The 229,334-nt window shown below is 71.0% G+C and carries 198 protein-coding genes, 6 pseudogenes and 1 riboswitch (2 of these 205 only partly in view); of the genes and pseudogenes, 127 read left to right on the top strand and 77 right to left on the bottom strand.

The window, feature by feature from the left end; genetic code table 11:
- The 21 genes from rplX to truA form a co-directional block, all read left to right on the top strand.
- Positions 1-308 carry the 3' portion of a 50S ribosomal protein L24 gene (gene rplX / locus VAB18032_RS26170; RefSeq protein ID WP_013735944.1) on the top strand. Its footprint begins 13 nt before the window's first position, so only the last 308 of its 321 coding nucleotides appear in the window; its start codon lies beyond the left edge, outside the window; the stop codon is at positions 306-308.
- Positions 308-877, top strand: coding sequence for a 50S ribosomal protein L5 (gene rplE / locus VAB18032_RS26165; protein ID WP_013735943.1), 570 nt, complete (start codon positions 308-310; stop codon positions 875-877). The genes rplX and rplE overlap by 1 nt, the downstream gene beginning before the upstream one ends.
- 1 nt (position 878) lies before the next feature.
- Entirely contained in the window at positions 879-1,064 is a 186-nt protein-coding gene (locus VAB18032_RS26160; RefSeq protein WP_007073023.1) for a type Z 30S ribosomal protein S14, read from the top strand.
- Positions 1,065-1,163: 99 nt separating this feature from the next.
- On the top strand, positions 1,164-1,571 hold the full coding sequence (gene rpsH / locus VAB18032_RS26155) for a 30S ribosomal protein S8 (protein ID WP_007073022.1): 408 nt from the start codon (positions 1,164-1,166) through the stop codon (positions 1,569-1,571).
- A gap of 16 nt (positions 1,572-1,587) precedes the next feature.
- Complete coding sequence (gene rplF / locus VAB18032_RS26150; RefSeq protein WP_013735942.1) at positions 1,588-2,130, top strand: 50S ribosomal protein L6; 543 nt, start codon at positions 1,588-1,590, stop codon at positions 2,128-2,130.
- Positions 2,127-2,516 carry a 50S ribosomal protein L18 gene (gene rplR / locus VAB18032_RS26145; RefSeq protein WP_013735941.1) on the top strand — a complete coding sequence of 130 codons (390 nt, stop codon included), beginning with the start codon at positions 2,127-2,129 and terminating at the stop codon, positions 2,514-2,516. The genes rplF and rplR overlap by 4 nt, the downstream gene beginning before the upstream one ends.
- A gap of 34 nt (positions 2,517-2,550) precedes the next feature.
- Positions 2,551-3,165 carry a 30S ribosomal protein S5 gene (gene rpsE / locus VAB18032_RS26140; protein ID WP_013735940.1) on the top strand — a complete coding sequence of 205 codons (615 nt, stop codon included), beginning with the start codon at positions 2,551-2,553 and terminating at the stop codon, positions 3,163-3,165.
- Positions 3,165-3,347, top strand: coding sequence for a 50S ribosomal protein L30 (rpmD, locus tag VAB18032_RS26135; protein WP_013735939.1), 183 nt, complete (start codon positions 3,165-3,167; stop codon positions 3,345-3,347). The genes rpsE and rpmD overlap by 1 nt, the downstream gene beginning before the upstream one ends.
- A complete protein-coding gene (gene rplO, locus VAB18032_RS26130; protein WP_013735938.1) occupies positions 3,347-3,790 on the top strand; it encodes a 50S ribosomal protein L15 in 444 nt (147 codons plus the stop codon). The genes rpmD and rplO overlap by 1 nt, the downstream gene beginning before the upstream one ends.
- A 240-nt stretch (positions 3,791-4,030) precedes the next feature.
- Complete coding sequence (secY, locus tag VAB18032_RS26125) at positions 4,031-5,356, top strand: preprotein translocase subunit SecY (RefSeq protein ID WP_013735937.1); 1,326 nt, start codon at positions 4,031-4,033, stop codon at positions 5,354-5,356.
- Positions 5,357-6,010, top strand: a complete 654-nt coding sequence (locus tag VAB18032_RS26120) for an adenylate kinase (RefSeq protein ID WP_013735936.1) — start codon at positions 5,357-5,359, stop codon at positions 6,008-6,010.
- A 93-nt stretch (positions 6,011-6,103) separates the two neighbouring features.
- Positions 6,104-6,955: a type I methionyl aminopeptidase gene (map, locus tag VAB18032_RS26115; RefSeq protein ID WP_013735935.1), complete on the top strand. Its 852-nt coding sequence runs from the start codon at positions 6,104-6,106 to the stop codon at positions 6,953-6,955.
- A gap of 93 nt (positions 6,956-7,048) precedes the next feature.
- Complete coding sequence (locus VAB18032_RS26110) at positions 7,049-7,729, top strand: DUF1707 SHOCT-like domain-containing protein (protein WP_193386275.1); 681 nt, start codon at positions 7,049-7,051, stop codon at positions 7,727-7,729.
- A 229-nt stretch (positions 7,730-7,958) separates the two neighbouring features.
- Positions 7,959-8,180, top strand: coding sequence for a translation initiation factor IF-1 (gene infA / locus VAB18032_RS26105; RefSeq protein WP_007073013.1), 222 nt, complete (start codon positions 7,959-7,961; stop codon positions 8,178-8,180).
- Between the two features lie 90 nt (positions 8,181-8,270).
- Positions 8,271-8,384: a 50S ribosomal protein L36 gene (gene rpmJ / locus VAB18032_RS26100; RefSeq protein ID WP_012184307.1), complete on the top strand. Its 114-nt coding sequence runs from the start codon at positions 8,271-8,273 to the stop codon at positions 8,382-8,384.
- A 272-nt stretch (positions 8,385-8,656) separates the two neighbouring features.
- Positions 8,657-9,037, top strand: a complete 381-nt coding sequence (gene rpsM, locus VAB18032_RS26095) for a 30S ribosomal protein S13 (RefSeq protein WP_013735933.1) — start codon at positions 8,657-8,659, stop codon at positions 9,035-9,037.
- Positions 9,038-9,126: 89 nt separating this feature from the next.
- Positions 9,127-9,534 (top strand): 30S ribosomal protein S11, encoded by a 408-nt coding sequence (rpsK, locus tag VAB18032_RS26090; protein WP_007073011.1) that lies wholly within the window; start codon positions 9,127-9,129, stop codon positions 9,532-9,534.
- Between the two features lie 14 nt (positions 9,535-9,548).
- The gene (rpsD, locus tag VAB18032_RS26085) at positions 9,549-10,175 is read left to right on the top strand and encodes a 30S ribosomal protein S4 (RefSeq protein ID WP_013735932.1); all 627 of its coding nucleotides are present in this window, start codon (positions 9,549-9,551) and stop codon (positions 10,173-10,175) included.
- Positions 10,176-10,273: 98 nt separating this feature from the next.
- Positions 10,274-11,296 carry a DNA-directed RNA polymerase subunit alpha gene (locus VAB18032_RS26080; RefSeq protein WP_013735931.1) on the top strand — a complete coding sequence of 341 codons (1,023 nt, stop codon included), beginning with the start codon at positions 10,274-10,276 and terminating at the stop codon, positions 11,294-11,296.
- 34 nt (positions 11,297-11,330) lie between these two features.
- Positions 11,331-11,891, top strand: a complete 561-nt coding sequence (gene rplQ, locus VAB18032_RS26075; RefSeq protein ID WP_013735930.1) for a 50S ribosomal protein L17 — start codon at positions 11,331-11,333, stop codon at positions 11,889-11,891.
- Positions 11,892-11,960: 69 nt separating this feature from the next.
- On the top strand, positions 11,961-12,791 hold the full coding sequence (truA, locus tag VAB18032_RS26070) for a tRNA pseudouridine(38-40) synthase TruA (RefSeq protein ID WP_013735929.1): 831 nt from the start codon (positions 11,961-11,963) through the stop codon (positions 12,789-12,791).
- Positions 12,792-12,794: 3 nt separating this feature from the next.
- On the opposite strand, the gene VAB18032_RS26065 is transcribed toward truA, so the two are convergent.
- Positions 12,795-13,877 carry a hypothetical protein gene (locus VAB18032_RS26065; RefSeq protein WP_013735928.1) on the bottom strand — a complete coding sequence of 361 codons (1,083 nt, stop codon included), beginning with the start codon at positions 13,875-13,877 and terminating at the stop codon, positions 12,795-12,797.
- Between the two features lie 126 nt (positions 13,878-14,003).
- On the opposite strand from VAB18032_RS26065, the gene VAB18032_RS26060 reads away from it, so the two are divergent.
- From VAB18032_RS26060 to VAB18032_RS26050, 3 genes are all read left to right on the top strand, one after another.
- Positions 14,004-14,609 carry a class I SAM-dependent methyltransferase gene (locus tag VAB18032_RS26060; protein ID WP_043725828.1) on the top strand — a complete coding sequence of 202 codons (606 nt, stop codon included), beginning with the start codon at positions 14,004-14,006 and terminating at the stop codon, positions 14,607-14,609.
- 56 nt (positions 14,610-14,665) lie between these two features.
- Positions 14,666-16,345, top strand: a complete 1,680-nt coding sequence (locus VAB18032_RS26055) for an ABC-F family ATP-binding cassette domain-containing protein (RefSeq protein ID WP_013735926.1) — start codon at positions 14,666-14,668, stop codon at positions 16,343-16,345.
- 77 nt (positions 16,346-16,422) lie between these two features.
- Entirely contained in the window at positions 16,423-17,376 is a 954-nt protein-coding gene (locus VAB18032_RS26050) for an aldo/keto reductase (protein ID WP_013735925.1), read from the top strand.
- A 76-nt stretch (positions 17,377-17,452) separates the two neighbouring features.
- Here the strand turns inward: VAB18032_RS26050 and VAB18032_RS26045 are convergent, their stop codons facing one another.
- From VAB18032_RS26045 to VAB18032_RS26035, 3 genes are all read right to left on the bottom strand, one after another.
- Positions 17,453-17,998, bottom strand: a complete 546-nt coding sequence (locus VAB18032_RS26045) for a hypothetical protein (protein WP_013735924.1) — start codon at positions 17,996-17,998, stop codon at positions 17,453-17,455.
- A 61-nt stretch (positions 17,999-18,059) separates the two neighbouring features.
- A complete protein-coding gene (locus VAB18032_RS26040) occupies positions 18,060-23,900 on the bottom strand; it encodes a ThuA domain-containing protein (protein WP_013735923.1) in 5,841 nt (1,946 codons plus the stop codon).
- A gap of 289 nt (positions 23,901-24,189) precedes the next feature.
- Positions 24,190-28,869 carry a ThuA domain-containing protein gene (locus VAB18032_RS26035; protein WP_013735922.1) on the bottom strand — a complete coding sequence of 1,560 codons (4,680 nt, stop codon included), beginning with the start codon at positions 28,867-28,869 and terminating at the stop codon, positions 24,190-24,192.
- A gap of 330 nt (positions 28,870-29,199) precedes the next feature.
- Positions 29,200-29,309: riboswitch (TPP riboswitch) on the top strand.
- Between VAB18032_RS26035 and thiE the strand changes: the two genes are divergently transcribed.
- The 7 genes from thiE (at position 29,304) to thiC (ending at position 35,138) form a co-directional block, all read left to right on the top strand.
- Entirely contained in the window at positions 29,304-29,930 is a 627-nt protein-coding gene (thiE, locus tag VAB18032_RS26030; RefSeq protein WP_013735921.1) for a thiamine phosphate synthase, read from the top strand. Its footprint overlaps the riboswitch before it by 6 nt.
- Entirely contained in the window at positions 29,924-31,072 is a 1,149-nt protein-coding gene (gene thiO / locus VAB18032_RS26025) for a glycine oxidase ThiO (protein ID WP_050814656.1), read from the top strand. The genes thiE and thiO overlap by 7 nt, the downstream gene beginning before the upstream one ends.
- A complete protein-coding gene (gene thiS, locus VAB18032_RS26020; protein WP_013735919.1) occupies positions 31,063-31,263 on the top strand; it encodes a sulfur carrier protein ThiS in 201 nt (66 codons plus the stop codon). Before thiO ends, thiS begins: the two co-directional genes overlap by 10 nt.
- 2 nt (positions 31,264-31,265) lie before the next feature.
- A complete protein-coding gene (locus VAB18032_RS26015) occupies positions 31,266-32,045 on the top strand; it encodes a thiazole synthase (RefSeq protein ID WP_043721948.1) in 780 nt (259 codons plus the stop codon).
- Between the two features lie 74 nt (positions 32,046-32,119).
- Entirely contained in the window at positions 32,120-32,746 is a 627-nt protein-coding gene (locus VAB18032_RS26010) for a thiamine phosphate synthase (protein ID WP_013735917.1), read from the top strand.
- Positions 32,743-33,531 carry a bifunctional hydroxymethylpyrimidine kinase/phosphomethylpyrimidine kinase gene (gene thiD, locus VAB18032_RS26005; RefSeq protein WP_013735916.1) on the top strand — a complete coding sequence of 263 codons (789 nt, stop codon included), beginning with the start codon at positions 32,743-32,745 and terminating at the stop codon, positions 33,529-33,531. The genes VAB18032_RS26010 and thiD overlap by 4 nt, the downstream gene beginning before the upstream one ends.
- A 14-nt stretch (positions 33,532-33,545) precedes the next feature.
- Positions 33,546-35,138 (top strand): phosphomethylpyrimidine synthase ThiC, encoded by a 1,593-nt coding sequence (thiC, locus tag VAB18032_RS26000; protein WP_013735915.1) that lies wholly within the window; start codon positions 33,546-33,548, stop codon positions 35,136-35,138.
- 76 nt (positions 35,139-35,214) lie between these two features.
- On the opposite strand, the gene VAB18032_RS25995 is transcribed toward thiC, so the two are convergent.
- The 4 genes from VAB18032_RS25995 to VAB18032_RS25980 all read right to left on the bottom strand — a co-directional run bounded on the left by VAB18032_RS25995 (position 35,215) and on the right by VAB18032_RS25980 (position 39,948).
- Positions 35,215-37,806, bottom strand: a complete 2,592-nt coding sequence (locus VAB18032_RS25995; protein ID WP_013735914.1) for a hypothetical protein — start codon at positions 37,804-37,806, stop codon at positions 35,215-35,217.
- A gap of 77 nt (positions 37,807-37,883) precedes the next feature.
- Positions 37,884-38,213 carry a cupin domain-containing protein gene (locus tag VAB18032_RS25990; RefSeq protein ID WP_013735913.1) on the bottom strand — a complete coding sequence of 110 codons (330 nt, stop codon included), beginning with the start codon at positions 38,211-38,213 and terminating at the stop codon, positions 37,884-37,886.
- Positions 38,210-39,160 (bottom strand): LLM class F420-dependent oxidoreductase, encoded by a 951-nt coding sequence (locus VAB18032_RS25985; protein WP_013735912.1) that lies wholly within the window; start codon positions 39,158-39,160, stop codon positions 38,210-38,212. Before VAB18032_RS25985 ends, VAB18032_RS25990 begins: the two co-directional genes overlap by 4 nt.
- Positions 39,161-39,162: 2 nt before the next feature.
- The gene (locus VAB18032_RS25980) at positions 39,163-39,948 is read right to left on the bottom strand and encodes an ABC transporter ATP-binding protein (protein WP_013735911.1); all 786 of its coding nucleotides are present in this window, start codon (positions 39,946-39,948) and stop codon (positions 39,163-39,165) included.
- Positions 39,949-40,216: 268 nt separating this feature from the next.
- On the opposite strand from VAB18032_RS25980, the gene VAB18032_RS25975 reads away from it, so the two are divergent.
- Together VAB18032_RS25975 and VAB18032_RS25970 are read left to right on the top strand one after the other, a co-directional pair.
- Positions 40,217-41,248 (top strand): ABC transporter substrate-binding protein, encoded by a 1,032-nt coding sequence (locus VAB18032_RS25975; protein WP_013735910.1) that lies wholly within the window; start codon positions 40,217-40,219, stop codon positions 41,246-41,248.
- 91 nt (positions 41,249-41,339) lie between these two features.
- Positions 41,340-42,197: an ABC transporter permease gene (locus VAB18032_RS25970; protein ID WP_013735909.1), complete on the top strand. Its 858-nt coding sequence runs from the start codon at positions 41,340-41,342 to the stop codon at positions 42,195-42,197.
- A 109-nt stretch (positions 42,198-42,306) separates the two neighbouring features.
- Here the strand turns inward: VAB18032_RS25970 and VAB18032_RS25965 are convergent, their stop codons facing one another.
- Positions 42,307-43,488, bottom strand: coding sequence for an ABC transporter substrate-binding protein (locus tag VAB18032_RS25965; RefSeq protein WP_043721942.1), 1,182 nt, complete (start codon positions 43,486-43,488; stop codon positions 42,307-42,309).
- 448 nt (positions 43,489-43,936) lie between these two features.
- Here VAB18032_RS25965 and VAB18032_RS25960 point away from each other — a divergent pair, with 448 nt between their 5' ends.
- The 4 genes from VAB18032_RS25960 to VAB18032_RS25945 are packed head-to-tail and all read left to right on the top strand — an operon-like array spanning position 43,937 to position 48,538.
- A complete protein-coding gene (locus VAB18032_RS25960; RefSeq protein WP_013735907.1) occupies positions 43,937-47,125 on the top strand; it encodes a sensor histidine kinase in 3,189 nt (1,062 codons plus the stop codon).
- Positions 47,122-47,529: a roadblock/LC7 domain-containing protein gene (locus VAB18032_RS25955; protein ID WP_007465177.1), complete on the top strand. Its 408-nt coding sequence runs from the start codon at positions 47,122-47,124 to the stop codon at positions 47,527-47,529. The genes VAB18032_RS25960 and VAB18032_RS25955 overlap by 4 nt, the downstream gene beginning before the upstream one ends.
- A 42-nt stretch (positions 47,530-47,571) precedes the next feature.
- Entirely contained in the window at positions 47,572-47,934 is a 363-nt protein-coding gene (locus tag VAB18032_RS25950) for a DUF742 domain-containing protein (protein WP_013735906.1), read from the top strand.
- The gene (locus VAB18032_RS25945) at positions 47,915-48,538 is read left to right on the top strand and encodes a GTP-binding protein (RefSeq protein ID WP_013735905.1); all 624 of its coding nucleotides are present in this window, start codon (positions 47,915-47,917) and stop codon (positions 48,536-48,538) included. Before VAB18032_RS25950 ends, VAB18032_RS25945 begins: the two co-directional genes overlap by 20 nt.
- Positions 48,539-48,636: 98 nt before the next feature.
- Here the strand turns inward: VAB18032_RS25945 and VAB18032_RS25940 are convergent, their stop codons facing one another.
- Genes VAB18032_RS25940 through VAB18032_RS25920 form a run of 5 tightly spaced genes read right to left on the bottom strand, consistent with a single transcriptional unit; the run spans position 48,637 to position 56,271 of the window.
- Positions 48,637-49,725, bottom strand: coding sequence for a uroporphyrinogen-III synthase (locus tag VAB18032_RS25940; RefSeq protein WP_013735904.1), 1,089 nt, complete (start codon positions 49,723-49,725; stop codon positions 48,637-48,639).
- Positions 49,726-50,073 (bottom strand): nitrite reductase small subunit NirD, encoded by a 348-nt coding sequence (gene nirD, locus VAB18032_RS25935; protein ID WP_013735903.1) that lies wholly within the window; start codon positions 50,071-50,073, stop codon positions 49,726-49,728.
- Positions 50,070-52,592 (bottom strand): nitrite reductase large subunit NirB, encoded by a 2,523-nt coding sequence (nirB, locus tag VAB18032_RS25930; RefSeq protein ID WP_013735902.1) that lies wholly within the window; start codon positions 52,590-52,592, stop codon positions 50,070-50,072. Before nirB ends, nirD begins: the two co-directional genes overlap by 4 nt.
- Positions 52,589-54,064 (bottom strand): FAD-dependent oxidoreductase, encoded by a 1,476-nt coding sequence (locus VAB18032_RS25925; protein WP_013735901.1) that lies wholly within the window; start codon positions 54,062-54,064, stop codon positions 52,589-52,591. The genes nirB and VAB18032_RS25925 overlap by 4 nt, the downstream gene beginning before the upstream one ends.
- Positions 54,061-56,271 (bottom strand): molybdopterin oxidoreductase family protein, encoded by a 2,211-nt coding sequence (locus tag VAB18032_RS25920; protein WP_050814655.1) that lies wholly within the window; start codon positions 56,269-56,271, stop codon positions 54,061-54,063. The genes VAB18032_RS25925 and VAB18032_RS25920 overlap by 4 nt, the downstream gene beginning before the upstream one ends.
- 248 nt (positions 56,272-56,519) lie before the next feature.
- Between VAB18032_RS25920 and VAB18032_RS25915 the strand changes: the two genes are divergently transcribed.
- The 6 genes from VAB18032_RS25915 (at position 56,520) to glmM (ending at position 61,212) form a co-directional block, all read left to right on the top strand.
- On the top strand, positions 56,520-56,777 hold the full coding sequence (locus VAB18032_RS25915; protein WP_043721938.1) for a hypothetical protein: 258 nt from the start codon (positions 56,520-56,522) through the stop codon (positions 56,775-56,777).
- A complete protein-coding gene (locus VAB18032_RS25910; protein WP_013735898.1) occupies positions 56,755-57,060 on the top strand; it encodes a type II toxin-antitoxin system PemK/MazF family toxin in 306 nt (101 codons plus the stop codon). The genes VAB18032_RS25915 and VAB18032_RS25910 overlap by 23 nt, the downstream gene beginning before the upstream one ends.
- Positions 57,061-57,165: 105 nt before the next feature.
- Positions 57,166-58,533, top strand: a complete 1,368-nt coding sequence (locus VAB18032_RS25905; protein ID WP_013735897.1) for an MFS transporter — start codon at positions 57,166-57,168, stop codon at positions 58,531-58,533.
- 208 nt (positions 58,534-58,741) lie between these two features.
- Positions 58,742-59,185, top strand: a complete 444-nt coding sequence (gene rplM / locus VAB18032_RS25900; RefSeq protein ID WP_013735896.1) for a 50S ribosomal protein L13 — start codon at positions 58,742-58,744, stop codon at positions 59,183-59,185.
- A 20-nt stretch (positions 59,186-59,205) separates the two neighbouring features.
- Positions 59,206-59,670 (top strand): 30S ribosomal protein S9, encoded by a 465-nt coding sequence (gene rpsI, locus VAB18032_RS25895; RefSeq protein WP_013735895.1) that lies wholly within the window; start codon positions 59,206-59,208, stop codon positions 59,668-59,670.
- A 186-nt stretch (positions 59,671-59,856) separates the two neighbouring features.
- Positions 59,857-61,212, top strand: a complete 1,356-nt coding sequence (glmM, locus tag VAB18032_RS25890; RefSeq protein ID WP_013735894.1) for a phosphoglucosamine mutase — start codon at positions 59,857-59,859, stop codon at positions 61,210-61,212.
- Between the two features lie 94 nt (positions 61,213-61,306).
- Here glmM and VAB18032_RS25885 read toward each other — a convergent pair whose 3' ends face one another.
- Positions 61,307-62,500, bottom strand: coding sequence for a pyridoxal phosphate-dependent aminotransferase (locus VAB18032_RS25885; RefSeq protein ID WP_043725809.1), 1,194 nt, complete (start codon positions 62,498-62,500; stop codon positions 61,307-61,309).
- 157 nt (positions 62,501-62,657) lie between these two features.
- On the opposite strand from VAB18032_RS25885, the gene glmS reads away from it, so the two are divergent.
- Positions 62,658-64,571, top strand: coding sequence for a glutamine--fructose-6-phosphate transaminase (isomerizing) (gene glmS, locus VAB18032_RS25880; RefSeq protein ID WP_013735892.1), 1,914 nt, complete (start codon positions 62,658-62,660; stop codon positions 64,569-64,571).
- Between the two features lie 97 nt (positions 64,572-64,668).
- On the opposite strand, the gene VAB18032_RS25875 is transcribed toward glmS, so the two are convergent.
- Together VAB18032_RS25875 and VAB18032_RS25870 are read right to left on the bottom strand one after the other, a co-directional pair.
- Positions 64,669-66,282, bottom strand: coding sequence for an alpha/beta hydrolase (locus VAB18032_RS25875; RefSeq protein ID WP_013735891.1), 1,614 nt, complete (start codon positions 66,280-66,282; stop codon positions 64,669-64,671).
- Complete coding sequence (locus VAB18032_RS25870; RefSeq protein ID WP_013735890.1) at positions 66,279-66,575, bottom strand: hypothetical protein; 297 nt, start codon at positions 66,573-66,575, stop codon at positions 66,279-66,281. The genes VAB18032_RS25875 and VAB18032_RS25870 overlap by 4 nt, the downstream gene beginning before the upstream one ends.
- 172 nt (positions 66,576-66,747) lie before the next feature.
- Between VAB18032_RS25870 and VAB18032_RS25865 the strand changes: the two genes are divergently transcribed.
- From VAB18032_RS25865 to VAB18032_RS25830, 10 genes and pseudogenes are all read left to right on the top strand, one after another.
- Positions 66,748-68,217 (top strand): NAD(P)H-hydrate dehydratase, encoded by a 1,470-nt coding sequence (locus VAB18032_RS25865; RefSeq protein WP_043725806.1) that lies wholly within the window; start codon positions 66,748-66,750, stop codon positions 68,215-68,217.
- 91 nt (positions 68,218-68,308) lie between these two features.
- Positions 68,309-69,427 carry an alanine racemase gene (gene alr / locus VAB18032_RS25860; protein WP_013735888.1) on the top strand — a complete coding sequence of 373 codons (1,119 nt, stop codon included), beginning with the start codon at positions 68,309-68,311 and terminating at the stop codon, positions 69,425-69,427.
- Positions 69,424-70,518 (top strand): alpha/beta fold hydrolase, encoded by a 1,095-nt coding sequence (locus VAB18032_RS25855; RefSeq protein ID WP_013735887.1) that lies wholly within the window; start codon positions 69,424-69,426, stop codon positions 70,516-70,518. The genes alr and VAB18032_RS25855 overlap by 4 nt, the downstream gene beginning before the upstream one ends.
- Before the next feature lie 106 nt (positions 70,519-70,624).
- Entirely contained in the window at positions 70,625-71,326 is a 702-nt protein-coding gene (gene ung / locus VAB18032_RS25850) for a uracil-DNA glycosylase (protein ID WP_013735886.1), read from the top strand.
- Positions 71,327-71,484: 158 nt separating this feature from the next.
- Positions 71,485-71,835, top strand: coding sequence for a hypothetical protein (locus tag VAB18032_RS25845; protein WP_013735885.1), 351 nt, complete (start codon positions 71,485-71,487; stop codon positions 71,833-71,835).
- A 45-nt stretch (positions 71,836-71,880) separates the two neighbouring features.
- Positions 71,881-71,973 (top strand): annotated as a pseudogene (locus VAB18032_RS31915) (uracil-DNA glycosylase); the annotation flags it as partial.
- A gap of 316 nt (positions 71,974-72,289) precedes the next feature.
- Positions 72,290-73,450: a glycoside hydrolase family 11 protein gene (locus VAB18032_RS25840; RefSeq protein WP_043721934.1), complete on the top strand. Its 1,161-nt coding sequence runs from the start codon at positions 72,290-72,292 to the stop codon at positions 73,448-73,450.
- Positions 73,451-73,693: 243 nt separating this feature from the next.
- Positions 73,694-73,804 (top strand): annotated as a pseudogene (locus VAB18032_RS33590) (tRNA (adenosine(37)-N6)-threonylcarbamoyltransferase complex dimerization subunit type 1 TsaB); the annotation flags it as partial.
- Positions 73,805-73,806: 2 nt separating this feature from the next.
- Positions 73,807-74,259, top strand: coding sequence for a ribosomal protein S18-alanine N-acetyltransferase (gene rimI / locus VAB18032_RS25835; RefSeq protein ID WP_193386274.1), 453 nt, complete (start codon positions 73,807-73,809; stop codon positions 74,257-74,259).
- A 61-nt stretch (positions 74,260-74,320) separates the two neighbouring features.
- Positions 74,321-74,575 carry a hypothetical protein gene (locus tag VAB18032_RS25830; protein WP_043725801.1) on the top strand — a complete coding sequence of 85 codons (255 nt, stop codon included), beginning with the start codon at positions 74,321-74,323 and terminating at the stop codon, positions 74,573-74,575.
- Positions 74,576-74,630: 55 nt separating this feature from the next.
- On the opposite strand, the gene VAB18032_RS25825 is transcribed toward VAB18032_RS25830, so the two are convergent.
- The 8 genes from VAB18032_RS25825 to VAB18032_RS25790 form a co-directional block, all read right to left on the bottom strand.
- Positions 74,631-76,286 carry a copper resistance CopC/CopD family protein gene (locus VAB18032_RS25825; RefSeq protein WP_013735881.1) on the bottom strand — a complete coding sequence of 552 codons (1,656 nt, stop codon included), beginning with the start codon at positions 76,284-76,286 and terminating at the stop codon, positions 74,631-74,633.
- Between the two features lie 9 nt (positions 76,287-76,295).
- Positions 76,296-77,033 carry a DUF4142 domain-containing protein gene (locus VAB18032_RS25820; RefSeq protein ID WP_043721931.1) on the bottom strand — a complete coding sequence of 246 codons (738 nt, stop codon included), beginning with the start codon at positions 77,031-77,033 and terminating at the stop codon, positions 76,296-76,298.
- A 148-nt stretch (positions 77,034-77,181) separates the two neighbouring features.
- A complete protein-coding gene (locus tag VAB18032_RS25815) occupies positions 77,182-78,363 on the bottom strand; it encodes an ROK family transcriptional regulator (RefSeq protein WP_013735879.1) in 1,182 nt (393 codons plus the stop codon).
- 28 nt (positions 78,364-78,391) lie between these two features.
- Positions 78,392-79,651 carry a sugar ABC transporter permease gene (locus tag VAB18032_RS25810; RefSeq protein ID WP_013735878.1) on the bottom strand — a complete coding sequence of 420 codons (1,260 nt, stop codon included), beginning with the start codon at positions 79,649-79,651 and terminating at the stop codon, positions 78,392-78,394.
- The gene (locus tag VAB18032_RS25805) at positions 79,648-80,466 is read right to left on the bottom strand and encodes an ATP-binding cassette domain-containing protein (RefSeq protein WP_013735877.1); all 819 of its coding nucleotides are present in this window, start codon (positions 80,464-80,466) and stop codon (positions 79,648-79,650) included. Before VAB18032_RS25805 ends, VAB18032_RS25810 begins: the two co-directional genes overlap by 4 nt.
- Before the next feature lie 101 nt (positions 80,467-80,567).
- Positions 80,568-81,665 carry a sugar ABC transporter substrate-binding protein gene (locus VAB18032_RS25800; RefSeq protein WP_013735876.1) on the bottom strand — a complete coding sequence of 366 codons (1,098 nt, stop codon included), beginning with the start codon at positions 81,663-81,665 and terminating at the stop codon, positions 80,568-80,570.
- Positions 81,666-82,027: 362 nt separating this feature from the next.
- Positions 82,028-82,504 carry a Cys-tRNA(Pro) deacylase gene (gene ybaK / locus VAB18032_RS25795; protein WP_043721925.1) on the bottom strand — a complete coding sequence of 159 codons (477 nt, stop codon included), beginning with the start codon at positions 82,502-82,504 and terminating at the stop codon, positions 82,028-82,030.
- A 10-nt stretch (positions 82,505-82,514) separates the two neighbouring features.
- The gene (locus tag VAB18032_RS25790) at positions 82,515-83,819 is read right to left on the bottom strand and encodes a THUMP-like domain-containing protein (protein WP_013735874.1); all 1,305 of its coding nucleotides are present in this window, start codon (positions 83,817-83,819) and stop codon (positions 82,515-82,517) included.
- Between the two features lie 398 nt (positions 83,820-84,217).
- Between VAB18032_RS25790 and groES the strand changes: the two genes are divergently transcribed.
- Positions 84,218-84,532, top strand: coding sequence for a co-chaperone GroES (groES, locus tag VAB18032_RS25785; RefSeq protein ID WP_193386273.1), 315 nt, complete (start codon positions 84,218-84,220; stop codon positions 84,530-84,532).
- Between the two features lie 70 nt (positions 84,533-84,602).
- A complete protein-coding gene (gene groL / locus VAB18032_RS25780; RefSeq protein WP_013735872.1) occupies positions 84,603-86,246 on the top strand; it encodes a chaperonin GroEL in 1,644 nt (547 codons plus the stop codon).
- Positions 86,247-86,427: 181 nt separating this feature from the next.
- On the opposite strand, the gene VAB18032_RS25775 is transcribed toward groL, so the two are convergent.
- On the bottom strand, positions 86,428-86,811 hold the full coding sequence (locus VAB18032_RS25775) for a WhiB family transcriptional regulator (RefSeq protein WP_043725796.1): 384 nt from the start codon (positions 86,809-86,811) through the stop codon (positions 86,428-86,430).
- A gap of 254 nt (positions 86,812-87,065) precedes the next feature.
- Here VAB18032_RS25775 and VAB18032_RS25770 point away from each other — a divergent pair, with 254 nt between their 5' ends.
- Positions 87,066-87,860: a helix-turn-helix transcriptional regulator gene (locus tag VAB18032_RS25770; protein WP_043721920.1), complete on the top strand. Its 795-nt coding sequence runs from the start codon at positions 87,066-87,068 to the stop codon at positions 87,858-87,860.
- Between the two features lie 86 nt (positions 87,861-87,946).
- On the opposite strand, the gene VAB18032_RS25765 is transcribed toward VAB18032_RS25770, so the two are convergent.
- Entirely contained in the window at positions 87,947-88,366 is a 420-nt protein-coding gene (locus VAB18032_RS25765; protein WP_013735869.1) for a DUF5319 domain-containing protein, read from the bottom strand.
- A 206-nt stretch (positions 88,367-88,572) separates the two neighbouring features.
- On the opposite strand from VAB18032_RS25765, the gene guaB reads away from it, so the two are divergent.
- The 3 genes from guaB to VAB18032_RS25750 all read left to right on the top strand — a co-directional run bounded on the left by guaB (position 88,573) and on the right by VAB18032_RS25750 (position 92,822).
- Positions 88,573-90,135, top strand: a complete 1,563-nt coding sequence (guaB, locus tag VAB18032_RS25760) for an IMP dehydrogenase (protein ID WP_013735868.1) — start codon at positions 88,573-88,575, stop codon at positions 90,133-90,135.
- A 28-nt stretch (positions 90,136-90,163) separates the two neighbouring features.
- Positions 90,164-91,282, top strand: a complete 1,119-nt coding sequence (locus tag VAB18032_RS25755; protein WP_013735867.1) for a GuaB3 family IMP dehydrogenase-related protein — start codon at positions 90,164-90,166, stop codon at positions 91,280-91,282.
- Between the two features lie 142 nt (positions 91,283-91,424).
- Positions 91,425-92,822, top strand: coding sequence for a M1 family metallopeptidase (locus tag VAB18032_RS25750; RefSeq protein ID WP_050814797.1), 1,398 nt, complete (start codon positions 91,425-91,427; stop codon positions 92,820-92,822).
- Positions 92,823-92,942: 120 nt separating this feature from the next.
- On the opposite strand, the gene VAB18032_RS25745 is transcribed toward VAB18032_RS25750, so the two are convergent.
- Positions 92,943-94,058, bottom strand: coding sequence for an LCP family protein (locus VAB18032_RS25745; protein ID WP_013735865.1), 1,116 nt, complete (start codon positions 94,056-94,058; stop codon positions 92,943-92,945).
- A gap of 176 nt (positions 94,059-94,234) precedes the next feature.
- On the opposite strand from VAB18032_RS25745, the gene VAB18032_RS25740 reads away from it, so the two are divergent.
- Both VAB18032_RS25740 and guaA read left to right on the top strand, forming a co-directional pair.
- Positions 94,235-95,902: an FAD-dependent oxidoreductase gene (locus tag VAB18032_RS25740; RefSeq protein ID WP_013735864.1), complete on the top strand. Its 1,668-nt coding sequence runs from the start codon at positions 94,235-94,237 to the stop codon at positions 95,900-95,902.
- A 170-nt stretch (positions 95,903-96,072) separates the two neighbouring features.
- Positions 96,073-97,629 (top strand): glutamine-hydrolyzing GMP synthase, encoded by a 1,557-nt coding sequence (gene guaA, locus VAB18032_RS25735; protein ID WP_043721915.1) that lies wholly within the window; start codon positions 96,073-96,075, stop codon positions 97,627-97,629.
- 337 nt (positions 97,630-97,966) lie between these two features.
- Here the strand turns inward: guaA and VAB18032_RS25730 are convergent.
- A pseudogene (locus tag VAB18032_RS25730) lies at positions 97,967-98,248 on the bottom strand (PspC domain-containing protein); the annotation flags it as partial.
- 144 nt (positions 98,249-98,392) lie between these two features.
- Here VAB18032_RS25730 and VAB18032_RS25725 point away from each other — a divergent pair.
- From VAB18032_RS25725 to VAB18032_RS25715, 3 genes are all read left to right on the top strand, one after another.
- Positions 98,393-99,340 carry an NUDIX hydrolase gene (locus tag VAB18032_RS25725; RefSeq protein WP_043721911.1) on the top strand — a complete coding sequence of 316 codons (948 nt, stop codon included), beginning with the start codon at positions 98,393-98,395 and terminating at the stop codon, positions 99,338-99,340.
- 131 nt (positions 99,341-99,471) lie between these two features.
- Positions 99,472-100,377 carry an NUDIX hydrolase gene (locus tag VAB18032_RS25720; protein ID WP_043725788.1) on the top strand — a complete coding sequence of 302 codons (906 nt, stop codon included), beginning with the start codon at positions 99,472-99,474 and terminating at the stop codon, positions 100,375-100,377.
- A gap of 371 nt (positions 100,378-100,748) precedes the next feature.
- On the top strand, positions 100,749-101,675 hold the full coding sequence (locus tag VAB18032_RS25715; RefSeq protein ID WP_043725785.1) for a CDP-alcohol phosphatidyltransferase family protein: 927 nt from the start codon (positions 100,749-100,751) through the stop codon (positions 101,673-101,675).
- Positions 101,676-101,736: 61 nt separating this feature from the next.
- Here the strand turns inward: VAB18032_RS25715 and VAB18032_RS25710 are convergent, their stop codons facing one another.
- From VAB18032_RS25710 to VAB18032_RS25700, 3 genes and pseudogenes are all read right to left on the bottom strand, one after another.
- Positions 101,737-102,984: a phosphatidylserine decarboxylase gene (locus VAB18032_RS25710; protein WP_013735858.1), complete on the bottom strand. Its 1,248-nt coding sequence runs from the start codon at positions 102,982-102,984 to the stop codon at positions 101,737-101,739.
- Positions 102,985-103,325: 341 nt separating this feature from the next.
- Positions 103,326-103,562: pseudogene (locus VAB18032_RS31330) on the bottom strand (hypothetical protein); the annotation flags it as partial.
- Entirely contained in the window at positions 103,559-105,268 is a 1,710-nt protein-coding gene (locus VAB18032_RS25700) for a PspC domain-containing protein (RefSeq protein WP_013735856.1), read from the bottom strand. The pseudogene VAB18032_RS31330 and the gene VAB18032_RS25700, both read right to left, overlap by 4 nt.
- Before the next feature lie 192 nt (positions 105,269-105,460).
- On the opposite strand from VAB18032_RS25700, the gene VAB18032_RS25695 reads away from it, so the two are divergent.
- From VAB18032_RS25695 to VAB18032_RS25665, 7 genes are all read left to right on the top strand, one after another.
- Positions 105,461-106,699: a PspC domain-containing protein gene (locus VAB18032_RS25695; protein WP_415878021.1), complete on the top strand. Its 1,239-nt coding sequence runs from the start codon at positions 105,461-105,463 to the stop codon at positions 106,697-106,699.
- Complete coding sequence (locus VAB18032_RS25690) at positions 106,699-107,385, top strand: response regulator (protein ID WP_013735854.1); 687 nt, start codon at positions 106,699-106,701, stop codon at positions 107,383-107,385. Before VAB18032_RS25695 ends, VAB18032_RS25690 begins: the two co-directional genes overlap by 1 nt.
- A 362-nt stretch (positions 107,386-107,747) precedes the next feature.
- Positions 107,748-109,379 carry a peptide ABC transporter substrate-binding protein gene (locus VAB18032_RS25685; protein WP_013735853.1) on the top strand — a complete coding sequence of 544 codons (1,632 nt, stop codon included), beginning with the start codon at positions 107,748-107,750 and terminating at the stop codon, positions 109,377-109,379.
- Positions 109,380-109,485: 106 nt separating this feature from the next.
- Positions 109,486-110,496, top strand: coding sequence for an ABC transporter permease (locus VAB18032_RS25680; protein ID WP_013735852.1), 1,011 nt, complete (start codon positions 109,486-109,488; stop codon positions 110,494-110,496).
- Between the two features lie 71 nt (positions 110,497-110,567).
- Entirely contained in the window at positions 110,568-111,512 is a 945-nt protein-coding gene (locus VAB18032_RS25675) for an ABC transporter permease (RefSeq protein WP_013735851.1), read from the top strand.
- Between the two features lie 3 nt (positions 111,513-111,515).
- The gene (locus VAB18032_RS25670) at positions 111,516-112,553 is read left to right on the top strand and encodes an ABC transporter ATP-binding protein (protein ID WP_043721905.1); all 1,038 of its coding nucleotides are present in this window, start codon (positions 111,516-111,518) and stop codon (positions 112,551-112,553) included.
- Positions 112,546-113,556 carry an ABC transporter ATP-binding protein gene (locus VAB18032_RS25665; protein ID WP_013735849.1) on the top strand — a complete coding sequence of 337 codons (1,011 nt, stop codon included), beginning with the start codon at positions 112,546-112,548 and terminating at the stop codon, positions 113,554-113,556. The genes VAB18032_RS25670 and VAB18032_RS25665 overlap by 8 nt, the downstream gene beginning before the upstream one ends.
- Positions 113,557-113,702: 146 nt before the next feature.
- Here the strand turns inward: VAB18032_RS25665 and VAB18032_RS25660 are convergent, their stop codons facing one another.
- Positions 113,703-114,020 (bottom strand): chorismate mutase, encoded by a 318-nt coding sequence (locus tag VAB18032_RS25660; RefSeq protein ID WP_043725772.1) that lies wholly within the window; start codon positions 114,018-114,020, stop codon positions 113,703-113,705.
- A 366-nt stretch (positions 114,021-114,386) separates the two neighbouring features.
- Here VAB18032_RS25660 and pcrA point away from each other — a divergent pair, with 366 nt between their 5' ends.
- Both pcrA and VAB18032_RS25650 read left to right on the top strand, forming a co-directional pair.
- Complete coding sequence (gene pcrA / locus VAB18032_RS25655; RefSeq protein ID WP_013735847.1) at positions 114,387-116,780, top strand: DNA helicase PcrA; 2,394 nt, start codon at positions 114,387-114,389, stop codon at positions 116,778-116,780.
- Positions 116,781-117,005: 225 nt separating this feature from the next.
- Positions 117,006-118,667 carry an ATP-binding cassette domain-containing protein gene (locus tag VAB18032_RS25650; RefSeq protein WP_193386272.1) on the top strand — a complete coding sequence of 554 codons (1,662 nt, stop codon included), beginning with the start codon at positions 117,006-117,008 and terminating at the stop codon, positions 118,665-118,667.
- Between the two features lie 12 nt (positions 118,668-118,679).
- On the opposite strand, the gene VAB18032_RS25645 is transcribed toward VAB18032_RS25650, so the two are convergent.
- Together VAB18032_RS25645 and VAB18032_RS25640 are read right to left on the bottom strand one after the other, a co-directional pair.
- Positions 118,680-119,426: a M23 family metallopeptidase gene (locus VAB18032_RS25645; RefSeq protein WP_013735845.1), complete on the bottom strand. Its 747-nt coding sequence runs from the start codon at positions 119,424-119,426 to the stop codon at positions 118,680-118,682.
- 276 nt (positions 119,427-119,702) lie between these two features.
- The gene (locus VAB18032_RS25640) at positions 119,703-120,416 is read right to left on the bottom strand and encodes a M23 family metallopeptidase (protein WP_013735844.1); all 714 of its coding nucleotides are present in this window, start codon (positions 120,414-120,416) and stop codon (positions 119,703-119,705) included.
- A gap of 435 nt (positions 120,417-120,851) precedes the next feature.
- Here VAB18032_RS25640 and icmB point away from each other — a divergent pair, with 435 nt between their 5' ends.
- The 3 genes from icmB (at position 120,852) to sucD (ending at position 123,816) form a co-directional block, all read left to right on the top strand.
- Positions 120,852-121,256, top strand: coding sequence for a coenzyme B12-dependent isobutyryl CoA mutase small subunit (gene icmB, locus VAB18032_RS25635; protein ID WP_013735843.1), 405 nt, complete (start codon positions 120,852-120,854; stop codon positions 121,254-121,256).
- Between the two features lie 491 nt (positions 121,257-121,747).
- Positions 121,748-122,926, top strand: coding sequence for an ADP-forming succinate--CoA ligase subunit beta (gene sucC, locus VAB18032_RS25630; RefSeq protein WP_013735842.1), 1,179 nt, complete (start codon positions 121,748-121,750; stop codon positions 122,924-122,926).
- A 2-nt stretch (positions 122,927-122,928) separates the two neighbouring features.
- Positions 122,929-123,816 carry a succinate--CoA ligase subunit alpha gene (gene sucD, locus VAB18032_RS25625; RefSeq protein ID WP_013735841.1) on the top strand — a complete coding sequence of 296 codons (888 nt, stop codon included), beginning with the start codon at positions 122,929-122,931 and terminating at the stop codon, positions 123,814-123,816.
- Between the two features lie 46 nt (positions 123,817-123,862).
- Here the strand turns inward: sucD and VAB18032_RS25620 are convergent, their stop codons facing one another.
- Positions 123,863-124,132: a hypothetical protein gene (locus tag VAB18032_RS25620; RefSeq protein WP_013735840.1), complete on the bottom strand. Its 270-nt coding sequence runs from the start codon at positions 124,130-124,132 to the stop codon at positions 123,863-123,865.
- Between the two features lie 160 nt (positions 124,133-124,292).
- On the opposite strand from VAB18032_RS25620, the gene VAB18032_RS25615 reads away from it, so the two are divergent.
- Entirely contained in the window at positions 124,293-125,585 is a 1,293-nt protein-coding gene (locus tag VAB18032_RS25615; RefSeq protein WP_013735839.1) for a cell division protein PerM, read from the top strand.
- Positions 125,586-125,699: 114 nt separating this feature from the next.
- Here VAB18032_RS25615 and VAB18032_RS25610 read toward each other — a convergent pair whose 3' ends face one another.
- Positions 125,700-126,299 carry a hypothetical protein gene (locus tag VAB18032_RS25610; protein ID WP_013735838.1) on the bottom strand — a complete coding sequence of 200 codons (600 nt, stop codon included), beginning with the start codon at positions 126,297-126,299 and terminating at the stop codon, positions 125,700-125,702.
- 66 nt (positions 126,300-126,365) lie between these two features.
- The gene (locus VAB18032_RS25605; protein WP_013735837.1) at positions 126,366-127,325 is read right to left on the bottom strand and encodes an NAD-dependent epimerase/dehydratase family protein; all 960 of its coding nucleotides are present in this window, start codon (positions 127,323-127,325) and stop codon (positions 126,366-126,368) included.
- A gap of 112 nt (positions 127,326-127,437) precedes the next feature.
- On the opposite strand from VAB18032_RS25605, the gene VAB18032_RS25600 reads away from it, so the two are divergent.
- Positions 127,438-128,127, top strand: coding sequence for a TetR/AcrR family transcriptional regulator (locus tag VAB18032_RS25600; protein WP_013735836.1), 690 nt, complete (start codon positions 127,438-127,440; stop codon positions 128,125-128,127).
- A 104-nt stretch (positions 128,128-128,231) separates the two neighbouring features.
- Here the strand turns inward: VAB18032_RS25600 and VAB18032_RS25595 are convergent, their stop codons facing one another.
- Both VAB18032_RS25595 and VAB18032_RS25590 read right to left on the bottom strand, forming a co-directional pair.
- Entirely contained in the window at positions 128,232-128,948 is a 717-nt protein-coding gene (locus VAB18032_RS25595) for a DUF4190 domain-containing protein (RefSeq protein ID WP_013735835.1), read from the bottom strand.
- A 6-nt stretch (positions 128,949-128,954) separates the two neighbouring features.
- Positions 128,955-129,254 carry a CD225/dispanin family protein gene (locus tag VAB18032_RS25590; protein WP_013735834.1) on the bottom strand — a complete coding sequence of 100 codons (300 nt, stop codon included), beginning with the start codon at positions 129,252-129,254 and terminating at the stop codon, positions 128,955-128,957.
- A gap of 154 nt (positions 129,255-129,408) precedes the next feature.
- Between VAB18032_RS25590 and purN the strand changes: the two genes are divergently transcribed.
- Complete coding sequence (purN, locus tag VAB18032_RS25585; protein WP_013735833.1) at positions 129,409-130,026, top strand: phosphoribosylglycinamide formyltransferase; 618 nt, start codon at positions 129,409-129,411, stop codon at positions 130,024-130,026.
- Positions 130,023-131,594, top strand: coding sequence for a bifunctional phosphoribosylaminoimidazolecarboxamide formyltransferase/IMP cyclohydrolase (gene purH, locus VAB18032_RS25580; RefSeq protein ID WP_013735832.1), 1,572 nt, complete (start codon positions 130,023-130,025; stop codon positions 131,592-131,594). Before purN ends, purH begins: the two co-directional genes overlap by 4 nt.
- A 58-nt stretch (positions 131,595-131,652) precedes the next feature.
- On the opposite strand, the gene VAB18032_RS25575 is transcribed toward purH, so the two are convergent.
- The 5 genes from VAB18032_RS25575 to VAB18032_RS25555 form a co-directional block, all read right to left on the bottom strand.
- On the bottom strand, positions 131,653-132,675 hold the full coding sequence (locus tag VAB18032_RS25575) for an ABC transporter ATP-binding protein (RefSeq protein WP_013735831.1): 1,023 nt from the start codon (positions 132,673-132,675) through the stop codon (positions 131,653-131,655).
- Complete coding sequence (locus VAB18032_RS25570) at positions 132,659-133,696, bottom strand: ABC transporter ATP-binding protein (protein ID WP_013735830.1); 1,038 nt, start codon at positions 133,694-133,696, stop codon at positions 132,659-132,661. Before VAB18032_RS25570 ends, VAB18032_RS25575 begins: the two co-directional genes overlap by 17 nt.
- Before the next feature lie 6 nt (positions 133,697-133,702).
- Positions 133,703-134,659: an ABC transporter permease gene (locus tag VAB18032_RS25565; protein WP_013735829.1), complete on the bottom strand. Its 957-nt coding sequence runs from the start codon at positions 134,657-134,659 to the stop codon at positions 133,703-133,705.
- Positions 134,652-135,590, bottom strand: coding sequence for an ABC transporter permease (locus VAB18032_RS25560; protein WP_013735828.1), 939 nt, complete (start codon positions 135,588-135,590; stop codon positions 134,652-134,654). Before VAB18032_RS25560 ends, VAB18032_RS25565 begins: the two co-directional genes overlap by 8 nt.
- Positions 135,591-135,675: 85 nt before the next feature.
- The gene (locus VAB18032_RS25555; protein WP_013735827.1) at positions 135,676-137,280 is read right to left on the bottom strand and encodes a peptide ABC transporter substrate-binding protein; all 1,605 of its coding nucleotides are present in this window, start codon (positions 137,278-137,280) and stop codon (positions 135,676-135,678) included.
- 425 nt (positions 137,281-137,705) lie between these two features.
- Between VAB18032_RS25555 and VAB18032_RS25550 the strand changes: the two genes are divergently transcribed.
- Together VAB18032_RS25550 and VAB18032_RS25545 are read left to right on the top strand one after the other, a co-directional pair.
- Positions 137,706-138,566 carry a bifunctional methylenetetrahydrofolate dehydrogenase/methenyltetrahydrofolate cyclohydrolase gene (locus tag VAB18032_RS25550; protein ID WP_013735826.1) on the top strand — a complete coding sequence of 287 codons (861 nt, stop codon included), beginning with the start codon at positions 137,706-137,708 and terminating at the stop codon, positions 138,564-138,566.
- Positions 138,567-138,742: 176 nt separating this feature from the next.
- Complete coding sequence (locus VAB18032_RS25545; protein WP_013735825.1) at positions 138,743-139,693, top strand: malate dehydrogenase; 951 nt, start codon at positions 138,743-138,745, stop codon at positions 139,691-139,693.
- A gap of 80 nt (positions 139,694-139,773) precedes the next feature.
- Here the strand turns inward: VAB18032_RS25545 and VAB18032_RS25540 are convergent, their stop codons facing one another.
- Complete coding sequence (locus VAB18032_RS25540) at positions 139,774-140,565, bottom strand: TetR/AcrR family transcriptional regulator (protein WP_198408981.1); 792 nt, start codon at positions 140,563-140,565, stop codon at positions 139,774-139,776.
- A gap of 78 nt (positions 140,566-140,643) precedes the next feature.
- Between VAB18032_RS25540 and VAB18032_RS25535 the strand changes: the two genes are divergently transcribed.
- Positions 140,644-141,042 (top strand): VOC family protein, encoded by a 399-nt coding sequence (locus VAB18032_RS25535; protein ID WP_013735823.1) that lies wholly within the window; start codon positions 140,644-140,646, stop codon positions 141,040-141,042.
- Between the two features lie 226 nt (positions 141,043-141,268).
- Positions 141,269-142,486: an NADP-dependent isocitrate dehydrogenase gene (locus VAB18032_RS25530; RefSeq protein WP_013735822.1), complete on the top strand. Its 1,218-nt coding sequence runs from the start codon at positions 141,269-141,271 to the stop codon at positions 142,484-142,486.
- 709 nt (positions 142,487-143,195) lie between these two features.
- On the opposite strand, the gene galT is transcribed toward VAB18032_RS25530, so the two are convergent.
- The 3 genes from galT to VAB18032_RS25515 all read right to left on the bottom strand — a co-directional run bounded on the left by galT (position 143,196) and on the right by VAB18032_RS25515 (position 147,519).
- Entirely contained in the window at positions 143,196-144,272 is a 1,077-nt protein-coding gene (galT, locus tag VAB18032_RS25525; RefSeq protein ID WP_043721901.1) for a galactose-1-phosphate uridylyltransferase, read from the bottom strand.
- 45 nt (positions 144,273-144,317) lie between these two features.
- Positions 144,318-145,847 carry an adenylyl-sulfate kinase gene (gene cysC / locus VAB18032_RS25520; protein ID WP_013735820.1) on the bottom strand — a complete coding sequence of 510 codons (1,530 nt, stop codon included), beginning with the start codon at positions 145,845-145,847 and terminating at the stop codon, positions 144,318-144,320.
- Positions 145,848-145,947: 100 nt separating this feature from the next.
- On the bottom strand, positions 145,948-147,519 hold the full coding sequence (locus VAB18032_RS25515; protein WP_013735819.1) for a glycosyltransferase family 2 protein: 1,572 nt from the start codon (positions 147,517-147,519) through the stop codon (positions 145,948-145,950).
- 225 nt (positions 147,520-147,744) lie between these two features.
- Here VAB18032_RS25515 and VAB18032_RS25510 point away from each other — a divergent pair, with 225 nt between their 5' ends.
- The 4 genes from VAB18032_RS25510 to VAB18032_RS25495 are packed head-to-tail and all read left to right on the top strand — an operon-like array spanning position 147,745 to position 151,184.
- Positions 147,745-148,659, top strand: a complete 915-nt coding sequence (locus VAB18032_RS25510; protein WP_013735818.1) for an ABC transporter ATP-binding protein — start codon at positions 147,745-147,747, stop codon at positions 148,657-148,659.
- Positions 148,652-149,533: an ABC transporter permease gene (locus tag VAB18032_RS25505; protein WP_013735817.1), complete on the top strand. Its 882-nt coding sequence runs from the start codon at positions 148,652-148,654 to the stop codon at positions 149,531-149,533. The genes VAB18032_RS25510 and VAB18032_RS25505 overlap by 8 nt, the downstream gene beginning before the upstream one ends.
- Positions 149,530-150,474 (top strand): ABC transporter ATP-binding protein, encoded by a 945-nt coding sequence (locus tag VAB18032_RS25500; protein WP_013735816.1) that lies wholly within the window; start codon positions 149,530-149,532, stop codon positions 150,472-150,474. The genes VAB18032_RS25505 and VAB18032_RS25500 overlap by 4 nt, the downstream gene beginning before the upstream one ends.
- Positions 150,474-151,184 carry an ABC transporter permease subunit gene (locus VAB18032_RS25495; protein WP_013735815.1) on the top strand — a complete coding sequence of 237 codons (711 nt, stop codon included), beginning with the start codon at positions 150,474-150,476 and terminating at the stop codon, positions 151,182-151,184. Before VAB18032_RS25500 ends, VAB18032_RS25495 begins: the two co-directional genes overlap by 1 nt.
- Positions 151,185-151,333: 149 nt before the next feature.
- On the opposite strand, the gene valS is transcribed toward VAB18032_RS25495, so the two are convergent.
- The 5 genes from valS to VAB18032_RS25470 all read right to left on the bottom strand — a co-directional run bounded on the left by valS (position 151,334) and on the right by VAB18032_RS25470 (position 160,143).
- Positions 151,334-153,949 carry a valine--tRNA ligase gene (gene valS / locus VAB18032_RS25490; protein WP_043721896.1) on the bottom strand — a complete coding sequence of 872 codons (2,616 nt, stop codon included), beginning with the start codon at positions 153,947-153,949 and terminating at the stop codon, positions 151,334-151,336.
- A gap of 43 nt (positions 153,950-153,992) precedes the next feature.
- Complete coding sequence (locus VAB18032_RS25485; protein ID WP_050814796.1) at positions 153,993-155,861, bottom strand: ABC transporter ATP-binding protein; 1,869 nt, start codon at positions 155,859-155,861, stop codon at positions 153,993-153,995.
- Between the two features lie 32 nt (positions 155,862-155,893).
- Complete coding sequence (locus tag VAB18032_RS25480; protein WP_050814654.1) at positions 155,894-157,753, bottom strand: ABC transporter ATP-binding protein; 1,860 nt, start codon at positions 157,751-157,753, stop codon at positions 155,894-155,896.
- A 190-nt stretch (positions 157,754-157,943) separates the two neighbouring features.
- Positions 157,944-158,441 carry a methylated-DNA--[protein]-cysteine S-methyltransferase gene (locus tag VAB18032_RS25475; RefSeq protein WP_043725752.1) on the bottom strand — a complete coding sequence of 166 codons (498 nt, stop codon included), beginning with the start codon at positions 158,439-158,441 and terminating at the stop codon, positions 157,944-157,946.
- Positions 158,442-158,619: 178 nt separating this feature from the next.
- Positions 158,620-160,143, bottom strand: coding sequence for a DNA-3-methyladenine glycosylase 2 family protein (locus tag VAB18032_RS25470; protein ID WP_043725747.1), 1,524 nt, complete (start codon positions 160,141-160,143; stop codon positions 158,620-158,622).
- A gap of 300 nt (positions 160,144-160,443) precedes the next feature.
- Here VAB18032_RS25470 and VAB18032_RS25465 point away from each other — a divergent pair, with 300 nt between their 5' ends.
- Positions 160,444-160,929, top strand: coding sequence for a hypothetical protein (locus VAB18032_RS25465; RefSeq protein WP_013735809.1), 486 nt, complete (start codon positions 160,444-160,446; stop codon positions 160,927-160,929).
- A gap of 90 nt (positions 160,930-161,019) precedes the next feature.
- Positions 161,020-162,105 carry a redox-regulated ATPase YchF gene (ychF, locus tag VAB18032_RS25460; RefSeq protein ID WP_013735808.1) on the top strand — a complete coding sequence of 362 codons (1,086 nt, stop codon included), beginning with the start codon at positions 161,020-161,022 and terminating at the stop codon, positions 162,103-162,105.
- A 16-nt stretch (positions 162,106-162,121) separates the two neighbouring features.
- On the opposite strand, the gene VAB18032_RS25455 is transcribed toward ychF, so the two are convergent.
- Positions 162,122-162,850 carry a SanA/YdcF family protein gene (locus VAB18032_RS25455; RefSeq protein ID WP_013735807.1) on the bottom strand — a complete coding sequence of 243 codons (729 nt, stop codon included), beginning with the start codon at positions 162,848-162,850 and terminating at the stop codon, positions 162,122-162,124.
- Positions 162,851-163,003: 153 nt separating this feature from the next.
- On the opposite strand from VAB18032_RS25455, the gene VAB18032_RS25450 reads away from it, so the two are divergent.
- A complete protein-coding gene (locus VAB18032_RS25450) occupies positions 163,004-163,474 on the top strand; it encodes a hemerythrin domain-containing protein (protein ID WP_013735806.1) in 471 nt (156 codons plus the stop codon).
- 122 nt (positions 163,475-163,596) lie between these two features.
- Here the strand turns inward: VAB18032_RS25450 and VAB18032_RS25445 are convergent, their stop codons facing one another.
- The 3 genes from VAB18032_RS25445 to VAB18032_RS25435 form a co-directional block, all read right to left on the bottom strand.
- On the bottom strand, positions 163,597-164,331 hold the full coding sequence (locus VAB18032_RS25445; RefSeq protein WP_013735805.1) for a class I SAM-dependent methyltransferase: 735 nt from the start codon (positions 164,329-164,331) through the stop codon (positions 163,597-163,599).
- Positions 164,332-164,843: 512 nt separating this feature from the next.
- The gene (locus VAB18032_RS25440) at positions 164,844-165,206 is read right to left on the bottom strand and encodes a PH domain-containing protein (protein WP_013735804.1); all 363 of its coding nucleotides are present in this window, start codon (positions 165,204-165,206) and stop codon (positions 164,844-164,846) included.
- 67 nt (positions 165,207-165,273) lie between these two features.
- Positions 165,274-165,597: a 4a-hydroxytetrahydrobiopterin dehydratase gene (locus VAB18032_RS25435; protein WP_013735803.1), complete on the bottom strand. Its 324-nt coding sequence runs from the start codon at positions 165,595-165,597 to the stop codon at positions 165,274-165,276.
- A 237-nt stretch (positions 165,598-165,834) separates the two neighbouring features.
- Here VAB18032_RS25435 and VAB18032_RS25430 point away from each other — a divergent pair, with 237 nt between their 5' ends.
- Positions 165,835-166,224, top strand: a complete 390-nt coding sequence (locus VAB18032_RS25430) for a (deoxy)nucleoside triphosphate pyrophosphohydrolase (RefSeq protein ID WP_013735802.1) — start codon at positions 165,835-165,837, stop codon at positions 166,222-166,224.
- Positions 166,225-166,555: 331 nt separating this feature from the next.
- Here the strand turns inward: VAB18032_RS25430 and VAB18032_RS25425 are convergent, their stop codons facing one another.
- The 5 genes from VAB18032_RS25425 to VAB18032_RS25405 all read right to left on the bottom strand — a co-directional run bounded on the left by VAB18032_RS25425 (position 166,556) and on the right by VAB18032_RS25405 (position 173,604).
- Complete coding sequence (locus VAB18032_RS25425; RefSeq protein WP_013735801.1) at positions 166,556-167,623, bottom strand: succinate dehydrogenase/fumarate reductase iron-sulfur subunit; 1,068 nt, start codon at positions 167,621-167,623, stop codon at positions 166,556-166,558.
- 2 nt (positions 167,624-167,625) lie between these two features.
- The gene (locus VAB18032_RS25420) at positions 167,626-169,572 is read right to left on the bottom strand and encodes a fumarate reductase/succinate dehydrogenase flavoprotein subunit (RefSeq protein ID WP_013735800.1); all 1,947 of its coding nucleotides are present in this window, start codon (positions 169,570-169,572) and stop codon (positions 167,626-167,628) included.
- 13 nt (positions 169,573-169,585) lie between these two features.
- Positions 169,586-170,392 carry a hypothetical protein gene (locus VAB18032_RS25415; protein WP_043721891.1) on the bottom strand — a complete coding sequence of 269 codons (807 nt, stop codon included), beginning with the start codon at positions 170,390-170,392 and terminating at the stop codon, positions 169,586-169,588.
- Positions 170,393-170,659: 267 nt separating this feature from the next.
- The gene (locus VAB18032_RS25410; protein ID WP_013735798.1) at positions 170,660-172,093 is read right to left on the bottom strand and encodes a TldD/PmbA family protein; all 1,434 of its coding nucleotides are present in this window, start codon (positions 172,091-172,093) and stop codon (positions 170,660-170,662) included.
- Positions 172,094-172,167: 74 nt separating this feature from the next.
- Positions 172,168-173,604, bottom strand: coding sequence for a TldD/PmbA family protein (locus VAB18032_RS25405; protein WP_013735797.1), 1,437 nt, complete (start codon positions 173,602-173,604; stop codon positions 172,168-172,170).
- 176 nt (positions 173,605-173,780) lie between these two features.
- On the opposite strand from VAB18032_RS25405, the gene VAB18032_RS25400 reads away from it, so the two are divergent.
- From VAB18032_RS25400 to VAB18032_RS25380, 5 genes are read left to right on the top strand one after another with little or no spacing between them, the layout of a single operon-like run.
- On the top strand, positions 173,781-174,809 hold the full coding sequence (locus tag VAB18032_RS25400; RefSeq protein WP_013735796.1) for an ABC transporter ATP-binding protein: 1,029 nt from the start codon (positions 173,781-173,783) through the stop codon (positions 174,807-174,809).
- A gap of 4 nt (positions 174,810-174,813) precedes the next feature.
- Complete coding sequence (locus tag VAB18032_RS25395; protein WP_050814794.1) at positions 174,814-175,782, top strand: ABC transporter ATP-binding protein; 969 nt, start codon at positions 174,814-174,816, stop codon at positions 175,780-175,782.
- On the top strand, positions 175,779-176,771 hold the full coding sequence (locus VAB18032_RS25390) for an ABC transporter permease (protein WP_013735794.1): 993 nt from the start codon (positions 175,779-175,781) through the stop codon (positions 176,769-176,771). The genes VAB18032_RS25395 and VAB18032_RS25390 overlap by 4 nt, the downstream gene beginning before the upstream one ends.
- 5 nt (positions 176,772-176,776) lie before the next feature.
- On the top strand, positions 176,777-177,763 hold the full coding sequence (locus VAB18032_RS25385; protein WP_013735793.1) for an ABC transporter permease: 987 nt from the start codon (positions 176,777-176,779) through the stop codon (positions 177,761-177,763).
- Between the two features lie 15 nt (positions 177,764-177,778).
- Entirely contained in the window at positions 177,779-179,521 is a 1,743-nt protein-coding gene (locus VAB18032_RS25380; RefSeq protein ID WP_013735792.1) for an ABC transporter substrate-binding protein, read from the top strand.
- A 1-nt stretch (position 179,522) separates the two neighbouring features.
- On the opposite strand, the gene VAB18032_RS25375 is transcribed toward VAB18032_RS25380, so the two are convergent.
- The gene (locus VAB18032_RS25375) at positions 179,523-181,667 is read right to left on the bottom strand and encodes a S9 family peptidase (protein ID WP_013735791.1); all 2,145 of its coding nucleotides are present in this window, start codon (positions 181,665-181,667) and stop codon (positions 179,523-179,525) included.
- 86 nt (positions 181,668-181,753) lie between these two features.
- On the opposite strand from VAB18032_RS25375, the gene mshB reads away from it, so the two are divergent.
- The 3 genes from mshB (at position 181,754) to VAB18032_RS25360 (ending at position 183,675) form a co-directional block, all read left to right on the top strand.
- A complete protein-coding gene (mshB, locus tag VAB18032_RS25370) occupies positions 181,754-182,680 on the top strand; it encodes an N-acetyl-1-D-myo-inositol-2-amino-2-deoxy-alpha-D-glucopyranoside deacetylase (RefSeq protein ID WP_013735790.1) in 927 nt (308 codons plus the stop codon).
- 14 nt (positions 182,681-182,694) lie between these two features.
- Positions 182,695-183,132, top strand: coding sequence for a hypothetical protein (locus VAB18032_RS25365; RefSeq protein ID WP_043725732.1), 438 nt, complete (start codon positions 182,695-182,697; stop codon positions 183,130-183,132).
- 78 nt (positions 183,133-183,210) lie between these two features.
- Positions 183,211-183,675 carry a hypothetical protein gene (locus VAB18032_RS25360; RefSeq protein WP_013735788.1) on the top strand — a complete coding sequence of 155 codons (465 nt, stop codon included), beginning with the start codon at positions 183,211-183,213 and terminating at the stop codon, positions 183,673-183,675.
- 29 nt (positions 183,676-183,704) lie between these two features.
- Here the strand turns inward: VAB18032_RS25360 and VAB18032_RS25355 are convergent, their stop codons facing one another.
- Positions 183,705-184,664 (bottom strand): GNAT family N-acetyltransferase, encoded by a 960-nt coding sequence (locus VAB18032_RS25355; RefSeq protein ID WP_043721885.1) that lies wholly within the window; start codon positions 184,662-184,664, stop codon positions 183,705-183,707.
- Between the two features lie 79 nt (positions 184,665-184,743).
- Here VAB18032_RS25355 and fdxA point away from each other — a divergent pair, with 79 nt between their 5' ends.
- The 5 genes from fdxA (at position 184,744) to VAB18032_RS25330 (ending at position 188,795) form a co-directional block, all read left to right on the top strand.
- A complete protein-coding gene (fdxA, locus tag VAB18032_RS32620) occupies positions 184,744-185,070 on the top strand; it encodes a ferredoxin (protein WP_007464872.1) in 327 nt (108 codons plus the stop codon).
- Positions 185,067-186,176 (top strand): succinyldiaminopimelate transaminase, encoded by a 1,110-nt coding sequence (gene dapC, locus VAB18032_RS25345; RefSeq protein ID WP_043725730.1) that lies wholly within the window; start codon positions 185,067-185,069, stop codon positions 186,174-186,176. Before fdxA ends, dapC begins: the two co-directional genes overlap by 4 nt.
- Before the next feature lie 258 nt (positions 186,177-186,434).
- Complete coding sequence (locus tag VAB18032_RS25340) at positions 186,435-187,451, top strand: prephenate dehydrogenase (RefSeq protein ID WP_013735785.1); 1,017 nt, start codon at positions 186,435-186,437, stop codon at positions 187,449-187,451.
- Positions 187,452-187,503: 52 nt separating this feature from the next.
- Positions 187,504-188,148: an SIMPL domain-containing protein gene (locus tag VAB18032_RS25335; RefSeq protein WP_013735784.1), complete on the top strand. Its 645-nt coding sequence runs from the start codon at positions 187,504-187,506 to the stop codon at positions 188,146-188,148.
- A complete protein-coding gene (locus tag VAB18032_RS25330) occupies positions 188,148-188,795 on the top strand; it encodes a nucleoside/nucleotide kinase family protein (protein ID WP_013735783.1) in 648 nt (215 codons plus the stop codon). Before VAB18032_RS25335 ends, VAB18032_RS25330 begins: the two co-directional genes overlap by 1 nt.
- Here VAB18032_RS25330 and VAB18032_RS25325 read toward each other — a convergent pair.
- Entirely contained in the window at positions 188,772-191,354 is a 2,583-nt protein-coding gene (locus VAB18032_RS25325; protein WP_232510860.1) for a tetratricopeptide repeat protein, read from the bottom strand. The two genes, VAB18032_RS25330 and VAB18032_RS25325, sit on opposite strands and share 24 nt — an antisense overlap.
- Positions 191,355-191,494: 140 nt before the next feature.
- Positions 191,495-192,052 (bottom strand): sugar O-acetyltransferase, encoded by a 558-nt coding sequence (locus tag VAB18032_RS25320; RefSeq protein WP_043721878.1) that lies wholly within the window; start codon positions 192,050-192,052, stop codon positions 191,495-191,497.
- Positions 192,053-192,188: 136 nt separating this feature from the next.
- Here VAB18032_RS25320 and VAB18032_RS25315 point away from each other — a divergent pair, with 136 nt between their 5' ends.
- Positions 192,189-195,527: a S8 family serine peptidase gene (locus tag VAB18032_RS25315; protein WP_013735780.1), complete on the top strand. Its 3,339-nt coding sequence runs from the start codon at positions 192,189-192,191 to the stop codon at positions 195,525-195,527.
- Between the two features lie 75 nt (positions 195,528-195,602).
- Here the strand turns inward: VAB18032_RS25315 and dapD are convergent, their stop codons facing one another.
- Positions 195,603-196,562 (bottom strand): 2,3,4,5-tetrahydropyridine-2,6-dicarboxylate N-succinyltransferase, encoded by a 960-nt coding sequence (gene dapD, locus VAB18032_RS25310; protein ID WP_013735779.1) that lies wholly within the window; start codon positions 196,560-196,562, stop codon positions 195,603-195,605.
- Between the two features lie 81 nt (positions 196,563-196,643).
- Here dapD and dapE point away from each other — a divergent pair, with 81 nt between their 5' ends.
- Positions 196,644-197,717, top strand: coding sequence for a succinyl-diaminopimelate desuccinylase (dapE, locus tag VAB18032_RS25305; RefSeq protein WP_013735778.1), 1,074 nt, complete (start codon positions 196,644-196,646; stop codon positions 197,715-197,717).
- 45 nt (positions 197,718-197,762) lie between these two features.
- Here dapE and VAB18032_RS32175 read toward each other — a convergent pair whose 3' ends face one another.
- A complete protein-coding gene (locus VAB18032_RS32175) occupies positions 197,763-197,918 on the bottom strand; it encodes a hypothetical protein (protein WP_013735777.1) in 156 nt (51 codons plus the stop codon).
- 140 nt (positions 197,919-198,058) lie between these two features.
- Here VAB18032_RS32175 and VAB18032_RS25300 point away from each other — a divergent pair, with 140 nt between their 5' ends.
- From VAB18032_RS25300 to nudC, 9 genes are all read left to right on the top strand, one after another.
- Positions 198,059-198,895: an LOG family protein gene (locus VAB18032_RS25300; protein WP_013735776.1), complete on the top strand. Its 837-nt coding sequence runs from the start codon at positions 198,059-198,061 to the stop codon at positions 198,893-198,895.
- Positions 198,896-198,899: 4 nt separating this feature from the next.
- A complete protein-coding gene (locus VAB18032_RS25295; RefSeq protein ID WP_013735775.1) occupies positions 198,900-199,445 on the top strand; it encodes an LOG family protein in 546 nt (181 codons plus the stop codon).
- 251 nt (positions 199,446-199,696) lie between these two features.
- Positions 199,697-203,269, top strand: coding sequence for an ATP-dependent helicase (locus VAB18032_RS25290; RefSeq protein ID WP_013735774.1), 3,573 nt, complete (start codon positions 199,697-199,699; stop codon positions 203,267-203,269).
- Between the two features lie 26 nt (positions 203,270-203,295).
- A complete protein-coding gene (locus VAB18032_RS25285; protein WP_013735773.1) occupies positions 203,296-206,640 on the top strand; it encodes an ATP-dependent helicase in 3,345 nt (1,114 codons plus the stop codon).
- A gap of 233 nt (positions 206,641-206,873) precedes the next feature.
- Positions 206,874-207,077 carry a cold-shock protein gene (locus VAB18032_RS25280; protein WP_013735772.1) on the top strand — a complete coding sequence of 68 codons (204 nt, stop codon included), beginning with the start codon at positions 206,874-206,876 and terminating at the stop codon, positions 207,075-207,077.
- Between the two features lie 228 nt (positions 207,078-207,305).
- Positions 207,306-207,494 (top strand): hypothetical protein, encoded by a 189-nt coding sequence (locus VAB18032_RS25275; protein WP_013735771.1) that lies wholly within the window; start codon positions 207,306-207,308, stop codon positions 207,492-207,494.
- Positions 207,495-207,580: 86 nt separating this feature from the next.
- Positions 207,581-208,894, top strand: a complete 1,314-nt coding sequence (locus VAB18032_RS25270; RefSeq protein ID WP_043721874.1) for a M16 family metallopeptidase — start codon at positions 207,581-207,583, stop codon at positions 208,892-208,894.
- Between the two features lie 17 nt (positions 208,895-208,911).
- A complete protein-coding gene (locus VAB18032_RS25265) occupies positions 208,912-210,237 on the top strand; it encodes a M16 family metallopeptidase (protein WP_013735769.1) in 1,326 nt (441 codons plus the stop codon).
- Positions 210,234-211,247: an NAD(+) diphosphatase gene (nudC, locus tag VAB18032_RS25260; protein WP_013735768.1), complete on the top strand. Its 1,014-nt coding sequence runs from the start codon at positions 210,234-210,236 to the stop codon at positions 211,245-211,247. The genes VAB18032_RS25265 and nudC overlap by 4 nt, the downstream gene beginning before the upstream one ends.
- 151 nt (positions 211,248-211,398) lie before the next feature.
- On the opposite strand, the gene VAB18032_RS25255 is transcribed toward nudC, so the two are convergent.
- The 3 genes from VAB18032_RS25255 to VAB18032_RS25245 form a co-directional block, all read right to left on the bottom strand.
- Positions 211,399-211,668 carry a hypothetical protein gene (locus VAB18032_RS25255; protein ID WP_013735767.1) on the bottom strand — a complete coding sequence of 90 codons (270 nt, stop codon included), beginning with the start codon at positions 211,666-211,668 and terminating at the stop codon, positions 211,399-211,401.
- Positions 211,669-211,884: 216 nt separating this feature from the next.
- Positions 211,885-212,118 carry a DUF397 domain-containing protein gene (locus tag VAB18032_RS25250; protein WP_013735766.1) on the bottom strand — a complete coding sequence of 78 codons (234 nt, stop codon included), beginning with the start codon at positions 212,116-212,118 and terminating at the stop codon, positions 211,885-211,887.
- 60 nt (positions 212,119-212,178) lie between these two features.
- On the bottom strand, positions 212,179-213,159 hold the full coding sequence (locus VAB18032_RS25245) for a helix-turn-helix domain-containing protein (protein ID WP_013735765.1): 981 nt from the start codon (positions 213,157-213,159) through the stop codon (positions 212,179-212,181).
- A gap of 218 nt (positions 213,160-213,377) precedes the next feature.
- Between VAB18032_RS25245 and VAB18032_RS25240 the strand changes: the two genes are divergently transcribed.
- Both VAB18032_RS25240 and VAB18032_RS25235 read left to right on the top strand, forming a co-directional pair.
- Complete coding sequence (locus VAB18032_RS25240) at positions 213,378-214,691, top strand: MFS transporter (RefSeq protein WP_013735764.1); 1,314 nt, start codon at positions 213,378-213,380, stop codon at positions 214,689-214,691.
- 336 nt (positions 214,692-215,027) lie between these two features.
- The gene (locus tag VAB18032_RS25235) at positions 215,028-216,152 is read left to right on the top strand and encodes a M14 family zinc carboxypeptidase (RefSeq protein WP_158309512.1); all 1,125 of its coding nucleotides are present in this window, start codon (positions 215,028-215,030) and stop codon (positions 216,150-216,152) included.
- 82 nt (positions 216,153-216,234) lie between these two features.
- On the opposite strand, the gene VAB18032_RS25230 is transcribed toward VAB18032_RS25235, so the two are convergent.
- A complete protein-coding gene (locus tag VAB18032_RS25230) occupies positions 216,235-216,477 on the bottom strand; it encodes a mycoredoxin (RefSeq protein ID WP_013735762.1) in 243 nt (80 codons plus the stop codon).
- A gap of 92 nt (positions 216,478-216,569) precedes the next feature.
- Here VAB18032_RS25230 and VAB18032_RS25225 point away from each other — a divergent pair, with 92 nt between their 5' ends.
- From VAB18032_RS25225 to VAB18032_RS25215, 3 genes are all read left to right on the top strand, one after another.
- On the top strand, positions 216,570-218,708 hold the full coding sequence (locus tag VAB18032_RS25225) for an ATP-dependent DNA helicase UvrD2 (protein ID WP_013735761.1): 2,139 nt from the start codon (positions 216,570-216,572) through the stop codon (positions 218,706-218,708).
- 151 nt (positions 218,709-218,859) lie between these two features.
- Complete coding sequence (locus VAB18032_RS25220) at positions 218,860-219,147, top strand: hypothetical protein (protein ID WP_013735760.1); 288 nt, start codon at positions 218,860-218,862, stop codon at positions 219,145-219,147.
- 132 nt (positions 219,148-219,279) lie between these two features.
- Positions 219,280-219,645, top strand: a complete 366-nt coding sequence (locus tag VAB18032_RS25215; RefSeq protein ID WP_013735759.1) for a WhiB family transcriptional regulator — start codon at positions 219,280-219,282, stop codon at positions 219,643-219,645.
- Between the two features lie 311 nt (positions 219,646-219,956).
- Here the strand turns inward: VAB18032_RS25215 and VAB18032_RS25205 are convergent, their stop codons facing one another.
- The 3 genes from VAB18032_RS25205 to VAB18032_RS32420 form a co-directional block, all read right to left on the bottom strand.
- Positions 219,957-221,285 (bottom strand): ABC1 kinase family protein, encoded by a 1,329-nt coding sequence (locus tag VAB18032_RS25205; RefSeq protein ID WP_013735757.1) that lies wholly within the window; start codon positions 221,283-221,285, stop codon positions 219,957-219,959.
- Between the two features lie 10 nt (positions 221,286-221,295).
- Positions 221,296-222,390 (bottom strand): thiamine biosynthesis protein ThiF, encoded by a 1,095-nt coding sequence (locus tag VAB18032_RS25200; RefSeq protein WP_050814652.1) that lies wholly within the window; start codon positions 222,388-222,390, stop codon positions 221,296-221,298.
- A gap of 193 nt (positions 222,391-222,583) precedes the next feature.
- Positions 222,584-222,751 (bottom strand): DUF5679 domain-containing protein, encoded by a 168-nt coding sequence (locus tag VAB18032_RS32420; protein ID WP_012014940.1) that lies wholly within the window; start codon positions 222,749-222,751, stop codon positions 222,584-222,586.
- A 519-nt stretch (positions 222,752-223,270) separates the two neighbouring features.
- Here VAB18032_RS32420 and VAB18032_RS25195 point away from each other — a divergent pair.
- From VAB18032_RS25195 to VAB18032_RS33580, 3 genes and pseudogenes are all read left to right on the top strand, one after another.
- Entirely contained in the window at positions 223,271-223,792 is a 522-nt protein-coding gene (locus VAB18032_RS25195) for a M48 metallopeptidase family protein (RefSeq protein WP_013735755.1), read from the top strand.
- Positions 223,793-223,834: 42 nt separating this feature from the next.
- Positions 223,835-224,069: pseudogene (locus VAB18032_RS33585) on the top strand (hypothetical protein); the annotation flags it as partial.
- A gap of 95 nt (positions 224,070-224,164) precedes the next feature.
- Positions 224,165-224,509: pseudogene (locus VAB18032_RS33580) on the top strand (hypothetical protein); the annotation flags it as partial.
- A gap of 181 nt (positions 224,510-224,690) precedes the next feature.
- Here VAB18032_RS33580 and VAB18032_RS25185 read toward each other — a convergent pair.
- A complete protein-coding gene (locus VAB18032_RS25185; RefSeq protein ID WP_043721854.1) occupies positions 224,691-225,992 on the bottom strand; it encodes a zinc-dependent metalloprotease in 1,302 nt (433 codons plus the stop codon).
- Positions 225,993-226,106: 114 nt separating this feature from the next.
- Between VAB18032_RS25185 and VAB18032_RS25180 the strand changes: the two genes are divergently transcribed.
- Both VAB18032_RS25180 and VAB18032_RS25175 read left to right on the top strand, forming a co-directional pair.
- Positions 226,107-227,120 (top strand): YlbL family protein, encoded by a 1,014-nt coding sequence (locus VAB18032_RS25180; protein ID WP_043721852.1) that lies wholly within the window; start codon positions 226,107-226,109, stop codon positions 227,118-227,120.
- 193 nt (positions 227,121-227,313) lie between these two features.
- A protein-coding gene (locus VAB18032_RS25175) for a UPF0182 family membrane protein (protein WP_193386271.1) crosses the window boundary here: on the top strand, positions 227,314-229,334 show its 5' portion. 985 nt of this gene lie beyond the right edge of the window; the window shows 2,021 of its 3,006 coding nt (coding positions 1-2,021); its start codon is at positions 227,314-227,316; its stop codon lies beyond the right edge, outside the window.

The following is a 229,334-nucleotide window of genomic DNA, read 5'->3' as shown; positions in this document are numbered from 1 at the left end:
TCAAGAAGGGCGACACGGTCGTCGTCATCGCCGGCAAGGACAAGGGTGCCAAGGGTAAGGTCATCGCGGCCTACCCGCGGCAGGACAAGGTCCTGGTCGAGGGCGTGAACCGGATCAAGAAGCACACCCGCATCAGCACCACTCAGCGTGGCGCCAAGACCGGTGGCATCGTCACCCAGGAGGCCCCGATCCACGTGTCGAACGTGATGGTCCTGGACTCCGACGGTAAGCCGACCCGCGTCGGTTACCGCATCGACGAGAATGGCCAGAAGGTCCGCATCGCGCGTAGCACCGGTAAGGACCTGTGATGACCACGGCTACCGAAACCAAGACCACGCCGCGCCTCAAGGAGCGGTACCGCAACGAGATCGTGGCCAAGCTGCGCGAGCAGTACGACTACGGCAACCCGATGCAGGTCCCGCGGCTGGTGAAGATCGTCGTGAACATGGGTGTCGGCGAGGCTGCTCGCGACGCCAAGCTCATCGACGGCGCGGTCCGCGACCTGGCCACGATCACCGGCCAGAAGCCGCTGGTCCGGCGGGCGAAGAAGTCCATCGCGCAGTTCAAGCTGCGGGAGGGAATGCCGATCGGCGCGAAGGTCACCCTGCGCGGCGACCGGATGTGGGAGTTCCTGGACCGGCTGCTGTCCATCGCGCTGCCGCGTATCCGTGACTTCCGCGGCCTCGACGGGCGCAAGCTCGACGGGCACGGCAACTACACGTTCGGTCTGACCGAGCAGTCGGTGTTCCACGAGATCGACCAGGACAAGATCGATCGCCAGCGGGGCATGGACATCACGGTGGTCACGACCGCCACGACCGACGACGAGGGCCGGGCGCTGCTCAAGCTCCTGGGCTTCCCGTTCAAGGAGAACTGAGATGGCCAAGAAGGCGCTGATCCTCAAGGCGGCCGCGAAGCCGAAGTTCTCGGTTCGCGCGTACACCCGCTGCCAGCGGTGCGGGCGTCCCAAGGCGGTCTACCGCAAGTTCGGGCTCTGCCGGGTGTGCATCCGGGAGATGGCCCACCGCGGTGAGCTGCCCGGCGTGTCCAAGGCTTCCTGGTAATAGCCCGGCGCGCCCCGCGCGTTAGCTGGACTGTCTCTTCGCCGTAGGCCTGCGCTGACAAAGCCGCGGGAACCCCGGCGAGAAAGGTTGACGAGTTTCATGACGATGACCGACCCGATCGCAGACATGCTCACGCGTCTGCGTAACGCCAACCAGGCGTATCACGACCGGGTGACGATGCCCTACTCGAAGATCAAGGCGAACATCGCCGAGGTCCTCAAGACCGAGGGTTACATCGCCACCTGGTCGGTCGAGGAGCCCGAAGAGGGTGCCGTCGGCAAGCGACTGGTCGTCGAGCTGAAGTACGGCCAGAACCGGGAGCGGAGCCTGGCCGGCATCAAGCGCGTCTCCAAGCCCGGTCTGCGGGTGTACGCCAAGTCGGACGGGCTCCCGCGGGTGCTCGGCGGGCTGGGCGTGGCGATCATTTCGACGTCCCAGGGGCTGCTCACCGACCGGCAGGCCCGCAAGCGGAGCGTTGGCGGGGAAGTCCTCGCCTTCGTCTGGTAACGGGAGACAGGTAGAAATGTCGCGTATTGGACGTAAGTCGATCCCGGTACCGTCCGGCGTCGACGTGACGATCGACGGCCGGACCGTCAAGGTCAAGGGCCCCAAGGGCGAGCTGTCGCACACTCTGGCCGAGCCGATCTCCATCGAGCGGGCCGAGGACGGGCAGCTGAGCGTCAACCGCCCGAACGACGAGCGCAAGGCCAAGGAACTGCACGGCCTGAGCCGTACCCTGGTCGCCAACATGATCGTCGGAGTCACCGAGGGCTACCGCAAGAGCCTGGAGATCTCCGGCACCGGTTACCGGGTCACCGCCAAGGGCAAGGACCTCGAGTTCGCGCTCGGGTTCTCGCACCCGGTCACGGTCCCCGCGCCGGACGGCATCACCTTCACGGTGGAGAAGCCGACGCTGTTCCACGTGGCCGGCATCGACAAGCAACAGGTCGGTGAGGTCGCCGCCAACATCCGGAAGATTCGCCCGCCGGAGCCCTACAAGGGCAAGGGTGTCAAGTACCAGGGCGAGGTCATCCGACGTAAGGCCGGAAAGGCAGGTAAGAAGTGAGCGCCACGCTGCTCAAGCGCCGCCGCGGCGTCGCCGCCAAGCGTGCCGTCGGGCGTGCGCGTCGGCACTTCCGGGTCCGCAAGAGCGTCAACGGCACGCCCGAGCGTCCGCGCCTGGTCGTCACCCGTTCGCTGCGGCACATCGTCGCCCAGATCGTGGACGACACCAAGGGTCACACCCTGGCGTCGGCCTCGACCCTGGACGCCTCGGTGCGCGGCACGGAGGGCGACAAGAGCGCCCTGGCCGGCAAGGTCGGCACCCTGCTCGCCGAGCGGGCCAAGGCCGCTGGCATCTCCAAGGTCGTCTTCGACCGCGGTGGCAACCGGTACGCGGGGCGGGTAGCCGCGCTTGCCGACGCCGCCCGCGAAGCCGGGCTCGAGTTCTGACAATCCCCGTCACGAGAGAAAAGGAAGGCTGCTGATGCCAGGTCAACAGCGCCGTGGCGGCGGGTCCGGTGGCAACGAGGGTGGTCGCCGCGACAACCGCCGTGAGGGCGGCCGCGGAAACGCGCCCGCCGAGAAGACCCCGCACCTTGAGCGGGTCGTCGCGATCAACCGTGTCGCCAAGGTCGTGAAGGGTGGTCGTCGCTTCAGCTTCACCGCCCTGGTGATCGTGGGCGACGGCGACGGCACCGTGGGCGTGGGCTACGGAAAGGCCAAGGAGGTGCCCGCGGCGATCGCCAAGGGTGTCGAGGAGGCCAAGAAGCACTTCTTCAAGGTGCCGCGGATCGGCTCCTCGATCCCGCACCCGGTGCAGGGCGAGGCCGCTGCCGGTGTGGTGCTGCTCAAGCCGGCCTCGGCCGGTACGGGTGTCATCGCCGGTGGCCCGGTGCGTGCCGTGCTGGAGTGCGCGGGCATCCACGACGTGCTCTCCAAGAGCCTCGGGTCGTCGAACCCGATCAACATCGTGCACGCCACCGTGGCTGCGCTGAAGGGGCTTGAGTCCCCGGAGGCGGTTGCCGCGCGTCGTGGCCTGCCGGTGGAGGATGTTGCGCCGGCCGCCATGCTGGCGTCCCGGGCGGGGGTGGCTTCCTGATGGCACGTCTCAAGGTCACCCAGGTCCGGTCCGGGATCGGGACCAAGCACAACCAGCGTGAGTCGCTGCGTTCGCTCGGTCTCAAGCGGATCAACGACGTGGTGGTCAAGGAGGACCGGCCCGAGATTCGCGGCATGATCTTCACGGTGAGCCACCTCGTGAAGGTCGAGGAGGTCGAGTAATGACGATCAAGGTCCACCACCTGCGCCCGGCGCCGGGGGCCAAGACCGCGAAGACCCGTGTGGGTCGTGGTGAAGGCTCCAAGGGCAAGACCGCCGGTCGCGGTACCAAGGGTTCCAAGGCCCGCAAGAACATCTCGGCGGCGTTCGAGGGTGGGCAGATGCCCATCCACATGCGACTGCCGAAGCTGAAGGGCTTCAAGAACAAGTTCAAGGTGGTCTTCCAGGTGGTAAACCTGGACCGCCTGGCTGAGCTGTTCCCGAACGGCGGTCAGGTCGGCCCGGCCGAGCTGGTCGAGGCCGGCGCGGTCCGCAAGGGCCAGCCGATCAAGGTTCTCGGCTCCGGGGATCTGGGCGGTGTCTCGCTCCAAATCTCGGCGCACGCCTTCAGTGCGTCGGCCAAGGAGAAGATCGCCGCCGCCGGTGGCTCGGTCACAGAGCTGTAAGCTGCACAAACGCTTGGCGCCCGCCAGTTGATTCCAGCTGGCGGGCGCCATGCTCTCAACTCGGGCGTGTGCGCCCGGTAACATCGGATTCGGTTTATGTAGCCGGGCACATCTGCCCGGACCGGGATCGGGCTGTTAGAGTCCCTTCCCAGCATGGAGAATCGGGCACCCTGCCCGACACCACCACCACCCCGATCCGCCTGGGATGCCCGGCGGCCCGCCTCGCGCAGGAGGAAGAAGTTGCTGTCCGCCTTTCTCAGTGCGTTCCGTACGCCTGACCTGCGCAAGAAGCTGCTGTTCACAGTAGGCATCATCGCGATCTACCGGCTTGGCGCCACTCTGCCCAGCCCAGGTGTCTCGTACGGCAACGTGCAGAAGTGCCTCGACACGATCGAGGGCTCCACCGGTGTGCTGAACCTGCTCGACCTCTTCTCGGGCGGCGCACTGCTTCAGCTGTCGGTCTTCGCGCTGGGCATCATGCCCTACATCACCGCGTCGATCATCCTTCAGCTGCTGACGGTGGTGATCCCCCGGCTGGAGCAGCTCCGCAAGGAGGGCCAGGCCGGCCAGGCGAAGATCACCCAGTACACCCGCTACCTGACCCTCGGCCTCGGTGTCCTCCAGGCCTCGGCGTTCGTGGCGCTGGCCCGCTCCGGCCAGCTGTTCAACAACCAGTGCGACGAGTTCCCGATCATCCCGCAGGGCACCGGCATCCCGGACTGGCTGACGCTGTCCATCCTGGTGATGACGATGACCGCGGGTACCGGCGTGGTCATGTGGCTCGGTGAGCTGATCACCGATCGCGGCGTCGGCAACGGCATGTCCGTCCTGATCTTCACCTCGATCGCCGCCCGGCTCCCCAGCGAGGGCTGGCGGATCAAGGAGAGCCAGGGCTGGTTCAAGTTCTTCCTCGTCATCGCTCTGGTGCTGGTGGTCATCACCGCGGTCACCTTCATCGAGCAGGCCCAGCGCCGCATCCCGGTGCAGTACGCCAAGCGCATGATCGGCCGGCGGATGTACGGCGGCACCTCGACCTACATCCCGCTGAAGGTCAACCAGGCGGGTGTCATCCCGGTCATCTTCGGTTCGTCGCTGCTCTACCTGCCGCAGCTGGCGCTCCAGTTCTTCGACCAGAACGACCCGGGCAAGACCCAGGCGTGGATCCAGAACAACCTGGTCGACCCGACCAGCCCGATCTACATCTCGGTCTACTTCCTGCTGATCATCTTCTTCACCTACTTCTACGTCTCGATCACGTTCAACCCGACCGAGGTCGCGGACAACATGAAGAAGTACGGCGGCTTCGTGCCGGGCATCCGCCCCGGCAAGCCCACCGCCGACTACCTGGACTTCATCCTCAGCCGCATCACCCTGCCGGGGGCGCTGTACCTCGCGATCATCTCGATCCTGCCGAACTTCTTCTTCATCTGGCTGGACCGGCAGCAGTACCTCAACTTCCCGTTCGGTGGTACCGCTGTGCTGATCATGGTTGGTGTTGCTCTCGAGACCAGCAAGCAGATCGAGAGCCAACTGATGCAGCGGAACTACGAAGGGTTCCTGCGGTAGATGAGACTGGTTCTGGTTGGCCCGCCGGGTGCGGGCAAGGGCACACAGGCAGAGTTCATCGCCGCGCACCTGTCCGTTCCGAAGATCTCGACCGGGGACATCTTCCGGGCCAACGTTTCGCAGGGCACGCCGTTGGGCGTCGAGGCCAAGCGGTACATGGACGCCGGCAAGCTGGTCCCGGACGAGGTCACCATCAACATGGTCCGGGACCGGCTCGCCGAGCCGGACACCGCCGAGGGCTTCCTGCTCGACGGCTTCCCGCGGACCACCCCGCAGGCCGCGGCCCTGGACAAGCTCCTGGCCGACCTGGGCACCGCCCTGGACATCGTGCTGGAGCTGGTGGTCGACGACGACGAGGTGATCCGGCGGCTGTCCGGCCGGCGCACCTGCCGGGGTTGCGGCAAGATCTGGCACGTCGAGTTCGACGCGACCAGCCGGGAAGGCATCTGCGACAGGTGCGGTGCCGAGCTGTTCCAGCGTGACGACGACAAGCCGGAGACCATCGCGGCACGGCTGCGGGAGTACGCGGACAAGACCGCGCCGTTGGTGGACTACTACGGCGCTCAGGGCAAGCTGGTCGGCATAGACGCCACGGGCCCGGTGGAGGACGTCACGGTCCGCGCGATCGACGCCCTGCGCTCCTACGGGAGCTGACCGCCGTCGGCTGACCGACGCCCGGATAGAGTGCGAACAGCGGGGTACGCTCGGCGTGCCCCGCTGTTCGTGGCAACGAAAGGTAGCGCCTCCATGCGTCGTCCCCAGCTGGACATCCAGCTGAAAACCCCCGAGCAGATCGAGAAGATGCGAGCCGCCGGCCTGGTGGTCGCGGAGGCGCTTCGCAGGATGCGGGAGGCGGTCGCGCCCGGGGTGACCACGGCCGATCTGGACGCGATCGCCGAGTCGACGATCCGCGAGGCGGGCGCCGTTCCGTCCTTCAAGGGCTACCACGGGTTTCCGGCGTCGATCTGCTCGTCGGTGAACGAGCAGATCGTGCACGCCATCCCGTCGCCGGAGCAGGCGTTGGCCGAGGGAGACCTGATCTCGATCGACTGCGGTGCGGTGCTCGACGGCTGGCACGGCGACGCGGCGATCACCGTCGGCGTGGGCGAGGTCGATCCGGCGCTGCTGCGGATGGCGACGGTTGCCGAGGACGCCATGTGGGCCGGCATCGCCGCCGCCGCCCGTGGTGCCGCCAGCGGCAAGGGCCGGCTGACCGACATCTCGCACGCCGTGGAGAACGCGGTACGCAAGGGGGGCCGGTACGGCATCGTCGACGGTTACGGCGGGCACGGTATCGGCACCGAGATGCACCAGGACCCGCACGTGCTCAACCACGGCCGGCCGGGCAAGGGGCCCCGACTGGTGCCGGGCATGGCGCTGGCCATCGAGCCGATGATCACCATGGGTTCCCCGCGTACCGTCGAGTTGGCTGACGGATGGACGGTCGTCACCCGGGACGGCTCGTGGGCCGCACACGTCGAACACACCATGGCGCTGCTGCCCGACGGTGTCTGGGTGCTGACCGCCCCCGATGGTGGTCGTGGCCGCCTCGGTGACCTGGTCACCGCCCGCCAGCCGAGCAACGCGCCGTCCGCCTGACCCGCGCCCGATCGGGCATCGACCGACCCATCCGATCGAGGGCCGGGTGGTGCCGGGTAGGCGGACTGGCGGGCCGGTGGCATGCTTGCCGGCATGGATGGGCGTGACGGGATGCGAGCGGCGGACGCCGACCGTCAGGCCATCGCGGGGAGGCTGCGGGTCGCGCTCGACGAGGGCCGGCTGAACCTGCACGAGTACGACGAGCGACTCCAGCGGGCGTACGCCGCTCGCACCTACGCCGACCTGGACGACCTGGTGCGTGATCTGCCGGCGGCGGGTGCGGTGGCACCGACGCCGGGTGCGGTGCCTGCGCAGCGGGCGGCCGCCGGTGCGGTACCGGTGTCGGACGGCGCCGGCGACCGGACGGTGACCGCGCGCTGGCTGGTCGAGGTCTGGGAACCGTGGCTGAAGACGGTGGGGATCGTGGTGGCGATCTGGGCGGTGACCTCGTTCGCAGCCCGCGACCTGCTCTACTTCTGGCCCGCCTGGGTGGCCGCGCCGTGGGGTGCGATCCTGCTGGTCCAGACCGTCACCGGGTTGGTCGGCGGCGAGCCCCGGCGGTGGGCGGCGGACCGGGAGCGCCGTCGGCAGCGGCGGGCCGAGAAGCGGGCGGTCAAGCGGGGCCACAAGGCCGTCCGGCACCAGCTGCACGGCAGTCAGCGATCGGCGGGCGGAACCGATGCTCTGACCGAGGCGCCAGGGCCGCAGCGTGACCTGGGTCACCAGGCGACCGAACCGGGCTCGGTGCCGCAGCAGCCGGAGGGGAATGCCTGAAAGGCACGTTTCTCGTGCCGGTCCCGGCGTATTGGCCGGTCGGTTTGGCGACGGCGTGCATGCGGGCGTACACTTTCTGATCGGCGCACAGCGTCCACTCCGCCATGCCCACCAAGCGCTTCGGTGGGACGCGGAGCCGCGGCTGGCGCGGGTCAACTGATCATGATCAGCACCCGTGTAAGGCGTTGTGAGCCGGTCCGGAGTAACCGACGTCAGGACAGCGGAGGACATGCCGAAAAAAGACGGAGCCATCGAGATCGAAGGTCGGGTCATCGAGCCCCTGCCGAACGCCATGTTCAGGGTGGAGCTCGCCAACGGCCACAAGGTGCTGGCTCACATCAGCGGCAAGATGCGGCAGCACTACATCCGCATCCTGCCGGAGGATCGGGTCGTCGTGGAACTCTCGCCGTACGACCTGACCCGCGGGCGCATCGTCTACCGCTACAAGTAGTCCTGACGACGGCCGGAAACGTCCCGTGTCCGTCTTCGACGTCCGGCGTCGCGCCTCGTGGTGCCGGGCCAGATGGGAAGTAAGGCAACCGTGAAGGTCAAGCCGAGCGTCAAGAGGATCTGCAACAAGTGCCGGGTGATCCGCCGGCACGGCCGGGTCATGGTCATCTGCACCGACCCGCGCCACAAGCAGCGCCAGGGCTGATTTCGTCACGACCGACCGGCAGTTGACGGTCGGTCGGGGGCGTGCTCCCGGGCCGCAGATCCAGCCAGCACATCACACATGCTCGTCCCAGCCGCGAGCGGTGCGCAGCGCGTACTCAATCGTGGTTGACCCCCGGTCGGAGGCCGGGGCCCGCTTGGGCAGCGACCGAACCCGGTCGCCGGCGTATCACGCGCCGGAGGAGACAGGTCGGTCGGTAGCGGGGTGGGACGGGTCCACACCTCCGCGAGACAACACAAGGAGTACGCCCACAGATGGCACGTCTAGTCGGCGTCGACCTCCCCCGCGAGAAGCGGCTGGAGATCGCGCTCACCTACATCTTCGGCGTGGGTCGCACCCGCGCCCTGGAGACGCTCGCTGCCACCGGCATCTCGCCGGACAAGCGTGCCCGGGACCTCACGGACGAGGAGCTGGTCCAGCTCCGTGACCACATCGAGGCCAACTACAAGGTTGAAGGCGACCTGCGCCGCGAGGTCGCCGCTGACATCCGCCGCAAGGTCGAGATCGGCTGCTACGAGGGCATCCGGCACCGCCGGGGTCTGCCCGTCCGTGGTCAGCGGACCCGTACCAACGCCCGCACCCGCAAGGGCCCGAAGCGGACGGTCGCCGGCAAGAAGAAGCCCGGCAAGAAGTAATTCTCTTTCACCGGAGTGCGGGTCCGGGTCTGCGCAGGTAGGCCAGGCCGCAACCCGTGCCGGGAAGTCAACTAGGAGCGCACAGACTTATGCCACCGAAGGCTCGTGCCGGGGCCGCTGTAAAGAAGGTCCGGCGCAAGGAACGCAAGAACGTCGCCCACGGGCAGGCGCATATCAAGAGCACCTTCAACAACACCATCGTGTCCATCACGGACCCGACCGGTGCCGTCATCTCCTGGGCCTCCGCGGGCCAGGTCGGCTTCAAGGGTTCGCGCAAGTCGACCCCGTTCGCCGCCCAGCTGGCCGCCGAGGCCGCTGCGCGTCGGGCCATGGAGCACGGCATGCGCAAGGTCGACGTGTTCGTCAAGGGCCCCGGCTCCGGCCGGGAGACCGCCATCCGTTCGCTGCAGGCGGTGGGCCTGGAGGTCGGTCAGATCTCCGACGTCACCCCGCAGCCGCACAACGGATGCCGTCCGCCGAAGCGTCGTCGGGTCTGAGAGGTTAGAGAGAGATGGCTCGTTACACCGGTGCTGACTGCCGCCGTTGCCGGCGGGAGAAGATGAAGCTGTTCCTCAAGGGCAGCAAGTGCGATGGTCCGAAGTGCCCGTTCGAGTCCCGGCCGTTCCCGCCCGGGCAGCACGGCCGCGGCCGCACCAAGGAGACGGAGTACCTGCTCCAGCTCCGTGAGAAGCAGAAGGCTCGCCGGGTCTACGGCGTGCTGGAGAAGCAGTTCCGCGGTTACTACGAGGAGGCCGTGGCCAAGCAGGCCAAGACCGGTGAGGTCCTCCTGCAGATCCTCGAGTCGCGGCTGGACAACGTGGTCTACCGGGCTGGCTACGCCAAGTCCCGGGACATGGCCCGTCAGCTGGTCAAGCACGGTCACTTCACGGTGAACGGCAAGAAGGTCGACATCCCGTCGTACCGCGTCAGTGCACACGACATCATCGAGGTTCGGGCGAAGAGCAAGGAGCTCACCCCGTTCATCGTGGCTCAGGCCGAGGCCGGTTCGAAGACCGTGCCGGCGTGGCTGGAGGCCATCCCGAGCCAGATGAAGGTTCTCGTGCACTCGCTCCCGGCCCGCCAGGTGATCGACACCCAGGTCCAGGAGCAGCTGATCGTCGAGCTCTACTCCAAGTAAGGGCTCGTTGCGGTGGTCCGCCCGGCGACGGGCGGGCCACCGGAACAGTTTGTGTCGTGGGCGTCATATGGCGGGCGCCCCGGAAGAGAAGAGAAGACATGCTCATCAGCCAGCGACCGACCCTCTCCGAGGAGTCGATCAACGAGACCCGGTCCCGGTTCACCATCGAGCCGCTGGAGCCGGGCTTCGGCTACACCCTGGGCAACTCGCTGCGGCGTACGCTGCTGTCGTCCATCCCGGGTGCGGCGGTCACCTCGATCAAGATCGACGGTGTGCTGCACGAGTTCACCACGATCCCCGGGGTCAAGGAGGACGTGGTCGAGCTCGTCATGAACATCAAGGAGCTCTGCGTCAGCTCCGAGCACGACGAGCCGGTCAGCATGTACCTGCGCAAGCAGGGCCCGGGCGACGTGACCGCCGGTGACATCCAGCCCCCGGCCGGTGTCTCGGTGCACAACCCGGACCTGAAGCTCGCCACCCTCAACGGCAAGGGCCGGCTCGACATGGAGCTGACCGTCGAGCGGGGTCGTGGCTACGTCACGGCGGCGCAGAACAAGCAGGCGGGCGCGGAGATCGGCCGGATCCCGGTCGACTCGATCTACTCGCCGGTGCTCAAGGTGACGTACCGCGTCGAGGCGACCCGTGTCGAGCAGCGGACCGACTTCGACCGGCTGATCATCGACGTCGAGACCAAGCCGTCGATGGGCCCGCGTACCGCGCTGGCCTCGGCCGGCTCGACGCTGGTGGAGCTGTTCGGGCTGGCCCGGGAGCTGGACGAGACGGCGGAGGGCATCGACATCGGCCCGTCGCCGCAGGACGCGCAGCTGGCGGCGGACCTGGCCCTGCCGATCGAGGAGCTGGACCTCACCGTCCGCTCCTACAACTGCCTCAAGCGCGAGGGCATCAACTCCGTTGGTGAGCTCATCGGGCGTACCGAGGCCGACCTTCTCGACATCCGCAACTTCGGCCAGAAGTCGATCGACGAGGTCAAGATGAAGCTCGCCGGGATGGGTCTGGGGCTGAAGGACTCGGCTCCGAACTTCGACCCGGCGCACGTCGTGGACGCCTTCGGCGAGGCGGACTACGACACCGACGACTACCGCGAGACCGAGCAGCTCTAGTCCGCGCTGCCGCCACACCTGAGGAGCACCAAGCATGCCCACGCCCACCAAGGGCCCCCGCCTCGGCGGCAGCCCCGCGCACGAGCGGCTGATGCTGGCCAACCTGGCCACCGCGCTGTTCCAGCACGGCAAGATCCAGACCACCGAGACGAAGGCCCGACGGCTCCGTCCGCTGGCCGAGCAGCTCATCACCAAGGCCAAGCGTGGCGACCTCGCCTCGCGCCGCCGGGTGCTGGGCGTCGTCAAGGACAAGGACGTGGTCTACGCCCTGTTCGACCAGATCGCGCCGCGGTACACCAACCGCAACGGTGGCTACACCCGGATCGTGAAGACCGGTCCGCGCAAGGGTGACGCCGCTCCGATGGCGATCATCGAGCTGGTCGAGGAGCTGCAGGTCACCGAGCCGACGGCGAACCGCAAGACCGCCGCCCGCAAGGCCGCCCAGCAGGACAAGGTCGAGGCGCTCGCCCCGGCCGAGGAGGCCCCGGCTGCGCGTTCGGCCGACCAGGACTCCGAGGCGCCGGTGTCGGCGTCCGGTGACACCGCCGCCGCCCGCGAGGACAGCGACCTGGCCACCGAGGAAGGCAAGGCCTGATCCAGGCCGTCGTCGGGCCCGGCATCCCCACGGGGTGCCGGGCCCGAGTCGTCTTGAGGGAGGTACGACGTGGACGAGCGGGTCCGGCTACGGCTGGATGTCGCGTACGACGGCACGGACTTCTCCGGCTGGGCCGCCCAGCCGGATCGGCGTACGGTCGCCGGGGTCCTGGTGCAGACGCTGGATCTGGTGCTCGGCGCGGGCACCGCGACCGGGTTGACGGTGGCCGGCCGTACCGACGCCGGGGTGCACGCCTCCGGGCAGGTCTGCCACCTCGACCTGCCCGTCGAGGTGTGGCGCGAGCACGAGGGCCGGCTGCTGCGCCGGCTGGCCCGGCTGCTGCCGGGTGACGTGCGGGTACGGGCGATGACCGAGGTGCCGGCCACCTTCGACGCCCGCTTCTCCGCCACCTTCCGGCGGTACGAGTACCGGGTCACCGACGCCCCGTGGGGTGCCGAGCCGTTGCGTCGACACGAGGTGCTGGCCTGGCCGCGCCCGCTGGACACCGATCGGCTCGCCGCCGCCTCCGCCGGGCTGGTGGGGGAGCACGACTTCGCGGCGTACTGCCGGCGCAAGGAGAACGCCACCACGTTGCGGGAGGTGACCCGGCTGGACTGGCGGCGTGACCCGGACGGGATCCTGGTCGCCACCGTGCAGGCCGACGCGTTCTGCCAGGCGATGGTGCGCAGTCTGGTCGGCGCGATGCTTGTCGCCGGGGACGGCCGCCGACCGGTGGAGTGGCCGGCCGGCCTGCTGACGCGGCGGGAACGGTCCAGCGAGGTGACCGTGGCGCCCGCGCACGGGTTGACCCTGGTGGCGGTGGGCTACCCGGACGATCCGGCCGAGTACGCGCGCCGTGCCGAGGCGACCCGACGGTTGCGGGTGCCGGCCGACGCCTGAGGCTCAGTCCTCGTCGGACCCGTCCTGACGCCCGGTGCTGTCGGTGGGCTCGGGCGAGGGCTGGTTGGCGACACCGCCGTTGGCCCGCCGCTCCAGCACGTCGCGGTTGAGGTGCAGTTCGAGCATGTCGAAGAGGATCTCGCGGACGACCGTGTCGCCGGAGCGGATGGTCGCGCCGTCGGCGCGGGAGACCACCGCGTACGCGACGTAGTGGCCGCGTACCTGCCAGCCGACGCGGGCGGGGGCGCTGGCGATGGCGTCGGTGCCGTCGCCGGCCGGCATGCCGCGGAAGCGGCCCGCCCGCTCGTCGAGCACCTGGCGGATCCGGTCGCGGGCCCGTTCGGCGCTGGACCGGTCGGTCAGGTTGAACAGGCCGGTGGTGACCAGGTGTTCCTGGTCGGGGGCGCGCAGGGTGGCCCGGACGACCTGGTTGCAGCCGAGCCGGACGAGCAGGTCCGCGACCTCGCCGGTGGCCGCCACCGGGCAGCTCGCGCTCGACTGGGTGCGCAGCACCTCGTACCCGTTCTGGCTGTCGCCGATCGCCAGGGTGCTGCTGGGGAAAACTTCCCGGGCGGTCAGCGGTGCCTGGTCGGTGTCGCGGGAGTCGAGGTCGCTCGCCTGGGTCGGATCCGTGCCCGGGGTGTTGTCCGGTGTGGTGTTCGGGGCCGCCTGCTGGTTGATCAGCTGCCGGCCGTCGAGCAGCGCGGCACCGGCCAGGCCGCAGAGGGCGAGCAGCACCAGCGCGGCGGCGCCACCGATCAGCACCTGCCAGGTGCGGCCACCGCCGCGACGTGGCGGTGGCGCGGTGGTGGACTCCTGCGGCGGGGGTACGGCGGCGGGCAGGTCGTACTGCGCCGTCGCAGTGGCCTCGTAGTGCGGCACCGCGTCCTGCACCGGTGGCGAGGCTGCCATCGACGTCCCCGTCGAGGGCAGCACCAGCTGGTTGGGCCGGGGCAACGACGGCGCGGGGAAGCGCGACGGGGACGGGCCGGCGGGCACCGCACCGGCTGCGGGCGGTGGCTGCCCCTCGGAGTCGTCCCGGTACGGGACGACGGCGTCCTCATCGGAGTCGTACCGATATACCATGCCGTCCAGAGTAGGGACTTTTATCCCTTTAGTAGGTTTTTCTAGGAAAAACGAACGGCGGGTCGTGTCGCCGGCAGGGGACTCCGTCCCGTCGGGCGGGTCGAGGCCGGTGCGAGAATGACCGGCGTGACCGGGGACCATTACTTCACCACCGCACCGAGCGCATCCGCCCAGCCGCGCGAGGTGCAGTTCGCCGTCGCCGGCCGCGACTTCACCCTGGCCTCGGCGTCCGGGGTGTTCTCGGCGACCCGCCTCGATCCGGGTACCGCCGTGCTGCTGCGCAAGGCCGACCTGCCACCGGCCACGACCGAGGGCGCCCTGCTCGACCTCGGCTGCGGCTTCGGTCCGATCAGCTGTGTGCTCGCGACCGTCGCGCCGACGGCGACGGTGTGGGCGGTGGACGTCAACGAGCGGGCCCGGGAACTCACCGCCGCCAACGCCGACCGCCTCGGTCTCGCCGACCGGCTGCGGGTGGCCCCACCCGAGGACGTGCCCGCCGACCTGACCTTCGCCCAGATCTGGTCCAACCCGCCCATCCGGCCGGGCAAGGACGAGCTGCACGCGCTGCTGTTGCGCTGGCTGCCCCGGTTGACCCCGGACGGGGTGGCCTGGCTGGTGGTGGGTCGCCACCTCGGCGGTGACTCGCTGCACCGCTGGCTGGTCGAGCAGGGCTGGCAGGTGCAGCGGCACGCCAGCCAGAAGGGCTTCCGGGTGCTTCGCGTCACGCGGTGAGCCGCCGACGCCGGTAATCGGTTGGCTCCTCCGCCGGGCTCCGGAAGGATGCCCGCGTGGGATACGTGGACGTGGCAGCTGTCGGATACGTCCTGCCGGACGGGCGGGAACTCTTCGCCGACGTGTCGTTCCGGGTCGGTGAGGGTGCCAAGGTGGCGCTGGTCGGGCCGAACGGCGCCGGCAAGACGACGTTGCTGCGGATGGTCGCCGGTGACCTGCCGGTGCGTACCGGCACCGTCGCGCGTACCGGTGGGCTGGGCGTGATGCGCCAGTTCATCGGCATGATCGGGGACGAGTCGACGCTTGCCGACCTGGCGTTGTCGCTCGCCCCGCCACCGCTGCGCGAGGCCGGTCGCCGACTCGCCGAGACCGAGGCGGCCATGCGCGCGGCCGAGCTGCGCGGCAAGTACAGCAGCGCCGCCGGCAAGGCCCAACTGGCGTACGCGGACGCGCTGGCCGCCTGGGGCGAGACCGGCGGGTACGACGCCGAGGTCCTCTTCGACACTGTCGCCACCATCGTGCTCGACCTGCCCTGGGACACCGCCCGGCAGCGACCCGTGCGTACTCTCTCCGGCGGTCAGCAGAAGCGCTTCGCGCTGGAGTTGCTGCTGCGCGGCACCGACGAGGTGCTGCTGCTCGACGAGCCGGACAACTTCCTCGACGTGCCCGGCAAACGGTGGCTGGAGGCGCGGCTGCGCGAATCCGGCAAGTCGGTCCTCTACGTCTCGCACGACCGGGAGCTGCTGGCGCACACCGCCGACCGGGTGGTCGCCGTGGAGGGCGGCGGCGCCTGGGTGCATCCGGGTGGCTTCGCGAGCTGGCACGAGGCTCGGGTGGCCCGGCACGCCCGCCTCGATGAGCAGCGCCGCCGTTGGGACGAGGAGCACCAGAAGCTGCGTGAGCTGATGCTGATGTACAAGCAGAAGGCCGCGTACAACGACGGGTTGGCCTCGCGCTACCAGGCCGCACAGACCCGGTTGCGCAAGTTCGAGGAGGCCGGGCCGCCGCCCGTACCGCCGAAGGACCAGGACATCCGGATGCGCCTCACCGGCGGACGGACCGGCAAACGCGCGTTGGTCTGCGAGCAGTTGGAGCTCGACGGCCTGACCTACCCGTTCGACCTGGAGGTCTGGTACGGCGACCGGGTCGCGGTGCTCGGTGCCAACGGCACCGGCAAGTCGCACTTCCTGCGGCTGCTGGCACGCGGCGGCACGGACCCCGATCCGGCCAACCCGCCGGTCGACGGCGCGGCGGCGCTCGCACCGGTGGCGCACGGCGGTGTCGCGCGGCTCGGCGCCCGGGTCCGTCCCGGGCACTTCTCGCAGACCCACGACCGACCCGAGCTGATGGCGAAGACCCTTGTCGAGATCCTCTGGCGGGGTGACGAGCACCGGGACGGCATGGACCGGCACGCGGCGATGGCGGCGCTCAGCCGGTATGAACTCGCCGGTCAGGGCGACCAGCGCTTCGGCACCCTCTCCGGTGGGCAGCAGGCCCGTTTCCTGGTGCTGCTGCTGGAGCTGTCCGGGGCGACCCTGCTGCTGCTCGACGAGCCCACCGACAACCTCGACCTGGCCTCCGCCGAGGCGCTGGAGGCCGGCCTGGCCGCCTTCGCCGGCACGGTGCTCGCGGTGACCCACGACCGCTGGTTCACCCGCACCTTCGACAGGTTCCTGCTGTTCCGGGGCGACGGCGAGGTGGTCGAGACCGACGAACCGGTGTGGGACGTCGGTTGACGGTGGCCGCCCGGGTCACCGTCCGGTGAGGCCGCCCGGCCGCCGAGCCTGCGGCATATGGTGATCTCGTGAGTGAGATGACCTATCGCCGGTTGGGCGACTCCGGGCTCGTGGTGTCCGCTGTGGGGATCGGCTGCAACAACTTCGGCCGCAAACTCGACCTCGACGGCACCCGTGCGGTGGTCGACGCGGCTCTCGACGTCGGAATCAACTTCTTCGACACCGCCGACATCTACGGCGAGCCGCACGGCGCGTCGGAGGCGCAACTCGGTGCCGCCCTCAAGGGCCGCCGCGACGACGTGGTGCTGGCGTCCAAGTTCGGCATGTCGATGAGTGGTGCCAACGGGCGGGACTTCGGCGTACGCGGCTCACGGCGGTACGTGATGCGGGCGGTGGAGGCGTCGTTGCGCCGACTGGACACCGACCACATCGACCTGTACCAGTTCCACGAGCCCGACCCGGGCACCCCGATCGACGAGACCCTCGCCGCCCTGGACGACCTGGTCCGCGACGGCAAGGTGCGCTACCTGGGCAACTCCAACTTCGCCGGCTGGCAGATCGCCGACGCCGACTGGACGGCCAAGACCCGCGGGCTGACCCGCTTCATCAGCGCCCAGAACAACTACAGCCTGCTCAACCGGGACGCCGAGATCGAGGTGCTGCCCGCCTGCGAACGCTTCGGGCTCGGTATGCTGCCGTTCTTCCCGCTGGCCAACGGGCTGCTCACCGGCAAGTACAAGCGGGGCGAGGCACCGCCGGCCGGTAGCCGGCTGGCTGGCGGCGGCCGGTACGCCCAGCGGCTCGCCGCCGCCGACTGGGACACCATCGAGGCCATCGAGGCGTATGCGGCCGAGCGCGGCGTATCCATGTTGCATGTGGCCATCGGCGGGCTGGCCGCCCAACCGTCGGTGGCCTCGGTCATCGCCGGAGCGACCACGCCCGAGCAGGTACGCGCCAACGCGGCGGCCGGGTCCTGGCAGCCCACCGACGCCGACCTCAAGGCGCTGCGCGAGGTGCTCGACCGCCGTTAGCGGCCTGCGGAACGACCCGGGATGCGAAACGGCCCGGCGCGCGTGGTGCGTGCCGGGCCGTTCGGGTTGACGCTGGTTACGGTCGGCGGCGCCGCCGTCCGAGCAGCGGTGCGGTCAACGCCACCACGATGAGCGCGGCGACACCGAGCCCGACCGCCCACCACCAGCCGGGTGCCGCGCCGTCGCCGACCCGGTCGGCCCGCGCCGGGTCGGCGTCCCGGTTCTCGGAGACGGGCACCACCGGCGGCGGCTGCGCCACCCGTGCCTGCACCGTCGCCGATGTCGTGCCGGAGTAGGGCGCGGCCGGCTTCACCCGCACCTTCCACTCGCCGGGGGAGAGGATCGGGCCGGTGGTGTAGAAGCCCTGTCCCTCGGCGGCCGGTTCCAGCTGCACCGGGCCGACCGTGCGGCCCTCCGAGCCGGTGGCGGTGAGCACCAACCGGACCACCTTGTCCAGGTAGTGACCGTCGGCGTAGGTGGCCTGGATGGTCACCCCGTCGGCACCGTCACCGGCCACCGTCAGCTTGAGCTTGTTGTTGTGCGCCGCCGCCGGGTTCGCGGCGATGACCGCCAGGAGCAGAGCGGCGATCATGGCGGTGGCCACCGTCCGGATTCGGGTCACGGTGCCTCCTCACTACGTTGAGCGGGGCCCCGCCCGGACGATGCCGGGCGGGGCCCACCGATCACAGGCGACGGCCGGGTGCGAGCCGGGTGGGGTCACCACCGAGGCGTCCAGCGCCCTTGACGGACTTGCCGTCGTTGGCCTTGACGCCCGCCGTGCTGGCCGTGCCGCCGAGCCGGACGATCATCGCGTCGGCGTCCCGGATCAGCACCTCCCGGATCTCCGCCTCGGCGACCAGCTTGGCGTCGGCGGCAAGGTCACGGAACTTGATCAGCTCCTTGATGGCCTTGTCGTCCTTGCCCTTGGCCTCCTCCTTGCGGACCTTCTCGAGCTGCTTCGACAACTGGTCGTACGCCTTGTTGGACAGGCGTCCGGTCGCCTTGAACCGGTCCAGCAGGTTCTGCATGTCCCGGAACGAGGTGGTGACGAAGAACCGGACCGACGCGGTGGTGGCGTTACCCGCCTTGTCGGTCGCGGTCACGGTCAGCTCGTGCAGACCCAACGGCAGCTCGTACATCGCCTGCAGCGTGCCGCTGGCGTACGGCCGGCCGTTGAGGGTGCCGACCACGGTGGCGATGCCGGAGGTCGGGTCGACCGCCTGCCAGGACACGCGTACGTCCTGGCTGTCACCGTAGAGCTGGCCGTCGGCGATGCCGGAGACCAGCAGGGTCGGCTTGGTGCCGTCGATGCGTACCACCGCGGACTTCAACGTCTCGGCGTTGCCGACCTTGTCGGTGGCCCGGTACAGCAGCTCGTGGGTGCCGTCGCCGCTGATCTCCACCGGCTCGGTGTACGGCGTCCAGGCGCCACCGTCGAGCGACCACTCCAGCAGCTGCACCCCGGAACCGGCGTCGGTCGAGGTGAGCACCACCGGGATGGTGCCGTTGTGCCAGCCCTCGTCGTTCGCCGGAGCGAACGACGCGGTGCTGACCGGCGCGGTGGTGTCGATCCGGACGGTGACCGTCTTCGTCTCCTCCACGTTGCCGGCCTCGTCGACGGAGCGGAACCGCAGCTCGTGCTCGCCGTCCCCGGTCACCTGCACCGGGTCGGTGTAGGCGGTCCACTCGGTGGCCTCGCCGAGCTGGTACTCGGTGCGGGCCACCCCGCTGCCGCCCTCGGAATCGGTGGCGGAGAGCGTGACGGTCACCGGACCGGTGTGCCAGCCCTCGACCGGCGTACCGGACACCTCGGCGGTGGTCACCGGAGCCACGGTGTCGCTCGGCACCTCATCCGCGGAGAACCGGAAGTAGTCGAACGACGCCACCTTCGAGGCGGTCTGGTTGCCGCTGAGGGTGAACACACCCACCTTCGGGGTCGCCCCCACGGCCGCGTTGACCAGTTCGGTCAACGCCGTCCAGGTGGTGCCGTCCGCCGAGTACGACGCGGTGAAGGTGTCACCGGCGCGGGACACCCGCAGGTACCACTCGGACGAGGTCAGGTTCTCCGCACCCGGCTGCGGGTTCTGGATCACCCCGTCGATCTCGCTGCGGAACTCGATCCGCCGCGTCACCGGCTGACCGGCCTGGTTGTCCACGACGAAGTCGAACTTGAGGTAGTTGTCGTCGTCGCCGTACACGATCAGACCCGCCTGCTGGTACTGCTCGTCCAGCAGACTGCCGTCGATCCTGGTCTCCATCGTCCAGTCGCCGGTCGGGGCGTTCTGCATGATGAAGTTCGTCGGATCGGTGTTGTTGGTGCCGTAGATGTCACCGTTGGGCACGTCGACGTAGAGCTTCCCGCCGCTGACCCGGTAGGCGCTCGGGTCCTCCCGCAGGATCGCGTTCCACCGGCACTTGTCCAGCGAGATGCCGTCGAACTCGTCGGACGGGTCGACCGGCCCGGCCGGGGAGTCCGGCGTCACCTGGAACCAGTCGAACACGGCCTCCACGACGGGGGCGTCGGTGCCACCGTTGAGGGCGAACAGGCCGATCCGCGGGTTCTCGATGCCGGCCAGCGCGGCGGACCGCCCGACCGGACTGAAGGTCTGCCCGTCGGCCGACATCTCCGCGGTCAGGTTGGTGCCGTCGCTGCTGATCCGCAGGTAGACGGTGTCACCGTCCGGTGCGGCGACGTTGTCGGCACTGTCGTTGCGCGGCGTGCCGGCAGTCTCCCGGAGGAACTCCACCCGCCGGCTGCCGTTGTAGAGCAGGTCGACCTTGGCGTAGTTGTCGTCGTCGCCGTAGACGATCAGACCGGCCTGCTGGTAGGTCGCCGTCACCGGGACAGTGACCTTCGTGGTCGCCTGCCAGGCACCCGACGGTGCCGGCTGGAGCACCAGGTTCGTGGCGTCGTTGCGGTCGCCGTAGAGGTCACCGACCCCGGTGGGCAGGCGCAGCGCGCCGTCGGAGACGGACAGCAGCTGGTTCTCCCGGACCACGCTGGTCCACCGGTCGCGGTTGAGCGTGTCGCCGGTGAAGTCGTCCGAACGCGCCCCGAGGCAGGAGGTGTTCGGCGATTCGATCCGGACCGGCACGGTCGCGTACGACCGGGCACCCCGGCTGTCGGTCACCGTCAGGGTGGCGGTGAAGTTGCCGGGCGCGGCGTAGGTGTGCTCGGCGTTGAGCGTGTCGGCCGTACCACCGTCACCGAAGTCCCACTCGTACGTCAGCGGGGTGTCGCCCTCAGGGTCGGTGGCCGTACCGCTGAACGCGACGGTGAGCGGCGCGGTGCCGCTGGTCGGCGTGGCGTTGGCGGTGACGACCGGCGGAGCGTTGTCGGTGACACCCTTGCCGAGGAAGTCGATCCAGTTGACGTTGAACAGGCTCGCCGAGCCGCCGGCCGGATCGCGGGCGACGAAGAACAGCTTGCCGTTCGAGTCGGCGTCGGCGGGCACCTCGGCCGTGACGTCGGTGTACGACTGCCAGTCCCCGGTCCCCGGTACGACGACCGAGGTGACAAGCGGACCGTCGGCCGCACCGGCGCGGACCTCAAGCCGGCCGCCGGTGGTGGCCGAGGCCACCCGGAAGCGGATCGACTCGATGCCGGTCAGGCTGGCCGGCTCGACCGACCACCAGTCGCCGTCCTCGATGAAGCCGATGTTGTCACCACCGCCCGCGGTGTCCCCGGTGGCCTCCTTGCCCACCCCCGGGTCGCCGCCGCCGGTGCTACCCGCCAGCCGGCCGGTGTTGGAGTAGTACTCGGCCTGCTTGCGCTTGGGCTGGAGGATCTCCAGCGCCCGGCCGGTCAGCGGGCTGGCCCCACCGGCGCCACCCTTGTCGGTGTAGGTCGCCTCCAGCACGGTGAAGACGTTCGCCTCGGCGCCGTGTCCGGCGGCGAGCTGGGTCTGCACCACGCCCTCGCAGCCGGTGTGCTGCTCCAGCGGGTGGGCGTGCTCGTCGTGACCGAGCAGGACCTGAAGTTCCACGTCGGCGCAGTCGATCTCGCCGTCCTCCGGGTCGGTCACCTTGATGGTGTACTTGACCTGGTCACCCCAGTCGAAGAAGCCGCCGTCCGGCGGGAACTCGATGGTGACCGTCGGTACGGTGTTGCCGACCGTGACCGGCACGTTCGCCACCGCGGTGCGCCCCTTGGGGTTGGTCACGGTGAGCTGGGCGTTGTAGTTGCCCGCCGAGGCGTACGTGTGGGTGGGGTTGGCCTCGTCGGAGCTGTTGCCGTCACCGAACGTCCAGGCGTAGGTGAGCGCGCCACCGTCCGGGTCACGCGAGCCGGCGCTGGAGAAGGTGACGGTCAGCGGAGCCGGCCCGGAGGTCGGGTCGGCGTTGGCCACCGCGACCGGGGCCCGGTCACCGGCGATGTAGTCGATCCGGTAGACCCCGGAGTTGTCGTTGTTGCCGCCGAAGCCGCTGCCCCACTCGATCATGTAGAGCGCGCCGTCGGGGCCGAACTCGAAGTCCATCGGACGGATGAAGCTCATCCCGTCCAGCAGGCGGTTGATGTCCACCAGGGACTTGCCGTCCGCGGTGACCTGCATGGTGTACATCCGCGACTGGTTCCACTCACCGAACATGGCCTTGCCGTCGAAGTACGCCGGCCACTTGCGGTCGGAGTTCAGGTCGGCGTCGTACCGGTAGACCGGGCCGCCCATCGGCGCGCCGCCGCCACCGATCTCGGGGAACAGCGGGTTGGGCGCGTAGCCGTAGTCGACGGTGGCCGAGACGGCCGGCGGCAGGTTGGTCAGGCCGGTGTTGTTGGGCGAGTCGTTTACCAGGTTCGCGCAGTCGAACTTGGCACCACTCGGCCCGGACGGGAACTGGTAGTCGTTGTACGCCTTGTTCGCGCCGTGGCAGTACGGCCAGCCGAAGTTGCCCGGCTTGTCGATGATGTTCCACTCGACCAGACCCTCCGGGCCCCGGTTCGGGTTGGCGGAGTTGGCGTCCGGCCCGTAGTCGGCCACGTAGAGCACGTTCGTGGCGAGGTCGATGCCGATCCGGAACGGGTTACGGAAGCCCATCGCGTAGATCTCGGGACGGGTCTTCTCGGTGCCCGGCGGGAAGAGGTTGCCCTCCGGGATGGTGTACGTCCCGTCGTCCTCCGGGTGGATCCGGATCACCTTGCCGCGCAGGTCGTTGGTGTTGCCGGAGCTGCGCTGCGCGTCGTAGTCGGCGCGGCCGGGCCGCTCGTCGATCGGGGTGTACGCATCCGACGAGAACGGGTTGGTGTTGTCCCCGGTGGCCAGGTAGAGGTTGCCGTCCGAGTCGAAGACCATCGTCCCGCCCGCGTGGCAGCAGGTGTTGCGCTGCGTGTCGACCCGCAGGACCTGCTTCTCGCTGGCCGGGTCGATCGAGTCGCCGGTGACGGTGAACCGGGACAGCAGGTTGCGCGCGATCCCGTCGTTCGGGGCGTAGTAGAGATACACCCAGTTGTTGGTGGCGAAGTTCGGGTCGAGCCGGATGCCGATCAGGCCGTCCTCGTTGCCGGTGAAGACGTCGAGGTCGATGGCGGTGACGGTGTTACCGGTGTCCGGCTTGATGATCTGGACCCGGCCGTCACGCTCGATGTAGAAGACCCGGCCGTCGGGCGCGATGTCCAGCTCCATCGGGTTGCTGGTGTTGCTGTCCAGCGTGACCTTCTCGAAGCTCGACGTCAGCGAGGCGCGGCAGTCGGCGTTGCTGACCCCGGCCGCGGTCCGGATGCCGCCGAGCAGATGCTGGAGGAACTCCGGCTCGGCGTACGACTCGCGGGTGTGGCCGCCGCCGGTGTACCAGGTCCGGCCGCCGTCGTAGTCCCGGCACCAGGCGATCGGGTGGTCGTGACCCATCGCGCCCGCGCCGGGGGAGTAGCTGCGCTCGTCGAGCGTGGCCAGCACGTGCACCTTGCCGCGCGGGTTGGTCCGGAAGTTGTACCACTCGTCGTAGCGGGACCAGCGCTCCGGCAGGTGGGCGGTGGACTCGTGGGCCGGGTCCTCCACCTTGACGGTGGCCGTCTGGTTGGCCGGGTGGTTGGCGAAGTACGCGCCCACCAGCTCGCCGTACCAGGGCCAGTTGTACTCGGTGTCGGAGGCGGCGTGGATGCCGGCGTAGCCACCGCCGGCCTGGATGTAGCGTTCGAACGCCTCCTGCTGCTCGGCGTTGAGCACGTCGCCGGTGGTGGAGAGCCAGATCACCGCCTCGTAGCGGGCCAGGTTCTCATCGGTGAACGCGGCACCGTCCTCGGTGGTGTCGACGGTGAACCCGTTGGTGGCACCGAGCTGCTGGATCGCGGCGATGCCGGTCGGGATCGAGTCGTGCCGGAAGCCTGCGGTCTTGGAGAAGACCAGGACCGAGAAGTCCTCGGCTGCGGCGTTCGCGGCGGGCGCGGCCTGGTTGACGGGTGTGCTCTGCGCGACGGCCTTGGTGCTCGGCGCTGCCTGTGCGGCGGGAACGCCGACGAGGCCGGTCGCGGCGAGGCCGAGGGTGAGAAGTGTGGCGGTGATGGGTACGCGGGCACGGGGTGGTCGGGACACTCCGGTCTCCTCTGTCCTTGCTGGACGGGGTCGCGGGGGCCGGTTCGCCGAAGACCGTCCCAGGTGGAGCTGGAACGGACACCTCGCCGGTGGTGTCCGTTCCAGCATTATGTCGATTCGCTGAACAAATTAGCCCCGCTGAAACGGTTTATGGCAACACTTCGATGGATAACGTTTCGGTAACTGCGCGTGACATTCCTGGTCAGGTCGCTTCAAACGCCGTATCTCCGACACAGAGCGGCCGGCCCGTACCTCCGGGTGGAGGTACGGGCCGGCCCCCAGCCGTCGGCTACCCGGGCGTGAGCCGGAAGTAGTCGAACGCGGCCGTCTTCGAGGCGGTCTGGTTGGCGCCGAGGGTGAACAGGCCCACCTTCGGAGTCGTACCGACCGCAGTGCTCGTCAACGAGCCCAGGGTCGTCCAACTCGTGCCGTCCGCCGAGTACGCGGCGGTGTAGGTGCTGCCGCTGCGGGTCAGCCGCAGGTGCCAGATCCCCTGCGTCAGGCCGGTCGCCTGCGGTTGGGTGCTCTGCACCGCCCCGCCGACCTCGCTGCGGAACTCGATCCGCCGCGAAATCGTCTGACCTGCCGCGTTGTCCGTGACGTAGTCGAACTTCAGGTAGTTGTCGTCGTCGGCGTACACCAGCAGACCGGCCTGCTGGTACTGCTCGTTGAACAGGCTGCCGTCGACCCGGGTCTGGATCGTCCAGTTCCCGGCCGGGCTGTTCTGGAGGATGAAGTTGGTCGGACCGGTGTTGCTGGTGCCGTAGATGTCACCGTTCGGCACGTCGATGCGCAGCGCGCCGTCGGTGACCCGGTACCGGGTCGCGTCCTCCCGCACCATGGCGTTCCACCGGCACTTCTCCAGGGTGCTGCCGGTGAACTCGTCCGAGGGTGCGGTGCTCGTGCCGGTGGTGGCCTCCGGGGTGATCCGGAACCAGTCGAACTCCGCGTTCACCACCGGCGCGGTGGTGCCGCCGTTGAGGGCGAACAGGCCGATCCGCGGGTTGGTGATCCCGGCCAGGGCAGCGGACCGGCCGACCGGAGTGAAGGTCTGCCCGTCGGTCGAGTAGGCTGCGGTCAGGTTCGTCCCGTCGCTCGTCAGTCGCAGCTGGATGGTGTCACCGGTGGGAGCGGCGGTGGCGTCCGCGCTGTCGTTGCGCGGCGTCCCGGAGGTTTCCCGGATGAACTCCACCTTGCGGTTGCCGCCGTAGACCAGGTCCAGCTTGGCGTAGTTGTCGTCGTTGCCGTAGAGGATCAGGCCGGCCTGCTGGTAGTCGGCCCGGGCCGCGACGGTGACCCGGGTGGTCGCCTGCCAGGCCCCACTGGGTGCGGGCTGGAGCACCAGGTTCGTCGCGTCGTTGCGGGTGCCGTACAGGTCACCTGCGGCGGTGGGCAGGCGCAGCGCACCCCCGGAGACCGAGAGCGACTGGTTGTCCCGCACCACACCGCTCCACCGCTGACGATCCAGCGAGGTGCCGGTGAACTCGTCGGACCGTAGTGGCCCCTGCTGCACCTGGCAGGGCTCGTTGCCCCCGGTCCCGTCGACCCGGATCGGCACCGTGGCCTGCGCCCGCGCGCCCCGGCTGTCGGTGACCGTCAGGGTGGCGATGTAGTTGCCCGGCGTGGTGTACGTGGCGGTGGCGTTGAGCGTGGTCGCCGTTGCACCGTTGCCGAAGTCCCAGGCGTACGTCAGCGGGGTGTCCCCGTCCGGGTCGGTCGCCGTACCGGTGAAGGTCACGGCCAGTGGCGCGGTCCCGCTGGTCGGGGTGCCCGTGGCGGTGACCGTCGGTGGGGCGTTGCCGCTCACCCCGGGGCCGACGAAGTTCATCCAGTTGACGTTGAACAGGGTTCCGGTGCCACGGTTGGGGTCCCGGGCGACGAAGTACAGCCCGCCCTCCGAGGAAGCGCCGTTGGGAATCTGCGCGGTGACGTCGGTGTACGTCTGCCACCCCCCGGTGCCGGCCACGGTGGCGGTGGTGATCAGTGGCCCGTCCGCGGCGCCGGCGCGTACCTCGATCCGGCCGCCGGAGGTGGCCGAGGCGACCCGGAACTGGATCGACGTGACGCCGGTCAGGCTGGCCGGGGTGACCGACCACCAGTCGCCGTCCTCGATCCAGCCGATGTTCTGCCCGCCGCCGGCGGTGTCACCGGTGGTCTCCTTCTCGACCCCGGCGGTGCCGCCGCCGGTGGCACCCGCCACCCGGCCGGTGGCCGAGAAGTACTCGGCCTCCTTGCGCTTGGGCTGGAGGATCTTCAGCGCCCGGCCGGTCTGCGGCTCGGCCCCGTCGGATCCGCCCTTGTCGGTGTAGGTCGCCTCCAGCACGGTGAAGACGTTGGCGTCCGCGCCGTGGCCGTCGGCGAGCTGGGTCTGCACCGTGCCGGTGCAGCCGGTGTGCCGCTCCAGCGGGTGGGCGTGCTCGTCGTGACCGAGCAGGACCTGGAGTTCGACGTCGGCGCAGTCGATCGTGCCGTCCTCCGGGTCGGTGACGCTGATGGTGTAGGCGACCTGGTCACCCCAGGCGAAGAAACCACCGTCCGGCGGGAACTCGATGGTGACGGTCGGTGCCGTGTTGCCGACGGTGATCGGCACGTTCGCCACCGCGGTCCGCCCCGCCGGGTTGGTGACCCGAAGCTGCGCGGTGTAACTGCCGGACCGGGTGTACGTGTGGGTCGGGTTGGCCTGGGTGGAGGTGCCACCGTCACCGAACGTCCAGGCGTAGGTCAGTGCCCCGCCGTCCGGGTCACGGGAACCGGCACTGGAGAAGCTCACCGCCAGCGGGGGCGCCCCCGAGGTCGGGTTCGCCGAGGCGACCGCGATCGGGGCGCGGGCACCGGCGGTGTAGTCGATCCGGTAGACCCCGGAGTTGTCGTTGTTGCCGCCGAAGCCGCTGCCCCACTCGATCAGGTACAACGCGCCGTCGGGGCCGAACTCCATGTCCATCGGCCGGACGAAGGTCATCTGGTCGAGGATCCGATTGATGTCGACAAGCGTCTTGCCGTCCTTGCTGACCTGCATGGTGTACATCCGCGACTGGTTCCACTCGCCGAAGATCGACTTGCCGTCGAAGTACGCCGGCCACTGGCGGCGGGACGAGATGGTCGGGTCGAACCGGTAGACGGGGCCGGCCATGGGCGCTCCGCCGCCGCCGATCTCCGGGAAGCGGCTGTTGCCGCCGTAGCCGTAGTCGACAGTGGCCGGGATGGCCGCCGGCAGGTTGGTCAGGCCGGTGTTGTTGGGGGAGTTGTTCACCGGCGCGGAGCAGTTGAACTTCGCCCCGCTCGGGCCGGACGGGAACTGGTAGTCGTTGTACGCCTGGTTGTTGCCGTGGCAGTACGGCCAGCCGAAGTTGCCGGGCCGATCGACGATGTTCCACTCGACCAGGCCCTCCGGGCCCCGGTTCGCGTTGGTGGTGGTGGCGTCCGGGCCGTAGTCGGCGACGTAGAGCACGTTGGTGACCGGGTCGACGCCGATCCGGAACGGGTTGCGCAGGCCCATCGCGTAGATCTCCGGACGGGTCCGGGCGGTGCCCGGGGCGAACAGGTTCCCGCTCGGGATGGTGTACGTCCCGTCGGCCTGCGGCCGGATCCGGAGCACCTTGCCACGCAGGTCGTTGGTGTTGCCGGCGGTGCGCTGCGCGTCGTAGTCCGCCCGCCCGGAACGCTCGTCCAACGGGCTGTAGCCACTGGACTCGAAGGGGTTGGTGTTGTCCCCGGTGGCCAGGTAGAGGTTGCCGGCCGAGTCGAAGGTCATCGTCCCGCCCATGTGGCAGCAGGTGTTGCGCTGCGTGGGCACCTCCAGCACGACCCGTTCGCTCGACGCGCTGATCGTGTCACCGGTGACGGTGAACCGGGACAGGTAGTTGCGGGAGCCGCCCGCGCTCGGGGCGTAGTAGAGCCAGACCCATCCGTTGCTGGCGAAGTTGGGGTCGAGTCGGATGCCGAGCAGGCCGTCCTCGTTGCCGGCGAAGACGCTCAACCGCAGTGCGGTGACGGTCTGGCCGGTGTCCGGCTTGATGATCTGCACGCGGCCGTCGCGCTCGATGTAGAAGACTCGCCCGTCGGGCGCGATGTCCAGCTCCATCGGGTTGCTGGTGTTGCTGTCCAGCGTCACCTTCTCGAAGCTGGCGGCCCGGCCCGCACCGCAGTCGGAGTGCACCACCCCGGCCGCGGTCTGAATGCCGCCGAGCAGGTGCTGAAGGAACGCCGCGTCGGAGAAGGACTCCTGGGTGTGCCCACCGCCGGTGTACCAGGACCGGCCGCCGTCGTAGCCCTGGCACCAGGCGATCGGGTGGTCGTGCCCCATCGCCCCGCTACCGGGGCTGTAGCTGCGCTCGTCGAGCGAGGCCAGCACCTGCACCTGACGGGCGCGGGGGTTGGTGCGGAAGTTGTACCACTCGTCGTACCGGGACCACCGCTCCGGCAGGTGCCGGGTCGACTCGTGCGCGTAGTCCTCGACCTTCACGGTCGCGGTCTGGTTCGCCGGGTGGCTGTTGAAGTACGCGCCGACCAGCTGGCCGTACCAGGCCCAGTCGTACTCGGTGTCGGAGGCGGCGTGCACGCCGACGTATCCACCACCGGCGCGGATGTAGCGCTCGAAGGCCGACTGCTGGCTGGCGTTGAGCACGTCGCCGGTGGTCGACAACCAGATGACCGCCTTGAACCGGGCCAGGTTGGTGTCGGTGAAGGCACCGCCGTCCTCTGTGGTGACGACTGTGAAATTGTTCGCGGTACCGAGTTGTTGGATCGCCCGGATGCCCGCCGGGATCGAGTCGTGGCGGAACCCGGCGGTCTTGGAGAACACCAGGACGGAGTACGGGTCAGCGGCGGCAGCGGCAGCGGTACGGCCCGCGGCCTGGGCGGCTGCGGGGCCGGTGACCGGAGCCGGCGCACCGGCCAGCACGAGTACGAGGGCGAGTAGCGCGACGGTAAACAGGCCGGGCGTTGCTCGTCGACGGCGGGTTCGGGGCACGAAAGTCTCCTCTTTCCGTGTGGGACGGGTCGGAGCGGGCGGCGGTGACTACTCCGGTTCGGTCCGAGCGCTCGTACCTGACGGTGAGGGTCTGGCTGCCGAGGAACTGAGCCGATCATTCAATTTGTGTTCGTCGATCGGTTTCGGGCAAGACTCATTGATGTAACAGATTGGTAACGAGGGCCTGGGGAATTGGCATGAGTCGCTGCATATCGGGGTCTTTTTCGGTCACCGCGTCCCGGCGAGTCGGATTGACGCGGCTGCCCACGGCCCGGCTCGTGTGGCAGCACGGGGGTTGGCGGCACAGCCGAAACAACGTACGGTGACACCCAACGAACCCACGGGAGCCCGGTGTACCGGGCTGAGAGGGGGGCTGCCAGCCCCCGACCGTCGAACCTGATCCGGGTAATGCCGGCGCAGGGAGGAGAGTTGCCGTGCCGTCCCTCGGACGACTGCATCTGATCACCGATACCCGCCCCGGGCGGGATGCGCTCGCCGTGCTCGCCGCCGCCCTGCCGGTGGCCCACACCGAACTGGTCGTCCAGGTCCGGGTCGAGGACACCACCACCGACCGCGAGGCGTACGAGCTGACCCGCCAGGTGCTGGTGCTCTGCCGCCCGTACGGGGTCACCTGCCTGGTCAACGACCGGTTGCATGTGGCGTTGGCGGCGGGCGCGTCCGGCGGCCACGTCGGTGCCGACGACCTGCCGGTGGCGACGGCCCGACGGGTGCTCGGCCCGGATGCGGTGCTGGGCGCCACCGCGCGCGAGCCGGTGTCGGCGGCCGAGGCGGTCGCCGCCGGAGCAAGCTATCTGGGCGTGGGCCCCTGCCACGCCACCACCACCAAGGACGGCCTGCCGCCGGCGATCGGCGTGGCGGGCGTCCGGGCGGTGGTCGAGGCGGTCACCGTGCCGGTGATCGCCATCGGGGGAGTGACGGCGGAGGACGTGCCTGTGTTGCGGTCCGCCGGCGTGTACGGGGTGGCGGTGGTCGGCGCGCTCTCCGGAGCCGCCGACCCCGCCCACGCCGCAGCCGAGTTCGTGGACGCGCTGGCGTGTTAACAAGGGGCCCTTCCTCTACCGGAGGCGTTAACAAGGGGCCCTTCCTTGCACCGCAGGTGACGGTGGTGGGGGCGGGGCCGATCGGGTTGGCGATCGCGTGGCGGTGCGCGGCACGCGGGCTGCGCGTCGTGGTGCACGATCCGGCGCCGGGCTCGGGTGCCTCGCACGTTGCTGCGGGCATGCTGGCGCCGGTGGCCGAGGCGTACTTCGGCGAACACGAGCTGACCGGGCTGCTCACCGAATCCGCCCGACGCTGGCCGGGCTTCGCCGCCGAGCTGACCGAGGCGACCGGGGTCGACATCGGGTACCGGACCGAGGGCACCCTGATGGTCGGGCTCACCGCCGACGACCTGGCCGAGGCGCGTCGACTGTGGTCGTACCAGCAGGGGCTGGGCCTGCCGGTGAGCTTGCTGCGCCCCTCCCAGCTGCGGGCGCGCGAACCGGCGCTGGCGCCGCGGGTCCGCGGCGGCGCGCTCGCCGCCACCGACCACCAGGTCGATCCGCGGCGCCTGGTGCCGGCGCTGCGCCTCGCCGCCGCGCGGGCCGGCGCGGTGCTGGTCACCGAACCGGTCAGGCAGCTGTCCGAGCCGTCGGGCGGGGTGACCGTGGTCGCCGCCGGCTGCGGCGCCGCCGCCCTCACCGGGCTGCCGGTCCGCCCGGTGAAGGGCCAGGTGCTGCGGCTACGCACCCCCGACGGCGGTCCGCCGGGCTTCCGGCACGTCATCCGGGGGTACGCCGACGGCGAGCACGTCTACCTGGTGCCACGCGAGTGCGGCGAGGTGGTGGTCGGTGCCACCGTCGAGGAACGCACCGACGTGGCGGTCTCCGCCGGTGCGGTGCTGCGGCTGCTGCGGGCCGCCGTCGATCTGATGCCCGAGCTGGCCGAGTACGACCTGGTGGAAACGATCGCCGGGCTGCGTCCGGGCACCCCGGACAACGCGCCGATCCTCGGGCCGCTCCCGGGCCGACCGGACGTGCTGGCGGCCACCGGCCACCACCGGCACGGGATCGTGCTCACCCCGGTCACCGCGGATCTGATCACCGGCCTGATCACCGGAGAGGGGACGGACGACCCGCTGCTCACTCCGTTTCGGGCCGACCGGTTCCACCCGGACAGCAAGGAGGAGGACCTGTGGAGTTGACGGTGAACGGTGTCGAGCGGGACGTGCCCGACGGTGCCACGGTCGCCGACCTGGTTCGGCAGGTCACCCCGCAGCAGCGCGGGGTGGCGGTGGCGGTGAACGGTGAGGTGGTGCCGCGTACCGGCTGGCCGGCGACGGCGCTGCGCGGTGGCGACCGGGTCGAGGTGCTCAGCGCCGCGCAGGGCGGATGACCATGGACTCCGACGGCTTCGAGATCGGCGGCACCCGGTTCGGGTCGCGGCTGATCCTCGGTACCGGTGGGGCGGCGAACCTGCACGTGCTGGAGCAGGCGATCCGGGCCTCCGGCACCGAGCTGGTCACCCTCGCCCTGCGCCGGGTGGACACCGTCCCCGGCGGCTCGGGCGGTCTGCTGGATCTGCTGGACCGGTGCGGGGTACGGCTGCTGCCGAACACGGCCGGCTGCTACACCGCCGGGGAAGCGGTGAAGGTGGCGCACCTGGCGAGGGACGCGTTCGACACCGACTGGGTCAAGCTGGAGGTGATCGGCGACGAGCGTACGCTGCTGCCCGACGGGGTGGAACTGCTGCGCGCCGCCGAGGAACTCGTCGCCGACGGGTTCACCGTGCTGCCGTACACCTCGGATGATCCGATCCTGGCCCGCCGGCTCGCCGACGTCGGCTGCGCGGCGGTGATGCCGGCCGGCTCGCCGATCGGGTCGGGGCTGGGGGTGTCCAACCCGCACCACATCCGGCTGATCCGGCAGAGCGTCGACGTGCCGGTGATCCTGGACGCCGGGATCGGTACCGCCTCCGACGCGGCGCTGGCCATGGAGTTGGGCTGCGACGCGGTGCTGCTGGCCAGCGCGGTGACCCGGGCCGCCGATCCGGTGGCGATGGCCACCGCGATGCGCCACGCGATCACCGCCGGTCGTCTCGCCGCCGGTGCCGGCCGCATCCCCCGCCGTTTCCACGCCCTCGCCTCCACCCCCGACGAAGGCCGCCCGGATCTATGACCCCCCAACCAGTCGATCTTGGGACGGAAGTGCCCCTCCAGGGGCCGTTGCGCACCAGGATTCCCGGCGGGGTCGTGCTGTTGACCGATCGGCGGGCGGCGCGGGGCGATCTGGTCGGCGTGGTGGCGGGGGCGGTGGCCGGGGGAGTGCGGTGGGTGGTGCTGCGCGAGAAGGACCTGCTGCGCGAGGAACGTCGGGCGCTCGCCGACGAGTTGCAGCCGATCCTGGCCGAAGCCGGCGGCAACCTGATCGTCGCTGGTCCCGACCCGCTGCTCGCCATCCCCGTACCGGCTGCGGGCCGGCCGCTGGTGGCCCTCCACCTGTCGGCCGCCGACCCGTACCCGCCGCCGGAGGCCGACCTGGTCGGCCGATCGTGCCACGACGAGGGGGAACTGAGCCGACTGACCACGGAGGACTACGTCACGCTCTCCCCGGTCTTCCCCACCAGATCCAAGCCCGGCTACGGCCCACCCCTGCGACCCGTGGGACTGGCCAGGCTGATCCGGCTGAGCCCGTTACCGGCACTGGCCCTCGGCGGCATCGAAATCCCGGCCCAGGTCCGCGCCTGCGTGCAGGCGGGCGCTGTCGGTGTCGCCGTTCTCGGCGCGATCATGCGTTCTCCCGATCCACAGCAGACCGCCGCCGAACTGACCAGCGCCTTCGAGGCAGCCCCAACCGCAACCGTTGAGGAAGACAGATGACCCCGACGACCGTGCTCACCGTGGCCGGCTCGGACTCCGGCGGCGGCGCCGGCATCCAGGCCGACCTGAAGGTCTTCGCCGCGCTCGGCGCCTACGGCACCAGCGTGATCACCGCGGTGACCGCGCAGAACACCCGAGGCGTGGACGCCGTCCTGCCGCTGCCCCCGCAGACCGTCACCGACCAGCTCGACAGCGTGCTGTCCGACTTCTCGGTACGGGCGGTCAAGACCGGGATGCTCGGCACGCCGGCGGTGGCGGGGGCGATCGCCGACGCCGCGGCGGCCGGGCGACTGCCGCAGCTCGTCGTCGATCCGGTGCTGGTGGCCACCAGCGGGCACCGGCTCGGCGTGGTGGCGGCGGTGGAGCGGCTGTTGCCGTACGCCCGGGTGGCGACCCCGAACAGCGCGGAGGCCGCGGCGCTCACCGGCGCTGCAGTGACCGACCTGGCGGAGATGACGACGGCCGCCCGGGCCCTGGCGTCCGGCGGGCCGGAGTGGGTGATCGTGACCGGCGGTGACGTCGACACCGGCGGCGAGGCGCTGGACGTGCTGCACGGGCCGGACGGGACGACGGTGCTGCGGGCCCCTCGGGTGCCGACGCGGCACAGCCACGGGACCGGGTGCTCGTTCTCGGCGGCGACCGCGGTGCGGCTGGCGATGGGCGATTCGGTGCCGGTGGCGGTCGCCACCGCCAAGGAGTACGTGACCCGCGCGCTGACCGGCGCACGGGCCTGGGAGTTGGGCGCGGGACGCGGCCCGTTGGACCACTTCGGCTGGTCCGCCTGAGCAGGGAGGTTGTCATGCAGGTACGGCGCAAGGTGTACGTCGAGGGATCGCGGCCGGAGATCCGGGTGCCGTTCGCGGAGGTGGGGCTGACCGGGGACAACCCGCCGGTGCGGCTCTACGACACCTCCGGTCCGGGCTCCGATCCGCAGGTCGGGCTGCCCGCGCTGCGCGGGCCGTGGATCGCCGAGCGGGGAGATGTCGCCCCGGTACGCGGACCGGGCACACCGTTGGCCGGGGCGGACGGGAAACGGCCGACCCAGCTCGCGTACGCCCGGGCCGGGGTGGTCACGCCGGAGATGGAGTTCGTGGCGATCCGGGAGGGCATGTCGCCGGAGTTCGTTCGGGACGAGATCGCGGCCGGGCGGGCGGTGCTGCCGCTCAACGTCAACCACCCGGAGTGCGAGCCGGCCATCATCGGCAAGGCGTTCCTGGTCAAGGTGAACGCCAACATCGGTACCTCGGCGGTGAGTTCGTCGGTGGCCGAGGAGGTGGAGAAGCTGACCTGGGCGACGCGGTGGGGCGCGGACACGGTGATGGATCTGTCCACCGGCAAGCGCATCCACGAGACCCGCGAGGCGATCGTGCGCAACTCGCCGGTGCCGATCGGCACGGTGCCTATCTACCAGGCGCTGGAAAAGGTCGGCGGTGACCCGGTCAAGCTGAGCTGGGAGGTGTTCCGGGACACCGTGATCGAGCAGGCCGAGCAGGGCGTGGACTACATGACCGTGCACGCCGGGGTGCTGCTGCCGTACGTGCCGCTGGCGGTGAACCGGGTGACCGGCATCGTCTCGCGCGGCGGGTCGATCATGGCGGCCTGGTGCCTGGCGCACCACGAGGAGAACTTCCTCTACACCCACTTCCGGGAACTCTGCGAGATCCTGGCCCGCTACGACGTCACCTTCTCCCTCGGTGACGGGCTGCGGCCCGGTTCCATCGCGGACGCCAACGACGAGGCGCAGTTCGCCGAACTGCGCACGCTTGGCGAGCTGACCAAGATCGCCTGGGAGTACGACGTGCAGGTGATGATCGAGGGTCCGGGTCACGTGCCGATGCACAAGATCAAGGAGAACGTGGACCTGCAGCAGGAGTGGTGCCACGAGGCGCCCTTCTACACGCTCGGCCCGCTGACCACCGACATCGCGCCCGCGTACGACCACATCACCTCGGCCATCGGCGCGGCGATGATCGGCATGTTCGGCACCGCGATGCTCTGCTACGTGACCCCGAAGGAGCACCTGGGACTGCCGGACCGCGACGACGTGAAGGCGGGCGTGATCGCGTACAAGATCGCGGCCCACGCGGCGGACCTGGCCAAGGGGCACCCGGGCGCGCAGGCCTGGGACGACGCGCTGTCCAAGGCGCGGTTCGAGTTCCGCTGGGAAGACCAGTTCAACCTGTCGCTGGACCCGGAGACCGCGCGGTCGTACCACGATGCGACGCTGCCCGCCGAACCGGCGAAGACGGCCCACTTCTGCTCGATGTGCGGGCCGAAGTTCTGCTCCATGAAGATCACCCAGGATCTCAAGGAGTACGCCGCCCGGGGCATGAAGGACAAGTCCGACGAGTTCCTCGCCGCCGGCGGGCGGGTCTACCTGCCGCTGGCCTGACCTCCCGCTGGCCCGACCTGCGCTTGCCTGACCTGCGCTGGTCTGACCTGTCGCGCGCTCGGCCGACAGGGCACCGTCAGTCCCGGTGGTGCCGGCCGGTCGAGCGCAGCGAGCGACGGGACTTCTTCGGGCCGGGTTCGTCGTCGGCCACCGGCCGACCGAGCCCGGTCACCCAGTCCACGTACTCCTCGTCCTGGGCCGGCAGCGGCTCCTCGCCGCCCTCGGTGTTGTCCGGGCGGGGCTTGCCGCGCCGGAACAGGCCGCGGAGTCCCTTGTCGCGTTCGCCGCTCGGCTGGACGTCCTCCGGGGCGACGGCGGGCGGCCTGGTGAAGGCGGCGGAGAGGTCGCGGGCGGTGGCGGCCGGGTCGCTGGAGAGACTCGGCGCGGCGGCGAAGGCGGCCGAGACCTCCCGTGCGGTGGTCACCGGGTCGAGCCCCGCAGGCGAAGCGGGATCGAGCCCGGCGGGCGAGGTCGCCGCCGGACCGGTGGGTGCCGCTGCCGGCCCGGCGGGCGGCGCGGGGTCGATTCCGCCGCGACCGGTCGGCGTCGGCGGCTCGACGGCGGCCGGACCACCGGCAGCGCGACCCTCCTGGGCAGCACCGGTCTTCGCGTCGCCCGGCTGCGGATCGGCCGGCCGGGTCGGCGCGAAGGCGTTCCAGGACGCCGCCGGGTTCAGCTCGGGCAACGACAGGCGGTGCCGGGGGCGCGGTGTCGGCTCAGGTCGCACGGTGGCGGCGCTCCCGCCGGTGCCACCGGTCGGCCAGGGCGAGCCAGTGGTGTGGGCGACGGGCTGAGCATCGGCGACGGGCAGGGCGGCGACGGGCGGGGTGGCGACAGGCGGGGTGTCGACAGCGGGCTCAGCGGTGGCGGACTGGGTGTCGGCGGGCGGGGCGGTGTCGGCGGGCGGGGCCAGGTTGGCGTCAGGAACGACGTGGGCGGGCTGGTGCAGGGTCGGCGCGGGAGCTTGCCCGTCCTCGGACGGTTGGTCCGAGCCCGCAGCGGTCGTGCTGGTCCGGGGTTTGCGCGTCCGCCGGGGCGTGGGCGTCTTGCCCGCCGGTGCCGGGTCCGCGAGCGGGCCCGAGGTCGGAGCCGGATCTGAAGCCGGATCTGAAGGCGAAGCCTGACCTGGGGCCGGAGCCTGGCCTGGGGCAGGAGCCTGGCCCGGATTCGGAGCCAGGCCCGAGGTCGGGTCTGAAGGCGAAGCTGGGCCCGGAGTCGAAGGCCGGGTTGCTGCCCGCGGTGACCTGGCGGTCCGCCCGGCGCGGGGGATGTCGCTGCCGTCTCCCACCGGTGCCGGGTCGACCGCCAACTCGGCGTCATCCGGCGTGGCAGGGGTCTCCGCTGACGCGGGGGCGTCGGGCCGCAGGGGCTCGACGGTCGTCGTGGCGGCGTCCGCTGGCGCGGGTGCCTCCGCCGCCGGCGTGCGGCCGGTGGCTGGGGCGGGGTGTCGGTCGTCAGCTGCCGGCAACTCCTGCGCGTCGAGCCCGGCACCGGTCGCGACACCTACCGTTGCCGGTGGTGCGTCGACGGACTTCTCGGTCGCGGCTGAGCTGGTGTCCTCCGCGCCGACGGTGGTGTGCTCGGCGGGGCCGGCGGGGGCCGGTGCGCTGAGCGAAGGTGTGTCGGGGCGGGTGGGTGCCACCCCGGCGGCCGTGGGGAGGGAACTCGTCCGCTGGTCCGGCCACTGCCAGTGTGGTGGCGGGTCCGCCGGTTGCTGCCCGGTCGGACGGCTCGGTGAGGTGGGCAGGGCCGGGGTCGGGGGTAGCGGCTGGAGAATCGCGGTCGGCTCGATGGCCTGGGTGTCGGGACGGGAGCGGCCGGTGAGCGGCCAGGGCAGCAGGGCGGCAGCGGTCGAGCCGAGCGCGCCGACGGCGATCGCGATCAGGGCCCCGTAGTACGGGGCGAGTTGATAGCGGTCGGCCGAGTCGCCCGGCCCGGCGGCCAGGTAGGCGAAGGCCACCAGCACCGGCCCGGCCACCCCGCTCGGCCCGCTGACCAGGGGCGGGTGCCCGCGCCACCGAGCCGCCCACCCGCCGGCGACGCCGGCCAGCAGGGTCATCATCGGCAGGATAAGCAGGGCCAACTGCTGCGCCGTGTCGGCGGAGAACCACACCGGCTCCAGCACACCGAGGCGGACCGGGGTCAGCGGCCCGCTGGCACCCAGTGACGGTACGACCGACAGCAGCGCAATCAGCCACACGGCCCCGGCGACGGCAGCCATGTTCCAGGCGAACGGTGGCCTGACGAGTACGGCCAGCGCGGCACCCGCACCGACGATCGCACCGAGGACGGCGCAGATGGCCACGGCCCAGACCGGATCGACGGAGATGAGCTCCGCGTTGCGGGCCGGTTGCATGCACAACGGTGCCACGACCGTGGCACCGAGCGCGGCGCTGCCGGCGACCGCCAGTTGCCGGCCGGTGCCGGTGAGCTGGCGGTCCTGCCGGGCCGTCCGCTCGGTGAGTACGGCGCCGATCACGGCGGCGTTCGCCGCGAACCAGCCGACCCAGACGAGCTGGGCCGGCCACTGGTTGACGGTGGCGCCGCTGAAGGCGCCGGTGAGCCGGACGATGCCGAAGCCGAAGGCGAGGCCAAGCTGACCGGCCCCGGCCAGCAGGCTGACGCCGAACGCCGTGAGCAGTAGGCGGCTCAAGGTCCGATTGGCCATGTCCGGCACGTTACGGTCCGTTGCCACCGATCGCCACCGGCGCGCCGTGAACGCCGTCCGACCTGCTTGCGGTAGGTCTACTTGAGTTCGACCAGCCGGGCCAGGTATGTCGTGTCGCCGACATTGGTCAGCATGTGCACCGCGCCGGGGTCGCGGTAGACCACCCCACCGGTCGGCTCGTCCGCGTCGATCCGTACGCCGTCGACGGTCTGGATCACGTTCTTCGCACCCTGCACGGCCACCACCAGGTAGGGGTGGTCGTGGCGGTGCAGCGGCTGCTGCTCGCCCGGCTCGAGTCGGATGTGCCAGACCCGTACCCGGTCGTTCTCCAGGACGATCTCCTGGCCCACCGGGCCGAGCACGAGATCCTGGTCGGTCGCCGGGGTGGCGGGGGAGTTGCCGGTCATCGGGTCGCCTCCAGTCGGGGGAGCACCTCGCTGGCGATGAGCTCCAGGTGGTCGAGGTCGGTGAGGTCGATCAGGCGCAGGTGCACCCGCTCGGTGCCGATCGCGGCGAACTCGCCGATCCGGTCGACCAGTTGCTGCGGCGAGCCGATCACCGCGTCCTCGGGCGGCAGGGCGCTCTTGACGTGCAGGGGCGCGGCCCGCCGGGCGGCCTCCGCGTCGGTACGCCCGACCGCCACCACGATGCCCGCCGAGAGCACCAGCGGGGCACGTCCGCTGTCGGCGCGGCCGATCCGCTCGCTCGCCTGCCGTGCCCGCTCGTACGCGTCAGCGGTCTGCTCAAGGCTGGTGAACGGAACGTTGAACTCGTCGGCGTACCGGGCGGCCAGTTCGGGGGTACGCCGGGGACCACGCCCGCCGACGATGATCGGCGGGCCCGGGGTCTGCACCGGCTTCGGCAGCGCGGGGGCGTCGGTGAGCTGGTAGTGCTTCCCGGCGTAGCTGAAGCTCTCGCCCGACGGGGTGGCCCACAGCCCGCTGATCACTTCCAGCTGCTCGGCGAACCGGTCGAAACGTTCGGTGACCGAGGGGAACGGAATGCCGTACGAGATGTGCTCGCGGGCGTACCAGCCGGCGCCGATGCCCAGCTCGATCCGGCCGCCGCTCATCTGGTCCACCTGGGACACCATCACGGCCAACGGCCCGGGCAGCCGGAAGGTGGCCGAGGTGACCAGGGTGCCGAGCCGGATCCGGCTGGTCTCCCGGGCGAGCGCGGCCAGCGTCAGCCAGGCGTCGGTCGGGCCGGGCAGGGCCGGCTCGTCGCCCATCGCCTGGTAGTGGTCGGCGCGGAAGAAACCCTCGAACCCGCCTTCCTCGGCGAGCCGGGCGAAGCGGAGCTGGTCGTCGTAGCTCGCGCCCCGGTGCGGCTCGGTGAAGACGGTGACCCGCATCCTCAGCGCCTTTCGGGGCCGGCGGCCACCGGCTGGTCGCGTTCCATCAGCAGCTCGTGCAGGTCGGCGCTGACCTGGGCGACCTCCGCCAGGTGGGCGTTGCGGCCGAGCGTACGCGGGCGGGGGATGTTCACGTCAACGATCTTGCGGACCCGGCCCGGGCGCGGGCTGAGCACCACCACCCGGTCGGCGAGCAGGACGGCTTCATCGATGGAGTGAGTGACGAAGACGACGGTGGCCCGGCTGCTCATGTGCACCCGCTGGAGTTCCCCGGACAGCTCCTCCCGGGTCAGCGCGTCGAGGGCGGAGAAGGGCTCGTCCATCAACATCACCCGGGGGTTGCCGATCAACGACCGGCACAGCGACACCCGCTGCTGCATGCCACCGGAGAGCTCGTGCGGCAGCCGCTTCTCGAAGCCGGCCAGGCCGGCGACGTCGAGCAGTTCCCGGGCCCGCTCGCGGTGGTCGGCCCGCTTCCAGCCGAAGATCTCCACGGGCAGCAGGACGTTGTCCAGTACGGTCCGCCACGGCAGCAGGGCCGGGCGCTGGAACAGCATGGCGATGTCCTGGCGCGGCTTGGTGATCGGCGTACCGCCCACAGTGATCTCACCGGAGCTGACCGGGATCAGCCCGGCGATCAGTCGCAGCAGAGTGGACTTGCCGCACCCGGATCGGCCGAGGACTGCGACGAACTCGCCCTCGCCCACGTCGAGGTCGATGCCGCGCAGCGCTTCGACCCGGCCGGTGCGGCCGTCGAAGGTGCGGGACACCTCGGACAGACGGATCATCTCCGGGGGCCTCCGCTGAGTGAATGATCAGGAATCCGCCACAGGCTAACCGGCCTCGTCCCGAAAAGCACCGTCCGGGGTGGACATGACTTTGTTTCCGTACCGCAACCCGATACGCCTGGCGGCACAAAGGTGGACCTCTCGTACGCTGTGCCCGCGCAGAATCCCCTCGATGCGCGGTGTCGGCTCCCCTTCCGGCTGCCGGCGCCGCCCGACACACTCCCTCCCGGCGGCCCGACGCCCCGGTTGGAAAGGACAAGGTGCACTGATGAGAAGGCTGACCCGTACGGTCGCCGCGGCCACCATGGCCACCGCGCTCGCCCTCGTCGCCGCGTGCAGCAGCGGCTCGGACGACACCGACGACACCAACAGCGGCGGAGGCGCGGCCCTGGAACAGGTGACCTACCTCACCTCGTTCGGCAACTTCGGGCGCGACTCCTACGCGTGGGTGGCGAAGGAGAAGGGCTACTTCAAGGAAGCCGGCTTCGAGGTAGACATCAAGCCCGGCCAGGGCACCAACGCCGTGATCCAGACGATCGTCGGCGGCCAGGCGCAGTTCGGCCCGATCGACCTGACCGGTGGCCTGCTCCAGCTCGGCAACGGCGAGGCCAAGGACTTCATCGCGGTCGCGGCGATCCAGCAGCGCACCATGGCCGCCATCGCCACCGTCGAGGGCACGGGGATCAACACCCCCAAGGACCTTGAGGGCAAGAAGCTCGCCGACACCCCGGGCTCCGTCGTGCGCAACCTCTTCCCGACGTACGCGCGGATGGCCGGCATCGACTACGAGAAGGTGACCTGGGTCAACGGTGAGGCGCAGACCCTGATGGGCATGCTCGCCGCCAGCTCGGTCGACGGCATCGGCCAGTTCGTCGTCGGTCAGCCGACCGTCGAGGCGGTGACCAAGAAGAAGGCCGTCCTGCTGCCGTACAGCAACGTGATGCAGGACCTCTACGGCAACGTGCTGATCACCTCCAAGCAGTACGCCGCCGACAAGCCGGAGTCGGTCAAGCGGTTCACCGCAGCGCTGCTCAAGGGCCTGGAGTACGCCCTGGCGAACCCGCAGGAGGCGGCCGACATCCTGGCCAAGAACGCCGAGGCGGTGAACCCCGTTGCGGCCGCCGCCGAGCTTCAGCTGATGGCGGGGTACGTCCGCTCCAGCAACTCCGGTACCGCACTGGGCACGCTGGACAGTGGCCGGGTCGCCAAGAGCATCGCGATCCTGCGCGGCGCGGGTGCACTGAAGTCCGACCTGACCCCCGAGCAGGTCATCGACTTCAACCTCGCCCCCAAGGCCTGAGGCCGAACACCTCGATGGCGGGTACGCCGCACCGGGCAACCGGTGCGGCGTACCCGCGTCGGCACCGAACCACAAAACGTAGGAGGATCCAATGACCGACGTCCGCCCTCGCCAGACGGCGGGGAGCGTGCCCGAGCCGCTCCATGCCGTACCGCGCGGCCGACGAGTGCGCGCCGGTGACCTGCGGCTCGCCACCGTCGCGGCGTTGCTGCCGGCCGTTGGTCTGCTTGTCGCGTTCGGTCTCTGGTGGCTGGTCGCCCGGCTGGAGCTGATCCATCCGGCCGCCCTACCGCCGCCGGGCAGCGTGCTGTCGGCGTTCCTCGAGCGGCCGGACCGACTGCTGGAGCACACCGCCGTCACCACTCGCGCGATCCTGGTCGGCTTCGCGCTCTCCGCTGCGGCGGGAGTGCTGATCGGCCTGGCGTTGGCCGCCTCGCGGACGGTCGAGCGGATGTTCACCCCACTGCTGGTGGCCGTCAACGCGGTGCCGAAGATCACGTTGGGTCCGCTGCTGGTGGTGGCGCTCGGTTGGGGTCAGAAGCCGATCCTGACGATGGTCTTCCTGCTCTGCTTCTTCCCGATCGTGCTGTCCACCGCGACCGGTCTGACCACCACGCCGGCCGAACTGGCCGAGCTGGTCCGGTCGTACAACGCCTCCCGCTGGCAGTCGTTCCGGAAGATCCGCTTCCCGGCCGCCCTGCCGCAGATCTTCGTCGGACTCAAGGTGGCCATGCCGCTGGCCGCGATCGGCGCGGTGATCGGCGAGTTCCAGGCCGGCGAGGGCGGCCTGGGCTACGTGATCCAGCAGTACGCCGGCGTCGGCGACACCGCCACGGCGTGGGCCGCGATCATCCTGATCGCCCTGGTCAGCATCCTGTTCTACGGCGCGCTGGTGCTCATCGAGCGCTTCAGCCTGCCCTGGGTCCGCGAAACCACCTCCAACCGCTGACCCGGACGAACGCAGGTGTGGCCCCAGCACAACCGGCGCAGGGATCAAGCCTGACCGCCCGGAGCCGGTTGTGCCGGGGCACACCCCACCGAGATCACAAAGACGGACCTCAGCTGGCCAACCGCCAGCGGCCGTTCCGGGCGACCAGGGTGGTCAGCGCCTGCGGCATCAGCCCGGAGTGGTTGTCCGGCGTCATCCGGATCGGCCCGGACAGCCCGTCCATCTGCGAGGTCTCCAGCACGTCGCGCAGCCCCTCCCGGTCGACAGTTGCCGGGGGGCCACCCGCGCGCAGTTCGGCGTCGACGATCAGCTGCACGGCGTCCGCCGCGAACGACGACGAACCGTGGTATCCGCCGAAGCGGGCGGTGTAGTCCTGGAACCACTGGCGGCGGGCGGCCTTCGCGGGGGTGGTGGCGATGACGTCGTCGATCACCATCGTCTGCGTGAAGACCAGCGTCGCCCGCTCGGCGGCCCGGCCCGACGCACCGAGGAAGAGGTCACCCGCGGCGGACGCGTCGAAGTACAGCGGACCGGTGAAGCCGGCCTGCTTGACCGCGCCGGCGGCGAGCATGGCCTGCTCCGGCGGGGTCCAGATGACCAACGCCTCGGGTTCGGCCGCGGCGAGCGTGCCGGCCTGCCGGTCCACCTCGGTGTCGGTGGTACGCAGCGACGCCTCGGCGGTCAGTTGGATGCCGGCCTTGCGGAACTCGCCGCGCAGGGCTTGGACGCCCTCCCGGCCGTAGGCGTCGTCAGTGCGCAGCAGGCCGACGGAGGTGACCCTCCGGCGGACGAGTTCGACGGTGAGAGCGCTGGCGTTGTCGGCAGCATTCGGTGCCAACTTGAACACGTAGCGTCGATCTGCGACCGGATTGGCCACTGCGCCGGCCGAGGCCAGTGCGACGGTGGGGATCTGCTTCTCATTGATGGTGCGTGCCGCGCCGATCGCGCATTCGTTGCATCCGCCCATGATGATGGCGCTGACACGTTTATCGTTGCCGAAGTCGGCGATGTTGCGCAGTGACTCACTGGCGTCGGAGCGGTTGTCCTTCAACAACAGTTCGACAGTCCTGCCGTTCAGGGCTCCGGAGTCATTCAGCTGTTGGACTTTCAACTCCAGTGCCTGCCGGTACGCCTTGCCGACGCCGGCGGCCGCCCCGGACAGTTCCAGGTCGGCGGCGATGACGATCGGCGAGGTGTCCTGCTCCTGTCCGCCGAACTGGCAGCCGGTGAGGGTGGTGGCCAGCATGGCTGATGCGGCCGCCAAAGCGGTCGCGGAGCGGAAGGGGGTCAACTCGGTCCTCCTGATGCGGCGCGGGCGGGGCCCGGTCACCGGCGGCAGCCAGATCCTCAGTGGATATTCTGGGTAGGTCTGCCGTACCGTGTGCGCGAAGCCTGCAAAACCTTGCCAATGCCGGGCGCTGGGGTCAAGCGGAGCCACCGGGGAGCGTTTCGGGACGTCAATCCCACATGTTGGCGTAACCAGATGTTTTCGTATGCTCACGCTGGCGACATGAATGACCACTCTGGAGTGACATGCCCTGATCAAGGGCACTGTGGAAATGTAGGTATTAGTTGAGCGGACAACAGGATGCGTGTCCACCAACCGTTTCCTGCCTCACTGCGGCTTCCCAAACCCGATCTCGTCTGATGAAATCGCGGCCGTGCCGCGCGTGGCGCCGGCCGTCGTTCCAACTACGGGTCGACGGGTCAGGCGCGGAGAATACGACGGAGGCGATGTCGTGAGCACCGGACCGACGACCCTGCCCGCCAGCGGCGATGCCGAGCACAATGGACGGCGCAGGCTGCCCCGGCTGCGCGACGCCCGGATTCGGTCCAAGCTGGCGCTGATCCTGGTCGTTCCGGTGGCTGCGGTCATCGCGTTGGCCACGGTCCGTCTGGTCGCCGTTGGTGAAGGCGCCTACGAGGCTTCCCAGGCTCGCTCGCTCACCGTCCTGTCGACGAAGATCTCCGCCTTGGCCAACGACCTGCACGCCGAGCGGATGGCGGCTGCCGCCTACCTGGCCTCGACGCAGCAGCAGGTCGACGCGTACAACCTGCGGGTGCGTCGGACCCAGGAACGGGTCGATGCGTACCGCGCGGAGCGAGCCCGGATCGGCGACGTCCCCACCGCGGTCCGCGACCGGCTGACGGCCATCGACCGGCACCTGGACACCCTCGACGGCACCCGACAGGAAGTGCTCGACCGCCAGCAGATGCAGGTCGCCGAGGCCGCGTTGCGCTACGGCGTCGTCCTGGCCGACCTGGTCGGCTACAGCGACGGCCTGGCCCAGTTGCCGGGCGAGGAGAGCCTGGCCGACAACCGGCGCGCGGTCGCCGCCTTCGCTCGCGCCAAGGCGGCCGTGGCCGAGGAAGAGGCCGTCGCGTTCACCGCGCTGACCACCGGACGGCTCGACACCGAGCAGTTCTCCGCGTTCGTGGCCACCCTGACCGGCCAGCAGGAAGCGCTGCTGTCCTTCTCGTTGGCCGCCGACCCGACCCAGCGTGCGCTTGTCGAGAGCACCGTCTCCGGTGACGCCGTGGTGCTGGCCGACCGGATCGCCACCGACATCACCCGCTCGGTCGGCCGGGGCTCGCCGGTCTCCGCCCAGGACGCCACCGCAGCGATCGGCGCGGTGCACGAGCTGATGCGGTGGGCCGAGGGCGAGCTGGAGAACCGGCTCCTCGCCAAGACCGAGCAGGCCCGGTCGGACGTCATCCGGCAGGCGATCGTCGAGACCACGCTTGTGTTGCTCACCCTGGTCATCGCGGTGACCCTGGCCGTGGTGCTGGCCCGCTCGCTCAACCACTCGCTGCGTCGGCTCCGCGAGGGTGCGCTCTCGGTGGCCAACCACGACCTGCCCGAGGCGGTGCGCCGCCTGCAAGGGATGGGCAACGTCAGCGACGGCAGCGTCGACGAGATCGTCCGCGAGGTACGAGACCCGATCCAGCTCAACAACCGTGACGAGGTCGGCCAGGTCGCCTCGGCGTTCAACGTCGTGCACCGGGAGGCCGTCCGGGTCGCGGCCGAGCAGGCGGCCCTGCGGAGCAGCGTCTCGGCGATGTTCCTCAACCTGGCCCGTCGCAGTCAGACGCTTGTCGACCGGATGATCGGCGAACTCGACGCGATCGAGCGCGGCGAGGAGGACCCGAAGCGGCTCGCCCAGCTCTTCGAGCTCGACCACCTCGCCACCCGAATGCGCCGCAACGACGAGAACCTGCTGGTGCTGGCCGGGGCCGACTCCGCCGTGCCGCGCCGTGACGACGCGTTGCTCGTCGACGTGCTGCGGGCCGCACAGTCCGAGGTGGAGCTCTACAACCGGATCGAGTTCGGGACTGTCGACACCGACGTGTCGGTGGCCGCACACGCGGTCAACGACGTCGTCCGGCTGGTGGCAGAACTGCTCGACAACGCCACCCGCTTCTCGCCGCCGAACACCACGGTGGTGGCCGACGGCCGGCGGATCCGCGACTACGTGCTCATCCAGATCGAGGACCGTGGTCTCGGCCTGACCGACGAGCAACTGGACTCGCTGAACAAGCGACTCGCCGCCCCTTCCACCGTGGACGTCGCGGCGTTCCGGCTGATGGGTCTGGCCGTGGTCAGCCGGCTCGCGGCCCGCTACGGCATCCGGGTCGAGCTGCGCCGCAACGTCGAGGGTGGCACCGTCGCCCAGATCACGCTACCGGCCGCCACGGTGATCCTGCCGAGCCTTCGGGGCCGCGACCAGGCGATCACCCGCCCGCGCCAGCCGCTCGCGGTCGAGCAGTCGCCGGCCGGTGCCGGTGAACCGCTCGCCGGAGCGGGACGCAGCACCACCGCCACCCTCAGCGACAGGTGGCGCAGCGCACCGGCTGCCACGCCGTGGCCCGCCGCCGACCCGACACCGCAGCACACACCACCGGCGCACACGTCCCCACCGGCGTACGCCGGCGGGTTCAACGCCGGTACGCCCACCGTCGCTTCGCCGACCATCGACCCGCTGTCCTACCGGACGGCGAACGCCCCGGGCGAGCCGCAGCCGGCCGCACCCGTGCTGCCGGCCGGCCCGGTCGCCGGTGCTCCGGTCAGCACCGCGAACGGGTTCGCGCCCGCCGCCCCGAACGGCTTCACGCCGACTGCCGCCCCGAACGGCTTCACGCCGACTGCGGCTCCGAACGGCTTCACGCCGGCGGCGGCGCCGAGCGGGTTCGCGCCGACGGCGGGCCAGGGGTCGGGCGGCGGCCAGGACACCCCGATGTTCGGTGGGTTGGGCGCCAGCCTGGCCGCGACTGCTCCGGTCGCCAGCGCACCGATCACCGCGCCGCCGGAGCCGCAGGCCGAGGCGCCGATCTTCCGCGAGATGGAGGCGGTCTGGTTCCGGTCGCACGGCAACGACGTGACGGCCATCTTCAGCCGGCCGCAGTTCGACGAGCCACCCGCGACCGCGGCCGCCGGCCCGCCGGCCACCAGCCCGTCGGCACCGGCCGTCGAGCCGACCAAGGGGCGTACGCCGCTGCCCACCCGTACGCCGGGTGCGGCTGCCGGCGACGCCTCCCTGTCGCCACCGTCGTACCCGACCTCGTCCGCCGCGTCGACCGGTACCCCGCCTGCGGCGCCCCCGCCGGCCGCGCCACCGACGCCGGCTGCCGCCCCGTCCGCCGCTGCCGGCGACGACGCCTGGCGGACCGCGGCAGACGAGGGCTGGACGCGCGCCAGCCAGGCCGCCGAGCCCACCCCGGCCGGTACGACCCGGTCCGGCCTGCCGAAGCGGGTGCCGCAGGCGCAACTCGTTCCCGGCGGGATCGAGCCCCGGACCGGACGGGAACACAGTCGGCGTACGCCGGACGAAGTACGCGGTCTGCTGTCGGCCTACCACCGCGGCGTCCAGCGCGGCCGAACGGCCGGCGCGACTCAGAACAGCACCTCGACCAAGGAGACGAGCCGATGAACAGGCCCGCGGCCATGCAGGACATGGGTTGGCTACTGACCAACTTCGCCGACAGCGTGGCGGGTATCGCCCACGTGGTGGCGGTGTCCGCGGACGGGCTGCTGCTCGCCTCCTCCCGCGATCTGCCGGGTGACCGGGCTGATCAGCTCGCCGCCATCACCTCCGGTGTGGTCAGCCTGACCGAGGGCGCCGCGCGGATGTTCAGCGCCGGCGGGGTGTTGCAGACCGTCATCGAGATGGACAGCGGCTACCTGTTCCTGATGTCGATCAGCGACGGCTCGTCGATGGCGGTGCTCGCGGCACGCAGCTGCGACGTCGGCCAGGTGGGTTACGAGATGGCGTTGTTGGTCGAGCGCGTCGGCGCGGCGCTGGTGCCGTTGCCCCGGGACGCGGTGCGGTCATAGCGCGCACGGTGCGACGGCGGACGGGAGAGGAGGTGATTGCGGATGGATCCGCGACGTGACCCGCGGGGTGCTCTGGTGCGACCGTACGCGGTCACCAGGGGCCGCACCGAACCGCTCCAGGACATCGCCCTGGAGGCGGTGCTGATCGCCAGCCCCACCCAGATCGCCGAGTCGCGGTTTGCCGGGCACGACAAGCATCGCATCGCCATGGTCTGCGAGGGCCGCCCCGAGTCCCTGGCGGAGATCGCCGCGTACACCCGGCTACCGCTGGGTGTCGCCCGGGTGCTGGTCGCCGACATGGTGGCCGACGGCCTGTTGACGCTACAGACGGCCGCTCCCGCCACAGGTTTTGAGGAGCGGATGGAAATGCTGGGAAGGGTGCTGAGTGGACTTCGCGAGCTATGACCCCGCCGGGGCCCGCCAGAGCCGGGGAATCATCTCCGCGAAGATCGTCGTCGCGGGTGGCTTCGGTGTCGGCAAGACCACGTTGGTCGGTGCGATCTCGGAGATCACACCGCTGACCACCGAGGCGGTGATGACCGCGGCGGGCGTCGGGATCGACGACTCGTCAAAGGTGCCGGGCAAGGAGACCACCACGGTCGCCATGGACTTCGGCCGGATCACCATGGCGCAGGATCTGATCCTGTACCTCTTCGGCACACCTGGGCAGACCCGGTTCTGGTTCATGTGGGACGAGATCATCCGTGGTGCGGTGGGCGCCGCCGTGCTGGTGGACACCCGCCGGATCACCGACGCCTTCGCGCCCCTGGACTACTTCGAGAACCGCAGGCTGCCGTACGTGGTCGCGCTGAACCGGTTCGACGGCGCGCCGCAGTACGAGCTGGACGAGGTACGCGAGGCGCTGGCCATCTCGCCGGACGTACCGCTGGTGATGACCGACGCCCGGCGGCGTGAGTCGGTCAAGCAGGTGATGGTGACAGTCGTCGAGCACGCCATGGCGCGGCTGCAAGCTGAACACGACAGGGGTTTCCCGACCCCGGTCGGCTGACCTCGTGCGGGCACTCGTCCCGCTGCCCCGGGCCCACCCGGTGCGGCGAGACGGGTGCCCGTCGTCCGTCCGTACGGGCCCCGCGGGCCCTGTGCAGGTCAGTCGACGCGGAGGCGGTAGCCGCGCTTGACGACCGTCTGCACCACCCGGGGAGCCTTCAGACCGGCGCGTAGCCGGGCCACCGCCATCTCCACGGCGTGCTCGTCGGCACCGCGCGGCAGCGTCCGCAGCAGGGCGGTACGCGACAGCACCCGACCCGGAGACTGGGCCAGTGCCCGCAGCACCGCCATCGGCGCCGGCGCCAACGGACGCAGCTCCCCGTCGATCACGGCGGCGTGCCCGCGCAGCGTGAGCAGATGTCCGGCGACCTTGATGGTGACCGTACGGCGGGGCAGTTCGTCGACGATGGTGCGCACCAGCGCACCCAACCGGGCCCGGCTCGGCGCGCTCACCGGCACGCCCCGGCGGACCAACGGCTCGGCGGTCACCGGGCCGACACAACTGGCCAGCACGTCGCTGCGCAACGCGGCCAGGACCGCCTCCGTCCGGTCGCCCGCAGCGCGGAGCAGCGCCTCCGCCGCCGGCGCCGAGGTGAAGGTGACCGCGTCCACCAGCCGGCCGGCCACCAGGTCGACCAGCCGGTGCAGGGGCGCCGGATCGGTAGGTGGCGCCCAGCGGTAGACCGGGATCTCGATGACGGTCGCCCCGGCCTCCTCCAGGGCACGGGTGCACTCGGGCTGCCGATCGCCGTGCAACTGCATGGCGATCACCTGCCCGGCCACCCCCCGCTGGCGCAGGTGCTCGACGACCTCGTCACAGCTCTCCGATTCCGGAGACCACTGGTCGTACAGGCCGGCCGCGCGGATCGCGCCACGTGCCTTCGGGCCCCGGGCCACCACGTACGCGTCGCTGAGCACCGAGCGCAGCGGCTCGGCGACCCCCCAGCCTTCGGCGGCCTCCAGCCACCCGCGCATGCCGATTCCGGTGTTGGCCATCAGCACGTCCGGTGGCCGGTCCAGGCAGGCCCGGGTGGCCTCGCGCAGCGCGCTGTCGTCCGCGAGCGGCACGATCCGCAGCGCGGGCGCGAGCACCACCCGCGCGCCGCGCCGCTGGAGCAGCGCGGCGAGTTCGTCTCGCCGCCGGTCGGCGGTCACCCCGATGGTGAAGCCGGCCAGTTCCTCGCGCATTCACTCCTCCTGTCGCAGCCGCACCTCGACCATGCCGTCCCGGCAACGGATCTCGTGCCGGGCAACACAGACACCTGGCAGGTCGAGACAGTCCCCCGTACGCAGGTCGTACACCTGCTTGTGCAGCGGCGAGGCGACCGTGGGCACGCCGCGGCGGCTGCCCACGATGCCCCGGGACAGCACGTACGCGCCGGTGACCGGGTCCCGGTTCTCGATCGCGTACAACCCGTCGGCGGTCCGGAAGAGCGCGACCTGGACGCCGTCGATCAGGGCGGCGACGCCCCGGTCCAGGTCCAGTCGGCTCAGCGGGCAGACGGTGTGCCAGCGCACGGTCGTCACGGTGTTCATCGCCGCACCTCCGGCAGCCCGAGGGTGACCGGTTGCCGGCCCTCCGATGTGGCAGGTCTGCCGCCGGCGGGTACGGGTTGCCCGCGTTCGGTGACGAAGGTGATCGACGGGTCGGGTACGTCCGGCGCGTTGACGAAGGAGGTGAACCGGCGTAACCGGTCCGGGTCGTCGAGCACGTCACGCCATTCGTCGGAGTAGGACGTGACGTGCCGGGCCATCGCGGCGTCGAGGTCGGCGCAGAGGCCGAGCGAGTCGTCCACGATGACTGCTCGCAGGTGGTCGAGGCCGCCGTCCATGGCTTCGATCCAGGCGGCGGTGCGTTGCAACCGGTCGGCGGTGCGGATGTAGTACATCAGGAATCTGTCGATGAGCTGGATCAGTGCTTCCGTGGACAGATCCGTGGCGAACAGGTCGGCGTGCCGGGGCCGGAAGCCACCGTTGCCGCCGAGGTAGAGGTTCCAGCCGGTCTCGGTGGCGATGATGCCGAAATCCTTGCTGCGCGCCTCGGCGCACTCCCGGGCACAACCGGAGACCGCCGACTTGATCTTGTGTGGGGCGCGCAGTCCCCGGTAGCGCAGTTCGAGCGCGACGGCGAGGCCGACCGAGTCCTGCACGCCGTACCGGCACCAGGTCGAGCCGACACAGGACTTCACCGTCCGCAGCGCCTTGCCGTACGCGTGACCGGACTCGAACCCGGCGTCGACCAGCCGACGCCAGATCTGCGGCAACTGCTCCACCCGGGCCCCGAACAGGTCGATCCGCTGGCCACCGGTGATCTTCGTGTAGAGCTGGAAGTCCCGGGCCACCTCGCCGATGACGATGAGCTTCTCCGGGGTGATCTCACCGCCGGGGATCCGGGGCACCACCGAGTAGCTGCCGTCGCGTTGCAGGTTCGCCAGGAAGTGGTCGTTGGTGTCCTGCAACGCGGCCTGCTCGCCGTCGAGGATGTGCCCGTTGCCGAGCGAGGCGAGGATCGAGGCGACGACCGGCTTGCAGATGTCGCAACCCCGGCCCTGCCCGTGCTCGGCGATCAACCGGGAGAAGGTCCGGATGCCGCGTACCCGGACGATGTCGAACAGCTCCTGCCGGCTGAGGTCGAAGTGCTCGCACAGCGCCCGGGACTGGACGACCCCGGCCGCGTCGAGCAGTTGCTTGAGCATCGGCACGCAGGAACCGCAGCTGGTGCCGGCCCGGGTGCACGCCTTCAGGGCGGCCACGTCCGCGCAACCGTCCGCGATTGCCGCGTCGATGTCCGCGCGGGTCACCGCGTTGCAGGAACAGACCTGCGCGGACGCCGGCAGCGCCCCCACCGTCGCGCCCTCGGCGCCGGCCGGGGCGAGCAACGCCAGAGGGGGCGCCGGCAGCGGCCCACCCACACTCGCCCGCAGGGTCGGGTACGCGCCGGCGTCACCCACCAGCACCCCGCCGAGCAGCGTCGTCGCGTCGTCGGAGAGAACCAGCTTGGCGTAGACCCGGGTGGCCGGATCGGTGTACGTCACGTCCAGGCAGCCCGGCGTAGTGCCGTGCGCGTCACCGAACGAGGCCACGTCGACGCCGAGCAGCTTGAGCTTGGTGGCGGTGTCCGCGCCGGGGAAGGTGGCAGCACCGCCGACCAGCCGGTCGGCCACCACCTCGGCCATCGCGTACCCGGGCGCGACCAGCCCGTAGCAGGTGCCTTCGACCGCCGCGCACTCGCCGATCGCGTAGATCCGCTCGTCGCGGGTGCGGCAGGCGTCGTCCACCAGCAGCCCGCCGCGTGGGCCGATGTCGAGTCCGGCCGCGCGGGCCAGCTCGTCGCGGGGGCGGATGCCGGCGGCCACCACCACCAGGTCGGCGTCGAGCAGCGTGCCGTCGGCCAACTCCAGGGCGGCGACCGTACCGTCCGGGCCGGGCCGTAACGCGGTGGTGGCCACCCCGAGGTGGCAGCCCACCCCCAACTCCTCCACGTAACGACGCAGCAGGGCACCCCCGGCGGTGTCGATCTGAGCCGGCATCAGCCGGGGCGCGAACTCCACCACGCTCGTGGACAGGCCGAGCAGGCGCAGGGCGTTGGCCGCCTCCAGACCGAGCAGACCGCCCCCGATCACCGCGCCGGTCCGTCGGCCTCGGGCGTGCTCCTCGATCGCCGCCAGGTCGTCAAGCGTCCGGTAGACGAAGACCCCGGGCAGGCCGACGCCGTCGACCGGGGGCACGAACGCCGACGAACCGGTGGCGAAGACCAGCATGTCGTACGGGTACTCGCCGTCGGCCGTGGTCACCACCCGACGTGCCCGGTCCACCCCGAGGGCCGCCTCACCGAGGCGCAGCCGCACCCCGTCGTACGCGGTGTGCAGGTTCAGGTCGTCGGCCGAGACGCCGTCGAAGTACGCCGAGAGCCGCACCCGGTCGTACGCCGGTCGGGGCTCCTCGGCGAGCACGGTGACCCGCCAGCGGCCCTGCGGGTCCCGCGAACGCAGCGCGTCCACGAACCGCTGCCCGACCATGCCGTTGCCGATCACGACCACGTTGCCGCCGGTCATCGTCCCACCTCCACCGGATCCGCTCTGGACAACCAGTCGACGATGCCGGCGACCGCGTCCCGGCAGCTGCCGCAGCCGGTACCGGCCCTGGTCCCGGCGACGACCTCGTCGAACGTGCGCGCCCCGCCCCGCCAGCAGGTCACCAGCGCGCCCTTGCTGACCGTGTTGCACTGGCACACGGTGGCCGTGTCGGGCATCAACGCCGGGGAAGCGGCGGGTGCCGCGACGGCCCCGCCCACGGCCCGGCCGAGCAGCAGTGCCCGCCGGTCGGCGGGTACCGGTTGACCCCGGTCGAACAACTGGATGACCGTGCCCACCGACGGGTTGTCGCCGAGCAGGATCGCGGCGGCCAACCGCTCGTCGTGGATTCGCAGCCGGGCGTACGTGCCGCGGGCCGGATCGGCGAAGGTCAACTCCTCGCCGGGGCCGCTCGTCGGGTCACCCATCGCCGCGAGGTCGATGCCGGCCGCCTTGAGTCGGGTGACCACCGGCCGGGGATGGTAGCGGGCCTGCGGGTCCTGCCCGGTCAGCAGCTGGGCCACCACCCGGGCCTGCGCCCAGGCCGGTGCGACCAGGCCGGTCGGGGCCGTGCCGTGCTGCGCGCAGTCGCCGATCGCGGAGATCCGTGGGTCGCTGGTGCGCAGCCGGTCGTCGACCAGCACACCCCGGTCCACCGTCAGGCCGGCCGCCTCGGCGAGCGCGGTGTCGGGGCGTACCCCGCAGGCGAGGACCAGCAGGTCGGCGTCGAGCGTACGGCCGTCGGACAGGCTCAGCCGGACCCCGCAGGCGTCGGCCGTCAGGCCGGTCGGGGTGACGGCCAGATGAGTGGTCACGCCGAGTTCGGCGAGGGTGCCGGCCAGGATCTCGCCGGCCATGGCGTCGAGTTGGCGTTCCATCAGGTACGGCACCCGGTGCACCACCGCGACGTCCAGCCCTCGCGCGGCCAGCCCACGGGCGGCCTCCAGGCCGAGCAGCCCACCGCCGAGCACCAGGGCGCGGCGCGCGCCGCCGGCCAGGGCGAGGATGCGCCGGCAGTCGGCCAGGGTCCGGAACGCGACCACCCGATCCGGCGGCGACGTCGGGTCGAGGCCGGGCAGCGCCGGCACCACCGCCCGCGCGCCGGTGGCGAGCACCAGGTGGTCGTAGCCGATCCGGTCGCCGTCGTCGGTGCGTACCTCCCGGGCGGCACGGTCGATGGTCCGTACCGCGACTCCGGTGCGCAGGTCGACGCCGCGACCGGTGGCCTCCGTCAACTCCACGTCCGGCTCGCCGATCTTGCCGGCGAGCAGTGTGGACAGCATGATCCGGTTGTACGCCCGGTGCGGCTCCGCCCCGACCACGGTGACCTTGTCCTGACCCCGGGCGTGCAACTCGGCGGCGAGACGGGCGCCGGCCATCCCGTTGCCGACCACCACCACCCGCTCGCCGCTCATCGCGTCGGGCTGACGGTCCGTCCGCTGCCGCTCACTCATGACGCCACCCGTTCCACCCGGACCGCGCAGATCTTGAATTCGGGCATGCCGGAGATCGGGTCGACGGCGTCGTTGGTGACGGAGTTGGCCCGGGCGGCACCACCCCAGTGGAACGGCGCGAAGACGGTGTCCGGCCGGATCGCCGAGCTGAGCCGGGCCGGTGCCCGGAACTCGCCCCGCCGGGAGAGCACCCGCACCGGTTCGCCGTCGGCCACCCCGAGCCGCCCGGCGAGGTCGGGATGCAGCTCCACGAAGGCGTCGGGGGCGGCCTGGCGTAGCGCGGCCACCCGACGGGTCTGGGTGCCGGACTGGTACTGGGCGAGCACCCGGCCGGTGGTGAAGTGCAGCGGGTACTCCGCGCAGACCTCCTCGGCCGCCGGCCGGTGCTCCACCGGATGGAACCGGGCCCGCCCGTCGGGGGTGGGGAAGCCGTCGGCGAACAGGCGCGGCGAGTCCGGCCCGTCCTCGCTCGGGCACGGCCAGAACACGCCGTCGGCGGCGTCGATCCGGTCCCAGTCGATCCCGGCGTAGTCGGCGATCCCGCCGGCCGAGGCCCGCCGCAACTCCGCGAAGACGGTACGCGGGTCGGCGGCCAGCGCCTCGCGCTCACCGTCGACGGCCGCTTCGGCGGCGCTGTCTGCGGCGCTGTCGGCTGTTAACAGGGGGCCCTTGCTATGCACGAGGCGATAAGAAGGTGCCCTTCCTTTCAACCGGGTGGTGAGGGTGGCGAGGATGGCGAGGTCGGTGCGGACGCCGGGTGGGGGCGGGCGCAGCGCGCGGCGGCGCAGCACCCGACCCTCCAGGTTGGTCATGGTGCCGTCCTCCTCGGCCCACTGGGCGGTGGGCAGCACCACGTCGGCAAGCGCCGCCGTCTCGGAGAGCAGGAGGTCGGTGACAACGAGCAGGTCCAGCTCACGCAGCCGGCTCTCGATCCTCGCCGCCCGAGGGGCGGAGACCACCGGGTTGGAGCCGAAGACCAGCAGCGCGCGGGGACCGTCCGAAGTGCCCAGCGAATCCAGTAACTGGTACGCGGGCACGCCGGGGCCGGGCAGGTCGTCGGCGGACACCCCCCACACCTGTGCGACGTGGGCGCGGGCCGCCGGGTCGTCGATCCGGCGGTAACCGGGCAGCTGGTCGGCCTTCTGCCCGTGCTCGCGGCCACCCTGCCCGTTGCCCTGACCGGTCAGGCAGCCGTACCCGGAGCCGGGGCGGCCGGGCAGGCCGAGCGCCAGGGCGAGGTTGACGAAGGCGGTGACCGTGTCGACGCCCTTGGCGTGCTGTTCCGCGCCCCGCGCGGTGAGGATGATCGCCCGTTCGGCGGTGCCGAGGGCGCGGGCGGTCGCCTCCAGGTCGGCCACCGGCACGCCGGAGAGCGCCTCGGCCCGCGCCGGCCACCAACCCGCCACCGTGCGCCGGACGTCGGTGAAGCCGGTGGTACGGGTGGCCACGTAGTCGTCGTCGACGTAGCCCTCGGTCAGGGCGAGGTGCAGCAGCGCGTTGGCCACCGCCAGGTCGGTGCCGGGCAGCGGTTGCAGGTGCAGGTCGGCCTGCCGCGCGGTGGCGGTGACCCGGGGGTCGACCACGATCAGCGTGCCGCCGCGCTGCCGCAGCTCGGTGAGCCAGCGCACCAGCGGAGGCATGGTCTCCGCCGGGTTCGCGCCGACCAGCAGCAGGGTGTCGGCGTGCCCGAGGTCGGACAGCGGGAACGGCAGTCCACGGTCGACACCGAAGGCGCGCATCCCGGCGGCCGCGGCCGACGACATGCAGAACCGTCCGTTGTAGTCGATGTTGCGGGTGCCCAGCGTGACGCGGGCGAACTTGCCCAGCGCGTACGCCTTCTCGTTGGTGAGCCCGCCGCCACCGAAGACGGCGACCGCGTCGCGGCCGTGCCGTCGCTGCACCTCGCCGATGCCGGTGGCGATGCGGTCCAGCGCGGCCTCCCAGCTGGCCGGGCGGAGTTCGCCGCTGGCCGGGTCGCGCAGCAGCGGGGTGGTCAGCCGGTCCGGGTGGGTCAGCAGCTCGGCCGAGGTCCAGCCCTTCTGGCACAGGCCGCCGCGGTTGGTGGGGAACTGCCGGGGGAGTACGGACACCCGGCCGTCCTGATCACGCAGCGTCATCCCGCACTGAAGGGCGCAGTACGGGCAGTGCGTCGCCACCTCCCGGGGCGGGTGCCCCGATGCAGTCGCCGACCGTGCACCGTCTGTCATGTCGGCAAAGCGTGCCGCCGCCCAGTTTCCGGCCCGCGTCCCGTTTGTTTCGGTCCTGTCAAGTGCCGCTCACACCGCACGGTGGCGGCGCACCGGATCGCATGGCCTGGAATGTGGAACTAGTCTCCCGCATATCGGGAAGGTGGAGTGGTCGACATGGATGTGACCGAGGCGTTCGGCGCGGCAGCCGGTAGCTACGATGTACGGATCGGATGACTGGCGGTCATACCAGCGGTAGTCTGTCTGGCATGACAGCCAAGGTGACTCTGTCGTTCTCCGACGAGACGATCGCGGACGCCCGACGGTTCGCCAAACGGGAGGGACTCTCCCTCTCCGCCTGGATGGACCAGGCCGCCCGGGAGAAGGCGCTGCGCGAGGTCTTCGCGGCCCACGCCGCCGCGGTGGGTCGGGCCGGGCTGGATCTGGAGTCTGCCTCGCTGGCCGACGCGCAGGAGGTGGGCATGGTCGACGACCTGCTCTTCGGTGGTCGCCCACGTGCTGCGTAGGGGCGAGGTCTGGCGGATCGAGGGGGCCCGCGAGCGGCTCGGGCTGGTGATCAGTTCCGACGTCTACAACTCCACAGCCGTGCCCATCGTGATCGTCGCCGAGGTGGTCGAGGCGGCGTTGCTGCGGGACTCACCGCTGGCGGTGCCGATGGGGGGCTGGGTGGTGATGCCCGACCGGATCTCCTCGCCGATGAAGAAGTGGTTCACCGAGTGCGTGGACGTGGCCGACGCCGAGACGATGCGCCACGTCGACCGGGCACTGCGCATCCTCCAGCAACTCTGAACCGGCGGGTCTCACCGCGCACCCCGGCCGATGGTGCGCGTCCCGTTGCCGGGTCGACCCGAAGGACGAACGCCACGGTAACTGTCGATTCCTAGCTTCGGCGCCATGACCACCACGAGCGCGCAACCCGAGGCCGTCCAGGAGGAGACCCTGGACCGCCGTCCCGGCCGCTGGATCGGGCACTGGGCACCGGAGGACCACACCTTCTGGCGTACGACCGGCAACCGGATCGCCCGCCGCAACCTGATCTGGTCGATCTTCGCCGAACACATCGGCTTCTCGGTGTGGCTGCTGTGGAGCATCGTCGTCGTCCGGCTCGGTGACGCCGGTTGGCAGTTGAGCACCAGCCAGGCGCTCTGGCTGACCGCCGTACCGAGCGGGGTCGGCGCGTTGCTGCGGTTGCCGTACACCTTCGCCGTGCCGGTGTTCGGCGGCCGGAACTGGACGATCGTCTCCGCCCTCCTGCTGATCGTGCCCTGCGCGGGCCTGGCCTGGGCGGTCGAGCGCCCGGAGATCGGCTTCCCGGTGTTGTTGCTGATCGCTGCCACCGCCGGGTTCGGCGGCGGCAACTTCGCCTCCAGCATGGCGAACATCTCCTTCTTCTATCCGGAACGCGAGAAGGGCTGGGCGCTAGGTCTCAACGCCGCCGGCGGCAACATCGGCGTGGCGGTGGTGCAGTTCCTGGTTCCGCAGGTGATCGTGCTCGGTGGCGGGCTGGCGCTGGCCCGGGCCGGGCTGATGTACATCCCGCTGGCGGTGATCGCCGCGGTCTGCGCGTACCTGTTCATGGACAACCTGGTGGAGGCCAAGGCGGACGTACGGCCGGTCTGGTCGTCGCTGCGGCATCGGGACACCTGGATCATGTCCCTGCTGTACATCGGCACCTTCGGTTCGTTCATCGGCTACTCGGCGGCCTTCCCGACCCTGCTCACCTCGGTGTTCGGTCGACCGGACGTCGCACTGACCTGGGCGTTCCTCGGCGCGGCGGTCGGCTCGTTCTGCCGCCCCTTCGGCGGTCGGCTCTCCGACGTGGTGGGCGGCGCGCGGGTGACGATGGTCAGCTTCGTGCTGATGGCCATCGGCGCGCTGGCCGCGCTCTGGTCGGTCGAGCAGCGCAGCCTGGGTGTCTTCTTCGTGGCCTTCCTGCTGCTGTTCGTGGCCACCGGCGTCGGCAACGGCTCGACCTACCGGATGATCAGTCGGATCTTCCAGGTCAAGGGGGAGGAGCTGGGGGGCTCGCCGGAGGTGATGCTGGCGATGCGCCGGCAGGCCGCCGGCGCGTTGGGCATCATCTCGGCGGTCGGTGCCCTCGGTGGCTTTCTGGTGCCGATCTGTTACGCCTGGGCCCGGTCGACCTACGGTGGGATCCAGCCGGCGCTGCGCTTCTACGTGGGCTTCTTCCTGGTGCTGCTCCTGCTCACCTGGGCGGCGTACCTGCGTCCCGGGGCCCGGCTGGCCCGGGCCGGGGTGTGATCAAGGCCATTTCCGGTGCCGTCGGCGCGCCTGCCGGACCCCGTTTTGACCGGCCGGTCGGGCTGCGGGTATCGTTGCCTGCTGTTGTACGACATCTGTGGGCGTGCCGCCTGAGGTACGCTTGGTCGTTCGTGCGCGCTGGTCCGGCTGGGATGTCCTGGTCACCTCGGCGCGCGACCCCAGACCGACGACGAGACAAGGTAGACCTGTGCGTACGTACAGCCCGAAGCCGGGTGAGATCGAGCGTCAGTGGCACGTCATCGACGCCTCTGATGTCGTGCTGGGCCGCCTGGCCACCCACGCCGCCACGCTGCTGCGGGGCAAGCACAAGCCGACTTTCGCGCCGCACGTCGACACGGGCGACTTCGTCGTCGTCGTGAACGCGGGCAAGGTTGCGCTGACCGGCAACAAGCGCCAGCAGAAGATCGCTTACCGGCACTCCGGTTACCCGGGTGGCCTCAAGCAGGTCGGCTACGAGGAGCTGCTGTCCAAGCGCCCCGAGCGGGCCATCGAGCTGGCTGTGAAGGGGATGCTCCCGCACAACAAGCTCGGCCGTCAGCTGATCAAGAAGCTGAAGGTCTACGCCGGTGCAGAGCACCCGCACGGCGCGCAGCAGCCGGTGCCGTTCGAGATCAAGCAGATCGCGCAGTGAGCGCGGGCGAAGGAAGCAGCATGACCGACATCACCGCCACCGAGGTTGCCCCTGAGGCCACCGAGGCGCCGGCGCCCGTCGCCCGCGCGCCTCGTGGTGACCGCCCGATCCAGACCGTGGGCCGCCGCAAGGAGGCCATCGTCCGGGTGCGGATCGTGCCGGGCACCGGCAAGATCACCTGCAACGGCCGGGACCTTAAGGCCTACTTCCCGAGCAAGGTGCACCAGCAGCTGATCAAGGACCCGCTGGTCACCGCCGAGAAGCCCGAGGCGTTCGACGTCATCGCCAACCTGCGTGGCGGCGGCACCACCGGCCAGGCCGGTGCGCTGCGGCTGGCCATCGCCCGGGCGCTGATCGTCAACGAGCCGGACGACCGCCCGGCCCTGAAGAAGGCCGGCTTCCTGACCCGGGACGCCCGGGTCAAGGAAAGCAAGAAGTACGGCCTCAAGAAGGCCCGTAAGGCTCCTCAGTACTCGAAGCGCTGATCTTCAGCCGCACCTTGTACTTCTGACGGACGGCCGGTCCGCCTCCCCTCGACTCGGGAGGTGGGCCGGCCGTTTCCGCCTCTTCGTGACAGGGCAGGTTCCGCCCCTTCTCACAGGGCAGTTTCCGTCCTCCTTTCCAAGGGCAATTTCTCCCACGACGGCAAGTTTCATCGGAGGTTGGCGGGTATGGGCCGGTTGTTCGGCACGGACGGCGTACGCGGGCGCGCGAACGCCGATCTCACCCCGGAGTTGGCACTCTCGGTGGCGGTCGCGGCTGCCCACACCCTTGCCGAGTCGGATCGAAGTCATGCCCCGCTGGCCGTGGTCGGGCGGGACACCCGGGCCAGCGGCGAGATGCTGGAGGCGGCCGTGGTCGCCGGGTTGACCAGCGCGGGCGCGACCGTCGTCCGGGTCGGTGTGCTGCCCACCCCGGCCGTGGCGTTCCTCACCGCGGAGGCCAAGGCGGACCTCGGGGTGATGCTGTCCGCCTCGCACAACCCGATGCCGGACAACGGGATCAAGCTCTTCGCGGCCGGCGGGCACAAGCTGCCCGACGAGATCGAGATGCGGATAGAGGCGACCGTCGAGGCCAACGGCAGCACCGCCTGGGAGCGCCCGGTCGGCGCGGGAGTCGGTCGGGTGCACGACCTGCTCGATGGTGCCGACCACTACGTGCAGCACCTCGTCGGCACCGTGCCGCACCGCCTCGACGGGATCAAGGTCGTGGTGGACTGCGCCAACGGCGCCGCCGCCGAGGTGGCGCCGGCGGCGTACCGGGAGGCCGGTGCCGAGGTCATCGCGATCCACGCCGAGCCGGACGGGCTGAACATCAACGACGAGTGCGGGTCGAACCACATCGCGACCCTGCGTCAGGCAGTGGTCGAGCACGGCGCGCACCTGGGCATCGCGCACGACGGTGACGCCGACCGGTGCGTCGCGGTGACCGCCGACGGCGACGAGGTCGACGGCGACCAGGTGATGGCGATCCTGGCCCTGGCCATGCGGGAGGCCGGCACGCTGACCGGGGACACCCTGGTCGCCACCGTGATGAGCAACCTCGGCCTGCGCCTGGCCATGTCCGCCGAAGGCATCCGGCTGATCGAGACCAAGGTCGGCGACCGGTACGTGCTGGAGGAGCTGCGCGCCTCCGGGCTGGCGCTCGGTGGCGAGCAGAGCGGACACATCGTGATGCCCGCGTACGCGACGACCGGCGACGGGGTGCTGACCGGGCTGCACCTGATGGCCCGGATGGCGGCCACCGGCCGTACCCTGGCCGACCTCGCGGCGGTGGTGACCAAGCTGCCGCAGGTGTTGATCAACGTGCCGGTCGGCGACCGTACCGTGGGTGCCGCCGCGCCGGCGGTCCGCGCCGAGGTGCAGCGGGCCGAGGCCGAGCTGGGCGAGACCGGCCGGGTGCTGCTGCGCCCGTCGGGCACCGAACCGCTGGTGCGGGTGATGGTCGAGGCGGCCACCGAGGCGGTCGCCCAGGAGGTCGCCGAACGCATCGCCACCCAGGTCCGCACCGCCAGCCCGGCAGTGTAAGGAAGGGCCCCTTCTTAACGTCTCAGGTAGAGAAAGGGCCCCCTATTAACAACCGCAGCCAGCGGTCCGGCTGAGAGCGGGCGGAACTGGTGGGTCAGCGCTCCCAGGTCGCGCCACCCAGGCGGGACACCGCCTCGGCGAGCAGTTCTGGGCGTTTGCAGAAGGCGAACCGGACCAGGCGGCGTCCGGCCTCGGGGTCGTCGTAGAAGACCTGGGTGGGTACGGCCACCACGCCGCAGCGCTCGGGTAGGGACCGGCAGAACTCGACGCCGTCGGTGCCGCCGAGGGCGGTGATGTCGGCGGTGACGAAGTACGTCCCCTCCGGGCTGAGCACCTCGAAGCCGGCGTCGACCAGCCCGCCGATGAGTTGGTCCCGGCGGGCCTGCATGCCGGCGCGGAACTCGGTGAAGTAGGCGTCGGGCAGGCCGAGCGCGACCGCCACGGCGGGTTGCAGGGGTGCGGCGTTGACGAAGGTGAGGAACTGCTTGACCCGCAGCATCGCGGAGACCAGCGCGGCCGGCCCGCTCGCCCAGCCCACCTTCCAGCCGGTGCAGGAGAAGGTCTTGCCGGCCGAGGAGATGCGCAGGGTGCGCTCGCGCATGCCGGGCAGGCTCGCCAGCGGGACGTGTTCACTCGCCGCGTCGGTGAAGACCAGGTGCTCGTACACCTCGTCGGTGACCGCGTACGCGCCGTGCTCCTGGCAGAGTTCGGCGACCAGCGCCAGTTCGGCCGGGGTGAAGACCTTGCCGGTCGGGTTGTGCGGCGAGTTCAGCAGCACCAGCCGGGTACGCGAACCGAACGCGGCGCGCAGCGCCGCCGGGTCGAAGGCGTACCGACCGTCGGGGCCGGGGCGCAGGGTGACCGGTCGCCGTACCGCACCGGCCAGCGCGATCGAGGCCGCGTACGAGTCGTAGTACGGCTCGAAGCAGACCACCTCGTCACCGGGCTCGCAGAGGGCGAGGATCGCTGCGGCTATCGCCTCGGTCGCACCGGCGGTGATCACCACTTCGCCGTCCGGGTCGTACTCCAGGCCCCAGAAGCGGTGTTGGTGGGCCGCCACCGCCGCCCGTAGCTCGGGGATGCCGGGGCCCGGCGGGTACTGGTTGCGGCCGGAGCGCAGCGCCTCGGCCGCGGCGGCGAGCATCTCCGGCGGGCCGTCGGTGTCCGGGAAGCCCTGCCCGAGGTTCACCGCGCCGGTCCGGACGGCGAGGGCGGACATCTCGGCGAAGATCGTCGTCCCGAACGGGCGCATCCGGTTCACCAGGGGGTCGACATCAGTGCTCGTCACGCCCGTCAGGGTACGGGTGCGCGCCATCGCGACGCCCGGCCCGACCTGAGTGCTTTGTGACCTCGACCACCCGAACCTGCCCAATCGCTCAAATTCAGTGATTGTTTACCCGGCTTTCGCGCAGACAACGTGAGCGAAACTGGTTAGGCTGCCACCCATGTGTGGAATCGTGGGTTACGCCGGTGCCCGACCGGCGCTCGGCATCGTGCTCGACGGTCTGCGGCGCCTGGAGTACCGCGGCTACGACTCGGCCGGCGTCGCCGTCGCCTGCGACGGACAGCTGTTGACTGAGAAGAAGGCCGGCAAGCTGGCCAACCTGGAGAAGGTGCTCTCCGAACGCGCCGCCGAGGACCCGGACGGTTGCGGCGCCAGCCCGCTCGGCATCGGCGACGGCACCACCGGCATCGGCCACACCCGCTGGGCCACCCACGGCGGACCCACCGACCGCAACGCCCACCCGCACCTGTCCCCGGACGGCCGGGTCGCGGTCATCCACAACGGCATCATCGAGAACTTCGCCAAGCTCCGCACCGAGTTGGAGGACGACGGCGTCACCTTCGCCAGCGACACCGACACCGAGTGCGCGGCGCACCTGCTCGCCAAGGCGTTGGCCGAGCTGCGCGCGGCCGGTCAGCCGGACGGGCCGCACCTGCTCTCCGCCGCCATGCAGGTGGTCTGCCAGCGGCTGGAGGGTGCCTTCACGCTGCTCGCCGTGGACGCCGCGATCCCCGGTGCGGTGGTCGGCGCCCGCCGCAACTCGCCCCTGGTGGTCGGCCGGGGCGACGGCGAGAACTACCTGGCAAGCGATGTCGCCGCGTTCATCGAGCACACCCGTGAGGCGGTCGAGCTGGGCCAGGACCAGATCGTCCTGATCACCGCCGACACCATCGAGATCACCGACTTCGCCGGTCAGCCCGCCAGCGGCAAGGACTTCCACATCGACTGGGACTCCTCGGCCGCGGAGAAGGGCGGCTACGACTGGTTCATGCTCAAGGAGATCGAGGAGCAGCCGCAGGCCGTCGCCGACACGCTGCTCGGACGGCTGACCGAGAGCGGCGAGATCATGCTCGACGAGGTGCGCCTCAGCGACCAGGATCTACGCGACGTCGACAAGATCTTCATCGTGGCCTGCGGCACCGCGTACCACTCCGGGCTGGTCGCCAAGTACGCCATCGAGCACTGGACCCGGATCCCCTGCGAGGTGGAGCTGGCCAGCGAGTTCCGCTACCGCGACCCGGTGCTCGACCGGTCCACGCTGATCGTGGTGATCTCGCAGTCCGGCGAGACGATGGACACCCTGATGGCGTTGCGGCACGCCAAGGACCAGAAGGCCCGGGTGCTGGCCATCTGCAACACCAACGGCTCCACCATTCCCCGCGAGTCCGACGCGGTGCTCTACACCCATGGCGGGCCGGAGATCGCCGTCGCCTCCACCAAGGCATTCCTCACCCAGTTGGTCGCCTGCTACCTGATCGGCCTGCACCTGGCCCAGGTGCGCGGCATCAAGTTCGCCGACGAGGTGGCCGCCGTGGTGGAGCAACTGCACCAGGTGCCGGACAAGCTGCGCGAGCTGCTCGGGCGCATCGAGCCGGTCCGGGAGCTGGCCCGCGAGCTGGCCGACCAGCCGACGGTGCTGTTCATCGGCCGGCACGTGGGCTACCCGGTGGCGCTGGAGGGTGCGCTCAAGCTCAAGGAGTTGGCGTACATGCACGCCGAGGGCTTCGCCGCGGGCGAGCTCAAGCACGGCCCGATCGCCCTGATCGACCAGGGCACCCCGGTGATCTGTGTGGTGCCCTCGCCGGTGGGCCGCGGTCTGCTGCACGACAAGATCGTCTCCAACATCCAGGAGGTACGCGCCCGAGGCGCCCGCACCATCGTGATCGCCGAGGAAGGCGACGAGTCGGTGGTGCGTTACGCCGACCATCTGATCTACGTGCCGCGGACGCCGACGCTGCTCGCGCCGCTGTTGACGACCGTGCCGTTGCAGATCTTCGCCGCCGAGATCGCCGCCGCGCGGGGGCACGACGTGGACCAGCCGCGCAACCTCGCCAAGTCCGTCACCGTCGAGTAGCAGGTCGCGCCGGGCGGTCACCGCTGACCGCCCGGCCGCCGCGCTTCTGCCGAAGCGTTGTCACCGCCTGGCCGCTGCCTCTGCCGCTGGAGCGCCGTCACTGGCCGAGGACGATCCGGGCCATGCCGTCCAGCGCCGGATTGTCCGGATGCCAGTAGCCGCTGTGGCCGTACCGGCCGCTGGGGAAGCTCCGGCCGCCGAAGGACGCTTCGGCCGGGTCCCGCCCGAACCAGCGTTTGTCGTCGTCGCCGGTCAGCAGCCCGATGATGCCGGCGGCGGGGGAGAGGCTGAGCACCGCGTGCCGAGCCAACTCGCCCGGCGACCGGGCCAGCCGGATCACGTCGTCGGGTGCGCGGCTGGCCCACACCTGTCCGGCCGGTACGCCCAGGTCGGCGGCGTGCTGCACGCCGACTCCGGGCGAGCCGACGAAGACCAGCGCGTCGGCGGCGAGCCCGTGATCCCGGGCGGCACCGCCCACCACCAGCGACCCGTAGCTGTGCCCGAGCACGGTCTGCCGGGCGGCCGGCCCGTCGTGGGTGGCCCGCAACCCCTCCTGGAACCGGTGCAGCGCGTCACCGGCCGCGTGGGCCTGCCTGTCCCAGGCCGCCTCGTGCAGGAAATCCGGGGCGTCGTAGTCCAACCAGAGCACCGCCGAGGTCTCCTGCCCCGGTGCCAGGTCGGCACAGCGGGACAGCACCCGCGCGGCGCGCCCCAGATCGTCGGTGGCGTCGTGCAGCCCGGAGGTCGTGCCCGGCACGTGGGTCAGGATGTTGGCGGCCCGATCCGGGTTGCCCAACGCCACCACCGTCCGCCCCTCACCGCCGACGTCCAGCCCGAGCAGGTACGTGCGCGGCGCGTCCGGCGACGCCAGCCGAGACGTCAACGCGTCCAGCCCGCTCAGCGCGGCTTCGACGGCGCGTAGCCCGACCATCTCGGCGGGGCCGCGGGGCATCCGGGCCAGCAACTCCTCCCAGCGTCGCACCAGCGCGGCCCGGCGTACCTCCAGCAGCAGTCGGTTGGCCTGGTCGCGGCCGGCGGCGGGAATCCCGTCGAACCCGCCGATCAGCTCCGGCTCGTGCCCGACCAGCCAACGGCGCTGCGCGGGGCTGAGCCCGTTCCACCAGCGGTTGACCTCTGCGGGATCGGAGTGCGGTGCAGGTCGGCCCGCCGGTGGTCGGCTCAGCCAACCCGACTCGGCGTCCGCGGTCAGTTGGTCGAGACGGCCGGCGGCCTCCCGATCCGCCGCCGTGGCCAGGTCGAGGGCGTCCCGCAGCGCCGTCGTCACCGGCGCCACCGTCTGGACGGCCCGGTGGGCCGGCACCCGGCTCGGATCGGGACTGGTCCGACCCCATCGGTCGATCAGCACTCCGACGCTGGCGGCCAGTGTCACTGCCGCCGCCAGCCGTGCCCGGGCCACGGTCAGCCGGGCGGCGAACTCGGCAAGCACCTGGTCGATCTCGATCGCCACCGGGGCGAGGGCGAGCAACTCGACCCGCAGGTCGGAAACCTGCTTCTCGGCTGCGGTCGCGGCCAGACCCGACCACTGCGACCGCAACGCCGCAGCGTCGTCCGCCAACTCGGTGGCCCGTCGCCGGGTCGGGCCGACCAGTCCCGCCCAGGCCGTCCCGGTGGCCCGCCAGCGCGTCGGGTCGGCCGTCGAGAGCTGGGCGTAGCCGACCTGGTCCGGCCGGACCACTCCCGGCCGGGTCACCGGGGCAGGGCGGAAATCCGGGCCGCCGCCCGACCGTCCACCGACTCGTAGGACCGAGCGGCGGCGCGTACCGCGTCACCGGTCCGGGTGACCCGGGCGCCGAGCCGAGCCGACCAGGAGTGCACGGCCGCCTCCAGGGTGCCCAGCGCAACCCCGGCCGACCAGCCCGGGGTCGGTGCCGTCAACCCCGCTGTCCCGGCCAGCCCACTCGCCAGCCGATGGCCCTGCTCACCCAGCGATCGCCCGGTCCGGTCCAGCCGTTCCGGCTGCACGGTCAAGTCCTGCTCGCTCATCGCCTCTCCCACCCCCCGTAGCGCCAACGGGCAGGACGCTAGGCGGTGCCGGGCGGTGCGACGGTGCCCTGTGGACAACCACTGTGGGGCGTACCGTCGGGTTGTCCACAGGCGTTGCCCGGTCGGCGACGGAGGGCTATCTTGCGACCCGCGCGCCGGTAGGGTGGGCCGGGTGAGATCAGTCTGGCGGGTCGCGGACGTACGGGCGGCAGAGGCGGCACTGATGGCCGAACTCCCGCCGGGCACGCTGATGCAGCGCGCCGCGGCCGGGCTGGCGCGCCGCTGCGCGCTGCTGCTCGCCGAGCGGGGCGGGGTGTACGCCGCGCCGGTGCTGCTGCTCGTCGGCTCCGGCGACAACGGCGGCGACACCCTGTACGCCGGAGCGCGCCTGGCCCAGCGGGGTGCGGCGGTGTCGGCGTTGCTGCTCACCCCGGAACGTGCGCACGCCGACGGGCTGGCCGCGTTGCGCGCCGCCGGTGGACGGGTCGTGGCGCACCCCCCGGCCGTGGTCGACCTGGTGCTCGACGGCATCGTGGGCATCGGCGGGCACGGCGGGCTGCGGGAGACCGCCGAGCAGTTGGCGGCGAGCCTGCTGGACCACGCCGGGCGCGACGGTGCCCGGGCGACGGTGGTGGCGGTGGACGTGCCGAGCGGGGTGGCGGTGGACACCGGCGACGTCCCGCTGACCGCCTCCGGCCGACCCAACGCGGTACGCGCCGACGTCACGGTCGCCTTCGGCGCGCTGAAACCGGCCCTGGTGGTCGGCCCGGCCGCCGCGCTGGCCGGGCAGGTGGAGCTGGTCGACATCGGGCTCACCCCGTGGCTGCGCGGCACCCCGGCGCTGCACGTGGTGGAGTGGTCGGACGTGGCGCAGTGGTGGCCCCGGCTCGGTGCCACGTCGGAGAAGTACACCCGGGGCGTGGTCGGGGTGGCCACCGGTTCGGCGACGTACCCGGGTGCCGCGATGCTCTCCGTCGGTGGGGCGCTGGCCGGGCCGACCGGCCTGGTCCGCTACGCCGGTGGCGCCCGCGACGACGTGGTACGCGAGCACCCGTCGGTGATCGTGACCGGCCGGGTGGCCGATGCCGGCCGGGTGCAGGCCTGGGTGTGCGGGTCGGGGTTGGGCACCGACGAGCGGGCGACGACCGAACTGCGTACGGTGCTGGCCGCGCCGGTGCCCGCGGTGCTGGACGCGGACGCGCTGACCCTGCTCGTCGACGGGTCCCTCGCCGACCAGTTGCGCCGACGTGACGCCCCGATCGTGGTCACGCCGCACGACCGGGAGTTCACCCGGCTCTGCGGCGAGACGCCGGGTGCCGACCGGGTGGCCGCCACGCTCCGGCTGGCCGCCTGGATGAACGCCGTGGTGCTGCTCAAGGGCGACCGTACGGTGATCGGCACGCCGGACGGTCGGGCGTACGTCAACCCGACCGGCACCCCCGCGCTGGCCACCGGCGGGACCGGGGACGTGCTGGCCGGGCTGCTCGGCTCGCTGCTCGCGGCCGGGCTGCCGGCGGAGCGGGCCGCCGCCTCGGCGGCCTACCTGCATGGCCTGGCCGGTCGGGAGGCGGCCCGGTCCGGCCCGGTCACCGCGCCCGACGTGGCCGCCGCGCTGCGGCCGGTACTCGCCCGGCTGCCCTGACGGACCCCCGACCCCGCCCACCGGGGCAGTCGACCGGCCGGACCTGGCCGGGTCGCCCTGCGGTGATCAGCGCGGAAAGTAGGGTGGAGGCATGTGGCAGGCTGAGGTGCGCGTGGATCTCGACGCGATCCGGGAGAACGTCGACCGGATGCGCGCCGGCACCAGCGCCGAGCTGATGGCGGTGGTGAAGGCCGACGGCTACGGCCACGGCATGGTCCCGGCCGCCCGCGCCGCGCTCGACGCCGGGGCGACCTGGCTCGGTGTCTGCACGCTGGACGAGGCGTTGGCGCTGCGCGCGGCCGGCATCGACGCCCCGGTGCTCGCCTGGCTGCTCGCGCCGGGACTGCCGCTGCACACCGGTGTCGCGGCCGACGTGGACCTGGGCGTGGCGAGCCTGCCGCAGCTGGACGAGGCGGTCGAGGCGAGCCGCCGGGCGCAACGGCCCGCCCGCGTCCACTTGAAGATCGACACCGGGTTGTCCCGGAACGGGGCGACGGTCGCCGACTGGCCGGCCCTGCTCGACGCCGCGGCCAAGGCGCAGGCCGACGGTCTGGTCGAGGTGGTCGGGGTGTGGAGCCATTTCGTGTACGCGGACATGCCCGGTCATCCGACCACGGACCGGCAGTTGGCCGTCTTCCACGAGGGGCTGGCCATGGTCGAGCGGGCCGGGCTGCGCCCCCGTTACCGGCACCTGGCCAACTCCGCCGCCACCCTGACCCGACCCGACACCCACTTCGACCTGGTCCGGCCCGGGTTGGCCGTCTACGGCCTCTCCCCGGTGGCCGGCGAGACCCACGGGCTGCGGCCGGCGATGACCGCCCGCGCCCGGGTGATGTTGACCAAGCGGGTCCCGGCCGGCACCGGCGTCTCGTACGGCCACACGTACACCACCGAGCGCGACGCGAACCTGGCCGTGGTGCCGCTCGGGTACGCCGACGGGGTGCCCCGGCATGCCTCGAACACCGGCCCGGTGCAGCTCGGCGGACGCCGCCGGACCATCTCCGGGCGGGTCTGCATGGACCAGTTCGTCCTCGACTGCGGCGACGACCCGGTGGCCGCCGGTGACGTGGCGACCCTGTTCGGCAGCGGTGCCGACGGTGAGCCCACCGCCGACGACTGGGCCGAGGCGGTCGGCACGATCAACTACGAGATCGTCACGCGCTTCGGCAGCAGCCGGGTCCCTCGCGTGTACGACGGCACCGATTCATGAGTCGGCACCTGATACCTCGGCCGCGTACGGCGGCGGGGCGGGCCGCCGGTCTGGTGGGTGCGGCGCTCGGGGTGGCCGCCGCGGTGACCGCCGCCGGGGTCGCCACCGAACGGGCCCTGGTCCGCCGGCTGAAGGCGGACCCGACCGATCCGTACGCCGGTGAGGTCTTCGGCCAGCAGCGGTACGACGAGGCGTACCGGCTGGAGATGCCGGACGGCACCGACATCCACGTCGAGGTGGTCGAGCCGACCCGTCCGGTCGAGGGCAACCCGACAGTGGTGCTGGTGCACGGTTTCTGCCTGGACATGGGCACCTTCCACTTCCAGCGCAAGCTGCTCGCCGAGCGGGGCGAGCACCGGGTTGTCGCGTACGACCAGCCCGGTCACGGCCGTTCGGGACGGCTGGAGACCGGCGAGTACGACCTCGACGCGCTCGGCCACACGCTGCGCCGGGTGATCGACGAGGTGGCCGCCGAGGGGCCGTTGGTGCTTGTCGGCCACTCGATGGGCGGCATGACCATCATGGCGCTCGCCGAGTTGTATCCGGAGATGTTCGACGACCGGGTGGTGGGCACCGTGCTGATGGCCACCTCGGGCGGGTTGCTGGCGGAGACGAAGCTGGTCGCCCCGGCCCTGCTCGGACGGGTGGGCAGCCCGGTGCTCTACATGGCCGGCAACGTCACCCGCTACACCGGACCGGTGATCGACCGGGCCCGCAGGTCGACCACGAACGTGGCCTGGCTGCTCACCCGCAAGTACGGCTTCGGCACCCGCAATCCGAGCCCGGCGCTGGTGTCGTACGTCGAGCAGATGAACTCGCGTACCTCGGCCGACACGGTGACCCGCTACCTGCGGACCATCGCCACCCACTCGCGGTTCCCGGCGCTTGTGGCGTTGGAGGGCACGCCGGTGCTGGTGATCGTCGGGGACAAGGACATGATCACTCCGGTGACCCATTCCGAGGAGATCGTCCGGCGGTTGCCGCACGCCGAGTTCGTCAAGATCAACGACAGCGGGCACGTGGTGATGCTGGAGCACGCCGACGAGGTGAACGAGGCGCTGCTGGCGTTCCTCGGCACCTGCGGGCGGTAGCGACCGGCTCGCCGGGGGTGCGCAGCGGCTGAGGGCCCTGGGCCGAGGGCCGTCGTACCCTCTGCCTACAGTGCCGGGGACCGACCTCGCCACTGAAAGGCCGCTGATGCCCGACGACGTTGTCATCCTGGACCTGCCGGCACTGCTACCGAGCGAGTGGCGGGAGGTGCTCGCCCCGCACCTCGACCCGGCCCGCACGGCCGCGTTGGGCGAGTTCGTCGCCCGGGAGTACGCCACCGGCACGGTCTTCCCGCCGGTCGAGGACCTCTTCTCGGCCTACCGGCTCTGCGCTCCGTCGGCCTGTCGGGTGCTCATCCTCGGCCAGGACCCCTACCACCGCGTCGGCCAGGCGCACGGGCTCAGCTTCAGCGTGCGCGAGGGCGTGTCCGTGCCGCCGTCGCTGCGCAACGTCTTCAAGGAGTTGGGCGAGGACCTGGGGGTGCCCAAGCCGGCCAATGGCAACCTCGACGGCTGGGCGGCGCAGGGTGTGCTGCTGCTCAACTCGGTGCTCACCGTCCGGCAGGGCGCCCCGGGCTCGCACGCCAACCGGGGCTGGGAGGAGTTCACCGACGCCACCATCCGGGCGCTCGACACGATGGAGTCGCGGGTGGTCTTCCTGCTCTGGGGCGGCTACGCGCGCAAGAAGGCCGCGTTGGTCGGCAACCCGCAGCACGTGGTGCTGGAGGCGGGGCATCCCAGCCCGATGAACCCGCGCGGCTTCCTCGGCAGCCGGCCGTTCAGCGCCGCCAACAAGGCGCTCGCCGACGCCGGCCTGCCCACCATCGACTGGGAGCGTACGGCGGGCTGATCGTGCAGAGCGGTTGCACGTTCACCCCCTTCGATGCCGGTGGATTGATTGACGCGTTGACATTCCGTAGTTGGACAGTCGACCATGCAACTAGTTGGTGAGGGTCGATCCCTGCGGCTCGTCGCCGACCTGCCACCACCCGCATCAAGGAGGACTGCATGCGCCCGTCGAAGTCTGTCCGGACCGCCCTGCTCGCCACCATCGGTGCCGCCGCGATCGCGGTGACCGGAGCCCCTGCGGCTGCGGCCGAATCCCGCAGCTGCACATATGTCGACGGCACCCTGTGCCTGCACGAGTCCAAGTGGTTCAACGGTGCCACGGTCGAGTACCCGGCACCCTTCGGCGCCGACTGCGTGAACAGCTCGATGGGCTTCCTGGGCTGGCTGAACCTCACCGACTACTCGCTGCGGGTGTACGAGGGCGCCAACTGCACCGGGATCAGCTACTACGTGCCGAGTGGTGACCTGCACAACGTGCAGGCTCCGCTGAGCAGCTTCAAGGTCGTCTGACCTCGGCGCGCCCACGACCGACGGCGCCGTGTTCCGTGCGAACACGGCGCCGTCGGCAGTCGGCCGTTCCGCGTCGCCAGCAACGCGCTTGCCGACGCCGGCCTGCCCACAATCGACTGGGAACGGTCGGCTGGCTGAGCCGTGTGCTCCTCCCTCCACGCTGCCCGCACCTACCAGGTGATGGCAGCCGCCTGGTAGTTCCGGAAGTGCCGGTAGGACAACATTTCTTGACTGGCGTCGATATTTGGATAACGATATCGAAGACATAGATGCTGGCTAACTTCTTCAGTCTGGGGGTCAGTGGCGACGCGAAGTAGCAGTGGAGCACCCATACAACCGACAGTCCGGCATTCATACACCCAAGGCGCAGCATCGACGCGCGGTGACCGTCCCTCGACCACACACACCCCGTCGATTACGCCACGCCGTCTCTCTCAAGGAGAAGCACACCACCATGAACGAAGTCCCCACTCACCGTAAGAGTCGCCGACGCGGCCGCCTCAGGATGCTGGCTGCCGCCGCCTTCGCCGCAGTGCTGGCCACCACCGGCACCATCGCGATCTCGGCCGGCACCGCCCACGCCGAGGCCGACCGGCAGGTCTGCTCAAACACGGAAGGCACCCACAACGGGTTCTTCTTCTCGTTCTGGAAGGACAGCGGCGACGCCTGCATGGTGTTGCGCGAGAACGGCCGCTACTCCAGCTCGTGGAGCAGGAGCACCAACAACTGGGTCGGTGGCAAGGGCTGGAACCCCGGAACCCGCCGCACGATCACCTACTCGGGCAGCTACAACCCGGGCAACAACAACAGCTATCTCGCCCTGTACGGCTGGACCCGTAACCCGCTTGTCGAGTACTACATCGTCGAGAACTTCGGCAGCTACAACCCGAGCAGCGGCGCCACCCGGCTCGGCAGCATCACCACCGACGGCGGCACCTACGACATCCTGCGCAGCCAGCGGGTCAACCAGCCCTCGATCGACGGCACCGCGACGTTCTACCAGTACTGGAGCGTCCGGCAGCAGAAGCGCAGTAGCGGCACCATCACCACCGCCAACCACTTCGACGCCTGGGCCCGCGTTGGCCTGAACCTGGGCAACCACTACTACCAGATCATGGCCACCGAGGGTTACCAGAGCCAGGGAAGCTCGGACATCACCGTCTCGGAAGGCGGCACCCCCGGCCCCGGCCCGACCAACCCGACCAACCCGACCACCCCGCCGCCCAGTGGCGGTAGCGGCCAGATGATCGTCGGTCAGCAGTCCGGCCGGTGCCTGGACGTGCCGAACTCGAGCACCAGCAACGGCACCCAGATCCAGTTGTATGACTGCTGGGGTGGCTCGAACCAGCGGTTCACCCACACCTCGAGCCGGCAGCTGACGGTGAACGGCAAGTGCCTGGATGCCGCGAATCAGGGCACCAGCAACGGTACGCGGGTGACCATCTACGACTGCCACGGCGGCGCGAACCAGCAGTGGAACATCAACTCCAACGGCACGATCACCGGAGTGCAGTCAGGGTTGTGCCTCGACGCCGGTGGCAGCGGTAACGGGGCGCTTCTCCAGCTGTACAGCTGCTGGGGTGGAGCCAACCAGCAGTGGAGCCGCCGCAACTGATCCGTCGCAACCGATCCATCACTACGGGGCCAGGCGCTGACGTGCCTGGCCCCGTTCCTCGTTGAGGACCACAGCAATATTGAGTATCGATTGCTCTGTGCAATCACAGCGCCGGTACCTGGTGCGACTGACGCCGTTCAATGTCCTGACCGCCCACCGTCATGGGTGCGGTGCGCGCGAGCGCTACGGCGATGGCGGGCGGGCGTCCAAGGGCCGGAGGCGATGCGGCTAGGCTGGGCCATTGTGCTCGTACTGGTGGTGGACAGTTCGACCCCGGCGGTGACTGCGGCGCTCGTCGAGGTCACCGCGAGAGGCGGTACGCCCCGGGCGGTCGCCGCGCGTAAGCCGGCCCGGCCGTGAGCCCGGTGCGGCTCGACCGGTTCCGCTGGTGGCACATCGACGAGGTGCTGACCATCGAGGCGGACCTCTTCGGTGCCGAGCAGTGGTCCGCCGCGATGTTCTGGAACGAACTGGCCCACGGGCACCACTACCGGATCGCGACCGACGACGACGGTGCGGTGCTCGGCTACGCCGGGCTGGCCGTCGCACCCCCCGACGAGGCGTGGGTGCAGAACATCGCGGTACGCCGGGACGCGCAACGCCGGGGGATCGGGCGGCTGCTGCTGGAGGCGCTGCTCGCCGAGGCGGCGCGGTGCGACCTACGGTCCGTGTTGCTGGAGGTCGCGGCGGACAACGCGCCGGCGCAGCGGCTCTACGCCGGGTACGGGTTCGAACCGATCGGCGTACGTCGTGGCTACTACCAACCGAGCAACACCGACGCGCTGGTGATGCGGCGCATCGAGGACTGAGACCGCCATGGCTGACGGCCATGCCGATGACCGGGGTCAGCGGCTGAGGAAGGACGGCGACGTGATCGTACGGATGTGGGAGGCGCGGGCCGAGCCGTACGGGCTCGCCGAGCTGATCACCTGGGTCTGCGACACGGCCCTACCCGAGTTCGAGCACGATCCGCTGCACGTTTCCAGCGAAGTCTTCTCCTCCACGGATCATCGGGTCGTGGTGATCTCCAAGTGGCGCAGCAACCCGCGCCCGCTGCCTGAGCCGCCGGTGATGCTGCTCGCCCGGCCACCGCACTCCTGGGACTTCACCCAGGTCGACCGCTGACGCCGGCAGGCGGTGGGCTGGGTCCAGCCCAGCCCAGCCCGAGCCCGGTGCGGGATCAGCGGATGGTCACCGTGGTGGTGGCGGTGGACCTGTCGATGTCGCTGGTCCGGGCGGCGATGCGCAGCGTCCAGTCACCGGCCACCGGAAAGTGAATCTCGGCGCTGCCGTGGTGCGGCTCCAGCGCGAAGACCTCGACGGTGATCGGTTCGATGCCGGCCTCGGGTAGGGCCGCGGTGATCGTCCACTCGGCGACCGGCAACTCCTGCGCCTGCGGGGTGTAGACGTAGGCGTGCAGGCTGTTCGTGGTGCCGGCGGCGGCCGGGTAGATGTCGAACTGCAGCGTGAACAGGTCGGTGGTCAGCGACTGCGCGACGCCCTCGCGGGTGACCCCGGCGGCTGCCGTGCCGGCCGTACGGCCCGGCGGGGTCTGCACCAGCAACGCGGTCAGCGCCAGGACCACCGCGGTCACCGCGAGTTCGACGCCGGCAGCGCGGGCGACCCGTCGGGGCTGGGCTGCGGCGGCCCGTCGGCGGATCAGTCGCCGCTGCCCGGCGGCCACCGCCAGCACCACGGCCAGCAGCGCGGCCTTGGCACCGAGCAGCCGCCCGTACGCGCTGTCCAGCAGCGCCGACGGCCGGCCGAGTTCGATGGCGGCCTGGATCAGCCCGGCGGTCACCAGCCAGGCCACGGCCACCGTGGCCCATCGCGACCAGGCCGGCAGGATCCGGGCGAGGACCCGCTCGTGGGTGCCCCGCAGCAGGAACACGGTAAGCGCGAGCAGCCCGCCCAGCCACACGGTGATCCCGGCGACGTGCACGGTGGTGAGCACGATGCTCACCGCGGGGACCGGTGCGGCGACCGGATGCCCGGCCAGCGGCCAGGTGGTCAGCCCGGCCACCCCCACCACCGCGAGCGCACCGGTGCGAACGCGTCCGGCGGTGCCCCGGGTGACCGCCGGCAGCAGCGCCGCGGCGAGGCCGACAAGCGCCAGGCGTACGGCCAGCACCAGCCCGATGTCGCTGTCCGCGACCGCGCGCAGATCCGCCGGGGACAGCCGACCGACCGGTGCGCCGACCACCTGCGCCGCCTGACCGATCCAGGTGCCCACGGTGGCGGCGGCGACCAGTCCGAGCCCGACCAGCGCCAGCACCGTGGCAGCTCGCCGGGACCGCCGGCGGGGCCACATCGACGTGGCGAGCAGCGGCGGGCCGACGGCCAGCAGCAGGCCCAGGTAGCCGACGTACTTGGCCACCGGCACCAGGATTCCCGCCGGTGACCCGGCTCCGGCGTCGGCCGGCAGCGGTGGGGTGGCCGACGGGGCGCCGGCGGCGAAGGTGAAGCTGCCGGAGATCGGGTGACTGTCCGCGGAGACGACCCGGTAGCTGACCAGGTAGGTGCCGAGCGGTCGGTCCGCCGCCCGCAGCGCGATGCGCATGGTCCGGTCGCGGACCTCCGGGTCACCGACGTTGATCCGTTTGCCGTCCGGGGCGAGCACCTGCACCCGCCCGGGCACGACGGCGACCGGCTCGCTGAAGGTCACCAGCACCTCGCGCGGGGCGTAGCCCAGCACCTCGTCACGTTGCGGCGTGGTGGCGACCACGACGGCGTGCGCCGCCGCCGGGCCGGCCGCCCCCAGGACCGCGCCCAGGGTGGCGCAGCAGGTGGCCAGGACCAGCCCGAGCAGGACTCCGGCCCGGGTACGGGTGGGCATCGCGCGGGATCAGTTGCGGCGCAGCAGGCGGTAGCTGAGGAAGCCGCCGGTGCCGATGGCACCGAGGAAGACCACCCAGATCACCGTGTTGCTGATGCCGATCTGCGGACCGGTGTTGGCCGACGCGGCGGCGATCAGACCGTCGTTGCCCGGTGCGGGCAGGGCGGCCGGCGGCAGTTCGGCGTACCGGACCAGACCGGTGCTCTCCAGCATCAGCATGTGGTCGCCGACGAACTTGTTCGTGGCGTTGGCCAGGTCCCGGATGACGTCGTTGCGGGTGCTGGCCCGCACCGCGCTGACCACCGGGAAGATCTTGCCGTGGGCGACCCGGAGGCGGGTGACGAAGATCTGGTCGAAGCGGGCCCCGGTGGCGTCCTTCATCTCGGTCAGCCACTGCTGCTGTTCGGCGGTCGGCTGGTTGGGGATGGTGGCACCCAGCTTGTTGGCGGCCTCCACGGTCAGCCGGTCCAGTTCCTCGTGCTGCCGGGCGATCTCCGCGCCGATCTCCCGGACCACCCGGGACTGGCCCTTCTCGGCGGCCATCTGCCCGGCCGGCATCTCCCAGAGCCCGGCCAGCCGTACGCCGTCGAGCAGGGCCTGATCGGCGGCGGCGAGTTGCTGACCTGCGGGCGCGGCCAACGCCATCCCGGGCAGCACGACGAGGGCCGCGGCGATCGTGGTGAGCAGCACCGCCAACCGAGGGGACCGATTGCCCTGCCGGCGACGAGCGGAATCCAGCGATGCCATGTCTGCGGTGCCTCCTCGGTCGAGAACCGATCATCTGCCCGACGGGCGTCCGCACGCCGTTGGCCGCCCGTCCGCACACTGGTACGGATCGACCGGCCGATCAGTTCATCGCTCGCGAATCCACCTCACGGCGGTGCGTGCGGACAGCTCAGCCGACGTCGAGGGGGTCGGCGAGCAGCCGCTCGAAGGCCAGTTCGGCGGCGCCGATCAGCGGGGCGTCCGCGCCGAGCATGGGGGTGCGCAGGCGTACGTGCTCCAGGCAGGCGGGCAGCCCGTTGGAGTTGAGTCGGCTGCGTACCTGGGCGGCGGCGGCCAGGTACAGGTCACGCATCGTGCCACCGAAGATGACCATCTCCGGGTTGAAGATGTTGACCAGGTTGGCCACGCCGAAGCCCAGCCAGTCGCCGGCCTGGCGTACCGCCGTCTGGGCCCGGGCGTCGCCCCGGTCGGCGGCGTCGAAGACCGCCAGCAGCGCGTCGCGGCCCCGGGCGTCGGAGCGCCCGGCGGCGCGCAGCAGGCCGTGCTCGCCGATCTCGGTCTCCCAGCAGCCCCGGTTGCCGCACTCGCAGCGGGCCCCGTCCCGGGACACCACCATGTGACCGACCTCGCCGCTGTAGCCGCCGTGCCCGGTCAGCCGCCGGCCCCCGGCGATGATCCCGGCACCGACACCCACATCCCCGTAGAGGTAGATGACGTTGTCGCAGCCGGCGGCGGTGCCCCGGGCGTGCTCGGCGAAGGCTGCCACGTCCGCCACGTTCCCGACGATGACGGGCACCTCGACGCCGAGTTCGGCGCTGACCGCCGCCCCGATCGGCTCGTCCACCCAGCCGGTGGTCGGCCCGAGCCGGACCAGGCCGTCGTCGCGGCGCACCATGCCGCAGATCGCGATGCCGGCGCCGACGCAGACGGCATCGGCCGGCAACGCCTGCCGCATCTCCTTGACCGCCCCGGCCAGCAGCGGCGCGGCCTCCGCGGCGGAGAGACCGCGCGGCCGGTCCAGCTCCCGGCGGTCGAGCACCGCGCCGCCGAGGCCGACCCGCGCGGCCCGCAGCCGATCCACCTCGATGCTGTACGCGTACGCGAAGATCCGTTCCGACTCGGGCCGGACGACAAGCGACGGTCGTCCGGCCCGGCCGGTTTCCTTCGGCGCCCCCTCGGTCACCAGGCCGGCCGCGGCGAGGTCGGCGGTGAGCGCGCCGATGGTGCTCCGGTTCAACCCGAGCGCGTTTGTCAACTCGGCGCGGGTCGTCGCCCCGTGCAGGTGCACGTAACGCAGCAGCGCGCCGAGATTCTGCCGGCGGATCTCGTCCTGGCTGGGTCCTACGCGCATCGGGTGGTTACTACTTTCGGTGGTGCGTTCAGCGGTTTCCGGTGGCCGAAGCTCGTCGTCGGGACAGCGCGTCGACACTGGCCGCGAGCAACAGCACGACGCCGGTGACCACGTACTTGACGCCGGAGCTGTAGCCCATCAGACCCATCCCATTGTCGATCACGGCCACGACGGCGCCACCGAGAACCGCGTCCAGGATGCGTCCCTTGCCGCCGAAGAGGCTGGTGCCACCGATCACCGCTGCGCCCACGGCGTAGAGCAGCACGTTGCTGCCGCCGGTGTTCGGGTCCACGGAGTTGGCCCGGCTGGCCGCCACGATCCCGCCGACCGCGGCCATGGTCGAGCAGATCATGAAGGCCGAGATGCGGATCCGGTCGACGTTGATGCCGGCCCGGCGGGCGGCCTCCCGGTTGCCGCCGACCGCGTAGATGTGCCGGCCGTAGCTGGTGCGCTGGAGCACGAAAGTCAGGACCACCAGCAGTACGGCGACGATCGGCACCACGATCGGCACACCCTTGAGCGAGGTGATCAGCGTGTTGAGGCTGCGCTCCAGGTTGAGCACGTAGACGGCGAGGCCCAGGACGAGCGCCAGGGCGGCGATGCGACCCAGCACCACCGGGAACGGATCGTTGATCAGGTTCCGGGCGGCGCGGCTGCGGTAGCGGAGCAGTTGCACCACGGCGAATCCCGCGACCGCGATCGCGGCCAGCGTCCAGCCGAGCGCGACCGGCATGTTGCGGTTGACGATCGCCACCACCACCGGCTCGCGGACCGAGATGTTGCGGCCCTCCTTCATCAGCAGCAGCACCACGCCCTGGAAGGCGAGGAAGCCGGCGAGGGTGACCACGAACGAGGGGATGCCCACCTTGGCGACCAGGAAGCCGAGTGTGGTGCCGATGACCATGCCGGTGAGCAGGGCGGCGAGCACCGCGACGTACCAGGGGTAGCCCAGGACGGTGACCAGGTTGGCCAGCACCGCCGCGCAGACGCCGCTGGCGAAACCGGCCGACAGGTCGATCTCGCCGAGCAGCAGGACGAAGACCAGACCCATCGCGATCAGGGTCACCGCCGCGCCCTGGGTGAACAGGTTGGCGAAGTTGCCGGCGGTGAGGAACGACGGCCGCATGATCGAGAAGATGGTGCAGAGGACGAGCAGACCGGCGACCGCAGGCAGGGCGCCGATGTCTCCGCCGCGTACCCGCTGCCAGTAGTCGCGGACGTGGCTGCCGACGGTGGGTGCCGGTGCGACGGCGGCGGGGCCCTCCTTCGTGACGGCGGTGATGCTCATGAGACGCCTCCTGCGGTGCTGTCGGCCGGCGCCGCGCCGTTGCCGTTGACGCCCGGATCGGCGGCGAGTCCGAGCTCGCCGGAGCGGCCGGCGGTGATCAGCTCGACCACCTGGGCGTGGGTGATCTCTGTCGTCTTCACCTGGGCGACCATCTGGCCGAGGTAGAGCGCGGCGATGCGGTCGGAGACGGCGAAGACGTCGTTCATGTTGTGCGAGATGAGGACGACGGCCAGGCCGTTGTCGGCCAACCGTCGAACGAGTTCGAGGACCTGGGCGGTCTGCGCGACGCCGAGCGCGGCGGTCGGCTCGTCCAGGATCACCAGCTTGCTGTTCCAGAGCACCGCCTTGGCGATAGCCACGGTCTGGCGCTGCCCACCGGAGAGGCTGGAGACGTGCTGGCGCAGGGACTTGACGGTGCGTACGGAGAGCCCGGCAAGGGTCTCCGCGGCCATCTGTTCCATCGTCGGCTCGTCCAGGACGAGGCCGTTGCGCTTCTCCCGCCCGAGGAACATGTTCTGCACGATGTCGAGGTTGTCGCAGAGCGCGAGATCCTGGTAGACGACCTCGATGCCGAGCGAGGCGGCGTCGCGCGGACTGTTGATGGTCACCGGTCGGCCGTCGAAGATGAACTCGCCGGCGTCGACGGGATAGATGCCGCTGATGCACTTGACCAGGGTCGACTTGCCGGCGCCGTTGTCACCGACGAGGGCGGTGACCTCGCCCGGGTAGGCGGCGAAGGCGACGTCGCGCAGCACCTGGACGGGACCGAAACTCTTGTCGATCCCGCGTAGCTCCAGCAGTGGGTTCGCGGACACGGGGTTCTCCTTATTCCACGGAGGGAGATCGGGGCCCGTCCAGTGACGCCGCCCGGTACGGGGTAGCCGTACCGGGCGGCGTCACTCTGGCGGGGGACAGGTCAGCTGATGCCCGCGTCGGTGCAGAGCTTGGCGTAGTCGCCGGTGCAGACCTGCTCCTTGGTCACGTAGCCGTCGGCGATGACGTCCTTGACGTTCTCCTTGTAGATCGCCGCGGGGGTGAGCAGGACGGCGGGCACGTCACGGTTGCCCTCCGGGTCCCGGACCGTCTGACCGGTCTCCTTGCGCTCGCCCTTGGCCAGCGCGATGGCCAGCTCGGCGGCGGCGTCCGCCTCCTTCTTGACCGCCTTGTAGACCGTCATGCACTGGTCACCGGCGAGGATGTTCTGCAGCGCCTGCGGGTCGGCGTCCTGCCCGGTCACCGGGACCTTGCCGTTGAGGTTGTTCTTCTTCAGCACCGAGATGGCGGCGTTGCCGAGGCCGTCGTTCGCGGAGAGCACGCCGTCGATCTTGCCGCCGGTCTTGGTGAGCTGCTGCTCGAAGATGGTCGCGGCCTGCGTGTTGTCCCAGTCCGGCACGGAGTCGTCGGCGGCCTTGGTGTACTCGCCGGAGTCGAACTTCGGCTTGAGGACCGAGTCGTAGCCCTCCTTGAACAGGGTGGCGTTGTTGTCGGTCGGCGAGCCGTTGAGGTAGGCGATCGCCGGCTTCTCCACCTTCGCATCGGTGAGGCACTTGACCAGGCCCTCACCCTGGAGCTTGCCGACGGCCACGTTGTCGAAGCTGACGTAGTACTGCGCCGAGCCGCCGAGGGTCAGACGGTCGTAGTCGATGGTGGCGACACCCTGCGACTTGGCCTTGTCGAGGACGGCCTTACCGGTGCCGGAGTCCAGGTTGACGATCATCAGCACGGTGACCCCGTTGGTGATCATCTGGTCGGCGATGGTCTGGAAGGCGTTCTTGTCGCCCTGCGCGTTCTGGATGTCCGACTGGACGCCGGCCGCGTCGAACGCCTCCTTGAGGAACCTGCGGTCCGCGCTCTCCCAGCGGACCGAGGAGCTGCTGTCCGGCAGGATCACGCCGATCTTCGGGGTCTTGCCGGAGCCGCCGCCGGCCTGGTCGCCGGAATCGTCGCCGCAGGCCGTCAGGCTGCCGAGGGCGAGCACGCCCACAGCGCCGATGGCGAGGAAGCCCTTGCGCATGTGCAGGGTCCTTTCGAGAGTGGGAAGGTGTCGGTGTGTTGATGGTGTTCTTTTGTTGTGCCCGGCAACGTATTCCGCTGTCGGGCGTCGACACAAGGGCGCGCTGGGCGCTAATTTGTTGTCGGCAGTAACAATTCGGCAACGCCCATGAAGTGCTCGTGTCACCGCGGTGGCATCGGCAAGCTGAAATGCCTGGTCATACGCCTACATCGGCGGACGTGGCAGACAGCAGAGGGTGCACGCCCCGGCGCACCTTGGCCTCATCGGGCCAGGAGGTAGGGCGAATCGACACGGTTTCGGTGCAGTGCGGCTGACCTGCACTCCGGGGTCCCACCGTTGCGGAGCCACGGTGATGACCGAGGTCAGGTGGCGAGGGGTGCGGTCCGGGCGTCGGTGAGGGCGACCAGATCGGCCGGGGCCAGTTCGACCTGAAGGCCGCGCCGGCCCGCCGACACGTACACCGTGTCGTGCTCCAGGGCGGAGTCGTCGAGCACAGTGGGTAGCCGCTTACGCTGCCCCAGCGGGCTGATGCCGCCGCGTACGTAGCCGGTGGCGCGTTCGGCGGCGCCGCGTTCGGCAAGCGTGGCCCGCTTGCCACCGACGGCCGCGGCCAATGCCTTGAGGTCCAACTCGCCGGTCACCGGCACGATCGCCACGGTGAGAGCACCGTCCACCTCGGCGATCAGGGTCTTGAAGACCCGTCCGGGTGGTACGCCTATCGCGGCGGCCACCAACGCGCCGTAGTTCGGCGAATCCGCCGCGACATCGTAGGGATGGGTGCGATGGGTGATGCGGTGCTTCGTCAGCAGCACCATCGCCGGCGTACCCCGTCCCGTCATGTGCGCCAACCTAGCTGCGCCCCCGGTCCGAAGGCCAGACACTTTCCTGCCTCGACCCTCCGTGGCCCTTGCTGGTGACCGGCTGGCAGACCAGCACCGTCGGGGCGGCGGCGACCCGGGTGAGCACCAGGCTCGCCGGCTGGTCACCGGTCAGGCGCAGGTCGTGCCGGAGCCGTTCGGGTTCCAGCGCCGAGCCACGCTTGAGGATCTCCACCCGGCCGACCCGGCGCGCCCGCAGCAACGCCCGCAGTCGCTTCAACGAGAACGGCAGCACGTCGGTCACCTCCAGGCAGCGGGCGTACGGCGTCGACGTCGGCGCGTCGGCGTAGAGGTAGGCGATGCTCGGGTCGGCCAGCGAGGCATCCAGGTCGGCGGCGAGTTCGGCGACCAGGTGGGCGCGGACCACCGCCGGGTCAGGGTCGTACAGGTAGCGGCGTACCGGCCCGACCGGTGCCTCCTGCCGTCCCGAGCCGACGAGTTGGTGGACGCTGGTTCCGTCGACGAGGTGATAAGAAGGGGCCCCTTTACTACCGGAGGCGTTAACAGGGGGCCCTTCCTTCAACACGGTCGCGCGGCGGGGGGTTTCGGCGAGCGGGCCGCACCAGAGCGCCGCCTCGACCAGGTTGCCGTCGACGCTCACCCACTCGGCCTCGGTGCCGGCGGGGATGAGGGCGTGGTCGAGACCGGGGGCGACCTTCACCACCGTCCGGGGCACCCGTTGCGCAAGCCCGGTGACGAAGTCCCACGGCGGCGAGTACGAGTTCGGGTCGAAGATCCGACGTCCGGTCCCGGCCCGGCGGCGCGCCGGGTCGCAGAAGACCGCCTCGACCCGGGTCACGTCGAACGCGGTCGCGTCCCCGCACTCGACGGTGAACAGCTCGGCCAGCCCGGTTGCCTGCGCGTTCGCCTCGGCCAGCGCGGCGGTGAGCGGGTCGGCCTCCACGCCGTACACCCGGATGCCGGCCTGGGCGGCGGCGAGCGCGTCGGCCCCCAGTCCGCAACCCAGGTCGGCCAGGCTGGTCACCCCGGCCTTGCGCAGCCGGTGCGCGCGGCGTCGCGCGACCACCCCTCGGGTGGCCTGTTCCAGGCCGGGCCGGGTGAAGAACATGCCGCTCGCCGCCGGCCCGAACTTGCCCGCCGCCCGGCGGCGCAGCTCCGCCTGGGTCAGCGCCGCCGCCGCCAACCCGGCGGGGATCCCGGCCGAGCGCAGCGCCGCCGCCGCGGCCAGCGGGTCACCGCCGGCCACCCGGGCCGCCGCCGCGAGCGCGTCCGACCCCTCGGGCGTACGCAACGCCGCAAGCTGCTCCAGATCCACCCACCCATTGTCCCGACCCACCGACCACCCCATCCGCCCGGCCGGGTGTGATCGACACGGTTACGCCGCAATGGCGGTGTCCAGGGGCGTTGGTTGCCGCTACTTCGACGTAACCGTGTCGATCACACCCCGGAAACCCGGGACCGGGCGGGCCGCTGGTGTCGGAAAGGTGTCGACACGAAGGGGGAGCGTTGGCACTCTCCTTGACGGAGTGCTAGCCGAGGAATAACCTGCGATTAGCACTCTCACCCTGAGGGTGCCAACCCTCGGGCCCTCGTGCCCGGGAGTTGAACGCCAGGCGGACCGGCACCCGCGACGACGGCCCCGCCCGGTGGCATGTGGCAGATTGACGCTGGTCGGTACGCCGACCGGTAACGAAACCAGTACCCCAGGAGGGTATGCCCGTGACTACCGCGACCAAGGTTGCGATCAAGCCGCTCGAGGACCGGATCCTGGTCCAGGCGAACGAGGCTGAGACCACCACTGCGTCGGGCATCGTGATTCCCGACACCGCCAAGGAGAAGCCGCAGGAGGGCACTGTCCTCGCTGTCGGCCCGGGTCGTTTCGACGACGACGGTGACCGGATCCCGATGGACGTCAAGGTCGGCGACACCGTCCTCTACTCGAAGTACGGCGGCACCGAGGTCAAGTACGCCGGCGAGGAGTACCTGGTGCTCTCCGCCCGCGACGTCCTCGCGATCATCGAGAAGTAAGCAACCGATCAGTGTCGTTGCCCCGGTCCGGCTCGCCGGGCCGGGGCAACGTCGCTTCGAAGGGACATACATGGCGAAGATCCTGAGCTTCTCGGATGACGCCCGGCACCAGCTGGAGCACGGTGTCAACGCGCTCGCGAACGCGGTCAAGGTCACGCTCGGGCCGCGCGGGCGCAACGTCGTCCTGGACAAGAAATTCGGTGCGCCGACGATCACCAACGATGGTGTGACCATCGCCAAGGAGATCGAGCTCACCAACCCGTACGAGAACCTCGGCGCGCAGCTGGTCAAGGAGGTGGCGACCAAGACCAACGACGTCGCCGGCGACGGGACCACCACCGCGACCGTGCTGGCCCAGGCGATGGTCCGCGAGGGCCTGCGCAACGTGACCGCGGGCGCCAACCCGGCGGGTCTCAAGCGCGGCATCGACGCCGCCGCGGCCAAGGTCTCCGAGGCGCTGCTCGGCAAGGCCGTCGAGGTCTCCGACAAGAAGTCCGTCGCGCACGTGGCGACGATCTCGGCGCAGGACTCCACCATCGGTGAGCTGATCGCCGAGGCGATGGAGCGGGTCGGCCGCGACGGTGTGATCACCGTCGAGGAGGGCTCGGCGCTGCAGACCGAACTGGACGTCACCGAGGGCCTCCAGTTCGACAAGGGCTTCATCTCGCCGAACTTCGTCACCGACGTGGAGGCGCAGGAGTCGGTCCTGGAGGACGCGTACATCCTGATCACCACGCAGAAGATCTCGGCGATCGAGGAGCTGCTGCCGCTGCTGGAGAAGGTCCTCCAGGACAACAAGCCGCTGCTGATCATCGCCGAGGACGTCGAGGGTCAGGCACTGTCCACCCTGGTGGTCAACTCGATCCGCAAGACCCTCAAGGTCTGCGCGGTCAAGGCACCCGGCTTCGGTGACCGCCGCAAGGCGATGCTCCAGGACATGGCGATCCTGACCGGTGCCGAGCTGGTCGCCCCCGAGCTGGGCTACAAGCTCGACCAGGTCGGCCTGGAGGTGCTCGGCACCGCCCGGCGCATCGTGGTCGACAAGGAGAACACCACGATCGTCGACGGTGGTGGCCAGGCCGGCGAGGTCGCCGACCGGGTCGCCCAGATCCGCAAGGAGATCGAGGCTTCGGACTCCGACTGGGACCGGGAGAAGCTGGCCGAGCGGCTGGCCAAGCTCTCCGGTGGCATCGCCGTGGTCAAGGTCGGCGCGGCCACCGAGGTCGAGATGAAGGAGCGCAAGCACCGCATCGAGGACGCCATCGCCGCGACCAAGGCCGCGGTCGAGGAGGGTACGGTGCCCGGCGGTGGCGCCGCCCTGGCCCAGATCCTGTCGGTGCTCGACGACGACCTCGGCTTCACCGGTGACGAGAAGGTCGGCGTGTCGATCGTGCGCAAGGCGCTTGTCGAGCCGCTGCGCTGGATCGCCCAGAACGCCGGGCACGACGGGTACGTCGTGGTGCAGAAGGTCACCGAGGGCAAGTGGGGCCACGGCCTCGACGCCGCCATCGGCGACTACGTGGACCTGGCCGCGTCCGGCATCATCGACCCGGTGAAGGTGACCCGTAACGCGGTCACCAATGCCGCGTCCATCGCCGGCCTGCTGCTCACCACCGAGAGCCTCGTGGTGGAGAAGCCCAAGGAGCCGGAGGCGGCCGCCGCTGGCCACGGTCACGGCCACGGCCACAGCCACCAGCACGGCCCGGGCTTCTGAGCCGTCCGTGACACGGTACGGCGGGTGCGCCGCTCCCCCGGAGCACCCGCCGTACCGCTCGGCGGCTGTCAGCTGACAGGGCGCAGCACACGAGGATCAGCCGGCACCGGTTCCCGCCATGGCGCCGGAAGCACACTGCCGCGCCCTGTGCAGGGCGCGGCAGCGGTGGTTCATGGGTGGATCAGGCGACGTTGCGTTGGGTGGGGACGGTCGACCGGTGGCTGCTGCCCAGTCGGGCCTCCAGGCGGGCGACGTCCACCCGGGTCTGCCGGCGGTCGGCGAGATCCTCCCAGCCGACCGCGAGCAGCCGCAGCCGCTCGGATTCGCTGAAGCCGCCCCAGACTCCGTACGGCTCCCGCACGGTCAGGGCATGCGCGGCGCACTCGGCCCGCACCGGGCAGGCGCGGCAGACGGCCTTCGCACCCGATTCGCGGCGCAGCCGCGACGAGCCCCGCTCGCCGTCCGGGTGGAAGAACTGTGCGCTGTCGCGGCCCCGGCAGGCACCGAGGCGCTGCCAGTCCCACAGGTCGACGATGGGTCCGGGCAGTCTGCGTACGTTCGACATCAGCACCCCTCCTCTCGCGCGGCACCGCGAGATGCTTGTTGGCCGGCTGTCCGGGCGGCGGGCCGCGCAGGGCACCGTTCCCGGCCTTGAGCCCCCGGTACCCCGGCCGTTCTCGGCTCACACGTCTTGTGATCCAAAAGCTGTGGCGACTTGGGGCAAATGACCTATCTGTCGGAAAACTTGGGAGGATTGCCCGGAAGTTCCTCCCGAGGCTGCCCGGTCATGGTCTGCTCGTCTGCGGAGAGGAGATCGTTGTGCGTACCGTTCTTGTGTGCGTTCGGACGCCGCTCGCTGCACAGCATTTGACTTCCGCAGCGGCGCGGCTGGGATTGTCCGGTGCTGTCCGGACGGCCGTCTCCGACCCCGAGGTGATGCTGCGACTGGCCGAGCGTCCCGCCGACGTGGTGCTCGCCGACACCGCCCTCACCCGCCCCGACAGTGCCGGGTTCGTCCGGCGGGTACTGGCACGCGCGCCGCAGGCCGCGGTGCTGCTGCTCGGCATGGAGGAGTCCGAGGCGGCGGCGGCGACGATCCATGCCGGGGCGCGTGGGCTGATCCAGGGCATCGACCATGACCTGACCAGCGCGGTCGCCAAGGCGCTGCTGCTGCTGGCCGCACCGGGTCGGGCCAACCGGCACCGGATCGCCGACCCGGCGCGGGACACCGCGGCGGTGGGCGGCCAGCGGCCGGCGCCCAACGGTCGGCCCACCGGCGACAGCTCCCCGACCTGGACGGCAACGGACGCGGCGGGCAGCCCTGCGATGGTGCCGGTGCAGCGCGGCGAGGATCCGGCCGAGCCGGACGCCGAGGAGGAGAAGAGCGCCGCCAGGCCGCCCCGCGCCGACCGGTCCACGATCGGGCTCACCGAACGCGAGTTGCAGGTGCTGCTCGGCATGGCCGAGGGCAGGAGCAACGCCGAGATCGGCCGTGAGTTGTTCGTCTCCGAGGACACCGTGAAGACCCACGCCCGGCGGCTGTTCCGCAAGCTGGGCGCCCGGGACCGGGCTCACGCGGTGGCCGCCGGATTCCGTGCCGGCCTGGTCGCCTGACGGCCGTAGGCCGCCGACCCCGTCGGGGCGAGTCCTCTGTGGGTGACCGGCCGTGCTCCGCTGATGCCGTCACCCGGGCGTACGGGTCAGTCCCGAGAGGCGGCCTCGTCCTCGCTGTCCTCGGTGCCCTCGCTGAGGGTGTCGTGCACGCCGTCGGCGTAGCCGCGCGCGTAGTCCCAGGTGACGTAGTGGTCCGGGTCCGGATCGAAGGCCGGCTCGTGCACCCGGGGTCGCCCGGAGCTGAGCAGGTGCCGCAGGTTGCCCCGGAGCAGGTCCCAGTCGAAGTAGTGCGGCTCGCGGCAGTCCTCACACTCGATGACGAGCCCGCGTACGCCGATCGGCGCGAGCAGCGCCTGGTAGATCTCCAGGTCGGCGAGATCCTCCAGCACGTCCTGACGTTCGACGTCGGTCAGTGGGTCGAGCGAGGAGTCGCGGTCAGGGTCGTCCAGGCCGGCTGCCGGGTCGGCGGGGTCACCGGTGAACGGGTCGATGGGCTCGTCTTGCACCCCCTCACCGTAGACCTAAGCACCCGCCGATGCCCGTCCCCCGTCGAGCAATCCAGCTCGGGACATCCCGTCGCTGCACCTACCGCCGCTCGCGGGTGCCACCGGAGCCACTGGGTACGATGGGGCTGACGCCTTCCTGCCCGGCCGTTTGCCGGTGCCCAGACCACCCTCACTGAAGCCCGTTCGAGCAGCTCAGGAGAGCAATCGTGGAGAATTCGCCCCAGACCGACCTTTCCGCCGGCGCCGATGCTGGCGAGCTGGGCGGCCACCTGCCCGAGCTGCCGGCGGGCTCGGCCCGGGTGGTGCCGCTGGGGCTGACCTTCGACGACGTGCTGCTGCAACCCGGCGAGTCGGACGTGGTGCCCAGCCGGGTGAACACCGTCACCCGGCTCACCCGCAACGTCACCCTCTCCATCCCGCTGCTGTCCAGCGCGATGGACACGGTGACCGAGGCGCGGATGGCGATCGCGATGGCCCGCCAGGGTGGCATCGGCGTGCTGCACCGCAACCTCTCCGTGGAGGACCAGGCGCTCCAGGTCGACCTGGTGAAGCGTTCCGAGTCCGGCATGATCACCAACCCGGTCACCGCCAGCCCGGACGACACCCTGCGTGAGGTCGACCAGCTCTGTGGGCGCTACCGGATCTCCGGCGTGCCGGTGGTGGACGCCGAGGGGCAGTTGGTCGGCATCGTCACCAACCGGGACATGCGGTTCGTCTCCGACCCGGCGACGCCGGTCCGCGACATCATGACCCAACCGCCGCTGGTCACCGCCCCGGTCGGGGTGAGCAAGGACGAGGCGCTGGGCCTGCTGCGCCAGCACAAGGTCGAGAAGCTGCCGATCGTCGACGGTTCCGGCAAGCTGCGCGGGCTGATCACCGTGAAGGACTTCACCAAGAGCGAGCAGTACCCGAACGCCACCAAGGACGACGCCGGTCGCCTGCGGGTGGCCGCGGCGATCGGGGTCGGCGAGGACGCCTACAAGCGGGCCCGGGCGCTCGTCGACGCGGGTGTCGACGTGCTGATCGTGGACACCGCGCACGGCCACCAGCGGGCCGTGCTGGAGATGGTCGACCGGCTGAAGAAGGACGTCGCCATCGACATCGTCGGCGGCAACGTGGCCACCTACGCCGGGGCGAAGGCGCTCGTCGACGCCGGTGCCGACGGGGTGAAGGTCGGCGTCGGCCCGGGTGCCATCTGCACCACCCGGATCGTGGCCGGTGTCGGCGTGCCGCAGATCACCGCGATCATGGAGGCCGCCCGAGCGGCCCGACCGGCCGGCGTGCCGGTGATCGGCGACGGTGGCATCCAGTATTCGGGCGACATCGCCAAGGCGCTGGTCGCCGGGGCCGACACGGTGATGCTCGGCAGCCTGCTGGCCGGCTGCGAGGAGAGCCCCGGCGAGCTGATCTTCGTCAACGGCAAGCAGTTCAAGGCGTACCGGGGGATGGGTTCGCTCGGTGCGATGCAGTCGCGTGGGCAGGCGAAGTCGTACTCCAAGGACCGCTACTTCCAGCAGGACGTGACGAGCGACGAGAAGCTGGTCCCGGAGGGTGTCGAGGGTCAGGTGCCCTACCGTGGGCCGCTGTCGCGGATGGCCCACCAGCTGGTCGGCGGCCTGCGGCTGGCGATGGGGTACGCGGGCGCGGAGAGCATCGCCGAGCTGCACCAGCGTGGCCAGCTGATCCGGATCACCGCTGCCGGGCTCAAGGAGAGCCACCCGCACGACATCCAGATGACCGTCGAGGCACCGAACTACCACACCCGCTGACCCCTTTCGTTGAAAACTGGAGCACCCCATGCGTGACGTGGTCGAGATCGGGCTGGGCAAGACCGCGCAGCGCGGCTACCACCTGGACGACATCGCCATCGTGCCGAGCCGTCGTACCCGGGACGTGGACGACGTCTCCACCGGCTGGCAGCTGGACGCGTACCAGTTCGGCATCCCCTGCGTGGGGCACCCCTCCGACGCGACGATGAGCCCGGCCTCGGCGGTACGCCTGGGCCAGCTCGGCGGCCTCGGCGTGCTCAACGTCGAAGGGCTCTGGACCCGCTACGAGAACCCGACCAAGGTGCTGGAGGAGTTGGCCGGCCTGGGTGAGGACGCCCGCGCCACCAAGCGGCTCCAGGAGGTGTACGCCGAGCCGATCCGCCCGGATCTGATCACCGAGCGGGTCCGTGAGCTGCGCTCCGGCGGCGGCACGGTGGCGGTGCGGGTCTCCCCGCAGCACACCCTGGCGCTGGCCCCGGTGATCCTCGACGCGGGCGTCGACCTCCTGGTCATCCAGGGCACCATCGTCTCGGCCGAGCACGTCTCGACCACCGACGAGCCGCTCAACCTCAAGGAGTTCATCGCCGACCTCGACCTGCCGGTCATCGTCGGCGGCTGCACCGACTACAAGACCGCGCTGCACCTGATGCGTACCGGCGCGGCCGGTGTGATCATCGGCATCGGTGGCGACGAGTGGTCCACCACCGAGTCGGTGCTCGGCATCCGGGTGCCGATGGCCACCGCGATCGCCGACGCCGCCGCAGCCCGGCGGGACTACCTGGACGAGACCGGCGGCCGGTACGTGCACCTGATCGCCGACGGCGACATCCGTACCTCCGGGGACATCGCCAAGGCGCTCGGCTGCGGCGCGGACGCGGTCATGCTCGGCGAGCCGCTGTCGCTCTGCGCGGAGGCCCCGGCCGGTGGCGCCTGGTGGCACTCGGCCGCCAGCCACCCGTCACTGCCCCGAGGCGCCTTCGAGGTGGCCGGCGAACCGCTCGGCTCCATGGAACGCCTCCTCTTCGGCCCCGCCGACGAGCCGGACGGCCAACTCAACCTCTTCGGCGGCCTCCGCCGCGCCATGGCCAAGTGCGGCTACCGCGACCTCAAGGAATTCCAAAAAGTAGGCCTAGTCCTGGACCGCTAACCCCCACCCCCACCCCCACCCCCGTTCCTGCGTCGATCATGGACTTGTGGTCGCAGGTTCGTGGTGGTTTCGGGCGGTTCGCCGCGACCGCAAGTGCAAGATCGACGGGGTGGGCGGCGGTAGGCTCGGCGGGGTGAGCAGGGTGGTGGGGTTGCGGTGGCGTGGGGTTGCGGTGGCGGTGGTGGCTGCCGTGGCACTGGTGAGCTGCACGGGGGAGCGTGAGGACGGGTTCCGGCCGGGCAGTGTGGACGTTGCCGATCCGTACGTGCCGGGCAGTGGCAACGGTGGCTACGACGTCGACAATTACCGGCTCGCAGTGCGGTACGACCCGGCCGACGACCGGCTCGTCGGGCGGGCCGTGGTGACCGCGACCGCCACGCAGAACCTCTCCCGGTTCAACCTCGACCTGAGCGGTCTCACGGTCGACTCGGTCACCGTGGACGGTGCCTCCGCCGAGCACCGGCAGGCCGACGGCGAACTGGTCGTCACGCCGAGCCGGAGGCTGGCGAACCTCAGCCGGTTCACCGTCGAGGTGAGCTACGCCGGGGTGCCCACGGCGGTCACCGACGGTGTGCTGGGCAGCGGTGGCTTCCAGCACACCGACGACGGAGCGATCGCCCTGGGCCAACCGCACTCGGCGGCGACCTGGTTCCCGGTCAACGACCACCCCTCCGACAAGGCGACCTACGACATCGAGGTGACGGTCCCCGAAGGGCTCGCCGCGCTGAGCAACGGCGTACCAGGGGAGCGGACCACGGCCGACGGGTGGACCACCTGGCGTTGGGCCGAGCGGTCACCGATGGCGAGTTACCTGACCACGCTGGTGATCGGTGACTACCGGGTGGACGTCGGCACGCACAGCGGCAAGCCGATGATCACGGCGGTGCCGGCCGACATGCCGGCCACCGGGCCGCAGGCGCGGTCGCTGTCGCGCACCGGTGAGATCGCCGACTACCTGGCCGGTCTCTTCGGGACGTACCCGTTCGAGGCGTACGGCGGGGTGGTGGTGGCCGACCCGAGGATCGGGTACGCGTTGGAGACACAGTCCCGACCGGTCTACGGCCCCGGGTTCTTCCGCTCCGGCGAGCCGAACTACGGCGTGGTCGTCCACGAGGTGGCCCACCAGTGGTTCGGCAACAGCGTGGCGCTGGCCCGGTGGAGCGACATCTGGCTCAACGAGGGCTTCGCCAGCTACGCCGAGTGGCTCTGGGAGGAACACGACGGCGGCCCGAGCGCCCAACGCAACTTCGAGCAGCAGTACGCGGTGACGGACTGGTCCCGGCCCACCCTGGATCCCGGTCCCGGCGCGATGTTCAGCACCGCCGTCTACAAGCGCGGGGCACTTGTCGTGCACGCGTTGCGGCGTACCGTCGGCGACGACGACTTCTTCCGGATCCTGCGCACCTGGACCACCGAGCGGCGGGACGGCACCGCGACCACGGCTGACTTCGTCGCCCTGGCCGAGCGGATCTCCGGGCGTCAGCTGGGCTCGTTCTTCGACGCCTGGTTGACCGGCACCACCGCACCCGCGTTGCCCTGACCCGCCGCCCGGCCGCTGGTCGCCCGGCGGGCGCAGAAGCCGGTCCAGTAGGGCGTTCAGCACGCCGAGGTGCAGGCCGCGGTCGGCGAAGACGAGATCCGCGATCTTGACAGTATCGCCCTATCGGGGCACCACCAGTTTCGGGTGCTCGGCGAGGAACTCGTCGACCTTGCCGGCCCGCAACTCGGTGATGAAGCGGCGGCCGGTCTGGGTCAGTTCCTCACCCCGGTAGGCGTTGCCCCGACCGACCGCCGCGCCGGGCAGGGTGACGAGCGTCAGCGCGTCGGGGGAGAGCCCGCCGAGGGCGTACGCGAACTCCACGATCCGTCGCCCGCCGACGTAGACAAGCATGTCGCCGAGGGCCGCCACCACCTGCTCGACCCGCTCCGGCTGGCGGGCCAGGTCGGTGTCGAGGATCTTGCCGACCAGCGACCGGATCAGCTGCTGCTGGTGGCGTTGCCGGGTGTAGTCGCCACCGGGCAGGTAGCGCTGTCGGGCGTAGTCCAGCGCCTGCCAGCCGTTGAGGTGCCGATCGCCGGGCTCGTAGACCATCTGCGGTCCGACGTACCCGCCGACGCCCGGCCCGGGTGAGCGGTGCTTGCCGTCGGGCTGTCGATGCCGCGAGACCACCCGCTGGTCGACGTGGATGTCGACGCCGCCGAGGCTGTCCACCAACTCGTCGAAGCCGCCGAAGGTGAGCACCGCGCCGGCGTCGATGCGCAGCCCGGTGTAGTCGCTCACCACCTGGCTCAGCAACTCGTACCCCTGGGCCGGGTCCGGCTGCTTCGGGCGGTCCGGCACCCGGCTGCCGTAGCTCATCGCGTTGGTGAGCTTGGTCCGACCGCCCCGGTAGCCGGCCGGCTCGAACGCCGGGATGTCCACCACCAGGTCGCGGGGGAGCGAGAATAGGTACGCCCGGGACAACCCCGCGGGTACGTGCAGGATGAGCACCGCGTCGGCGTGCGGCTCCCAACCCGGCACGCTGACCCGGGTGTCGATGCCGACCAGCAGCAGGTTGAGCGGGCCGGTGATGTCGGCGCCCGGCGGCGGGGTGCTCGGGCTCGGACTCGGTGGCGCGTCGGCCGACGCGCTCGGGCCGGTCGGTCCGGCGGTCGGTGTGCTCCGGTCGGTGCCGACCAGCCGGGTGATCACCACCGCGCCGACGGCCACCACCGCCACCGCGACCAGGGCGGCGAGCACCAGCGTCAGCCGTCTCCGAGGTTCTCCGAGCATCATTCCCCCGCCTTCTTCGGCGCACCTGCCGACACAACGCCGTGAGGTGGGCTCAGGGTTGCGTCGACCGCTATGTCGCTTCGATCACCCGCGTGGGCTTCTCCCGAGCGGGCTGCGCAGCATGATTGCGCGCACACTGCTTCTGGCGCGAGAGCTACTCGGGAGTAATGATTCGAAGCATGCGGTACGACGTGGTCGTCATCGGGTCGGGCTTCGGCGGTAGCGTGGCCGCCCTGCGGCTGGCCGAGAAGGGTTACTCGGTCGGCGTCCTGGAGGCGGGCCGACGGTTCGCCGACGACGAGTTCCCGCAGACCTCGTGGCGACTGCGGCGGTTCCTCTGGGCACCGAAGCTGGGCTGCTTCGGCCTGCAACGGATCACCCTGCTGCGGGCGGCCGACCGGCGGGCCGGCGGCGGGGTGCTGGTGCTGTCCGGTTCGGGGGTCGGCGGCGGCTCGCTGGTCTACGCCAACACGCTGTACGAGCCGCTTGACGCCTTCTACACCGACCCCCAGTGGCGGGACATCACCGACTGGCGGGCTGAACTCGCCCCGCACTTCGCCCAGGCGAAGCGGATGCTCGGGGTGACCACGTACCCGCTGCACACCCCCGCGGACCGGGCGATGCGGCGGGTGGCCGACCGGATGGGGGTGGGGCACACCTTCCACGCCACCCCGGTCGGGGTGTACATCGGGCGACCGGGTGAGCGGGTGGCCGACCCGTACTTCGGCGGTGCCGGGCCGGAGCGTACCGGCTGCACCAACTGTGGCGCCTGCATGACCGGATGCCGGTACGGCGCGAAGAACACCCTGGTCAAGAACTACCTGTGGCTGGCCGAGCGGCTCGGTGCCCAGGTGCATCCGCTGACCACGGTCACCGCCGTGCGGCCTTGCGGCGACGGGTACGCCGTACACACCGAACGCACCGGCGCCTGGCTGCGCAAGCGCCCGCAGGTGATCCACGCCGACCAGGTGGTCTTCGCCGCCGGCGCGCTCGGCACCCAACGGCTGCTGCACGAGATGCGTGAGCGTGGTGCCCTGCCCAACATCTCGTCGACGCTGGGTCGGCTGACCCGGACCAACTCGGAGGCCATCCTCGGCGCCTCGGTGCCGCGTCGGCGGGCCCGGGCCGCCGGAGTGGACTACTCCGAGGGGGTGGCGATCACCAGTTCGTTCCACCCCGATCCGCAGACCCACATCGAGCCGGTCCGCTACGGGCGCGGCTCGAACGCGATGGGTCTGCTGCAATCCCTGCTTGTCGACGGCGGGCCGCACCGGGTACGCCGCTGGCTCGGTCAACTCGTCCGGCATCCCTGGCAGGCCGCCCGGCTGCTGCTGGTGCGCAACTGGTCCGAGCGTACGGTGATCGCCCTGGTGATGCAGTCGGCGGACAACTCGCTCACCACCCGGCTGCGGCGCGGGCCGCTGGGTCGTCGCCTGGTCGCCGCCCCCGGCCACGGCACCGGAAACCCGACCTGGATCCCCGCCGGCAACCGGGCGGCCCGACTACTCGCCGAAGAGATCGACGGTACGCCCGGCGGCGCGCTGACCGAACCGTTCGACATCCCGATGACCGCCCACATCCTCGGCGGCGCGGTGATCGGCGCCACCCCCGAGACCGGTGTCATCGACCCGTACCACCGCGTCTACGGCCACCCCGGCCTGTACGTCGTCGACGGCGCCGCCATCTCGGCCAACCTGGGCGTCAACCCCTCCCTCACCATCACCGCCCAGGCCGAACGCGCCATGTCCCTCTGGCCCAACAAGAACACCCCCGACCCCCGCCCCCCACAAACCTCCCCCTACCGCCCCCTCCCTCCCATCCCCCCAACCCACCCCGCCCTCCCCTGATCCCCCGCCCCCCGCCCCTCGCCCTCCCCTAGCCCCCGGCGATCTTGTACTTTGTGTCGGGGTAAAGGGTGCATAAGCCGCGTATCCGCGACCGAAAGTGCAAGATCGGCGGGGGAGGGGGTGTGGGGTGGGGGTGGGGGAGGGGGTGACTGTGGGTAGGCTTGCTGCACATGAGCCTGCCGCGTCCTGTCCTCGTGGTCGACTTCGGTGCCCAGTACGCCCAGCTGATCGCGCGCCGGGTGCGTGAGGCCAAGGTCTACTCCGAGATCGTCCCGCACTCCATGCCCGTGGCCGAGATGCTGGCCAAGAACCCGGCCGCGATCATCCTGTCCGGCGGTCCGGCAAGCGTCTACGCGCCCGAGGCCCCGCAGGTGGACGGCGGGCTGTTCACGGCGGGGGTGCCGGTCTTCGGCATCTGCTACGGCTTCCAGGCGATGGCGCAGGCCCTGGGCGGCACCGTGGCGCGCACCGGCAACCGGGAGTACGGCGGCACTCCGCTGCGTCCCCGTCTGCTCGAACCGGGCGTACTGCTCCGTGACCTGCCGGCCGACCTGCCGGTCTGGATGAGCCACGGCGACTGTGTCACCGAGGCGCCGGAGGGCTTCACGGTGACCGCCGAGTCCGCCGGTGCACCGGTCGCCGCCTTCGAGGACCTGGCCGGTCGGCGGGCCGGTGTGCAGTTCCACCCCGAGGTGGGGCACACCGCGCACGGGCAGGAGATGCTGACCCGCTTCCTGTACGAGATCGCCGGGATCGAGCCCACCTGGACGCCTGAGAACATCATCGACGAGCAGGTGGCCCGGATCCGCGCGCAGGTCGGCGACAAGGAGGTCATCTGCGGCCTCAGCGGCGGGGTGGACTCCGCGGTCGCCGCCGCGCTTGTGCACAAGGCCGTCGGCGACCAGCTCACCTGCGTCTTCGTCGACCACGGTCTGCTGCGGGCCGGCGAGGCCGAGCAGGTGGAGAAGGACTACGTCGCGGCCACCGGCATCAAGCTCAAGGTGGTCGACGCGGCCGACCGGTTCCTCGGTGCGCTGGCCGGGGTGACCGACCCGGAGCAGAAGCGGAAGATCATCGGCCGGGAGTTCATCCGGGTCTTCGAGGCCGCCGCCCGGGAGATCGCCTCGCACGGTGACGTGGAGTTCCTGGTGCAGGGCACCCTCTACCCGGACGTGGTCGAGTCCGGTGGCGGCACCGGTACCGCCAACATCAAGAGCCACCACAACGTCGGCGGGCTGCCCGAGGACCTGAAGTTCGCCCTGGTCGAGCCGCTGCGCACGCTGTTCAAGGACGAGGTCCGTACCCTCGGTCTGCAACTCGGCCTGCCCGAGGCAATGGTCTGGCGGCACCCGTTCCCCGGCCCGGGCCTGGCCATCCGGATCATCGGCGCGGTCGACCAGGAGCGCCTGGACGTGTTGCGCCGGGCCGACTTCATCGCCCGGCAGGAGTTGAGCGCCGCCGGCCTGGACCGCGACGTCTGGCAGTTCCCGGTGGTGCTGCTGGCCGACGTGCGCAGCGTCGGCGTGCAGGGCGACGGGCGCAGCTACGGTCACCCCGTGGTGCTGCGCCCGGTCTCCAGCGAGGACGCGATGACCGCCGACTGGTCGCGCCTGCCCTACGACGTGATCGCCCGGATCTCCACCCGGATCACCAACGAGGTCGCCGAGGTGAACCGGGTGGTCCTGGACGTGACCAGCAAGCCGCCGGGCACCATCGAGTGGGAGTGACGCCGACTCAGGCCGGCGGCTGAGCAGCCGCCTCGGGCCTGGTCGGCGCGGTGCCCTCGGCGGTGGCGATCCGTACCGTCGGCGTGCTGCTCTCCTGCACCGCGTCCGACGTGGTACCGGTCGCCGCCGACACCGGCGGTGCCGCTGCGACCGGCGGTACCGGCCCGTGCTGCGCCACCGGCGGCACCGTCCCGTGCTGCGCGGCGGGCGGTACCTGGACCGGCGTGGCGGGCGGGACCGGGCCGTACTGCGTGGCGGGCGGGACCGGGCCGTGGTGAGGGGTCGGTGCGCCGGGCGCTGGGTAGGGCCATGCCGGATGTGGGGCGGGGCCTGCCGGTCCGGCGGGCGGTGGACCGCCTGCCGGGCCCTGCGGCGGGACGCCCGTCGGGTGCGGCCAGGCCGGCGCGCTTGCCGGTTCCGCCGGCATCAGGAACCACATGATCGGGTACGCCAGTGCGGCGATCCCGCCGGTGAGCACGGTGCCGACCGCGAAGACGACCCGGACCAGGGTCGGGTCGACGCCGAGGTAGCGGCCGACGCCGCTGGCCACTCCGGCGACCATCCGGTCGGTGGTCGGGCGGCGCAGTTGCTTGTACGGGGCGTGAGGTGTGGAAGTCATGCCTCCACGGTCCGCGTCTCGGGGCGCATCGACCTCGGTGACCGCCCGGATCGATACCCTGACTTGTGCCTCAGGGGTAAGTAAGAAGTCAGGAATCCGACTCTTTTCCGCGCCGTTAACGGGTCACGGGGAGAATTTGGCTCCGTGACCACCATGCTGGAGCCGCTCCGCAGGATCGCGGCATACGCAGTCTGTACTGATTCGGTAGACCGAGTGTTGCTGGTTCGCGCATCGGAGCGCTCCGGCACCCCCGGTACGTGGTCTCTGCCCGGTGGGGCGGTCGACCACGGTGAGGACCCTCAGCACACCGTCGTCCGGGAGACCGCCGCCGAGACCGGGCTGTCGGTCTCCGTCGCGAGCCTTCAGGACGTCCTGGCCGACATGCGGGCGCTGCCCGAGCGCGGCATCACCATCCACACCGACCGGCTGGTCTACCAGGTCTCGGTCCGGGGTGGTTCGCTTACCGACCGGGTCGACCGGCCGACCGACCTGGCCCGCTGGTTCACCCGCGAGGAGGCCCGGCAACTGCCCCTGCGTTCGTTCACCGCGCGCGCCCTCGGGCTGCCCACCTCCTCGGCCGACATCGTGCCCGACGAGCCGCCGGAGTTCCCCTCCTTCTACGCGGTACCCGGTCCGGACGGCCTGCACCGGGCGCAGCGTTTCGCCGCGTACGCGGTGGTCACCGATCCGGACGGCCGGGTGCTGCTGACCCGGGTCTCGGACGGTTACCCGGGTGCCGGCTGCTGGCATCTGCCGGGCGGCGGCACCGACTACGGCGAGCAGCCGGGTGCCGCGTTGATCCGGGAACTGGTCGAGGAGACCGGGCAGACCGGGCGCCTGATCGGGCTGCTCGGTGTCGCCAGCCACCGGGACGCAGCCTCCCTCGGCCCGGAGGGTTACCCGATCGACTGGCACGGCGTACGCGCCTTCTACCGGGTGGTGGTCGACAAGCCGGCCCCGCCCACGGTCGCCGACGTCGGCGGCTCCACCTGTGAGGCCCGCTGGTTCGCCCGCGAGGAACTCGGTGCCCTGCCGACCGACCGCCTCACCGAGGTGACCGCCGAGGCCGTCCAGGCCGCCCGCCTCACCTGACCACCGCACACTCCGCGCCCGGCCGCGCGATCATGAAGTTATTGTCGGGGGCACGCCCCCGACAGGTGGCGACAACTTCGTGATCGACAGCGGCCGGGCGGCCGGAGACGGTCGTGCGGGCGGGGGTCGGTGTGGAGCAGGTACGGCGGGTGGGGGCGTACGGCGTGCTGCGGGACCCCGACGGGCGGGTGCTGCTCGTGCGGGGGTCCGCTCGGGCCGACTTTCCCGGCGTCTGGTCGCTGCCGGGCGGCGGCCTGGAGCACGCCGAGCATCCGGCGCGGGCGGTGCTCCGTGAGGTCGCCGAGGAGACCGGGCTCGCCGTCGAGGTGACCGGGCTGCGCGCGGTGGTCGCCGACGTGACGCCCTACCCCGACCTGGGGGTCGCCCTGCACACGGATCGGGTGCTGTTCGACGTGACGGCCGTGGGCGGCACGTTGCGCGGCGAGCCGGACGGCACCACCGATCTGGCGCGCTGGCTGTCGCCGGACGAGGCGGCCGGGTTGCCGCTGCTGCCGTTCACCGCCGAGGCGCTGGGCCTGCCGGTCGTGCCGCTGCCCTCCGGGGCGCTGCGTCGGCGGGAGCCGTTCGCCGCGCCGGACGCCGCTCGGCGGCAGCGTTTCGGAGCGTACGGGTTGGTTTCCGATCCGGCCGGACGGGTGTTGCTGGCGTTGATCGCGGACGGTTATCCGGGTGCCGGTCAGTGGCATCTGCCCGGTGGCGGTACGGACCATGGTGAGCAGCCGGTCACCGCGCTGCTACGCGAACTGGTCGAAGAATCCGGCCAATTGGGTCGGGTGACCGAACTCATTGGAGTGGACAACCTGCACAATCCGGCCGCGCTCGGGCCGGAGGGCTATCCCATCGACTGGCATGGCATCCGCGTCGTCTACCGGGTGCTGGTCGACCGCCCGACTGAGCCGGCGGTCACTGAGCTGGCCGGCGGCTCCACCGCCCGTGCCGCCTGGTTCACCCCGGCCGAGCTGCGCGAACTTCCGTTGACGGAGATCGCCGCCGAGGCTGTGGCGACCGGCGGGTGAGCCGGACGGGCGACCGGACCCCGCCGGTCGCCCGGCGGCCCGGGAAGGCGATCTCCGGTACAGTCGGGAGAAGGGTCGAGGGAGGAAAACGGGCGATGATGCCCCAGATGGAAACAACCGTGCGGTTCGCATGGTTAGGGGAGATATAAGTACCGCCGGCAGCTATCGCCAATCCCCACTCGCCTATGCGATGGTGTACTCCGCAAAATGGGCTGCCGGGCCCGAACGGTCCGGCAACGAGACAGCCGGACACCCGCCCCGCACGGGCGGCCAGCTGATCCGGTGATGGAGGAAGCGTGCCGAGAGCCCCCTGGCGCCGGCGTCGTACGACTGACAGCCCGCGTCCCGCAGGGCGAAGCTGGACGGGCCCGCTGCGCCGCAGTGGCAGCCTGGCCCGTCAGGTCCTGTTGGTCCGCGTCGGCCGCCGCGATGGCGAGCTGCACAGCGCGACCGATGCCCTGGCCGAGCCCCGGTATTCGGATCGTCCCCGCCGTCGCTACGGCTTGCAGCGGTTCCACCGGACCCGGATCGAGACGATCGCCCCTGCGGCGATCGGCCCGGCTCCCCAGGTCGAATCCCCGGCGCCGGACGTCGCCACGGTCAGCGCCGTACCGCTGCTGCCCGGTGCGCGGACAATGGCGCGTCGGGTGAAGTTCGCCCTGGTCAACGCCTGCACCCTGGCCAGCCTGGTGCTCGGCATCAACGCGATCTTCATCGCCATGAACGGCGACGTACGGGTCGCCGCTCTGCTCCTCATCGCCTGTGTCGCCTTCGACGGACTCGACGGCGCGCTGGCCCGCAAGCTCGGCGTCTCCAGCCCGTTCGGCGCCCAGATGGACTCGCTGGCCGACATGTGCTCCTTCGGCCTCGCCGCGCCCGTGGTGGTCTACGCCTCGCTCGCCGGTGAGGTGCCGACGGCTGCCGCCGGAGTGGCCGCCGCGCTCGTCGCCGCCTGTGCCGCGATCCGGCTCGCCCGGTTCAACGTCTCGCCCCAGGACGGCCGCTTCTTCAGCGGCGTACCGACCACGATGGCGGCGGCGGTGCTCGCCCTGATGGTGGTGATCGGTCTGCCGGTGCCGGGCGCGGTGCAGATCGCCGGGGTGGCGCTGCTCGCCTTCACCATGGTCAGCAGCTTCCCGTACGCCAAGCTCGCCCGGCTGGTCAAGCTGCCGCCGTGGCTCTGGCTCGCTCCGGTGATCGGCGCGCTGATCGACGTGCGGCTCACCTTCGGCCTGATCGTGGTGGGCTACCTGATCAGCGGGCCGCTGCTCTGGCTGCACCAGCGCCGCACCATCTGATCCCCGTACCGACGAAAGGGCGCCGCGGTCGACCGCGGCGCCCTTTGTCGTTCGGTTCCGATCAGCGCCAGCGGGCGATGACGGTCGACCCGCCGACCACCTTGTCGCCCGGCCCGACCAGCGGGTCCGCGGCCTCGACGGGCAGGTAGACGTCGGTACGCGAGCCGAACCGGATCAGCCCGAACCGCTCGCCGCGCGCCAGCAGGGTGCCGATCGGCGCCCGCTGCACGATCCGCCGGGCGATCAGGCCGGTCCGCTGCGCCACCACCACCGTGCCGTGCGTGGTGTCCAGCACCGTGTACGCGGCCACGTTGTGCTCGGCGTCCGGCTTCATCGCGTTGACGAAGCCGCCGTCGGCGACGAAGTAGTCGACCACCTTGCCGGCCACCGGGGAACGGTTGACGTGCACGTCGAGCACCGACAGGAAGACCGCGATCCGCAGGAACTCGCCGTCGCCGAAGCGTTCGTCGTGCAGTCGCTGGACCGACAGGACCTTGCCGTCGGCAGCGGCAACCACCGCCGACGGGTCCTCCGGCACATCCCGTTCGGGATCCCGGAAGAAGGCGGCCACCGGTGCGGCGGCCAGCGCGGGCACCAGCCACAGCTTGGACTTCGGCCGGGCCAGCCGGGTCAGCGCGGCCAACCCGAGGGCGATGCCGGCGGCGGCCACACCGTTGGAGTCGATGTGCATGTCGCGGGTCACCGGCACGCTCGACGGACGGTAGGCGGGGGCGAGGCGCTCCGCCGCCGCCGCGTCCGTCGGGGTGAAACGGAGCCGGAACACGCGTACCGGCTCCGGGTTTCGCAGCACCAGGTCGACACCGACACCGTGCAGCGCGCCCTGGCGCTCCAACTCGGCGGCGGCACCGGCGGTCCGGCCGACGGCGGTGGCCACACTCAACAGCGCGCCGTCGGCCAGGTACTTGGTAAGCGTCTCGACGGTCGCGCGCGCCTCCTCGGCGGTACCGGCCAGCGCCTCACCGGCCACGACCACCGCGGCCGGCTCGGCTTCGGCGAGGCTGTCCACCACGCGGACCCGATCGGCGACCCAGCGTCCCTGGGCGCTGACGTGTTCACGCAGGGCCGTGGGGCTGACCGACTCGGCCGGCACCACGGTGAGGGTGTCGCCGGGCAGCAGCGCTTCGATGGCCGCGGCCAGCACCGCGGACTCCGGTGCCGCGCCGACCAGCAGAGCGGCCTTGGGGTCGTTGATCCGGGCGAGCTCGGCGACGAGGGTGCGGGCGGCACGCTCGCCGAGGCGGACCGGGCCGGACCGGCCGGCGGCACGCACGCCGGGGAACTGGGTCATCTCGAACGGGCTCCTGACGGGATAGAGGCGACTGACGCGAGATCACCGCCCGGCGGCGAGGTCGGCCCGGCCGCGAGCGGCCCGCGCGAACCGGCTGACCCGCGCGGGATGCCCGCGCGTGGGCCGGCCGGCGATGGCGGGAGCACACCGGCCAGCATAGGCGGCCCACTGCTGCTGTCGCATGGTCAGGCAGCCGGGCCTCGCCGTCGCGGCAGGTCTGCGTCGTCGGCCAGATCGAGCGTACGGTCGTCGTCGGTGCTCCGGTCCGCATCGGTGCCCGTACCCGCGGCCTCGTCCTGCCGGGCGTCCGGCGACTCGGTCGCCTCGTGCCCGCCGGTACCGGCCGTGTCCGAGCCTGCGGGGCCCGGACCGGGCTGCTCCGGTTGGTTGGCCTGTTTGCTGGAACGCAGCGCGCCGACGAGACCGAGGAGACCGATCAGGATCAGCCCGCCGGCGAGGAACCAGCCCACCGGTGGCAGGACGAGGCCGACCACCTGGGCGAGCAGCCACCAGGCGGCGAGCGCGAGGAAGAGCAGCCCGAAGGCGAACGACACCAGGTCGGTGCGGTGTGCCCTCATCGGGTCACCTCCATCTTTCCGGCGTTGACGTGCAGGTTCAGGCGTAGCTTCCCGCCGCCCGGCCCGTCCGGACCGAGATCGACGATCTCCCTGCGGTGGTTGTCCCGACCCCAGCCGCGCTGCTCGCCGAAGATGTCCGCGTCGCCGGCGGTGACCTGGGTAACTGTCGTCACGTCCACGTTCGGTGGCACCAGCACGGTGGCTTCACCGAAGTTGATGACGACGGTGACCTCGGTGTCCAGTTGGCTGAAGTCGATCGCGCGCAGGTCGAGCACCGCGTCGTCGAAGCTCTGCTCGTACCGCAGCGCCAGTTCGCGCTGGTTGGTCGGGGCCCAGACGACCGCGCCGTCGATGCCGCCGAGCCGGTTGTACGACTCGGCGACGGTCGCCACCGCGAGCGCGGCGGCGGTGACCAGGCCGAGCGCGATCAGCCAGCGAGCCCGACCGAACCAGGTACCCACCAGCAGGCCGAGACCGATCACGGCGAGCGCCGCCGCGAAGTAGGCCGAGGCACCGATCCCGAAGACGTTCAGCATGTCGAGCACGACCACCAGACCCAGCGCGACGAAGATCAGCGAGAACGTCACCGCGCCCAGGGCGGACCGCTCGCGGGGCTTCTTCGGCGGTTTGGGCGGCGCCTGCGGCGGTGGCGGTGGCATGGTCCGGCTGGCGTACGGGCCGTGCGGGGCGAACGGGGGACGGTACGTCGGCGGTAGCGGCGCGGGGGGTGGCGGGCCCAGCGGTGCGCTCTGCGTGCTCGTCGTCGGCCAGGGCGGCGTGGGGGAGGGAGGCATGTTCGGTTCTCTCGGTGCTGCGGTGGAGGGCGTACCGGGCGGGGGGACCGGGCCGTACGGCGGGATGTGGGTCCTGGTCTGGGTGCTGGCGGCGTACGCCGGTGAGTACACGCTGGGGGCGGGATAGCTGACCGGCGGCACCGGTGCGCTCGGCGGTGTGGTCATCGGGGCCGGCTCGGGCTGCGTCTGGTGTTGCTGCCGGTTGAGCAGCAACGCCCCGCCGACCAGGATGGCCGCGCCGAGCAGCACCGCGCGGAACGCGTCGGTGACGATGTAGCCGAAGGCCACCGCGACCAGGATGCTGAGCACGATCACGGTGACCGGGGACATGCTGGATCTGCCCCGGCCCAGCATCGACTCGACCGGCGAGGCCGTGTCGCCCTCGCCCGGGATGATCAACCAGCCGATGACGTAGATCAGGATGCCGACGCCACCGAAGAAGCCGAGTACCGCGAGCAGCACCCGCCAGAGCACCGGATCGGTGTTGGTGGCTCGACCGATGGCGGCGCAGACACCGGCCAGGTAGCGGCCGTCGCGAGGGCGGACGAGCCCGTACCGCGAGGTGAACCCGGCACCTCCGTACGGTCCGCCGGCACCTCCGTACGGTCCGCCGGCACCTCCGTACGGTCCGCCGGCACCGCCGGGAGGCGGTGGGGCGCCGGGCGAGCCGCCACCGGGAGGCGGTGGGGCGGTCTGGTCGTACCCGGGAGGGCTTGCCGGGCCGGGGCCGGCGGGCGCTGTGGGGGCGCTTGAGGGGGTCTGCGCGGTGGGCATCGGTGGGCTGCCCGGTGCTGCCGTGTGGTCCCCGGTCGCGCCCGCCGATGCGGCGGCCGGGCCGGGAGACGCGGTCGGCGGTGTCGTGCCCGCGTCCGTCGGCTCCGGTCGGTTCGGCTGCGCAGCATCGTCGGTCATGTCTTCGATCCTGCGCGGCTCGATGCCCGAACAACCTCCGGATACGACCCTGACCCCACCCTGAGATCCTGCGCCCCGCAATCTCCGGGGCGTCCCCGTGGTCGGCCGTCCCCCTGCATGTGACGATCAACCTGGGCCGGAACCCCACCGCATCCGGCGCAGGTCCTGCCCAGGGAGTCCGTGATCAGTACCGTGAGTCAGCCACCCCGTCTCTACCGAGACCCGAAGGACCGCATGGCCGCCGGGGTGGCCGCCGGCATCGCCGAGCACCTCGGTGTCCCGGTGGTCCGGGTCCGGGTCGCCTTCATGGTGCTGCTCGGCCTGAGCGGCCTCGGTCTGCTGCTGTACGCCGCCTTCTGGGCCGTCGTTCCGCTGCGTCCCGGTGACACCGCGGCGCCACCGCGTCGGGACGTCACCCAGTTGCTGCCGTTCGTGGCGATCGGGCTGGGCGTACTGCTGATCCAGGTCTTGGTCTTCGACTCGGTCGGGGTGGCCGGCACGGCCGGCTGGCTGGTCGCGATCATCGCGGTCGGCGCCGGAGTGATATGGCACCAGTCCGGGCCGGAGCGGCGGCGTCAGTGGAACGAGTCGATGCCGGTGCCGTGGCTCAGCGCGGTGGTGGAGGAGAGCGACCGGCGGGCCTTCGTGCTCCGCTTCGTCGGTGGTGGGGTGCTGGTCGCGGTCGGCATCATCGGGGTCGCCGCCGTGTACTCCCCGGCCCAGAACCTCGATGCCGTGGTCAACGGGGTCATCTTCGCCCTGGTCGGGTTGGCCGGGGTGGGAGTGGTGGCCGCGCCGGTGCTCTGGCGGACCTGGAACCAGCTCCGGTCGGAGCGGGAGGGCCGCATCCGCGAGCAGGAGCGGGCCGAGCTGGCGGCCATGGTGCACGACCAGGTGCTGCACACCCTGGCGTTGATCCAGCGCAACGCCAGTGACGTCAAGATGGTGCAGCGGCTCGCCCGGGGCCAGGAGCGCTCGTTGCGCAACTGGCTCTACAAGCCCACCGCGTCGCCGACGGAACGCTTCGCGGCCGCACTGGAGCAGGCGGCGGCCGAGGTCGAGGACACCTTCGCCATCACGGTCGAGGCGGTGGTGGTCGGCGACCGGGAGACCGACGAGCGGGTGGGCGCGTTGGTCGCCGCCGCCCGCGAGGCGCTGGTGAACGCCGCCCGGCACGCCGGGGTGCAGACCGTCTCGCTGTACGCCGAGGTCGAACCTGACCAGGTCAGTGTCTTCGTACGGGACCGGGGTGCCGGGTTCGACCCGGATACCGTGGAGGATCACCGGCACGGGGTCCGAGGCTCGATCATCGGACGGATGAAGCGGCACGGCGGCCGGGCGGAGATCCGCTCCCGGCCGGGGGAGGGGACCGAGGTCCGGCTGATCTTGCCGATCGCCAGGGACTCGGCCACTGCGGAGAGGGACAGATGATGGCTGAGCAGTCGACGCCACCGGTGGAGCCGAACGACGCCGGAGCGCAGCGGTTGCGGGTGTTTCTGGTCGACGACCACGCCATGTTCCGGGCCGGCGTCCGCGCTGAGCTGGGGACACACGTCGAGGTGGTCGGCGAGGCGAGCACGGTGGCCGAGGCGGTCAGCCGGATCGCCGCCACCGAACCCGACGTTGTCCTGCTCGACGTACACATGCCGGACGGCGGCGGTCGGGCGGTGCTGGAGGCGATGCGGCGTAGCCACCCGCAGGTGCGTTTCCTGGCGCTCAGCGTCTCCGACGCCGCGGAGGACGTGATCGGGCTGATCCGAGCCGGTGCCCGCGGCTACGTGACCAAGACCATCTCCCCGGACGAGCTGGCCGCGGCGATCCGCCGGGTGGCCGACGGAGACGCGGTGTTCAGCCCACGGCTGGCCGGCTTCGTGCTGGACGCCTTCGCCGCCCGCCCGGACGCCCCGGTCGCGGACCCCGAGCTGGACCAGCTGACCAACCGGGAACGCGAGGTGCTGCGGCTGCTGGCCCGTGGGTACGCGTACAAGGAGATCGCCCGGGAGCTGTACATCTCGATCAAGACGGTGGAGACGCACGTCTCGAACGTGTTGCGCAAGCTCCAGATGTCCAACCGGTACGAGCTGTCCCGGTGGGCCGCGGACCGGCGACTCGTCTGACCGATCGGCGGGGTCGGCGGGCCGATCACCCGGTCCGTCTGCGTGCCGTGACGTCTGGTTGCCGCCTCCTACTTTCGGGTAGCCTCCCGCTACAAGTGGCCGGACTCACGTTCTGATCTCCCACCGTCACAGAGATCAATAACGCCCCCCTGCCAATCCCCCATTCGGGCGCGAAAAGCTGTTGACGGGCAGGTCATACCATGCATCTGGGGTGAAACGAATTCGCCTCCAGGCGGATGTCGGCACCGTCCCGGGCGGGTATCGGCTTGATAACACGCCTTCCGGCTTGGGCGCATTTGGTGTCACAGTGGCAGGCACCTCACAACCCCCTCGTGAGCCGAGCGCCCTGAGGAGGCACTCCCATGCGCGGGAAATTCCTGAAGGTGGCGGTCGCGGCGACCGCCACCGCCATGTTGGCCACCGCCTGCGGCGGCGGTAGCGACAACGACAACGACGACGCTGCCTCGACCGGTGGCACGTTGCGCGTCTACAACGCGGAGCCGGCGTTCCTGACGCCCTCCGGTGGTGACGACGAGCCGTCGCTGTACGTGATCCGTTCGCTCTTCCGTGGCCTGGTGAAGTACAACGCCCAGACCTCCGCTGTCGAGATGGACCTGGCCGAGTCGGTCGAGTCGGACGACCAGAAGCTCTGGACCATCAAGATCAAGAGCGGCTACACCTTCGACAACGGCGAGGCCGTCAACGCTGACGCCTTCATCCGTTCCTGGAACTTCGCGGCCTACAGCCCGAACGCCCAGAACAACGGTTACTTCATGAAGCGGATCGCCGGCATCAAGGACGTCCAGTCCACCGACCCGGACGGCGACGGCCCGCAGAAGGCCCCGGAGCCGAAGGCCAAGGAGCTCTCCGGCCTCAAGAAGGTCGACGACCTGACCTTCACCGTCGAGCTGGAGGCTCCGTTCTCCGGCTTCCCGACCACGATCGGCTACCCGGGCTTCTTCCCGATGGCCGAGGCGTGCGTCGCCGACATCGCGGCCTGCAACGAGAAGCCGATCGGTAACGGCCCGTACAAGATCGACGGCAGCTGGCAGCACAACGTTGCGATCAACGTGGTTCGCAGCGACACCTGGAAGGGTGAGCCCGGCAAGCCGGACCGTATCGAGTACCGCATCTTCGCCGACGTCGACGCCGGTTACGCCGCCTTCCAGGCCGGCGAGCTGGACGTGATGTACACCGTGCCGCCGGCCCGCTACAAGGAGGCCAAGGCCACCTACGGCGACCGCATGTACGAGCAGCCGGGTGACAGCTTCACCTACGTCGGCATGCCGCTGTACCAGGACAACTTCAAGGACAAGCGGATCCGTCAGGCGCTCTCGCTGTCGATCGACCGCCAGTCGATCATCGACGCCGTCTTCGACGGCCGGTTCACCCCGGCCACCGGCTTCGTCGCCCCGACCTTCGAGGGTGCCCGCGCCGACGTCTGCAAGTACTGCAAGAAGGACGTCGAGAAGGCCAAGCAGCTGCTCGCCGAGGCTGGCGGCTGGCCGGCCGGTGAGAAGCTGATCCTGTGGGCCAACGCCGGTGCCGGTCACGACCAGTGGCTGCAGGCCGTCGGTGACCAGATCAAGGAAGCCCTGGGTATCGACTACGAGCTGAAGGTCAACCTGCAGTTCGCCGAGTACCTCGAGACTGCCGACCAGAAGAAGTTCACCGGTGGATTCCGGCTCGGCTGGGGCCCGGACTACCCGTTCATGGAGACCTTCCTCTACCCGCTGTACGGCACCGGCTCGGGCAGCAACAACTCGACCTACAGCAACCCGGAGTTCGACGCCGCGATGAAGGAGGGTGACTCGGCCGACTCGATCCAGGCCGCGATCCCGTCCTACCAGAAGGCGGAGGACCTGGTCGGTGAGGACCTGCCGGTCATCCCGATGTGGTTCAACAAGGTTGGTGCCCTCTACAGCGAGAACGTTGACCAGTTCGTCTGGAACGCCGTTTCCGACGCGGACTACGCAGCGACCTCTCTGAAGTAGAAGTGAGCTTCAGGCTCCTGACCCAGCCGTAATACGACGTGGCGGTAACGGTCACCTCACCAGGGTGATCGTTGCCGCCACGTCAGCGCCGAGAGGAGACCCCGAGATGGGGCGCTACGTCATTCGACGGTTGCTCCAGTTCATTCCCACCGTGCTGGGCACCATGTTCCTGCTCCACTACATGACTTCGCTGGCGATCCAGTTCAGTGGGAACCCGGTCCGGGCGATCTTCGGTGACCGGACCCCACCGCCCGCGCTGTTGCAGGCGATCACCGAGCGGCTCGGCTACGGTGACCCATGCCTCGACCAGAAGGGCAACCCCTGTTTCGGGCTCTTCCTGGACCGGCTCCAGAACATCTTCTTCCACTTCGATTTCGGCATCAACCTGCGTCAGCGTCCGGTGACGGAGTTGGTGGCCGATGCCATCCCGTTCACCCTCAAGCTGCTGGTGATCGCGATCGTCTTCGAGGCGGTCGTGGGTATCGCCGCCGGTGTGCTGGCCGGTCTGCGCGGCGGCAGCTTCCTCGACTACATGGTCAAGATCAGCACGGTCTTCATCATCTCGGTGCCGATCTTCGTGCTCGGCGTGGTGGTGCGGGAGTTCGTCGGCGTCAAGTTCGGTAACATCCTGCGAGGCCAGGACTGGATTCCTGACCTGATCTCCGTCGGAGTGTTCACCCCTGGCTTCAAGCCCGACTATCCGTTCGCCAGCTTGATCATTCCCGGCATGGTCCTCGGTGCGGTCTCGCTGGCCACCACGGCTCGGCTGACCCGGACCAGCATCATGGAGAACATCCGGGCCGACTACGTCCGGACCGCCAAGGCCAAGGGTCTGACGAACAAGCGGGTCATCGGCGTGCACACGCTGCGCAACTCGCTGATTCCGGTGATCACCTTCCTCGGCGTCGACATCGGTGCGGCGATGGCCGGCGCGGTGGTCACGGAAACGATCTTCAACGTGCCCGGCATCGGTCGACTGGTGACCTTCTCCGCCCGTACCGGCGAATCGTCAGTCGTGGTCGGTGTGGTGACCATGCTCGTGCTGGTCGTCCTGGTCGCCAACCTGCTGGTCGACCTCCTGTACGCCGTGCTCGACCCGAGGATCCGCTATGAGTGACCGATTCGTGGTGACGACGCGGACCGCGGGGCATCCGGCCGCCTCCGGCTTGAGCGAAACGAGGTGTGGACATGAGTGACCTGACGAGTGCGGGTGCGGCCGTCGGCGGCGCGCCGGTCGGCGGTGACGGCCCGACGACGGAGGCCACGACCGGCGGCAGCGGCAAGGAGCGCAGCGCCAGCCTGTGGGCGGATGCCCGGCGGCAGTTGGTCCGCGACCCGGTTTTCGTGATCGCCTCCCTCTACATCCTCGCGGTCGGCTCGATGGCCGCCTTCCCGAAGCTCTGGACCAGCCAGGACCCGCGCAACTGCAGCACCGACCGGTCTCGGATCTCGCCGAGCTGGGAGCACCCGTTCGGGTACGACATCCTGGGTTGCGACTACTACTCGCACGCCATCTACGGCGCGCGGCCGTCGATGGTGATCGCGGTGATGGCGACCTCCGCCATCGTGATCGTCGGTGGCGTGCTCGGCCTGCTCGCCGGCTACTACGGCGGTTGGGTCGACGCGATCATCTCCCGGGTGATGGACATCTTCTTCTCGCTGCCGTTCCTGCTCGGCGCGATCGTGTTCCTGACCGTGATCAAGCGGCAGAACATCTGGACCATCACGGCGGTGTTGTTCCTGCTGGCCTGGCCGACCATCGCCCGGATCATCCGCGGCAGCGTGATCTCCTCGAAGGATCTGGACTACGTCCATGCGGCGAAGGCGGTGGGTGCCCGCAACTCGCGGCTGATGTTCCGGCACATCCTGCCGAACGCGATCGCCCCGATGCTGGTGTACGCCACCATCGTGCTCGGCTCGTTCGTCGCCGCGGAGGCCACGCTGACCTTCCTCGGTGTCGGGCTCCAGCCGCCGGCCCAGTCGTGGGGCATCATGATCTCGGTCCACCAGGTCTACTTCCTGGAGGATCCGTGGCTGCTGCTCTTCCCCTGCGGCCTGCTGATCGGCACGGTGCTGTCCTTCATCCTCATGGGTGACGCCCTGCGTGACGCCCTCGACCCGAAGTTCCGGTGAGGCATGAGCACTGATGTGAACGTCAAGTTGGACGCGCTGCCGGGCCTGGACCCGAACGCGCTGCCACTGGAGGTCAAGAACCTTCAGGTGGAGTTCCGTACCCGTAACGGCATCGCCCACGCGGTCAACGGGGTGAGCTTCGACGTGCGGGCCGGCGAGACCCGGGCGATCCTCGGCGAGTCGGGCTGCGGCAAGAGCGTGACCGCTCAGGCGATCATGGGCATCCTGGACAGTCCGCCCGGGTTCATCACCGGTGGAGAGATCCTCTACCGGGGTGTCGACCTGCTCAAGCTGCCCGAGGCGCAGCGCCGCCGGGTCCGGGCCAACCGGATCGCGATGATCTTCCAGGACGCGCTCTCCGCGCTGAACCCGGTCTTCACCGTCGGGTTCCAGCTCGCCGAGCTGTTCCGCAAGCACCGGGGCATGTCCCGTCAGGACGCCAAGGCCCGCGCCGTCGAGCTGCTCGACCTGGTCAAGATCCCAGCGGCGAAGCAACGGGTGAACGACTACCCGCACCAGTTCTCCGGTGGTATGCGGCAGCGCGTGATGATCGCGATGGCGCTGGCGCTCGACCCCGAGGTGCTGATCGCCGACGAGCCGACCACCGCGTTGGACGTGACCGTTCAGGCCCAGATCATGGCCCTGCTGGCCGAGCTCCAGCAGGAGCGGAACATGGCCCTGGTGCTGATCACCCACGACATGGGTGTGGTCGCCGACGTGGCGGACCGGATCTCGGTCATGTACGCCGGTCGGGTCATCGAGGAAGCCGGCGTGAACGACATCTACGCCAGCCCGGCCCACCCGTACACCAAGGGTCTGTTGGAGTCGATCCCGCGTCTGGACCTCAAGGGCCAGGAACTCAGCGCCATCAAGGGCCTGCCCCCGGCGCTGACCAACATCCCGACGGGCTGCGCCTTCAACCCCCGCTGCCGGTACGCGCAGGACGTCTGCCGCCAGAACCCGGGGCCGCCGCTGTATCAGGTGACGCCGAGCCGTACGTCGGCCTGCCACTTCTGGAAGGAGGTCAAGGGCGATGAGTGACTACGTGCTGGAGACCCGCGACCTGGTGAAGCACTTCCCGCTGACCCAGGGGATCGTCTTCAAGAAGCAGATCGGCGCGGTGCGGGCCGTCGACGGCGTCAACCTGCAACTGCGCCGAGGGGAGACCCTCGGTGTCGTCGGCGAGTCCGGCTGCGGCAAGTCGACCCTGGCCCGGATGCTTGTCGGCCTGGAGACGCCGACCTCCGGTGACCTGTTCGTGCAGGGCCGCAACATGGCCAAGGTCGGTGCCGAGGAGCGGCGACGGGGCCGGCGCAACATCCAGCTGGTGATGCAGGACCCGTACACCTCACTGAACCCCCGGATGACCGTCGGCGACATCATCGGCGAGCCGTTCGAGGTGCACCCGGACGTGGTGCCCAAGGGTCAGCGGCGGGGCAAGGTGCAGGAGCTGCTGGAGCTGGTCGGTCTCAACCCCGACCACATCAACCGGTACCCGCACCAGTTCTCCGGCGGTCAGCGGCAGCGCATCGGCATCGCCCGGGCGCTGGCGCTCAACCCGGAGATCATCCTCTGTGACGAGCCGGTGTCGGCGCTGGACGTCTCCATCCAGGCCCAGGTGATCAACCTGCTGGAGAAGCTCCAGAACGAGCTGGGTCTGTCGTACATCTTCATCGCCCACGACCTGTCGGTGGTCCGGCACATCGCCGACCGGGTCGCGGTGATGTACCTCGGCAAGATCGTCGAGATCGGCACCGAGGACGAGATCTACGAGACGCCCACGCATCCGTACACCCAGGCGCTGCTGTCGGCGGTGCCGGTGCCGGACCCGACGCTGCGTGGGCAGCGCGACCAGATCGTGCTGACCGGCGACGTGCCCTCGCCGGCCAACCCGCCGTCGGGTTGCCGGTTCCGCACCCGCTGCTGGAAGGCTCAGGACATCTGCGCCGAGCAGGAGCCGCTGTTGGAGGTTCGGGACAAGTCCGGCCACCCGAGCGCCTGCCACTTCGCCGAGGTACGCGACGTGGTGCACGCGACGGAGTAGCCGCACAGACGCCGCCGCCCCGACCATCCGTACGGGATCGGCGGTAAGGGTAAGTGCCTCCTCAGTGATCCGGGGCGTCGGCCGTCACCAGCGGCCGGCGTCCCGGATTCCTGTGTCCCGAGGCAGTTGCCCAGCGGGGCGGCCCGTCAGAGCGGTCCACGGCCGGCGCGCAGCAGCAGCAGGGCGAGTTGGGTGCCGTCGGCGCCGAGGGCGCTGCGGAACCGCTCCAGGATCTCCTGCTCGCGGGAGAGCACCAGCCGGGTGCCGCCGGAGGCCATCCGGGTCGCGCCCACCTCGCGGGACAGCTCGGCCCGTTCCTGCCACAACTCGATGAGCGTCCGGTCGATCTCGTCGATCCGGGTCCGGATCTCGACGATCCGGGCCGCGGCCATCGGCTCCGTGGTTCCGGTACCCGGCTTCGCCGAGTCGGGTGTGCCGGCCGCCCCGGTGCGGTCGGGGGCCATGCCGGAACCGGCCGGGACGCCACTCTGTTCCATCACGTCTGACATCTTCGGGTACCTCTCAGAGTCTGGTGCCCGCTGCCCGGATCCCGGGACGGAAAAAGCCCCGGGCTCCGTGAGCCCGGGGCTTTCGTAGGTCTGATTGATCAGGCGCGACCTACGGCAGCCGGACTCCCGGTGCCGTAGTAAAAGTAGAAGCGCTGATCGAACATGTCGTCGAGTATGCCGCCCGCGTCGGGCGGTGCGCAAGCGAACGACCATCACACGCTGCGAGAACGCGGCTGTCAGCGGCCCGGTCCGGCGCGTGGGGAGCGCTGCGACACCGCCAAGGCGGGCGGTGTCGGGCCGGCGGCATAGACTCGCTCTGCGATGCATCCTCTCTTCGACATCCCCGTGTCCTCGCCCGCGCCCGAGCAGCCGCCGCGCCGGGTCGCCGCGCCGGGCCACCTCGACCCGTTGCAACTGGTGGAGGGCCTCAACGGTCCGCAACGGGACGCGGTCACGCACGCGGGATCGCCGCTGTTGATCGTCGCCGGCGCGGGCTCGGGCAAGACCCGGGTGCTGACCCACCGGATCGCCTACCTGCTCGCCGCCCGGGACGTGCATCCCGGCGAGATCATCGCGATCACCTTCACCAACAAGGCCGCCGGTGAGATGAAGGAGCGGGTGGCCAAACTGGTCGGGCCGCGCGCCCGGCTGATGTGGGTTTCCACCTTCCACTCGGCCTGTGTCCGGATTCTGCGGGCCGAGCACGAGCACGCCGGTCTGAAGTCGACCTTCTCGATCTACGACGCCGACGACTCCCGCCGGCTGATGCAGATGGTCGCCCGCGAGCTGGATCTCGATCCCAAGCGCTACCCGGCTCGGGGGCTGGCCGCCCAGGTCTCCAACCTGAAGAACGAGCTTGTCGATCCGGAGGCCTTCGCCGCCCGCGCCTCGGGGCCCAACGAGCGGGCGTTGGCCGAGGCGTACACGCTCTATCAGCGGCGGCTGCGCGAGGCGCACGCCCTCGACTTCGACGATCTGATCATGACGACGGTGCATCTGCTCCAGTCGCATCCGCACGTCGCCGAGACCTACCGGCGTCGGTTCCGGCACGTCCTGGTCGACGAGTACCAGGACACCAACCACGCGCAGTACGTTCTGATCAAGGAGTTGGTCTCCGGCACCGAAGGGCTCGAACCGGCCGAGCTGTGCGTGGTCGGAGACGCGGACCAGTCGATCTACGCCTTCCGGGGCGCGACGATCCGCAACATCCTGGAGTTCGAGCGCGACTTCGCCGACGCCCGCACCATCCTGCTGGAGCAGAACTACCGCTCCACCCAGACCATCCTGAACGCCGCGAACGCGGTGATCGACCGCAACACCTCCCGCAAGCCGAAGCGGCTGTGGAGCGACGCCGGCACGGGTGAGCCGATCGTCGCGTACGTCGCCGACACCGAGCACGCCGAGGCCGACTGGGTGGCTCGGGAGATCGACCGGCTGGTCGACGACGGCGAGACCCGACCGGGCGACGTGGCGGTCTTCTACCGCACCAACGCCCAGTCCCGGGTCTTCGAGGAGGTGTTCATCCGGGTCGGCCTGCCGTACAAGGTCGTCGGCGGGGTGCGCTTCTACGAGCGCAAGGAGGTCCGGGACGCGCTTGCCTACCTGCGCGCCGTGGTCAACGACGACGACACGGTGAGTCTGCGCCGCATCCTCAACACCCCGCGCCGGGGCATCGGCGAGCGTGCCGAGGCGTGCGTGGAGGCGTTGGCCGGCCGGGACCGGATCTCGTTCGGTGCCGCGCTGCGCCGGGCCAAGGACGCGCCGGGCATCTCCAGTCGGGCGGCCAACGGCATCGCCGACTTCGTGGCGCTGCTCGACTCCGCACGGGAGTTGACCGTCGACGGCACCCCGGAAGAGGTGCTGGAGGCGGTGCTGACCCGCTCCGGATACCTGACCGAGCTGGAGGAGAGCCTCGACCCGCAGGACGCCGGGCGGGTCGACAACCTCCAGGAACTCGTCAGCGTCGCCCGCGAGTACACCGAACGGATCGAGTCGACCGGTGAGGAGGGGGAGCGGGCCACCCTGGCCGGTTTCCTGGAGCAGGTCGCGCTGGTCGCCGACGCCGACCAGGTGCCGACCGACGACCCGGACCACCAGGGCGTGGTCACTTTGATGACCCTGCACACCGCCAAGGGCCTGGAGTTCCCGGTGGTCTTCCTGACCGGCCTGGAGGACGGCGTCTTCCCGCACCTGCGGTCGCTCGGCGACACCCGGGAGCTGGAGGAGGAGCGTCGGCTGGCGTACGTCGGCATCACCCGGGCCCGGCAGCGGCTCTACCTCTCCCGGGCGGTGACCCGGTCGGCCTGGGGGCAGCCGTCCTACAACCCGCCGTCGCGGTTCGTCGAGGAGTTGCCGCCGGAACTGGTCCGCTGGGAGCGCACCGAGGGGTCGTACACCTCGTGGGGTGGCGGTGGCGGCGGCGTTGGTGGTCGCGCGGAGCGCACGCCCGGCGGGCGCGGCACCTTCTCCGGGGGTACGCCCCGGGCCGTGCAGTTGGCGCGCAAGCTCGGCGTGGACGGCAGCCGTCTGGCCACCGCGAGCGAACTGCCGCAGGGCCCGAAGGTCGTCGCCGGGGACCGGGTCAACCACCAGCGGTACGGCCTGGGTCGGGTGGTCACCGTGGAAGGGCACGGCCCGAGCGCCCGGGCGCAGATCGACTTCGGTGACCAGACGCTCTGGCTGGTGCTGCGACACGCCCCCATCGACAAGCTCTGAGCCCGCCGACCGTCGCTGATCACCACCGGGCACCGGAGCCACTCCGGCTGCGCTATCGTCGGAGCATGCACTCGTGCGCCTTCTCGATGAAGCCCTGGTTCCGCCGCTGACGGCGGCAGGGTTGACCGGCTTTTCCTGATCGAGCTCTGTTCCGCCGTCCTGGTGTTCCCGCCGGGCGGCGTCTTCGTGCTGCCCGGCTCCACGACGAGCCGAAGAGCAGACAAGATGAGCATGAGTAAGTTGCATCCCGCCGGCCAGCTGCCGGCAGGCCACCGGGCGCACGTACGAGCGGACGGCATCCGGGTGGTACGCGGTGGGCGGGTCGTGCTGTCCGACGTCAGCGTGACCGTTTCGGCCCGGTCCCGCCTGGCCGTCGTCGGCGAGAACGGCCGGGGTAAGACGACGTTGCTGCACGTGCTGGCCGGGGTGGCCGCGCCCGATCAGGGCACGGTGGACCAGGCCGGCACGATCGGCCTGGCCGAGCAGGCGCTCCAGGCACGCGACGGCGAGACGGTCGGCACCCTCGTCGCGGCCGCGACCCGCGAGTCCCGCCGCGCGTTGCGGGCGCTCGACGACGCCACGGCGGCGCTGACCGAGGGGCTGGCCGGCGCGGAGGACGCCTACGCCGCCGCGCTCGACGCGGCCACCCGACTCGACGCCTGGGACGCCGAGCGGCGCGTCGACGTGGCGCTGGCCGGGCTGGACGCCTGCACCGACCGGCAGCGCCCGCTGGCCACGCTCTCGGTCGGTCAGCGTTACCGGGTCCGCCTGGCCTGCCTGTTGGGGGCCCGCTACGACCTGCTGATGCTGGACGAGCCGACAAACCACCTCGACGCCGGCGGGCTGGCCTTCCTCACCGGACGGTTGCGCGAGCATCCGGGCGGAGTCGTGGTCGTGACGCACGACCGGGCGCTGCTGCGCGACGTGGCCGTGGAGTTCCTGGACCTCGACCCCAGCGAGGACGGACGACCGCGCCTGTTCGCCGGCGGGTACGCCGGTTGGCAGGAGGGGCGCCGTCGGGAGCGCGAACGCTGGGAACGGGAGTACGAGGCACAGCAGGTCGAGCATCAGCGGCTGGCCGAGGCGGTGAACGAGGCGCAGCAACGGCTGAGCACCGGTTGGCGTCCGGAGAAGGGCCACGGCAAACACCAGCGCCAGTCGCGCGCCCCCGGTGTCGTCCAGGCACTGCGGCGCCGGCAGGAGGACCTCGCGGCCCACCAGCTCACCGTGCCGGAGCCGCCGCTGCGACTGCGCTGGCCCGAACTCGGCACCCGGACGCGGTCACCGATCCTGCGCTGCACCGCCGTCACGGTGACTGGGCGGCTGCGGCACGCCGTCACCCTCACCATCGACGGTGAGGACCGGCTGCTGGTGACCGGCCCCAACGGGGCGGGCAAGTCGACGCTGCTCGCGGTGCTGGCCAGGCAGCTCGAACCGTCCACCGGCGAGGTCCGTCACCTGCCGCAGGCCCGGGTCGCGTTGCTCGGGCAGGAGGTGCCGGACTGGCCGTCGGACGTCCTCGCGCACGAGTTGTACGACCGGTACGTCGGCCGACTCCAGTCCGCGGGGCGGCTCGGCGACCGGGACCGGCTGCCGCTGACCGCGACAAACCTGCTCGACCGGGAGGCCCTGCGGACCCCGGTGGGGCGGATGTCCCAGGGGCAGCAACGCCGGTTGAACCTCGCGCTGCGACTCGCCGAACGGCCGGACCTGCTGATCCTCGACGAGCCCACCAACCACCTGTCGGCACCGCTTGTCGACGAGTTGACCGCCGCCCTACGGGAGACCTCGGCCGCCGTGGTCGTCGCCACCCATGACCGGCAGATGCTCGTCGACCTCGCCGACTGGCCCGTCCTGTCGCTCGCCGACCCGCCGGAGGCGCCCTGACGCTCCATCCGTTCAGCAGGCCACGTTGATGCCGCGGGCGCGCAGGAAGGGTGCCGGGTCGATCTGGTTCCACATCTGTCCCTGGTGCACCTCGAAGTGCAGGTGCGGACCGGTCGAGTCGCCGGTGGAGCCCTCCAGGCCGATGGTCTGCCCGGTGCTGACCTTCTCGCCCACGCTCACCCTGGCGGTGCTCAGGTGGGCGTAGTGGGTGAGGTAGCCGTTGCCGTGGTCGATGACGACGGAGATGCCGTAGCCGTCGCCGACGTCACCGGCCTTGGTGACGGTGCCGCCGAACGCGGCACGGACCGGGGTGCCGGCCGGCAGGGCGAAGTCGATGCCGGCGTGCAGGGTGCCCCAGCGGGGGCCGTAGCACGAGGTGATGGCGGCACCCGCCATCGGAATCACCCAGCCCGAGGTCGCGCTCTTGGTGGCCTTCGGGCTGGGCTTGGCCGTCGGGCTGGCGCTCGCCGACGGGGTCGGCGTCGGGCTGTTCGTCGCGCTGGGGGCGACGAGGTCGCGGGCCGACCGGTCGGCCCGGGCGGCGGCGGCGATGCGGGCGGCCTCGGCCTCGGCCTGCGCGTCGAGCGAGACCGGGCTCGGTGTGGGTTGGCCGTCGCGGGTCGCCACGGCGACACCGCCGAGGCCGACCAGCGCGACCGCGCCGATGACCAGGCCGCGGTCGCGCCAGCCGACCTGACGTCGGTGTCGCACCGGAGCGTTGGGGATCTTCCGGTACGGGGTGGAGTTGTCGTCCTGCACGGGCGGACCTCACGGGATCGAAGTGGCACGTGACCTCGAAATCCTGGTGTCGAACCGCCGTGCGGTGGGTACCGGGGGTGGACGGGCCGGTGCGGCACCGCCGGGTGGCTGTCCGCGTCTGTCCGACGCCGTGGTCGACTGTCCGGATCCGCCGCGGGCCGGTGTTATGGCATCCGCCACAGTCGCTGCTGTGAGCTGGGACACTTTGCCGCCGGGGCGCACAGACAAAACCGCCCGGATCATGCGATCCGGGCGGTCATCAGGCCTTACTGGTGGTCAGGAGTCGGCTACCTCGCTGTAAATTGCCTCGACTTGCAGCTTGATGTCCACTCCGCGCTCCTGGAGCCACGGCACCGGGTCCAGAGGCTGGCCCTTGACATGGACCTCCAGGTGCAGGTGGGAGCCGTACGAGTGGCCGGTGTTGCCGACCAGACCGAGCTGGTCGCCGGCCTTGACCTGCTGGCCCTCGCGGACGCTCAGCGCCGAGGAGTGGCCGTAGATCGCCTCACTGCCGTCGGCGTGCTGGACGATGACGGCGTAGCCGTAGCCGCCGAACCAGCCCGCCTTGGTGACCTTGCCCTCGTGGATGGCGACGTACGGGGTGCCCTCCGGCGCGACCAGGTCGATGCCGGTGTGCAGCTTGCCCCAGCGCATGCCGTACGGCGAGTTGAAGTCGTAGCCCTGAAGGGGGAGCAGCCAGACGCCGGAGTCGGCGACGATCTCCGAGGCGCCTCGGCCGTCGCGGGATGCGCGCTCGGCAGCATCGGCCCGGTCCGCCGCGCCCTGGCTGCTGATCGACGCCTGCTTGAGCTCGTCCAGCACGGACGGGTTGACGCTCTTGGCGTCCGGCAGGGCTCCCGCGCCCAGGGCCACCACACCGGCACCGACGAAGGCGGTGGTGACGACCGCGGCGTAGCGGCTGCGTGGGGGGGTGGGTACGCGACGGCGGCCGCGATATCTATCGGGCTCAGACGACAGGCGCTGGCGCACGCACACCCTCCGTTGTCGGGGTTCCGATGCGGACTGGCCCGCACCCGGACCGAGGTCCGAGTGTGGCTGGTTCCGCGTCGTCACCCGTCCGTAGACCTGATGACAACCGTGGACACGGTAGCCAACCGTCAGGCGAGTCACAAGCCGGAGCGCCGAACTCGCTGCTCCATTCTGTCCCTTTCCGTCCCTGATTGTCAGGCCTTTGGGTCACGACAGGGTGCCCTGGTTATCGTCCGTTCGTAGCGCACCGTGACCGATCGGCTGAGTCGTCCTCCTTGACTCGTCCGGCATCGGTCGTGGCGATTCGGGGTGCGCCGATGTCGCCGAGTGCACGCCCGTGGCCACTGTGATGCTCGCCCCGGTTTCCCGGGCTCGTCCGCGCGGGTTACCGTTCGTTCAGGTGATTGCCGCGGAGCCGGTGAAAGGGATGCGCAGATGAGCTCTCGTGTTCGGGTCGTCGTCGCCAAGCCGGGCTTGGACGGCCACGATCGTGGCGCCAAGGTGGTGGCCCGCGCGTTGCGTGACGCCGGCATGGAGGTCATCTACACCGGCCTGCACCAGACGCCGGAGCAGATCGTGGAGACCGCGATCCAGGAGGACGCGGACGCCGTCGGCCTGTCGGTGCTCTCCGGCGCGCACATGACGCTCTTCCGGCGGGTGATCGAACTGCTCGACGAGCGCGACGCCCGGGACATCGTGGTCTTCGGCGGCGGCATCATCCCGGACGCCGACCTGCCGGAGTTGACGCAGCTGGGTGTGGCCAAGATATTCACCCCGGGCGCGACCACTCAGTCCATCGTGGAGTGGGTCCGGGAGAATGTCGCGCAGCCGGTGGGCTGAGTTTCCGACCGGCTGGTCGTACGCCGTCGAATCATCACGGCGTACAGCGGCTTGAGGGCACAGAGTGAGGGGCCGGACGCACCCCTCACACGTCCGGCCCCTCTATGCACGATGCCCCGCCGCCACCCCTCGACCGACAGGGCATCGGCCGCTTTCGTGTCCTCGCGCCTTCCAGCGCGCCGACATCAGACTCAACGACGCCCTTTCGGCGGGGTTACGCACCATCGCCGAGATCCCTGCCCGAGCTGGCAGGATCGCTCGTTCGGGTGACCTTGCCGTCGGTCCTGCCGCAGGCTGCGGGCGGCGTCCGCGGGGGGCTGTGGATTACCGCACACCGCGCACCCGCTCGGTTGCCCGCCGTGCCGTCATCGCTAGGCTGCGCGCAATGGCCTGTTTCAACTTCCACTGATGTCAGGCATCGCACTGTTTTCTTTCCATACGCTGGTGGCGGCGCGACGGTGCGCCGCAGAGACGGGACGGGACGCGCAATCGTGGACCTGTACGAATACCAGGGGCGGGACCTGTTCGAGCGGCACGGCCTGCCCGTGCTCGCCGGCGGCGTCGCTACGACCCCAGAGGAGGCCCGCGCGATCGCCGAACGCCTCGGCGGCCGGGTGGTCGTCAAGGCACAGGTGAAGGTCGGCGGCCGAGGCAAGGCCGGTGGCGTCAAGCTGGCCGAGGGCGCGGAGGAGACGGTGGCCCGCGCCACCGACATCCTCGGCATGGACATCAAGGGTCACACGGTCCACAAGGTCATGATCACGGTGACCGCCGACGTGGCCGAGGAGTACTACTTCTCGTACCTGCTCGACCGGGCGAACCGCACCTTCCTCTGCATCGCCAGCGTGGCCGGCGGCATGGACATCGAGCAGGTCGCCGCCGACACCCCGGAAAAGGTCGTCAAGGCCCCCATCGACGCGGTCAAGGGCGTCGACGAGGCCAAGGCGCGGGAGATCGTCGAGGCGGCCGGCTTCCCGGCCGAGGTCGCCGACCAGGTCGTCGAGACCGCGGTGGGCCTGTGGCAGGCGTTCGTCGCCGAGGACGCCACCCTGGTCGAGGTGAACCCGCTGGCCAAGACCAAGGACGGCAAGCTGCTGCTGCTGGACGCCAAGGTCTCGCTCGACGAGAACGCCGGCTTCCGGCACCCGGATCACGAGGCCCTGGTCGACCAGGCCACCGTGGACCCGCTGGAGCAGGCCGCCAAGGAGAAGGACCTCAACTACGTCAAGCTCGACGGCGAGGTCGGCATCATCGGCAACGGCGCGGGTCTGGTCATGTCGACCCTCGACGTGGTCGCCTACGCGGGCGAGCGGCACGGCAACGTCAAGCCGGCCAACTTCCTCGACATCGGTGGCGGCGCGAGCGCCGCGGTGATGGCAAACGGTCTGGAGATCGTGCTCTCCGACCCGTCGGTGAAGAGTGTCTTCGTCAACGTCTTCGGCGGCATCACCGCCTGCGACGCGGTCGCCAACGGCATCGTCCAGGCGCTGGACCTGCTCAAGCAGCGTGGCGAGGAAGTCACCAAGCCGCTCGTCGTACGCCTCGACGGCAACAACGCCGAGGCCGGTCGGGCGATCCTCGACGGCGCGAACAACCCGCTCATCGAGCGGGTCGACACCATGGACGGCGCGGCCGAGCGGGCCGCCGAGCTGGCGGCTGCGGGGGTCTGATCATGGCAATCTGGCTGACCAAGGAATCGAAGGTCATCGTCCAGGGGATGACCGGCTCCGAGGGTTCCAAGCACACCCGGCGGATGCTCGCCGCCGGCACCAACGTCGTCGGCGGCGTCAACCCGCGCAAGGCGGGCACTACCGTCGACTTCGACGGTGCCGAGCTGCCGGTCTTCGCCAGCGTCTCCGACGCGATGAAGGAGACCGGCGCCGACGTCACCGTCATCTTCGTACCGCCGCAGTTCACCAAGGGCGCGGTCATCGAGGCGATCGACGCCGAGATCCCGCTGGCCGTGGTGATCACCGAGGGTGTACCGGTGCACGACACCGCCGCCTTCTGGGCGTACAACGTTGCCAAGGGGGAGCGGACCCGCATCATCGGGCCGAACTGCCCGGGCATCGCCTCGCCGGGCGCCTCCAACGCCGGCATCATCCCGGCCGACATCACCGGCGCCGGCCGGATCGGCCTGGTCAGCAAGAGCGGCACCCTGACCTACCAGATGATGTACGAGCTGCGCGACATCGGCTTCTCGACCTGCGTCGGCATCGGCGGTGACCCGATCATCGGGACCACGCACATCGACGCCCTGGCCGCCTTCGAGGCGGACCCGGACACCGACGCGATCGTGATGATCGGTGAGATCGGTGGCGACGCCGAGGAGCGGGCGGCCGAGTTCATCAAGGCCAACGTCACCAAGCCGGTGGTCGGCTACATCGCCGGCTTCACCGCCCCGCCCGGCAAGACCATGGGCCACGCCGGTGCGATCATCTCCGGCTCGGCGGGCACCGCCGACGCCAAGAAGGCCGCGCTGGAAGCGGTAGGCGTCAAGGTCGGCAAGACGCCGACCGAGACCGCCAAGCTGATGCGGGAGCTGATGTCCGGCCGCTGACCGGACCGCTGAACCGCGCTGAGGGGCTGACCGTCCGGTCGGCCCCTCAGCGGTTCCAGTACGGGTAGTTCCCGGTCGCCTGCAGGATCAGGCTCAGCACGATGTTGAGCACACCGAGGCCGATCGCCACGTAGCCCAGCACCGGAGACTGGTGGTAGCGCCGCGCGTCGCGGATCGACAACCAGCCGAAGACGATGCCGAGGATGCCGCAGCAGAGCAGGCCCGTCACGATGCCCAGCACACCCCAGAGCGTGGTGCGGTCCCGACCGGCCGGGCGCGAGGGCGGCGGCGGTGGCGGTGGATACGGAGTGGTCACGGCTTCCCTCCGGGCGCTAGCTGCCGCGACACGGATCACGGCTCCTTGCTGCCGAGGCTAGAGCAGTACCTGTGGCGTCACACGCGATAAGAGCAACTAGGTGTCCCGCCGGTGTGGTGTCGGTCAGCCGACCCGGGCGCGGCATGCCAGAGTAGAACCGATGTCTTTCGTCACCCCTGACCAGCCCCGGCGGGCCACCGAAGCCCGGGACGCCGGCAGTCGGCCGCCCGGTCGTGCCGGCCCGCCGCGCCGGGTGCCGCTGCCCCGTGGCGGGCCCACCGGCCGCAACCACGCGCCGCTCGTGGTCGCCGCCCTGGTGGCCGCCGGTGGCGCCGCCCTCACCTCCTGGCTGCCGGTGGCGCTCGTGCTCTGGTTGTTCCAGCTCAGCGAGGGTGCCGCCAGTCTGCTCGGCGCGGTGCGCGCGGGGACGGCAGGTTGGCTGCTCGGGCACGGGGTGCCGCTGGAGACCGCCACCGGGCCGTTGGGTCTGGCACCGCTCGCGGTGACCGCCCTGGCGGTGTGGCGGTTGTCCCGGGCCGGGGTGCACGTCACCCGTGCCATCGGCGCGCGGGGCAGCCGCTCACCGGGTCGCACCCTCGTCGCCGCGGTGGCCGTGGGCGTCGTGTACGCCCTGCTCGGTGTGCTGGCCGCGATGCTGGTCGGGGCCGGTGGGCTCGGCGTGTCGACGGTGCGGGCCGGGCTCACCTTCGGCGTGCTCGGCGTGCTCGCCGCCGGGGTCGGCGCGGCGCGCACCAGCCGGCTGTCCGACCTGCTCGCCGCCCGTACGCCGAAGCCGCTGCGCGACGGTGTGCAGGCGGGGTTGGTGGCCGGGCTGGTGCTGCTCGGGGCGGGGGCGGCGGTGGCGGGACTGGCCGTGGCGACCGGCGGTGGTGACGCGGCCGACCTGATCGGCGCCTACCGCACCGGGGTGGCCGGTCAGGCCGGCATCACGCTGGTGAGCCTGGCCTACGCGCCGAACGCCACCGTCTGGTCGACCAGTTACCTGCTCGGCCCGGGCTTCGCCGTGGGCACCGACACGGCGGTACGGACCAGCGAGGTCGCCGTCGGCGCGCTGCCGGCCCTGCCGTTGGTCGCCGGGTTGCCCGGTGGGCCGGTCGACGGCTTCTGGTCGGCCACCATCCTGGCGCTCCCGGCCCTGGTGGGGCTGGCCGTCGGTGGGCTGCTCGCCCGCCGCCTGCTCCGCGCGGCCGCCGTCGAACGAGCACCGCTGGGCTGGGGTGCGCTGCTGTTTCCGGCCGTGCTGGCCGGGCCGGTGACCGGTCTGCTGATGGGTGCGGTCGCCGAGGCGTCCGGCGGGCCGCTCGGCGCGGGTCGGCTGGCCGAACTGGGCCCGGTCGGTTGGCAGGTGGCGCTCGCGTCAACTGTGGTCATCGGCGCGGGTGCGCTGCTCGGTGCCGCCGCCACCCGCTGGCTCACCCGGCTCACCGCCTGACACCGCCAGCCGGCCGAGGGCCGGAATGCCGGCAGGAAGGCCGACCGGGTCGAGACGGCGAACGGCGGTGATCCCGGGGGACCACCGCGTGTCGCCTGCATGGACGTGGACCGTTCAGTGGCCGGCGAGCCGTCGGGACTCGAGTACGGCGGCGAGGACGTAGGCACCGCCGCCGGCGAGGGCGAGGATCCAGTACGGCCCGGGCGTGCTGAGGAAGAGCGCGGCGGTGGAGACCACGGCGAGCCAGCTGCCCAGCGCGTAGTGCAACACGTTGCGGCGGGCGGCGCCCTCGGCGAGATAGATCAGGCCGACGATGAACGCCGAACCGCTCGGCCAGAGGATGGTGTGCAGCTCGGGCATGTCGAGGGTGGTCGCCAGGCCGGTGATGACGAAGAACAGGCCGGTGAAGCCGGTGACCCAGGCGATGCCGAGGAGCTTGCCGGAGAGCAGCTCGGCTCGTCCGGCACCGCGCTGGGCGCGGGTGGCGGCGACCGTGGCCGCGACACTGCCGGCCACGATGCCGGCGGCGAGCAGGGTCATGGGCAGCCATCCGGGCAGGTCGACCAGCGGGTCGGCACCGCTGGAGAGCGCGGCGGCACCGTGCCCGAGCAGGTAGGCGACGGCGAAGCTGGCGTACGGGATCCGGTTGTCGACCCGGTCGACCGTGCTGGCGGTCCCGGCCACGGCGGGCGGGGCGATGGTGACGGCGGACATGTCGAGGTACCTCCGGTACAGAGCGGATGTTCGGGGCAGGACGGCCGTCCGGCGGGGCGGCGGCGGTCAGACGGTCGCCGGTCGGCGTGTGGTCGCGGCCGGGAGTCCGCCGAGCAACGCGGCGGTCTCCCGCAGTGACTCGTCGAGTGGTTGGTGGCGGAGACCGAAGGTCTCGGTGGCCGCGGTGGAGTCCATGACGAACGGCCTGTCGAACTGGTACGCCGTGGTCTGGAACTCGCGCAGCATCGCGGAGAGCAGGCCGGCGGCGCGGAAGACCGGGCCGGGGATGGTGGTGAGCTTCGGCGCGGGTGCCCCGACCACCTCGGTGAACCGGGTGGCGAGTTCCCGGATCGTCAGCGGTGCCGCGCTGGGCACGTGCCAGGCGCGGTTCCACGCCCGCTGGTCGGTGGCCGCGGTGATCAGCATCGCCGCCATGTCGTTGATCGAGGTCCAGGTGTGCGGTACGTCGAGCGGGCCGGGCACGAAGGCGCGACGCCCGGCGAGCAGCGGCTTGCCGAGCAGGAAGCTGAAGATCGACTGCGCCTGGAGGTAGTCGCTGCCACGCACCTCGGTGACGGCGCGGATCCGCCCGGCGCGCTGGGCGGCGAGGGCGGCCCGCCACATGTCGGCCCGTACCTTCAGCTTGGGGTGGGTGGCGGCGAGCGGGGTCTGCTCGGTCATCGCACCGGTGACCTCGCCGTACCCGTAGAGGCAGCCGGTGACGACCAGGGGCGCGCCGGAGCGTTCGGCGGCGGTGAGCAGCGCGTCGGCCATCGGCGGCCAGTCGGTCAGCCAACGGTGGTAGGCGGGGTTGAGGCAGTTGTAGATCGCGGTCGCCCCGTCGGCCAGCTCGCTGAGGCGGTCGGCGTCGACCGCGTCGGCGGCGAACCGTTCGATCCGTGGGTGGTCCGGGCCCCGGCCGGAGCGGCTGACGATGCGGACCTGTTCGCCCTGCTCGGCGAGCTGGCGCGCGGTGGTCGAGCCGACCAGGCCGGCGCCGACGATCAGGTGTGCGGATGTGGCCACGGGAGTCCCCTCTCGAAATGGAGAGCAGTGCTCTCCGTCGAGAGCTATGTTCGCGGATGTGAGCCCCTGCCGTCAAGAGCAGTGCTCTCGAATGTGTGCGACACTCACTGTCATGCCTGCTGCCAGCATCCGGGCTCGGGCCCGAGCCGAGATGATCAACGAGATAAAGGCGATCGCCCGCCGGCACCTCGCGGCGGAAGGGGCGAACCTGTCGTTGCGCGCCGTCGCCCGGGACATGGGGATGGTCTCCTCGGCGATCTACCGCTACTTCCCCAGCCGCGACGAACTGCTCACCGCGTTGATCGTGGACGGCTACCACGCGCTCGGCGACGCGGTGGCGGCCGGCGACGCCGAGGTCACCGACCGCACCGACCTGCGCGGCCGGTGGCTCGCGGCCTGTCACGCCGTACGCCGCTGGGCGCTGGCCCATCCCGCCGAGTACGCCCTGCTCTTCGGTAGCCCGGTCCCCGGCTACGCCGCGCCGCAGGAGACCACCGTGGCGGCGGTCCGGACGCCGACCGTCCTGATCGGGATCCTCGCCGACGGGTTCGCCGCCGGTGCCCTCAGCGACCCCGGTGACCTGCCCGGGCCGGTCCAGGCCGACCTGGCCGCCGTCCGCGGCGGGTTCTTTCCCGGCGTCCCCGAGGCGCTGCTCAGTCGCGGCGCCACCGGTTGGATGTCCTGCTTCGGCGCGGTGAGCTTCGAGCTCTTCGGTCAGCTCGACGGGTTGATCCAGGCGCGGGAGGAGTACTTCGACCACCAGATGCGCCGGATGGCCGACCTGATCGGCCTGCCCGGGTAGCTGAGGGGCCGGCGGAGTCAACGGAGTCCGTCACGCCGGCCCGGTGGACGACCGAGGGGCGTCCCGGTTGTCCGGAACGCCCCTCGATGCGGGTGTGCTCAGCGCTACGTCAGGCTGACGTTCACCACCAGCAGCACGATCTGGAGCACGCCGAACAGTGCGCCGACGCCACCGCAGATCAGGCCGGTGAGCGCCTGTCCGGAGTTGTTGGCCAGACCCTGGTCCGCCTTCTGCTTGCCCAGCCAGCCGGTGATCAGCGCGGCCGCACCCAGCGGGATGCCGAGGTAGCAGCAGGACAGCGGAATCGACGCGATGCCGAGGATCATCGACAGCAGGCCGAGGGTGTTCTGTGGGCCGCTGGGACCGCCGAAGCCGGCCTGCGGGTACATCGGTGCGCCACCGTACGGCTGCTGCGCGGCGTACGGGTCGGCGTAGGGCTGACCGTACGGCTGGCCCGACACCTGCGGCTGGCCGTAGGCCGGTTGCCCGTAGGCGGGCTCCTGCCCGTACGCCGGGGGCTGCCCGTACGCCGGGGGCTGGGCGGCCGGCGGCGGCGCGTACGGGTCGTAGGGGGCGGGCGAGACCGGCGGCGGGCCGGAGGGCTGCTGACCGTACGGGTCCGCCGGAGCGTTGTCGGCCGGCCCGTACGGGTCCGCCGGTGGGGTGTACGGATCCGCAGGCGGCGTGTACGGGTTGGCCGGCGGCGGCGCGTACGGGTTGGCCGGCGGCGGGGCGTACGGGTTGGCGGGCGGCGAAGAGGTCGGGTCCCCGTACGGCGGCTGCTGGCCGTACGGGTCCTGACCAGGGTTACCGGGCTGCATCCGGAATCAGTAGCTCATCGCGCTGTTGCCGCTGATGGCACCGAGCAGGCTACCGCCCACGCAGCAGACCAGGACGATCGCGATCCAGGCGATGCCGACGATCAGGGCCCACTTGGACCACTTCTTCGACTCGGCCGCCGCGGCCTGCGCACCGGCGTAGTCGCCCTGCTGGAGCAGCGGGTTGACCTTCGAGGCGTTGATGATCGCGGGGATGGCCAGCGGCCAGAAGAGGAAGATGGCGACGATCGACATTGTCATGTTGTTGTCGACCTGCTGGGGTGGCTGAGAGGGGTATCCGGGCTGCATGTCGATGCGCTCCTCAGGTTGCTGTCGCTGGTGGGTGCGGGCCGGACGTGCGCCGGGCCCGAGCGACCGGCAGCGTACCTGGTCCACGCGAATTCGGCAGTCGCCGATCCGGTCCCGCCCAGCGTCCGGACGTCGGTCGACGGCCCGATAGGGTGTGCCGGTGAACGAGCCCGCCCGTATCGTCGTGCTGATCTCCGGTTCCGGAAGCAACCTTCAGGCGCTGCTGGACGCGACCGCTGACCAGGCGTACGGGGCCCGGGTGGTCGCCGTCGGCGCGGACCGCGACGGCATCGCCGGGCTGGACCGGGCGACCGCCGCGGGTGTGCCGACCTTCGTGGAGCGAATCTCCGATCATCCGACCCGGGAACAGTGGGATGCCGCGCTCACCGCCCGGGTCGCCGAGCACCGGCCGGACCTGGTGATCTCGGCGGGCTTCCTGAAGCTGGTCGGTACGCGTTTCCTCGCCGCCTTCGGCGACCGCTACCTCAACACGCACAACACCCTGCTGCCGGCGTTCCCCGGCATCCACGGCCCGCGTGACGCCCTCGCCTACGGCGTGAAGGTCACCGGGGCGACCCTCTTCTTCGTCGACGCCGGGATGGACACCGGCCCGATCGTCGCGCAGGTGGCGGTGCCCGTCCACGACGACGACGACGTCGACACGCTCACCGAGCGCATCAAGGAAGCCGAGCGGCAGCAACTCGTCGAGCAGGTGGGCCGGCTGGTCCGCGAGGGCTGGACGATAACCGGAAGAAAGGTCACAGTTCCGTGAGTTCCACTGAGGATGGGCGCCGCCCGATCCGGCGGGCACTGGTAAGCGTCTACGACAAGACCGGGCTGGTCGAGTTGGCCCAGGCGCTGCACGCCGCCGGGGTGGAGATCGTCTCCACCGGCAGCACGGCGTCGACGATCGCCGGTGCCGGCGTACCGGTGACCCCCGTGGAGCAGGTGACCGGCTTCCCGGAGATCCTCGACGGCCGGGTGAAGACCCTGCACCCGAAGATCCACGGCGGGCTCCTCGCCGACCTGCGCAAGGACGCCCACGCCGCCGCGCTCGACGAGCACGGCATCGCCGGGATCGACCTGCTGGTGTCCAACCTGTACCCGTTCCAGGCCACCGTCGCCTCCGGGGCGAGCCAGGACGAGTGCGTCGAGCAGATCGACATCGGTGGCCCGGCGATGGTGCGGGCCGCCGCCAAGAACCACGCCTCGGTGGCGGTGGTGACCGACCCGGCCGCGTACCCGCTGCTGCTGGCCGCGCTCGGCGACGGTGGCTTCACCCTGGCGCAGCGCCGGGCGCTCGCCGCCCGCGCCTTCGCCGACATCGCCGAGTACGACGTGGCCGTGGCCGACTGGTTCGCCACCACCCTCGCCCCGTCCGCCGACGGCTGGCCGCAGTTCGCCGGGCAGGCGCTGCGCCGCCAGGCGGTGCTGCGCTACGGCGAGAACCCGCACCAGGGCGCGGCCGTCTACGCCGACCCGGCGAGCCCGGCCGGGCTGGCGCAGGCCGAGCAACTGCACGGCAAGGAGATGTCCTACAACAACTACGTCGACGCCGACGCCGCCTGGCGGGCCGCGAACGACTTCGCCGACCAGCCGGCGGTGGCCATCATCAAGCACGCCAACCCCTGCGGCATCGCGGTCGGCGCGGACGTGGCCGACGCCCACCGTAAGGCCCACGCCTGCGACCCGGTCTCCGCCTTCGGCGGCGTCATCGCGGTGAACCGGCCGGTCTCGGTCGAGTTGGCCGGGCAGATCGCCGAGATCTTCACCGAGGTCGTGGTGGCGCCCGGCTACGAGCCCGGCGCGGCCGAGGTGCTCCAGGCCAAGAAGAACATCCGGCTGCTGCGGGCACCGGAGTTCCGTCCGCTGCCGGCCGAGTGGCGGCAGGTCACCGGCGGCGTACTTGTGCAGCAGCGCGACGCGATCGACGCAGGCGGCGACGACCCGGCGACCTGGCGGTTGGCCACCGGTGAGGCGGCCGACGAGGCCACCCTGGCCGACCTGGCGTTCGCCTGGCGGGCGGTACGCGCGGTGAAGAGCAACGCCATCCTGCTGGCCCGCGACGGCGCGACCGTCGGTGTGGGCATGGGCCAGGTCAACCGGGTCGACTCGGCCCGCTTGGCGGTCAGCCGGGCCGGTGCCGACCGGGCCGGCGGCGCGGTCGCCGCCTCGGACGCGTTCTTCCCGTTCGCCGACGGTCCGCAGATCCTCATCGACGCCGGCATCCGGGCCATCGTGCAGCCCGGCGGCTCGATCCGCGACGAGGAGGTGATCGCCGCCTGCAAGCAGGCCGGCGTCACCATGTACCTCACCGGCACCCGGCACTTCTTCCACTGAGCTGGGCGGTTAACAAGGGCCCCTTCCTATACGCGAGGCGTTAGGAAGGGGCCCTTCCTTACTCCCGGAGTGCGGCGAAGTGGCAGGCGGAGGGGTGCGGGTCGGCGGCCCGTGGCACGGCCCGCGGGTCCTCCAGGGCGCAGACCTCCTGCGCCTTCCAGCAGCGGGTCCGGAAGTGGCAGCCGCTCGGCGGATCGGCCGGGCTGGGCACGTCACCGGTCAGCCGGATGATGTCACGGCGGTCCCGGGCCTCCGGGTCGGGCAGCGGCGCGGCGGAGAGCAGCGCCTGGGTGTACGGATGGGTGGCCCGCTCGTAGATCTGCTCCTCGGTGCCGATCTCCACGATCCGGCCGAGGTACATCACCGCGATCCGGTCGGAGATGTGCCGGACCACCGACAGGTCGTGGGCGATGAAGATGTACGACAACCCGAACTCGTCCTGGAGTTCCTCCAGCAGGTTGATCACCTGGGCCTGGATGGAGACGTCGAGGGCGGAGACCGGCTCGTCGCAGACGATCACCTCGGGTCGTAGCGCCAACGCCCGGGCGATGCCGATGCGCTGCCGCTGACCGCCGGAGAACTGGTGCGGGTAGCGGTTGATGTGTTCCGGGTTGAGCCCCACCACGTCGAGCAGTTCCTGGACCCGCTGCTGGCGGCTGCCCTTCGGCGCCGCCTCCGGGTGGATCTCGAACGGTTCGCCGATGATGTCGCCGACCGTCATCCGCGGGTTCAGCGAGGTGTACGGGTCCTGCATGACCATCTGCATGTTGCGCCGGATCCGACGCAACTCGCCGCCGGAGGCGGCGAACAGGTCGCGCCCGGCCAGGGTGGCCCGCCCGGCGGTCGGACGCTCCAGCCGCATCAGCAACCGGGCCAGGGTGGACTTGCCGCAGCCCGACTCGCCGACGATGCCCAGCGTCTCGCCCCGGCGCAGGTCGAAGCTGACCCCGTCGACCGCCTTGACCGCGCCGACCTTCCGCTTGAACAGCACCCCCTGGGTGATGGGGAAGTGCTTGACCACGTTGTCGACGTCGAGGATCGTCTCGCCCCGGATCTTGGTGGGGTCAGCTGGCGCGGTCATCGTGTACCTCCTGCGCGAAGTGACACGCGCTGGTCCGGCCGTCACCGAGGACCAGGTCGTGCGGCACCACGTCCACACAGACCTGCTGCACGTACGGGCAGCGGGGGTGGAAGGGGCAGCCGCTGGGGATGCGCATCAGGTTGGGCGGCAGCCCCCGGATGGTGGAGAGCTTCCCGCCGCGCTGGTCCAGGCGCGGGATCGACTCCAACAACCCCTTGGTGTACGGGTGGGCAGGCGCCCGGTACAGCGATCGGACGTCGGCGTGCTCGACGATGCGGCCCGCGTACATGACCGCGATCCGGTCCGCCACGTCGGCGACCACACCCAGGTCATGGGTGATCAGGATCAGCGCCATGTTCAGGTCGCGCCGCAGGTCGGCGAGCAGATCCATGATCTGGGCCTGCACGGTGACGTCGAGTGCGGTGGTCGGCTCGTCGGCGATGAGCACCTTCGGCTCCATGGCCAGCGCCATGGCGATCATGACCCGCTGCCGCATGCCCCCGGAGAACTGGTGCGGATAGTCGTCGAGCCGACTGGCCGCCCCCGGGATCTGCACCAGTTCCATCAGCTGCACCGCGCGGCGGCGGGCGTCGACCCGGGACATGCCGAGTCGCTGGCGCAGCGTCTCGCCGATCTGCCAGCCCACCGGAAACACCGGGTTCAGCGCGGACAGGGCGTCCTGGAAGATCATCGCGATCTCCTTGCCGCGTACCTGCCGGCGCTGCTCCTCGGGCAGCTCCAGCAGGTCCCGACCCTGGTAGCGGATCTGCCCGGAGCTGATGTGGGCCGGCGGCGTGTCCAGGATGCCCATGATCGCCTGGGCGGTGACGGACTTGCCGGAGCCGGACTCGCCGAGCACGGCGAGCGTCTCGCCGGGGTCGAGGTGATAGCTGACCCCGTTGATCACCTTGGCCACCCCCTCGCCGGTACGGAACTCGATGTGCAGGTCCCGTATCTCCAGCAGGTGCCCACCGGGCGGGGTCGGCGAGGCCGGCGTCGGCGGTGAGGTCGGCGTTGACATGGTCGGTCACCGCAGTTTCGGGTCGAAGGCGTCGCGGATCGCGTCGCCGAGCATGATGAACGCCAGCACGGTCAGGGCGAGGAAGGTCGACGGCACCACCAGCGGGGTGGCCGACTCCCGCATGTGCACCCGACCGTTGTTGATGTCGATGCCCCAGGAGATGGTGGGTTCCTTCAGCCCGATGCCGAGGAACGACAGGGTCGCCTCGGCGGCGATGAACGAGCCGAGGGCGATGGTCAGCACCACGATCGCCGGGGCCAACGCGTTCGGCAGGATGTGCCGCCACATGATCCGACCGTTGCCGGCGCCGAGCATCCGGGCCGCGGCCACGTAGTCCTGCTGCCGGGCGGTGATCACCGAGGACCGGACGACCCGGGCGGCGGTGGTCCAGCCGAGCACCGCCAGCACGAAGATGACCGAGCCGAGGCGTACCGTGGCGCTGTCGCTGGCCACCCGCTTGAGCAGCACGATCGCGGCCAGCAGCAGCGGGATGCCGAGCACGATGTCGACGATCCGGGAGAGCACCGCGTCGACCCAGCCGCCGAAGTAGCCGGCCAGCATCCCCACCACCAGCGCGATCACCCCGGTGAGCAGCGCCGAGAGGGCGCCGACCAGCAGCGAGGCCCGCGCGCCGTAGACCGCCCGGGCGTACGTGTCACAGCCCTGGAAGTCGTACCCGAAGATGGCCCCGCCGCTCGGGGCGGCATGCTGCCGCGACAGGACGCAGTCCGCCGGATCGTTGCTGGTGAACAGCCCGGGCGCGACGGCCATCGCGGTGACCAGCAGCACCAGCACCAGGCTGATCCAGAAGATCGGTTTGCGGCGCAGGTCCCGCCAGGCGTCGCCGGCCAGACTGCGGGGGCGGCCCGGTTGGCCGACCCGTCCCGGCGTGCCGGGCTCGCCCGACACTCCCCGCCGCGCGGCCTGGTTCTCCGAGGACGCCACCGTCTCGAAGTCACTCATAGCGGATCCTCGGGTCGAGTACGGCGTACAGGATGTCCACCACCAGGTTGGAGACGAGGTAGACCACGACGAGCACGCTGACGATCCCCACCACCAGGGGACCGTCCTCGGTACGGATGGCGCGGAAGAGGTTGAAGCCGACGCCCGGGATGTTGAACACGCCTTCGGTGATGATCGCGCCGCTCATCAGGTTGCCCAGTTCGACGCCGAGGAAGGTGATCACCGGGATCAGCGAGTTGCGCAGCACGTGCACGCTGACCACCCGCCGCCTCGGCAGGCCCTTCGACCGGGCGGTACGGACGTAGTCGGCCCGCAGGTTCTCCGCCACCGAGGTACGGGTCAGCCGCAGCGCGGTGGCCAGGGAGAGCGAGCCGAGCACGATGCCGGGCAGCAGCAGCGCGTAGAAGCTCGGGTCGGCCCCGGAGGTGGCCGGGAAGAGTTGCCACTTGACGCCCAGCAGGTACTGCGCGAGCGGGGCGAGCACGATGGTCGGGATGCCGAGCACCAGCAGCGTCAGCAGCAGGGTGGAGTTGTCGAAGATGCTGCCGCGCCGGATGCCGGCGAGCACCCCCGCGGTGACCCCGAAGATGACGGCGACCGCGATGGCGATCAGCGCCAACTTGATGGTGACCGGCCAGGCGTTGGCCAGGATCTCTCCGATGGACCGGCCGGTGAGCGACTCGCCCAGGTCACCCCGGACCAGGTTCTTCAGATAGTCGAAGTAGCGGTAGAAGAAGCCGCCGACACCGGTCGCGTCCAGGTGGTACTTCTCGGTCAGGTACGCCCGCTGTGCGGCGGTCACCGGACGCTCACCGGCCAGTGCCTGGATCGGGTCGCCCTGCCCGGCGAACATCAGGGCGTAGACGATCAGCGTGGTGCCGAAGAAGGCCACGACCATCTGGAGCAGCCGCCGCACGATGAAGCGGAACATACTTGGCAGTCTCCCTGAAAAGGGGCGAATGCCGTGGCGGCTCGGGTCATCACGTGATGACCCGACCCGCCCGTCTGTGCGTGTGTTACTTGACTACCTCGATCTTGACGAGGTCGACCCGGTCGAAGAGGTCCACCTCGACGTTCTTCACCTTCGTCGAGTGCCCGAAGTTGTTCTGGCCGAACCGCAGCGGCACGACCGGCATGTCCTGGGCCAGCAGGTCCTCGGCGGCCTGGTACTTCTTGATCGCCTCTTCCTCGCTCGGCGCGCTGACGCCCTCGGCGAGCAGCTTGTCGAACTCGGGGTTGCTGTAGCCGTAGTAGTTCGACGACCCGTTGGTGCTGAACAGCGGGCCCAGGTAGTTCTCCATGGACGGGTAGTCCATGATCCAGCCCATCCGGAACAGGCCCACGGGCTGCTTGGCCTTCACCTTGGTCAGCAGGTCGGCGAACTTCGGCTCGGCGTTGCCGACGCAGTCCACGCCCAGGTTGGCCTTGAGCTGGTTGCAGGTGGCGTCGATCCAGTCCTTGTGGCCACCGTCGCCGTTGTACGACAGGGTGATCTTCGACGGGCCGCCGGCGGACTCGTACAGCTCCTTGGCCTTGGCCGGGTCGAACTCGCCCGCGGTGCCGACGGTGTTGTCCCGGTAGCCGGCGACCACCGGCGAGACGAACGAGCGGGCCGGCTGCTGGGAGTCCTTGAAGATCGACTTGGTGATCTCGTCACGGTCGATCGCCATCGAGATGGCCTTGCGGACGTCCGGGTTGCTGAACTCCTCCTGGAAGGTGGGGAAGGCCAGGAAGTGCAGCGACGAGGCCGGGCTCTGCTGGAACCGGTCACCCAGGTCGACGGAGGCCGTCGACAGGTTCTCGGTCGGGATGGTCTTGATCACGTCCAGGTTGTCCGACAGCACGTCCGCGTACGCGGCGGTCAGCTGCTGGTAGATCCGGAACTCGACGCCGGCCACCTTGGGCTGCTCGCCGGGGAAGGCGTCGTACCGCTCGACCTCGACCTTGGCGTCGTGCTGCCAGGTGCCCTTCATCTTGAACGGACCCTGACCGATCGGCGCCTGCTCGTACCCCTCGGCCAGCACGCCGGGCGCGGAGAAGGCGGCCTTCGGCAGCGGGTAGAAGGCGGTGTAGCCGAGGATCGACTTGAACTCGCTGTACGGCTGGGACAGCGTGACGGTGAAGGTGTGGTCGTCGACCTTCTTCAGCCCGCTGAGCGTGGTGGTCTTCGGGGTCTCGCCCTGGAGGTCGTCGAAGCCGGCGATCTTCTCGAAGAAGTAGCTGGAGTTCTGGCCGTTGGGGGCGTACGCGCCGTAGTTCCAGGCGTCGATGTAGTTGTCGGCGGTGACGTCCTCGCCGTTGTGGAAGGTGTAGCCGTCCTTGAGCTTCACGGTCCAGGTGGTGTTGTCCTCGGACGTGATCGACTCGGCCGCCACCTCGTACGGCTTGTGCGCCTCGTCGTAGTCGACAAGTGGGCTGAACAGGGCGGACAGCACCTGCGAGCCGCTCGTCTCGTTGGTGTTGGTCGGCACCAGGTGTTGCGGTTCGGCGATCTCGATCCGCACCGCCGCGTTGGGGTCACTCTCGCCGGATCCACCGTTGCCGCCCGAGCCGCAGGCCACCAGGCCCAGGGTCACCGCGAGCGGGAGGGCGGTCCAGGCTGCGAGCCTACGAACACGCATCAAGCCTCCTCATCTCCTTACGCAGCGCAGTCAGGCCCGGCGTTGGGTGACTCTGCGCAACGAGTGGCAACGGTAGGTCGCGGGCTGTGGGTCGACAACGTGCCGGCCGCCCGCCAGGATCGGTACGTTGTCGGACAGCTGCCCTCGTGCTACACGCTTTCGTCGGGTGAAGCCAGACATCAGGCGATAAAACCATGCGAGGTATCGCCGGAGCCGGGCGGCGCTGGCATCGACCGGTAGCCATCGGTCCGGTCGTCACGCTGGGGAGGTTCCGGCCCGGCCGTCCGGCTCGGGCGGGATGCCTGCCGAAACTAGTTACTCATAGTGACAATGGGCACGTTGCTGAGCGTGATCACAGGTCTGGTGTGGGGGAGCTGGAGTGGTCCGCGCAAACCGGCCGCACGGGTCGTGAGACGATCGGAGGCGTGACGGCGACGCTTCTGGACGGCAAGGCGACCGCAGCCGAGATCAAGGACGAGCTGCGGGCACGGGTCAAGGCACTGGCGGAGCGGGGCATCGTCCCCGGCCTCGGCACGGTGCTGGTCGGCAGCGACCCCGGCTCCCAGGCGTACGTCAACGGCAAGCACCGGGACTGCGCCGAGGTCGGCATCGCCTCGATCCGGCGGGAGCTGCCCGCCGACGCCACCCAGGCCCAGGTCGACGAGACGCTCGCCGAGCTGAACGCCGACCCGGCCTGCCACGGCTACATCGTCCAGCTGCCGCTGCCCGGGCACCTCGACACCCAGCGGGTGCTGGAGCTGATCGACCCGGACAAGGACGCCGACGGCCTGCACCCGGTCAACCTGGGCCGGCTGGTGCTCGGGTACGACGCGCCGCTGCCGTGCACCCCGCGCGGCATCGTGGAACTGCTGCGCCGGCACGACGTGCCGCTGCGAGGCGCCAAGGTCGCGGTGGTCGGCCGGGGCAACACCGTCGGGCGTCCGCTCGGCCTGCTGCTCACCCGGCGCAGCGAGAACGCCACGGTGACCCTGTGCCACACCGGCACCCTCGACCTCGCCGCGCACACCCGCGCCGCCGACATCGTCATCGTCGCCGCCGGCGTACCCGGCCTGCTCACCACCGACATGATCACGCCGGGTGCGGTGGTGGTCGACGTCGGCATCACCCGCGTCATCGGGTCGGACGGCAAGGGCCGCTACACCGGCGACGTGGACCCGGAGGTCGCCGAGGTGGCCGGCAAGCTCGTGCCGATGCCCGGCGGCGTCGGCCCGATGACCCGCGCCATGCTGCTCACCAACGTCGTGGAGCGCGCCGAACGCGGCTGAGGTGTAAGGAAGGGCACCTTCTTAACGCCTCCGGTAGAGCAGGGGCCCCTTATTAACACCTGGAGCGGTGGAACGAAACCCCCGAGCTGCTCATAACCGTCCGCCCCTGGCCCGATCGGTGCCACCATGGCTGATACGGTCCGGAAAACCGACTGGTATCAGGGAGTGGGACGACCATGGGTAAGAAAGTCACTGTCGTCGGCGCCGGTTTCTACGGCTCCACCACCGCGCAGCGCCTGGCCGAGTACGACGTCTTCGACACCGTCGTGATCACCGACATCGTGGAGGGCAAGCCCGCGGGTCTCGCCCTGGACCTCAACCAGTCGCGGGCCATCGAGGGCTTCGAGACCAAGGTCGTGGGCGTCACCACCGGGCCGAACGGTGAGGGCTACGAGGCCATCGAGGGCTCCGACGTGGTGGTCATCACCGCCGGCCTGCCCCGCAAGCCGGGCATGAGCCGGATGGACCTGCTGGAGACCAACGCGAAGATCGTCCGCCAGGTCAGCGAGAACGTCGCCAAGTACGCCCCGAGCGCCGTGGTGATCGTGGTCTCCAACCCGCTTGACGAGATGACCGCGCTGGCCCAGCTCGCCACCCAGTTCCCGCACCAGCGGGTGCTCGGCCAGGCCGGCATGCTGGACACCGCCCGGTTCAGCAACTTCGTGGCCGAGGCGCTGAACGTACCGGTGAAGACCGTCAAGACGCTGACCCTCGGCTCGCACGGCGACACCATGGTCCCCGTGCCGTCCAAGAGCACCGTCGACGGCAAGCCGCTGCGCGAGGCGATGCCCGCCGAGCAGATCGAGGAACTGGTCGTCAAGACCCGCAACGGTGGCGCCGAGGTCGTGGCGCTGCTCAAGACCGGCTCGGCGTACTACGCCCCGTCGGCCGCCGCCGCGCGCATGGCCAAGGCTGTCGCCGAGGACTCCGGCGAGGTCATGCCGGTCTGCGCCTGGGTCGACGGTGAGTACGGCATCTCCGGCGTCTACCTCGGCGTCGAGGCCGAGATCGGCGCCCAGGGCGTCAAGCGGGTTGTCGAGACCGACCTCGACGCCGACGAGTTGGCCGCCCTCAACGAGGCCGCCGAGGCCGTCCGCGCCAAGCAGGCCGACGTAGCCTCCATGTAATCCCCGGCACCCCCTTTGCTGAGTTGATCAAGAGGTTTGCATCTCGGAGGAATCGATCCGAGACGCAAACCTCTTGATCGTCAGGGGGAGGGGTGGGTTGGTGAGGGCGGGGGGTTGATCAGGGTGGTCAGGGAGTCGAGGACTCGGGTCAGGCCGAAGGTGTAGGCGTGGTCGGGGTGGTAGGCGGCGTTGTGGGCGGCGCCTGCGGCGGCACCGACCCGGACGGCGGTGGGGTAGCGCCGTTCGTCGAGGACCTCGGCCAGCAGGGGGGCGTTCGCGGTCCACCACTGTTCGTCGGTCCAGGCGCTGGCCTGCCGTGCGGATCGCGCCTCGGCCGCGGAGCGGGCGGCGGCCCGGACGAAGTCGAGGACGAAGGTCAACGCGGCGTCCCGGGTCACGTCGTCCAGGCCGGTGTCGTCGAAGGCACGTAACTCGTACTCGTACTTGGCCATCAGGCCGGGCCCGAGCGGTGGCCGGCCGGTGGCCACCTCGGCGGCCCACGGATGGGCCGCGAAAAGCTCCCGGTTGTCCTGGGCGAGCGCCGCCACCCGGGTACGCCACGGCTCGCCGGACCGGTCCGGCCGCGGCATGTCCGCGTAGAGCGCATCCAACATCAGGTCGAGCAGCTCGGCCTTGCCCGGCACGTACGTGTAGAGCGTCATCGGTGCCACCCCGACGGCCTTGGCGAGCGCCCGCATCGTGACCGCGTCCAACCCTTCACGGTCGGCCAACTCGATAGCGGCGCGGACGATGTCATCCAGCGAGCGGCCCTGGCGTGGGCCGCGACGCGGGCCGTCCTCGGTTCGACGCCAGAGCAGTCGCAGGGTGTGGGCGGGATCTCCGCCTCCGGTGTGGTGGTCGGGCACCCTCAGATCTTCGCAGGCCAAATCATCGTACGCAGTACGTTGTACAATGTACGAAGATAAAGTTCCCGTGCTCAGGGAGGGCATGTGCAGATCACCGGATCGGCCATCTCGCTCAACGTCCAGGACGTCTCGGCCTCCGCCGAGTTCGTCAAGCAGCACTTCGGGTTCCGGGAGGAGATGTCGGCCGACGGGTTCGTCTCGCTGGCCCGCGACGGGGTCGGCTTCAACCTGATCTTCCTGCGTACCGGCCTGGCCAGCCTCCAGCCGCCGATCCTGAAGGAACAGCAGGCCCAGGGCGTGCTCGTGGCCTTCGTGGTGGACGACATCGACGCCGAGTACGCCCAGATCCAGGCCGCCGGTGTGCCGATCACCACACCGATCCAGACCGAGCCCTGGGGCGAGCGCTTCTTCCAGGTCACCGACCCCAACGGAGTGATCCTCCAGCTGGTGCAGTGGATGCACAGCCCCGAGCAGGCCGGCTGAGTGCGGCACTGACGGCATGTTCCGGGCCCGGTGGGGTAATTCCGCGCCGGGCCCGGCGGCCCGCCTGGCCGCGAGCCCGCCGACCGCGACCGGCGTCGGTCGTGCCTTGAGTGGGCCGGTCAGCGGCGGGTGGTCGGCCAACCGGTGGCCGCGACGTTCCTGCTTCGGGCGGGTCCAGTACGCTCGTACTGCTTGAGCATGTGTCCCCCGAGAGGAGCGCCGGCCGATGGCGAAGATCAAGGTAAACAACCCGGTCGTGGAGCTCGACGGCGACGAGATGACCCGGATCATCTGGAAGCAGATCCGGGAGCAGCTGATCCTGCCCTACCTCGACGTCGACCTGCACTACTACGACCTGTCGATCCAGCACCGCGACGCCACCGACGACCAGGTGACCGTCGACGCCGCCAACGCCATCTCCGAGCACGGCGTCGGCGTCAAGTGCGCGACCATCACCCCGGACGAGGCCCGGGTGGAAGAGTTCGGGCTGAAGAAGATGTGGCGGTCGCCCAACGGCACCATCCGCAACATCCTCGGCGGCGTCGTCTTCCGCGAGCCGATCATCATGTCCAACGTGCCGCGGCTCGTCCCCGGCTGGACCAAGCCGATCATCATCGGCCGGCACGCCCACGGCGACCAGTACCGCGCCACCGACTTCGTCGTGCCCGGCCCCGGCAAGGTGACCATCACCTACACCCCGGCCGACGGCGCGCAGCCCATCGAGATGGAGATCGCCAACTTCCCGGGCAGCGGCATCGCGATGGGCATGTACAACTACGACGACTCGATCCGGGACTTCGCCCGGGCGTCGTTCCGGTACGGCCTGGACCGCGGCTACCCGGTCTACATGTCCACCAAGAACACCATCCTCAAGGCGTACGACGGCCGGTTCAAAGACATCTTTGCCGAGGTGTTCGAGAACGAGTTCAAGGCGGAGTTCGACGCCGCCGGCCTCACCTACGAGCACCGGCTCATCGACGACATGGTCGCCGCCGCGCTCAAGTGGGAGGGTGGCTACGTCTGGGCCTGCAAGAACTACGACGGTGACGTGCAGTCCGACACCGTCGCGCAGGGCTTCGGCTCGCTCGGCCTGATGACCTCGGTCCTGCTCTCGCCCGACGGCCGCACCGTCGAGGCCGAGGCCGCCCACGGCACCGTCACCCGGCACTACCGGCAGTGGCAGAAGGGCGAGAAGACCTCGACCAACCCGATCGCCTCCATCTACGCCTGGACCCGGGGCCTGGCCCACCGGGGCAAGCTGGACGGCACCCCGGCGGTCACCGAGTTCGCCAACACGCTGGAGCAGGTCATCGTCGACACCGTCGAGAGCGGCCAGATGACCAAGGACCTCGCGCTGCTCATCTCGCGGGACGCCCCGTGGCTGACCACCGACGAGTTCATGAACACGCTCGACGAGAACCTGGCGCGCCGCCTCGCCGCCTGATTTCCGTCGTACTCAGCCCGCCGGCCTCAGCGCCGGCGGGCTCGTTCATTTCACCGCCCACCCCACCAGCTTCGTCCGTGGCCCGGCTGGCTACCGGCGGTCGGCTGCGGGACGCGGGCGGTCAGCGTGTCCGGGCGACACACGCCAACCAGCGTCACCTGCCCCGGCGCGCCTCGTTGACCTGGGTGGACGAGATGCCAGTCCCGTCCCTGGAAGGTTGATCGTCGCCGCCGTGCGGCACGAGTGCCCAGCCAGCCTTCCCGGCTGTCGAGCACAGCCAGCCGTCCCTTCCCTGCGGGGGGCCCTGTCCCGGGCCCCCCGCGCCCTGTCCTGGGCCCCGTCTCGACTCGGGCCATCTCGACTTGGGTTCCGTCTCGTCTTGAGCCCCAACTCGGCTTCACCGCTGGGCAACGCGTCCGCCCGCCCGGCAGAACCCTCACCACTGGGCCCTTTGCTCTGCTTCACCCCACGCAACGATTTCGGTCGACATTCAGTGCGTGGGTTGAAGCAGAGCAAAGGGCATGGGTAGGGAGATGCGCGGGCGGCGCAAAGCGGCGCGGGTAGAGCAAGGGCGCGGGCAAGAAGGCGCGCGGGCGGAGCAGGGCGCAGGGCAGGCGGCGGGGCAGGGCAGGCGGCGGGGCAGGGAAGTGCGGCGAGGCGGGGTTGAAGCAGCAGGCAGAACAGCCGGGTGACGCTGAACCGTGTGGGGTCAGGCGGCGCGGAGTAGGGCGGCGGCTCGTTCGGGGGCGATGTCGTTGATGAAGACGCCCATCGCCGACTCCGACCCGGCCAGATATTTCAGTTTGTCCGCCGCTCGTCGGATGCTGAACAGCTGCAGGTGCAGGTGGCCCAGTTCGCGGTCGACGCGTACCGGTGCCTGGTGCCAGGCGGCGATGTACGGCATCGGGGTGTCGAACAGTCCGTCGAAGCGGCGCAGCAGGTCCAGGTAGAGCGGGCCGAAGGCGTCCCGTTCGGCTTCGGTCAGCGCCGGGATGTCCGGCACCGGGCGGTGCGGCGCGACGTGCACCTCGAACGGCCACCGGGCGGCCGCCGGCACGTACGCCGTCCAGTGGTCGTTGGTTGCCACCACCCGCTCGCCGGCGGCGCGTTCGGCGGCGAGTACGTCGGCGTAGAGGTTGCGCCCGCCCGTGCGTTCGGCGTGGCGGCGGGCCGCGGCCAACAGTGCGCGGGTACGCGGCGGAAGGAACGGGTAGGCGTAGATTTGCCCGTGCGGGTGGTGCAGGGTCACCCCGATCTCCACGCCCCGGTTCTCGAAGCAGAAGACCTGCTCGACCTCGGGCAGTTCACCGAGCACCGCCGTACGGTCGGCGAGCGCGTCGAGCACGGTGCGTACCCGGCGTGGTGGCAGGCCGGCGAAGGAGGCGTGATGGTCGGCGGTGAAGCAGACCACCTCGCAGCGGCCCCGACCGGGCCGGACCGCGGTGAGCGGGGTGATCTCGGCCGGTTCGTCGACCACCCGTTGGCTGAACGCCGGGAACCGGTTCTCGAAGACCGCGACCGCGTAGTCGGGCGCCGGGATCTCGCTGAGCCGCTGCTCGGTGGACGGGCAGAGCGGGCACTGGTCGGCCGGCGGGAGGAAGGTGCGCGTCTGCCGGTGTACGGCCAGCGCCACCCACTCGTCGGTGAGCGGGTCGTAGCGCAGCTGCGAGGCGGGCGGGGGAGGCGGCAGGTCGCGGCGGTCCGGCTGGTCCCGGACGACGTCGTCCCGCTCGTCGAAGTAGATCAGCTCGCGGCCGTCGGCCAGGCGGATCGCGGTACGCCGCATCGCGCTGGCCGGTAACTGATCAACCATCGGAAGACGGGCTCCTCATCAGAACGACTGCAGGCGCGGCTCGATCCAGCCGGTCTCGGTCAGGTGATGCAGCACCTGCTGCACCGCCTCGTCCACGTCGAGGTCGCTGGTGTCGATCACCAGGTCGGCGTCGGTGGGCTCCTCGTACGGGTCGTCGATGCCTGTCATCCCGGTGAGCAGGCCGGCCCGCGCCCGCGCGTAGAGACCCTTGCGGTCGCGCCGCTCGCAGACCTCCAACGGCGTGGCGACGTGCACCAGCACGAACCCGGCGCCCGCCGCCACCGCCATCTCCCGGGCGGTCGCCCGGGCCTGGGCGTACGGGGCGATCGGGCAGCAGATGCCGATGCCCCGATGCCGGGCGATCTCGGCGGCCACCCAGCCGATCCGGCGTACGTTGGTGTCCCGGTCGGCCTTGCTGAAGCCCAGCCCCGCGGTCAGTTCGCGGCGCACCACGTCGCCGTCGAGCAGGGTGATCGTCCGTTCGCCCTGCTCACGCAGCGCATCGGCGAGACCACGGGCGATTGTCGACTTGCCCGAACCGGAGAGCCCGGTGAGGAACACCACCAGGCCCCGGTGCCGTCGGGGCGGCCGGGCCCGGCTCAGTTCCTTCGCCACCGCCGGGGGAGTGTGCCACTCGGGCAGCGGGAACCCCCGGTCGAGCAGGTCCTCGATCTCGTTGTAAGTGAGCGGGAGGCGTCGGTTGCGCGGCGGAATGTCCTCGCGCCAGCGCCACTGGCCGTCCCGGTTGTCGTAGGCCAGCTCGCGCGGCACCAGCACCCGCAGCCCGCCCCCGGAGAGCATCTCGCTTGTGGAGAGCAGGTGGGTGACGCCGTACGCGGCGGAGACCCGGGCCCGCAGCAGGGCGTCGCCGATCTCGTCGCGCCGTCGGGCCAGCGGCACCGCCACCACCGTCGCCGGCGGCATCCGGTCCCGGGCGGCGAAGACGCAGCGCACCAGCGCCTCCGGCGGCAGCCCGCCGGTGCCGTCCTCACCGACCGGAATCATGATCAGCAGGTGGGCGCTGAGCGTCCGCACGGCGTGCGCGATCTGGGCCAGCTGCGGCCGGTGCAACGGTCGGTCGGCGACGACACCGAGCACCCGCCCCGGTGGCAGCAGCGCGCGGATCTCCTCGGGGGTACGGCGCAGCCGCTGGAACGGCCCGTGCCCGCCGTCACCGAGCCGGCGTACCCTGCCGCCGACCCCGGCCACCCCGTCGCGTACCTGCCAGGTGTCGGTGACCTCCAGGGCCGCCACCGGCGCGCCCTCGCCGTCGGTGAGCACCAGCGTGCGTCGGTTCGGATCGGCCAGGTCGAATTCGCGCAGCAGGGCGGTGGGCACCTGAAGGGTCACCGCGACCGGCCACGGCGTGCCGTCGACGAGGCGCCCCCGGCGGCTGACCGAGACCAGGTCGGCCCGGGTCAGGAAGCCGGTCAACGGCGCGTACGCACCGGTGAGCAGCAACTCCAGATCCGCGAGCTCGCCGGGACGCGGCGTGTATGCCGGTGCGTCCCGCAGTATCTCGTCGGGCAGCACCCACCCGTTGCTCATCAGACCCCCAACTCCGGCGACCGGCACACAGTTTTGCAGCCGCCCGCCAATCGGTCGAGGGCAGCACTGCCACCGGCCCGATCGGGGCCACCGCCCGCCGTTACGACAGCGGTACCGCTTGCGGGCGGGCCAGGCCCAGCCGGTCCCGTGCGGAACCGGTCAACCGTCGCCACAGACCGGGCCGGGGCGCCGGTGGTGCGGCAGGAGTCTTCTTCTTCCGCTTGTCGACCACCACCGGCCGGGCGCCGTCGGCGGCGCAGGTGATCTCCAGCGGCAGCTTCGCGTCGATGGTCCAGCCGAAACCGGCGACCCGGGCCTTGAGGATCCACTCGCCCCGGGTACGCCCCTCGTTGAGGGCGCCGAAGTCGACAGTGGCCGCCCCCCGGTAGCGCACCTGAAGCTCACCTGCGGTCCCGGGGACCCGGTCCACCTCGTGGTGCACCGGGAGGAAGAACTCGTCGTGGGTGGTGGCGTGCTGCGCGATGACGTCGAGGCGGGCCGCGCTCAGGTCGTCGGTGCAGTCGAGCCACTCGTCGGGTACGTCGTCGACCGGCACCACCAGCCGATCCCGGCCGTCGGTGTGCGTGAACGCAACCGGTTCGTCGGCGTTGCGGAGCTGGCTGTTGAGCAGCAGCGTCAGGGTCAGGCCGGTCAGCTCGTACGCCTTCAGCCGGGTCCGGGCGCGCACGCCCGCGTCCCACTCGGCCAACCGGACCAGATCCTCGACCCGGCCCTGCGCGGCCAGGCCGGCGACGGTGCGCTCGACGCTCCGCAGCCCGCCCGCCACCTCCGGGGCGAACCGCTCCTGAATGATCTTCTGCACCTCTGCGGCGACCTGGTCGACCCAGTCCCGGGGCGCGTTGCCCAGCCCGGTGCCGCGCAGTCGGCGGACCATCTCGCTGCGCAGCCAGCGCCGGTGCATCGTGTCGCGCAGCGGCCCCGGCTCGGTGTGCGCGTCGACGATGTCCAGCACCTCACGCAAGCTGTCGTAGTAACCGGAAGGCTCCATCCGGGTGGCGGTCAGGTTGCCGCCGTCCGGTCGCCGCGCGTGGTGGTAGCAGGTGTAGTCGGACAGCACACTTGTGCGCCGGGAGAGCAGGTAGGCGCGCGCGACCAGGTGATGGTCCTCCAGACGCTTGCGGGGTTCCTCGGGAAAACGCAGGTCGTGCGCCAGCAGGAACGCACGGCGGAACATCTTGTGGCAGGTGAGGCTCTCCATCAGCGGGGAGTCGTCCAGCCGGGCGTCGGGGCGGTTGACCCGGAACAGCTCGCGGGGCACCGACCGGCCGTGTCCGGTCATCTTGCCGATGGCGATGTCGGCGCCGTTGGCGACCGCGTAGCCGTGCAGCCGCGCCAGGGCCTCGTCGGCGAGCCAGTCGTCGTCGTCGACGAACTGGACGTACTCGCCGCGGGCCCGGTCCAGACCCAGGTTGCGGGGGCGCGACGGCCAGCCGGAGTGTTCGCAGCGAAGCACCGTGACGTGCGGGTGGGCGGCGGCCAGCTCCGCCAGCCGGACGGGCGTGTCGTCGGTCGAGCCGTCGTCGACGAAGACCACCTCGAAGTCCGTCGCCGGCATCGACTGGCCCAGCAGCGAATCGATCAGCTGCTGGAGGTGCTCGCCCGAGTTGTACGTCGGGACCACCACACTTACCTTGAGCTCGCCGGTCGTCATGGCTGACCACTACCCATCGTGCTGTCGAAAGAGCGAATGGTGGGCTCCAGTGTGTACCAGTAAATCGATCTTTCCAGGTCGGGGTACGTGCACCGGAATCCATGAAATCCTCAGCTGCACGACGACCCCGACTGGTCCCTAGGGGGAGTCACCGGAAGCAGGATCAGGGAAAACCGGGGCGCGTGCCGGACAGACCGCGTTGTCGTTCGTCTCTAGGCTGTCGTCGTGACACTGATCGCAACCGAGTCGTTGACCAAGGTCTACGGCGGTGGGGTGACCGCGCTGTCCGAACTGACAGTGACGGTCGAGCCGGGAATCGTCGGCCTGGTCGGCGCCAACGGCGCCGGCAAATCAACCCTGATCAAGCTCCTGCTGGGCCTGCTCACCCCGACCCGTGGCCGGGTACGGGTGCTGGGTATGGACCCGACCACCGACCCGGCGGGAGTCCGCGCCCGGGTCGGCTACATGCCGGAGCACGACTGCCTGCCACCTGACCTGTCCGCCGCCGAACTGGTCACCCATCTCGGGCAGATCAGCGGCCTACCACGTACCGCCGCCCGGGAACGGGCCTCCGAGGCGCTGCGGCACGTCGGGCTGCACGAGGAACGCCATCGTCCGGTGGGTGGCTACTCCACCGGCATGAAACAGCGAGTCAAGCTCGCCCAGGCTCTCGTGCACGACCCCGACCTGCTGCTGCTCGACGAACCCACAAACGGCCTCGACCCGGCCGGCCGGGACGCCATGCTGGCCCTGGTGCACCGGATCGGCACCGAGTTCGGCATCTCCGTACTTGTCTGCTCCCACCTGCTCGGCGAGGTCGAGCGGATCTGCGACACCCTGGTCGCCATCGACGGCGGGCGGCTGCTGCGTGCCGACCACATCGCCGCGATGACCTCGACCACCGACGTGCTCGCCGTCGAGGTCAGCGAGGGCACCGAGACGCTGGCCACCCGGCTGGCCGCGCTCGACCTGCCGGTGAGCCGGGAGGGACGACTGCTGCTCGTCCCGCTCGCCGACCAGCAGACGTACGACCTCATCATCGGCGCGGTCGCCGACCTGGACCTGCCGCTGCACCGGCTCGACCAGCGCCGGCACCGGGTGGCCGAGCTCTTCGCCCGCAGGGAGGGCAGTCATGTCTGAACCGACGGGTGTCATCCACGACATCGGCTACCAGCGCTACACCGGCCTGCGGCTGGGCCGCCGCGCGGTCTTCGGTGCGCTCTACGTGCACGGCGTACGGACCGCCTTCGGGTTGGGTCGCAGCGCCAAGGCCAAGATCTTCCCCTGGCTGGTGGTCGGCATCGTCCTGATGGTGGCCGGCGCGGTGACCGCGATCGGCAGCCAGATCGGCGAAACCCTCATGACGTACGCCCAGTTCGCCGACTCGATGAGCTGGCTGGTCATCTTCTTCGTCGCGGTGGCCGCGCCGGAACTGGTCTCCCGGGATCTGCGCAGCGGTGTGCTGCCGCTGTACTTCTCCCGGCCGTTGCCGACCGCCGACTACCCGATGGCCAAGCTGCTCGCGCTGGCCACCGCGCTCTGGATGCTGCTCGGCGCACCGCAGCTGGTGATGTTCCTCGGCGCCGCGTTCACCGGCAACGACATGGGCGCGGTCTGGGACGAGTTGCTGGACCTGGTGCCCGGTCTGCTCTACGCCGGGTTGTGGGCGGTGGTCTTCGCCTCGGTGGGGCTGCTGATCGCCTCGCTGACCGGCAAGCGGGCCTTCGCCGCCGGCGGCATCGTCGCCGTCTTCCTGATGACCACGCCGATCGTCGGCGTCCTGTCGATCCTGCCCGCGCAGGCCGCGAACCAGCTCGCCGGCATCGCCTCGCCGTCCACGCTCGTCCAGGGTGTCGGCATCTGGACGATGCGCGACCAAGTGATCACCGACCCGGACGCCCTCGGTCCCGACCTCGGTGCCTTCGGCCCGGTGTACGCCCTGGTCGCCGCCCTGCTCGTCGCGGCCTGCGTCGCCCTGCTGCTGGCCCGCTACCGGAAGGTGGCCGCCCGATGACCACGACCAGTAGTCCCGCCCCGACCACCACCAGCACCCTCGACCTCGCCGGGGTCTCCCGCTGGTACGGCAACGTGGTCGCGGTCAACGACGTGAGCATGAGCCTCGGGCCGGGCGTCACCGGTCTACTCGGCCCCAACGGTGCCGGCAAGACCACGCTGCTGCACATGATGGCCGGCTTCCTCGCCCCCTCGCGGGGGCAGGTCACCCTCGACGGTCAACCCACCTGGCGCAACCCGGAGGTCTACCGACGGCTGGGGTTGGTCAGCGAACGGGAGGCGGTGCACAGCTTCCTCACCGCGTACGAGTTCGTGCTGGCCACCGCCAAGCTGCACAAGCTGCCCGACCCGCAGGCGGCGGCCCGCCGGGCGATCGCCATGGTCGAGTTGGAGGGCGCGCAGGACCGCCGGATCGGCACCTACTCCAAGGGCATGCGGCAGCGGGCCCGGGTGGCCGCGTCGCTGGTGCACGACCCGCAGGTGCTGCTGCTGGACGAGCCGTTCAACGGCATGGACCCGCGCCAGCGCCTGCACATGATGGAGTTGCTGCACTCGCTCGGCGACGCCGGCCGCACCATCCTGTTCAGCTCGCACATCCTGGAGGAGGTCGAGCAGGTCTCCGGCACCGTGCAGGTGATGGTCGCCGGGCGGCTCGCCGCCTCCGGTGACTTCCGCACCATCCGCCGGCTGATGACCAACCGGCCGCACGTGTTCGCCATCCGCTCCACCGACGACCGGGCGCTGGCCGTCGCGCTGATGGCCGAGCCGTCGGTGACCGGTGTCGAGTTGGGCCGCGACGGCCTGACCGTACGGGCCGGCGACTACGGTGCCTTCACCCGCGTACTGCCGAAGGTCGCCCTGGCCCGGGGCGTACGGGTGCGGCAACTGCTGCCCGAGGACGAGTCCCTGGAGAGCGTCTTCTCCTACCTGGTGGAGGCCTGATGTCCACTGTCTGCTGGATCACCGCGCGCGGGCTGTTCGGGCGTCGCCGGTTCCTTCTGCTGCTGCCGCTGCCCATGTTGCTTGTGGTGCTGGCCGTGCTGTCCCGTGGCCTCGGGGTGGCCCCGTCCGCCTGGGGGCCGCCGGTGCTCGTCGGCCTCGGGTTGGCCGTCGTGCTCCCGGTGGTCGCGTTGATCGTCGGCACCGGGGTGCTCGGAGCCGAGATCGACGACGGCACGGTGGTGCACGTGCTCACCACACCGCTGCCACGCTGGCAGATCGTGCTGCCGAAGCTGGCGGTGGCGGTCGGGGCCACCGCTGCGGCCGTGGCGCTGCCGCTGTTCGCCGCCGGCCTGCTGGCCGACTCGGTACGCCTCGGACTGGCGCTGGCCGTCGCCGCCTCGATCGGTGCGCTGGCCTACTCGGCCCTGTTCGTGGCGGCCAGCCTGCTCACCCGGCGGCCGGTCCTGCTCGGCCTGGTCTACGTGCTGATCTGGGAAGGGCTGCTCAGCAACGTGGTCACCGGCACCCGGGTGCTCTCCATCCAGCACTACGTGATCGCGTTGGCGGACCGGCTCGCCCCGACGAACCTGCTCGACACGACGGTCTCCGTACCGGTGGCGGCGGTGATGACGGCGCTGGTGAGCGTCGCCTTCACCCTGCTGGCCGTCAACCGCCTCCGCTCCTTCTCGGTAGCCGGCGAAACCAGCTGACGTGCAAGGAAGGGCACCTTATTAACGCCTGAGGTAGAGGAAGGGCCCCCTGTTAACACGAGCCGATCTGCTGTGATCGACAACTGTTAACAAGGGGCCCTTCCTATGCACGAGGCGTTAATAAGGTGCCCTTCCTTACACCCCGCCCCCTAGAAGGCGCAGGCGATGACGAGTTCGGGGGTGCGGTCGGGGAGCAGGTCGAGCTTGCCGATGTGCCCGGCCGCCCGCAGGTCGTCGACGATCAGCGTGAGCTGGTCGAGCAGGGCGGCCGGGCCGAGCGCCTCGGCCAGCGGCACCTCCGCCTTCATGGACAGCTTCCGCTCGGACTTGGCCCGCCGCACCTGCCCGAGCGCGTCGGAGGCCAGCCGCAGCAACGCCGGATCTCCCTCGCCCTGGATCGTCCGGCTCACCTCGTACGTGGTGGGCCACGGTGACCGGTGCACCGAGCCGTACCGCCACCAGGACCAGACCTCCTCGGTCGCGTACGGCAGGAACGGGGCGAACAGTCGCAACTGCACCGACAACGCGGTGGCCAACGCGGCCCGGGCCGAATCCGCTCCCGCGCCGGTGCCGTAGGCGCGTTCCTTCACCAACTCGATGTAGTCGTCGCAGAACCGCCAGAAGAACGACTCGGTGGCCTGCAACGCCGCCGTGTGGTCGTACGCCTCGAAGGCCGTCGTCGCGGTCGTCACCGCCTCGGCCAGCCCGGCGAGCATGGCCCGGTCCAACGGCTCGGTCGCCGCAGCGCGCAGCGCGTCGGCGGCGCCGAGCCCGAGCGCGAACCGCGACGCGTTGAGCAGCTTGGTGGCCAGCCGCCGACCGACCTTGATCTGCGCCGGGTCGAAGGCCAGGTCGACACCGGGACGCCCGGTGGACGCCCAGTACCGCACCGCGTCGGCGCCGTGCTGCTCCAGCAACCCCATCGGGGTGACCACGTTCCCCTTGGACTTGGACATCTTCTTGCGGTCCGGGTCCAGGATCCAGCCGGACAACTCGGCGGTCCGCCACGGCAGCACGCCGTGTTCCAGGTGGGCCCGCACGACCGTGGCGAACAACCAGGTGCGGATGATCTCCTGCCCCTGGGGGCGCAGGTCCATCGGGAAGACCCGGCCGAACAGGTCCGGGTCGGTCTCCCAACCGGCAGCGATCTGCGGGCTCAGCGACGAGGTGGCCCAGGTGTCCAGCACGTCCGGGTCGCCGACGAAGCCGCCGGGCATCCCGCGCTGGGACTCGTCGTAGCCGGCGGGCACGTCGTCGGACGGATCGATCGGCAGCGAATCCTCGTCGGGCGTGAGAGGCTGGGACCAGTCCGGCTCGCCAGTGTCGTCGAGCCGGTACCACACCGGCACCGGCACGCCGAAGAAGCGTTGCCGGCTGACCAGCCAGTCACCGGTCAGGCCACCCACCCAGTGCTCGTAGCGGTGCCGCATGTGCTCCGGCACCCAGCGCAGCTCGCGCCCCCGGGCGAGCAATGCCTCCCGCAGGGCGGTGTCGCGGCCACCGTTGCGCAGATACCACTGCCGGGTCGAAACGATCTCCAGCGGCCGGTCGCCCCGCTCGTAGAACTTCACCGGATGGGTGATCGGGCGCGGCTCGCCCACCAGGTCACCCGCGTCGGCCAGCACCTGCACGATGCTCCGCCGGGCCGCGTTGACGCCCTGCCCGGCCAGCGCCGCGTACGGTTGCGCGGGCACCCCGGCCGGCGGCTCCGGCAGCAGCCGGCCGTCGCGCCCGATCACCACCCGGGTCTCCAGGCCCAGATCCCGCCACCAGGTCACGTCGGTCAGGTCGCCGAACGTGCAGACCATCGCGATGCCGGTGCCCTTGGCCGGCTCCGCCAGCGGGTGCGCGCGCACCGGCACCTCCACGTCGAAGACGGGCGTACGCACAGTGCCGCCGACCAGGTCGGCGTACCGCTCGTCGTCGGGGTGGCAGACCAGCGCCACGCAGGCCGGCAGCAACTCCGGACGGGTGGTGTCGATCAGCACCTCCCGCCCGCCGGGAGCGTGGAACCGCAACCGGTGGTACGCGCCGGGTCGCTCGCGATCCTCCAACTCGGCCTGCGCGACGGCGGTGGCGAAACCGACGTCCCACAGCGTCGGCGCCTCCGACTGGTACGCCTCACCCCGGGCCAGGTTGCGCAGGAACGCCCGCTGCGAGGCGGCCCGAGCCACCGGACCGATGGTGGTGTACGCCAGCGACCAGTCCACCGACAGGCCGAGCCGACGCCACAGCGCCTCGAAGACCTGTTCGTCGGCGACGGTCAACCGCTCGCACAGCTCGATGAAGTTGCGTCGGGAGATCGGAGTCGGGTTCTTGCGGGCCGCATCGTCCACCGGCGCGTCCGGTGCCCGCCAGTCCGGGTCGTACGGCAGCGACGGGTCGCAGCTCACCCCGTAGACGTTCTGCACCCGACGTTCGGTGGGCAGCCCGTTGTCGTCCCAGCCGATCGGGTAGAAGACCGTCCGGCCGCGCATTCGCTGGAACCGGGCGATCAGGTCGGTGTGGGTGTACGAGAAGACGTGCCCCATGTGCAGCTCGCCCGATACGGTCGGCGGCGGGGTGTCGATCGCGTATACGTCCGAGCTACGGCCATCCGGGCTCGGCGAGTCTGACGCCTCGCCGCGACCCCGGACAGCCGCCTTCGAGCGGTCGAACGCGTACGTGCCCTCCTCCTGCCAGCGGCGCGACCAGGTCTCCTCGAGGCCGTCCAAACTCGGACGCTCGGGGACGCCGGTACGGGCCGTCCTCGCCGTATCAGTCATCCGTCGATGGTAGGCAGCGTCGCGCCGCCGGGCATCGAATTACCTAGAGCAGCGAGTCGATCCACTGGCGGTGCAGGTCGGCGTACCGGCCACCGTCGGCGATCAGGTCGGCCGGTGGACCGTCCTCGACGATCCGGCCGTCGTCGAGGACCAGCACCCGGTCGGCGATCTCCACGGTGGAGAGCCGGTGCGCGATCACCACCGCGGTCCGGTCGCGCAGGATCGTGCCGAGCGCCCGCTGCACCAGCCGCTCGGTGGGGATGTCCAGCGACGAGGTGGCCTCGTCGAGGATCAGCACCGCCGGGTCGGCCAGGAACGCCCGGGCGAAGGCGACAAGTTGCCGCTGCCCGGCGGAGAGCCGCCCGCCGCGGCGCTGCACCTCGGTGGCGTACCCGTCGGGTAGTGCCGCGATGAAGTCGTGCGCGCCGATCGCCCGCGCGGCCGCCTCGACCGCCGCATCGTCGGCGTCCGGGCGACCGAAGCGGATGTTCTCCGCCACGCTGCCACCGAACAGGTGCGTCTCCTGGGTCACCAGCACCACGGCCCGACGCAACTCCGCGTCGGCCACCTGGCGCAGGTCCACCCCGTCCAGGCTGACGGTGCCGGCTGCCGGGTCGTGGAACCGGGCGAGCAGTTTGGCAAGCGTCGACTTGCCGGCCCCGGTCGGCCCGATCAGCGCCACGGTCTGCCCGGCGGGGATGGTGAGGTCCAGCCCGGTCAGGATCGGCGCGTCCGACCGGTACCCGAACGAGACGCCACGGAAGGTGACCGCACCCCGGTCGGGTCCCCGGGGCAGCGGCACCGGGCGTTGCGGCTCGGCCACCTCGGGCCGTTCGTCGAGCAACCCGGCGAGCTTCTCCAGGGCGGCGGTGGCCGACTGCAGCGCGTTGTAGAACTGGCTCAGCTCCTGCATCGGCTCGAAGAACCGGCGCAGATAGAGCAGGAACGCCGCGAGCACCCCGACGCCGGTGTCGCCGCCGAGCACCCGGGCACCGCCGTAGCAGAGCACCACCGCCACGGTAACGTTGCCGATCAGCTTGATCCCCGGCGAGTACGTGGCGATCAGGCGGAAGGCGTGCCGGCTGGAGCGCCGGTAATCGTCGTTGACGGTGGCGAAGATGTCCTGGTTGCGGCCCTCCCGGCGGTACGCCTGCACGGCCCGGATGCCCCGCATCGACTCCACGAAGTGGACGATGACCAGGGCCATCGCCTCCCGGGTGCGGCGGTAGGCGGCGGCGGACGCCCGGGCGAACCAGCGGGACAGCCAGAACAGCAGCGGGAAGGCGAGCAGGGTGACTGCGGCCAGCGGCAGGTCCAGCCAGAGCAGGATGCCGGCCACCGACACGATCGTCAGGGCTGCCATCACCAGGCTCTCCACACCACCGTCGACGAGCTCGGCGATGGAGTCGATGTCGCTGGTCAGCCGCGAGATCATCCGACCCGAGGTGTACCGCTCGTGGAAGGCCACCGGCAGGCGCAGGAAGTGCCCGTACACCCGCTGGCGCAGATCGAGCAGGACGGCCTGGCCGATCCGGGCGGAGAGGGTGAGGAAGGCGCGTCGGGCGGCGTACTCGATGCCGGTCGCGGCGGCGAACGCCACCGCGACGGCCACCAGTGGGCCCGCGTCGCCGTCGCGCAACGGGTCGATCGCCCGGTCGATGCCGAGCATGACCAGGTACGGCCCGGACATCGCTGCGGCGTTCTGGGTCAGCAGCAGCGCCACCGCACCGCCCAGCCGGGCGCGGTGCGGGCGCAACACGTCGGCCAGCAGCGCACGACTGCGGACCCGTAGCCGGGCCACCGCCTCGGGGTCGGTGTCCTCGGCGAGACTGCGGTCGGCGTGCGGATCGGCGGCGAGCCCGCGCCAGCGCGCCGGGTCCGTCTCGCGGCGACCCGAGCGCTGCCCCGGCACCCGGCGGTTGCGACCGCTCGGCTCGCCGGCTGTCACGAGCGCACCAGCGGGGTGCCGTCCGGTGCCGTTCCGACAGTGGACGACGGCGCGCCGGCTGTGGACGACGGCGTGCCGGTCGGTTCGGCGGAGAGCAGCGCGCGGTACGCCGGCACCTCGGCCAGCAGGTCGGTGTGCCGGCCGACGGCGGTGATCCGGCCGTCCTCCAGCAGCGCGACGCGGTCGGCCAGCGCGATGGTGGACGGTCGGTGCACCACCAGCAGCGCCGTCATGTCCCGCAGCACCCGCTTGAGCGCCGACTCCACGAGCGCCTCGGTGTGCACGTCCAACGCGGAGAGCGGATCGTCGAGGACCAGCACCGTGGGCCGGACCAGCACCGCGCGGGCCAGCGCCAGGCGCTGCCGTTGCCCACCGGACAGCGACAGCCCCTGCTCACCGAGCCGGGTGTCCAGGCCCCACGGCAGGTCGTACGCGAACTCCGCCTGCGCCAACGCGAGAGCGGCCCGGACCTCGTCGGTACCGGCGTCGGGGCGACCCAGGGTGAGGTTCTCCCACACCGACATGGAGAACAGCGTCGGTTCCTCGAAAGCCACCGCGACCAGCCGGCGCAGCGAGGCCAACCGCAGGTCGCGCAGGTCGTGGCCGTCGAGGGTGATCCGCCCTGTCTCGACCTCGTGCAAGCGGGGCACCAGGGACAGCAGGGTGCTCTTGCCGCTGCCGGTCGCGCCGACCAGGGCGAGCGTCTCACCGGGCTCGACGGTCAGGTCGATGCCGCGCAGCACCGGTGCGGCGGTGCCCGGATAGCGGAAGGTGACCGCCTCGAAGCGGAGCCGACCGCGCACCGCCGACCGGGCCAATGTGACCGCATCGGGCGCGTCGACGATGGCCGGCGCGGTGTCCAGCACCTCCTGGATCCGGTCTGCGGCGGTGGCCGCCTCCTGGCCGTTGGCGATGATCCAACCCAGCGACTGCACCGGCCAGATCAGCATCAACTGGAGGCTGACGAAGGCGACGAGTTGGCCGATGGTGAGCCGGGCGTCGGCGACCGCGGCGGCACCGGCCACCAGCACGATGCCGAGGGTCAGGTTCGGCACCAGGTCCAGCAGTGCGGCGGTACGACCGAGCAGCCTGCCCTTGCCGACCCCGGTGTCGTGCAACGCCCGGGTGCTGGCCACGAACCGGGCGGTCAGTTGCGGCCCCCGCCCGTACGCCTTCATGGTGCGCAGGCCCTGCGCGGTCTCCTCGACCTGGGTGGCGACGTCGCCCTGCTGGTCCTGCATGCGACGGGACGCGGCGTGGTAGTGCCGGCCGAAGCGGCGGGCGATCACGAACAGCGGCACCGCGCTGGCCGCCACCAGCAGGCCCAGCACCGGATGCAGCCGGACCAGCAGCACCACCACGACCAGGTAGGTGGTCAGGTTCAGGACGAGGAAGAGCAGTCCGAAGGAGAGGAACCGGCGCAGCACCGACAGGTCGCTGGTGATTCGGGAGAGCAGCTGACCGGAGGGCCACCGGTCGTGGAAGCTGGCCGGCAACCGTTGCAGGTGGGCGTAGATGTCGTCGCGGATGGTCGCCTCCATCGCCACCGAGGACGACGACTGCACCCACCGACGGATGAAGATCAACAGGGCCTCGATCAGGCCGAGCGTCAACGCGAGCCCGGCAAGCTGGAACAGCCCGCGCAGGTCCCGGTCGGCCACCGGCCCGTCGACCACCCGCTGAGCCACCAGCGGCACCGCGATGCCCGCCCCGGTCGAGGCGAACCCGGCCAGCAGCAGGACGCTGAACTCCACGGCATGCGGGCGCAGATAGCGCCGCAGCCGCCACAGATTCCCGAGTGGATGTCTCCTGACCTCGGCCCGTCCGGCCGGGCCGTCGCCGCTCCCCGCAGCCACTACCCGACGGTAGCGGTAAATGAGGACGGCATTACTGTCGGCTTGTTGTCACCGATGTTGCCCTTTCGTCGACCGGCCTGACCAGCTACGGCCCCATTTGCGGCATGGGTATCAGTCGATGCGTGTGCCCGCCGATGCGTTTGCCCGTGGGTGGTGCCGGCGCGTCAGCGTGCCTCAGCCCGGCCGCCTGTCAGCTTCGTCGCTCGTGCGTGAGCAGCCACTCCTTCACCGGCAGCCCCCAGCGGTAGCCGCCCAGCGTGCCGTCGGTGCGCAGCACCCGGTGGCAGGGGACGAAGAGAGCGGCGGCGTTACGGGCACAGGCCGAGGCGGCGGCGCGTACCGCGGCGGGGCGACCGGCCAGTGCGGCGTAGTCGGTGTAGGTGACCGGCTGGCCCGCCTTCACCTCGCGCAGCACCTGCCAGGCGTGTGACAGGAAGACTCCGTCGCTGTGCTGCTGGACCGGTACGTCGTCGATCGCGGTCAGGTCACCACCGAGGTACGCCTCGACGGCCGCGGTGACGGGACCGAGGTCGCGTCGCTGGCGAGGCTCACCGCGCAGGCCAGGGTGCATCACCGCGAGCACAGCCGCCGGATCGGCGGTGAACCCGGCGGCCCGGACCGCGCCGTCCGGGCCGGCGAGGATCGTGAACGGACCGACGGGCGTGTCGACGGTGGCGCTGTCGATGATCGCGCCGCTGTTCCGCAAGGTCGTATCCACACTGCTCTCCAAGGTCGAATTCACACTGCTCTCCGAGGTTTTCGAGCCCCACGCAGGCTCTCCGAGGTTTCGGGCTCACGCGGCTTCTGGGGTCTTGGGTTCACGCGGCTCGCCGACGTTCGGTTCATGCGGCCGTCCGAGGTCGAATTCATGCGGCCCGCCAGAGTCGGACGACGGCGTACGAGCGCCACGGCCGCCAGCGGGTCGCGTACTCATCAAGGGCCGCAGGGGAGTCGGGCAACCCGAGGGCGGCGGCGCCCCGGCGCACGGCGAGATCGGTGGGCATGAACACGTCCGGGTCGCCGAGCGCCCGCATCGCGATGTAACCGCCGGTCCACGGCCCCACCCCCGGCACCCGCGCCAACCGCCGCGCCACCTCCCCCCGCTCCCCACCCACCTCCAGATCAAGCTCACCCGCCACCACCGCCCGAGCCACCGCCCGAATCGCCTCCCGCCGCCCCGCCGGCATCCGAAACCCCTCATCCGGCACACGCAACACCTCCTCCGCCGCCGGAAAACCCCCCACCCGAACCCCCTCCTCCCCGACGGAAACCCCCTCCGCCCCGTTGATCAAGAGGTTTGCGTCTTCCCGAGCGCCATCCCCGACGCAAACCTCTTGATCAACACTTTTCAGGGCGGGGGTGTAGAGGGTGGTGAGGAGGTGGGTGAGGGTGGTGCGGGCGGAGGTGAGGGAGACCTGTTGGGTGGTGATGGCGCGGACGGCCATCTCGAAGCCGTCGACGGCGTGGGGGACGCGTACCCCGGGTTCGGCGGCCACGGCGGCGGCCAGGGCAGGATCAGCGCTGAGGGTCTGGTCGACGGCGACCGGATCCGCGTCGAGGTCGAGCAGGTGCCGGCAGCGGGCCACGGCCGGCGCCAGGTCACGCAGATCGGTCAGCCGCAGGGTGGCCGCGACATGCCCGTCCGCCGGGGTCAGCGCCACCGCGCCGGTGCCGTGCGGCAACCGCAACCCCCGGCGGTACGTCCCGTCCCGGACCTCGTCGATGCCCGGCAGGGTACGCAGCGCCAGAAATTCCAGCAGCGCGGGAGCGTGCAACGGTGGGCGGTACGCCAACCGCAAGGTGATCGTGCCCGACCCGCCGAGCGCCGTACGCCGGCCGGCCCGAAGCTGCGACGGAGGTACCCCGTACACCTCGCGGATCGTGTCGTTGAACTGCCGGACGCTGCCGAACCCGGCGGCGAAGGCGATCTCGGCCAGACCCAGCTCAGTGCTCTCGATCAAGGTACGGGCGGTCTGCGCGCGCTGCGCGCGGGCCAGCGCCAACGGACCGGCACCAAGCTCGGCCCGGAGCATCCGGTGCAGGTGCCGTTCGGTGTACCCGAGCCGGGCGGCCAACCCGGGAACCCCGTCCCGATCCACCACCCCATCGGCGATCAACCGCATCGCCCGGCCCACCACGTCCGCGCGGACGTCCCACTCCGGTGAGCCGGGGGAGACGTCCGGTCGACACCGTCGACAGGCCCGCAACCCGGCACCCTGAGCAGCCGCCGCCGAGGGAAAGAACCGGACATTGTGCCGCTTCGGTGTCACGGCCGGACAGGACGGCCGGCAGTAGATCCCGGTAGACGTCACGCCCGTGTAGAACCACCCGTCGAACCGCTGGTCGCGGCTGTCCACCGCCCGATAACACCGCTCAAAGTCCAGCTCCACACCCCCGATCATGCGCCCCACCCCCACCCCCCGACTGGCGGCTTTCAGACCCCACCCTGCCTCCGCCCGCGCCCCGCCGCCCCGCCCCGCCCCCGCCCCGCCCCGCGTCGCCCCGCTTCGCACCCGCCTAGCGCCGTCGATCATGCAGTTACCGTCGGGACAAAGGGTGTGTAAGGGGACGAGTCAGCGACCAAAAGTGCAAGATCGACGGGATGGGGTGGGGGTGGGGTGTGGGGTGGGGCGGGGAAGTGTCGGTTGTGGTGGGTAGCGTGCCGCCAGCAACTGAAGAAGGGGCGGGCGATGGCGAGCGTGGTGGGTCGGGCGGCGGAGCCGAGGCAGGGGCAGGTGCCGCTGGACGAGTCCGTGGTCCAACGCTTCTACGAGCGGATGCGCGCGGTCGCGCCGGCGGCGGTCGGCGCCATCGAGCGGGATCGTGCCGACGACCCGGCGCGGACCTTCGCCGACACGGCCTGCGGGCGACTGCTGCGTTCGCTCGACGACGACGGCGTACGGGCGCTCGGCATGTGGGTGCACCACTGGTGCATGCGCTTCTACGACGACGACACCCGGGCGGCACTGCGGCTGCTCCGGGAGATCGCCGGCCGCCCGCAGCTCGGCTGGACGGCCGACGAGGTCCATTGGATGCTCAACGAGTCCCACCAGGCCAACTCGGTAGCCGCCGCGCGGCTCACCCTCCCGTTGGCCGCCGCTGCCGAGCTGGCCCCCGGCACCCTGCGGGTCGACGCCCTGATACCCCGCCAGACCAGCCCGACCCCGCACGGCTGACCTGTCGTCGCCCAGCACCACCGGGTCCGGCAGCGGCAGGTGACCCACCGCTGCCCGGGAGCGTCGGGCGGCGGCGTAAGCTGGCTCGTCGTGAGTCTCACCATCGGCATCGTCGGCCTGCCCAACGTCGGCAAGAGCACGCTGTTCAACGCGCTGACCAAGAACGATGTGCTCGCGGCGAACTACCCGTTCGCCACGATCGAGCCCAACGTGGGTGTGGTCGGGCTGCCGGACGAGCGGCTGCACAAGCTCGCCGAGATCTTCGGCTCGCAGAAGGTGATCCCCGCGCCGGTGTCGTTCGTCGACATCGCCGGGCTGGTCCGCGGTGCCTCGAAGGGGCAGGGGCGCGGTAACGCCTTCCTGGCGAACATCCGCGACGCCTCGGCCATCTGCCAGGTGGTACGCGCCTTCTCCGACCCGAACGTGGTGCACGTCGACGGCAAGGTCTCCCCGGCCGACGACATCGAGACGATCAACACCGAGCTGATCCTGGCCGACCTCCAGACCTTGGAGAAGGCGCTGCCCCGGCTGGAGAAGGAAGCCAAGCTCCGCAAGGACCGGGCCGCCGCGGTCGCCGCAGCCAAGCAGGCCGTCGAGGTCCTCGACGGCGGCACCACCCTGTACGCGGGCGCGACGGCGGCCGGCATCGAGCTGGAACACCTGCGTGAGCTGCACCTGCTCACCACCAAGCCGTTCCTGTACGTCTTCAACGTCGACGAGGCCGAGCTCAACAACGCCGAGTTCCTCGACGAACTGCGGGCGCTGGTCGCCCCGGCCGATGCGGTCTTCATGGACGCCAAGATCGAATCCGAGCTGGTGGACCTGCCCGAGGAGGAGGCCCGCGAGCTGCTGGAGTCGATCGGCCAGTCCGAGCCGGGCCTGAACCAGCTGGTCCGGGTCGGCTTCCGCACGCTCGGCCTCCAGACGTACCTCACCGCCGGGCCGAAGGAAGCGCGCGCCTGGACCGTCCCGATCGGCGCGACCGCGCCGGAGGCTGCGGGAGTCATCCACTCCGACTTCCAGCGCGGCTTCATCAAGGCCGAGGTCGTCTCCTACCACGACCTGGTCGAGGCCGGTTCGATGGCGGCGGCCAAGGCGGCGGGCAAGGTCCGCATCGAAGGCAAGGAGTACGTCATGCAGGACGGCGACGTCGTGGAATTCCGCTTCAACGTCTGACCGGGGTCGCCGCCGCTCAGCCGGCGCGCAGCGCGTCGTCCACGCCGGTCTCGCGGCTGCCCAGGTGCACCGGGTCACGGCCGGAGAGCACGTCCAGCGCGGCCTTGACGCTGGCGCCGTACTCACGGGTGGAACTGATTCGCCAGGTGCGGGCGTACTCCCGGGCGGTTTCGTCGCCGACACCGATGGCGTCCACGCCGAGGTGGCGGCAGACCGTGACGGCGCGGGCCAGGTGGAACTGCTGCGTCACCACCGTGGCCCGCTCCACCCCGAAGATCCGCTTGGCACGGGCGCAGGAGTCGTACGTGTCGAAGCCGGCGTAGTCCAGGACCACCTTGTCGGCCGGTACGCCGTGCTCGACCAGCCACCGCTGCATCGCCTCGGGCTCGTTGTAGTCGGCGTTCATGTTGTCGCCGGAGACCAGGATCGCCTGGACCTTGCCGGTGGCGTACAACTCGCGGGCGATCTCCAGGCGGGCGGTGAGGAACGGCGCCGGGGTGCCGTCCGGCTGGACCCGGGTGCCCAGCACCAGGGCGACCGGGGTGTCGGGGACGGTCTGCGCGGTGTGCATCCGCCCTTCGGCGCCGGACCGGATCCAGCTCACACTGGCCCAGCTCGCGACGACCAGCAGCAACGCACCGACCGCACCCGCGAGCACCGCCCGGCGCAGCCAGCGACCGCGGCCGTTCTCCCGGATCCGACGCAGCCAGGCCAGCACAACGGTACGGATCGCCATGTCGATCATTATCCCAGCCGGTGTCATGCGGGGCGGTACGCCGACGTGACCGCTGGTATTTTGGTCGCAGCGTCGCGTGTCGGTGGCAGACCGTGTCAGGCATGGAGGCGCCGGACTGAAGGATGTCGATGATGCTTATCGTCGGGCCTTCGTCTCTCACCTGTGGGTGAGGGCGAGAAGACCAGGCTGGTGGCCTGGAGCAACGAGCTGCGCCGGGTGCACGACCGGCTGCGTGAGGCACTGACCCTGACCCGTGATGCCGTGGCCGATGGCGTACCGGCCGAGTCGGCGACCCGCGATCTGCTGCTGTTCTGTCACGGGTTCTGCGCTGCCCTCGCCGCCCACCACGAGGGCGAGGACCGCGACCTGTTCCCCGCGATCGCCGAGCAGCACCCCGAGTTGCGGGACACGCTGTACTACCTGCGGCAGGACCACTCGATGATCGCGCACCTGCTGACCGGGCTCCAGACCGCCGTGGCGCGGGCCGCCCCGCCCGCCGAGCTGGACCGCCACCTCGAAGGGCTGGCGGCCATCATGGAGTCCCACTTCCGGTACGAGGAACGCCAGCTGCTCACCGTGCTGGACACCCTGGCCCTGACCGCCGACCCGGAGACCGTACTGGGGCCGCTGTGACCGCCCGACGCGACACTGCAGTGCCCGGGTGTCGCGTCGCGGTTATCCGGATCGTCGAGGCCGACGGGCCTGCAGGGCGACGGGCCGCGCGAAACGCGCGAAGGCCCGTCGCCCCACCTCGGTCAGCCGAGCCGGTAGACGGAGATGTGCGAGGTGCTGTCCGGGCCGAACGGCGTACGGTCCCAGTCGGCGTACCGCTCGGCGAGGTGGAATCCGGCCCGCCCCGCCATCTCGTCGATCTGCTCAGGCCACATGTACCGCATGGCGAACGGGTGCAGGTGCACCCCGGCATTGTTGAAGGTGACGGTCTGCCGGAGGAACGTCTGCGCCGCCCGGTCGTAGCGGTGCAGCCGGATGCGCACCGAATCCTCGGTGATCGAGTAGGGCTGCACCTGTTCGTCCCGGTCGAAATCCGCCGCGTTGGGCACGTACGTCTCGACGACGAACGCGCCACCGGGTGCCAGCACCCGGGCGACATTACGGAAGCAGTCCGCCTGCCGTTGCTCGCGTACCAGGTTGAACAGGGTGTTGAAAATCAGGTACGCCATGGCGTACGGACCATTCACCGGTACGTCCGCCATGTCGCCGATGGCCACCGGCAGGTCCGCGCCGCCGGGCTTGGCGCGCAGCTTCGCGACCATCTCCGGCGACGCTTCCACCCCCTCGACGGTGACGCCGCGCGCGGCCAGCGGCAGGGCGACCCGCCCCGTGCCGATGGCCAATTCCAACACCCGGCCGCCGCCGGACTTCTCGGCGAGGAACTCCACCGCCAGCGCCGGGTCGGGCAGCCCACTCGGCAGATCGTAGGTGTCGGCCCAGAGCCGACCGAAATGTCCTGGATCATCGAAGACCGACATCAGCGGCCTCCGTCGGTACTACCAGCGCCGCACCGCGCCTTGATCACTTTTTCCCGCGTACGCACAAAGCCTCGTTTCGATGGAGTCGACGGTGATTGCTCGCTGCACGTGCGTCGCGTGCCTCATGTCGTGCTCCTCTTCGCTCGGCGACCACCCCAGCCAAGCGCCATCCCTACGATGCGGCAACGTCTTTTCATAGTGACCACGGCGAGGCCGCTGGTCTGGACACCGTCGGCAACCCCTGACGCTGGCCGCCGGGCCGGCTCGTTGCCTCCCACGGCGACAGGGCGAACTCGCCCCGCTGCCCGGTCAGGCGGGCAGGGCCGCGGGGATCATGATCACGCTCGATCTGGAAAAGAGTGGTCTCGCTCCCGCGTTCAGGCCACTCGATCCTGGATCGAGCGTGGAAGCTCGGCAATCTGGCGCCCTGCGGCGGTTCGCCCCGGTGCTGCGGGCCGGGGAGATACCGGGCCTGGACATGCCCGCGGCGGGACGAGTGGGGGCGGGCCCGCTCAGCTGATGTAGTGCAGGATCACGTTGTGCACGTGGTGGCTCTTCTGGTCGCCCCGGAACTCCACCTCGTAGGTGTGCGTGCCGACGTGGATGGCGATCGCGCCGGTGGAGAAGAACGAACCACCCCAGGACTTGTTGCTGACCACGCTCACGCTGGTGATCTTCGAGTACGGGATGCTGGTGATCGCGTACCGCTTGCCGATGAACGAGCGGTCCTGGATGATCACGCGCCGGTCGGTCAGCCCGATGAACCCGGTGCCGGTGCCGACGGCGTCGTAGACAGCGATGATCTGTTCACCGTCGAGCAGGCCGCTCTGTATCTGCTGGAACTGCTCTTTACGGTCGTACGTGGGGTTCGCCATGCGCCTCACGGTAGGCGGCCGACGCCAGTCAGCCCGTACCCCCGGCTCCTGGCCGCCCGCGGGCCGGTCAGGTCGGTCGACCCCCATCAGGCTCGGCGACCGCCCGGTACGCATCCTCGATGCGGGCCGCCAACAGGACCTCGCCCTCGCTGAGCGGACTGTTGCTGTGCCCGACCCGGATCTGCGTGTGGTCGGCGCGCCGGCTGATCTCCGGCCGGAGATGAAGCGCGTCGGCGACCACCTTGACTCGCTCGGTCAATGCGGCATGCTGAGTGTCGTCGATGACCAAGGTGCGCCGGATCTGTTCGCCTTCCCGCGTCCACCCGTTCAGGAGGGTGAGCGCGTCGCTGAGGTAGTCGTGCTTCGCGCGACCGCCGAACAGCGCACGCATTACCGCACCTCCCAGGCTTCGTTGCCGGCTTGTGGCCAAATCGTCGCCGCCCCGTGTCTTGTCGGTGCCCTCTAGTCTTACGTCGCACGGATGGTGTGTCCACGCCCACACTTCTGGGTATTCCTGGCCTGACGGACGACCACGCTACCCAAACCGCCGATTGATCTGGCACGCTGGACGCCCGTGTGGACCGAACGGGCTAACGGCACCGGACAGGCCGCCCAACGAGACCCAAAGGTGATCGTCGGAGCGGCGATCATCGAGGATGGCCGGGTGTTGGCCTGTGCGCGCTCCGCGCCACCGGAGGTGGCGGGCATGTGGGAGTTCCCCGGCGGCAAGGTGGAACCGGGGGAGAGCGAGACGGCGGCCCTGGCCCGCGAGTGCGTCGAGGAACTGGGCGTACGCGTCGAGGTCGGCGAGCGGGTCGGCCGCAACGTACGGATGGCGCACGGCCGCAGTGTCCTCAAGGTGTACGCCGCCCGCCTGCTCCACGGCGACCGCCCACGCGCCCTGGAACACTCCGAAATCCGCTGGCTCTCCGCCACCGAACTCGACACCGTGACCTGGCTCCCCGCCGACACCCCCATAGTCGCCGCCCTCCGCCCCCTCCTCACCTCTAACCCCTAACCCGCCCACACCCCGCGCCCTCGCGCGCCCCGCCCCCGCGCGCCCCTACCCCTCGGTGCGTCGATCTTGCACTTTCGGTCGCCGAATCGCGCTTTATGTCCCCTATGTGGCGACCAAAAGTGCAAGATCGCGGGCGCGGGGGCGCGGGGGCGCGGGGGCGCGGGGGCGCGGGGGCGCGGGGGCGCGGGCGCGGGGGCGCGGGGGCGCGGGGGCGCGGGCGCGGGGGCGGGGCGGGGCTCCGTGCGAGGGGCGCGTGGTGTGGGCTTGGGGACGGGAAAGGGGACCGGGGCGGGTGCCTCGGTCCCCTTTGGGGTGTTGCGGGTTGTCCGAACTAGTGCTTTTCGTCCTGTTCGGGGTGGGCGAAGTTGAGGTGCTCGGGCGGGAGCGGGAAGGTGACGTCGTCGCCGAAGGGGCTCGGGGCGGCGGCGCGGTCGGAGGTGAGCTCCGTCAGGGGGAGCTTTCCGTTGGCACCGACTGCGGGAGCGGTCGGCCTGGGCACCTCACGGTGCCAGTTGACGCCCTGCTGCGCCTGCACTTCGGCGGCGGGGTCGTGCGAGCCGCCCGCGTGCGAGTGCACCCCCTGGCCGCCGGCGCTGGAGCGCACCGCGCCCGGGGAGTGTTCGCTGGTCACGATGGTCTGAGGCACTTGACCCCTCCGGAAGATCTTGCTGCCGAGCCACACAAGGGGATCGTACCTGCGGTCGACGACCCGCTCCTTCATCGGGATGATCCCATTGTCAGTGATCTTGATGTGCTCGGGACAGACCTCGGTACAGCACTTGGTGATGTTGCAGAAGCCCAGGCCCTGTTCCGACTGCGCGTACTCCTTGCGGTCGGTCCGGTCGTCCAGGGGGTGCATGTCCAGTTCGGCGGCCCGGATGAAGTATCGCGGCCCGGAGAACGCCGGCTTGTTGTCGTCGTGGTCACGGATCACGTGGCAGACGGTCTGGCACAGGAAGCACTCGATGCACTTGCGGAACTCCTGCGAGCGCTCCACGTCGACCTGCTGCATCCGGTAGTCACCGGGGGCCAGGTCGGCCGGGGGAGCGAAGGCGGGGGTCTCCCGGGCCTTCTCGTAGTTGAACGACACGTCGGTGACCAGGTCCCGGATCACCGGGAAGGTGCGCAGCGGGGTGACCGTGACCGTCTCGTTCTCCTCGAACGTCGACATCCGGGTCATGCAGCCGAGCTTGGGCATCCCGTTGATCTCCATGGAGCAGGAGCCACACTTGCCCGCCTTGCAGTTCCACCGGCAGGCGAGGTCCGGCGCGTCGGTGGCCTGCAGCCGGTGGATCACGTCGAGGACCACCTCGCCCTCGTTCACCTCGACGGCGTAGTCCTGCAGCTCACCACCGTCGGCGTCGCCTCGCCAGATCCGGAACTGACGCTTCGTACCCATCTTCAGCTCTCCTTCCCGGCGGCGTCGGTATCCTCGGCCTCGGCGGCGGCGAGGGCATCGAACTCGGCGAGTTCTTCGTCGGTGAGGTACTTGGCCAGCTCCGCGCGGTCGAACAGGGCGATCAACTCGGCGCGCATCTTCGGCAGCGGCTTGCGGTCCAGCCGGACGGTGTCGCCCTCCAGCGAGCAGACCAGGTTGACCCGCCGCCACTGCGGATCCATGGTGGGGTGGTCCTCGCGGGTGTGACCGCCACGCGACTCACGGCGCTCCAGCGCCGCCTTGGCGGTGCACTCGGAGACGACAAGCATGTTGCGCAGGTCCAGCGCGAGGTGCCAGCCCGGGTTGTAGCGCCGGCCGCCGGCCGCGCTGACCTTCGCCACCCGCTCGCGCAGCTCCGCCAGGCGGACCAGCGCGTCCTCCAGTTCGGCCTCCCGCCGGATGATGCCGACCAGGTCGCCCATCACCGCCTGGAGATCCTGCTGGAGGGTGTACGGGTTCTCGCCGGTGTCGCGCTGCAACGGAGCCAGGGCGGTCTCCACCGCCGTCTCCACGGCGGTCACCTCCACCCGGGGGCGACCGGTGAGCTGGTCGACGTAGTTGGCCGCGTGGCCGCCGGCCCGCTTGCCGAAGACCAGCAGGTCGGACAGGGAGTTGCCGCCGAGGCGGTTGGAGCCGTGCATGCCGCCGGAAACCTCACCGGCGGCGAACAGACCACGCACCGAGCCGTACGCGGCACCGGTGTCCGGGTCGACCTCGACGCCACCCATCACGTAGTGGCAGGTGGGGCCGACCTCCATCGGCTCCTTGGTGATGTCGACGTCGGCCAGTCCCTTGAACTGGTGGTGCATCGACGGCAGGCGGCGACGGATCTCCTCGGCCGGCAACCGGGACGCGATGTCCAGGTAGACACCGCCGGCCGGCGTACCCCGGCCTGCCTTGACCTCGCTGTTGATCGCGCGGGCGACCTCGTCGCGGGGCAGCAGCTCCGGCGGGCGTCGGTTGTTGTCCGGGTCGGTGTACCAGCGGTCCGCCTCCTCCTCGGTCTCCGCGTACTGCTTGCGGAAGACGTCGGGGACGTAGTCGAACATGAACCGCTTGCCCTCGGAGTTCTTCAGGATCCCGCCGTCACCACGGACCGACTCGGTGACCAGGATGCCCTTGACCGACGGCGGCCAGACCATGCCGGTGGGGTGGAACTGGAGGAACTCCATGTTGATCAGAGTCGCCCCGGCGCGCAGCGCCAACGCGTGACCGTCTCCGGTGTACTCCCACGAGTTCGAGGTGACCTTGTAGGAGCGGCCGACGCCACCGGTCGCGAGCACCACGGCCGGCGCCTCGAAGAGGACGAACTCGCCGGACTCGCGGTAGTAGCCGAAGGCACCGGCGACCCGGTCACCGTCGAGCAGCAGCTCGGTGATGGTGGTCTCGGAGAAGACCCGGATCCGGGCGTCGTACGACCCGAACTCCTGCTTGTCCTCCTGCTGCAGCGAGACGATCTTCTGCTGGAGGGTACGGATCAGCTCCAGGCCGGTCCGGTCGCCGACGTGGGCCAGTCGTGGGTACTCGTGGCCGCCGAAGTTGCGCTGCGAGATCTTGCCGTCCTTCGTACGGTCGAACAGCGCGCCGTACGTCTCCAGCTCCCAGATCCGCTGCGGCGCCTCCTTGGCGTGCAGCTCGGCCATCCGGAAGTTGTTGAGGAACTTGCCGCCGCGCATGGTGTCGCGGAAGTGCACCTGCCAGTTGTCCCGGCTGTTCACGTTCCCCATGGCCGCGGCGGCGCCACCCTCGGCCATCACCGTGTGCGCCTTGCCGAACAGCGACTTGGAGATGATGGCGGTCTTCTTGCCGGCCAGCCGCGCCTCGATCGCCGCGCGCAGGCCGGCGCCGCCGGCGCCGATGACGACGACGTCGTAGTGGTGTCGTTCGATGCGAGTGGTAGTGCTAGTCATGTCAGCGGGGCCCTTAGTTGATGAACCGCAGGTCGGAGATCCACCCGGCGGCGACCGACATGACGTAGAAGTCGGTGAGCGCCAACGTGCCGAGGGTGATCCAGGCGAGCTGCATGTGCCGGACGTTCAGCCAGGAGACGTAGCCCCAGGCGCGGTACCGGACCGGATGCTTGGAGAAGTGCTTCAGCCGGCCACCGATGATGTGCCGGCAGGAGTGGCAGGAGATCGTGTACGCCCACAGCATGACCACGTTGCCGAGCAGGATCAGGTTGCCCAGGCCGAAGCCGAAGCCCTCGGGGCTGCGGAAGGCGGCGATGGCGTCCCAGGTGTTGATCAGCGAGATGATCGCGGCGAAGTAGAAGAAGTACCGGTGCGAGTTCTGCACGATCAGCGGGAACCGGGTCTCACCGCTGTACGAGGCGTGACCGTCCGGCACCGCGCAGGCCGGCGGCGAGAGCCAGAACGACCGGTAGTACGCCTTGCGGTAGTAGTAGCAGGTCAGCCGGAACAGCAGCAGGAACGGCAGGGTGAACGCGGCATCCGGGATGATCCACCAGCCGGGCAGGTACTGCCCGAAGTGGGAGGCCTCCGGAATGCACCGGTCGGTCACGCACGGCGAGTAGAACGGGGTCAGGTAGTGGTATTGCTCGACCCAGTACCACTTGTGCATGAAGACCCGGACCGTCGCATACGCAATCCACGCGCTGAGCCCGATGACCGTGATCAGCGGGGCGATCCACCAACGGTCCGTACGCAACGTCTTCGCCGCGATGGCGGCGCGTGCGCGCGCTCCCCGCGGTTTCGTTGCCGATGATGTCATTCGTGTCTCCCTGACGGGGCCCTCTCACGGGCGGCGGAACACTTCCCGGTCGGCACGCGGGGCCGGCATGCCGGCACCGCATGTCACGTCATGCGCACACCAACGACCGCGCCGGGCGTACCGGAGCAGCTAAGTGACACACGTTACGCCGATCTAGGCGGGCCGTCCGCGCAAGGCAGTGTCCCGTGTGTCCCGCTCTTTGGAAAGCCTCCTGCCATGATCAATATGCGAGCGTCCGAAAAAGATCGACCAGCGGTCGACGGCTGGTCAACCGGACGCCCCGCCGGTGAAGTTCCAGGAGGCCAGCGCCAGCGACGGCGCTTCCCACCGGGCACCGTCCCAGCGGTTCGGCTGGCGGGCCGTACGCCGACCCACCTCCACCACCGCACCCGGCCCGAGCGCCCGCGGGTACGACTCGGTGAACCGCAGGTCGCGGACCGCGCGGGTGACCTGGCCATCCTCGACCAACCACACCCCGTTTCGGGTCAGGCCGGTGATCACCAGACTCTTCGGGTCGAGCACCCGGGTGTACCACAGGTCGCTGACCAGCAGGCCGCGTGGCATCCGGGAAACCAGGGCGGCGGTGTCCGCATCGGCCACCGCCCCGGCCAACGACCCCACCGCCCCACCACCTGCCGCAGTGCCGGTTGCCGCGCCGGAGGTCACCGGAGCAGTGCCGGCCGGACCCGATGTGGTCGTCGCCCCGGCCGCGACGAGGCGCAGGTTGCGCGGGATCGGGCCGACGGTGCTGGCGCCCTCCCAGGCATGCCCGGTGGACCCGCCGCCCACCGCGGCGGCGCTGCGCCGATCGTGCACCACGGTGCGGGTGAGCCCCGCGTCCACCAGGGGCAGCGCGCCCGTCGGCGTGCCCTCCAGGTCGAACGGCAGCCCGGCGGCGTCGAACGGATCGTCGACCAGGGTCACCGCCGGATCGAACTGGGCCACCCCGGGCTCGGCGAAGGACTGCCCTTCGGCGTACCGCTTGCCGTTGAAGCCGTACCAGGCGAGATTTTCCAGCAGGTCGGCCACGGCGGCCGGTTCCAGCACCACCGGGTAACGCCCCGGCGGCAACTCCACCGGGTCGGTGGCGGCCCGGGCCTTCGCGGCGGCCCGACGCCCCAACGCGGCGGCGTCGAGGTCGGCCAGCCGCTCCGCACAGTCGCGGGCCGTGCCGTCGACGCCGCCGGCCCGGGCGATTCCGTCCATCGCCGCCTCCGCCGTGTGACCCTGCACCGCCTGGCCCGCCGAGTTCGCGAACGCCACCGAGCGGAACGCGGTCCGGCAGTAGCCGGCGGTCTCCAGGCCCTCCGTCGCGTCGACGAAGGCCCGGACCAGCGCCGCCCGGTCGTGCGGCCCGGCCTGAGCGGTGGCCGCGTCCCACCGCGACGAGGCCACCGGCGCCGGCGGGGCGAGCCCCGGCCAGGCCGGATCCCGAGGCGCGAACCGCACCGCCGCGAGCACCCGTTCCACCAGCCCACGCAGGCCGTCGGGGTCGACAGTGGTGCTGCTGGCGGCGACGGTACGACCGTCCAGGTGGATGCGCAGCCGGACCTCCACGGCGGACTCGGCGACGTTCTGGTGGATCGCGGAGTTGGCGAACCGGGTCAGGGCCAGCTCCGCCCGGCTCACCGTCGCCTCCACCTGCGCACTCGCGCCGCCCAGCCTCCTCACCAACTCCACCACCTGCCCGGCAAGCGCCATTTCACTCCTCGCGCTCACGGTGCCACCCTTCGTTCGCGACTGCGGGGCTCGCAGGAACGGCTCACTCCTCGCGCTCACGCTTTGACTCCCACTCGGACGTTGCGGAAGCGGGCCGGGGCGGCCGGGTGGCCGGTGTGCCCGATCTGGCCGGGTTGGCCCTTGCCGCAGTTGGGCGTGCCCCACGGGACGATCTCGGAGGAGAGCATGTCCATCGAGCGCCAGAACCGTGGCCCGATGCCGGTGTACGTCGGGTTGCGCAGCATCCGCCCGCGCCGGCCGTTGCGGATCTCCCACCCGATCTCGCAACCGAACTGGAAGTTCAGCCGCTTGTCGTCGATGGACCAGGACCGGTTGATGTCCATCAGCACCCCCTCGTCCGTGGCGGCGATGATCTCGTCCAGCGTGTGCGGGCCCGGTTCCAGGCCGACGTTCGTCATCCGCACCATCGGCAGCCGCGCCCAGCCGTCGGCGCGTACGCTGCCGCCGTAGTCCAGGCCCGCGACGGCGGCTGAGTCCCGCCCGGCCAGCACGCCCACCCACCGCCCGGCGCGCACCGCGTCACGTCTGACCGCCGGTGAGCCCTCGTCGTCGTAGCCGAAGCTGCCCAGCGCGCCCGGGATGGTCGGGTCGATGGTGATGTTCATCAGCTCCGAGCCGTACTGCAGCGAGCCGAGCTGGGTGAGATCCAGCCACGAGGTGCCGGCGAAGGCGGCCTCCCAGCCGAGGATGCGGTCCAGTTCGATGGCGTGCCCGACCGACTCGTGGATCTGCAACGCCAACTGCTCGCCGCCGAGAATCAGGTCGGTCTCGCCGGCCGGGCAGAGCGGCGCGGTCAGCAGCTCCCGGGACTCCTCGGCGATGCGCGCCGCATGGGCGGTCAGGTCGAGCGAGTCGACAAGCTCCCAGCCGGTGGTGCCGTACTGGCCCCGGTAGCTCGGCCAGGACCGGCGTTGTGTCTCGTCGTCGCCGATCGAGGTGGCCGAGATGCCGCCGCCGCATTCGCGGATGTGCTGGTCGATGCGGTGGCCCTCGCTGGAGACGAACCATTTTGTGGTGTCCCAGACCTGGTAGAGCCCTTCGGCGAGGTCGGCGCCGTGGTCGGCCATTGTGGTGGTGGCGGCCACCAGCAGGTCACCCTTGGTGGCCAGGGAGACGCCGAGTGGGTCCACCGTGCAGGGTGACGACCAGCTCGCGGTGGCCGGTGTGCCGGCGACGAGGTCGACTCTCGGGCCCGGCACCAGGCCACTCGCGGCGGCGGTCCGCGCGGCCCGGTGGCCGGCGTCGCGGGCGGCCCGATCGGACAGTTCCGGTACGGCGTGGAAGCCCCAGCTCGCACCGACCAGGGCGCGTACGCCCAGGCCGACGCTCTCGTCCTGGGTCAACGCCTCGATCTCGCCGTTGCGCGCCGACATCGACTCGTAGCGTCGGTGCATCACCCGGGCGTCGGCATACCGGGCACCCGCGTCGAGGGCGGCCTGTACCGCGGCGGATGCCGCGTCGAACTCGCTCATGATCCGACCCTAGGCGAGTCGCTGACGAACGTCAGCACAGTGGTGGGACGAGCGGGGCAGCGAAGGCGATCCGGTGCGTGCGATCCTGTTCGAGCAGCAAGGGGTACGTAGATTGGTTTCAGCTCTCACGTTTCTGCTGTAGTTTCCCTTCCCCGGGGGCGCGGAGGGAGGCGATTGTGGTCCCTTACCTGCGCGTCGACGACCTGCGGGTCAGCTTCACCGGCAGCGACGGGGTGGTGCGCGCCGTCGACGGTCTCTCGTTCGCGGTGCAGCGCGGGCGCACCCTCGCGGTGGTCGGCGAGTCCGGCTCGGGCAAGAGCGTCACCGCGCTGGCCGTCCTCGGTCTGCTCGACGCCCGGCAGGCCACCGTCACCGGGCGGATCACCCTCGGCGGGCGTCAACTGGTCGGCCGACCGGAGGCCGAGGTGCGCCGGCTGCGCGGCCGGGACATGGCGATGATCTTCCAGGACCCGCTGTCGGCGATGCATCCGTACTATCCGGTCGGTCGGCAGATCGCCGAGGCGTACCGGGTGCATCACCGGCGGGCCGGTCGGGCGCAGACCCGGCGACACGTGGTGGAGTTGCTCGGCCGGGTGGGGATCGCGCAGCCGCAGCGGTGCTACGACCAGTATCCGCACGAGTTCTCCGGTGGCATGCGGCAGCGGGCGATGATCGCCATGGCGCTTGTCAACGATCCGGCCCTGTTGATCGCCGACGAGCCGACGACGGCGCTGGACGTCACCGTGCAGGCTCGGATTCTGGACCTGCTGGCCGACCTTCAGGTCGAGTTCGACACCGCGATCCTGCTGGTCACCCACGATTTCGGGGTGGTCGCCCAGCTCGCCGACGACGTGCTGGTGATGTACGCCGGCCGGGCCGTCGAGCAGGGCAGCGCCGAGCAGGTGCTGCGCCGGCCGCAGCATCCGTACACCTGGGGGTTGCTCTCCAGCGTGCCGTCGTGGCACGGCGACCCGGCGACGGACCTGGCGGCGATCGCGGGCAGCCCGCCGAGCCCGACGGACGTGCCGGCCGGCTGCGCCTTCCACCCACGCTGCCGTTACGCCGCGGAGACGAACGGCCGTTGCCGGGTCGAGCGACCCGAGTTGCGTAGCGCCGGGGTGCCCGGCCACCGGGTGGCCTGCCACCTCGGCGACGAGCAGCGCGCCCGGCGGTACGCCCAGGACGGTGCCGGGGTGCCGGGGTGACGCGATGACAGCCGGCGAGGCGCTGCTGCGGGTCCGCGGACTGACCAGGCACTTTCCGGTACGCGGAGGCCTGCTGCGGGCGGTGGACGGGCTGGACTTCGAGGTGCGGGCGGGCGAGACACTCGGCCTGGTCGGGGAGTCCGGCTGCGGCAAGAGCACCACCGCCCGGCTGCTGGTGCGGCTGCTGGAGCCGACCGGCGGGCGCATCGAGTTCGCCGGACAGGACATCAGCCGTGCCGGGCGGCGGGCGTTGCGTCCGCTCCGGCCGCAGATGCAGATCATCTTCCAGGATCCGTACGCCTCGCTGAACCCTCGGCACACCGCCGGCCAGATCATCGCGATGCCGTTACGGGTCAACCGGATCACTCCACCGGGCGGCGTACGAGCCCGGGTGCGGGAGCTGATGGAACTTGTCGGCCTGGACCCGGAACACGACAACCGCTACCCGCACGAGTTCTCCGGCGGTCAACGCCAGCGCGTCGGCATCGCCCGCGCCCTGGCGACCGGGCCACGGCTGGTGGTGGCCGACGAGCCGGTCTCCGCCCTGGACGTGTCGATCCAGGCCCAGGTGGTCAACCTGCTGCGCCGGCTGCAACGCGAACTCGGCCTGGCGTTCGTCCTCATCTCCCACGACCTGGCCGTGGTCCGGCACTTCTGCCAGCGCATCGCGGTGATGTACCTCGGCCGGATCGTCGAGATCGGCGACCGGGACGACATCTGCCGGCGTCCGCAGCATCCGTACACCCGGGCGTTGTTGTCGGCGGTGCCGGACGTGGCGCGGCGCGACCGGGCGGGACGGATCAGGCTGGCCGGTGACGTGCCCAGCCCGGTGGATCCGCCGTCGGGCTGCCGGTTCCGGACCCGCTGCCCGAGCGCCCGCGAGCGGTGTGCGGTGCAGGAGCCGGCGCTGATCCGGCGCGACGGCGGCAACCGGGCGACCGCCTGCCACTTCCCCGCCGGAGCGTCGGCGTGAGCCTTTCGCCGGTGGACGGGGCGGTGCGGACCGGGGCCGGCGATCGGATTCCGACGGGGCGGACGGTGGGCCGCTCGCCGGGCCGACTCGCCTGGATGCGGCTGCGCCGCGACCGCACCGCCCTGGTCAGCGGGGCGGTGTTGGGGCTGTTCGTGCTGGTGGCGCTGGCCGCGCCACTGATCGAGGCGGCGTACGGCATCGGCCCGCACGACCAGTTCCAGAGCCGGCTGGACGGGTTCGGCATGCCCCTCGGTCACGCCGGTGGTGTCTCCGGTGAGCACTTCTTCGGGCTGGAACCGAGGCTCGGGCGGGACATCTTCATCCGCCTGGTGTACGGCCTGCGTACGTCGTTCTTCGTCGCCTGCACCGCGGCGGTGCTCAGCACCGTGATCGGGGCGGTGCTCGGCGGGCTGGCCGGGTACCTCGGCGGCTGGCTCGACGCGGTGGTCAGCTGGCTCACCGACCTGACCCTGGCCATGCCCTTCCTGATCGTCGCGCTGGCCCTGACCCCGACCCTGACGGCGCGTTTCTACGGGCAGCGCGACGAGGTGCCGCCGGTCTTCGGGGTCGGCGTGCTGATCGCGATCTTCGCCGTGTTCGGTTGGACCAGCACCGCCCGGCTGGTACGCGGGCAGGTCGTCGCGCTGCGCGAGCGGGAGTTCGTGGCGGCGGCCCGGGCCAGCGGGGCAGGGCTGGGTCACCTGCTGGTGCGGCAGTTGCTGCCGAACACCTGGGCGCCGATCCTGGTGTCCTTCTCGTTCGCGGTGCCGCAGTTCGTCACCGGCGAGGCGGCCCTGTCGTTCATCGGTGTCGGGCTGACCGAACAGACGCCCAGCTTCGGTCGGATGATCTACCAGAGCCTCGACTACCTCCAGACCGACCCGGCGTTCGTCCTCTTCCCCGGCGGCACGCTCGTCGCCCTGGTGTTCGCGTTCAACCTGTTCGGCGACGCGCTGCGCGACGCGCTCGACCCCAGGTCGGCGAGGTAGTCGACGTGCTGCGGTTTCTGCTGAAACGGGCGCTCAGCGCCGTACTCACCCTGCTCACGGTGAGCGTGCTGACCTTCGGAATGTTCTTCGCGCTGCCCCGCGACCCGGTCAGCGGCATGTGCCCGAAGAACTGCGATCCGCAGCGGCTGGAACGGGTCCGCCAGGAGTTGGGTCTGCGTGATCCGCTGGTCGACCAGTACGCGAACTACCTGAAGGGCATCGTCGTCGGGCGGGATCTGGGCGGCGCGCAGGGTGGCCGCTGTGACGCACCCTGCCTGGGCTGGTCGTACGTGAACAACGAGGCGGTCACCGACACCCTGGCCCGGGTGCTGCCGGTGACGTTGAGCATCGTCGTCCCGGCGGCGATCGGATGGCTGCTGCTCGGCGTCGGCCTGGGCATGCTCTCCGCGCTGCGTCCCGGCACCTGGTGGGACCGGGCGGCGATCGGCTTCACGCTGACCGGGGCCTCGGTGCCGCTGTACGTCGTCGGCGCGGTGCTGCTGCTGGTCTTCGTCTACACGCTGCACTGGTTGCCGGTGCCGGCGTACACGCCGCTGACGACCGACCCGCTGCGCTGGGCCGGCGGACTGGTGCTCGCCTGGTGCTCGCTGGCCTTCCTGTACTCCGCGATCTACGCCCGGCTGTTCCGGGCGCAACTGCTGGAGACGCTGAGCGAGGACTTCGTGCGTACCGCGCGGGCCAAGGGCCTGAGCAACACCCGGGTGTACGGGAAACACGCGCTGCGCGCGGCCATCACGCCGGTGGTCACCGTCGCCGGAGTGGACGTCGGCGCGGCGCTCGGCGGCACGGTGATCACCGAGACGACCTTCGGTCTGCCGGGGCTGGGCCGGGCGGCGGTGGACGCGGTACGCGCCGGCGACCTGCCGATGATCATGGCAACGGTGCTTGTCGCGGCGGTCTTCGTGGTGCTGGCGAACCTGCTTGTGGATCTGCTGTACGCGGCCATCGACCCGCGCGTACGGCTCGGCTGAACGGGTGGAGACAACGTGAGAGCACGCCTGACGACTGCGCTGTGCACCGCGACCACACTGGTGGCGGTGCTCGGCGCCTGCGCTGCGAACACCGGTGGGAGCAGCACCGTGGACACCGGCCGCCAGCAGACCGGGGTGATCGCCACCGACCCGAAGGACTCGTGGGGCCCGGCCCCCGAGGTGCCGGGCGCCCGGGCCGGCGGCACCTTCACCATCATCCGGGAGACACCCGTCTCCCACCTCGACCCGCAGCGGACGTACTCGTTCGCCGGCCTGATGGCCGCACCGCTGTTCGCCCGCTCCCTGACCACCTGGAAGGACGACGGCCAGGGCAACCTGGTGCTGGTCGGCGACCTCGCCGAGACGCCCGGCAGCAACGTCGAGGACGACTGCACGGTCTGGGAGTTCAAGATCAAGGACGGGGTACGGTTCGAGGACGGTCGCCCGGTCACCGCCAAGGAGATCGCGTACGGCATCGCCCGCTCGTTCGACCCGGACCTCACCGGCGGCCCCACCTACCTGCAGGAATGGCTCGCCGACACCCCGCAGTACGACACCGCGTGGGACTTCGGTGCCAACCGTGGCGCACTGCCACCGGGACTGACCACGCCCGACGACCGTACGCTGCGCTTCGAGTTCGCCCGGCCGCGCTGTGACCTGCCGTTCGCGGCGTCGTTGCCGAGCACCGCGCCGCTGCCCGCGGACCGGGACACCGGAATCAACCTCGGTCACGCGCCGTTCTCGTCCGGGCCGTACAAGGTGACCCGCTTCCGGGCCGGCGTCGAGATCGTGTTGGAGCGCAACGAGCACTGGGACCCGGCCACCGACCCGGTTCGCCACCAGTACCCGGACCGGTTCGTCTGGAGCTTCGGCCCGACCACTGACACGGCGGCCAACCGGGTGATCGCCGACAACGGCGCCGACCAGGCCGCCCTGTCGTGGGACTACGTCCCCGCCTCGCTTGTCTCCCGGGTCGCGGGCGACGCCGCGCTGCGGTCCCGGACGATCCTGTCCCCGACCCCCACCGCCAACCATCTGGTCATCAACAACAAGCGGGTCACCGACCTGCGGGTACGCCAGGCGCTCAACTACGCCATCGACCGGGAGGGCCTGGTCAAGGTGCTCGGCGGGCCGCACGTCGCCGCGCCGAACACCACGCTCATGCCGCCGGCCACGATCGGCCACCGGGCGTACGACGCCTATCCGGCGGGCCGCAACGGCGATCCGGACCGGGCCCGGGAGCTGCTCGGCGGGCAGACTCCGGAGCTGGTTCTCGGCGCGGCCGACAGTTCGGTCGAGCAGCAGCTGGCGACACAGCTCAAGGGGAACCTGGAGCGGGCCGGCTTCAAGATCACGGTGCGGGCGATCCCGGACGATGCCAAACTCGACGAGATCAAGAAGCGGGACAACCCCTGGGACCTGTACCTCAGCTCCTGGGCGGCCGACTGGCCGAGCGGCGCGGCGATCCTGCCCGTGCTCTACGACGGACGCGGGATCAGGGCCGCGGGCAACAGCAACGAGTCGTACTTCGACGATCCGGCGATCAGCGCCGAGTTCGACCGGATCCTCGCCCTGCCGCCGGCCGAGCAGGCCCCACAGTGGGCCGGCCTCGACGAGCGGATCATGCGGGAGCACGCGCCGGTGGTGCCGCTCTACGTCGACGTGGCATACCTCGTACACGGCTCGAAGGTGGGCGGCGTCTTCGTCTCCAGCGTCTTCGGCTACCCCTGCCTGCTCGACGCCCACGTCAAGCCCTGAGCTACTCCAGGTGGGTGCGGAGGAAGTCGAGTTCCAGGCGGAGCAGGCGTTCGGAGATGCCACCGGCGGCCATGTGCGTCGCGCCGGGCAGCGGCAGCACCGAGTGCGGTCGCCCGGCGGCCAGCAACGCCGCCGACAGGCGCAGCGTGTGCGCGGCCACCACGTTGTCGTCGACCATGCCGTGCACCAGCAGCAGCGGCCGGGCGTCGGCCGGGTCGGTGACCGGCTCGGCGGCCAGCTCGACCAGCGAGTGGTGGGCGTAGACGTCCAGGCCGTCGTCGGGCATGCCCAGGTAACGCTCGGTGTACGCGGTGTCGTAGAGGGCCCAGTCGGTGACCGGTGCACCGGCGATCCCGCACTTGAACAGCTCCGGATGGCGCAGCACCGCCAGACCGGCCAGCCAGCCGCCGAACGACCAGCCGCGCACCGCCACCCGGTCCAGGTCCAGATCCGGATGCTTGGCGGCCAACGCGTGCAACGCCTCCACCTGATCGGTCAGGATCACGTCCGCCACCCGCCGGTGGATGGCCTTCTCGTACGAGGGTGCGACGCCCGGCGTACCCCGGTTGTCGACCACCACCACCGCGAAGCCGGCATCGGCCCACCACTGCCGCTCCAGCCACGCCGCCCGCGCGGCCACCACCTCCTGATGGCCCGGCCCGCCGTAGATGTCCAGCAGCACCGGCAGACGTCGACCGCTGACGTGGTTGTCCGGGTAGAGCACCGCCGAGGGCAGCCGCCGGTCGGTCACCCGTTCCAGCAGGGGCAGCGGGGAGTAGCTCGGGGTGGCGGCCAGCGACCGTAGGGTGGCCACCTCCCGGTCGCCCTGCTGGACCGTCCACCGGATCCCGGCGTGATCAAGCGAGGCGGTGCCGATGACCAGCACGTCACCGCCGACCGCGGCGGTGTGCCAGCCCGAGTCGCTGGTCAGCCGGCGGGCGTCCACCCCGCCGCCGATGCTGGTGCGCACCCGGAACAGGTGCTGCTCGCTCGGCTCCCCGTCGCTCGCCTCCACCAGCAGGTCAGCCGGACCGCTGATCGCGGCCAGCCGGCCGACCACCCGGCGGACGTACAGCGACGGCGGGGTGAGCAGGGTGCCGTCGGCGAAGAGGCAGCGGGCGTCGTACCCGTCGTGGGCGAGTTCGCCGCCGACCAGCACCCGCCCGTCGGGCAGGTGCGCCGGGGTGCCCGCGATCGGTTCCACCCAGCGCGGGTCGGCCAACTCTGCGTGCACCTGCGTCTCACCGGTACGCGGGTCGATGGCGAGCACCAGCCCGTGCTGCTGCGCGCGGCGCAGCACGGTGATCAGCGGCGGGCCTTCGGCCCAGTGCACCGCCGTCAGGTAGGGGTAGGTCTCCCGGTCCCAGTGCACGTCGACCCAACCGCCGTCGAGGTCGAGCAGGTGCAGGCTGACCTCGGCGTTCGGGCCACCCGCCACCGGGTACGCGACGCTTGTCGGCGGGCTTGTCGGCTGCGCCGGATCGTGCAGGTGCCAGTGCGGCAGGCGGGACTCGTCGACCCGGGCGGCCAGCACCGAACGACCGTCCGGCGCCCACCAGTAGCCCCGGTGCCGCCGGAACTCCTCGGCCGCGATGTGTTCGGCAAGTCCCCAGACCACCCCGGAGTCCTCGCCGGCGAGGATGCTGTCGGTGCCGTCGGCGTCCACCACACGCAACTGACCCCGGCGTACGCCCTCGGCCTCGTCGGTCACGTACGCCAGCCGCTGCCCGGTCGGGTCCGGCCGGGGGTCGAGGACCGGCCCGACGGCGGGCACCTCGATCACGTCGCCGTGCACCAGGTCGGCCCGGAACAAGCGGCCGGCCAGCGCGAACACCGCCACCCGTCCGGCGGTGTCGAGAGCGTACGAGCCGATGCCGGCGGCGGTCAGCCGGAGCCGCTCACGGCGGGCCCGCTCCCCGGGGCTCAGCGCGGCGAGGTCGGCCTCCGCGCCGAGCAGGGTCACCGGGCAGGCGACCAGCCACTCCTCGCCGGTGGCGACGTCCAGTTGCCAGAGCGCGTCGGCCGGGTCCTCGGGGCCGTTGGAACGTAGGAAGATCACCCGGGCGCCGTCGTCGGCCACGGTGACGGCGCGCGGCGCCCCATGGCTGAACCGGCGGGTGCGGGCGGCCAGCTCGGGAAAGTCCACAGGCCAGATGGTAGGCCCGTGGGCAGTGCGATGTGACCGACCTGAGCGGACGCGTCAGGGCCGGCGCGGACAAACCGCCGGTTAGAGTGACCGTCGTGACGACGCTGCCTGACCGCCGCCTGCTGCTGGTCCACGCGCACCCCGACGACGAGTCCATCGGCACCGGTTCGACGATGGCCCACTACGCGGCCGAGGGTGCTCACGTCACCCTGATCACCTGCACCCTGGGTGAGGAGGGTGAGATCCACGTCCCGGCGCTGGCCGGGCTCGCCGCCGCCGAGGCGGATCAGCTCGGCGGGTACCGGATCGCCGAGCTGGCCGCCGCGTGCGCCGCACTCGGCGTCACCGACCACCGCTTCCTCGGCGGCGCGGGCCGCTACCGGGACTCCGGCATGATGGGCCTGTCCACCAACCAGCATCCCCGCGCGTTCTGGCAGGCCGACCTCGACGAGGCCGCCGGCCAACTGCTGGAGGTCATCCGCGAGATCCGCCCGCAGGTCGTCATCACGTACGACGAGAATGGGTTCTACGGCCACCCGGACCACATCCAGGCCAACCGGGTGACGATGCGGGCGATCGAGCTGGCCGCGCAGGAGGGCCTCGCCCCGGCGAAGGTCTACTGGACGGCGATGCCGCAGAGCGTCCTGGAGGCGGGCATGACGCACTTCGAGGAGTCGTCGGACAACCCGTTCGCCGGCATCACCGACGCGACCGAGCTGCCGTTCTGCACGCCGGACGAGCAGATCGCGGCGCGGATCGACGCCACCGAGCAGCATGCGGCGAAGGAGGCGGCGATGCGGGCCCACGCCACCCAGATCCCGGCCACCTCCTGGCTCTACACCATCGCCGGCAACTTCGGTGCCGAGTTCATGGGGGTGGAGTACTTCACCCTCGCGGTCGGGACGAAGGGGCCGGGCAGCGGCCCGTACGGTTGGGAGTCCGACCTGTTCGCCGGGCTGGACGTCGGCGGGGTCTCCCAGCCGACAGCGGTCGTCTCGGCCGGTCAACGGTGACCTCGCCCGCCGCGATGTCCGTCGCCCCGCAGGAACAACTGCCGCAGCCGCCTCGGTCCGCGCGGGTGTCGCGGTTCCTCGACGTCGGGCTGCGGGTGGCCGGCGGGGTCGTGGTCGTCGTCGCCGGTGCGGTCACGGCGGTCCTGGAGTTGCTGCTCGCGCCGCTGCGGATCGGGGGTCACCTGGTCGGCCTGGCGGCGCTCGTGGCGGTGGTGGTGAACGTCGCGCTGAGCTGGTTCGCCATCGAGGCGGTCGGGCGGCGCTGGGCGGTGGCCCTGCCGGCGGTGCCCTGGGTGGTGATCATGGTGGCCGCCGCCGACCGGACCAACGAGGGTGACGTGCTGCTGATCGGCAACTGGGTCGGGTTGATCCTGGTGGTGGCCGGCGTGATGGCCTTCGCGGTGATGGCGTTCCGAGCGATCGTCGCGGGACCTACGGCATCCGGTCGGTGACGCCGACAGGGCGCGAGTGGTAGATATTCCTGCCAGGAGTCCGCCACGAGGGTGGACGGGTACGGCGGGAGGCGTGCGATGGGTCAGCGGTGGCGCGCAGTCGGTGCATTGACGATTGCGCTGTTCGCAGTCAACGTGGTCGCCCGGTTGATCATCCGGTTCGGCTTCGACGGTGACGAGGCGGCCGCCGACCGAGTGACGCTCGGGATGTTCGTGGTGATCGGGTTGATCCTGGCGGGGATCGCGGTCGCCTGGGGGCAGTCGCGGCCACCGGCGCAGTGGGGCGTCGAGGTCGCCGCGGCGATCGGCATGGCGCTCGCGTTGACCATGCTGGTGGGGCCGCTGCTGGTCGGCCAGAACCCGTTCGGCGGTGGCAGCGCCACGTTCTTCTGGCAGATCCTGCTCTACCTGGTGGCGACGAGCATCGGCGCGATCCTGGGTCACCTGCTGCTCACCACGCTGGGCCGGGACTACCGTTCGCGGCGGCTGCAGCGGTACGCCGAGGCCGGCGGCGTCAAGCCCCGGCGCATCGTGCGCCGCTGACGCCCGCCGGGTGCTGGCGCTGACGCTGGTCAGCCTGGGGCGAAGCGGGTGCGGTAGGTGTGGTGGGTGACGAAGCCGAGCTTGCGGTAGAGCGCCACCGCGGCCGTGTTGTGCTGCTCCACCTGGAGGAAGGCGTCGGTCGCGCCCGCCGCCTCGGCCCACCGGCCCAGCGCCCGGGTCAGGGCGGTGGCGTGACCCTGACCACGGGCGGCGGGCAGCACCTCGATCAACGACAGCCCCAGCCAGCGGCCCTGCCCGGTCACCGTGCCCCGGCCGACGGCCACCAGCGCCCCGTCGACGTACGCGTGGGCGAAGCGGACCTGGTCCACGGCGGTGAGCACGTGCCGGGCGGCCGCGGGTAGCCCGCCCTTGCGGCTGGCCGCCACCGCGAGCCACTCGTCCGAGGGCGCCCCGACAAGCTCGATGACGGCCGCGCCCGCATCCGCGTCGGGTGGTGTGGTGAGGACGGTCAGCCCGACGGTCTGCACCAGCACCGGCGGGCGGCTGTCCCAGCCGCGCCTGTCGAGTTCGGCGCCGACCGGTGCGGCCAGCGGCAGGGGAGTGGTGACCAGCGGCGGCTGGCCCTGGTCGGTGTACCAGCGCTCGACCGCGTCCAGCGCGGCCGGCAGCGGTCGGTCCGGATCGCCGACCGGCAGGGCGGAGTTGGCGCGCCCGGTCCAGCCGTCGGCGGCGCGCAGCAGCCAGCCACCGAGCCGGGCGCGGGTGGGTGCGGGCCAGGCCTCGTCGGCGGCGAGTTCCACCTCGATCACGGCGTCGGCGGCCGGGCGTCGTGTCGGCGGTACCCGCTTCGCGCGATGGACCTCCGTGATCGGGACGCGCAGCTGCCCGGTACGGGTGGTCAGAGTGAGGTAGGAATCGGTCACTTCGACCAATTCGCCGAGAGCGTCGGAGAAGACCGGACGACCGGCGCGGATGCCCACCACGCGGCGGACCACGATCCGGTGTCCTAAATCCTGCTCTCCGAGCACGATCGACCTCCTCCCCGACGAGATACTAGGCTCTTAGCGTCGCGGGTGATCGCGGCGTGTCTTGCGGAGGAGAAGACCGGTGACCTACATCATCGCCGAGCCGTGCGTGGATGTGCTCGACAAGGCATGCATCGAGGAATGCCCGGTCGACTGCATTTACGAGGGCAATCGGATGCTCTACATCCACCCCGACGAGTGCGTCGACTGTGGTGCCTGTGAGCCTGTCTGCCCGGTAGAGGCGATCTTCTACGAGGACGACGTTCCGGAGCAGTGGAAGGACTACACCGGCGCCAACTACGAGTTCTTCGAGGACCTGGGCTCGCCCGGGGGCGCCTCGAAGATCGGCAAGGTGGAGAAGGACGCGACCTTCGTCGCCGCGCAGCCGCCGCGCGGCGAGGGGCACTGAACCGGCCCGCGCCGGTTTCGGCACGGCTACCCGATTTCACCTGGGACACCCTGGACGCCGCGGCCGTGAAGGCCGCGGCGCACCCGGGCGGCTTGATCAACCTGTCCATGGGTACGCCTGTCGACCCGGTCCCCGGGGTGATCCAGCGGGCGCTGGCCGACGCGGCCGACGCTCCGGGTTATCCGTTGACGGCCGGCACCGTCGCGCTACGGGAGGCGATCACCGCCTGGGTGACCCGCTCCTGCGGTGCCCGGCCCGACGGGCTCGGGGTGCTGCCGACGATCGGCTCGAAGGAGTTGGTCGCCTGGCTGCCCACCCTGCTCGGGCTGGGGCCGGGCGACGTGGTGGTGGTGCCCTCGATCGCCTACCCGACCTACGAGGACGGGGTTCGGCTGGTGGGGGCCACCACCGTACGCGCCGATTCGTTGACCGCCGTCGGGCCGACCTCCCGGGTACGCCTCGTCTGGGTGAACTCGCCGGGTAACCCGACCGGGCGGGTGCTGCCCGCCACCCATCTGCGCAAGGTGGTGGACTGGGCGCGGGAACGTGGCGCGGTGGTCGCCAGCGACGAGTGCTACCTGCCGTTGGGCTGGACGGCGCAACCGGTGTCGGTGCTTGCGCCCGAGGTCTGCGGTGACTCGTACGACTCGGTCCTGGCGGTGCACTCGCTGTCCAAGCGGTCCAACCTCGCCGGCTACCGAGCGGGATTCGTGGCGGGTGATCCGGCCCTGGTGGCGGAGCTGCTCAAGATCCGCAAACACGCGGGGATGATCGTGCCGGCGCCCGTGCAGGCGGCGATGGTGGCCGCCCTGGGTGACGAAGAACACGCCACCGAGCAGCGGGAGCGTTACCGCGCGCGGCGCGAGACGCTCTGGTCGGCCTTCACGAACGCCGGGTTCCGGGTCGAGCATTCCGAGGCGGGGCTCTACCTCTGGCTGACCCGCGACGAGGACTGCTGGGACACCGTCGACTGGCTGGCCCGACGAGGCATCCTGGTCGCCGCCGGTGTCTTCTACGGTCCCGGTGCCCGCCAGTACGTCCGGGCCGCGCTCACCGAGTCCGACGAGCGGATCGCCGCCGTCGCCGCCCGCCTCGCCGAGCTCTGACCGACCCGCACGTTCCTCCCCGTCGGTCCTGCTGACCTGCCGGATCGACGGGGAGACCGGCGCGGTCAGACGCCGTTGATGCGCTCGAAGACCCGCAGCAGGTTGTCCCGGCTGCGGCGCTCAGGACGCTGCCGTAGAGCGGCGGCAGCCGGCCCACCGCGGCGGGACCGACACCGGCTGGTTCGGGCGATATCCTCGGCCGGGACTGTGCGCGGGGCCGGACGGGTCCGCGCCCGACACGGGACGCCGAGGTACGCGATGGTGGTCAGGGCCGGCGCACGACTGCGCGCGGCGGTGCTCGGCACCGGTCTGATCGGCGGTTCGGTGCTGCTCCGGTTGCACGCCGCCGGGCTGGACGTGATCGGCTGGGACCCGGACGAGGCGACCCGTGGTCAGGCTAGGGCGCTCGGCGTACCCACCGCCGACCTGTTGGCCGACGCGGTGGCCGACCGGGACGTGGTGTTCCTCGGCGGGCCACTGCCCACCCTGCCGGCGACGCTTGTCGAGGTCGCCGGGCTGACCGGCGAGGACTGCCTGCTCACCGATGTCGGCAGCACCAAGGCGGAGTTGGCGGCGTTCGCCGCGGCGCAGGGCCTCACCCACCGGTTCGTGCCCGGTCATCCCATGGCCGGCACCGACCGGGCCGGGCTGTCGGCGGCGGTGCCGGACCTGTTCGCCGGGGCCGCCTGGGTGCTCTGCCCGGCCTGGGACGGTCTTGCCGCGTTCCGTCGACTCACCGCCCTGATCACCGAGGTCTTCGCCGCCCGGGTGGTGCCGATGGCGGCGGATCGGCACGACCGGGTGGTCGCGTTCGCCTCCCACGTGCCGCATCTGCTCGCCGGGGCGCTGGCCGGTGCGGCCGAACGGTCGGCGCTGCGCGACGCGGTGCTCACCCTGGCCGCGGGCAGCTTCCGCGACGGCACCCGGGTGGCCGGCACCCCGCCGCAGCGGACGACGAACATGTTGCGGGGCAACCGGGCCGAGGTGCTGGCCGCGTTGGCCGAGGTGACCGGGTACCTCGACGAGTTGTCCAGGGCGCTGCGGGACGACGAGCCCGAACTGCTCACCGCCCGGTACGCCGAGGCCGCCGCCGCCCGTGCGGCGTTGACCGACCGACCCCACGCCGAGCAGGACCTGTCGTTTCCGCTGGCCGGTGCGCCCGCCGACGAGGTTGCCTGGTTGGGTGAGCTGGGTGCGGCCGGTGGGCACCTGAGCGACTGCCGGGTGGGCGGCGACGTCGTCTCCTACCGGGCGCACCTGCCGCGGTCGGCCTGACCTACGGTCGCATCGGTGGGCGTGGCGCGAGCCCCGCCGCTAGGGTGAGGGCATGGTGGACGGACCGGTGGTGACGGTACGCGGCGAGGCCTACCGTGAGGTCGATCCCGAGGTCGCCCAGTTCACGGTCACCGCGCTGGCCCGCGACCGCGACCGGGAGGTCGTGCTGACCCGGCTGGCCGAGCGGGCCGCCGCGATCCGGGTGCTGCTGGACGCCGCCGAGTCGTCGATCCACCGTCGGGAGACCGGGGACCTGCGGGTGCGGCCCGAGACTCGGCGCTCCGGTGAGCGGGTGGTGGCCTGGCACGGCTCGGTGGTGACCACGGTGACGGTCACCGACTTCACCGCCCTCGGCGAGGTGATGCTGCGGCTGGCCGATCAGGATCAGGTCGAGGTGGCCGGTCCGTGGTGGTCGTTGCGCCCGGACAGCCCGACCTACCGGGCGGCCCGCCACGACGCGCTGACCGACGCGGTGCAACGCGCCCGCGAGTACGCGGAGGCACTCGGCGCCCAGGTCACCGACCTGATCGAGTTGGCCGACGAGGGCGGCGGCGCCCAGCCGCAGATGATGCGGATGGCGTTCGACGCCGAGACCACCGCCGGCGGCCCGCCGCAACTGGACTTCGACCCGCAGCCGCAGCAGGTGCACGCCGCCGTGCGGGCCCGGTTCGCGATCACCCGGCCGGCACTGTCCTGATGCCCACCGCCCAGGTGTTGCCGGTCGAGGAGTTGCTGGCCCGAGCCCGTACGCTTGCCGACGCCGGTCCTCGTCAACTGCTCGGCATCACCGGGGCGCCCGGCGTCGGCAAGTCCACCCTGGCCGCGCAGGTGGTGGCGGCCCTCGGCCCGGCCGCCCGGCTGGTGCCGATGGACGGCTTCCACCTCGCCCAGGCTGAGCTGCACCGGCTCGGCCGGGCCGCGCGCAAGGGCGCGGTCGACACCTTCGACGCCAACGGTTACGTCTCGCTGCTGCGTCGGCTCAAACGCAAGGAGCCCACCTCGGTCTGGGCACCCGAGTTCCGCCGTGATCTGGAGGAGCCGATCGCCGGGGCGATCGAGGTGCCGCCGGAGGTTCGGCTGGTGGTGACCGAGGGCAACTACCTGCTGGTCCCGCAGTGGCCGTGGGACGAGGTGCGCTCGTTGCTCCACGAGGCGTGGTTCCTCGATCTGGACGCGGAGTTGCGGCACCGGCGGCTGGTCGCCCGGCACGTCGCGTACGGACGCTCCACCGAGGAGGCGCAGGCGTGGGCGCTGGGCAGCGACGAGGTCAACGCCGCGCTGGTGACCGGCACCGCCGACCGGGCCGACCTGGTGGTACGCCTAGCCGAGCCCCCGCCGGGGTGACGGTACGGCCCGGCGGAGCAGCCAGGCCACCCGACTGCGTTCCCGCTGGAACTCGGCGGCCTCCGGATAGCCGCTGTGGCTGCGGATCGGCGGGTCGGCGACTTCGCCGTCGCTGGGGTGCAGCGCCTCCGGGTCGGTGACGGGGACGTCGCGTTCGCCGGCGCTGACCGGCCAGCCGAGCGGATCGGTGTCCCGCCAGAAGTTCGTCCAGCCGATCGAACCGCACGAGCGGGTCAGCGCCTCGGTCAGCACCGGCAACCGGTCCGGTCCGAAGTACGCCGGGAAGATCCGGCCGTAGAGGCGGGTCAACTGGCAGCCGTACGAGAAGAACCAGATCTGCCGCCGCCAGCGTTCGGGCAGTTGGAGCAGGACTGCGGTGCAGATCACCGTGCCCTGGCTGTGCCCGGACAGGATGATGCCGTCCACCCGACGGGGATCGTGCTCGGCCAGCGCGAGCAGGCCGGCGGTGCGGGTGAGCAGTTCGGGCACCGCCCGCTCGGCGTAGCTGGGCGGAGCGAGCGGGTGCGCGGCGCGGGGCCAGAAGGTGCCGACGTCCCAGACCACGCCGACCGACCGGCGGACGGTGTTGTTGCGGTAGACCAGCAGACCCATGGCGGCGATCGTCACCGGCAGCCAGCCGAGCAGCGCGTCGCCCAGGTCGGCGACGAGCTTGATCATCACAGCGGAACTGCCGGTGGCCGGGTCGGGGTGCGGCGGGGCGGGGGAGAGGACGGCGACGCAGCCGACGACGGCCAGCACGAGCAGCGCGGCGGCGTACCAGCCGATCAGACCCAGCGCGTGTTCGCCGACCAGCCGATGCAGGGCGCGGTGGGTGCTCACGTCCCGGCCGCGGCGCAGATCGTGGGCGGAGAGCGGCCCGCTGGCCGCCAGCTTGGCGTATTCCGTGCGGTGCAGCCGGCGGAACAGCACGATGGCACGGATCACGATCACGGCCAGCATCAGCAGCGCGGCACCGAAGAGCAGCCCGCCCCAGGTGACCGGCGTCGGCGGGGTGACAGGTGCCGCGCCGCTGGGGACGCTGCCGCCGTTGAGCCGATTCGTGACCCAGTAGAGCAGCCCGGCGCAGTAGGCCAGGCAGAGCAGCCAGCCGAAGCCGGCGATGACGGCGGGTGCCTGGCCGCGCCAGGTCAGGTCGGTGTACGGGCCGAGCGGCTGCTTGCCTTCGGCGATCCGGGTCCGGGGCAGCAGCAGGCCGGTCGCGGCGAGCAGCAGCAGCGGCAGGGCGATCTGCCAGACCTCCAGTGGTGCCGCCGGGACGGCGGGCAGCCAGCCGTGGCTCCAGGCGGCACCGGCGACCAGCAGCACGGTGGCCACGGCGGGGGCGGCACCACCGCGGCGGCCGGAGCGGGAGGTCGCGCCGATGGCGATGAGCAGCAGCAGTTGACCGGTGACGAACCAGGCGGCGATCCGGTCGATGCCGGGCAGCGAATGGTCTTCCAGGCAGCCGGGCTGGGTGGCCAGGTTGGCGCAACCGGGTGGCGGGCGCAGGGCGGCGAGCGAGGCACCGGTGTCGGGCAGCATCAGCACCAGGACGGTGCCGGTCAACCCGGTCACGGTGAGCACGATGACGGCGATGCTCCACCGGCCGAGCGGGGTGGCCCCGTCGCGTCGGGTCAGGCTGGGCAGGGTGAGCGCCACCAGGGTGATCACCACGACCGCGACGAGCACCAGCACGCTGGTCCAGGCGATCACCGCCTGGGTTCCGTGCGGCGGGCTGAGCACCAGGACGGTGCCGAGCGGGATGGCTGCCGCGACCACAGTCCCGGTGCACAGGTGCAGGACGGCGGCCCGGCGTAGTTGTCCCTCGCCCCACCAGAAGGTCGGGTCCTGCAGCGGGCTGGCGAGTGGTCCGGTGGGCGTGGGCGGGGGTGGCGGCTCCGGCACCGGTTGTGCGTCCGGCAGTTCGGCGTCGACCGGGCCGGGTGTGTGGTGCACCGGCGGGTCCATCGGGTCGGCGGGCATCACCGCCTCGTACTGGTACGTCCGCCAGGCGACGATGCCGAGCACCGCGATCAGGGCGAGTGGGACGATGAGCCCGGCCGCGAGCGACCGGCCGCTCTGCCGCCACCAGGGGTTGGCGAGGAAGTCCCACGGCCCGGGCAGCCGGTTCAGGCAGGCCGAGTCCACGCACTGCCAGGCGATGAGGTCGACGCCGACGGTGGTAAGCGCGAACACCGGAGTGCAGGTCAGGCTGAGGCAGAACATCCGGATCAGCCAGGCGGTGATCCCGGACCGGCTGGCCAGCCGTTCGGTGTTGGGGTCCGGCGGGATGCCGGGTCGGGCGTGCAGCGCCACGTTGGCGAGGGTGAAGGGCAGCAGCAGTGTCCACAATGCTCGCTCGACGTCGCGTGCCGTCCGCGCCCCCGAGGTCAACTGCCCCCAGCTGTACGCCTCGACCGCGATCGGGTCGAGCGGCGTGCTGGTGGCGGAGCGGTAGAAGCCGGTGATCGGGCCACCGGCCACCAGTTGTGGTGCGGGGGCCTCGCCGCCCGGGGTCGAGCCCAGTCCCAGGGTGTCGGCGGGCGGCGTGTTGGACACTCCGTGTACGCGAAGTTCGAGAATCCGGCCGCCCACAGTGACACCTCCCAGTGATAGCTCCAATACCCAGAGTGCTTGACTTCTGGGCCGAGTGCCACCCTTCGGGACGGTATTTATGCAGGTAGAAGTAGTTACATGGGTCAGCCGATCTGGCGTACCGGTCGGGCGGGGTTACCGACCGCCACGACGTTGGCCGGCAGATCCCGGGTCACCACGGCCCCTGCGCCGACGACCGTGTTGTCACCCACCGTCACTCCAGCGAGGACGATCGCGCCGCCGCCCAGCCACGCGTTGTCGCCGATGGTGATCGGCTGGGCCGCCTCCCACTTGGCGCGGCGCTGCTCCGGCTCGACCGGATGGGTCGGGGTGAGCAGTTGTACGTTCGGGCCCACCTGCACGTCCGCGCCGAGGGTGATCGGCGCGACGTCCAGGAAGACGGACTGGAAGTTGACGAAGCTGCGTGGTCCGATCCGGATGTTGTAGCCGTAGTCGCAGTGGAACGGTGGGCGGATCCAGGTCTCCTCGCCGAGGTCGCCGAGCAGTTCGCGCAGCACGGCCAGGCGGGCCTCGCGTTGGTCGACGGGGCCGGAGTTGAACTGTTCCAGCAGGCGCAGCGCGCGAAGGTGGTCGGCGATGAGTTCCGGGTCGTCGGCGAGGTAGGGCTCGCCGGCCAGCATGCGCTCCTTCATGGATCCCATCGGCTGATCATGCCGCTCGGGGACGCGCCGCGTACTCAACTTCGTCGAAATTTTGACTCCCTGTTGCATACTCAGTATGCAACCCTGGTTCTATCGATGTCCTCACATCGATAGACGTTCTCTAGAGGAGGATCAGTTGCAACGAAGGAGCAAACTGACCGCCATCGGGCTGGGCCTGGCCCTGGTGCTCGGGGTGCCGGGGGCGGCCGCGGCCACCCCGCCGGGACCAGCCGCACCGCAGTCCGCCCAGCTCACCGCCCGGCCGGCGGCGCCGGGACAGTCGACCGTCACGCTGATCACCGGTGACCGGGTCACCGTCAGCGCGTCCGGGGCGGCGAGCGTACGCCCGGCCGAGGGGCGGTCCGGCATCCGCTTCCTCACCCAACGGCAGCAGGACCACCTCTGGGTGGTGCCGCAGGACGCCCTGTCGCTGATTCGCGACGGTCGGGTCGACCGTCGGCTGTTCGACGTGGCCGGTCTGATCGCCGCCGGTTACGACGACGCCCGCCGGGACCACCTGCCGCTGCTGATGACCTACCAGGCAGGGGTTGCAGCCCGTCGCGCGGCCGCCCCGGACGGGGTCACCGTCACCCGCGACCTGGCCGCCATCGGGGGCGTCGCGGCCACCGCCGACAAGCGGGAGACAAGTGAATTCTGGGCGACCCTTGCCGGTAGCGCCGCCGCCGCTCGGCTCGACGGTGCGGGGGGTGTCGAGCGGGTCTGGCTCGACGGCCGGCGGCAGCTGACCCTGGAGCACAGCGTGCCGCAGATCGGTGCGCCCGCCGCCCACCAGGCCGGTTACACCGGCCAGGGGGTCCGCGTGGCGGTGCTGGACACCGGCGTCGACGCCGCCCACCCGGATCTGGTCGGGCGGGTCGCCGAGGCGCAGAACTTCACCGAGGAGGCGGACGCGGGCGACCTCGTGGGGCACGGCACCCACGTGGCGGCGACCATCGCCGGCAGCGGTGCCGCCTCCGGTGGACGCAACCGGGGCGTGGCCCCGGACGCGACGCTGCTGAACGGCAAGGTTTGTGAGGAGTGGGGCTGCACCGAGTCGGCCATCCTGGCCGGCATGCACTGGGCGGCGGTCGACCAGCAGGCAGATGTGATCAACATGAGCCTGGGCGGGGCGGACAGCCCCGCGATCGACCCGCTGGAGGAGGCGGTCAACACGCTTACCGAGCAGACCGGCGCCCTCTTCGTGATCTCGGCCGGCAACAGTGGCCGGGCCGGTTCCGTGGGCTCGCCGGCCAGCGCGGAAGCCGCGCTCGCCGTCGGCGCGGTGGACCGCGATGACGAACTCGCCTACTTCTCCAGCCAGGGCCCGCGCGTCGGCGACGACGGGCTGAAGCCGGAGATCACCGCACCCGGGGTGGACATCGTCGCGGCCCGGGGAGCCGGCACCGAGCTCGGCGAGCCGGTCGGGGAGCACTACGTCACGCTCTCCGGCACCTCGATGTCCGCGCCGCACGTCGCCGGTGCGGCGGCCCTGCTCGCCCAGCAGCGCGGCGACGCCACCGCGGCACAGCTCAAGGGCATCCTCATGGCCTCGGCCCAGCCGCACCCGGACCTGACCGCGTACCAGCAGGGAGCCGGCCGGGTCGACGTGGCGCGGGCGATCAGCCAGTACGTGGTCAGCGAGCCGGCGAGCCTCTCGCTCGGTCGTACCATCTGGCCGCACGACGACGACGAGCCGGTCACCCGGGAGCTGAGCTGGCGAAACACCGGCGCTACGGCGATCACCCTGGACCTCACCGTGCAGGCCACCGGCCCCGGCGGGCAGTCGGCCCCGGACGGCATGTTCTCGCTCAGCACCCAGCAGGTCGTGGTGCCGGCCGGCGGTACGGCCTCGGCCACCGTCACGGCCGACACCAGCATCGACAGCCCGGACGGTCACTACACCGGCCGGGTGCTCGCCCGCTCCGGCGACACGGTGGTGACCACCCCGCTGGCGGTCAACAAGGAGGTGGAGAGCTACGACGTGACCCTGAAGCACCTGGGTCGCGACGGTGCCGTGGCAGGCGATCACTTCACCTTCCTGCTCGGGCTGGCGAACTTCGACGAGTACGTCGCGTACGACCCGTCCGGCACCACCGAGGTCCGGGTGCCCAAGGGCCGGTACGGGCTCGTCAGCTACCTGTTCGACGAGGCGACCGAGCAGGTGACGATGATGGCCGGGCCGGAGTTGGAGGTGAAGCGGGACACCTCGGTGACCATCGACGGACGCAAGGCGGGCGCGGTACGGCTCACCGTGCCGGACCGTTCGGCGAAGTCGGCGGTGGCCGCGGCCGAGGCGACCTTCCTGCTCGGCGACCTCGGCGCAGCCAGCTTCGGTGCGCTCGGCGATGACTTCGACGGTATCGCCATCGGGCAGCTCGGCCGACCGGTGCCGGCGGACCGTTTCGTCAGTTCGGTGTCGAGTCAGTTCACCGACTGGGAGGCGGCGAACAGCACGTACTTCTACGGGCTGGGCGAGTCCTTCCCGGGCCGGCTGCCCAACGGTCTGACCAAGCACTACCGCTACAGCGACCTGGCCAAGGTCACCCATCGGTTCCAGGGTGGCTATTCCGGGATGCTGGCCGAGCGCATCGTCTACCCGGTCTTCGAACCCGACCTGGGCGGCTGGGCGGCCGTGACGAGGGTCGCGGTGCCGGGACAGCGGGTCGAGTACTACAACACCAAGCAGGTGCGCTGGTTCGGCGAACTGGCCTTCGGTACCCCGGTCGAGGACCTGCCGTGGCTGGATCTGGTGGCCGCCTACTGGTCCGAGCCGACGGCGTACCGGGCCGGCCGGCACTACCAGGAGACCTGGAACGGTGCACCGTACGGGCCCTCGTTCCCGACGCCTCGGTGGCCGGACGACGGCGTGACCCGGCAGGGTGACGTGATCGGGCTGGCCGTGGGGTTGTACCACGACGCGGCTGGTCACGTCGGCGGTTCGGTGACGGACGCCGGGCGTACCGCGTTGTATCGCAACGGCAAGCTGGTCGGGGAGAGCGAGGAGTACGGCTGGGGGCAGTTCGAGGTGCCACCCGGTACGGCGACCTACCGGCTGGAGACGTCGGCCAAGCGCAGCTTCACGGACCTGAGCACCGAGGTCAGCGTGGCGTGGACCTTCCGGTCCGGCCATGTCCGGGGTGACAAGTACGCGCGGCTGCCGGTCAGCGTGGTCCGGTTCGCGCCTGCGTTGGACGCGCGGAACGCCGCACCGGCCAACCGGGCCTTCGTCATCCCGATCGAGGTGCAGCGTCAGGCGGGTGCCCCGAAGGGGCGGACCACGTCGCTGACCGTCGACGTCTCCTACAACGGTGGGAAGACCTGGCAGAAGGCGAAGGTGACCAAGGCCGGCAGTGGCTGGCAGGCGGTCGTGAAGCACCCGCGGGGCACCGGTCACGTGTCGCTGCGGGCCAGCGCCCAGGACAGCACCGGCAGCACGGTGACCCAGCGGATCATCCAGGCGTACCGCCTGCGGTGAACCGCGCGGCAGGCGTTCGTTAAGAAGGGCCCCTTCCTATACGCGAGGCGTTAGGAAGGGGCCCTTCCTTACACCTCAGTCGTTGGCGTGCAGGGCGGCGTTGAGTTCGATGCCCCGGCCGGTACGCGGGCGGGCCTCCAGCGCGCCGTTCACCGAGTTGCGCCAGAACAGCAGCCCGTCGACGCCGGAAAGCTCCCGGGCCTTGACCACCCGACCGTCCGGCAGGGTGATCTTCGAGGCGGCGGTGATGTAGCAGCCGGCCTCGACCACGCAGTCGTCGCCGAGCGAGATGCCGATCCCGGCGTTCGCCCCGATCAGGCTGCGCTCGCCGATGCTCACCCGGTCCGTGCCACCACCGGAGAGGGTGCCCATGATGGAGGCGCCGCCGCCGATGTCCGAGCCGTCGCCGACCACCACACCCTGCACGATGCGACCCTCGACCATCGAGGTGCCCAGCGTGCCGGCGTTGAAGTTGACGAAGCCCTCGTGCATGACAGTGGTGCCGCTGGCCAGGTGCGCGCCGAGGCGGACCCGGTCGGCGTCGGCGATGCGCACCCCGGAGGGCACCACGTAGTCGGTCATCCGGGGGAACTTGTCCACTCCGTACACAGCCAGGTGACGGCCGGCGGCCCGCTCGATGACGCGCAGCTCGTCCACCCGCTCCGGCGGGCACGGCCCGGCGGAGGTCCAGGCCACGTTTGCCAGCTTGCCGAAGATGCCGTCGAGGTTGAGCTGGTTGGGCCGCACCAGGCGGTGGGAGAGCAGGTGCAGCCGCAGGTACGCGTCGGCCGCGTCCTTGATCGGGTCGGCCAGCGAGCCGATCACCGTTACCACCTGCACGGTACGCAGACCGGGCAGCGCCCGGTCGCCGAGCGCTCCCGGCGGCAGATCCAGTACGTCGGCCTCGTCCTCGCCGGGCACCAGCGGCAACTCGCCCAGGCCCAGCTTGCCGGTCGGGTACCAGGTGTCGAGCACCTGGTCATCGGCGGTGACGGTGGCCAGGCCGATGCCCCACGCGGATTCTGTCGACGTCACGTACTCACCTCTCGTTGCCAGCTCACACCGCTCACGGGCTCGCGTCTCGCGGTCGCCAGTTGTGACGGTACCGTGCGGACCATGGAGAACCCGCTCACCCCCGAGGTCCTCGCCGATCCGGTGGCGTTGACCCGTGCCCTGGTCGACATCGAGTCCGTGTCCCTCAACGAGAAGGCCATCGCCGACTGCGTGGAGGAGGTGCTGCGGGCGGTACCGCACCTGAGCACGTACCGGCACGGCAACACCGTGATGGCCCGTACCGACCTGGGCCGGGGCTCGCGGGTGGTGTTGGCCGGGCACCTGGACACCGTTCCACTGAACAACAACTTCCCGTCGACCATGCGCGGCGACCTGATGTACGGCTGCGGCACCTCGGACATGAAATCCGGGGTGGCCTTCGCCCTGCACCTCGCGGTGACCCTGGCCGAGCCACGCCACGACGTGACGTACTTCTTCTACGAGGCGGAGGAGATCGAGTCCCGGTACAACGGGCTCACCCTCGTCTCCGCGGCCCATCCGGAGTGGCTCCAGGCCGATTTCGCGCTGCTGCTGGAGCCGACCCACGGGGTGGTGGAGGCCGGCTGCCAGGGCACCATGCGGGCGACGGTGGTCACCACCGGGGTCCGGGCCCACTCGGCCCGCTCCTGGCACGGGGTCAACGCCGTGCACGCCGCCGGTGACGTGCTGCGCCGGCTCGCCGAGTACCAGGCCCGACGGGTGACGATCGACGGCTGCGAGTACCGCGAGGGGATGAACGCGGTGCGGATCCACGGTGGGGTCGCCGGCAACGTGGTGCCGGACCGGTGCGAGATCGAGGTCAACTACCGCTTCGCGCCGGACCGTACGCCGGCCGAGGCCGAGGCGCACCTGCGCGAGGTGCTTGCGGGGTACGAGCTTGCGGTGACGGACTGCGCGCCCGGTGCCCTGCCGGGGCTCGACGCCGCGCCGGCGCGGGAGTTCCTGGCGACGGTGGGTGCCGCCCCGATCGGCAAGCTGGGCTGGACGGACGTGGCCCGCTTCGCGGCGCTGGGCATCCCGGCCCTCAACTTCGGCCCCGGTGACCCGAACCTGGCCCACCACCCGGACGAGCACGTGGAGATCGGCAAGATCCGCGAGGGCGCGGCCATCCTGCACCGCTGGCTCGCCAACGTTTGAGCCGTTGGTTTGTCAGCGTCTGACCGGAAGGCTGGTGCCTTTCGGTCAGACGGCGGTGAGCTGGGAATCGGTGGCGGGTTCGTCGGCAGGCTCGGGAGCGGTTTCGAGCAGCCGCTCCCGGCGGCGCTCTGCCACCACGTCGCGGATGCGCCGCTGCATCTGTCGCCGGATCCGGATCCGTTCGTTGTTGTTGTTGATCACGCGTTGTCTCCTCCCCCGAAGCCGCGCGCCGGGGCATACCCGGTATGTGAATAGTACGACGCCTGGGGAAGTGATTTGGTTGCACAAGATCACAAAGTGTTTTCCGAGTTCTGCGGCGTAGCTCCACTACGGTTGCTCCCATGGAGCAGAGCAACCACCGCGAACCAGGACGGGAGCGGCATCGAGGCGCCGTCACGATGCGCCGGCAGGCGATTCCCACCAGCACCGCCGACCAGGGGCTGCTGGATTCGCGGGCCCGAGCCGACTGGCGGACCAAGGACTCCTGGCGTGCGTTGCGCATCCTCTCCGAGTTCGTCGAGGGCTTCGACACCCTCGCCGACCTGCCGCCGGCGGTAAGCGTCTTCGGCTCGGCCCGGAGCAAACCGGACAGCCCGGAGTGCCAGCTCGCCGAGGCGGTCGGCGCGGCCCTGGCCCGGGCCGGCTACGCGGTGATCACCGGGGGTGGCCCCGGCGTGATGGAGGCGGCCAACCGGGGCGCGAGTGAGGCCGGCGGACGCTCGGTGGGCCTCGGCATCGAACTCCCCTTCGAGCAGGGCATCAACGAGTGGGTCGACCTCGCGATCGACTTCCGCTACTTCTTCGCCCGCAAGACCATGTTCGTCAAGTACGCCCAGGCGTTCGTGGTGCTGCCCGGTGGCTTCGGCACCCTGGACGAGTTGTTCGAGGCGCTCACGCTGGTGCAGACCGGCAAGGTCACCCGGTTCCCGGTGGTGCTGATGGGCAGCGACTACTGGCGGGGACTGCTCGACTGGCTGCGCGACACCATGGCGGTGGAGGGCAAGATCGGGCCGGTCGACCTCGACCTGATCCGCGTCACCGACGACATCGCCGAGGCGGTGCGGCACATCGTGGAGGCCGAGGCCGCGCTCAGCCCGGAGCAGGAATCGGTACGCGAGGAAGCCGTGGCCCGTACCGCCGCGGACCAGCAGGCGGCGGCCGAGGAATCGGAGCGCTGACCGAGTGGCCGCGATCTGCGTATTCTGTGCCTCCTCCCGTACCCTCGACCAGCGCTGGCTGGACCTCGCCACCGCCACCGGCGCGGAGATCGCCCGGCGCGGACACACCCTGGTCAGTGGCGGTGGCTGCGTCGGGATGATGGGCGCGCTTGTCGACGGGGCCCGATCGGCCGGTGGCCGGACGATCGGCGTGATCCCGCAGGCGCTCGTCGACCTGGAGGTCGCCGACCTAGCCTCCGACGAGCTGGTGGTCACCGACTCGATGGCCAGCCGGAAGGTTGTCATGATCGAGAAGTCGGACGCCTTCCTCACGCTGCCCGGCGGGCTGGGCACCCTCGACGAACTCTTCGAGGTCTGGACCACCGCCACCCTGGCCCTGCACCGCAAGCCGATGGTGCTGGTGGACACCGACGGCTTCTACTCGCCCCTGGTGGAGTGGCTGCGCAACGTGACCGCGCAGAACTTCCTCAAGCCCGGCGGCTTCAACCTCCTCCAGTTCGCCGACACCCTCCCCGCCGCCCTCGACCTCCTCGAATCCCGCCTCACCTGACCTGCCCCCGCCAAGATCGCGCTCGATCCGGGATCGAGTGGCCTCGGCGGCATCACCGAGGCACTCGATCCCAGATTGAGCGTGATCACGGGCGCGGCCATGCTCAGTCGGGCAGGGTGTCGAGGGTGATCATGGGCGTGGTCACGCTGGGTGGGGCAGGAGTGATGGTGCGTCAAGGGTGCGGCGTGCGTCGGGACTGAAGAGGGTGTGGCGCGGCAAGGGGTGTCGCAGGCCCGTGATGGGATGGCGGGATGCAGGCGTACCGGCTGGTGCGTCGGCCCGTGGGGCCGACCGAGGGAGACGGCCCGACCGACGGGCGCTCCCCGGCGCAGGCTCTCCCGGTCGCCGACCCGCCGTCGACCGCGCCAGCGCCCGCCTCGCCACCCGCCAGTGAAGGCTCTCCCGGCGAGCAGATCGGCCCGGCTCGGGTCACTGGTCCGCAGGGCGACCCAGCGGTCACTGGGCTGCGGGGTGGGCTGGGGTGGGTGGCGGATGCGGGGCAGGCGGAGGTGGTGGCGCACACCGACGGGCCGATGCTGGTGCTGGGGGGACCGGGCACGGGGAAGACCAGCACCCTGGTCGAGGCGGTCGCCAGTCGGGTCGCCGAAGGGGTCGATCCGGAGCGGATCCTGGTCCTCACCTTCAGCCGGCGGGGCGCCGCCGACCTGCGGCACCGTATCGAGGCGCGGATCGCCGCCGATGGGCAGCGGGTGCTGCGCGAGCCGCTGGTGCGGACTTTTCCCGCGTACGCCTTCGGGTTGTTGCGGCGTGCGGCGGCCGAGCGGGGTGAGCCGTCGCCGCGGCTGCTCACCGGCCCCGAGCAGGATCTGATCATTCGTGAGCTGCTGGACGTGGTCGGCGAGGAGTCCGGCGACGACCCGGTCGGCTGGCCGGAGGATCTGCGCCCGGCGCTGCGTACCCGTGCTTTCGCGGCACAGCTGCGTGACCTGCTGATGCGGGCGGCCGAGCGGGGGGTGGGTCCGGTCGAGCTGGCGCGGCTCGGGGAGAAGTTGGGTCGGGCCGACTGGCCGGCGGCTGCCCGGTTCCTGCGCGAGTACGTGGCCGTGCTGGCGCTGCGGGACGTCGCCAACCGGGGCTCGGTCGCGTACGACCCGGCGGAGCTGGTCCGGGCGGCCACCGGGATGCTGCGTGACGATCCGGAGCTGCTGGCCGTCGAGCGGCGTCGGCTGGCGTACGTCTACGTCGACGAACTGGCCGACACCGACCCCGCTCAGCGTGATCTGCTGGAGACGGTGGCCGGGGGCGGACTGACCCTGGTCGCCTTCGCCGATCCCGATTCGTCCACGTACGCCTTCCGGGGTGCCGACCCGACCGGCGTGACCACGTTTCCGCACCGGTTCCGGACGGCGTCCGGTGCGCCGGCCGCCCAGGTGCTGCTGACCACGAGTTACCGCTGCGGGGAGCGGCTGCTGGCCGCCTCCGCCCGACTGGCGCGGCGGCTGCGTGGTCCGGCGGCGCACCGCCGGATGCGTCCCGTGCCGGGCACGCCACCGGGCTCGATGGAGATCCATACCTTCCGGTCGGCGACCAGCGAGGCGGCCTGGTTGGCGCACGCGTTGCGCGAGGCGCACCTGCTCGGCGGGCTGCCGTGGGCGCGGATGGCGGTGCTGGTGCGGTCCACCGGCCGGCAACTACCCACGCTGCGTCGGGCCCTGCATGCGGCAGGCGTGCCGACCGTGGTGCACGGTGAGGATCTGCCGCTGCACCTGCAACCGGCAGTCGCGCCGCTGCTGCTTCTGCTGCGTTGTGCGCTGGAGCCGGACCGGCTCGACGAGGAGGCCGCGGTAGCGCTGCTGCACTCACCGCTGGGCGGTGCCGATCCGCTGGCGGAGCGGCGGCTACGCCAGGGACTGCGGGCACTTGCCCTGGCCGCCGGCGACCGCCGTCCGTCCGGTGAGTTGATCGTCGAGGCGCTGCGTGACCCGGCCGAGTTGGCAGGTGTCGAGCGGCGCTGGGCCGAGCCGGCGCAGACGGTGGCCGGGCTGCTGGCCGTGGCCCGGGAGACGGCCGCTCGGCCGGGTGCCACCGCCGAGGACGTGCTCTGGGCGGTCTGGCGGGCCAGCGGTCTCGCCGAGCTCTGGTCGGCGGCGTTGACTAGGGGGCCGTCGGTGGCCGGCGAAGGTGATCTGGCACGGCGTCGTCGTGCCGAGGCGGCCGACCGCGATCTGGACGCGGTGATGGTCCTCTTCGACGCCGCCGCCCGGTTCACCGACCGGCTGCCCGGTGCGCGTACCGAGGTGTTCCTCGACCACGTGCTCGGGCAGGAGTTGCCCGCCGACACCCTCGCGCCGACCGCCGACCGGGGCGATGCGGTACGGCTGCTCACCGCGCACGCCGCGAAGGGGCTGGAGTGGGACCTGGTGGCCGTCGCCGGGGTGCAGGAGGGCGTCTGGCCCGACCTGCGGCTGCGCGGCAGCCTGCTCGGCTCGGAACGGCTGGTGGACGTGCTGGCCGGCCGGGCGGACGGCGCGGGCACGGTGGCCACCCTGGTCGGGCAGACCTCCGCCCTGCTGGACGAGGAGCGGCGGCTGTTCCATGTCGCGGTGACCCGAGCCCGACGCCGCCTGCTGGTCAGCGCGGTCGCCTCGGCCTCGGTCGGCGGCGACGACCACGATGAACAACCCAGCCGCTTCCTCTACGAACTCGGCCCTGGCGACACCCCCACCGACGAGGCGCCGACGGCCAGCGGGGACCCCGAGCCGTTGCCCGCGGGCATCGAGACCTCCGGCACCGAGCCCCCCGGCAGCGAGACGTCCACCAGCGAGGCGGGCGGGTCGCGTACCTTGCCGGTGAGTCGGCCGCCGCGGGCGTTGACCCTGCCCGCCCTGGTGGCGGAGTTGCGTACCGCGCTCGTCGATCCGGCCGCGCCGCTGGCCCGGCGGCAGGCGGCGGCGGCCGAGTTGGCCCGGCTCGGTGCCGCTGGGGTGTCCGGGGCGCATCCCGACGACTGGTGGGGGCTGCGACCGCTGTCCGACGATCGGCCGCTCGTCGACGAGGGGGAACCGGTCCGGGTCACCCCGTCGGGCATGGAGAGCGCGCTGCGGTGCAGCCTGCGTTGGCTGCTGGAACGGCACGGCGGCAGCACACCGGCCAGCGCCGCACAGGGGGTCGGCAACCTGGTGCACGCGGCGGCGATGCTCGCCGAGGACGCCCGCGCCGACCGCAGCGCCCTGCTGGAGTACGTCGCCGCCCGGTTCGACGCGATCGAGTTGGCCGCCCGCTGGATGGTGGGGCCGGAGCGGGCCCGCGCCGAGGCGATGGTCGACAAGCTGCTGCGCTGGTTGGCCGCCAACCCACGTCGGCTGCTCGCCATCGAGCACGAGTTCGCGGTCCGCCTCGACGACCCGCACCGGCCCGTCGACCTGGTCGGCCGGGTGGATCGCCTGGAGGTGGACGAGGACGGCCGGTTGGTGGTGATCGACCTCAAGACCGGAAAGTCGACAACCGTCACCGAACGCGAGGTGGTCGAGCATCCGCAGCTCGGCGCGTACCAGGCGGCGGTGGAGGCGGGGGCCTTCGCCGAGTTCGGCGACGAGTCGGGCGGGGCTGCCCTGGTGCAGCTCGGCACCGGTGCGCGCGACGCCCGGGAACAGTCCCAGCCGCCGGCCACCGACGGTCCCGAGGCCGGCTGGGCCACCGCCCTGGTACGCCGCACCGCCGATACGATGGCCGCCTCCACCTTCGCCGCGGTCGCCAACTCGAAGTGTCGGGTCTGCCCGGTGCGTACCAGCTGCCCGGTCTCCGGGCAGGGGCGACAGGTGGTCGAGCCGCCGACCATACGTCGTCCCGAGCGCGAGGAGTGAGCGTGCCAGCCGGCGAAGCGGGCAGCATGACCCAGCCCGCGCTGTTCAGCCCCGGCGCCCCGGCGCCCCGGGCGGCCGACTCCGGTCCGCGCTACACCCCTGTCGAGCTGGCGAAGCTGCTCCGACTGCCGGCACCGACCCGGGAGCAGGCGGCGATCATCGCCGCGCCGGTCGAACCGCTGCTGGTGGTCGCGGGCGCAGGATCGGGCAAGACCGAGACGATGGCCGCCCGGGTGGTATGGCTGGTGGCCAACTCCTACGTGCGGCCGGAGCAGGTGCTCGGCCTCACCTTCACCCGCAAGGCCGCCGGTGAGCTGGGGCACCGGGTGCGTACCCGGCTCGACCAGTTGATCCGTCGCCTCGGTCGGCGTGGCCGGGACCCGCTCGACGACCCGTTGGCCGGGGAACCGACGGTGGCCACCTACCACTCGTACGCCGGTCGGATCGTCACCGAGCACGGCCTGCGGGCCGGCTACGAGCCGTCCACCCGGCTGCTCACCGAGGCGTCCCGGTGGCAGTTGGTGGATCTCATCGTGCGCAACTACGACGGCGACATGTCCGAGGTGGACCGGATGCCCAGCACGGTCACCGACGCGGTGCTGGCCCTCGCCGGTGAGCTGGACGAACATCTGGTCGAGCCGGACGACCTGGCCGCGTGGACCGGCCGCTTCTTCGCCGACGTGCAGTCGCGTCCCGGCCGGATCTACGCCGACGTGCGCAAGGCCCTCGCCTTGCAGCAGACCCGGCTGAAGCTTCTGCCGCTGGTCCGCGCCTACGCCCGGCGCAAGGACGACTTCGAGGCGATGGACTTCGCCGACCAGTTGGCCCGCGCCGCCCGGGTGGCCCGCGACCATCCGGGCGTCGGCGAGATCGAACGGGATCGCTACCGCGTGGTGCTGCTCGACGAGTACCAGGACACCAGCCACGCCCAGGTGGTGCTGCTGCGGGCGCTGTTCGGCGACGGGCATCCGGTGACCGCCGTGGGCGACCCCTGCCAGTCCATCTACGGCTGGCGGGGTGCCAGCGCCGGCACCCTGGACCGCTTCCCGACCGAGTTCGTCGGCAGCGACGGCAGCCCGGCCCGGGTGCTCGGGCTGACCACCAGTTGGCGCAACCGTCCGGAGATCCTCGCGGTGGCCAACGCGCTGGCCACCCCGTTGCGGGCGGCCGGTGCCCGGGTGCCGGAACTGCACGCCGCGCTCAGCGTCGACGAGCCCATCGCGCACCGCAGCCCCCGTGGGGCCGCCGCCGGCACCGTGCACTGTGCGCTGCTGTCGACGTACGCCGACGAGGCCGACTGGATCGCCGACAGCCTGCTGGCGGCGTGGCAGGGGGCGGCTCGGATGCCGCGGGCGCTGCCCGAGCAGATTCCGGTCACCGCCCGCCCGACCACGGCGGTGCTGGTCCGGCTGCGCAGCCAGATCCCGGCGATCGCCGCCGCGCTGCGCGAGCGCGGCCTACCGGTCGAGGTGGTCGGGCTCGGCGGCCTGCTGGACACCCCCGAGGTCCGCGACGTGGTGTGCACGCTGCGGGTGCTGGCCGACCCGACCGACGGTGCCGCCCTGCTGCGCCTGTTGACCGGTGCCCGGTGGCGGATCGGGCCCCGGGATCTGGTCGCCCTGCACCGCCGGGCCAAGGCCATCGCCGCCGCCCGCCGCCAACTCGCCGACGACGGCGATCCCGAGATCGTCCCGGATCGTCTGGACGAGGCGACCCTGGTGGAGGCGCTGGCCGACCTCGGCCCGGCGCAGGCGTACTCGGCCGAGGGGTATGCGCGGCTGCGCGCGTACGCCCGGGAACTGGGGTTGCTCCGTTACCGGCTGGACCAGTCCCTGCCGGAGCTGATTGCGGACATCGAGCGGACCACCGGCCTGGACGTGGAGGTGGCGGTACGGGCCGGCGGGGAGGGCGCCGGTGACGCCGGCCTGGCCCGCGCCCACCTGGACGCCCTCGGTGACGTGGCCGCCCGGTTCAGCGGGGAGACGCCGGGGGCCACCCTCGCCGGTTTCCTGGCCTATCTGGCCGCCGCCGAGGACGAGGAGCGCGGGCTCGCCCCCGGTGAGGTGGAGGTGGTCGAGGGTGCGGTGCAGATCCTCACCGCGCACGCCGCGAAAGGGCTGGAATGGGACGTCGTGGCGGTCGCCGGGCTGAGCAGGGGAGTGTGGCCGGGGCCGGTACGCAACTCCGATCACTGGCTCGGTGGCCTGGGCGTCCTGCCGTTCCCGTTGCGTGGTGACGCCGACGGGCTACCCGAGCTGGCCCTGGCCGAGGCCGCCGATCAACGCGCGGTGGCCCGCACGATGGCGGAGTTCACCGACGCCTGGCGGGCCCACGACGAGCGGGAGGAACGGCGACTGGCGTACGTGGCGGTGACCCGCCCCCGTCGACTGCTGCTCTGCTCGGGCCACTGGTGGGGGGAGGGCACCAAACGCCCACGCGGGCCGTCGGCGCTGTTGCGTGAGATACACGACGCCTGCCTGGACGGCGGGCCCGGTCACCTGGTCGACGAGTGGACGCCCGAGCCGACGCCCGACGCGGTCAACCCGACCACCGAGGTGGTGTTGCGCGCCGAGTGGCCGGCGGACCCGCTGGGGGTACGTCGGCCGGCGCTGGCCGAGGCGGCGGCGCTGGTGCGCCGGTTCCTCACCGGGGAGGGCGGGCCGGACAACTCCGCCGCCTCGGATCCGCAGGTGGCGCGGTGGCGGCGGGAGGCCGATCTGCTGCTGGCCGAGCGGGCGGAGCTGAGCCGACTCTCCGGCCCGATCGACGTGGTGTTGCCGGAGCAGCTGTCGGTGACGCAGCTGGTCAGTCTGCGCCGGGATCCGGCGGCCCTGGCCCGTACGCTGCGCCGGCCGTTGCCCGCCGAGCCCAACCCGTACGCCCGTCGGGGCACCGCCTTCCACGCCTGGCTGGAGCAGCGCTTCGGGGCGGACCGGCTGCTCGACACCGACGAGTTGCCCGGGGCGGCCGACGAGGACGCCGCACCGGACGAGGCGTTGGCCGAGCTGCAGCGGCGCTTCCTGGCCAGCGAGTGGGCCGACCGGACGCCGATAGAGGTGGAGGTGCCGTTCGCCACGGTGATCGGCGGCGTGGTGGTGCGGGGCCGGATGGATGCGGTGTTCCGCCGGCCGGGGGACCGCTTCGACGTGGTCGACTGGAAGACCGGTGCCCGCCCGACCGGCGCGTCCGCGGAGGTGGCCGCGGTGCAGCTGGCGGTCTACCGGCTGGCCTGGGCGGAGTTGGCCGGGGTCCCGGTCGACCGGGTCGGCGCGGCCTTCCACTACGTGCGGGAGGGGGTCACGGTACGCCCGGCGGATCTGCTCGACCTCGATGGCCTCACCACGTTGATCACCTCGATTCCACAGCCGTGACACTTGCTGTGGGTCCGGAGCGCTGGTAACGTGCCTCGCGTTGCGAGTTTTGGTTACCAGCTCTGTGTGCGCCTGGTTGAACTTAGCCCCAGGCGCACTTTGTTGTGTCCGGAGTTCTCCGGGCGGGGCGACCAGAAGCGACAGGTGTTCCGGGCAGGTCCGCCCGGCGCACTCCTCTCTCCGATCCCGCAACAGGTGCGGGATCGACGTTCCGTCAAGGAGACGTAACAAGCATGGCTATTGGCACCGTCAAGTGGTTCAACGCTGACAAGGGCTTCGGTTTCATCACCCCGGACGGCGGCGGCGCTGACGTCTTCGCCCACTTCTCGGCGATCCAGTCCTCCGGCTACCGGAGCCTGGACGAGAACCAGCGGGTCGAGTTCGAGGTCGTCCAGGGCCAGAAGGGCCCGCAGGCGGAGAACATCCGTCCGCTCTGACCTCAGGGCGACACACACTTCCTGATCGCGAACGGTCGGGTCACATCCGGTGAACTTCTGGCCGGTGTGACCCGACCGTTCGCACATTCGGGCGCACTCCTCCGCATCCTGAGTCGGGAATCAGTCGTTGAAGCGTCGGGTGGCTGACTGCCAGCACCGCTGGGCCGGGTGAGGCTGGCCTCGGGGGCAGGCGCAGACGCGGCTTGGGCGCGGGGGAGGTAGGACCTTATGGTGGGCTCGGCGACGGCACGTGAGCTGCTGTTGGTGGTGGCGATGGCGGTCGTCGGGCTGCTGCTGGCCACGGTGGCGGCGTTCACGCCCTGGCCGGTCACGCCCGGTGGGTCCGCACCCTCCAGCCTGGTGGATCTCCAGGGTCCGCCGGTTCCCCCGGAGCCCGTCGGCAGCACGGCCGGCTGATTCCGCCCCTCACGGCACGCCCGGCCTCGGCACCAGCGCGCAACGGTTCCTCCCGCGCGTAGCCGTCGAGACGCTAGGGTCGGACCGTGCCGACGCGCAAAGCGAAAATCCCAGCGACCAGGTATCCGGTCGAGCGGTTCACTCTCGACAACGGCCTGCGGGTGGTCCTCACCCCCGATCGCAGCGCCCCGGTCATCGGGGTGGCGGTCGTCTACGACGTGGGCATCCGTTCCGAGCCCGAGGGGCGTACGGGCTTCGCCCACCTCTTCGAGCACCTGATGTTCCAGGGCTCGGAGAACCTGGAGAAGCTCGCGCACTTCCGGCACGTGCAGGGCGCCGGTGGCACCTTCAACGGCTCCACCCACCTGGACTACACCGACTACTTCGAGACCCTGCCGAGCAACGCGCTGGAGCGGGCGCTGTTCCTTGAGGCCGACCGGATGCGCGGCCCTCGGTTGACCGAGGAGAACCTGCGCAACCAGGTCGACGTGGTCAAGGAGGAGATCCGGGTCAACGTGCTCAACCGGCCGTACGGCGGGTTCCCGTGGCTGACCCTGCCACCGGTCATGTTCGACACCTTTCCCAACGCACACGACGGCTACGGCTCCTTCGTCGACCTCGAATCGGCCACCGTCGCCGACGCCGCCGACTTCTTCCGCCGCTACTACGCCAGCGGCAACGCCGTGCTGGCGGTCAGCGGCGACATCGACGTGGCCGAGGCGACCACGCTGATCGAGCGGCACTTCGGTGACGTGCCGGCCCGCCCGGCGCCGCAACGCCCGGACTTCGCCGAGCCGGAACTGACCGTCGAGCGACGCACCGCGTACACCGACCAGCTGGCGCCGCTACCGGCGGTGGCGTCGGGGTGGCGGGTGCCCGATCCGATCAATGACTTCGCCGCCTACCTGCCGTACGTGGTGCTGGCCGAGGTGCTCACCGACGGCGACGCCTCCCGGCTGGTCGAACGGCTGGTGCAGCGTGATCGGACGGTGACGAGCGTGGGTGGCTACCTGAGCTTCCTGGGCGACCCGTTCGATGTGCGCGACCCCACGGCTCTGCTGCTGCAGGCGCACCTGCCGCCGGGTGGCGATGTGGACAAGGTGCTGCGCACCGTCGACGAGGAGTTGGACCGGCTGGCCACCGACGGGCTGGCCGACGGCGAACTGGCCCGCACCCAGGCCAGGATGGCCACCCACCTGCTGCGCGACACCGACGCGGTGCTCGGCCGTGCGCTGCGGATGGCGGTGCTGGAGCAGCAACGCGGCGAGCCCGGACTGCTCAACGACCTGCCCCGGCTGGTCGGCGCGGTCACCGACGAGCAGGTCCGCGCCGCCGCCGCCACCCTGCGACCGGAGCGCCGCGCATCCGTCGAGGTCATCCCCGGCGGTGGCCGGTCATGAACGAAGGAGACAGCCCGGTGAGTGCGAGGGCCCTGCCGCCGCTCGGTCCGACCCGTCGGCTCAAGCTGCCGAGCCAGGCCGAGCGGACGCTCGGCAACGGGCTCACCGTGATCGCCGTACGCCGGTCGGCGGTGCCGCTCGTCGAGCTGCGGCTCTGGATGCCGTTCGGCCGTGCGCACCTGGCCCGGGGTCAACTGCTCGCGCAGACGCTGCTCTCCGGCACCGAGACGATGAGCAGTGTGCAGATCGCCGCCGAGTTGCAGAAGATCGGTGGTGGCCTCTCCGCCGGGCTCGACCCGGATCGGCTGATGCTCTCCGGCACCGGCCTGGCCACCGGTCTGGATCGGCTGCTGGAGATCCTCGCCGAGGTGCTCACCGGCGCCAACTACCCGGCCGAGTGGGTGGCCACCGAACGCGACCGCATGGTCGACGGCATTCAGGTCGCCCGCAGCCAGCCGGCCCACCTGGTCCGTACCGCGCTGCTCAAGCGGATCTACGGCAAGCACCCGTACGCGGTGCAGACGCCGGAGCCCGAGCAGGTCCGCGCGGTCCGGCCGGCGGCCCTGCGTACGCTGCACGCCCAGCGGGTGCATCCGGCCGGTGCGGTTCTCGTACTGGTCGGCGACGTACGGCCGGAGCGGGCCCTGGACGCGGCCGAGAAGGCACTCGGCGGCTGGAAAGGTGACGGACACTCCGCCACGCCGCCACCTGCCCCGCCACTGGTGCCCGGTCCGCTGCTGCTGATCGACCGGCCCGGCTCGGTGCAGTCGTCGCTGCGGATAGCGTTGCCGGGGGTTCCGCGTACCCATCCCGACCACGCCGCACTGCAACTGGCCAACCTGATCTTCGGTGGCTACTTCTCCTCGCGATGGGTGGAGAACATCCGGGAGGACAAGGGCTACACCTACGGCCCGCACTCGGTGGTGGAGCATTCGGTGGCCGGTTCGCTGCTGGTGGCCGCCGCCGAGGTGGCCACCGAGGTGACCGCACCGGCGCTGCTGGAGACCCACTACGAGTTGGGTCGGCTCGCCACCCTGGCACCGAGCGAGGAGGAGTTGGAGCAGGCCCGGCAGTACGCCCTCGGCACCCTCCAGCTGGGCGTCTCCACCCAGGCCGGGCTGGCGTCGCTGGTCAGTGCCTACGCCGGCAACGGACTGCGCCTGGACTTCCTGTCCGAGCACGCGGCCCGACTGGCCAGAGCGACAGTCGACGACGTCGCCGCGGTGGCGGCCCGGTATCTCGCCCCGTCGCGGGCGGTCACCGTGGTACTCGGTGACGCCGAGCGGATCGCGGACCCACTGGGCACCCTGACCTCGATCGAGACCGCGCCGGTGCCGGCATGATCCCGCGAGCTGCCACCCGCTCGGGCGGTGGCACCGGTTGGGGTGGGGTCGGGCAGGGCACCGGATCGGGCGGTGAGGCCGCTCCGCCGCTGGCCCGCTCCACGCTGGACCGGGCGGCGCATCGGCGTACCGACACCGACTGGCTGGCCGGGGCCTGGGCCGGGGCACGGGTGCTGGTGCTGGACGTGAAGGCGGGCGGACGGGCCCTGGTGCGTACCGACACCGACCTGCCGAGCCTGGTTCTCGTCGAGGCCGACGGTCTGCCGCCGGAGCTCGCTGCCGAGGCGATGTTCCTGGGCGTGGAGCCGGACGGCGTGCCGGTGTTCTGCGTACACACCGAACTGCCCCTCGCGCCGGACACCCGGGCGGCCAACCTGCGGCAGATCGGCCACCTGCTCGATGACCGGGACGCCGGCCTGTTCACCACGGCACTGGCGTTGACCAACTGGCACCTGCGGCACCTGTACCACCCCGTCACGGGCGAGCCGACCCGGACGAACGAGGGGGGCTGGTCCCGGGTGGACAGCCGGGGCGAGCGGATCTGGCCGCGTACCGATCCGGCGATGATCGTGCTGGTGCACGACGGTGTCGACGGCGCCGACGGGCGGTGCCTGCTCGGCAACAACGCCAGTTGGCCGAGCACCCCCGGGCAACGCCGCTTCTCCTGCCTGGCCGGCTATGTGGAGCCCGGTGAGTCGGCCGAGGCGACCGTGCTGCGGGAGGTCCACGAGGAGGTCGGTGTCCCGGTCACCGACGTCACGTACGTGACAAGTCAGGCGTGGCCGTTTCCCGGCTCGTTGATGCTCGGATTCCTGGCGACCGCGGACCCGGCGCATCCGGTACGGGTCGATGCCGCCGAGATCGCCGAGGCCCGCTGGTTCACCCGGCAGGAGGTCGGCGCGGCGCTGGCCGGCCGGCCGGTGGATGTGGGCGGTGCCGAGTTGCGCCTGCCGCCACCGTCGTCGATCGCGTTGTTCCTGATCCACCGCTGGTTCGACGGCCACTGCTGAGTCCGGGCGGAACCCGTCGGGGGAGTGTGCGGCCCCGACCCGTGACCGTCGTTGCCGCGGCGGTCACGGGCCGGGGACACGGGCCGTCGTGGTCGGCTGGGTGAGGAACGCGGCGGGGGAGCCGGTCGACCATGACGGACGAGTGTGGGTGTCAGCTGCCGGGGTCGGGACGGGTCTGCCGTCCCCCCGGGTCGTCCAGCGGCAGCACCTTGATCCGCTGTCTGCCGGAACGTACGGCGCCGACCGTGGCGAACGCGCGGGCCAGCACGAAGGCGGCGTCGCGGTCTTCAGCGTGCACGACCTGGCGGCGCGGCTCGGGTCGGGTGGTCTCGTCCCGCAGCCGGTGGCCTTCGGCCCAGGCGGCCGTGATGTCGGCTTCGGCGGCGGCGCGGATGCTGGTGCGAACGATCAGGAACCGCATGTGGGTCTCCGGATGTGCCGCGACGGGTGGAGTTGGTGGAACTTCCACGTCAGGTACATCCGTCATGCTACGCCGCAATCGCATCTCATCAAGTGGAACGCTCGGATTGGACGCAGGCTCGTCCGATCATCCGACCCCTGCTCGTCGGGCTCGCCGAACGACAAGGGGCCGCCGGCACCGATGCCGGCGACCCCATCGGGCGTACGCGAATTCGGTTCAGTTCAGATCGAACTGCCCGTTCTTGGCGCCGGAGATGAAGCCCAGCCAGCCGGCCCGGTTGAACAGCAGCACCGGACCACCGCGATCCTTGCTGTCGCGCAGTGCCACCGCCGCGGGGCCGTTGCGTAGCGGTGCTACCTCGACGCAGTTGGAGGTCTGGCTGCGCGTGCTGGTACGCCAGGGCGCGTCGGCGAGTTGGGCGAGGACGGAGGTGTTGCGGATCTCGTTCATCGTTGTGCTCCTGAGGTCGATCGACACCGACGAGTGGCTGGACTGTCGTGCGGTGTTGCCTCACCGTTCCGTCAGGCGCCCGGCGGAGCCGCGGCGCTGGGTCGGCGCCGTTGCCGAACCACCTACCACGGTGGACGGGACGCCCGCCTCGGACAGCCGTCCCGCCGACTCCATCAGCCAGGAAACGGTGTCCGTTGCGGACAGCGCCGCCGTGCATAGCCACTCAAACGCCACTTTATAGCGATTTAGGGCGATTACCTCGGTCGACATGACGTCGGTGAAGCCACCTTCGATGGCCAGCGTCTCCGGATCGAGCGGGTCGGCGAACCGGTAGAGGGAGAACGCCGTCGGTGGCAGGTACCACTGACCGATCGGCGTGTCGCGCGGCAACACGTGCAGCGTGACGTTCGGCAGCATGGCCAGCTCGCACAGCTGCGTCATCTGCTCCCGGAGCACCTCGGGCGGCCCGGCCCGGTGACTGAGCGCCGCCTCCTCCAGGACCGCCGTGTAGCGGGGCGCATCGGTGTCCCGGGTGAGCAACGACTGCCGGGCCAGCCGCGCCTTGATCTCGGTGTCGATGTCCTCACCGACCTCCGGATCGCCGGCCTCCCGGTCGACCTGCCAGGCGGAGGTGATCCGCATCCGGGCGTACCCGGTGGTCTGCAACAGCCCTGGCACCAGGACCGGGTTGTACTCGGAGATCTCGACGCAACCCGCCTCCAGCTCGGCGAAGCTGCGCTGCTGCCGGGTCATGGCCGGGAAGTTCTTCAACCAGCCACGGATGTCGCCCGCCTCCTGCGTGATGCCGAGCAGTTCGGCCCGTAGCGTCGCATCGACCCGGTAGAGGTCGAGCAGGTCCCGGACGTCCTGCGGGTCCGGCCGGCTGCGTCCGTTCTCCAGCCGGGACAGCTTCGACGCGGAGGCCCAACCGATGTGGTCGATGACCTGGTCTCCGGTCAGGCCGGCGGCCTCGCGCAGACGACGCAGCTCAAGGCCGAGCCGGCGACGGCGCAGGATCGGGCCGGGTGAGGCTGGAGGCACGGTGTCCTCTTTTCCGTCGACCGCCGCAGACGCGACGGTAACTGTATGAAAGTCGCCCCCCACGGTCAGTATGGACGTCGCGACCGGCGCCGGAGGTTCCGGCGGAGGGCGTGTCTCCAGAATTGCGCAGACCCGACACCGGAGGGGCCCCGCCGTGACCTGCGGCGCTCCGGGGTGGGGCGTCTGTCGCGCCCGTCGCGCCACCCCCGGAGGGATCAATGCGCACCGTCCTGAGACGCCCGGACTTCCGCCTGCTCTTCGGCGGACTGCTGGCCAGCATGATCGCCGAGTCGATGCTGCTGCTGGCACTCGCCATCTGGGTGAAGGACCTGACCGGATCGGACGCCCTCGCCGGCGCCATCATCTTCGTGATCATCGCCCCGCGGGTGCTCGCACCACTGGTCGGCTGGGTCGTCGACCGGTACCCCCGGCGTCGTGTCTTCGTGGTCACCAACCTCGCCATGGCGCTGCTGCTCACCCCGCTCCTCGCGGTGCGCGACGCGGGCGACATGTGGATCATCTACGGGGTGGCCGCGCTCTACGGCCTGGCCAACCTCACAGTCGGCGTGGTGCTCAGTCGACTGATCCGGGAACTCGTCCCCACCGACCTGCTCGGTGAGGCCAACGGGGTGCTCCAGACGGTGCGCCAGGGCCTGCGGCTGGTCGGCCCGCTGGCCGGTGCCGGGCTCTACGCGCTGGTCGGTGGCGGCATGCTGGCCACCGTCGGGATCGCCGGGTTCCTGGTCGCCGCCGTCGTGGTGGGAGGACTACCCTTCGCCGAGCCGGCTGAGGACCCGGCCGAGGACTGCCCGGTCACCCGGCGTTGGCGGGTCCAACTCGTCGCGGGTCTGCGTCACCTCGTCGACGAGCCGGCGATCCGGCGGGCGCTTGTCGGCTACGGGCTCGGCTCGCTGGTGATGGGCTTCACCGAGTCGCTCATCTTCGCGTACGTCGATCAGGGACTGGGCCGGGACGCGGCGTTCGTCGGGGTGCTGGTCACCGTGCAGGGCGTCGGCGGTCTGGTCGGCGGTCTGGTCTCGGCCGCCGTGCTGCGTCGGGTCGGCGAGGTGGGCACGCTCGCCGCCGGTGTCGCGTTCTTCGGGCCGGCCGCATTGGCGCTGGCGTACCCGAACATGTGGCTCGGTTTCGCCGCCGTGCTGATGGCCGGTGTGTCGCTGCCGCTGACCATGGTCGGCCTGCACACGCTTGTGCAGCGACGCACCCCGCCCGAGGTGCTCGGCCGGGCCGCCGCCGCGGCCGAGGCGGTGACCCGGGTGCCGCAGGCGCTCTCGATCGGTGCCGGCGCCCTGGTCGTCGGCGTGCTCGACTACCGGTTGGTGTTCGTTGCGGTCGGGCTGGTCACCCTGCTCGCCGCCGCATACCTCTGGCGTGGACGCCAGCTCAGCCCGCCGGCCGGGCAGCCGGCACGTCCCCGGATCCCGGCACCGCGCCCCGCACCCGAAGGGCGAGCGCGTCCGGCCCCCGAAGATCGGAAAGACGGAAATACGGCCGTTTCGACCGTACGGCGGTGATCACGCCGCTCAGACACCGCCATTCCGGCGAACCTGAACCAACCCCGGGATCTGATCATTTTTCCGCCTTGCAGCGGGCCTGGCCGATACCCCTCCTCCAGACGCCGAACATTCGATGGAGTGTCGACGGTCACGTTCTGCACATTCGACGGAACTTGACACTGGCTCTTGACCTGCGAAAACAGCCCTCGTTCAATGATCAGCACACACAGCCTTCCGCTCGGAGGGTCGCAGCCAGGCCAGCACGTAGCGCGACAGACGAAACAGGCGCACGGGGGCCGCGACGATGTCTGGCTGGACGCTGCCGCACCACGCCTCAGAAGGGACGTCACAACTGTGACCAGACCACGCCGCCGCCATGTGGCCCTGATCGCCGCGCTGCTCCTCGCCCCCATGGTGGCGCCCGGGGTGGCCAACGCGAACGGCCCGTTCGTCCCGCCGGGTCAGGAGACCCTCAACCGCTCCTCGATCCTCAGCGCCGCCGAGGTCTCCGCCGAAATGCACGCCCTCGCGGCCCGCAGCAAGGGTGCCCTCCGGATCGAGGAGATCGGCCGTAGCGGCCGTGGCCGCCCGCTGGAGATCGCCTTCATCGGTACCGGTGAGACCCGGGTCTGGATCCAGGGCCGGATCCACGGCAACGAGCCCTACGGTGCCGAAGCCTCGCTGGACTTCCTCAAGACCCTGGTGTCCGGTGGGAAGAAGACGCAGGAAGTCCTGAAGAACATCAGCTTCGCGATCATTCCGATCTACAACCCGGATGGTTTCGAGGAGTACCGCCGCCAGGACAGCGTCCACCGCATCGACCTCAACCGCGACTGGGGCGTCGACCGGCAGATCTTCGACCAGATCAACAGCGTCCGGGCCAGCCGTGGCGAGGCCCCGCTGCCCGAGCGCAACTTCACCAACTACACCCAGTACCGCGCCGTCGAGTCGCAGCAGTTCTGGTACGCCTGGGCCGACTTCAAGCCGCACCACATGATCGACTTGCACCACCAGGGCACGTACTACGTCGGCGACGACACCGACGAGATGACCACCTTCTCGGTGGGCATCTCGCTCGACCCCGGCATGCTCACCCAGAGCCAGTGGGACACCGTACGCCGGATGGGCGTCGCGGCCGCGGACGCCGCCAACAAGAGCGGCGTGGTCGAGACCACCCTCTACCCGTACATCAACATCCCCGAGGGCGTCGTCTCGGCCGCCATGCTCAACGGCCCCGGCCCGCGTGGTGAGTACGCCAACTGGCGCAGCAACGCGATGTTCTTCGAGTCGCGCGGCGGCATCGGCCAGAAGAGCGGTGGCTACCTCATCAAGCAGAACGTCAACGGCCTCTGGGGCATCATCAACGCGATGAGCGACGGTTCGCTGGCGAACGTGGACGCCGACCGGTACAACGAGCTCCCGGCGCGGGGTGCCACGATCACCACCTGCATCAAGTTCCCGAACCAGTGTGACTTCTGATCCTCCGCACTGACTGACAGCAGTGGCGGTCCACCCCGCACCGGGGTGGACCGCCACTGGCGTTGTCAGGCCGCGATCGTCGTCAGGCGGCGATGCCGGCCAGGTGCTGCTTGACCTGGACGATCGAGGGGTTGGTCAGCGCGCTGCCGTCGGCGAAACGCAGCGTGGGGACCGTCTGGTTACCGCCGTTGACGCTCATCACGAAGTCGGCGGCGGCCGGATCCTGCTCGATGTCGACCACCTGGTAGGCGATCCCCTCCCGGTCGAGCTGCGACTTCAGCCGGTGGCAGTAGCCGCACCAGGGCGTCGAGTACATCGTCAGCATGGTCAGATCCTCCCACGTCGGGCCCGGCTGGTCGCTGACCAGGCTCGGGCTATCCGCTGCAACGTCCGGGGCAGCTGAGACAATTCCCCGTTGTGGTGGTCAACTCCCCGTCCGAACGCGTGCTCGCCGGTCTCGACCCGGAGCAACGCTCGGCGGTCACCGCCCCCGCCGGGCCGGTCTGCGTACTGGCCGGTGCCGGCACCGGCAAGACCCGGGCGGTCACGTCGCGAATCGCGTACCGGGCGTTGACCGGTGAGATATCGGCCCGGCATGTGCTCGCGGTCACCTTCACCGCCCGGGCCGCCGCCGAGTTGCGACACCGGCTCGCTCAGCTGGGCGTGGCCGGGGTGCAGGCCCGCACCTTCCACGCGGCGGCGTTGCGTCAGGTGCGCTACTTCGCGCCCCGGCTGCTCGACGGGCGGGCCATGCCCGAACTGCTGGACAGCAAGGTCCGGCTGGTCACCCTGGCCGCCGCCCGGGCCGGCCTGCGCGCCGACCGGACCGCCGCCCGCGACCTCGCCGGTGAGATCGAGTGGGCCAAGTCCAGCCTGGTCGAGCCGGGGGAGTACGTGGTGGCCGCGGCCAAGGCGCTGCGCGAGACGCCGCACGAGCCGGTCAAGGTGGCCGAGGTCTTCGCCGCGTACGAGAAGCTCAAGCGGACCACCGGGGTGATCGACTTCGAGGACGTGCTGCGGGCCGCGGTCTGGGGCATCGAGGAGCACGCGGACGTCGCCGAGCAGGTCCGCAACCAGTACCGGCACTTCGTCGTCGACGAGTACCAGGACGTCAACCCGTTGCAGCAGCGGCTGCTGGACGCCTGGCTGGGCGGCCGCGACGACGTGACAGTGGTCGGTGACGCCAGCCAGACGATCTACTCGTTCACCGGGGCGACCTCGTCGTACCTGGTCGACTTCCCGCGCCGGCACCGCGGCGCGACAGTGGTCCGGTTGGTCCGCGACTATCGGTCCACTCCGCAGGTGGTCGGTCTGGCCAACGCGGTCATCTCGCAGGCGCGGGGCACCGAGGCGCGGTTGCGGCTGGAACTGGTCGGCCAGCGCCCCGCCGGCCCCGCACCCGAGGTGCGGATCTTCACCGACGAGGCGGCCGAGGCCAACGCGGTGGCGGCGCGCTGCCGGGCCCTGGTCGACGCCGGCACACCGGCCCACGAGATCGCGGTGCTGTTCCGCACCAACGCCCAGTCCGAGGCGTACGAGAAGGCGCTCGCCGAGTCCGGCGTGCCGTACGTGGTGCAGGGGGCCGACCGGTTCTTCGAGCGGCCCGAGGTGCGCCAGGCGATGGTGGCGATGCGCGCGGCCACCCGGTCGATCCCCGGCGAGACGCCGTTGGCGGCGGCGGTGGTCGAGGCGCTGGCCGCTGTCGGCTGGACACCCGACTCGCCCCCGCCCGGTGGCGCCGCCCGGGAGCGCTGGGAGGCGCTCGCCGCGCTTGTCCAACTCGCCGAGGAGTACGCGGCCACCCCGCAGTTGATGCCGCTCGGTGCGGCAGCCACCGTCGAACGTCCGGTCACCCTTGCCGACTTCACCGACGAGTTGGCCCGACGGGCCGCACAGCAGCACGCGCCGACCGTGGACGGGGTCACCCTGGCCTCCCTGCACTCCGCCAAGGGGCTGGAGTGGGACGCGGTGTTCCTGGTCGGCCTGGCTGAAGGCACCCTGCCCACCACGTACGCGCGTACCGCCGAGCAGGTCGAGGAGGAGCGGCGGCTGCTCTACGTCGGCATCACCCGGGCTCGCCAGTGGCTCTGGTTGTCGTACGCCTCGGCCCGCTCACCGGGCGGACGGGCCCGGCGGCCCTGCCGTTTCCTGCCCCAGCTGTCGGCGTCCGGTACGACGGAACGGGCCGGTGGCACCCGATCGGCCCCCGGCGCCCAGCGGAGTGCCACCCGGATCGTCTCCTGTCGGATCTGCGGCACGACCCTGCTCGCCGGGCCCGACCGCAAGCTCGGGCGGTGCGCGACCTGTCCCTCCGATATCGACGACGAGCTGCACGAGCGGCTGCGCGAGTGGCGGTCCCGGGTGGCGCAGACGCAGAAGGTGCCCGCCTACGTCGTCTTCACCGACGCCACGCTTGTCGCGCTCGCCGAACGACGTCCGGGACGGGCCGAGGAACTCGTCGCCATCGCCGGCATCGGTCCCCGCAAGTTGGGCCTCTACGGCGAGGCGGTGCTGGCGCTGGTGAAGGGCGCGGCAGTCGACGAAATCTGCTCGTAGAAAACTTTTTGAATCTGCCCGTTAATTCGTTTGCCCTCGCGCGGTCGGCGGGCATAGCCTCAGAACACACCTCGGAGGGGGCCCTGTTCGGGCTGCTCAACCGGGGAATGCCCGAGTCGATTACGAGTGAACGTCAAAGGAGGTGGCACCGATGGAGAGCTACATCAACAAGCGTCCGACGGCGCTGCCCGTTGCCGTCGCTCCGCTGTCGGCTGCCCTGACTCTGGCCGCGGCACCACTGTCGGTCGGTCGGGCTAACGTCGCCGCCGCGCGACCGTGGGCTCCGCAGGTGCACCGGGTCGAGGTTCAGGCCGAGCTGATCCTCGCACCGACGCAGCGTGGGCTCCAGGGGATCAGTGGCTTCACGGGCAAGGGCGTCGATGGCGCCGTCAAGCGGATGGACGTCCGCGGTGTTCCACCTCGAGGTAGACCGGTCTGACCATCAGACCACCGGCTCACCTCGAGGCCGCGGAACCCGCATACCGGGATCCGCGGCCTCAGTTTTTTGCACAGCCGAAGTACGTCGGACCAGCGATCCACGAGATCGAGATGAGAGAGAGGTGACCGGGAGATGAGTCTGGCGTTGGCCCCGCTCGACCTGAACGTCGAGATCGAGGCGAACCTGCCCTGCCGGAAGTTCGACCCCGACCTGTGGTTCTCCGACTCACCCACCGACCTGGACGTGGCCAAGACGCTATGCGGGGACTGCCCGCTGCGGGTCGAGTGCCTCGCCGGCGCGGTCGAGCGGGCCGAGCCCTGGGGCGTCTGGGGTGGCGAGATCTTCGAGCGTGGCGCGGTCGTCCCGCGCAAGCGGCCCCGTGGCCGTCCGCGCAAGGAGGACCTCGCCCGCGACGCCGCACTGCGGGTCGAGGCCGAGGCGCGGTTGGCGGCCAACGGCCTTGCCACCTCGCGCAACGCCGTCCGGCTGGCGGCCTGACATGTTCCCGAACCGAACCCGTACCGCCGGTGTCGCACCGGCCGAGAGAAAGCCGAAATCCATGCTGCACCTGCTGAGCGGAGTCGCCGAAATGCAACTACTCAACGAAGCGTTGTCGAGGGCTCGAATGCTCCGGCCTCAGGCCGGTCGCACCACCACGAGCACTGAGGCAACCCGATCCGCCCGTACCGTCGCCATGGCCAGCCGCAACCGGTCGGCCCGCGAACTGGGCGTCCTGTAGTACCAGCAACCGAACCGGCGGGCGGGGACCTGAGAAAGGTCCTCGCCCGCCGACGTATGTGCGCAGGGGGTCAGCTGACCGCCGCGAAGCCGGGCAGCCAGCGTTCCATGATGCCGCGGTACGGAGCCCTGGCCTCCAGTTGGCACAGCACGCCGATCGACCCGAGTGTCACCCGGTGGATGAGCAGGTACGACGGCGGCAGGTTGAGCTGCCGACTGAACTGGTACGCCGGTGAGCGCGGATTCGCCAGCCGGGCGGCCTCGGCCCGCAGCCAGGCCCGGGTGAACCGGAATTCGTCGGTGGCGATCGGTTCGAGCATCGGGCGCAGGAAGTCCAGCAACGCCTGGCCGTCGACCGGAGCGTCGGCGCTGACGAAGCCCTCGGCCCGCAGGCCTGCCACCACCTTGTCGGCGTCGCCGCGCAGGGCCAGCCCCGCGATGCGGCCGATCGGTTCCGGGGTTCCCTCCGGCATCCGTGCCACCGCACCGAAGTCGATCACTGCGAGCCGGCCGTCCGGCAACAGCCGGAAGTTGCCCGGATGGGGATCGGCGTGCAGCAGCCCGGCCCGCATCGGGGCCGACAGGTGCAGGGTGGCCATCAGCCGACCCGCCTCGTCGCGTTGCTGCTCGCTGCCGTCGCGGATGATGTCGGCCAGCGGGGTGCCCTCCACCCACTCGGTGACCAGGACCCGGGGTGAGGCGGAGAACACCGTCGGCACGTAGATCTCGGAGTCGTCCGCGTACGCGGTGGCGAAGGCCCGTTGTGACTCCGCTTCCAGCTCGTAGTCCAGCTCCTCGGTGATCCGCTCGCGCAGCTCAGTCAGCAGCGGCTTGATGTCCAGCCCCGGCTGGATGGCCCGGAACATCCCACCCAGTCGGGAGAGCTGCTTGAGGTCGGCGAGCAGGGCGTCACCGGCGCCCGGGTACTGGATCTTGACGGCGACGTCGCGGGTCGTGTCGTCCGGCATCCGCCACACCGCGCGGTGCACCTGACCGATGCTGGCCGCGGCGGCCGGCGAGTCGTTGAAGCTGTCGAAGCGGTCCCGCCAGGCCGGGCCGAGCTGCTCGGCCAGGACCCGGTGCACGCTGGCGGCCGGCAGCGGTGGCGCGGCCTCCTGGAGCTTGGTCAGGGCCTGCCGGTACGGCGCGGCGACCTCCTCCGGCAGCGCGGCCTCGAAGACCGACAGCGCCTGACCGAACTTCATCGCCCCGCCCTTGAGCTGGCCGAGGACGCTGAACAGCTGCTCGGCGGTGCGCTGCTGGATCTCCGCCGAGATCACGTCGGAGGCGAGCCCGGTGACGCGCTTTCCCATGCCGAGGACGGTCCGACCGGCGAAGCCGAGCGGCAGAGCGGCGAGCTTGGCGGTCCGGGAGACGGCGCGGCGCGGGATGTCGGTCACCTGGCCATTGTTACTGACTCTGCACCCTCGTTGCTGCCGTGCGGCCGGGCTGGCCACCGGACGTCCGGGTGCGCGAGCATCCGCAGCGGGGATGCGGCGGCCAGTGGCGCCGCCGCAGATTGCCCGGGGACGCGATCTCGATCGCTGCGCCGAGGGTTTCCGGGGTGCCGCCGTCCAGCTGGTGCAGCGCCTCGCCCACCGCGAGCGCGGTGGCCGCCAGCAGGATGCTCGCCGCGCAGCTCGGTGCGGCCGGGCGGCTGGCCAGCTGGGCGGCCAGCGCCGGCCAGTCGGGGTCGCGGTCGGTGCGGTGCAGGTCGAGGCAGCCCAGGCAGGGCCCGTCGGGCGGCCGGACCAGCGGCCCGATCACCGGGACACCTTCCCGCAGGTCGACCATCAGGTGTGGTTGTCGCCGTTGGGCGTGGCCGGCGGCCAGGAGCGGGGCAGGCCGGTCGGCGCCCAACTGGATCACCAGGTCGGGTCGTGGCCGGCGTAGCGCACTGGTGCCGGTGCCGGGTGCCGACCGGGCCACGGCGGCCTGGACCGCCCGGCCGAGTGGCCGGCCGATCTCACCAGCCGTGATGCCGGTGCCGACCAGGTCGATCGGTCGGACGCAGCCGGGCAGGTCGGGATGGACGTGGCCGACGCCGGCCTGGGCCAGGGCGACGGCGATGGCGGCACCGAGCGGGCCGACGCCGGTGACCGTGACCCGGCTGGCCAGTCGGCGCCGGAGCACCTGAGCGGGGGTGCCGGGAAGCCGGGCGGCGGCGAGCGCCAGCGCGGCGGCCTCGGTGACCAGCCGGGCCCGGCGCGGCCCGGTGAGCTCGCGGGGCACCAGGGTGTGCAGGGGGACCACCAGGCCGGCGGTGCGAAGGGCGTCGAGCAGGGTGCGGGCGTACTCCGTCCGGGCACCGGCTCCGGTCAGCACCTGCCGTTCGCTGTGCGTGCCGTCGAGCAGGTCGAGCAGCCCGGCGGTCCTGGGGTCCGCGATCTCCACGAGGACGGCCCGTTCCTGGTCGAGCCCGAGTTGCAGGGTGTGCCGGTCGCGCCAGAGGCGGCTGAGCCCGGGCAACAGGGTGGGACGTGGTGACGGCGGGGAAGGCGGCATGGGTACGAATAGTGACCGAGTCCATGCGTTGCGTCGATCGTTGTCCACAGGTGGCCAGCTTCAGATCCAGGGCTGTCCACAGGATTTGGCGAGATATCCACAACCAGCGGGTAACCAGAGTCGGTCGTCCGACAGTAAGCGAAAACGCGAACGGGGGTGGCCGTCGGCCACCCCCGTTGGTCGAGCGCGTACGTCAGACCTTGGCCTTGCCCAGGATGCGGTTCACTGTTGTGCCACACACCGGACACTTGCCCTTGGCCATGTTCATGCCGGTCTTCGAGACCTCGACGCGGCCTTCGAAGTCCCGCTTCTCCTTGCACTTGACGCAGTAACCGTTGTAGGTCTGGGCCTGGTCGGCCACGTTGCCCTCCTCGTCTCGTCCGCCGGTCGATACCGGTCCGGCGGGTTTCCGGCGGCGGTCGCGTACGGCGCCCGGCGCTGGTGTTTTCCCGCGGCCACCCACGTGACCGCTGGTTGGCGGACCCTACCCAGGTGTGGGCGGTTCCATGTCAGCTGCGCTTTGCCACTGTGAGCAAGGCGACGTCGAGAGTGTGCACGCCGAATCGGGCCAGATCAGTCAGTTTCGCGGGGACACGCCGACCGGGAGCCCGCAAATGCGCTGGTGGTGCCGGTGCGCGGGGGGTGAGGCCCCGACTCGGCCGCCGCTGCGATGATCACTTAGAGTCGCGGGCGCGGCGACCCTACCGCTCGGCGCTCACCACGAAGGGTGATCGTGGCACCTGGGTCAGACTTTTTTTAGGACTCCTGGCAATCAATTATCACTTTTCGGACGCGTGTCCGGGGTTGACCCTTGCGGACCCCTGGTCACAACGCATTAGCTTGCCATCGTGACAGCAAACCGAGGCTGCGCGGTCCACTGATGGCTGGGCCGCGGAAGCCGGTCGTCGAGGTACGGCGCAGCCAGCGCCGGCGACGCACGGTGTCCGCCTACCGCGACGGTGAGCGCGTCGTCGTCCTCATCCCGGATCAGTTCTCCCGGGCCGAGGAGAGCGAGTGGGTCGACCGGATGCTCGCCCGGCTCGCAGCCCGGGAGGGCCGCCTGGCCCGTTCCGACGCTGAGCTGCTGGACCGCGCCGACCGGCTGATCAATCTCTACCTCGCCGAATACGGCAAACAGGCGCTTCCGGCAATCGTCCGGTGGGTGAGCAACCAGAACGGCCGTTGGGGCTCCTGCACCCCGGCGGACCGGTCCATCCGGTTGTCGCACCGGCTCCAGGACATGCCCGACTGGGTCATCGACTACGTGCTGCTGCACGAACTCGTGCACCTCATCGTGCCCAGTCACAACGCCCAGTTCTGGGCGCTGGTCGGCAGGTACCCGAAAACCGAACGCGCCCGAGGTTATCTGGAAGGCGTGGCCGCCGTCTCCGGCACCCCCTGACGCCCGTGAGCGCGTCGGTCCGGCTCCGCGTAGGGTCGGAGGATGCCCCGACGTGTGGTGGTGGCCCTGCTCGGGCCGATCAGCTGGTCGCCGCCCGGCATCGACCCGGTGCACTGGCGTACGGCGCTCGCCGAGGACGTGGTGGACCTGCTGGCCACGCTCAACGAGGTGGACACCGCAGTGGCGGTCACCCCGGCCGACCGTTGGCTGGCCGACGCCGTGATCTGGCCCGGCACCAGCGTCTACGAGGTGCCCGAACCGACCCCGAACGCCGTCTTCGCCGCCCTGACCAGCACCACCGCCCCGGCTGCCGACGCTGACCTGGTCGGCGGTGCCGGGTCGGGGGCGGGTGACGAGCGGCCGTCGGGGCCGTACGAACAGGCGGCGGTGATCGCTGGGGACGCTCCCGACCTGCCGGGGCTCACCATCGGCAAGCTGTTGCGTCCGCTGACCAGCCGTCCGCTCGCCGTCGCCCCGGCCGAGGGTGGTTCCGGCCTGCTGGGTGTGGCGGCCCGGCTACCCGTACCGCCCTGGCTGCCGCCGCTGGATCTGGACGCCACGGTGCCCGCAGCCGTCCGCGCGGCAGCACCCCGCCCAGGTGACCTGGCGGTCACCCCGTCCTGGCACCGGCTACGCGGCCCGGCGGACCTGCCCCGGCTCGACCCCGCCCTCGGTGGCTGGGAGAACACCCGGGCCCTGCTGCCCGACGCGGTCTGAACAGGTGTACGTCGACGGGGCGAACTTCAACGCGCACTCGATCCCGGATCGAGTGGCCTCAAGGACATCCGAAGCCACTCGATCCCAGATCGAGCGTGATCTTGCGCTGGACGAGCGTGCTTTCCCTGCCTGAAGCGTGATCCTGGCGACAGGGGGCTCGGATCAGAGCCGCGCCCAGCGGTCAGGACGGGGTGTCGCCGCCCTTGGGGTCGTCGTCGCGGCGGTCCTGCTCGCCCGGGGCCTTCTCCTCCGGGCCGCCGGGGGCGGTGAAGTCGAAGTTCTCCAGCTCGGTCATCAGGTCGACGTCGGCCATGGCGAAGGCCACCGGGTCGGCGAAGTCGTTGTCGGAGGGCAGCAGGTCCGGGTGGCCCCAGAGCGCGTCCCGGCCGCCGATGCCCCGGTGCTCGGTGAGCGCCGCCCAGAGCGCCGCGGCCTCCCGCAGTCGACGGGGGCGCAGCTCCAGCCCGACCAGTGCGGCGAAGGTCTGCTCGGCCGGCCCACCGGCGGCCCGGCGCCGACGGAACGCCTCGCCCAGCGCGACCACGTTCGGCAGCCGGCCGGCCGCCGCGCCGTCCACCACGTGGCAGACCCAACCCTCGACCAGAGCCAGAGCGGTCTCCAGCCGGGCCAGGGACGCCTTCTGCGTCGGGCTGTCCTCCGGGGTGAAGATGCCTTCCAGGGCGATGGCCTGCATCGACTCGGGGTCGGTTGGGTCGACCCGACCCATCGCCTCCTCGATCGCCTCCCGGTTCACCCGGATGCCGGCGGCGTACGTCTCCACGGCGTTCAGCACGTGCCCGCGCAGCCACGGCACGTGCTCGAAGAGCCGCTGGTGCGCCGCCTCACGCAGCGCCACGTAGAGGCGTACCTCGTCCTCGGGGAGTTCGAGGCCCTCGCCGTAGCTGCGGATGTTGGCCGGGATCAGCGCGGCGGTGCCGGCCGGGCCGAGCGGTAGGCCGATGTCACCGGCGGAGAGCACCTCCGCGGCGAGCGAGCCGAGCGCCTGGCCGAGCTGGCCGCCGAAGAGCGCGCCGCCCAGCGTGGCGACCATCGACTGCATCGGGCCGAGCTGGGCGCGGGCCTCCGGCGGCACCAGGTCACCCATCGCGCCGACCATCCGGCTGGCGACCGGGTCGCACAGCTTGCGCCAGACGTCGAGCGTCTTGAAGATCCATTCGTTGCGGTTCCAGGCCACCACGGTCCGGATGCCGGAGGGCAGCGCGGAAGCCGGCTCCAGCCAGAGGTCGGCGATGCGCAGCGCCTCCTCGACGGCGTTGCGTTCGTACGGCGAGACCGCCGGGTCGCCGGCCGCGGCGAGCTGGCTGGCCGCGACCTGACGGGCCAGGTCCCAGTTGACCGGCCCGCTTCCCGGCGCGGAGAGCAGGTGCTGCAACTGCGACATGAACTGCTGCATCTGCGCGGGGTCGTTGGGGTCGGGCGGCTGCCCACCCGGTAGCGCGAAACCGAACGGAATATCAGGCACGACGTCTACGGTACGCGTGCCGCAGCCCAGGTGGCCCGCGCCGCTGTTGCGCTGAGGGCGAAGTCGCCGTCGTGCCGCCCGGACGCCGTGTCCCGCCTCGGTACGCTCTGCCGCATGAGACGTCGAGGCGTGACCGTCCTGCTCGGTGCTCTGCTCACCGCCCTGCTCAGCATCGGGGTGCTCGCTGCGCCCGTCCCGTACGTGGTGCTCGGTCCCGGTCCGACCGTCGACACGCTCGGGCAGGAGGACGGCAAGGAGGTGATCCAGGTTTCCGGCCGGGAGACCTCCACCTCCACCGGTCAGCTCCGGTTGACCACCGTCGGCGTGCAGCCCAACGTGAAGCTGCGCTCGGCCATCCAGGGTTGGCTCGACGACGATCAGGCGGTGGTGCCGCGCGAGCTGGTCTACCCGCCTGGGGAGACCCGGGAGCAGGTCGAGCAGCGCAACGCCGAGGACTTCCAGGTCTCGCAGACCAGCGCGGAGACCGCCGCGCTGCGCAAGCTCGGGTACGAGGTCCAGGTCGTGGTCAAGGGAGTGTCCGCCGACGGCCCGGCGGCCGGGTTGCTCCAGGAGGGTGACGTGATCACCTCCGTGGACGGCGAGGCGGTGCCGCTGGCCTCCCGGCTTACCGAACTGATCAGGGCGAAGCCGGCCGGCACGCCGCTGCGGGTCGGCTTCACCCGCGACGGGGTGGCCGACACCGCCACGATCACCAGCCGGGAGATCGACGGTCGGCCCCGCATCGGCGTCGACATCGGGCAGCAGCAGCCGCACCCGTTCACCCTCTCCTTCGACCTGAAGGACATCGGTGGTCCCAGCGCGGGTCTGATGTTCGCCCTGGGCATCATCGACAAGCTGACCCCGGAGGACCTCACCGGTGGCCGGATCATCGCCGGCACCGGCACCATCGACGACTCCGGTCAGGTCGGGCCGATCGGCGGCATCCCGCAGAAGCTGGTCGGGGCGAAGGAGGCCGGCGCGACGGCCTTCCTGGTGCCGGAGGCCAACTGTGCCGAGGCGGTGCGCAACCGGCAGCCGGATCTGCCGTTGGTGAAGGTGGGCTCGCTCGACGAGGCATTGGCGGCGCTGGAGACGATGCGCTCCGGCGGCGAACCGACGCACTGCTGAGATCGTCCGGTGACCACCCGCAACCGTTGACGCTCAAGCCTCTGACCAGGCCAAACTCGGGGACCGCCCGGCTACGGATCGACCGCTCGACGCAGTCGCCACGCGACCTTGCGCGAACGCTTGCAGGAACACCCCGTACTCTGGGTGCCTGGTCGGTGCCGATCATATCGAGCGTGCGGAGCCAACAGTGGTCATGCGTAGCAGCAGCCCCCTGCCGAGGATGAGCCGACGTGGACGCGTCACGGTCGGCGTTCTGATCGGGGTGTTCGTCCTGTTCACCCTGCTGGGTTGGGGGGTGCAGGCCTGGACGGACTGGCTCTGGTTCTCCGAGGTCGACTACACAGGTGTCTTCACCGGGGTGCTCGTCACCCGGCTGGTGCTCTTCCTGGCCGCCGCCGCCGCGATGGCGGCGATCGTCGGGGGCAACCTCTGGCTCGCCCAACGACTGCGGCCGCGCAACCGGCCGCACTCGCCGGAACAGGCCACGCTTGAGCGGTACCGGATGCTGCTCGGCCCCCGTCTCGGGCTGTGGATCGCGCTGGCCGCGGCGATCGTGGGTCTGTTCGCCGGCCTGTCCGCGCAGAGCCGCTGGAACCAGTGGCTGCTCTTCCGCAACGGCGGCGACTTCGGCGTCAAGGATCCCGAATTCGGCACCGACATCGGCTTCTACATCTTCCAGTTGCCGTTCTGGCGGTTCCTGCTCGGCCTCGGCTTCACCGCCGTGGTGCTGGCCCTGATCGGCTCGCTGGCCGTGCACTACCTGTTCGGCGGGGTGCGTCTGCAGGGCGTGGGCGACCGGATGACCAACGCCGCGCGGGCCCACCTGAGTTCGCTGGTCGCGGTCTTCGTCCTGCTCAAGGCGGTCGCGTACGTGCTGGACCGGCGCTCGATGCTGCTGGAGTACAACGACGGCGTGGGCGTCTACGGCGCCGGGTACGCCGACATCAACGCCCTGCTGCCGGCCAAGGAGATCCTCGCCTACATCTCCGTGGTGGTGGCGATCGCGATCATCGTGTTCTCCAACGCCTGGATGCGCAACCTGGTCTGGCCGGGCATCTCCCTGGCGCTGCTCGGCGTCTCCGCCGTGGCGATCGGCGGCATCTACCCCTGGGCGGTGCAGACCTTCGAGGTCAAGCCCAGCGCCCGGGACAAGGAAGCGCCGTACATCGAGCGCAGCATCCAGGCCACCCGGGCCTCGTTCGGGCTGGACATCGCGCAACACACGCCGTACGCGGCCAGCAACCTGACGCCGCCGGAGAGCCTGGCCACCGACACCACTGTGGTGTCCAACGTGCGGCTGCTCGACCCGCAGCTGGTCAGCGAGACCTACACCCAGTTGCAGCAGGTCCGTGGCTTCTACGACTTCGGCCCGAAGCTGGACATCGACCGGTACACTGTCGACGACAAGACCCAGGACTACGTGGTCGGCGTACGTGAGATCAACTACGGCGAGCTGACCGCCCAGCAGAGCAACTGGATCAACCGGCACACCGTCTACACCCACGGCTACGGTGTGGTGGCCGCCCCCGCCAACCGGGTGGTCTGCGGTGGTCAGCCGTACTTCGTCTCCGGCTTCCTCGGCGACCGGGCGCAGGAGTCCTGCTCCTCGCCCACCGACCTGATCCCGGCCAACCAGCCCCGGATCTACTACGGCGAGCGGATGCAGGACGGCGACTACGCCATCGTCGGCAAGCCCAGCCCGGACGCCAACCCCGCCGAGTTCGACCGGCCGGCCGGCGAGAGCGGTGAGGGCCGTGAGTCGTACTACACCTACACCGGTGAAGGTGGCGTCGAGATCGGGTCGTTCACCCGGCGACTGCTCTACGCGATCAAGGAGCAGGAGGCGAACTTCCTGCTCTCCGAGGCGGTCAACGAGAACTCCAAGCTGCTCTACGTGCGTAACGCGCGGGACCGGGTGGAGAAGGTCGCGCCGTTCCTCACCCTGGACGGCGACCCGTACCCGGCGGTCGTCGACGGCCGGGTGCAGTGGATCGTGGACGGCTACACCACCGCCGCGACCTACCCGTACGCCGAGCGGGTCAACCTCCAGCAGGAGACCACCGACGAGCTGACCGGCCGGGGCACCATCCAGCTGGCCCGGGAGAACGTCAACTACATCCGCAACTCGGTGAAGGCGACCGTCGACGCGTACGACGGCACGGTCACCCTCTACGAGTTCGACGAGAACGACCCGGTGCTCAAGGCGTGGAACAA

The sequence above is a fragment of the Micromonospora maris AB-18-032 genome (assembly GCF_000204155.1).
GTDB classification, from domain to species: domain Bacteria; phylum Actinomycetota; class Actinomycetes; order Mycobacteriales; family Micromonosporaceae; genus Micromonospora; species Micromonospora gifhornensis.
The sequence above is the reverse complement of the archived record's forward strand: the minus strand, read 5'-3'. Positions and strand labels throughout refer to the sequence as shown.

Bases quoted from the DNA above. Each gene is read 5' to 3' on its own strand.
- VAB18032_RS26120 (WP_013735936.1), top strand. From the start codon at position 5,357: ATGAGACTGGTTCTGGTTGGCCCGCCGGGTGCGGGCAAGGGCACACAG.
- VAB18032_RS25940 (WP_013735904.1), bottom strand. From the start codon at position 49,725: ATGCGCGAGGAACTGGCCGGCTTCACCATCGGGGTGACCGCCGACCGG.
- glmM (WP_013735894.1), top strand. From the start codon at position 59,857: ATGGGCCGGTTGTTCGGCACGGACGGCGTACGCGGGCGCGCGAACGCC.
- VAB18032_RS25405 (WP_013735797.1), bottom strand. From the start codon at position 173,604: ATGAGCGAGTTCGACGCGGCATCCGCCGCGGTACAGGCCGCCCTCGAC.
- galT (WP_043721901.1), bottom strand. From the start codon at position 144,272: ATGCGGCGTACCGCGATCCGCCTGGCCGACGGCCGCGAGCTGATCTAC.
- VAB18032_RS25320 (WP_043721878.1), bottom strand. From the start codon at position 192,052: ATGGGATCCATGAAGGAGCGCATGCTGGCCGGCGAGCCCTACCTCGCC.
- VAB18032_RS25465 (WP_013735809.1), top strand. From the start codon at position 160,444: ATGGCGAGCGTGGTGGGTCGGGCGGCGGAGCCGAGGCAGGGGCAGGTG.
- groL (WP_013735872.1), top strand. From the start codon at position 84,603: ATGGCGAAGATCCTGAGCTTCTCGGATGACGCCCGGCACCAGCTGGAG.
- VAB18032_RS25555 (WP_013735827.1), bottom strand. From the start codon at position 137,280: ATGCGTGTTCGTAGGCTCGCAGCCTGGACCGCCCTCCCGCTCGCGGTG.
- VAB18032_RS25800 (WP_013735876.1), bottom strand. From the start codon at position 81,665: ATGCGCAAGGGCTTCCTCGCCATCGGCGCTGTGGGCGTGCTCGCCCTC.
- VAB18032_RS25825 (WP_013735881.1), bottom strand. From the start codon at position 76,286: ATGCCCACCCGTACCCGGGCCGGAGTCCTGCTCGGGCTGGTCCTGGCC.
- VAB18032_RS25670 (WP_043721905.1), top strand. From the start codon at position 111,516: ATGAGCACTGATGTGAACGTCAAGTTGGACGCGCTGCCGGGCCTGGAC.
- infA (WP_007073013.1), top strand. From the start codon at position 7,959: ATGCCGAAAAAAGACGGAGCCATCGAGATCGAAGGTCGGGTCATCGAG.
- VAB18032_RS25660 (WP_043725772.1), bottom strand. From the start codon at position 114,020: ATGGCCCCCGACCGCACCGGGGCGGCCGGCACACCCGACTCGGCGAAG.
- VAB18032_RS25505 (WP_013735817.1), top strand. From the start codon at position 148,652: ATGTCTGAACCGACGGGTGTCATCCACGACATCGGCTACCAGCGCTAC.
- VAB18032_RS26065 (WP_013735928.1), bottom strand. From the start codon at position 13,877: ATGGTATATCGGTACGACTCCGATGAGGACGCCGTCGTCCCGTACCGG.
- VAB18032_RS25615 (WP_013735839.1), top strand. From the start codon at position 124,293: ATGTCTTTCGTCACCCCTGACCAGCCCCGGCGGGCCACCGAAGCCCGG.
- rpsK (WP_007073011.1), top strand. From the start codon at position 9,127: ATGCCACCGAAGGCTCGTGCCGGGGCCGCTGTAAAGAAGGTCCGGCGC.
- VAB18032_RS25410 (WP_013735798.1), bottom strand. From the start codon at position 172,093: ATGGCGCTTGCCGGGCAGGTGGTGGAGTTGGTGAGGAGGCTGGGCGGC.
- VAB18032_RS25710 (WP_013735858.1), bottom strand. From the start codon at position 102,984: ATGACCCAGTTCCCCGGCGTGCGTGCCGCCGGCCGGTCCGGCCCGGTC.
- VAB18032_RS25495 (WP_013735815.1), top strand. From the start codon at position 150,474: ATGTCCACTGTCTGCTGGATCACCGCGCGCGGGCTGTTCGGGCGTCGC.
- VAB18032_RS25980 (WP_013735911.1), bottom strand. From the start codon at position 39,948: ATGATCCGTCTGTCCGAGGTGTCCCGCACCTTCGACGGCCGCACCGGC.
- rpmD (WP_013735939.1), top strand. From the start codon at position 3,165: ATGGCACGTCTCAAGGTCACCCAGGTCCGGTCCGGGATCGGGACCAAG.
- VAB18032_RS25455 (WP_013735807.1), bottom strand. From the start codon at position 162,850: ATGATCGACATGGCGATCCGTACCGTTGTGCTGGCCTGGCTGCGTCGG.
- nudC (WP_013735768.1), top strand. From the start codon at position 210,234: ATGATCCCGCGAGCTGCCACCCGCTCGGGCGGTGGCACCGGTTGGGGT.
- cysC (WP_013735820.1), bottom strand. From the start codon at position 145,847: ATGAGCAACGGGTGGGTGCTGCCCGACGAGATACTGCGGGACGCACCG.
- nirB (WP_013735902.1), bottom strand. From the start codon at position 52,592: ATGACCGGCGGCAACGTGGTCGTGATCGGCAACGGCATGGTCGGGCAG.
- dapE (WP_013735778.1), top strand. From the start codon at position 196,644: ATGGAGAACCCGCTCACCCCCGAGGTCCTCGCCGATCCGGTGGCGTTG.
- map (WP_013735935.1), top strand. From the start codon at position 6,104: ATGCGTCGTCCCCAGCTGGACATCCAGCTGAAAACCCCCGAGCAGATC.
- VAB18032_RS25665 (WP_013735849.1), top strand. From the start codon at position 112,546: ATGAGTGACTACGTGCTGGAGACCCGCGACCTGGTGAAGCACTTCCCG.
- VAB18032_RS25775 (WP_043725796.1), bottom strand. From the start codon at position 86,811: ATGTCGAACGTACGCAGACTGCCCGGACCCATCGTCGACCTGTGGGAC.
- rpsI (WP_013735895.1), top strand. From the start codon at position 59,206: ATGACCGACATCACCGCCACCGAGGTTGCCCCTGAGGCCACCGAGGCG.
- groES (WP_193386273.1), top strand. From the start codon at position 84,218: ATGCCCGTGACTACCGCGACCAAGGTTGCGATCAAGCCGCTCGAGGAC.
- VAB18032_RS25820 (WP_043721931.1), bottom strand. From the start codon at position 77,033: ATGGCATCGCTGGATTCCGCTCGTCGCCGGCAGGGCAATCGGTCCCCT.
- VAB18032_RS25415 (WP_043721891.1), bottom strand. From the start codon at position 170,392: ATGACATCATCGGCAACGAAACCGCGGGGAGCGCGCGCACGCGCCGCC.
- VAB18032_RS25950 (WP_013735906.1), top strand. From the start codon at position 47,572: ATGGATCCGCGACGTGACCCGCGGGGTGCTCTGGTGCGACCGTACGCG.
- VAB18032_RS25280 (WP_013735772.1), top strand. From the start codon at position 206,874: ATGGCTATTGGCACCGTCAAGTGGTTCAACGCTGACAAGGGCTTCGGT.
- VAB18032_RS25985 (WP_013735912.1), bottom strand. From the start codon at position 39,160: ATGCGGGTCACCGTCTTCACCGAGCCGCACCGGGGCGCGAGCTACGAC.
- VAB18032_RS26080 (WP_013735931.1), top strand. From the start codon at position 10,274: ATGCTCATCAGCCAGCGACCGACCCTCTCCGAGGAGTCGATCAACGAG.
- VAB18032_RS25975 (WP_013735910.1), top strand. From the start codon at position 40,217: ATGAGAAGGCTGACCCGTACGGTCGCCGCGGCCACCATGGCCACCGCG.
- VAB18032_RS25255 (WP_013735767.1), bottom strand. From the start codon at position 211,668: ATGCGGTTCCTGATCGTTCGCACCAGCATCCGCGCCGCCGCCGAAGCC.
- VAB18032_RS26110 (WP_193386275.1), top strand. From the start codon at position 7,049: ATGGATGGGCGTGACGGGATGCGAGCGGCGGACGCCGACCGTCAGGCC.
- VAB18032_RS25440 (WP_013735804.1), bottom strand. From the start codon at position 165,206: ATGGCGAACCCCACGTACGACCGTAAAGAGCAGTTCCAGCAGATACAG.
- VAB18032_RS26050 (WP_013735925.1), top strand. From the start codon at position 16,423: ATGACCTATCGCCGGTTGGGCGACTCCGGGCTCGTGGTGTCCGCTGTG.
- valS (WP_043721896.1), bottom strand. From the start codon at position 153,949: ATGACTGATACGGCGAGGACGGCCCGTACCGGCGTCCCCGAGCGTCCG.
- guaA (WP_043721915.1), top strand. From the start codon at position 96,073: ATGAGCCTGCCGCGTCCTGTCCTCGTGGTCGACTTCGGTGCCCAGTAC.
- VAB18032_RS25275 (WP_013735771.1), top strand. From the start codon at position 207,306: ATGGTGGGCTCGGCGACGGCACGTGAGCTGCTGTTGGTGGTGGCGATG.
- VAB18032_RS25680 (WP_013735852.1), top strand. From the start codon at position 109,486: ATGGGGCGCTACGTCATTCGACGGTTGCTCCAGTTCATTCCCACCGTG.
- rpsH (WP_007073022.1), top strand. From the start codon at position 1,164: ATGACGATGACCGACCCGATCGCAGACATGCTCACGCGTCTGCGTAAC.
- VAB18032_RS25570 (WP_013735830.1), bottom strand. From the start codon at position 133,696: ATGTCAACGCCGACCTCACCGCCGACGCCGGCCTCGCCGACCCCGCCC.
- rplO (WP_013735938.1), top strand. From the start codon at position 3,347: ATGACGATCAAGGTCCACCACCTGCGCCCGGCGCCGGGGGCCAAGACC.
- VAB18032_RS25600 (WP_013735836.1), top strand. From the start codon at position 127,438: ATGCCTGCTGCCAGCATCCGGGCTCGGGCCCGAGCCGAGATGATCAAC.
- VAB18032_RS25560 (WP_013735828.1), bottom strand. From the start codon at position 135,590: ATGTTCCGCTTCATCGTGCGGCGGCTGCTCCAGATGGTCGTGGCCTTC.
- VAB18032_RS25250 (WP_013735766.1), bottom strand. From the start codon at position 212,118: ATGAACGAGATCCGCAACACCTCCGTCCTCGCCCAACTCGCCGACGCG.
- VAB18032_RS25845 (WP_013735885.1), top strand. From the start codon at position 71,485: ATGCGCCCGTCGAAGTCTGTCCGGACCGCCCTGCTCGCCACCATCGGT.
- VAB18032_RS25810 (WP_013735878.1), bottom strand. From the start codon at position 79,651: ATGAGCATCACCGCCGTCACGAAGGAGGGCCCCGCCGCCGTCGCACCG.
- VAB18032_RS25990 (WP_013735913.1), bottom strand. From the start codon at position 38,213: ATGACCGGCAACTCCCCCGCCACCCCGGCGACCGACCAGGATCTCGTG.
- VAB18032_RS25445 (WP_013735805.1), bottom strand. From the start codon at position 164,331: ATGTCGGTCTTCGATGATCCAGGACATTTCGGTCGGCTCTGGGCCGAC.
- ybaK (WP_043721925.1), bottom strand. From the start codon at position 82,504: ATGACGGGACGGGGTACGCCGGCGATGGTGCTGCTGACGAAGCACCGC.
- VAB18032_RS25300 (WP_013735776.1), top strand. From the start codon at position 198,059: ATGGAGCAGAGCAACCACCGCGAACCAGGACGGGAGCGGCATCGAGGC.
- VAB18032_RS25395 (WP_050814794.1), top strand. From the start codon at position 174,814: ATGACAGCCGGCGAGGCGCTGCTGCGGGTCCGCGGACTGACCAGGCAC.
- VAB18032_RS25840 (WP_043721934.1), top strand. From the start codon at position 72,290: ATGAACGAAGTCCCCACTCACCGTAAGAGTCGCCGACGCGGCCGCCTC.
- thiC (WP_013735915.1), top strand. From the start codon at position 33,546: ATGCAGGTACGGCGCAAGGTGTACGTCGAGGGATCGCGGCCGGAGATC.
- sucD (WP_013735841.1), top strand. From the start codon at position 122,929: ATGGCAATCTGGCTGACCAAGGAATCGAAGGTCATCGTCCAGGGGATG.
- VAB18032_RS25610 (WP_013735838.1), bottom strand. From the start codon at position 126,299: ATGTCCGCCGTCACCATCGCCCCGCCCGCCGTGGCCGGGACCGCCAGC.
- rpsE (WP_013735940.1), top strand. From the start codon at position 2,551: ATGCCAGGTCAACAGCGCCGTGGCGGCGGGTCCGGTGGCAACGAGGGT.
- rplQ (WP_013735930.1), top strand. From the start codon at position 11,331: ATGCCCACGCCCACCAAGGGCCCCCGCCTCGGCGGCAGCCCCGCGCAC.
- rplF (WP_013735942.1), top strand. From the start codon at position 1,588: ATGTCGCGTATTGGACGTAAGTCGATCCCGGTACCGTCCGGCGTCGAC.
- VAB18032_RS26015 (WP_043721948.1), top strand. From the start codon at position 31,266: ATGGACTCCGACGGCTTCGAGATCGGCGGCACCCGGTTCGGGTCGCGG.
- VAB18032_RS25925 (WP_013735901.1), bottom strand. From the start codon at position 54,064: ATGAGTGAGCGGCAGCGGACGGACCGTCAGCCCGACGCGATGAGCGGC.
- VAB18032_RS25590 (WP_013735834.1), bottom strand. From the start codon at position 129,254: ATGCAGCCCGGATACCCCTCTCAGCCACCCCAGCAGGTCGACAACAAC.
- icmB (WP_013735843.1), top strand. From the start codon at position 120,852: ATGAGCTCTCGTGTTCGGGTCGTCGTCGCCAAGCCGGGCTTGGACGGC.
- VAB18032_RS25685 (WP_013735853.1), top strand. From the start codon at position 107,748: ATGCGCGGGAAATTCCTGAAGGTGGCGGTCGCGGCGACCGCCACCGCC.
- alr (WP_013735888.1), top strand. From the start codon at position 68,309: ATGTGGCAGGCTGAGGTGCGCGTGGATCTCGACGCGATCCGGGAGAAC.
- VAB18032_RS25955 (WP_007465177.1), top strand. From the start codon at position 47,122: ATGAACAGGCCCGCGGCCATGCAGGACATGGGTTGGCTACTGACCAAC.
- rpsD (WP_013735932.1), top strand. From the start codon at position 9,549: ATGGCTCGTTACACCGGTGCTGACTGCCGCCGTTGCCGGCGGGAGAAG.
- VAB18032_RS25180 (WP_043721852.1), top strand. From the start codon at position 226,107: ATGAGACGTCGAGGCGTGACCGTCCTGCTCGGTGCTCTGCTCACCGCC.
- VAB18032_RS25545 (WP_013735825.1), top strand. From the start codon at position 138,743: ATGGGTAAGAAAGTCACTGTCGTCGGCGCCGGTTTCTACGGCTCCACC.
- VAB18032_RS25220 (WP_013735760.1), top strand. From the start codon at position 218,860: ATGGAGAGCTACATCAACAAGCGTCCGACGGCGCTGCCCGTTGCCGTC.
- VAB18032_RS25290 (WP_013735774.1), top strand. From the start codon at position 199,697: ATGCAGGCGTACCGGCTGGTGCGTCGGCCCGTGGGGCCGACCGAGGGA.
- VAB18032_RS25335 (WP_013735784.1), top strand. From the start codon at position 187,504: ATGGTGGACGGACCGGTGGTGACGGTACGCGGCGAGGCCTACCGTGAG.
- VAB18032_RS25240 (WP_013735764.1), top strand. From the start codon at position 213,378: ATGCGCACCGTCCTGAGACGCCCGGACTTCCGCCTGCTCTTCGGCGGA.
- ung (WP_013735886.1), top strand. From the start codon at position 70,625: ATGCCCGACGACGTTGTCATCCTGGACCTGCCGGCACTGCTACCGAGC.
- VAB18032_RS25700 (WP_013735856.1), bottom strand. From the start codon at position 105,268: ATGACCGACGATGCTGCGCAGCCGAACCGACCGGAGCCGACGGACGCG.
- VAB18032_RS25815 (WP_013735879.1), bottom strand. From the start codon at position 78,363: ATGCGCGTAGGACCCAGCCAGGACGAGATCCGCCGGCAGAATCTCGGC.
- VAB18032_RS25595 (WP_013735835.1), bottom strand. From the start codon at position 128,948: ATGCAGCCCGGTAACCCTGGTCAGGACCCGTACGGCCAGCAGCCGCCG.
- VAB18032_RS25340 (WP_013735785.1), top strand. From the start codon at position 186,435: ATGGTGGTCAGGGCCGGCGCACGACTGCGCGCGGCGGTGCTCGGCACC.
- VAB18032_RS25690 (WP_013735854.1), top strand. From the start codon at position 106,699: ATGGCTGAGCAGTCGACGCCACCGGTGGAGCCGAACGACGCCGGAGCG.
- rplE (WP_013735943.1), top strand. From the start codon at position 308: ATGACCACGGCTACCGAAACCAAGACCACGCCGCGCCTCAAGGAGCGG.
- VAB18032_RS25675 (WP_013735851.1), top strand. From the start codon at position 110,568: ATGAGTGACCTGACGAGTGCGGGTGCGGCCGTCGGCGGCGCGCCGGTC.
- nirD (WP_013735903.1), bottom strand. From the start codon at position 50,073: ATGAACACCGTGACGACCGTGCGCTGGCACACCGTCTGCCCGCTGAGC.
- VAB18032_RS25855 (WP_013735887.1), top strand. From the start codon at position 69,424: ATGAGTCGGCACCTGATACCTCGGCCGCGTACGGCGGCGGGGCGGGCC.
- VAB18032_RS25420 (WP_013735800.1), bottom strand. From the start codon at position 169,572: ATGACTAGCACTACCACTCGCATCGAACGACACCACTACGACGTCGTC.
- pcrA (WP_013735847.1), top strand. From the start codon at position 114,387: ATGCATCCTCTCTTCGACATCCCCGTGTCCTCGCCCGCGCCCGAGCAG.
- glmS (WP_013735892.1), top strand. From the start codon at position 62,658: ATGTGTGGAATCGTGGGTTACGCCGGTGCCCGACCGGCGCTCGGCATC.
- VAB18032_RS25215 (WP_013735759.1), top strand. From the start codon at position 219,280: ATGAGTCTGGCGTTGGCCCCGCTCGACCTGAACGTCGAGATCGAGGCG.
- VAB18032_RS25755 (WP_013735867.1), top strand. From the start codon at position 90,164: ATGCGTGACGTGGTCGAGATCGGGCTGGGCAAGACCGCGCAGCGCGGC.
- VAB18032_RS25650 (WP_193386272.1), top strand. From the start codon at position 117,006: ATGAGCATGAGTAAGTTGCATCCCGCCGGCCAGCTGCCGGCAGGCCAC.
- VAB18032_RS25330 (WP_013735783.1), top strand. From the start codon at position 188,148: ATGCCCACCGCCCAGGTGTTGCCGGTCGAGGAGTTGCTGGCCCGAGCC.
- VAB18032_RS25425 (WP_013735801.1), bottom strand. From the start codon at position 167,623: ATGGGTACGAAGCGTCAGTTCCGGATCTGGCGAGGCGACGCCGACGGT.
- VAB18032_RS25745 (WP_013735865.1), bottom strand. From the start codon at position 94,058: ATGATGCTCGGAGAACCTCGGAGACGGCTGACGCTGGTGCTCGCCGCC.
- VAB18032_RS25500 (WP_013735816.1), top strand. From the start codon at position 149,530: ATGACCACGACCAGTAGTCCCGCCCCGACCACCACCAGCACCCTCGAC.
- VAB18032_RS25915 (WP_043721938.1), top strand. From the start codon at position 56,520: ATGACAGCCAAGGTGACTCTGTCGTTCTCCGACGAGACGATCGCGGAC.
- VAB18032_RS25870 (WP_013735890.1), bottom strand. From the start codon at position 66,575: ATGAGCGAGCAGGACTTGACCGTGCAGCCGGAACGGCTGGACCGGACC.
- VAB18032_RS25995 (WP_013735914.1), bottom strand. From the start codon at position 37,806: ATGGCCAATCGGACCTTGAGCCGCCTACTGCTCACGGCGTTCGGCGTC.
- rpsM (WP_013735933.1), top strand. From the start codon at position 8,657: ATGGCACGTCTAGTCGGCGTCGACCTCCCCCGCGAGAAGCGGCTGGAG.
- VAB18032_RS25230 (WP_013735762.1), bottom strand. From the start codon at position 216,477: ATGCTGACGATGTACTCGACGCCCTGGTGCGGCTACTGCCACCGGCTG.
- VAB18032_RS26160 (WP_007073023.1), top strand. From the start codon at position 879: ATGGCCAAGAAGGCGCTGATCCTCAAGGCGGCCGCGAAGCCGAAGTTC.
- VAB18032_RS25970 (WP_013735909.1), top strand. From the start codon at position 41,340: ATGACCGACGTCCGCCCTCGCCAGACGGCGGGGAGCGTGCCCGAGCCG.
- VAB18032_RS25530 (WP_013735822.1), top strand. From the start codon at position 141,269: ATGGCGAAGATCAAGGTAAACAACCCGGTCGTGGAGCTCGACGGCGAC.
- VAB18032_RS25905 (WP_013735897.1), top strand. From the start codon at position 57,166: ATGACCACCACGAGCGCGCAACCCGAGGCCGTCCAGGAGGAGACCCTG.
- VAB18032_RS25435 (WP_013735803.1), bottom strand. From the start codon at position 165,597: ATGCGTGCGCTGTTCGGCGGTCGCGCGAAGCACGACTACCTCAGCGAC.
- VAB18032_RS25365 (WP_043725732.1), top strand. From the start codon at position 182,695: ATGTCCGTCGCCCCGCAGGAACAACTGCCGCAGCCGCCTCGGTCCGCG.
- VAB18032_RS25565 (WP_013735829.1), bottom strand. From the start codon at position 134,659: ATGAGTGACTTCGAGACGGTGGCGTCCTCGGAGAACCAGGCCGCGCGG.
- thiD (WP_013735916.1), top strand. From the start codon at position 32,743: ATGACCCCGACGACCGTGCTCACCGTGGCCGGCTCGGACTCCGGCGGC.
- VAB18032_RS25920 (WP_050814655.1), bottom strand. From the start codon at position 56,271: ATGACAGACGGTGCACGGTCGGCGACTGCATCGGGGCACCCGCCCCGG.
- VAB18032_RS25195 (WP_013735755.1), top strand. From the start codon at position 223,271: ATGGCTGGGCCGCGGAAGCCGGTCGTCGAGGTACGGCGCAGCCAGCGC.
- VAB18032_RS25740 (WP_013735864.1), top strand. From the start codon at position 94,235: ATGCGGTACGACGTGGTCGTCATCGGGTCGGGCTTCGGCGGTAGCGTG.
- VAB18032_RS25285 (WP_013735773.1), top strand. From the start codon at position 203,296: ATGACCCAGCCCGCGCTGTTCAGCCCCGGCGCCCCGGCGCCCCGGGCG.
- VAB18032_RS25200 (WP_050814652.1), bottom strand. From the start codon at position 222,390: ATGCCGCCTTCCCCGCCGTCACCACGTCCCACCCTGTTGCCCGGGCTC.
- VAB18032_RS25360 (WP_013735788.1), top strand. From the start codon at position 183,211: ATGGGTCAGCGGTGGCGCGCAGTCGGTGCATTGACGATTGCGCTGTTC.
- VAB18032_RS25515 (WP_013735819.1), bottom strand. From the start codon at position 147,519: ATGACGACCGGCGAGCTCAAGGTAAGTGTGGTGGTCCCGACGTACAAC.
- VAB18032_RS25575 (WP_013735831.1), bottom strand. From the start codon at position 132,675: ATGACCGCGCCAGCTGACCCCACCAAGATCCGGGGCGAGACGATCCTC.